The organism is Pseudomonas sp. MYb118 (assembly GCF_040947875.1).
Classification (GTDB): Bacteria; Pseudomonadota; Gammaproteobacteria; order Pseudomonadales; family Pseudomonadaceae; genus Aquipseudomonas.
Genome location: NZ_JBFRXN010000002.1, coordinates 1,986,965 through 2,217,650, shown reverse-complemented (window position 1 = coordinate 2,217,650; position 230,686 = coordinate 1,986,965). Strand labels below are relative to the sequence as shown.

The window sequence follows — 230,686 nt, the reverse complement described above, 5'->3', positions numbered from 1 at the left end:
CTGGAGAACCTCAGCGAGCTGCTGTTCGATGCCCCTTCGTCGCTGGCCAAGAGCAACAGCTGGCAAGGCGAGTTCAAGAGCCGGCGGAAAAACCTCGAGCCCTACTGGGGCCAGTTGTCGATTTCCAAGGTGTATGGCGACAACCGCGAGCTGACGCACTACATCGGCATCTACGAAGACATCACCCAGACCAAGCTCGCCCAGCAGCGCATCGAGCGTCTGGCCTACACCGACAACCTGACCAACCTGGGCAATCGCCCGGCCTTCATCCGCAACCTCGATGAACGCTTCGCCCGAGACAGCGATACCCCGATCAGCCTGTTGCTGGTGGACATCGACAACTTCAAGCGGATCAACGACAGCCTCGGTCACCAGACTGGCGACAAACTGCTGATCAGCCTGGCGCGCCGCCTGCGCAACAGCCTGTCGCCGAGTGGCAGCCTGGCGCGCTTCGCCAGTAACGAGTTCGCCGTGCTGCTGGACAACACCGACCTGACCTCGGGCCAGCAGGTTGCCAACCAGTTGCTGGCAACCCTCGACAAGCCGATGTTCGTCGACAACCAGTTGATCAGCGTTACCGGCTCCGTGGGCCTTGCCTGCGCGCCACTGCATGGCCGCGATCCGCAAACCCTGATGCGCAACGCCGGCCTGGCGCTGCACAAGGCCAAGGCCAACGGCAAGCATCAGGTGCAGGTGTTCACCGAAGCGCTCAACGCCGAAGCCAGCTACAAGCTGTTCGTCGAGAACAACCTGCGACGGGCCCTGACCCAAAATGAACTGGACGTGTTCTACCAACCCAAGCTGTGCCTGCGCTCGGGTCGCCTGCTGGGTATGGAAGCGCTCCTGCGCTGGAACCACCCGGAAAAAGGCATGATCCGCCCGGACCAGTTCATCAGTGTGGCGGAAGAGACCGGCCTGATCATCCCGATTGGTAAATGGATCGCGCGCCAGGCGTGCCGCATGAGCAAACAGCTGACGGCCGCCGGCCTGGGCAACCTGCAAGTGGCGATCAACCTGTCACCCAAGCAGTTCTCCGACCCGGACCTGGTGTCCTCGATCGCCAATATCCTCAAGGAAGAAGCACTGCCACCGAACCTGCTGGAGCTGGAACTGACCGAAGGGCTGCTGCTGGAAGCCACCGAGGACACCCACCTGCAGCTCGACCAACTCAAGCGCCTGGGCCTGACCCTGGCCATGGACGACTTCGGTACCGGTTACTCGTCACTTAGTTACCTGAAAAAATTCCCCATCGACATCATCAAGATCGACCGCAGCTTCATTCACGAAATCCCGGACAATCAGGACGACATGGAAATCACTTCCGCAGTGGTGGCCATGGCGCACAACCTGAAACTCAAGGTCGTGGCCGAAGGCATCGAGACCGCCGAGCAGTTGGCGTTCCTGCGCCGTCATCGTTGCGACGTCGGCCAGGGCTACCTGTTCGACCGCCCCATTCCCGGCTCCGAGCTGATCGACAAGCTCAAACGCTACCCGCGCGGCCCAATCGCCTGACAGCGGCGTAACACTCGGGCACACTGGCGGTCTGATCAATCACATCTCAATCTGACTGAGGGGACTGCTTATGGTCTTGCGCTCGGAAATTCTGGTGAACAAAAACGTGCTACCTACCCAAGAACAAGCTTTGCCCGGCCGCGAAACCCCAATGACCCTGCCGGAAACCCATTTCGTCAACGGCACGCCGTTGCTCGGCCCATTTGCCGCCAACGTGGATTTTGCGATCTTCGGCCTGGGCTGCTTCTGGGGCGCGGAACGCCGTTTCTGGCAGCGCGAAGGCGTGGTCAGCACCGCCGTGGGTTACGCAGGCGGCTTCACGCCGAACCCGACGTACGAGGAAGTGTGCTCGGGCCTGACCGGTCACAGCGAAGTCGTACTGGTGGTCTACGAGCCGGAAAAAGTCAGCTACGACGAGCTGCTGAAAATGTTCTGGGAACTGCACAACCCGACCCAGGGCATGCGTCAGGGTAACGACATCGGCACTCAATACCGTTCGGTAATCTACGCCACCAGCCCCGAGCAACTGGCCGCCGCCGAACGCAGCAAGGCGGTATTCCAGGCGGAGCTGTCAAAAGCCGGCCAGGGCACCATCACCACCGAAATCGACCAGGCGCCAACGGTGTACTTCGCCGAGGCGTATCACCAGCAGTACCTGGCCAAGAACCCTGAAGGCTACTGCGGGATTGGCGGCACTGGCGTGACTTGCCCGATCTGATTCTTACCGTCCTGTAGGAGCGAGCTTGCTCGCGATAGCGATCTGTCAGTCGGAATCAACGTAAACTGATACACCGCCATCGCGAGCAAGCTCGCTCCTACAGGTAATTGCTACTCAGCGATCAACCAGTCCATCTTCCAGCCGCCCTGGGTCTGTCCCAGTTTCTCGGCCAGCCACGGCAGCAGCTCGCGCAGTTCCTCTTCCAGGCCCCACGGCGGATTGGCAATCGCCAGCCCGGAGCCATTCAGGCTGTTGGGCGTTTCCAGCGGATGCACCAGCAACTCCACGCGCAGCAGCTTGGGCGCGCCCGTGCCGGCCAGGTCCTGATAAAAACGACGCAACATGCGTTGGTCCTTCACCGGGTACCAGATCGCCGCCACCGTCTGGCGCATGCGCCCCACCGCTTCTTTCAGCGAGGCGGCACAACGTTGCATCTCATCGAGCTGCTCGAACGGCGGGTCGATCAACATCACCGCGCGCTTTTCCTGCACCGGCAACATGGCCCGAGCCACGTGCCAGCCTTCGCCCAGGTGCACTTTCACACGACGATCGCCGGCCATGTTGTCCTTGAGCAGCACGCCGTCTTCGGGGTGTTTCTCGTTGAGCATCACCCGGTCCTGCTGGCGCGTCAGCCGGCGCGCTAGCTCCGGCGAGCCAGGGTAATAGCGCAACTGGCCATCCGGGTTCATGTCGTGCAGCACTTTCATGTAGTCGGCGGTCAGCGCCGGCAGGTCCGGCTGATCCCACAAGCGCGCGATGCCTTCCAGGTACTCGCCGGTACGGTTCGCCTGATCGCCTTGCAGGTCATACAGACCAATGCCGGCGTGGGTGTCGAGATAGGCGAACGGCTGCTCCTTGCGCGACATCAGGGCGATGAGGCGGGTCAAGGTCAGGTGTTTGAACACATCGGCGTGATTGCCGGCATGGAAGGCGTGACGATAATTCATGATTGCTCCTGCGCAGGCCCGCCAGTTTACCTTGTGTGCCGGTGTACGTCCGCCCCCCTGCTTGCTCGCGATGATCGTTAACGATAACGATGGCTGCCTGAAGCACTGCGGTGCCGGAGCCACCATCGCGAGCAAGCTCGCTCCTACAGAGGGGTGAGTTCGGTCTTGAGGTATTGCACCAAGGCCATAGGCGACGGCTCCGGGGCCTCAAGGAAAACAGACACCTTGCGCTGCAGAACGCTGTCGGAGAAGGCTTCGAACAGATCGGGGTGGTGCTCGCTCAGCCAATTGAGCAGGTTGCTCACCTGCGTCACCGTCGAATGCCCGGCAAGTTGATCCAGCAGCGCTTCGGGCACTTGCCACCATGGGAAATCCCGCGACGCCCCCAGCACGGGCGCATGGATCTCGAACGATTGACCGTTGATCAGGCAACGCCGTGCAAATGGCAGCAACCGCGTGGCATCGACCTGCGGACACTGAAGGATCGGCTGCAGAAAACGCCCGTCCCAGAAGCGGAAAAATACCGCACTACCATCGGGCAATCGCACCTGCGTCAGGCCGCGCAGGTGTTCGACCAGCAGGTCCGGCGGCGCGGCTGAAACCACCAGCCATCCCCAGTCGCAGGCCTCGGTCGTCGCGACCCACTGCAAAAACTCGCTGCCGACAGCAACGATGGCGACGTAAGGCATCACCGCTTCCCATTCGGCGTAAACGGTGTCGGCCCAGATCGGTGCTGCCGGGTGCTCCGGGCTGGAGCTGCGCCAGGCTTGCAACGGTTCGGCGTCGCTGGCGTTGGCGAGAATCACGAACAACCGCTCGTCCGATTTCAGCGGCTGCCGGGTCAGCCAATCATGGGGAGACAGGCGCTCAGGCTGCACAGGCACCTCCCTTGCAGCGTTCACATTCCTCACAGAAGGGTGCGGCGCTTTTCAGGCTCAGTACCTGCGCGGCACTCAGCGGCGCCAGTACGCGCTGCACGGGCGAAGCGCCGATTGCCGGCATCGGCGCCCCACCCACCTGAATCGGTACGCTGCTGAAGATCCCGGCCGGGCCGATGTTGATCCAGTGCCCACCCGCCTGAATCGTCGCGCTTGCCCCACCATCAATCACCACTTGCTGCGCGGCACCGACATGGAATTGCCCGCTGGCCTTGACCGTCTGACTGGCGACCCGGATGTGCCGGTCGCCGTGAACCTGCAGCTCATCGTTTGCCCCGATAACCGTGCGGCGCTGACCGTCGGCCTGGACGTGCAGATCGTTCAGCACATGCTGAGTCCAGTTTCGCTGGGCGCGCAGGTAGATTTCCTCGGCACCGGCACGGTCCTCGATGCGGATTTCGTTGCTGCCACGACCACCCGGACTGCTTTGGCTGCGGAAAATGCTGCGAGTGCTGTCAGCGGGCAGCCCCAGGGGTGGCCGATTGGAACCATTGGCCACACAGCCCATGACCACCGGCTTGTCGACATCGCCATCGACGAACCCCACCAGCACTTCCATGCCAACCCTGGGCGTCAGGACGATGCCATAGCCGTCATGGGCCCACCCCGTCGCAACGCGCAACCAGCAACTGGTATGCCCGTCGCGCTGCCCTTCTCGATCCCAGGCGAGCTGGACCTTGACCCGCCCATACTCGTCGCAATGGATGTCGCTGCCGGATGGACCGGTGACGACCGCCGATTGATAACCAGCGACCAGCGGCTTGGCCAGCGCTGGCGCGCGAAAGAACACATCCCACGGCGTCGCCAGAAAAGTATTGCGGTAGCCCTGGAAGTCGTCCGCCTCGACACCGCCGGCCAACTCTTCCAGCACTTGCACCTGACGCCCGTGGTGCTCGATGCTCGTGACCAGCCACAGATCGTTCCAGGCCTGGCGCGGATGCTCGGTCAGTTGCAGGAAATGCCCGCTGACCAGGCAGGCCTCATCACTGATCCCTTGGGCCTGGCGGTAATCCACGTTGTGCCGCTCCAGGGTTCGTCGTGCCAGGTCATTGCCCTGTTCGCGATCAGTGAACCGCCCTGGAAAACCATAGCTTTCCAGCACCGGCACCTGCTGGTTGTCGATGCGGCTTTCAAGTTGCAGGCGTGGCTTGTGGAAGTCGTAATCGCGCAAGGTGACCGCCGTCGTACGGGTTTCCAGGCGCACGCTGAAACGCTTGATCGCCGGCCTTTGCGCAACCATCCCGCTACCGGGGTGGTAGGGCGTCGGCGAAGGCAAACGCGGGAAGAACGTCTGGCCGTCGGCAAACACCAGCAGATGTCCGCCGGGGCTGTGCTGAAAATGGTAGTGAATGCCGACTTCTGCGCACAGTCGCTGAATGAACGCGAGGTCACTTTCCGCGTATTGCACGCAATACTCGCGAACGGCGTAATCACTGCCGAGCTGGAACGCGAAGGCATCGCTCAGGATGCCGTGATCCTCGAGGATCTGCGTGATGATCGCCGGCACGCTTTTATGCTGGAAGATCCGCTGATTGGTCCGCTGGTCGAGGTAAGCCAGGCGCGGGACCAGGCTGATCTGATAGCGCGTCAGGCGCCCCGTGCTATCCCCCTGGCCCACGCGAAAAATCTGACCATGCACACCGCTGCCTTGTGCATCGAACTGTAGAAACGCCTGACGGTGCAGCAGGCTTTCCAGTTCAATGTCCGGCCTTGCGCTGACCAGCTCCAGGTCGAAACGGAAAGGCTGGCTGATAGCGTCCTTGCCGGTGAACTCGAGCACCTTGAGATCATGCCGGCTGCCATCCACGGTCAGCGTGAAACGCGATTGATCAGCGAGAGCGAACATCCGATGTGTCTCTGCAAAATGAAAGCGACCGATTCTGCATGAGCAGGTACGGCGATTCGTGCTGAGACAGGAAAAACAGATCGGTCCGTATTTTTTAGAGATTTTTCCTTCAAGACTCGACAGGACAAACTACAGACAACCCTAAAAAATGCCTTCACAAAAAAAACGGCCCGCCTCCAATCAGGAAGCGGGCCGTTTGTTGTTCAGCGAAAGGTCGGAGCCGCCGCTCCCCCTGTCACTTGTTCAGGCGGTAATCAGCCTCGGCAGCTGCGAAACGCTGGAGCATGCCGTGAGTCGGCGCGCCCAGCTTGCTGACGATGTAGATCGCCAGGCTGGCGAAGATGAAGCCCGGGATGATTTCGTACAGGCCCAGCAGCTCGAAGTGCTTCCACACGATCACGGTGATCGCACCGACCAGGATGCCGGCCAGTGCGCCGTTGCGGGTCATGTCTTTCCAGATTACCGAAATCAGCACCACCGGACCGAAGGCGGCACCGAAGCCGGCCCAGGCGTAGCTCACCAGGCCCAGTACGCGGTTTTCCGGGTTGGCGGCCATGGCGATGGCCACCAGTGCAACCAGCAGCACCATGGCACGACCGACCCAGACCAGTTCCAGCTGGGAAGCCGATTTACGCAGGAAAGTCTTGTAGAAGTCTTCGGTCAGGGCGCTCGAGCACACCAGCAACTGGCAGCTCAGGGTGCTCATCACGGCAGCCAGGATGGCCGACAGCAGCACACCGGCAAGCCATGGGTTGAACAGGATCTTGGCCAGCTCGATGAACACGCGCTCGTGGTTCTCGGTCACGGGACCAGCCACATCAGGGTTGGCCGAGAAGTAGGCGATACCGAAGAAGCCCACGGCTACGGTGCCACCCAGGCACAGGATCATCCAGGTCATGGAGATGCGGCGGGCGTTGGCGATCGACTTGACCGAATCCGCCGCCATGAAACGCGCGAGGATGTGCGGCTGGCCGAAGTAGCCCAGGCCCCAGCCCATCAGCGAGATGATGCCGATGAAGGTGGTGTTGCGCAGCATGTCGAAGTTGCTTGGGTTTTGCGCTTCGATGGCCAGGAAGGTGGTGTCGACGCCACCGGTGGCCAGCAGCACGATGATCGGCGTCAGCAGCAGCGCGAAGATCATCAGCGTGGCCTGTACGGTGTCCGTCCAGCTGACCGCCAGGAAACCACCGACGAAGGTGTAGGCAATGGTCGCCGCAGCGCCGGCCCACAGCGCCGTCTCGTAGGACATGCCGAAGGTGCTTTCGAACAGACGGGCACCGGCCACGATGCCGGAGGCGCAGTAGATGGTGAAGAACACCAGGATCACGATGGCAGAGATGATCCGCAGCAGGCCGCTCTTGTCTTCGAAACGGCTGGAGAAGTAGTCCGGCAGGGTCAGCGCATCGCCGTTGTGCTCGGTCTGCACGCGCAGACGGCCGGCCACGAACAGCCAGTTGAGGTAAGCGCCGACGATCAGGCCGATGGCGATCCAGCTTTCGGACAGGCCGGACATGTAGATGGCGCCCGGCAGGCCCATCAGCAACCAGCCGCTCATGTCGGAGGCACCGGCAGACAGGGCCGTGACGACGCTACCGAGGCTGCGGCCGCCCAGAATGTAATCGGAAAGGTTGTTGGTGGAGCGATAGGCCATGAAGCCGATCAGTACCATTGCTGCGATGTAGATCACGAACGTGATCAGGGTTGGATTGCTCATTAAGTGACGCCCTGGCTTTGTTTTTATGTAGCAGCGGCGAGTGAACCGCGCGCAAACGATGACGTTTGACAGACGATTCGGGATGCCGTGCATTTATGACTGATGTTTCCCCAGGAAAGCCATCAGCCGGTACACCTGCCCTTCAACAGGTTGCACCTTGGGGCCCGAATCCTATGCAACAAAGCAAATAAGGTGCAACCCATTTCTTGAGAATTAGTTGCACCTAGTCGGATTACCTTCGTAAACAGCGGTTTTTGCTCCTTTTTGGCTCAGTGACAACACTTTGCTAGAAGTAAAAGCACCAAGCAGGAGCGGGACTTTCGTCCCAAAATCCATTTCCTGACGAGTTGCGCCGCCTTCCAGCAAAAAAAGGGTTGCACCCGGTTGCACCTGTTTCGGCGCACGGCTAATCTTGCGGCCAGCTGATGCCACGCCGTCGTGGCAAACATGAGGATAAAAACATGGCTACCACCACCCTTGGCGTCAAACTTGACGACCCGACCCGCGAGCGCCTGAAGGCCGCCGCGACCTCGATTGATCGCACTCCGCACTGGCTGATCAAGCAGGCAATTTTCAATTACCTGGAAAAACTCGAGGGTGGTGCAACCCTGACCGAGCTGAACGGCCTGGCCGCGGCAACCACGGACGACGCCGGCGAGCTGAATGTCGACCACGCTCACCAGTGCTTCCTCGAATTCGCTGAAAGCATCCTGCCGCAATCGGTGCTGCGTGCCTCGATCACCGCCGCCTACCGCCGCCCCGAGCCGGAAGTGGTACCGATGCTGATCGAGCAGGCTCGCCTGCCGGCACCGATGGCCGACGCCACCAACAAGCTGGCGGCCTCGATTGCCGAAAAACTGCGCAACCAGAAAAGCGCCGGCGGCCGTGCTGGGATCGTTCAGGGCCTGTTGCAGGAATTTTCCCTGTCGTCCCAGGAAGGCGTCGCCCTGATGTGCCTGGCCGAAGCGCTGTTGCGCATCCCGGACAAAGGCACCCGTGACGCGCTGATCCGCGACAAGATCAGCACCGGCAACTGGCAGCCACACCTGGGCAACAGCCCGTCGCTGTTCGTCAACGCCGCCACCTGGGGCCTGTTGCTGACCGGCAAGCTGGTCTCCACGCACAACGAAGCCGGCCTGACTTCGTCGCTGAGCCGCATCATCGGCAAGAGCGGCGAGCCGATGATCCGCAAGGGCGTCGACATGGCCATGCGCCTGATGGGCGAGCAGTTCGTCACTGGCGAAACCATCGCCGAAGCCCTGGCCAACGCCAGCAAGTTCGAATCCAAGGGTTTCCGTTACTCCTACGACATGCTGGGTGAGGCCGCCCTCACCGAGCATGATGCGCAGAAGTACCTGGCCTCGTACGAACAAGCCATTCACTCGATCGGCAAGGCGTCTCACGGTCGTGGGATTTATGAAGGCCCGGGCATTTCCATCAAGCTGTCCGCCCTGCACCCGCGCTACAGCCGCGCCCAGTACGAGCGCGTGATGGATGAGCTGTACCCGCGCCTGCTGTCGCTGACCCTGCTGGCCAAGCAGTACGACATCGGCCTGAACATCGACGCCGAGGAAGCCGACCGCCTCGAACTGTCGCTGGATCTGCTCGAGCGCCTGTGCTTCGAACCGCAACTGACCGGCTGGAACGGTATCGGCTTCGTTATCCAGGCGTACCAGAAGCGTTGCCCGTATGTGATCGACTATGTGATCGACCTGGCTCGCCGCAGCCGTCATCGCCTGATGATCCGCCTGGTGAAAGGTGCGTACTGGGACAGCGAAATCAAGCGCGCCCAGGTCGAAGGCCTGGAAGGCTACCCGGTCTACACCCGCAAGGTGTACACCGACGTGTCCTACATCGCCTGCGCACGCAAACTGCTGTCGGTGCCGGAAGTCATCTACCCGCAGTTCGCCACGCACAACGCCCACACCCTGTCGGCCATTTATCACATCGCCGGTCAAAACTATTACCCGGGCCAGTACGAGTTCCAATGCCTGCACGGCATGGGTGAACCGCTGTACGAACAAGTGGTAGGCAAGGTTTCCGAAGGCAAGCTGAACCGTCCGTGCCGCGTGTACGCTCCGGTTGGTACCCACGAAACCCTGCTGGCTTACCTGGTGCGTCGCCTGCTGGAAAACGGCGCGAACACCTCGTTCGTCAACCGTATCGCCGACCAGTCGATTTCGATCCAGGAACTGGTGGCCGATCCGGTCGCCAGCATCGAGAAAATGGCCACGGCCGAAGGCGGCTTCGGCCTGCCGCACCCGCGCATTCCGCTGCCGCGTGACCTGTATGGCGCCGAACGCGCCAACTCCGCCGGCATCGACATGGCCAACGAACATCGCCTGGCGTCGCTGTCCTGCGCCTTGCTGGCCACCGCCCACAACAACTGGAAAGCCGCGCCGATGCTCGGTTGCGCGTCCAGCACCGAAGCCCCTGCACCGGTCCTCAACCCGTCGGATCTGCGTGACGTGGTCGGCCATGTGCAGGAAGCCACCGTCGAAGACGTCGACAACGCCATCCAGTGCGCCCTCAACGCCGCGCCGATCTGGCAGGCCACCCCGCCGGCCGAACGCGCCGCGATCCTGGAACGCGCCGCCGACCTGATGGAAGCCGAGATCCAGCCGCTGATGGGCCTTCTGGCCCGCGAAGCCGGCAAGACCTACGCCAACGCCATCGCCGAAGTGCGTGAAGCCGTGGACTTCCTGCGTTACTACGCGGTGCAGGCCCGCAACGATTTCAGCAACGACGCCCACCGCCCGCTGGGCCCGGTGGTGTGCATCAGCCCGTGGAACTTCCCGCTGGCGATCTTCAGCGGCCAGGTGGCTGCCGCCCTCGCCGCCGGTAACCCGGTCCTGGCCAAGCCCGCCGAGCAAACCCCGCTGGTGGCGGCCCAGGCCGTACGCCTGCTGCTCGAAGCCGGTATTCCTGAAGGCGTGCTGCAACTGCTGCCGGGCCGCGGCGAAACCGTGGGTGCCGGCCTGGTCGGCGACGAGCGCGTCAAGGGCGTGATGTTCACCGGTTCCACCGAAGTGGCGCGCCTGCTGCAACGCAACATCGCCGGTCGCCTGGACAACCAGGGCCGTCCGATTCCGCTGATCGCCGAAACCGGTGGCCAAAACGCGATGATCGTCGACTCCTCGGCACTGACTGAACAAGTGGTAATCGACGTCGTGTCCTCGGCATTCGACAGCGCCGGCCAGCGTTGCTCGGCACTGCGCGTGCTGTGCTTGCAGGAAGATTCCGCCGACCGCGTCATCGAAATGCTCAAGGGCGCGATGGCTGAAAGCCGTCTCGGCAACCCGGAGCGCCTGAGCGTGGACATCGGCCCGGTGATCGACGCCGAAGCCAAGGCTGGCATCGAGAAGCACATCCAGGCCATGCGTGACAAAGGTCGCAACGTCTACCAGGTTGCCATCGCCGATGCCGAGGAAGTCAAGCGCGGCACCTTCGTGATGCCAACGCTGATCGAACTGGAAAGCTTCGACGAACTGCAACGGGAGATCTTCGGCCCGGTGCTGCACGTGGTTCGCTACAAGCGCAAGGACATCGACCAGTTGATCGGCCAGATCAACGCATCCGGCTACGGCCTGACACTGGGCGTGCATACCCGCATCGACGAGACCATCGCCAAGGTGATCGACACCGTCAATGCCGGTAACGTCTACGTCAACCGCAATATCGTCGGTGCCGTGGTCGGCGTGCAGCCGTTCGGTGGCGAAGGCCTGTCGGGCACCGGCCCGAAAGCCGGTGGTCCGCTGTACCTGTACCGCCTGCTGTCGACCCGTCCTGCCGATGCGATTGAGCAATCCTTCGCTCGCGGTGATGCCATTGCCGCACCGGATGTTCGCCTGCGCGATGCCATGAGCCAGCCGCTGACCGCCCTCAAGGCCTGGGCCGACAGCCAGCAGCTCACTGACCTGAGCGCCCTGTGCACGCAGTTCGCCGGCCAGTCGCAAAGCGGCATCACCCGCGTCCTGGCCGGCCCGACCGGCGAGCGCAACAGCTATGCGATCCTGCCGCGCGAGCACGTGCTGTGCCTGGCGGACATCGAAGGCGACCTGTTGACCCAACTGGCCGCCGTGCTGGCGGTGGGCGGTTCGGCGGTATGGCCGGAAACCGACGTGAGCAAGGCACTGTTCGCAAGCCTACCGAAGGACATTCAGGCGCGCATCAAGCGCGTGGCCGACTGGCACAAGGACGAAGTGGTGTTCGATGCCGTCCTGCATCATGGCCATTCCGACCAGTTGCGTGCGGTCTGCCAGCAGGTGGCCAAGCGTGCCGGCGCCATCGTCGGCGTGCAGGGTCTGTCCCAGGGCGAGTCCAACATTGCCCTGGAACGCCTGGTGATCGAGCGGGCGTTGAGCGTCAACACCGCGGCGGCGGGTGGTAATGCCAGCTTGATGACCATCGGTTAATCCAGGAAAGCCGGGCACTTACCCCCTGTGGGAGCGAGCCTGCTCGCGATAGCGGTCTACCAGTCAACAACCCTGTTGAATGGAAGATCGTCATCGCGAGCAGGCTCGCTCCCACAGTTGTTTTTGTAACACCTGCAAAGTGGGTGCAGGGCTCCAACATCACGCCAATCAATCATCCTATACCTCCCCCATTCCCCCACCTTAGACTCGGCCCATTCCAAAAAAAGGTAGGCCGCCATGTCCGAGACGTTGCTCAGTTCCCGCAATCTGGCTTTCGAGCTGTATGAAGTCCTCGACGCCGAAGGCCTGACCCAGCGTGAGCGTTTCGCCGAGCACAACCGCGAAACCTTCGATGCCGCCCTCGGCACTGCCCGCAACATCGCCGAGAAGTTCTTCGCCCCGCACAACCGCAAGGGCGACGAGAACGAGCCTCGCTACGAGGACGGCCAGGCGATTCTGATTCCGGAAGTCAAACCGGCGGTGGATGCGTTCCTCGAAGCCGGCTTCCTCAATGCCGCACGCAGCTTCGAGGCCGGTGGCATGCAGTTGCCGACGCTGTTGTCGCAGGCCTGCTTCGCCCACTTCCAGTCGGCCAACGCGGCATCGACCTCGTACCCGTTCCTGACCATGGGCGCGGCGAACCTGATCGAGAGTTTCGGCACCGACGAGCAGAAGCGGCGCTTCCTGCAACCGATGATCGACGGCCGCTTCTTCGGCACCATGGCGTTGACCGAGCCCCATGCCGGCTCTTCGCTGTCGGATATTCGTACACGCGCCGAACCTGCGCCTGACGGCACCTATCGCCTCAAGGGCAACAAGATCTTCATCTCCGGCGGCGATCACCCGCTGTCGGAAAACATCGTGCATATGGTGCTGGCCAAGTTGCCGGATGCACCGGCCGGGGTGAAGGGCATCTCGCTGTTCATCGTGCCCAAGTTCCTGGTCAACGATGACGGCAGCCTCGGCCCGCGCAACGACGTGCTGCTGGCCGGGTTGTTCCACAAGATGGGCTGGCGCGGCACCACGTCCACGGCGCTGAACTTCGGCGATAACGGCGAGTGTGTCGGCTATCTGGTGGGCAAGCCGCACCACGGCCTGAGCTACATGTTCCAGATGATGAACGAGGCGCGGATCGGCGTCGGTATGGGTGCGGTGATGCTCGGCTATGCCGGCTACCTGTACTCGCTGGAATACGCCCGCGAACGCCCGCAGGGCCGGGTGCCGGACAGCAAGGACCCGACCACCGCGCCGGTGGCGATCATCGCCCACGCCGACGTCAAGCGCATGCTGCTGACGCAAAAGGCCTACGTCGAAGGCTCGTTCGACCTGGGCTTGTATGCCGCGCGGCTGTTCGATGACACCACCACGCTGGAAACCGAGGCCGAGCGCAAGCAGGCCCATGAGCTGCTGGACCTGCTGACCCCGATCGTCAAATCCTGGCCGTCGGAGTTCTGTCTCAAGGCCAACGAGCTGGCGATCCAGATCCTTGGCGGCCACGGCTACACCCGCGAGTACCCGGTGGAGCAGTACTACCGCGACAACCGCCTGAACCCGATCCACGAAGGCACCCACGGCATCCAGTCACTGGACCTGCTCGGACGCAAACTGGCGCAGAACGGTGGTGCCGGGCTCAAGCAACTGATCCGCCTGATCGCCGACACAGCCGAGCGGGCACAGGCCTTCGAATCGCTGACGCCACTGCGTGAACCGCTGGAGAAGCTGGTGGCACGACTGCAAGGCGTGACCATCGGCCTGCTGACGGACCTCGCCCAGGGCAAGGTCAACAGCAGCCTGGCGAATTCGGCGCTGTACCTGAAAGTGTTCGGGCATACGGTGATCGGCTGGCGCTGGCTGGAGCAGGCCATCCGCGCCGAACAGGGCCTGGCCAAGGGCAATGCGGCGGATGTGAGCTTCTATAAAGGCAAGCTGCAGGCGGCGCGCTACTTCCTGACCTGGGAAGTACCGGGTTGCCACCATGAGCTGGCGATTCTTGAGGCTCGGGACGATGTTTGCCTGAACATGCAGGATGAGTGGTTCTGATCCGGGTTTTGTAGCGCGGCTGAAATCCTATCGCGGGCAAGCCCGCTCCTACAGGGGGTTCGGGAAACCTGTGGGAGCGGGCTTGCTCCGGGCGGCGATCCGACGATGGCGTCAGCACAGCCAACGCCTGACTCAACCCTGATTGATCGTCTTGGCGATCACTTCAACCGTGGCGCTGACTTGCTCTTGGTAACGGTCGAGTTCCAGCTTGTGCCGCTTCTGCATTTCGATCTGTTGCGAGCACAGATTCATCGCGGCCAGCACCAGCAGCCGGTCACCGATCAGCGTCGGGTACTTGCGCTTGGTCTCGGCCAGGGCCGCCTTGAGCATCATCGCCGCATCGAGCAGGGTCTGTTCTTCCCCGGCCGGTGCCTTGATCGAATAGTCCTCCCCCAGGATCGAGACGACTTTCACCCCCGCGCCAGCGACACTCATGCGCTGACCGGACCGGCGCTGACACGTTCAACCAGGGCCTGGATGCGAGCGGCAGTGGCACCGTGTTTCTCTTCCTGCTCCATCAGGTTCAGTTGCAGGCTTTCGTTTTCATCCTTGAGCCCGGCCAGTTCCGCGCTCAGGGCCTGATTGGTGCCAAGCAGGCTCTGATTCTGTTGCACGAGGTCGCTGACCAGTTGTTCCAATTGGCTGAGGGATGCTTCCAACATTTTGATTTTCCAGGCATTTTCAAAGGGCGCGTACGATAAAGAAAAGTCACCACGGATGCCAGGGCTGCAACGGCGCAAGCCCTTGATTTTCCTGGCGGGTGCCTTCCTCGGCGAACCCTAGAGACTCTGATTGGCGGATCTGGTTCCTGCACTTCGTCGCCACGGATGATCTGCAATATAAAGGTGCCACCCTCAAGACTTTAGTCGTATGACCGATAAGTCACGCAGACCTCAGTTTCAGCGCCGCACGGGCGCGCTCATTTTCGGTACCCACCATGTCCCTTCGTAATACGAATATCGCCCCGCGGGCGTTCCTCAGCTTTGCCCTGATTGGCGGTTTGATGATGATCCTCGGCGTGTTCGCCTTGAATCAGATGAGCAAGATTCGCGGCGCCGCCGAGGACATTGCCAGCAACAGCGTGCCCAGCATCAAGGCGCTCGACGAGTTCACCCAACTGACCCTGCGCCTGCGCGTGCTCTCCTACCGCCTGCTGGTGAACCGCGAGGCGGACGTCCAGCAGAAGACCATGGACCTGCTGGACATGCGCAACCAACAGATCCGCACCGCCCAGGCCATTTACGAAAAACTGATCGCCAGCCCGCAAGAGCGCGCCGCCTACGATCAATACGTGCAGCTGCTGGGGCAATACCGCCAGATCGAAGACCGGATGAAGACCCTGTCGCGCAGCAATCAGGTCGATGACCTGCGCAACCTGCTCAACACTGACCTGTTGAGCAACTCCGAGGCCATCAACACCGTGCTGGCCAAGCTGCTGGAGATCAACACCCAGCAAACCCTCGACACCAACCAGCAATCCGCCGACCAGTACGATACGGCGTTCAATCTGGTCGTGCTCCTGCTGGTCATCGCGACCGCCCTGACCTTCCTGTTTGCCTGGTTGCTGACCAACAGCATCACCAAGCCCATCGCCAACGCCCTGAGCGCCGCCGAAACGATCGCCGAGGGCAACCTGACGCGCCCGATCACCGTCGATGGCCAGGACGAAGCCGGCCGCCTGCTGGCCGCCATGGCCAAGATGCAGGACAAGCTGCGCGACACCCTGCAACGTATTTCCGGTTCGGCCACGCAACTGGCGTCCGCCGCCGAAGAGCTCAACAGCGTCACCGACGAGAGCGCCCGTGGCCTGACTCAGCAGAACAACGAAATCGAACAGGCCGCCACTGCCGTCAACGAGATGACCAGTGCCGTGGAAGAAGTGGCCCGCAACGCGGTGAGCACCTCCGAAGCGTCGAAGAACGCCACCACGTCGGCGGGTGACGGCCGTGATCTGGTGCAGGAAACCGTCAGCGCCATTGAGCGCATGAGCACCGACGTACAGAGCACCGCCACCCTGATTGGCGAGCTGGCCAACGAATCCCGCGACATCGGCAAGGTGCTGGATGTGATCCGTGGCCTGGCGGACCAGACCAACCTGCTGGCCCTGAACGCCGCCATCGAAGCGGCCCGTGCCGGTGAAGCCGGTCGCGGCTTTGCCGTGGTGGCCGATGAAGTGCGCGCGCTGGCTCATCGCACCCAGCAGTCGACCAGCGAAATCGAACGCATGATCGGCAGCATCCAAAACGGCACCGAACAGGCCGTGGACTCGATGCGCAACAGCACCGAGCGCGCCGAGTCGACCTTGAACATCGCCCGCGGCGCCGGCCTGTCGCTGGACACCATCAATAGCGCCATCGTCGAGATCAACGAACGCAACCTGGTCATCGCCAGCGCCGCCGAAGAACAGGCGCAGGTGGCCCGTGAAGTGGATCGCAACCTGGTGAACATTCGTGACCTGTCGGTGCAATCGGCCACCGGCGCCAACCAGACCAGTGCGGCCAGCAACGAGCTGTCGCGCCTGGCGGTGGATCTGAATACGATGGTGGGGCGGTTCAGCCTTTAACCATTCGGCCTGACGTTTGATCGTTCCCATGCTCAGCGTGGGAATGCCTCCATGGACGCTCCGCGTTCGGCTGTCGGGACGCAGAGCGTCCCGGGCTGCGTTCCTTTGCTGCACGTGGGAACGATCAGTGTTCAAACCCGTTTGACAGCATCACATTTCAACAGGTTAGAATCGCTGGCACGCAGACTACATGGTCAGTTTGTGCCCGCCTTTTCAGCTTTCTGGAGTACTGCCCTTGAATGCGACAACCATCAACAGCCTGTTCTTGATCGGCGCGTTGCTGGTAGGTGCAAGCATTCTGGTGAGCTCACTGTCCTCGCGCCTCGGCATCCCGATCCTGGTGATCATCCTGGCCGTGGGCATGACCGCCGGCGTCGATGGCGGCGGCATCATTTTCGACAACTACCCGACGGCCTACCTGGTCGGCAACCTCGCGCTGGCAGTCATCCTGCTCGACGGTGGCTTGCGCACCCGGGTCTCGAGTTTCCGCGTGGCGCTCTGGCCGGCCTTGTCGCTGGCCACGGTCGGGGTGTTGATCACCACCGGGCTGACCGGCATGGTCGCCGCCTGGTTGTTCGACCTGAACCTGATCCAGGGCCTGCTGATCGGCGCCATCGTCGGCTCAACGGACGCCGCGGCGGTGTTCTCGCTGCTGGGCGGCAAGGGCCTGAACGAACGGGTGACCGCCAGCCTGGAGATCGAATCGGGCAGCAACGACCCGATGGCGGTGTTCCTCACCGTGACCCTGATCGACATGCTCGCCAGCGGCCAGACCGGTTTGCACTGGGACCTGTTGCTGCACCTGGTGCGCGAATTCGGTATCGGTGGCGTGATCGGGCTGGGTGGCGGCTGGTTGATGCTGCAACTGGTCAACCGGATCAACCTGGCCACCGGCCTGTATCCGATCCTGGTCATCGCCGGCGGCCTGGTGGTATTCGCCCTGACCAACGCCCTGCACGGCAGCGGCTTCCTGGCGGTCTATCTGTGCGGCCTGGTGATCGGCAACCGTCCTGTGCGCAGCCGTCATGGCATTTTGCACATGCTCGACGGCATGGCCTGGCTGGCGCAGATCGGCATGTTCCTGGTGCTGGGCCTGCTGGTCACGCCACATGACCTGCTGCCTATCGCCCTGCCCGCCCTGGGCCTGGCCCTGTGGATGATCCTGGTGGCACGCCCGTTGTCGGTCATCGCCGGCCTGCTGCCGTTCAAGGCGTTCCATGGTCGCGAGAAGGCCTTCATTTCCTGGGTCGGCCTGCGCGGTGCGGTGCCGATCATTCTGGCGGTGTTCCCGCTGATGGCGGGGCTGCCCAATGCCCAGCTGTACTTCAACCTGGCGTTCTTCATCGTGCTGGTCTCGCTGCTGGTGCAGGGCACCAGCCTGCCGTGGGTGGCCAAGCTGCTGAAGGTGACCGTTCCACCCGAGCCGGCGCCGATCTCCCGCGCCGCCCTGGAAGTGCACGTCACCAGCGAGTGGGAGTTGTTCGTTTATCGCCTCGGCGCCGAGAAATGGTGCATCGGTTCACCCCTTCGCGAGCTGAAAATGCCCGAAGGCACCCGGATCGCAGCCCTGTTTCGTGGTCAACAATTGCTCCATCCGTCGGGTAGTACGGTGCTGGAAGTCGATGATTTGCTGTGTGTAATCGGCCATGAACACAACCTGCCGGCCCTCGGAAAACTGTTCAGCCAGGCACCGCAACGGGGTCTGGATTTGCGCTTCTTCGGCGACTTCGTACTCGAAGGAGACGCCCAGCTGGCCGCGGTTGCTGCCCTGTACGGGTTGAAGGTCGAAGGCATCGACCCGGACATGTCCCTGGGTCGCTTCATTGCACAGAAAGTCGGGGGTGCACCGGTGGTCGGCGACCAGGTGGACTGGAACAACACCCTGTGGACCGTCGCGGTCATGGACGGGAACAAGATCGGCAAAGTGGGCGTCAGATTCCCCGAAGGAAGTCGCCCGGGTCCCGGACTCTTCCTCTAAACTCCACACTTCGCCTTTTGTTCCCGATCGAAATCTATGTCGACCCTGCGTACCTTTTTCATCTCGGCCCTGCTGGGCCTGAGCCTTATCGTCGGCTCTGTGCAAGCGGCCGAACCGCCGTCCCGCGAAACCGTACAGGCCAGCCTGGACAAGATCGCCGATCGCAAATTGCCGGAAGCCGATCAGAAAGCCTTGCAGACCATTCTGCAAAACACCCTGACCCAGCTTGGCAATCAGCGTGACTACGAGCAGAAGCTGGCCGACATCAAGCAGCAACTGGCCACCGCTCCCAAGCAGACCATCGAGAACCAGCGCGAGCTGACCCGGCTCAAGGCCACCAGCGTGCCACCGGTGGCCCAGCGCTTCACCAAAGAGTCCATTTCCCAGCTGGAACAGATGCTCACCGAGCGTTCGACCCAGCAAAGCGACATGCAAAAGGCCCTGGCGGATGCCAACAGCCTGGTCATCACCGCCCAGACCCGTCCCGAGCGCGCCCAGGCGGAAATTTCCAGCAGCCAGACGCGCATCCAGCAGATCAACAACATCCTCAAGGCCGGTAAAGATGCCGGCAAGACCTTGAGCGGCGAGCAGCGCGACTTGCTCAACGCCGAGTTGGCGGCCCTCAATGCCTTGATCCCGCTGCGCCGCCAGGAACTGGCCGGCAACAGTCAGTTGCAGGACCTGGGTAACAGCCAGCATGACCTGCTCACGGAAAAATCCGACCGCCTGGACCGGGAAATCCAGGAACTGCAAACCCTGATCAACCAGAAGCGCCTGGCCCAGTCCCAGGAAACCGTGACGCAGCAGTCCATCGAAGCGCAGAAGTCCGGCGGCAGCGCCCTGCTGGCCAGCGAGAGCGCGGCCAACCTCAAGCTGTCCGACTACCTGCTCAAGAGCACCGACCGCCTGAACGTCGTCACCCAGCAGAACCTGCAAACCAAGCAGTTGCTGGACAACGTGACCCAGAGCGACGCGGCCCTGGACGAGCAGATCAACGTACTCAAGGGCAGCCTGCTGCTGTCGAAGATTCTCTACAAGCAGAAGCAGGGCCTGCCGCGCCTCAAGGTCGATCGTGACCTCGCCGACCAGATCGCCGACATTCGCCTGTATCAGTTCGAAGTGAGCCAGCAGCGCGAATTGCTCAGCAACCCGGCCACCTATGTCGATAACCTGCTGTCGACCCAGCCGCCCGAGCAGGTCACCCAGCAATTGCGCAAGAGCCTGCTGGAACTGGCCACCACCCGCGCCGACCTGCTCGAACGCCTGAACCGCGAACTCAGCGCGGTGCTCAACGAATCCATCACCCTGCAACTCAACCAGAAACAACTGCTGAGCACCGCGCAAAGCCTGCGCGCGACACTCGACGAGCAAATGTTCTGGATCCCGAGCAACAAGCCGCTGGACCCGGAATGGATGCGCGGCGTGCCCGAGCGCCTGCAACGCCAGATCGCCACCCTGCCGCTAGCCTCCAGCGTCAGCGAGTTGAGCGACGGCCTGACGCAGCGGCCGCTGCTGTTCCTGCCGCTGGTGCTGCTGATCGGCGCCCTGCTGTGGCGGCGCAAAAGCCTGTACGCACGCCTGAACAAGGTCCACCAGGACATCGGCCACTTCAAGCGTGACAGCCAGTTGCACACGCCCCAGGCGATCCTGATCAATATCCTGCTGGCGCTGCCCGTCGCCCTGGGCCTGGCCCTGTGTGGCCTGGCGCTGCAAATCGACGCGCGCGGGCAGAACGCCAACATGGGCGCGGCGCTGCTGCAAATGGCCATGGCCTGGCTGGTGTTCTACACCGCCTACCGGATCCTCGCCCCGGGTGGCGTCGCCGAACTGCACTTCCGCTGGGAAAAGCCCCAGGTCGAATTCCTGCAAGCCTGGGTTCGCCGGCTCGGCCTGGTGGTCATGGCCCTGGTGGCGGTGGTCGCGGTGGCGGAACTGCAACCGGCGGCACTGGCCGACGACGTGCTCGGCATGCCGGTGGTGCTGACCTGCTACGCGCTGATGGCACTGCTGCTCAGCCGCCTGCTGATCAGCAGCCCGACCCACAAGAACGCCTCGCTGTTCCGCAAGGCGGTCGGGGTCATGTTCACGGCCCTGCCGATCGCGCTGTTCGTGGCGGTGTGCTTCGGCTACTACTACACCGCGCTGAAGCTCAGCGACCGTTTGATCAATACCCTGTACCTGCTGATGTTCTGGCTGGTGATCGAAGCCACCTTCGTGCGCGGGCTCAGCGTCGCGGCACGGCGCCTCGCCTACCAGCGCGCCCTGGCCAAGCGTCAGGCAGCCAAAGAAGCCGGCGACGGCGAGGCGGTGATCGAAGAGCCGACCCTGGACATCGAAAAGGTCAACGAACAGTCCCTGCGCCTGATTCGCCTGGCCCTGCTGGGCGGCTTCATCGCGGCGCTGTACTGGGTCTGGTCGGACCTGATCTCGGTGTTCTCGTACCTGGACAACGTCACCCTCTACGAATACACCAGCGGCACCGGCGCCAACATGAGCATGGTGCCGATCAGCATCGGCGACATGCTGGGTGCGCTGATCATCATCGGCATCACCTTCGCCCTGGCGCGCAACCTGCCGGGCCTGCTGGAAGTGTTCGTGCTGTCCAAGCTCGACCTCGCCCAGGGCAGTGCCTACGCGACCACCACGCTGCTGTCCTACGTGATCGCCGGTGTCGGTTTCGTCTCGACCCTGTCGACCCTCGGCGTCAGCTGGGACAAGTTGCAGTGGCTGGTGGCCGCGCTGTCGGTGGGCCTGGGCTTCGGCATGCAGGAGATCTTCGCCAACTTCATTTCCGGGATCATGATCCTGTTCGAGCGCCCGGTGCGGATCGGTGACACCATCACCATCGGCAACCTGTCGGGCACGGTCAGCAAGATCCGCATCCGCGCCACGACCATCACCGACTTCGACCGCAAGGACATCATTGTCCCGAACAAGACGTTCATTACCGGGCAACTGATCAACTGGTCGCTGACCGATACCATCACCCGGGTGACGCTCAAACTCGGGGTCGACTACGGTTCCGACCTGGACCTGGTGAAAGAACTGCTGCTCAAGGCCGCACGGGAAAACCCGCGGGTGCTCAAGGAACCGGAGCCGCACGTGTACTTCCTCAACTTCGGCGAAAGCACCCTCGACCACGAGCTGCGCATGCACGTGCGCGACCTCGGCGACCGCAACCCCGTGCTCGACGAGGTCAACCGCTTCATCAACCGCGAGTTCAAGAAACAGCACATCAACATTTCGTTCCGGCAGATGGAGGTTTACCTCAAAAACACCCACGGCCAGGAATACAAAATGGTGCCGATCGAACCGGAAGCCAAAACCATCGTGCCGCTGCCAGGCAACAAACCGCTGCAAGAGCCACCACCGGCCAAGCTCGACTAACGCCCCTATCCCTAGCAGAATGCTCGGACATTCTGCTGGAGATGGCCGGTGAAAGCCCTCGACGAACTGACTTTCGATAACCGCTTCGACCGCCTGGGCGACGCGTTTTCCGCCCACGTGCTGCCCGAGCCCATCGACAATCCGCGACTGGTGGTCGCCAGTCCGGCGGCCATGGCGCTGCTCGACCTTGACCCGGCCGAAGCACAAACGCCGGAATTTGCCGAGCTGTTCAGCGGCCACAAGCTCTGGGCCGACGCAGTGCCACGGGCGATGGTCTACTCCGGGCATCAGTTCGGTTCCTACAACCCGCAACTGGGCGACGGCCGCGGCCTGTTGCTGGGCGAGGTGTACAACCAGGCCGGCGAGCACTGGGACCTGCACCTCAAGGGTGCCGGCCAGACGCCGTTTTCGCGCATGGGCGACGGCCGCGCGGTGCTACGTTCGTCGATCCGCGAATTTCTCGCCTCCGAAGCGCTCCACGCATTGAACATCCCGACCACCCGCGCACTGTGCGTGATCGGCTCCGACACGCCGGTGTGGCGCGAGAAACAGGAGCGCGCCGCCATGGTGCTGCGCCTGGCGCCGAGCCATGTGCGCTTTGGCCACTTCGAGTACTTCTACTACACCAAGCGCCCCGAGCAGCAAAAAGCCCTCGGCGAGCACGTGCTGGCGATGCACTTCCCACAATGCCTTGAACAGCCGGAACCGTACCTGGCGATGTTCCGCGAAGTCGTCGAGCGCAATGCCGAGCTGATCGCCAAGTGGCAGGCCTACGGCTTCTGCCACGGGGTGATGAACACCGACAACATGTCGATCCTGGGCATCACCTTCGACTTCGGCCCGTTCGCCTTCCTCGATGACTTCGACGCCAACTTCATCTGCAACCACTCCGACGACCAGGGCCGCTACTCGTTCAGCAACCAGGTGCCGATCGGCCAGTGGAACCTCAGCGCCCTGGCCCAGGCCCTGACGCCGTTCATCAGCGTCGAGGCGCTGCGCGAAACCCAGGGCCTGTACCTGCCGCTGTACCAGGCCCACTACCTGGACCTGATGCGCCGCCGCCTGGGCCTGACCACTGGCGAAGACGACGACCAGCAACTGGTGGAGCAACTGCTGCAACTGATGCAGAACAGCGGCGTCGACTACACCCTGTTCTTCCGCCGCCTGGGCGAAGAAGCCCCGGAGCAGGCGGTGGCGCGCTTGCGCGATGACTTCGTCGACCTCAAGGGCTTCGATGCCTGGGCCCAAGGCTACGTCGCCCGGGCAGGCCGCGACGGCGAACCGAACCAGACCCAACGCCGCCAGCGCATGCACGCGGTCAACCCGCTCTACATCCTGCGCAACTACCTGGCGCAGAACGCCATCGACGCAGCGGAAAAAGGCGACTACTCAGAAGTACGAAGACTGCACACGGTGCTGAGCAAGCCGTTCGAAGAACAGCCGGGGATGGACAACTACGCCAAACGGCCACCGGAATGGGGCAAGCATCTGGAGATCAGTTGTTCGTCGTGAGGAGGTCAATTTAGATAGGGAGCTCGCGCCCCGTCGAGTTCCCATTACAGGCAGAAGCGGTCTGCGCATTCAGGCCGGCCAACTCCTCGGCACCTTCCAAGAGCTGCGCAACGCTGTAACGGGTTTTGATCTCGGGACGCGCCAGTGACTCTTCCTGAACATCCGGCTCCATTTGCTTCATCACATCCAAATCCATGGGACAACTCCGAACTCTCGATTAGGGCATCAAAGTAGCACGCGAAAAAGTGCTTGATAATGCTCATCAGAGACTCCAGATAACCGGCATGAACCGCCCACAGCAAAGAGCCCGATCATGACCGACCCACTCCTCATTCCCTGCCCGCACTGCAACGGCCTCAACCGCATTCCCGCCGATCGCCTGGGCGATCAGCCCAAGTGCGGTCGCTGCAAGGCCGAAGTGCTGCTGAGCAAGCCTTTCGAACTCAAGCAAGGTGACTACGCCAGCCAGATCAAGGGCGACCTGCCGCTGCTGGTGGATGTGTGGGCGGACTGGTGCGGGCCCTGCAAGTCGTTTGCCCCAGTGTTCGAGCAAGCGGCCGCACAATTGGCGGGCAAGTGCCGGCTGGCCAAGCTGGACAGTGAAGCCAACCAGCAACTGTCGGCGCAGCTGGGGATCCGCTCGATTCCGAGCCTCATCCTGTTCAAAAATGGCCGGGAAGTGGCGCGCCAGAGCGGAGCGTTTCCGTTGCCGCAATTGATGAATTGGCTGCGCAGCCAGGGGATTTAGACTGCCTTTATAACGCGGGCTGCCTGAAAGCCCGCTGCGCCTGATCCACCATCGCGAGCATGCTCGCTCCTACAGAAAGCAAAACCACGATTCCACAGGCGACGCAGATTGCCCCGTCGGAAGGCCGAGTGGAGGTTCTGCGCAGTGGGCAACCCGGCATGGATGCCGGGTTAGCCGCCCTCGGCCAAGGATGGCCGATGGCGGCGGGCCCACGGAGCAGGACCGGAGCGAGGGAACCCTGAGCGTCAGCGAAGGGCCGTACGTCAGGGGCCAGGCGTTTTGGTTACTTTGGCGCGACAAAGTAACCCGCCGTAAGGGCGGAACCAATAGCAGGCGTGACCGCAGCAATGGATATGTACACCCGTCAGGCCGCCATCGCGAGCAAGCCCGCTCCCACAGGGGCGAAACCTGAAGCGGCCAGCAACAACGGATATGTACACCAGAAGGCCGCCATCGCGGGCAAGCCCGCTCCCACAGGGGCGGAACCTGAAGCGGCCGGCGGCAATGGATATGTACACCGGAAGGCCGCCATCGCGAGCAAGCTCGCTCCTACAGGGGCCGGTGGGTTCAGGCGCTTTCCAGAAGATTGTGCAACTCAAGAAACTGCTGGGTCAGCTTGTGTCGCGGGTCAAGATGAATCAGCGGCGTGCTGGCCTGATGCGACTCCCGCATACGCACCGACGAATTCAGATACACCGGCAACACCGGCAAACCCTCGGCGATCAACTCGTCGAGCATCTGCTGGGGCAGGCTGGCGCGGGCCTGGAACTGGTTGACGACGATCCCTTCGACTTCCAGCCCCTCGTTGTGATCCTCTTTCAATTCCTCGATTTCCGACAGCAGGCCATACAGCGCCTGACGGGAAAAACTGTCGCAATCAAAAGGGATCAGCACGCGATCAGCGGCAATCAGCGCCGAAACCGCGTAAAAATTCAGTGCCGGCGGCGTATCCAGGTAGATTCGGTCGTATTCCCCGTCCAGGTCTTCGAGCAATTTACGCAGCTTGTTGATCTTGTGCTTGGCCTCAAGCTTGGGCTGCAAGTCGGCCAATTCGGCGGTGGCGGTGATGACATGGAGGTTATCGAACGGAGTTTCGTAGATATCGACCCGGTTTTTCTTCGAAAAAGGCCCCGAAGACAGCGTCTGCTTGAAGAAGTCGGCAATGCCCATGGGGATGTCTTCACCCGTGAGGCCGGTGAGGTATTGAGTCGAATTGGCCTGGGCATCGAGATCCACCAGCAGGGTGCGATAACCCTCGCTGGCGCTGACCGCCGCCAGGTTGCAGGCAATGCTGGATTTGCCCACGCCACCTTTCTGATTGAACACCACGCGCCGCATGTCAAAACCTCCGTGTATCTAAAGAATGACCGAGTGTAGTAGTCCACGGCGCCGCTTTGCTACCTCCCTGGCAGAAGGACTACATCGTTCGGTACGCCCCCTCACCGCAAAAGCCGAAATCTCGCCCGCAAAACGCTCTCAAGGCTGATAGAAACAGCCAATGCAACATGGATAATCGGCGTACCACAGCAACGCACTCACCAGACGGTAAACTTCGTTGAGCAAAATGTAACCAGCATTTGCTACGTGCTCGCCGCACCGGGATAATGCGCGCCACTCTGCGCGCAGCGTCACGTCAGGTGAACCGCTGTTTTTCGACTCGCCGCGTCAAGAAAGCCCGCAGGGGCGGGATGAATGCCTGTGATCAACTTCAACATCGCCCAATGGCGCGCCTGGGCTCCCGGGTTCGAAAGTGCCGAAGACTGGCAGGCCTGGAGCCAACACCCGATCACGCCGCAAGGCAGCGACGCCGCCCCCGACGTTTCCTTTCTGCCGGCCATGCAACGGCGCAGGCTCAGCCGCCTCGCCCGAATGGCGTTCAGCGTCGGCTGGCCATTGGCCGATGGTCGGTCCGATTTACCGTTGGTCTTTATTTCCCGGCACGGCGAAACCCCACGCACCTTCGACATTCTCAGCGACCTGGCGGCCGAGCAGCCACTGTCGCCCACCCAGTTCAGCCTTTCGGTGCATAACGCGGTCATTGGCCTGTGGTCGATCATGCGTGGCGAGACCAGCGAAATGACAGCCCTGGCCGCCGCTGGCGACGGTCTGGAACACGGCATGCTGGAGGCTGCCGCACTGCTGGCGGAGGGAGCCCCCGCCGTGCTGCTGATCATTACCGAAGAACAGCCGCCCGAGGCCTATGGCAACTGGATCGACGATGTCCCGTTTCCTTACGCGGTCGGTTTGTTGCTGACACCCGGCAACGACTGGCAGCTGTCCCTGAACAGCACCCCGGATACGTTGTCCAAAGCCCACTGGCCGCATGCCCTGAATCTCTTGCCTGCCCTGCTCGGCCAGCACACTACCTGCCAACATGCCTGGAAAAATCGCGTATGGACCTGGCAACGCAACCTGTGAGCGAAAAAAACCGCGACGCCTATTACTGGCGTTGGCTGGCGACTGCCGCAAGCTTTGCCCTGTTCGGGATCGCCGGCCTGTGCCTGCGCCTGGTGATTTTCCCGCTTCTGGCCTGCCTGCCCGGCAATGCGGAAACCCATCGGCTGCGCGCACGCAAGACCGTCAGCCGCTGTTTCTGGCTGTTCGTGCGGATCATGGCGCGCAGCGGCGTGCTGACCTACGACATCCGCGGTGCGGAAAACCTCGGTCGCCCGGGACAGATGATCATCGCCAATCACCCGTCGCTGATCGACGTGGTTTTCCTGATCGGCCTGGTGCGCCATGCCAACTGCGTGGTCAAGAGCAGCCTGTGGGAAAACCCCTTCACCCGTGGTCCGCTGCGGCGCACCCAATACATCAGCAACGATGGCAGCATGGACATGCTCGACGCCGCCGCCGACGCCTTGAAAAGTGGCCAGACCCTGATCATCTTTCCCGAGGGCACGCGCACCCAGCCTGGACAAGCACCGGCCTTTCATCGGGGTGCCGCAGCGATCGCCCTGCGCGGTGCGAAAATCCTCACCCCGGTGGTGATCAAGGTCAATCCGACCACCCTGACCAAGGCCGACCCCTGGTATCGAATTCCCAAACGGCGCGTGCACTTCAGTTTCTGCGTGGGCGCCGATATAGACCCACAGGCCTTCGCTGCGCAAGGACCGGCGCCTCAAGCCTCGCGCAAGCTCAACGATTACCTGCATCACTACTTTACTCAGGAGCTCGCCGAAGATGAGCGATCTACACCGTGAAATCAAAGAACTGATCATTGATGCCCTGGGCCTTGAAGACATCAGTGTCCAGGACATCGGCGACGATCAGACACTGTTCGGCGAAGGCCTGGGCCTGGATTCCGTCGACGCCCTGGAGCTGGGCCTGGCGATCCAGAAAAAGTACGGCATCAAGATCGACGCCGACGCCAAGGACACCCGTAACCATTTCAGCAACGTGGCAAGCCTTGCGGCGTTCGTCACTGCAAAACAGGCAGCTTGAGACCGGAACATGCAAACTCGTGAAGACATTTTCAACACCCTGCGCGATGCCCTGGTCGAACTCTTCGAGCTGGACCGTGAACGTGTGAGCCTCGATTCCAACCTGTACCAGGACCTGGAAATCGACAGCATCGACGCCGTCGACCTGATCGACCACATCAAGCGTCAGACCGGCAAGAAAATCGCCGCCGAAGAATTCAAGTCGGTGCGCACCGTCAACGATGTGGTCGAGGCGGTCTACCGTCTGGTGCAACCAGCCGCATGAGGCGACTGATCGGCCTCGGCCTGCTGCTGGCGGGCCTGCTGTACCCCTTCGCGGTGTATTTCGGCATGGAGCATTTCGCGCCCTGGCAGTTCGGCCTGTTGCTGGGCAGCCTGTGGCTGGCGCGGGCGCTGACCGGGGTACGCAAGCCCGGCAGCCTGTGGATGGCCAGCGTCGCCATCGTGTTCTGCCTGCTGCTGGCGCTGTTCGACAGCCCTGCCATGCTGCGCTGGTACCCGGTGCTGATCAGCGGCTTCATGCTGGTGCTGTTCGGGTTGAGCCTGAAATACGGCCCACCGATGATCGAGCGCGTGGCGCGGTTGCGTGAGCCCGACTTGCCGGCCAAGGGCGTTCGCTACACCCGGCAGGTCACCATCGCCTGGTGCGTGTTTTTCTTCTGCAACGGATTATGCGCGGCCGCCCTGACCGTCTGGGCGCCGTTGAGTTGGTGGATGTTGTACACCGGCCTGATTTCCTACGGGTTGATCGGCCTGATGTTTGCCATTGAATGGCTCATACGACAACGGGTACGAGGCCGCCCATGAATTGGATAAAACTTGAGCAGCTGTTGCTCAAGGCACAACCACAACGCACCGTGACGGCCGCGCCGTCGCTGGATCACGCGCAACTGTGCGAACAGGCCCTGGGCCTGGCTGCCGCGTTGCAGGCCCAGGGCGTGCGGCGCATCGCCGTGCACCTGGAAGACGCCGCCGACCTGGCCATTGCCCTGCTTGGCGCGTGGCGTGCCGGGGTCAGCGTGCTGCTGCCGGCCGACCTGCAGCCGCAGACCCGCCAGCGCTGGGCGAACGACGTCGATCTGTGGCTGACCGACCAGGTCGATGATGCGCACCTGGACGATTATCGCCAGGCGCCAGCGACTCCCGCTGCCCTCGACCTCGATCACTGCACGTTGAGCCTGTGCACCTCCGGCTCCAGCGGTGAGCCCAAGCGCATCGACAAGACCCTGCGCCAGCTGGCCAACGAAGTCGAGGCCCTGGAGCAACTGTGGGGCGCTGACCTGGCGGATGCCTGGGTAATTGGCAGCGTCGCCACCCAACATATTTACGGCCTGCTGTTCCGTGTGTTGTGGCCGTTGTGCGCCGGCCGGCCATTCGTGCGCAAACAACTGGCCTTCCCCGAAGACTTGCAGCGTGCCAGCCGCGAGCATCCGGCATTTGCCTGGGTCGCCAGCCCGGCATTGCTCAAGCGCATGGGCGACAACCTCGACTGGCCAGCCTTGAGCGCGGTACGCCGGGTGTTTTCCTCGGGCGGCGCCTTGCCCGCCGAGGCAGCGCAGAGCCTGCAGCAACGCCTGCAACAATGGCCGACGGAAATCCTCGGCAGCTCGGAAACCGGCGGTATCGCCTGGCGCCAGGGCGATGCGCTGTGGCAAGCCTTTGCCGGTGTCGAATTGAGCCAGGACAGTGACGGCGCGCTGCTGATCGCCTCGCCGTACCTGCCATCCGGTCACATCGAGCACACCGCCGATGCGGCGCGAATCGCCGCCGATGGTCGTTTCGAACTGCTGGGTCGCCTGGACCGGATCGTCAAACTGGAAGAAAAACGCATTTCCCTGCCGATGCTGGAACAGGCACTCATGGACCATGAATGGGTCGCCGAGGCGCGTCTGGGCGTGGTCCAGGAAAATCGTGCTTCGCTGGGTGCGCTGCTGGTCCTCAGCGAAACGGGTTTGCATGCCCTGCGCAACCTGGGGCGGCGCGCGCTTACCCAGGCGCTGCGCCAGCACCTGAGCCAGCATTGCGAAGCCCTTGCCCTGCCGCGCCGCTGGCGCCTGCTGCGGCAGTTGCCGTTGAACACTCAGGGCAAGCTGCCCCAGGCTGACGTGGAAGCGCTGCTGATGGCGCCGCGTCCCAAGGCACCGGAAGTTCTCGAGCAGAGCGAAACCGAAGGCGAGTGGAGCCTGCAGCTGGCGGTGCCGCCGGACCTGGCCTATTTCAGCGGCCATTTCCCCCAGGCCCCGGTCTTGCCCGGCGTGGTGCAGGTGGAATGGGCGCTGCAACTGGGCCAGCAGTTGATGGACCTGCCGCCGAAATTCGCCGGCATGGAAGTGCTGAAATTCCAGCAACTGGTGCGTCCGGGGGATGAAATTCAGTTGCACCTGCGTTACGACCCGGCTCGCGGCAAGGTGTATTTCGCTTATCGCAATGAGACGGCGACGTGTTCCAGTGGGCGGATATTGCTGGAGGCCTTGGATGTTTAAGGTTTTTGGCGAGTGCTGTGCACTCGATCGCGAGCAAGCTCGCTCCTACAGGGGGGCGCGTTGTCCATTGTGGGAGCGGGCTTGCTCGCGATGCAGTCACCTCGGTTTAGCTGAGGTACACGGACATGCATAGCCCCTGCGCCATCATCCCGGTCTACAACCACGAAACCGCCATCACCACCGTGGTCGATGCACTGATCGACTGCGGCCTGCCGTGCATTCTGGTCGACGACGCCAGCGACAAACCTTGCGCGGCGGTGCTGGATCGGCTGGCACAGCGCGAAATGGTCTACCTGATTCGCCTCGCCGCCAACCAGGGCAAGGGTGGTGCGGTCATGACCGGCCTGCGCGAAGCTTCGCGCCTGGGCTTCAGCCACGCCTTGCAAGTGGATGCCGACGGCCAGCACGACTTGCAGGACGTGAAGGTGTTCATCGCGCAATCACGGGCCCACCCCCGCGCGCTGATCTGTGGTTACCCGCAGTATGACGACAGCGTGCCCAAAGGTCGCCTGTACGCGCGCTACCTGACCCACGTGATGGTGTGGATCAACACCCTGTCGCTGCAGATCCGCGATTCCATGTGCGGCTTTCGGGTCTACCCGCTACCGCCGGTGCTGGCGCTGATCGACTCGGCGCGGATCGGCAAGCGCATGGACTTCGATTCGGACATCCTGGTGCGCCTGGCCTGGCGCAACCAGCCGATGCGCTGGCTGCCCACCAAGGTGCATTACCCGCTGGATGGCGTCTCGCACTTTCGCATGTTCCACGACAACGTACTGATTTCGAGCATGCACACCCGGCTGTTTTTCGGCATGTTGCTGCGTGCTCCGGTGATCCTCTGGCGGCGGTGGCGCGCATGAGCGACGAAGTCGACAAGCAACACTGGGCCGACCGCCAGGAGCGCGGCAGCTTCTGGCTGATGAAATTCACCGCGTTCGCCGCCAAAGTGCTCGGCCGTCGCCTGCTCAGCCCGTTGCTGTACGGCATCGTCCTGTACTTTTTCCTATTCGGCCGCAGCGCCCGCCACAGCGCCTGGCAGTACCAGCAGCGCCTGGCCGACTGGAGCGGTCGCGCCCAATTGCGCCCCAGCCACTGGCGGGTGTTCGGCCAGTTCATGGCCTTCGCCGATTCGATGCTCGACAAGCTCGACGTGTGGAACGGCAAGCTGAGCATCGACCAGATCGAAATCATCGACCCGGCCCTGCTGCGCAATCAGTTGCGCGGCAGCCGCGGGCAATTGCTGGTGGGCGCCCACTTGGGCAACCTCGAAGTCTGCCGGGCGCTGGCGGAAATCGGCGAAAAGGTCACGATGAACGTGCTGGTGCACACCAAGCACGCCGAGCAGTTCAACCGCCTGCTCGGTGAAGCCGGCGCGACCAACCTGCGGCTGATCCAGGTCAGCGAGTTGGACCCGGTGATCATGCTGCAACTGCACGAACGCCTGGAGCGCGGCGAGTGGCTGGCGATTGCCGGTGATCGCGTGCCGCTGCATGGCGCACGCACGGTGACCGTGGACTTCCTCGGCCATCCAGCCAGGTTCCCGCAAGGGCCGTGGCTGCTGGCCGGATTGCTGAAGTGCCCGGTCAACCTGTTGCTGTGCCTGAAGAAAGCCGATGGCGATTATCGCCTGACCCTCGAGCCATTCGCCGACGCCATCATCTGGAAACGCAACGAGCGCGAACAGGTCATAGAACAATGGGCGACCCGCTACGCCGAACGCCTGGGCCACTATTGCCTTGAGGCGCCCCAACAATGGTTCAACTTTTACCCTTTCTGGAAGACCGATGACGACGCCAACGCTTGAGCCGGTAACCTTCGGCGAACTCCCTTTGCGCATCGAAGACGTGCGCGCGCTGGCCAGCCGCCAGGTGCCCACGCGATTGCAGGACGACCCGGCCTACCGCGAGCGCATCGCCAAGGGCGCGCGCTTCCTCGATTCGTTGCTGGACAAGGAAGGCGTGATCTATGGCGTGACCACCGGTTATGGCGACTCCTGCGTGGTGGCGGTGCCGTTGCATCACGTCGAGGCGCTGCCGCAGCACCTGTTCACGTTCCACGGTTGCGGGCTGGGCAAGCTGCTGGACGCCCAGGCCACCCGCGCGGTGCTGGCCGCGCGCTTGCAGTCGCTGTGCCACGGCGTGTCCGGGGTGCGCGTCGAGCTGCTGGAGCGCCTGCAAGCCTTCCTCGAACACGACATCCTGCCGCTGATTCCCGAAGAGGGTTCGGTCGGCGCCAGCGGTGACCTGACGCCGCTGTCGTACGTGGCCGCGACCCTGTCCGGCGAACGTGAAGTGATGTATCGCGGCGAACGCCGCCAGGCGGCCGATGTGCACCGCGAACTGGGCTGGCAGCCGCTGGTGTTGCGCCCCAAGGAAGCGCTGGCGCTGATGAACGGCACCGCCGTGATGACCGGCCTGGCCTGCCTGGCCTATGCCCGCGCCGATTACCTGCTGCAACTGGCGACGCGCATCACCGCGTTGAACGTGGTCGCCCTGCAGGGCAACCCGGAACACTTCGACGAGCGCCTGTTCGCCGCCAAACCCCATCCGGGGCAGATGCAGGTTGCCCGATGGCTGCGTCAGGATCTGGCCATCGACGCGCCGACCGCACCGCTGCATCGCCTGCAAGACCGCTATTCCCTGCGCTGCGCGCCCCACGTGCTCGGCGTGCTGGCCGATAGCCTGAACTGGCTGCGCTCGTTCATCGAGACCGAGCTCAACAGCGCCAACGACAACCCGATCATCGACGCCGAAGCCGAACGCGTGCTGCACGGCGGGCACTTCTACGGCGGCCATATCGCGTTCGCCATGGACAGCCTGAAAAACCTGGTGGCCAACGTCGCCGACCTGCTTGATCGCCAGCTCGCGCTGCTGGTTGACGAGCGCTACAACCATGGCCTTCCGAGCAACCTGTCCGGGGCCACGGCGGATCGCGCCATGCTCAACCACGGCTTCAAGGCCGTGCAGATCGGCGCCAGCGCCTGGACCGCCGAAGCCTTGAAAAACACCATGCCGGCCAGCGTGTTCTCGCGCTCCACCGAATGCCACAACCAGGACAAGGTGAGCATGGGCACCATCGCCGCCCGCGATGCGATCCGCGTGCTGGAGCTGACCGAACAGGTCGCCGCCGCGACCTTGCTGGCGGCCAACCAGGGCGTGTGGCTGCGCAGCCAGGCCGAGGACGCGCGGCCCCTGCCACCGGCCCTCGCCGCCATGCACGAAGCGCTGGCCCGCGACTTCGCCCCGGTCATCGAAGACCGCGCGCTGGAAGGCGAATTGCGCCTGTGCCTGCAACGCATTGGCGAACAACACTGGAGGTTGCATGCGTAGCAAGGGCGTTCTGCACACCGATACGCAAATCCTCGTGCCGTTCTTCGACGTCGACAGCATGAACGTCGTCTGGCACGGCCACTACATCAAGTACCTGGAAGTCGCCCGCTGTGCGTTGCTGGACCGGATCGGCCACAACTACAACGCGATGGTCGAGTCGGGTTACGCATGGCCGGTGATCGACCTGCAATTGCGTTACGTGCGCGCCGCCGTGTTCGGCCAGACGCTCAACGTGCGGGCCAACCTGGTGGAATGGGAAAACCGCCTGAAGATCAGCTACCTGATCAGCGACGTAGAGACCGGCGAGCGCCTGACCCGTGCCAGCTCGGTGCAGGTGGCGGTCGACATGCGCAACCGGGAGATGCAACTGGCGTCGCCCAAGGTGTTCACCGATGCCGTTGAAAGGGTCCTGGCATGAACCTGTTCGAACGCTTATTCGCCGCACTGGCGCTGTTGTGCCTGTCCTCGATTGCCCATGCATTCGACCTGCAACAGCTCAGCGATCAATTGGCCAGGCCCGAGGTGATCCACGGCCAGTTCACCCAGGAAAAACACCTGCGTGCCCTGCCCCAGCCACTGACCAGCCAGGGCACCTTCGTTCTGGCGAAAAACCACGGACTGCTGTGGCTGCTCAAGACCCCGCTGCAACAGGATTACCGCATCACCGCCAAGGGCATCGCCCGGCGTGACGCCGGTGGTTGGCAAATGCTGCCGGGCAAGAGCGCCGGCGCCGAGCAGAACCGTTTGTTCCTCGCCGTTTTGCAAGGCGACAGCAGCGGCCTGCAACGGGACTTCGAACTGTCCCTGAGCGGTGATGCGCAAAATTGGACCCTGGCGCTGGTCCCACGCTCGCTGCTGCTCAAGCAAGTGTTCAATCAGATCAACATCACCGGCGGTGAACTGGTGAACAGCATCGAACTGCTGGAAACCCAGGGCGATCGCACGCTATTGCGCATGCGCGACAGCACCAGCACCCTGCCCTTGAGCGATGCGGAGCAAACCGACTTTGCCGAGTGAACGCGCGTTGCCACGCCTGTTTCTGCTCCTGCTGCTGGCAGTGCTCGCGCTCGCCGGCTGGCAATGGCGCGACGGTGCGCCGCTGTCGGCCAATCTGATGGAGCTGGTGCCAGGCACCGCGCCGGATGCCCTGGAACTGCGCGCCGAACAGCGCATGCAGGAGCCGCTGAACCGCGAAATGCTGGTGCTGGTCGGTCATGCCGATCGCCAGCAAGCCGTCGCCATGGCGCAACGGTTGGGCGAGCAATGGCAGGCCAGCGGTTTGTTCGAAAAGGTCCAGTGGACCCTGCAGGCCGACCTGCCGGCACTGCGTACGCAACTGCTGCAAGGTCGTTTGGCGATGCTTTCGGAAACCGATCGCCAGCAACTGATCGAACACCCCGACGCCTTTATCCAGCAGCGCGTGCAAGCGTTGTTCGACCCCTTCACCGGGTTCAGCCTGGTGCCGAGCCAGGATGACTGGCTGGGCCTGACCGGGCGCATCCAGAACAGCCAGCCGCAGCATGGCTCGGTGCAACTGGACATCGGCAGCGGCGCGCTGGTGGCCGATGCCGATGGCAAGAGCTGGGTGTTGCTGCGGGCACGCACCACCGGCAACGCCTTTGATATGAACCTGCCGCTGCAAGTGGCCGAGCTGCTCCAGCACAGCCGTGAACAGGCGGCCCGTGCCGACGTGCAACTGCTGGCGGCCAGCGGCCTGCTCTACGCCGCCAACGGCCAGCAGCAGGCCACGCGCGAAATCACCTGGGTCGGCGGCGGCGCCACCGTCGGCATTCTGCTGTTGCTGTTGCTGGCCTTCCGGCGCTGGCGGGTGTTGCTGGCCTTCGTTCCGGTACTGGTGGGCATGCTGTTCGGTGCGGTGGCCTGCGTGGCGCTGTTCGGGCGCATGCACGTGATGACGCTGGTGCTCGGCTCCAGCCTGATCGGCGTCGCGGTGGACTACCCGCTGCACTACCTGTCCAAGAGCTGGAGCCTGCGTCCCTGGCACAGTTGGCCGGCGTTGCGCCTGACCCTGTCCGGCCTGACGCTGAGCCTGATCACCAGTTGCATCGGTTACCTGGCGCTGGCCTGGACGCCGTTCCCGGCCCTGACCCAGATCGCCGTGTTCTCCGCCGCCGGTCTGGTTGGCGCCTACCTGTCGGCGGTGTGCCTGCTGCCTGCGCTGCTCAAGGGTGCGGATCTGCGCCCGGCGCAGTGGCCGTTGCGGGTCTGCGAATTTCTCCTGGCGCGACGCGAAGCGCTGCTGAAGGTCCTGCGGACGCCAGTGCTGCTGGCGTTGCTGATTGCCTTCTGTGTGGGCGGCCTGCTGCAACTCGAGAGCAAAAACGACATCCGCCAATGGATCGGCGCACCGGCGCAATTGACCGACGAAGCCAGGGCCATCGCCCGCATCACCGGCTATCAACCCACCAGTCAGTTCTTCCTGGTGCGGGCCGCTGATCAACAACAATTGCTCGAACGCCAGACCGCCCTGAGCGAGCGCCTGGATCAGTTGGTCAACCTGGACAAACTCAACGGTTACCTGGCGCTCAATCAACTGGTCAGCCCACCCAGTGAACAGCGTCAGGTGCGCGAGGCCCTGAGCCAGCTACCCCGCCACTGGCAACCGCTGCTGGCCGTGGGCGTTCCCCTCGACGCGCTGAAAGCCGAACTGACGACGTTGCAGGCATTGCCCACCACAGACATCGACAGCGCGTTGACCGGGCCGTTGGCCGAACCCTACCGGCCCTTGTGGCTGGGTGCGACCGACGACGGCGTGGCCGCCATGGTCAGCCTGCAAGGCCTCAACGACTCCACGCTGTTACGGGTGCAGGTCCAGGACCTGCCGGGTGTGCAACTGGTGGATCGCCTCGGTGACCTGAACAAGGTCTTCGCCCAGACGCAGATCAGTGCCGCCGAACTGAAACTCGCCTCCTGCGCGCTGATCGTGCTGGTGCTGATGCTGCCGTTCGGTCTTGGTGGTGCGTTGCGTATCGTCGCCCTGCCGCTGCTGGCGGCGTTGTGCAGCCTCGCCAGCCTCGGCTGGCTCGGTCAGCCGTTGACCCTGTTCAGCCTGTTCGGCCTGCTGCTGGTCACCGCGATCAGCGTCGACTACGCGATCCTCATGCGCGAGCAGGTCGGTGGTGCCGCCGTCAGCCTGCTCGGCACCCTGCTGGCCGCACTGACCACCTGGCTGTCGTTCGGCCTGTTGGCGGTGTCCAGCACGCCGGCGGTGAGCAACTTTGGCCTGTCGGTGAGCCTGGGCCTGGCATTCAGCTTCCTGCTCGCGCCATGGGCCGGTCGCCAGGCGCATGCCGCCACCGTCGCGGAGCCCGCAGCATGATGATCGTGTTGTTCTGGGCCATGGCCCTGGCGTTGTTCGCCGTGGCCACGCGGCTGGGCCGGCACTTCGGCCTGATCCCGATCGTCAGTCAATTGCTGTTGGCCACCATCGGCCTGCCGCTGCTGATGTACTTCTGGATCGAGCCGCACTGGCAGTTGAGCGGCGCGGCGCTGGTGGCGCCGGGCTGGCTGAAAAACCTCTACAGTCTGAGCTTCGCCCTGTTGCTGGGGTTTATCCTCAGTGACGTGATCGACCTGCGACTCGATCGCCAGAGCCTGAAAATCGCCCTGCCGAGCTTTTGCGTGCCGTTCGCCTGCGGGCTGGCGACGGCTATCTGGCTATTGCCGGCACAACCCTGGATCAGCTCGCTGGCGGTCGGCTTGCTGTTCGCCATTACCGCGATCCCGGTGTTGTATCTGTACCTGCGCCATATCGGTTACCCAAGCGCAGCCACCCGCCGACTGGTACAGACCGCTATCCTGATCGACCTCACTTGCTGGACGGTTTTCGCCATTGCCCAGGGCAGCCTGCACTTGAGCAGTCTGTTGCTGCCACTAGCCTGCGCCGGTGTGCCATTGCTGCTGCGCGGCGTAGGTCTGCGCCAGCCAAAGCTGTACAGCATCGGCTTCTTCGCGCTGCTGGTGATGGCCGAGCACTACAAGCTCAATGCATTGATTGTTGGCATCGGTTATCTGCTGTGCATGGCCGCGCTGAAAGTACCGCTGGTACTGCCGCTGCCGGCGCACTGGATCACGCGTTTGCAGACCTGGGTCGCGATCCCGCTGATCCTCACCTTCGGTATCGTGCAGATCAACGTCCACAGCGCCATGGACAGCCTGAGCGGGTTGCAGCTGTGCGCGCTGCTGCTGTTTCCGGTGGTCAGTAAACTGCTCGGCAACTGGCTGGGCCTGGGCTGGGCCGGCGCCTCGTTCTCCGGTGCCAGCCGCTGGCGCGAAAGTGTGCTGCTGAACATTCGCGGTTTGAGCGAGATCGTCTTTCTCAACCTGCTGCTGCAACAACAGCTCATCAGCCCGCCGCTGTATTTCGCGCTGATGCTGATGGGCCTGATCGCGACGCTGATGCCGGCCTTGGTCGGCATGCATCGAATGCCCTTGAACGCTGCCGAATCGCAAAGGAGTCCGCATGCCAACCGTTGAAATGGAACGTCGCCAGGTCGTGATCATCGGTGCCGGCCCTTCGGGCGCCATCGCCGCCGCCCTGCTCAAGCGCAAGGGGCATGACGTGCTGGTGATCGAGCGCCAGCACTTTCCACGGTTTTCCATCGGTGAAAGCCTGCTGTCCCATTGCCTGGACTTCGTCGAAGAGGCCGGCATGCTCGATGCCGTCAACGCCGCCGGCTTCCAACTGAAAACCGGTGCGGCGTTCGCCTGGGGCGAGCAAACCAGCCAATTCGACTTCGGCGACACCTTCAGCGGCGGCAAACCGACCACCTTCCAGGTCCTGCGCGCCGATTTCGACAAGCTGCTGGCCGATCAGGCAGCGCTGCAAGGCGTGGACATTCGCTACGGCGAAACCATCGTCAGCGTCGATATCGAGCGGGCAAAACCGCTGTTGGGCGTACAGCGCGAGGACGGCAGCGCGTACCAGATCGAAGCGGATTTCATGCTCGATGCCAGCGGCTACGGTCGTGTACTGCCACGCTTGCTGGACCTCGAGGCGCCGTCGAACTTCCCGGTGCGCCAGGCGGTGTTCACCCACATCGAGGACAACATCGACCATCCGGGCTTCGACCGCACGAAAATCCTCATCACCACCCACCCGACCCAGCGCGACATCTGGTTCTGGACCATCCCGTTCAGCAATGGCCGCTGCTCGCTGGGCGTGGTCGCGGCGGCGGAGCACTTCGCTGCGCGCCCGCAGGACCTGGACGACTGCCTGCGCCAGTTCATCGCCGAGACGCCCAGCCTGGCCGGCATACTCGGCAAGGCCGTGTGGGACACCCCGGCACGCGCCATCGGCGGCTATTCGGCCAACGTCAAGGCGCTGCACGGGCCGGGCTTTGCGTTGCTGGGGAATGCCGCGGAGTTCCTCGATCCGGTATTCTCCTCCGGCGTGACCATCGCCATGCGCTCGGCAAGCATGGCCGTCGCCGTCCTGCACCGCCAGTTGCAAGGCGAAAGCGTCGACTGGCAGAGCGAGTTCGCCGAGCCGCTCAAGCGTGGCGTCGACACGTTCCGCTGCTACGTCGAAGGCTGGTACGCCGGCACCTTCCAGGATGTGATTTATCATCCCGGCAGCTCACCCGATATCCGCCGCATGATCAGCTCGATACTGGCCGGTTACGCCTGGGACGAACGCAACCCGTTTGTCGCCGAACCCAAACGCCGACTGCGGATGCTGTCAGAACTCTGTGCAAGGGACGCAACATGAATTACTTGAGCGACAACTACGTCGAAGAAACCCGCTTTGGCCTCTGGTTCCTGCGCAGCCACACCTGGCAGCACCACGTGCTGCGCGTCGCGATCAATGACCTGCGCAGCCTGTTCAGCGAACCGTTGCCCGACCAGCCGGTGCTGCTCGATGCCGGTTGCGGCCAGGGCAAATCGTTCCAGCACCTGCACCAGACGTTCGCGCCCAAGCGCCTGATCGGGGTCGATGCCGACCCACACAGCCTTGAGGTCAGCAGCGCCGAGGCGGCCCGCCTGGGCATGCCGGTGGAGCTGATCGGCAGCGACTGCGCCACCCTGTCGGTGCCGGACGCCAGCGTCGACCTGCTGTTCTGTCACCAGACCTTCCATCACCTGGTCGAGCAGGAAAAGGCCCTGGCCGAGTTCTACCGTGTGCTCAAGCCGGGCGGTTACCTGCTGTTCGCCGAATCCACCGAGGCCTACATCGACACCTGGGTCATCCGCTGGCTGTTCCGCCACCCCATGCACGTGCAGAAGAGCGCCGCGCAATACCTGCAGATGATTGCCCACCAGGGCTTTGAGTTCACCCCGCAGAATGTGTCCTACCCCTACTTGTGGTGGAGCCGCTCCACGGATTTCGGCCTGCTCGAACGCTTCGGCCTGCGCCAGCCAAAACCCTTCGGACAACGGGAAGAAACTCTGGTCAACGTGGTGGCGCGCAAGCCGCTGGAAAGGGTTGCCTGATGTTCACCTCAAGCCGCATGAAACACCCTACCTGTAGGAGCGAGCTTGTCTCCGGGCGGCGTTCCGACGATGGCGGCGTGTCAGTCAGCAAATTATTCGGATGGGCGATCGCCATCGCGAGCAAGCTCGCTCCTACAGGGATCCTTGCTGCGCTCCTGTTGCTCAGCGCCTGCACCAGCCGCGCGCCGATGCCCGAACTGGCGCCCAACCTGCCGCTGCCCCAGCAACTGCACATCCAGCGCCAGGAGGACGGTCAGCGCCAGGACTGGGTGCTGGTGATCGCCCGTGAAGGCCAGGGCATTCGCTGGTCGATGATGGACCTGCTGGGCATTCCGCAGGCCCGCCAGAAACTGATCGACGGCCGATGGCAGGCCGACGGTTTGCTGCCTCCCAACCCCGAGGCGCGCGAGCTGTTTGCCGCACTGGTGTTCGCCCTGACGCCCGGCGATGAACTGCCGGCCAACTACCCCGATGCCTGGCAACATGGCGCCCAACGTTCCCTGCCCGAATACTGGGACGTGCGCTACACGCAACCCCTGAACTTTGAACTGAAACTGCCCAAGGGGCCGACCTATCAGGTCACGCCGCTGACCGGTGAGACGCCATGACCGCCTACCTCAACGCCCTCGGGGTGATCTGCGCCCTGGGCCGGGACAAACAGCAGGTCGCCCGCAACCTGTTCGCCGGCGATTGCTCCGGCATGCGCAGCGAGGCCGGCTGGGTGCCGGAGCATTCGATACCGGTGGCCGCCGTGCAAGGAGCATTGGCAGCGATCCCGCCTGAAATGGCATGGCAAGCCAGCCGCAACAATCAACTGCTGCTGGAAGCGGCGTTGCAGATCCAGGGCGACATCGACCGCGCCATCCACACCTATGGCCGCGAGCGCATCGGTGTGGTCCTGGGCACCAGCACCTCGGGCATCGACGAAGCCAGCCGTGGCCTGGCCCATTACATCGGCGAGCAGCAATTTCCGGCCGACTACGATTATCAGCAACAGGAACTGGGGGCGCCGGCGAATTTCCTCGCCGACTGGCTGCAATTGAGCGGCCCGGCCTACGTGATTTCCACCGCCTGCACTTCCAGCGCCCGGGCATTGATGAGCGCTCAGCGCCTGCTGGACCTGGGTGTATGCGATGCGGTGCTGTGCGGCGGTGTCGATACCCTGTGCAAACTGACTCTCAACGGCTTCTCGGCGCTGGAAGCGGTCTCGGCGCAGCGCTGCAACCCGTTCTCGGTGAATCGCAACGGCATCAACATCGGTGAAGCCGCGGCGCTGTTCCTGATGACCCGGCAGGCCAACGACACACCGTCGATCGCCCTGCTCGGCAGTGGCGCCAGCTCCGACGCCCACCATATTTCCGCACCGGAACCGACCGGCCGTGGCGCCCTGCAAGCCATGCGCAAGGCCCTGGCCCGGGCGCACCTGCAACCCGAACAGATCAGCTACCTGAACCTGCACGGCACCGCGACCCCTCACAATGACGCCATGGAAAGCCAGGCGGTGACCACCCTGTTCACCCAGGGCGTGCCGTGCTCCTCGACCAAACCGATGACCGGCCACACCCTGGGCGCGGCGGGTGCGCTGGAAGCGGCGTTCTGCTGGCTGAGCCTGTGCGCGGACAACCATCGGCAAGCGCTGCCACCCCATGTCTGGGACGGCCAGCAGGACCCGGAACTGCCCGCCTTGAAGTGGGTGACCCCGACCGATCAACTGACGTCCATTGCACCTCGCTACCTGATGAGCAACTCCTTTGCCTTCGGTGGCAATAACGTCAGCCTGATTATCGGAGACGCCCCATGATTGACTGGCCGCTCGCCGAGCTGCTGCCCCACGCGGGCGACATGATTCTCATCGATCAGGTCCTGGCGTTCGATGCCGAGCAGATCCACACGCGCCTCACTGTCAAACCCGGCCTGTTCAGTCGCCCGGACGGCGGGCTGCCGGCATGGGTGGGCATCGAGCTGATGGCCCAGAGCGTCGCCGCCTTCGCCGGTTGCCATGCCCGCCAACGCGGCGATGCCGTGGAGTTGGGCTTCCTGCTGGGCTCGCGCAAATTCGAATGCAACGTCGATCATTTCCCTGCCGGCACCGAACTGACCATCCACGGGATTCGTTCGCTGGAAGACGACAACGGCATGGGCGTGTTCGAATGCCACATCAACGCCCCCGGCATTCACGCCACCGCTCGTCTGAATGTGTTCCGTCCACCCCAGGCCGAGCAATATCTGCATGAAACACCTCAAAGCTCTTCACAAGGAACCTCGTCATGACTGAATCCGTACTGGTCACCGGTTCCAGCCGTGGCATCGGCCGCGCCATCGCCTTGCGCCTGGCCCAGGCTGGCCATGACATCGTGCTGCACTGCCGCAGCGGCCTGGCAGAGGCCGAGGCGGTGAAGGCGGAGATCGAAGCCCTCGGCCGCCAGGCCCGCGTCCTGCAATTCGACGTATCCGACCGTGCCACGTGCAAGGCCATCCTGGAAGCCGATGTCGAGGCCCACGGCGCCTACTACGGCGTGGTGCTCAATGCCGGCCTGACGCGTGACGGTGCATTTCCGGCGCTGAGCGAGGATGATTGGGATCAGGTGATGCGCACCAACCTCGACGGTTTCTACAACGTGCTGCACCCGGTGATGATGCCGATGATCCGTCGTCGCGCCGCCGGGCGAATCGTGTGCATTACCTCAGTGTCCGGTTTGATCGGCAATCGCGGCCAGGTCAACTACAGCGCCTCCAAGGCCGGCCTGATTGGCGCCGCCAAGGCACTGGCGATCGAGCTGGGCAAACGCAAGATCACCGTCAACTGTGTCGCCCCCGGCCTGATCGACACAGCCATGCTCGACGAGAACGTGCCGGTGGAAGAACTGATGAAAATGATTCCCGCACAGCGCATGGGCACCCCCGAAGAGGTGGCCGGCGCGGTGAACTTCCTGATGTCGGCGGAAGCGTCCTACATCACCCGCCAGGTGCTGGCCGTCAACGGAGGCCTGTGCTGATGAAACGCGTGGTCGTCACCGGCATGGCCGGCATCACTTCGCTGGGCAGCGACTGGGCCACCATTGCCGCCAACTTCGCGAGTAACCGCAGCGGCATCCGCCGGATGGATGAGTGGGACCGCTTCACCGAACTCAACACGCGCCTGGCCGGGCCGGTCGATGATTTCAAGGTGCCGGGGCACTGGACCCGCAAGCAGCTACGCAGCATGGGCCGGGTTTCGCGCCTGGCCGTCGGCGCGGCGGAACAGGCATTGGCCGACGCTGGCTTGCTGGGTGACGAGTCGATCAAGGACGGACGCATGGGCGTGGCCTGCGGTTCGTCCACGGGCAGCACCGACGAGATCAAGGCGTTCGGCAACATGCTGCTCAACTCCGTCGCCGAAGGCCTCAACGCCAACTCCTACGTGCGCATGATGCCGCACACCACGGCAGCCAATATCAGCATCTTCTTTGGCCTCACCGGCCGGCTTATCCCGACTTCCAGCGCCTGCACCAGTGGCAGCCAGGGCATCGGCTACGCCTATGAAGCGATCAAGTTCGGACGCCTGCCACTGATGCTCGCCGGCGGCGCCGAAGAGTTGTGCCCCACCGAAGCCATGGTGTTCGATGCGCTCTACGCCACCAGCCTGAAAAACGACGCCCCGCAGACCTCGCCGCGCCCTTATGACAGCGGCCGCGATGGCCTGGTGATCGGTGAAGGCGGCGGCATGCTGGTGCTCGAAGAACTGGAACACGCCCTGGCGCGCGGCGCGCATATCCACGCCGAACTCGTCGGTTTCGGCAGCAACGCCGACGGCCAGCACACCACCCGCCCGGAACAGGCGACCATGCGCCGGGCCATGGAGCTGGCCCTGGAAGATGCCGGTCTGCCGCCGTCGGCCATCGGCTACGTCAACGGCCACGGCACTGCCACCGAACAGGGCGACATCGCCGAAACCCTCGCCACCAGCAGCCTGTTCGGCGAGCACATGCCGATCAGCTCGCAGAAGAGCTTCCTCGGCCACACCCTCGGCGCCTGCGGCGCGCTGGAATCGTGGTTCAGCATCGAAATGATGAACCGCGACCTGTACGCCCACACCCTCAACCTCGACGAAGTAGACCCGCACTGCGGCAAGCTCGACTACCTGCGCGGCGAGTTCCGCCAGATGCACAACGAATACGTGATGAACAACAACTTCGCCTTCGGCGGAGTCAACACCTCGCTCATCTTCCGCCGCTGGCCCTTGTAGGAGCGAGCTTGCTCGCGATGGCGGCCCGAACACCGCGGGGTATCAGACTGCCCGCGTCATCGTTGACGACCATCGCGAGCATGCTCGCTCCTACAGGGTCTGCTGCATGGCCAAATACGCGGTGCACACCGTAACTGTGGGAGCGGGCCTGCCCGCGATGGCGGTGTCCGGGCCGCCATCGCGAGCAAGCTCGCTCCTACAGAAACAGAACCACGATCTCACAGGCGACGCAGATTGCCCCGTCGGAAGGCCGAGTGGAGGTTCTGCGCAGTGGGCAACCCGGCATGGATGCCGGGTTAGCCGCCCTCGGCCAAGGATGGCCGATGGCGGCGCGCCCACGGAGCAGGACCGGAGCGAGGGAACCCGGAGCGCCAGCGAAGGGCCGTACGTCAGGGGCCGGGCGTTTTGGTGACTTTGGCGCCCCAAAGTCACCCGCCGTAAGGGCGGAACCAAAAGCAGGCGCACCCGCAAAAACAGATATGTACACCCGTCAGGCCGCCATCGCGAGCAAGCTCGCTCCTACAGGACTTCAAAGTCACCCGCAGTAAGGGCGGAATCAAAAGCAGCCGCGCCAGCAGCAACGGATATGTACACCGGAAGGCCGCCATCGCGAGCAAGCTCGCTCCTACAGGACTTCAAAGTCACCCGCAGTAAGGGCGGAACCAAAAGCAGCCGCGCCATCAGCAACGGATATGTACACCGGAAGGCCGCCATCGCGAGCAAGCTCGCTCCTACAGGGGATATTACTCAGGGCTTGAGCGGTTCGACCTTGGTCAGCAATTCGACAAACGCTGTCGCCATCGGCGAAACCTGCCCCTTGCGCTGGGCCAGCCACACCGCCGACATCGCCCCGGGGTCGAGCAACGACCGATACACCACGCCATCGATACGCATGCGCTGAAAAGACGCCGGCAGCACCGACACGCCGAGGCCGGCGGCCACCAGCCCGATGATGGTCATCGCCTCACCAGCCTCCTGGGCAAAGTTCGGGCTGAATCCCGCCTCCCGCGCCAGGCTCAACAACTGCGCGTACAAGCCGCTGCCATAACTGCGAGGGAAAAACACAAAGGGCTCGTGCGCCAGGGCAGACAGAAACAGGCCGTCTTCACTGCCGAGCGCCAGCGGATCCTTGGAACTGAGCACCGCCACCAGGGGTTCGCGCGTCAGTTCGACGACGCTGAGCGAATCGGGCAAGCCGAGCGGGCGCATGATGCCGATCTCGATCGAGCCATCCACCAACGCTTCGGCCACCTGGGTACTGCTCATTTCCCGCAGGGTCAAATGCACCGAAGGAAATTGCTGGCGGAAGGTGAAAATCGCCTGGGGAATGGTCGAGTTGAACGGTGCCGACGAGGTGAAACCGATCTTCAGTTCTCCCAACTCACCCAACTGCGCCCGCCGCGCCACATCGGCGGCTTTATCGACCTGCGCCAGCACCAGCCGCGCTTCGTCCAGGAAAAGCCGGCCGGCTTCGCTCAGCTCGACCCGACGATTGGTGCGTTCGAACAGGCGCGCACCGATGTCCTGTTCCAATGCCTGGATCTGCTGACTCAGCGGTGGCTGCGAGATGCCCAGCATCTGTGCCGCGCGGCCGAAATGCAGTTCTTCGGCAACGGCGATGAAATAGCGCAGGTGGCGCAGTTCCATGAAAGCTCCAATAGGTCGTAAAAGCTCTTAAACAGGTCGAACAATATATTGGATTGAATCATTAGCCGGCTATATGCTTTTTTCATTGCCTGACCGGCTGTGCCCCCCAAGAGGTCTGAAGTGAAAACTGCTGTCGCTCCACTCGCCCATGAAGTGCCTCCCGCCCCTACCGGCGATGCCGTCGCCGAGCTCAAGGAAATCTACATCGAAAAAGGCACACCGATGTTCATGCGCACGGTGTTGGCGTTGTTTTGCGGCGGCTTTGCCACCTTCGCGCTGCTGTACTGCGTGCAGCCGATGATGCCGCTGCTGTCCCACGAGTACGCCATCAATGCGGCGCAAAGCAGCCTGATCCTGTCGGTGGCCACCGGCATGCTTGCCATCGGCCTGCTGATCACCGGGCCGATCTCTGACCGGGTCGGGCGCAAGCCGGTGATGGTCACCGCCCTGACCGCCGCCGCGCTGTGCACCATTGCCAGCGCGATGATGCCGAGCTGGCACGGCGTGCTGCTGATGCGCGCATTGATCGGGCTGTCGCTGAGCGGTCTGGCGGCGGTCGCCATGACTTACTTGAGCGAAGAGATTCACCCCAAGCACATCGGCCTGGCGATGGGTCTGTACATCGGCGGCAACGCCATTGGCGGGATGAGCGGGCGCCTGATCACCGGGGTGTTGATCGACTTCGTCAGCTGGCACACGGCGATGCTGGTGGTCGGTGGCCTGGCGCTGATCCTGGCGGCGGTGTTCTGGAAAATCCTCCCCGAGTCGCGCAACTTCCGCGCCCGCTCGCTGCACCCGCGCAGCCTGCTGGACGGGTTCACCATGCACTTCAAGGATGCCGGCCTGCCGCTGTTGTTCCTCGAAGCCTTTGTGCTGATGGGTGCGTTCGTCACTCTGTTCAATTACATCGGCTATCGCCTGCTGGCCGAGCCGTATCACATGGACCAGGCGTACGTCGGGCTGCTGTCGGTGGTGTACCTGTCGGGCATCTACAGCTCGGCAAAAATCGGCGCCCTGGCCGACAAGCTGGGCCGTCGCCAGGTGCTCTGGGCCACCATCGCACTGATGTTCGTCGGTCTTGCCCTGACCCTGTTCACCCCGGTGCCGGTGGTCATCATCGGCATGCTGATCTTCACCTTCGGCTTCTTCGGCGCCCACTCGGTGGCCAGCAGCTGGATCGGCCGCCGCGCCATCAAGGCCAAGGGTCAGGCCTCGTCGCTGTACCTGTTCAGCTACTACGCTGGCTCGAGCATTGCCGGGACCGCCGGCGGCGTGTTCTGGCACCTCGGCGGCTGGAACGGCATCGGCCTGTTCATCGGCGCGCTGCTGGTGGTGGCACTGCTGGTCGCGCTGAAGCTGGCCAAACTGCCGCCATTGCCGGGCACCACCCTTTAGCCCGAGTTATCGTTGGCGACGGTTCGACACTCGCTATTTGAGCACTGCCCGCGCCTCCAGCAGCGTGTCGCGCTTTTCCAGGGTCAGCGATTGCAAGGCCGCGCCCTCGCGCTCGGCACGGTCCAGCCATTGCAACAGCGTTTTCGCGTCACCGCTGACGGTCAGGCGCAGCAGGTCGTTGTCGCTGTCCATCTGGTGCAGTTCGAGCCCGGCCGTGCTGGCGCTTTCGCTGACGCGCAACGACAGCGGCTGATCGGTGGCGGGGGCAACCGCTGGGCTTTGTGCCTGTGCGCGTTGCAGCTGCGTCGCCACGGTCAGTTGCCGTTGGTACTGGCGCTCGGCACCCTCCAGGCGCTGGCGGGTCGGTTGCCAGATCAGGCTGTACGCCGCGATGACCAGCAACAAGGCGCCCGTCACCAGCAGCAGGCGTTGCTCTCGAATGGCCAGGCGTTGCCAGGCAGCCTTCATGGTGTGTCCTCCACGGTCAGCGTCGCCTGCACGCGGTTGCCCTCCTTGTTCGCACTGTCGAGCCTGACCGGCATGCCTTGCTGGCGCCCGCGCTCGCGCAATTGTTCCAGCTCGGCAAAGCTGTTGGCGGTCAGTTGGAGTCTCCAACCGTCGCCTGCCCGGTACTCGATACGCCGGACTTCGACCGGACTCGCCCCCACCACTTGCTCGATCAGATTCGACAACCCGTCGATACGCGTTTTCTGTGGTTCAGCAGCCTGGCTTTGCAGCACTTTGAGCTGTGTCACCAGATCAACGATGCGAGTCTGATCCGGGTAAAGCGTGGTAAATCGCTGTTCGTTCTGGCTGGCGAGCCGCCGGGTTTCGCCGTCGAGAAACTCGATCCGCGAGGCGCTGGCACCCCAGGTCAGCAACAGGATCGTCAACAGCGCCAGCGCACCAAGGCGCCACGACAAGTGCTGGCGGCGCGCCGCGAAAGGACCTTGCAGCAGGTTGATCGCCTGCGGGTGATCGAGGGTCAGGCACGGGTCGATGTCGACCGCATCGTGGCGCTCGTCGATCCACCGGGTATCCGCAGGCAGCAACGGTCGGAGCACCGCCAGGCCCGCGTCCTCCATCGCTACGCGGGCCGACGCCCCCGCGCCCACCAGCCACCGACCGAACCAGCGCACCACCACCGGCCCGGTGCCGGGCAGGACATCAGCGTCGACAAACACCGAGCGCACTTCGATACCCGAGTCCTCCAGCAAGGCGAGCACCTCGGCAAAACGTACTCGATTGATCACCATCACCGGATAACGCCCTTCACGGTCACGAGCCCCGATCCCCAGATGCAGGTTCTCGATGGCGTCGGCCAGTTGGTTTTCCACGGCAAAGGCAATGGCTTGCGCACCGGGATGACGTTTGGTCGGCCACGGCTCCGTGCATACCCAACTGCACAGTTCCATGGGCAGCAGCAGATCGACGGCCTGCCCATCGAGCGCCTGCGCGGCCTCGCTCAACGACATGGGCCGGCGTTGTCCGGCGGGCGACCACAGGCAGCAGGGCCATTGAGTCGAGGGACTGACCAGGCCTTCGGCGGTCAGGTAAAGCCAAGTGTTCATTGCGGCATCTCATGGACAATCGGAGGAAGAAGACGACGTTGCAGGACGCGGTATTGGTGCGTGTCGGGATCGCGCTCGACATCGGTGGCCAGGCGCAGCCGGTTTTGTCCCTGCACGACCTGCACGGTGATGCGCAACCAGCGACTGCCGACGCCCAGACCCTGGCTGCTCAGGCCGACACCGGCGAGCAAAGGGTCCTGAGTGAAGGCCCGGGGCGTGGCCCAGGCCGTGGTTGAACGCTGCAGGACCAGCGCCTCGGCAGTCGCCGCATCGACGTCACCCAACACCCTCAACAGCAGCGCTGGAGCGGTGTTGACGTTAAGAACGGCGTCGCTGGGCAACAACGCGACCCAGGGCTCCAGTTGACGCAAGACTTGCCCGTCAACGCCCGGCAAAAGTCGCAACTGGCTCAGTTCCTTCAAGGCGCCCACCTGACTCAATTGCAGCGGTGCCAGCTCAAGCCGCTCAAGCAAACGGTCCCAGCGAGCGCGAGTGACCTGATCGACTCGCCCCGGTCTTAACAGGGCATTGAGATTGAACCGCCCGGCAAGGTCTTCGATCTCGACCCGCAGTTGCACACCTTCGATGTCGGGGGCGGCGGTCATGCGCGACCAGGGCTGAGTCAGGTCGATGGTTTTTGCCGCTAACCCGGCGGTCTCGCGCAATTGCAGCAACGCCCAGCTTTCGCCGGACAGCGCGAGTTGGCGCAAGTGCACCTGCTGCACGGTCTGGCCGCTGCTTTGCAGCGCCAGGCGATGACTGCGCAGCAAGCCACTGGTGATCAGCAACGCCAGACTCATGACCAGCAACACACTGATCAATGCGATACCTCGCTGACGCCTGTTCATGGCGACGCCCCAGGCAACAGCAACACCCGCCGGATCCTGTCGAAACGGCCCACCGACAGTTGTAGTTCCAGGGCCAGTGGCGGGTTCGCATCGTCAGCGGCCGTCCCATCACCCCGCCAACCGACGCGTTGATCGAACAGACGCCAGCTCAGCCCCGTGACATTCTCGAGCAGTTTTTGCCGCTGCACGACCGACGTGCCCTCACCCAGGCTTTCACGCCACAACACACCGTTGTCGAGTCGATAGGTCAGCGTTTGTCGCTCGCTGCGCGGCTGGTCCAGGGGGTTACGCCAATGACTGCGCTGCATGCGCAGTTGCCGCGCCTGGATAACCACCGGCGGCTCGCTGACGTGCATCACATCGCGCTCGATCACCGCCAACGCGCGTTGCAGGCGGCGGAACGCCTGCTCATGGGCCGTGGTGCCTTGCTGCACACGCACGACACCGTCGAACAATCCCCAACTGGCCAGCCCGAGCAAAGCGAATATCGCCATGGCGATCACCAGTTCCAGCAAGGTGAACCCGGCTTGCCTATTCATGGCGCGTGGGCATCCAGGCACTGGCGCGGTACAGGGTCGATTCGCCAGCGGACAGCCTGACCTCGATATCGACTTTCAACAATCGCGGGTCCGGCGATGCGCTGATCTGCTGGCGCAGCAGCCAGTCGCGGCGATCCATGTGCAGCACGCGTTGCTGCTGGCCCGGCGCCAACGAAGATTGCAGGCGCAGCTCGTTCAGTTGGTTGTCCGCCAGCCAGGCGGCGAAGAGTCGCGCTTCGACCGTGGTGGTTTGCCTTGCCACGTATTGGCTGGCCGAGAGCACGGCCGCCGCCAGTGTCGAGAAGACCATCAGGGCGACCATGATTTCCAACAGGGTAAAACCGCGTCGGTGCGCCCACGACAGCCCCTCAACCATCGACCAGCGCCTCGCCCAGGCCATCGCTCGACAGCCTCAGCAGCATGCGACCGGCGACCATGAAAGTCAGCGTGAAGGCACTGCTTTCATCGCTGCTGAGCATGAGCAATTGCGGCAACCCTTCGTCGTCCCCCAGGGGCAGGGCCTGCCCTTCCTGTTCGAAGGACAAGCGCAGATTGTCCGGCCATGGATAGAACCCGGCCGTCGGTTCCCACACCTGCGCCTGGAGCTGCATCACGCGATAACCGACGTCACTGAGGCGAATGCCATATTCCTCGCCATTGAGCACGGCGCGCTCACGCAGCCGCTGGATCATGCCGGCCAACTCCTGCGCTTCTTGTCGGGCCTGGCGCAATGGGTTGGGCGCGGCCACCAGGCTCATCATGCCCAGCAGCACGCCGATGATCACGATCACGATCATCAACTCGAGCAAGGTGAAACCCCGGCAGCGCTGGCGCATCAATCAACCGCCCCAATTGCCGATATCCGCCGCATGCCCTTCACCGCCGACCGCGCCATCGGACCCCAGGGAATACAGGTCGAAGCTGCCGTCGATCGACTGCACGCCGGGGTTGAGAAACTGATAAGGCGTCCCCCACGGGTCCACCGGCAGGCTCTTCAGGTAGCCCTGGGGGTTCCAGTTCCTCGCTGCCGGCAGCCCCGACGGCCGTTTGCTCAGGGCCTCCAGCCCCTGTTGCGTCGAGGGGTAGTGGAAGTTGTCGAGGCGGTACATTTCCAGCGCAGTGGCAATCGCCTGGAGATCGACTTTCGCCGCGGTGACCTTGGCCTGATCCGGCCGACTCATGAACTGCGGCACCACGATGGCGCCCAGCACACCGATGATCACGACCACCACCATGATTTCAATCAGGGTGAAGCCACCTTGCCGGCGAGACGGGTTGTTGCTTGGAGACTGCATGGTTCAATTCACCAATTGGTTGAGGCTGAGAATCGGAAGCAGGATGGCCATGACGATCAGCAGCACGACGCCACCCATCAGCACCAGCATGGCCGGCTCGAAAAGACTCACGACCAGTGCAATACGCGCCGCCAGGCTGCTCTCCTGTTGCTCGGCAGCCCGCACCAGCATGTGGTCGAGTTCGCCGGCGCGTTCGCCGCTGGCGATCATGTGCAGCATCATCGGCGGTATGTCGCCGCTGAGTTCCAGGCCCCGGGTCAGCGTTCCGCCTTCGCGCACGGAACGGGCGACATCGACCATGCGCGCGCGGATGGTCAGGTTGCCGATGACCGCGGCGGCAATTTCCAGTGCGTCCACCAGCGGTACCGCACTTTTGCCGAGAATCGCCAGGGTGCTGGCGAACCGCGCGGCTTCCATCGCCCGCAGCACTTCGCCCACGATCGGCAACCGCAATGTCAGGCGATGCCAGCGCAGGCGCCACACCGGTTGGCGCAGACTCCAGCGGCAGCCGCCGATGAGTACCGCCAGCACGCCCATCAACGCCAGGAAGTGTTCGCGCAGCCCCTCGCTCAGGCCGATCAGCGCCTGCGTCAGCCAGGGCAGTGGCTGACCGCTGTCGATGAAGATCTTCACCACATCGGGCACCACGTAGCCGAGCAGGAAACCCACGATTGCCACGCTGGCGAACATCAGGATCAGCGGGTACACCAGCGCCATCTGGATTTTCTGCCGCGAAGCCTGGCGAGCCTGGGTGTACGCCGCCAATTGCTCCAGCACCTGGCCCAGGTGCCCGGAGCGTTCGCCGGCGGCAACGGTGGCGCGAAACAGCTCGGGAAACGCCCTGGGAAACTGGCCCAATGCGCTCGACAGTGCATGCCCTTCCATCACCCGGCCGCGGATCGCCGACAGCAGGCCCGCCACCTTGCGCCTGGCGCTCTGCCGGGCCACCGCGTCCAGCGCTTCCTCCAGAGGCAGGCCGGCTTGCACCAGCGTGGAGAGCTGCAACGTCAACAGCGCCAGTTGCGCCGCCCCCAGGCGTGCGCCGCGCGGTCGCGTGGCGCTGCCGGTGCGCACCTCGTGCAACTCCAGCGGCCACAGACCGCGCTCGCGCATCAATTGCCTGGCATGGCGCGGGCTGTCGGCATCCAGTCGCCCCTTGCAGCGTCGTCCCTGGCCGTCGTCGGCGTGATAATCGAACGTCGGCACCGGCTACTCCTCCCGGGTCACACGCAACAATTCGTCGAGGCTGGTCACGCCATCCAGGACCCGCTGGCGACCGTCCTGGAACAGACTGCGCGACACCTGCCGCGCCTCATCCACCAGCGCCTGCTCACTGGCCCCCTGATGAATCAGCGCCGCCAGGGCCGGCGTGACACTGATCAACTCGTAGATGCCGACGCGGCCGCGATAACCGTGCTGGCACTGATCGCAGCCCACGGCGCTGAACAGTTGCGTCCCCCCGTCCACGCCCAGACGCTGGCAGGTCGCTGCGTCAGCCTGATAAGGGGCCTTGCAGTGCGGGCACAACGTACGCAGCAGGCGCTGAGCGAGAATGCCTACCAGCGATGACGCCAGCAGGTAGGCATCGACACCCATCTCCACCAGCCGTGTCACCGCACCGGCGGCACTGTTGGTGTGCAGGGTCGACAGCACCAGATGCCCAGTCAGCGAGGCCTGGACAGCGATCTGCGCAGTTTCGCGGTCGCGGATTTCACCGACCATCACCACGTCCGGATCCTGGCGCAGAATCGCGCGCAAGCCACGGGCGAAGGTCATGTCCACTTTCGGATTGACTGGCATCTGGCCGATACCCGGCAGGTGGTATTCGATGGGGTCTTCGACCGTGAGAATGTTGCGCGTCTGGTCGTTCAGACTGCTCAGTGCCGCGTACAGGCTGGTGGTTTTGCCGGAGCCGGTAGGGCCGGTCACCAGCAGAATGCCGTGGGGCCTGGCCAGTAAATGCTGCAGAGTCGCGAGGCTGTCTTGCGGCAGGCCCAGGCGCTGCAAATCCAGGCGCCCGGCCTGTTTATCCAGCAGACGCAGCACCACCCGCTCGCCATGGGCCGAGGGCAGGGTCGACACCCGCACGTCGACTTCATGCCCGGCCAGGCGCAACGCTATCCGGCCATCCTGCGGAATGCGCTTTTCGGCGATGTCCAGGCGCGCCATGACTTTGATCCGCGACACCAGCAACGTCGCCAGCTCCCGCCTGGGCCTGAGCATTTCGCGCAATTGCCCGTCGACGCGCATGCGCACCGACAGGGAATGTTCGAAGGTTTCCAGGTGGACGTCGGACGCCTGTTCGCGCACGGCTTCGCTGAGCAACGCGTTGATCAACCGGATGATCGGCGCATCGCCCTGCTGCTCCAGAAGGTCAGCGGTCTGCGGCACCTGATCCACCAGGCTGAGCAGGTCGAGTTCGTCGTCGAGCCCCTGGGCAACCTGCTCCGCCGCGCTCTGGCCGTCACGGTACGCCGTGGCCAGGCAGGCGGCGAACGCGTCGTCATCCAACACTTGCAGCGGCAATTTCCGCCCGCACAGGCGATAGGCTTCCGACAACGCCGTCAGCGGCGTATCGGCTCGCAGCACCAGGTTTGGCCCGCTGTCCCCGAGCACCAGCAGCACGCCCGAGCGCCGGGCAAAACCGAAGGGTAATTGATCGACCGGTTCGCTCATGGCGCCGCCCCTGTGGGGGTGCGTAAATCGAACACCGGTTCATCGACGGGCTGGTCGAACAACTGCCGCGCCTGCGCCGGCAACAGCAACGAGTTGTTTTCGTTCGCGCCGGGCTGGCTCAGGTTACGCAGGGCGTTGTAGCGCTGCTGGCTGACGTCGGCCAGGTCTTCCTTGCTGCGCACGATGGTCGGCCGCAGGAACACCATCAGGTTGCTTTTGGTTTGCGTGTCGCGACTCCAGCGAAACAGCGCGCCCAGGTAGGGAATATCGCGCAGCAACGGCACGCCGCTGCGCTGGGTCCGCACGCTGTCGCGGATCAGCCCGCCGATGACGATGATCTCTCCGTCGTCGGCGAGGATGGTGCTCTTGAGTGCGCGCTTGTTGGTGATCAGGTCGGAGGAATCAATGCCGCTCACCGAGGGGGCAATGTCCGAGACCTCCTGCTCGACTTCCAGTCGCAGGGTCGAACCCTCGTTGATGTACGGTTTGATCTTCAGGCTGATGCCGACGTCCTTGCGCTCGACCGTGGTGAACGGGTTGTCCGCACCGTTGTTGCTGGTGGCATAGGAGCCGGTCTTGAACGGCACGTTTTGCCCGACGATGATTTCCGCCTGCTGGTTGTCCAGGGTCAGCAGGCTCGGCGTGGACAGCAAGTTGCTGTGGGTATTGCTGGCCAGCGCCGAGATCAAGGCGCCGAAACGGTCAGTGCCCAGTTTCAGGATCGCACCTTCCGGGGCAACTCTTTTGCCGTCGAAGGTCAGCCCACCGACGATCGGTACGTCAGTGCCGGGGAAGTTGATGAAACCCTTGATGTCGCCGGTGCTCAAGCCCCATTGGACGCCGACGGTTTCTGCGATATCGCCGGAAATCTCGACGATGGCGGCATGGATCAGTACTTGCGAACGCGGCTGGTCCAACTGACGCACGATGTTTTCCAGGGTGCGCACTTGCGCCGGCTCGGCGATCACCACCAGCGCGTTCTGGCTTTCGTCCGCCTTGACCATGAACGCAGCACCGGAAAGGTTATCCCGGGCACTGCCCAGGGCCGACGCCTGCTTTCGGCCCTGCCCCATCACTTCCAGAATCTCGGCCAGTTGCCTGGCGTCGCTGTGGCGCAAACGAATGACCCGGGCATTGTCGACGGACGCGGTGGCCGGTGTGTCCAGGCCACGCGCCAGGTCGATCAGACGCTGGCGGACCGCAGGCGGGCCGATGAAGATCAAGCGGTTGGTACGGCTGTCGGCCAGTACCTGGATCGCTGAATCGGCGTTGCGCTTGCCCAGGGTGGACTCAATGATCGTGACGACGTCCACGGCCTGGGCATGTTGCAGTGGCATCACCGAGTGCAGGTTGTTCTGCCCCGAATCCAGTTGGCGCACGACGCTGGCGATGCGCTGCACATTGGCCGACGTATCGGTGACCACCAGCGCATTGGCCGACACCGACGGGCCGACATAACCGTTGACCGAGACCAGCGGACGCACCAGCCCGGCGAGGTCGGCGGCGTTGCTGGTGTTGAGTGCGATGACCTGCGTGACGAACTGCGAGGCCGTGGTGGTTTTTGCCGTGCCAAGGCCGGCACGGGTTTTCGCTTCCGTGACCGGGGTGATGAGAATCCGGTCGCCTTCGTCGATCACGGTGAAATTGTGTGCATCGAGCACCGAGTAAAACAGACGACGTACGCCCTCACGGTCGAGGGCCTGGCGCGACATCACGGTAATGCGCCCCGACACCCGTGGATCGAGCACCACGGTCGTGCCGAGAATGTCTGACATTTCTTCGACGATGTCCCGCAACTCGGCGTTGTTCATCGCCAGTTGCCATTGTTCTTCCTGGGCCTGCGCCTCACCGGGAAACAACACAGTCGTCAACGCCGCAAGAAAAAGGAGGGCACGCAAAAGCTGCGTGCCGTTGAAGCTGTTCATCGGTGTAATCACTCTGACGGCCCGTCATGCGGGCGTAGATAACGCGTGGAAATGCCGGGTGTCGGTACCTGGGTCGCGGCGTCGAGGCGATTGAGCAGGCGCACAGCCGACATCTGCAGTGTCAGCACCTCTTCGCGCCCCTTGTTCCACAGCACCGCCTGATTGGCCTCGACACGCCGCAGGGTGCTGCCGCCCGGCAACTGATCGCCCACCTGATAAATGCGCGCGCCCTGCGCGTCGGCCAGCAACGCCTTCGACAAGCCGCTGCCGACGACAAAACTGGCCAGCAACGTCAGGGGTTCGGCACTGCGTTGCAACGCCGTTTCAGCCGTCAGCCCGAGCACGGTGACGATGGCCGTGGGATCGAGTGGCCTGGATGGCTCAAGTGTCGGCACTGACGCGGCCTCGAGTCGCGGCGCGGCCAGGCCTGCGCGAAAGTCGCGCTCCTGCCACAGCAGAAACCCCGTGTAGAGCACGCAGATCAACAACAGGCACACGGTGCAAAGTCGCCCAATCATCGAGACCGTCCTGCAAACTTTTCCATGAATCTGGAAACCCCGAACTTCAGGCGATCCGTGGGTGGACCGCCTGAAGCACTACATGACGGGCTTAGCGTTTTTCCCAAGCCATGTGCCAGTGCGCACCCACACCCGGCTCAAAGCCATTGGCGCTTGGCGAGTACTGCTTGCAGTAGCCGGATTCCGGGAATGGCTTGCATTCGAAGACCTCGTTGGTCTTGGGTTGCAGCACCTTGGTGCCCGCGGTGTACTCGGCAAGCCCATCGGGGAACACGAAGTCATGCTCGACGCCCATGCCCTCGCCCGTCATGAGTGTCGGCCGGGTATCCTGGCGCGTGGTGCGGCCATCCAGCGTGGTGCCCACCAGGGTCAGGGTGTGCTTGCCCGGGTTGCTGCGCACATCCATGATCAGGTTGGTCGCACCGCTGTCGACCTTGGCCGAGACGTTGCCGACCGGCTTGTTGTTTTCGTCGAACAGGGTCGCTTCGACGTTCATCTTGCGGTTGGCGATGATGCCGAAGTCAACCTTGGCCAGACCTTTGTCCAGCACGTACTCAGGCCGCTGGGACGCCACCGACATACGCGCTGCGGCGTCTTCTTTCATGTCCAGCTGGACTTCGTAGCGGGTGACACCACTGTCTTTCTGCGCGTACAGGGTGTTGTTGCCACGCACAGGTTCGATGTTGCCGTTTTCGTCACGGATGCCGGCGCGGATCAGCGTGTGAGTGCTGTTGATCTTCTCGGCCAGTTTGTAAGACCAGTTGTTCGGCGTCCCGTCTTCGGCCTTGTCGATGGCGATTTCCACGCTGTAGTCCGGGCTCTCGCCGTTGGCGGAGAAGGCACGGGCCTTGACCTTGTCGCCCACCAGCAAAGGCGTCGACGGTGCGATGCCGCCCACCGACGACCAACCGCCCGGCAATTCCGGTTCGGCGATGATGTTCACGTCGGTTGCGTTGTAGAACGCCGCGTCGGTATCGCCGACGGTCCAGACGGCCAGAATCACATGCTGGCCGGACTTGTCGGTCGGGATCGTGCAGTTGTGTTTGGCGCCCGAGACAGGCAACTGGTGCGCGCCATCGACGCTGCAGAACGGGGTACTTTCGAAGGACGCGCGCTTGAGCGGCTCGTTCGGGTTCCAGCCGTTACGCGTGATGAAATATTCATGCTTGGTGGCTGGGTGGGCGGCGGTATAGCGCCATTGGAAATCAATGTTGCGATCCTTGATTTCGGTGAGGTGCCACCGGGTAGCCGATTGGGCATCCAGTGCGGAGAACAGCGGGATGCCGCCGCTGGCGATCTTGCCATCGACCGGTCCCTGGCCAGGCGCGCCACCCACACCGGCCGGGAAACCCTTGAAGGTTTCGCCGACGCTTTGCGGTTCGTACTGCGCACCACCACAGTTGGTGTTCACGCCTTTCTGGCACAGCAGTGCACGCGAAGGCGGCACTTCAAGATAGCCATGGGCGGAAGCGGTTTGAGAGGCCAGCATTGCCGATAACAGGATCATCGAGGAGGTGCAGGCCGTCAGCGCACCGCCTTTGTATAGCGTTCTTTTCATGGTTTTTGTTCCAGACTACTTATTCATAATCGAGACGCCTTGTGGGCGTCGCTGCTCGTCGTTCGTTCGATTGCGCACTGAACGAAGGTCTGGAACCTTACCGAGGTGACGGCAACTTCTATGTAGGAGAAGTCTCTGCTTGCATGGGGATTGATCTCTCTCTGCACGGGTCCGAACGAGAGGCGAGATTAGTCCTACAGACAAAGACACACCTCAACCCCCACCCCCTGTAGGAGCGAGCTTGCTCGCGATGACCTCGAAAGCGCCTGAGGACGTGATTGATCCACCGCATCTTCAACAGGCAAAAAAAAACCTGTCCGGCGCGAGCCAGGACAGGTTTTTCATTACGGGTAAAAACTTACTCGTGATACTGCGCCGACAACTCATGTACCGCGCGCAGGAAAGCACCGGCGTGCTCCGGATCGACTTCCGGGGTGATGCCATGGCCGAGGTTGAACACATGGCCGCTGCCCTTGCCGTAGCTGGCGAGGATACGCCCGACTTCAGTGCGGATCGCTTCCGGCTTGGCGTAGAGCACGGTCGGGTCCATGTTGCCTTGCAGGGCGACCTTGTCCCCCACACGGGCGCGCGCGTTGCCGATGTCGCAGGTCCAGTCCAGGCCCAATGCGTCGGCGCCGGCGTCGGCGATGCTTTCCAGCCACAGGCCGCCGTTCTTGGTGAACAGGATCACCGGCACCTGGCGGCCTTCGTGCTCGCGGATCAGGCCGCTGACAATTTTCTTCATGTAGGCCAGGGAGAATTCCTGGTACGCCGCCGCCGACAGGTTGCCGCCCCAGGTGTCGAAGATCTGCACCGCTTGCGCACCGGCCTTGATCTGGCCGTTGAGGTAGCTGGTGACCGACTGCGCGAGCTTGTCCAGCAGCAGGTGCATGGCTTGCGGGTTGTCGTAGAGCATGGCCTTGGTCTTGCGGAAGTCTTTCGACGAACCGCCTTCGACCATGTAGGTGGCCAGGGTCCATGGGCTGCCGGAGAAGCCGATCAGCGGTACGCGACCGTTGAGCTCGCGACGGATGGTGCTGACCGCGTCCATGACGTAGCCGAGGTCTTTGTGCGGATCGGGGATCGGCAAGGCTTCGATGTCGGCCAGGGTGCTGACGACTTTCTTGAAGCGCGGACCTTCGCCGGTTTCGAAATACAGGCCCTGGCCCATGGCATCCGGGATGGTCAGGATGTCGGAGAACAGGATCGCCGCGTCCAGTTGCGGGTAGCGGTCGAGCGGTTGCAGCGTGACTTCGCAAGCGAACGCCGGGTTCATGCACAGGCTCATGAAGTCGCCGGCCTTGGCACGGCTGGCGCGGTATTCAGGCAGGTAGCGGCCGGCCTGACGCATCATCCACACGGGCGTGACGTCTACGGGTTGCTTGAGCAGGGCGCGAAGGAAACGGTCGTTCTTCAGGGCAGTCATGTCGGCATCCGGAAAAAAAGTGCGGGCATTTTCTCAGAGCGCGAGAGAAAAGGCACGGCAAGAGCGGAGCCTTTTGTCTATAGGGTCAATTTGTCGCGGTTTCGATCCGCAAAAACAACTGTAGGAGTGAGCTTGCTCGCGATGAGGGTGTGTCAGTCAGTACATCAGTGACTGTTACACCCTATCGCGAGCAAGCTCGCTCCTACAGGGGGGGGCGTTTGCGTCGAGGATCAGACGCCCAGGTAATCCAGAATCCCCTCAGCCGCATTGCGGCCTTCGAAGATCGCCGTTACCACCAGGTCGGAACCGCGCACCATGTCGCCACCGGCGAAGATTTTCGGGTTGCTGGTCTGGTGCTTGTACTGGCCCTGTTCCGGAGCCACCACGCGGCCCTGGCTGTCGGTCTGGATGCTGAACTGTTCGAACCACGGCGCCGGGCTTGGGCGGAAGCCGAAGGCGATGACCACGGCGTCGGCCGGGATGATCTCTTCGGAACCCGGGATCGGCTCGGGGCTGCGACGGCCACGGGCGTCCGGCTCGCCGAGACGGGTCTCGACCACCTTCACACCCTCGACCTTGTCTTCGCCGACGATGGCGATTGGCTGGCGGTTGTAGAGGAACTTCACGCCTTCTTCCTTGGCGTTCTTCACCTCTTTGCGCGAGCCCGGCATGTTCGCTTCGTCACGACGATAGGCGCAGGTCACCGACTTGGCGCCCTGTCGGATCGAGGTACGGTTGCAGTCCATCGCCGTGTCACCACCACCGAGCACCACGACCTTCTTGCCTTTCATGTCGACGAAATCTTCCGGCGACTTTTCAAAGCCCAGGTTGCGGTTGACGTTGGCGATCAGGAAGTCCAGTGCGTCGTACACGCCCGGCAGGTCCTCACCGGCAAAGCCGCCCTTCATGTAGGTGTAGGTGCCCATGCCCATGAACACGGCATCGTATTCGGCGAGCAGTTGCTCCATGGTCACGTCCTTGCCCACCTCGGTGTTGAGGCGGAACTCGATGCCCATGCCGCTGAAGACTTCGCGACGATTGCTCAGCACGGTCTTTTCCAGCTTGAACTCGGGGATGCCGAAGGTCAGCAGACCGCCGATTTCCGGGTTCTTGTCGAACACCACCGGGGTCACGCCACCACGCACCAGCACGTCGGCACAGCCCAGGCCCGCCGGGCCCGCACCGATGATCGCGACACGCTTGCCGGTCGGCTTGACCTTGGACATGTCCGGGCGCCAGCCCATGGCGAACGCGGTGTCGGTGATGTACTTCTCGACCGAACCGATAGTCACCGCACCAAAACCGTCGTTGAGGGTGCAGGCACCCTCGCACAGGCGGTCTTGCGGGCACACCCGGCCGCAGACTTCCGGCAGGGTGTTGGTCTGGTGCGACAGCTCGGCGGCCTGGAGGATGTTGCCCTCGGCCACCAGTTTCAGCCAGTTCGGAATGAAGTTGTGCACCGGGCACTTCCATTCGCAATACGGGTTACCGCAACCCAGGCAGCGGTGGGCCTGGTCGGCCGACTGCTGGGGTTTGAAGGGTTCGTAGATTTCCACAAACTCTTTCTTGCGTTGACGCAACAGTTTCTTCTTCGGATCTTTGCGCCCGACGTCGATGAACTGGAAGTCGTTATTCAGACGTTCAGCCATTGTTAAAACCTCATCAAACTCTTCAGGCGCATATCACTGCGGGTTGGCACGGGTGCTGGAAAGCAACGATTTCAGGTTGGCAGCCTTGGGCTTGACCAGCCAGAAACGACGCACGTAATCATCGAGGTTTTCGGCGAGTTCACGACCCCACTCGCTGTCGGTTTCCTCGACGTACTCGTTCAGCACACGTTGCAGGTGGCTGCGATAGGCTTCCATCGCTTCACCGCTGATCCGCTGGATTTCCACCAGTTCGTGGTTGACCCGGTCAACGAAGGTGTTGTCCTGGTCGAGCACGTAGGCGAAACCACCGGTCATGCCAGAACCAAAGTTGTAACCGGTCTTGCCCAGGACGCAGACGAAACCACCGGTCATGTATTCGCAGCAGTGATCGCCAGTGCCTTCGACCACGGTGTGGGCACCGGAGTTACGCACGGCGAAACGCTCACCCGCGGTACCGGCGGCGAACAGCTTGCCGCCCGTGGCGCCGTACAGGCAGGTGTTGCCGACGATGGCACTGTCCTGGGTCTTGTAGGCGCTGCCCTTCGGCGGAACGATGACCAGTTTGCCGCCGGTCATGCCCTTGCCGACGTAGTCGTTGGCGTCGCCTTGCAGGTACAGGTTCAGGCCACCGGCGTTCCACACGCCGAAGCTCTGGCCCGCGGTACCGTTGAAGCGGAAGGTGATTGGCGCGCTGGCCATGCCCTGGTTGCCGTATTTACGTGCGATTTCACCGGAGATCCGCGCACCGATCGAACGGTCGCAGTTGCAGATGTCCAGTTCGAACTCGGCACCGCTCATGTCGTTGATGGCAGACGTCGCCATTTCGACCATCTTCTCGGCCAGCAGGCCCTTGTCGAACGGCGGGTTGCGCTCCACACCGCAGAACTGCGGTTTGTCCGCCGGGACATGGTCGCTGCCCAGCAACGGGGTCAGGTCCAGGTGATGCTGCTTGGCGGTCTGGCCTTCGAGCACTTCCAGCAGATCGGTACGGCCGATCAGCTCTTCGAGGGAGCGCACGCCCAGCTTGGCCAGCCACTCACGGGTTTCCTCGGCGACGTAGGTGAAGAAGTTCACCACCATGTCGACGGTACCGATGTAGTGGTCCTTGCGCAGCTTCTCGTTCTGGGTCGCCACGCCGGTGGCGCAGTTGTTCAGGTGGCAGATACGCAGGTATTTGCAGCCCAGCGCGATCATTGGCGCCGTACCGAAGCCGAAGCTTTCCGCGCCGAGGATGGCGGCCTTGATCACGTCGAGGCCGGTTTTCAGGCCGCCGTCGGTCTGCACCCGGACCTTGCCGCGCAGGTCGTTGCCGCGCAGGGTCTGGTGAGTTTCGGCCAGGCCGAGTTCCCACGGAGCGCCCGCGTACTTGATCGAGGTCAGTGGCGAGGCACCGGTGCCGCCGTCGTAGCCGGAGATGGTGATCAGGTCCGCGTAGGCCTTGGCCACACCGGCCGCGATGGTGCCGACGCCCGCTTCTGCTACCAGCTTCACCGAGACCAGCGCCTGCGGGTTGACCTGCTTGAGGTCGAAAATCAGCTGCGACAAGTCTTCGATGGAATAGATGTCGTGGTGCGGCGGAGGCGAAATCAGGGTTACGCCCGGTACCGCATAGCGCAGCTTGGCGATCAGGCCGTTGACCTTGCCGCCTGGCAGTTGACCGCCTTCACCGGGCTTGGCGCCCTGGGCGACCTTGATCTGCAGCACTTCGGCGTTGACCAGGTATTCCGGGGTCACACCAAAACGGCCGGTGGCGACCTGCTTGATCTTCGAGCTCTTGATGGTGCCGTAGCGCGACGGGTCTTCGCCGCCTTCGCCGGAGTTGGAACGCGCACCCAGGCGGTTCATCGCTTCGGCCAGGGCTTCGTGGGCTTCCGGCGACAGGGCACCGAGGGAGATACCGGCGGAGTCGAAGCGCTTGAGCACCGATTCCAGCGGTTCGATCTCGCTGATGTCCAGCGGCGTGGCCAGGGTCTTGACCTGCAACAGGTCGCGGATCATCGACACCGGACGGTTGTCCACCAGCGCCGTGTATTCCTTGAACTTGCTGTAGTCGCCCTGCTGCACAGCGGCTTGCAGGGTGTTGACCACGTCCGGGTTGTACGCGTGGTATTCGCCACCGTGGACGAACTTCAGCAGGCCGCCTTGCTGGATCGGCTTGCGCGGGCTCCAGGCTTCAACGGCCAGGGCTTTCTGCTCGGCTTCGATATCGACGAAACGTGCGCCCTTGATGCGGCTCGGCACACCACGGAAGCTCAGTTCGCAAACTTCTTCGGACAGGCCGATGGCTTCGAACAGTTGCGCGCCACGGTAGGAGGCGATGGTGGAGATGCCCATCTTCGACAGGATCTTCAGCAGGCCCTTGGTGATGCCGCGGCGGTAGTTCTTGAACACCTCGTAGAGGTCGCCCAGCACTTCACCGGTACGGATCAGGTCGCCCAGCACTTCGTAGGCCAGGAACGGATAGACCGCCGAGGCGCCGAAGCCGATCAGCACGGCAAAGTGATGCGGGTCGCGCGCGGTCGCGGTTTCCACGAGGATGTTGGAGTCGCAACGCAGGCCTTTTTCGGTCAGGCGGTGGTGCACCGCACCGGTCGCCAGGGACGCGTGGATCGGCAACTTGCCCGGGGCGATATGACGGTCGCTCAGGACGATCTGGGTGCGACCGGCACGCACGGCTTCTTCAGCCTGGTCGGCGACGTTGCGCACGGCCGCTTCGAGGCCGACGCTCTCGTCATAGTTGAGGTCGATGATCTGGCGTTCGAAGCCAGGACGATCGAGGTTCATCAGCGAGCGCCACTTGGCCGGGGAAATGACCGGCGAGCTGAGGATCACGCGCGAAGCGTGTTCCGGCGACTCCTGGAAGATGTTGCGCTCGGCGCCGAGGCAGATCTCCAGCGACATGACGATGGCTTCACGCAGCGGGTCGATCGGCGGGTTGGTGACCTGCGCGAACTGCTGGCGGAAATAGTCGTACGGCGTGCGCACGCGCTGGGACAGCACGGCCATCGGCGTATCGTCGCCCATCGAGCCCACGGCTTCGTAGCCTTGCTCGCCGAGCGGACGCAGCACCTGGTCGCGCTCTTCGAACGTGACCTGGTACATCTTCATGTATTGCTTGAGCTGATCGACGTCGTAGAAAGCCGAGCCGTGGTCGTTGTCTTCCATGGTCGCCTGGATGCGCAGGGCGTTCTTGCGCAGCCATTGCTTGTACGGATGACGGGACTTCAAGCGGTTGTCGATGGCGTCGGTGTCGAGGATCTGCCCGGTCTCGGTGTCCACGGCGAAGATCTGGCCAGGGCCCACGCGGCCTTTGGCGATCACGTCTTCAGGCTGGTAGTTCCACACGCCGATTTCCGACGCGAGGGTGATGAAACCGTTTTTGGTAGTAACCCAGCGCGCCGGACGCAGACCGTTACGGTCGAGCAGGCACACCGCGTAGCGACCGTCGGTCATGACCACACCGGCCGGGCCGTCCCACGGTTCCATGTGCATCGAGTTGTATTCGTAGAACGCGCGCAGGTCCGGGTCCATGGTCTCGACGTTCTGCCAGGCTGGCGGAATGATCATCCGCACGCCACGGAACAGGTCGATGCCACCGGTGACCATCAGTTCGAGCATGTTGTCCATGCTCGAGGAGTCGGAACCGACACGGTTGACCAGCGGGCCGAGTTCCTCCAGATCCATCAGATCGTTGGTGAACTTGGTGCGACGGGCCTGGGCCCAGTTGCGGTTGCCGGTGATGGTGTTGATCTCGCCGTTGTGGGCGAGGAAGCGGAATGGCTGGGCCAGCGGCCATTTCGGCAGGGTGTTGGTGGAGAAGCGCTGGTGGAACACGCAGATCGAAGTCTGCAGGCGCTGGTCACCCAGGTCCGGATAGAAGGCGGACAGGTCCGCCGGCATCATCAGGCCTTTATAGATGATGGTCTTGTGGGAAAAGCTGCAGATGTAGTGATCGACGTCGGCGGCGTTGGCCACGGACGAACGACGACGGGCGCTGAACAGCTTGACCGCCATGTCCTGGTCGCTCAGGCCTTCGCCACCGATGAACACCTGCTCGATCTGCGGCAGACGCTCAAGGGCCAGGCGGCCGAGGACGCTGGTGTCGATCGGCACTTTGCGCCAGCCGACCAGGTTCAGGCCTTCGGCCAGGATCTCGCGGTTCATGTTCTCGCGAGCGGCTTCGGCTTTAGCCGGATCCTGGTTGAAGAAGACCATGCCCACCGCATATTGCTTGGGCAGTTCGACGCCGAAGGTTTCCTGGGCGATCGCACGCAGGAACACATCCGGCTTCTGAATGAGCAGACCGCAACCGTCACCGGTCTTGCCGTCGGCGTTGATCCCACCGCGGTGGGTCATGCAGGTCAGGGCCTCGATGGCCGTTTGCAAAAGGGTATGACTGGGCTCGCCCTGCATATGGGCTATCAGGCCGAAACCGCAGTTATCCTTGAATTCATCTGGTTGGTACAGACCTGCTTTCATAGACACTTTCTCACCAGGCTGCCTCTTATCGAGGCAAATTTCTTTTCAATTCAACCACTTGCCGTCCACGCCGAACGTACGCCAGCTTTGCAGGGGCAAAAGGGAGGTCATTGTACACACCGACACGAAGCCTCACAAATTTGACGACGAAATGTCGCAAATCCATGTCGCATTTGTGAAAGGTTTAAAGCGATCTGCTGTGCTAGTCAAAACTTTTTTAATTCTGACCGCTACGACTCAAAGACTACTGTGACGCAGACACCACAACGCACGCGGCCCGAAGGCCGCATGCGTTGCAGAAATTTTGAGGTGCCGGGAGAGGCGGCCTGGGTAAGGCCGCCGAATCTTCAGCGAGTTGCTGCCAGTTCCTGTTGGACGCTGGCGACAGTGCGAGGCCAAGGTTTACCAGCCTGAACCTTCGCTGGCAAGGCCTTGATGGCAGATACCGCCGCATCGCGGCTGGAGAAGTTACCGTAAGTGATCACGTAAAGCGGCTTGCCGTTGAGCACTTTCTTGAAATAACGGTACTCGCCGCCCTGCTCCTTGACGAAGTTTTGCGCAGTGGCTTCGGAGCTGGTGCCGAGGATCTGCACCACGTAATTGCTGGTCGGCTGACCGGCGTACCAGGTGCCGCCAGCGGCCTTGGTCGCGGCAACCGGCTTCTCGGCAGGCTTGGCCGTCGCGACAGCGGCCGGTTTTGCCGGGGCCGGGGCGGGTTTGGCGGCCGGTGCGGCAGGCGCGGTCGGCGCAGGCTTGGCCGTGGCCACTTGAGTCGGTACCGGCAGCGGCTTGGCGGTCGGTGTTGGAGCAGGACCCGCCGGGACGCCTTCAGGTGGCGCGGTGGTGGTCACGGTCGGCGGCGTATTGCTGGAACCTTCGACAGGTACGCCATCGTCGCCTTCGGTGATACCACCGGCCGCCTCAGCGAGCGGGCCGCGCATGACCGGTTGCGAATTGCCGACCAACGGCAATGGCATCGGTTGCGAGTTACCGGCGAATTCCACGGCGGGCGCACCACCGTTGGGTTGCGGCGTGCCCTGGCCAAGCGGCAACTGCGCCTGCTCGTTGGCCGGTGCACCGGTGGTCGGCGCCTTGCTGCGACCCGGCATCAACCAGGCCGCGGCTACCGCGACCACGACGACGGCAGAAATCGCCAATACGTGTTTCTTCGGCATGTTGAACCCCATACTTGGACGCTTGACCGCTGAGCGGCTGGCAATCATGGCTTCGATCATTGCATCGCGGGCGACCTGGTTGATGTTGCCAGGCCAACCGTCGGAGCTTTCGTGAATATCAGAGATCTGATCAGCGGTGAAAAGTTCGATACCGCGCCCCGCTCCTTCGAGCCGCTGCTCCAGGTATTCGCGGGTCTCTTCTTCGGTGTAAGGCTGCAATTCGATGACGTGGAAACGCTCTTCCTCGAGGCTCAACGCCTCGAGCTGGGCAATCAGCGAGGACTCGCCGAACAGGAACACGTGCGGTCGGCCTTCCGGCGCGCCGGCAGCCAGTTCCATCAGGACTTCCAGCGCCGACTCGTCGAGTTGTTCGGCATCATCGACCAGCAGGTAGACTTCCTGCCCGGTCAGCGCAAGCTGCACGACCTGAGCCAGGATCGGAGCGATTTCCGCCTGCTCGACATTCAGCGCCTGCGCCACCTGACGCAGCACACCCGCCGCATCGCCGGCGCCACGGGCGGAAACCACCACGCTCTGTACCGATTGCTTGTTGGTACTGGCCACCAGTGCCTGGCGCAACAGGGTCTTGCCGCTGCCCTGCGGGCCGGTGACCACCAGCAACAACTGACTGTAACGGGCCAGGTGATGCAACTGTCCCAGCACCGGTTTGCGCTGGGCGGGGAAAAATTTGAAGCCCGGCACCCTTGGAGCGAACGGGTCGTGACTTAACTGGTAATGGCCGAGGAAAGCCTCGTCGGCATGCAAACTGGTCATCGTGATCTTATTAACCTTTAAGCTGAGCCAGGGCGCGGTAGTCCGCTCCCAGCGTGGCCTGTAGAACCTCTTTCGGATAATCGTCGGTCACCACCGCTTCGCCCATGTGGCGCAGCAGCACCAGGCGCAAACGACCGTCGATCACTTTCTTGTCAACTGCCATGTGTTCGAGAAAATCGGCTGGGGTCATCTCTTCAGGCGGAATGACCGGCAGACCGGCGCGCTGGAACAGACGGATGCCGCGATCACGCTCCTGCTCGCTGATCCAGCCCAGGCGTGCGGACATCTCCAGAGCCATTACGGTGCCAGCAGCGACCGCCTCGCCATGCAGCCACACACCATAGCCCATGTGGGTTTCGATGGCGTGGCCGAAGGTATGGCCGAGGTTCAAGGTGGCGCGAACACCGGTTTCCTTCTCGTCGGCGCCGACCACGGCCGCCTTGGCCGCACAGGAGCGCTCGATCGCATACGTCAGCGCGGCCTGATCGAGGGCGCGCAGGCGATCGACGTTTTCTTCCAGCCAGGTGAGGAACGGCTCGTCGCAGATCAACCCGTATTTGATGACTTCCGCCAACCCGGCGGACAATTCGCGGGCCGGCAAGGTATTGAGGGAGGCGGTATCAATCAGCACCACGTTCGGCTGATAGAAGGCGCCAATCATGTTCTTGCCCAGCGGATGGTTGATCCCGGTCTTGCCACCCACCGAAGAGTCGACCTGCGACAGCAGCGTGGTCGGGATCTGGATGAAGTCGACGCCACGCTGGTAGCAGGCGGCCGCAAAACCGGCCATGTCGCCAATCACGCCACCGCCGAGGGCGATGACCGTGGTGCGGCGATCATGGCGTGCGGTCAGCAGGCCGTCGAAAATCAGTTGCAGGGTTTCCCAGTTCTTGAAGGCTTCGCCGTCGGGCAGTACCACGGACACCACCGAGAACTGCGCGAGGCTGCGGGTCAGACGTTCGAGATAGAGCGGCGCGACCGTTGCATTGGAGACGATCGCCACTTGCCGTCCGCGAATGTGCGGGGCCAGCAGCTCAGGTTGATCCAACAAACCTTCGCCAATATGAATCGGGTAGCTGCGCTCGCCTAGATCGACCTTGAGTGTCTGCATGTGTCCCCACAGTGAAGATGGAATCAGGCGTCCCGCCTAAAATTATCGTATGTCCACGGCATCTGCTGGTGTGACGCCGCTCGGTAGCCATCCGCCACAACCTGGGCAGTTTTGGCAGGACGCCGAGGATAGCGCATTTCGCGCCGTGCTTTAACGGGGAGGCAGCTGGTTCAGGCGTTCGAGAATGTCGAGCACGACCATTCGCGGCGGTCGCTCGTCGGTTTCCACCACCAGGTCAGCAATTTCCCGATAGAGCGGATCGCGCAGCTCCAGCAGATCCCGCAGGGTCTTGGCCGGATCGGCGGTGCGCAACAGCGGACGGTTGCGATCACGGGCGGTACGGCCCACCTGTTGCTCGACGGACGCATGGAGATAAACCACCCGACCACCGGCGTGCAATGCCCGACGATTGGCTTCGCGCATGACCGCCCCGCCCCCCGTCGCCAGCACCACGCCGTCGCAGCCGCACAGCTCGGCGATCATCGCCTGCTCGCGGTCGCGAAAGCCCGGTTCGCCTTCCTTGTCGAAAATCCATGGGATATTCGCACCCGTGCGCAATTCAATTTCCTTATCGGAATCTTTGAACGGCAGGCGCAGCTCTTTGGCCAGCAACCGACCGATGGTGCTTTTTCCAGCCCCCATCGGTCCAACAAGAATCAAATTTCGCACAGAATCAATGACTCACAGCAATCGCCTGGTTGTTCATGATACGCGGAGTGAGAAATACCAGCAGCTCGGATTTTTTCTCCGAAACCACGTCACGCCGGAAAAGGCGGCCAAGATACGGCACATCGCCAAGAAATGGCACCTTATCTACAACCTTGCTCTGAGTATTTGAGAAAACGCCACCGATCACGATGGTCTCGCCGTCGTTGACCAGGACCTTGGCGTTGACCTCGTTTTTCTTGATGGGCGGTACATCCTGCACTTTGTTGAGGTAGTCCGGTTCGTCCTTGGTGACCTTGACCTCCATGATGATCCGGTTGTCCGGGGTGATCTGCGGCGTCACTTCCAGCGACAGCGAAGCCTCCTTGAACGAGACCGACGTCGCGCCGCTGGAGGCGGCTTCCTGGTAAGGAATCTCGGTGCCCTTGAGGATTTTCGCGGTTTCCTTGTCGGACGTGACCACCTTGGGCTGCGAGACGATTTCGCCGTTGCCGGTCTTCTCCATGGCGGTCAGCTCAAGGTCCAGCAGCACATTGTCAGTGATAAAGGCGATGCCGATGCCCGACGTGTTGGCGGTGGTGCCCATGTCGACGAACGGTGCGTTGGTGCTGGTGCTGCCCGGCGTGCCGATGGTCGAAGAGGCATTGGCGCCATTGCTGACCCCGGAAGTGTTCCAGTTGCCCTTGTTCTGAATCGAACCACCCCAGCGCACACCCAGGCTCTTGTCGTAATCGACGTTGGCTTCGACGATCCGCGCCTCGATCATCACCTGTCGCACCGGGATATCCAGCTGCGCGACGATCCGGCGGAGTTCGTCGAGGCGGTCCTGGGTCTGGTAGGCAATGATGTTGTTGGTCCGCTCATCGACGGTGATCGACCCACGTTCGTCGACTTTCGCTTCAGCGCTGGTCACCGACTGGAACAACTTGGCGATGTCGGCCGCCTTGGCGTAGTTCACCTGCAACAATTCGCGGCGCAGCGGTGCCAGCTCGGCGATCTGTTTCTGCGATTCCAGTTCCTGACGTTCACGGGCGGCGATTTCATCGGCCGGCGCCACCAGCAACACATTGCCGATCTTGCGCTTGTCCAGCCCCTTGGTCTTGAGCACCAGGTCGAGCGCCTGGTCCCATGGCACGTTTTGCAGGCGCAGGGTGATACCGCCCTGCACCGTGTCGCTGGCCACCAGGTTGAGGTTGGTGAAGTCGGCGATCAGTTGCAGCACCGAACGCACGTCGATGTCCTGGAAGTTCAGCGAGAGCTTTTCACCGCTATAGGCAAAACGCTCGGCGTTGCGCTTTTGCAGGTCATCGACGGTCATCGGGCGGATGCTGACGGTCAGCTTGTTGTCGGTCTGATAGGTGGAATAGTCGAACGCACCGCTGGGCTCGATGACAATGGTTGCCCGGTCGCCCATGGCGCTGGCGTTGATGAACTGCACTGGCGTGGCGAAATCCTTGACGTCCAGGCGCACCCGCAACGGTTCCGGCAGTTGCGTCCTGGCGAAACCGAGGACGATTTTGCCCTCGCGATCCTGAATGTCGGGGGCGATGGAAGGATCGGACAGGTCAATGACCACATTGCCCTCGCCCTGGGTTCCGCGCTGGAAATCCACGCCACGAATCGCCTTGTTCACCGGCGCATAGTTTTTGCTTGGCGCCGCCGTCGCGGTGGCGGCACGCGTTGTCTTCGGGGCGGACCCGGCTGCCTGGCTGCTGGCGCCCCGTCCTACCACGACCAATATCTGGTTGCCTTCGACCCTGGCAGCGTAGGGCGTCAACTGAGTCAGGTTGATGATCACCCGGGTGCGCCCCTTGGCTTCCACCACCGTGGCGCTACGGGCGTTGCCACCACCGAGATCGCGGGTTTTGCTGGCCAACTGATTGACGACACCTGGCAGGTCCAGCGCGATCCGTGCGGGCTGTTCCGTCGTGTAGCCCTGGGGCTGCGGAGGCACACCATCGAACGACAATTTCAACTCGACGCGGTCACCCGGCAACGCCGCGACATCCAGCGCCTTGAGGTTCGCCGCTTGTACCATCGGTGACATCAACGCTATCCATAGCGAAATTCCGAAGGTTGCGAAAATCCTGTTCATTATTCGAGTTCCACTATGAGTGCTCTTTCAAAGGGATGGTCCGCGGCCGTTCCAGCCAGGCGCCCTGGCCATCGGGAACGATTTCGACCACATCGACTTGCGAGCCGCTGATGGCGACGATCCGCCCATCGTTACGCCCCAGGTAATCACCGACTTTCAACCGATGCACGCCGCCCGCCCCGCGCAGAAGCGCGAACGAGCCAGCCGCATTGGAAATGGTGCCGACCATTTCAAACTGCTCGATGTTGAAACCTTCAAGGTATTGCTTCACCCGATTGGGGTCGGGTTTGACGTTGCGCGAGCCATGCTTCTGCCCCGCAAGATCGACCCGCAGTTGCCGGGAGAACGGGCTGCGCAGGTTCGCCGCGTTGTAGGTGAAGGTGGGATAGGAGCGGAAAGTCGGCGTGGGCTCGATCTTGCCGGGCGGACGCAGACGCATTTCATTCATGTAGGCGTCCAGGTCATGGAAATCATTGCCGTTGCCACATCCGCCGATGACAAGCAGCACGGCCATCATTACCGCAATCCGGATCGGGCTCATTTTTGCAGCCCCTTGTCGTTGTAGCGGTAGGTTTTGGCCAGGATGCTCATGCGCAATTTCGGGCCACTTTCCGGATTGACCGGCGCGATATCGAAGTCATGCAGGGTCACTATGCGTGGTAATCCGGCCACGCCGCTGACGAATGTCGCCAGGTCGTGATAGGCACCGGTGACGGTGATCTGGATGGGTAACTCGATGTAGAACTGCTGGGCGACCTCGGGCAGCAGCTTGATTTCCTCGAACTCAAGGCCACTGCCCAGCCCAGTGCGGGTGATGTCTTCGAGCAGCCCCGGCACTTCGGTATCACTAGGCAACTGGCGTAGCAACACGCCAAAGGAATTCTCCATTTCCTTCATTTGCTCGATATAGAGTTCCAGGTTCGCGGACATGTGCACTTTGGTGGCGAATTGCTCCTTGAGTGTCGACTCTTCGGTACGCTTGGCCTGGAGCTCACTTTCCATCTCGCTGATGGAAAAGTTGTAGCCCAGTGCCAACACCAGAGCCGCCAGCAAAACACCCGCCAACACCTTGATGGCGGCAGGCCAGGAGCCCATGTTGCTGGTGTCCAGGTCATTGATATCAATCTTGCGCAGGCCTTCGATCCATTCGGCCGGTTTCATTGAACGGCCTCCGCGGCGGCAGGCTGGGTCTGACGAACGGTCAACTGAAAGACGTTGGCCTGGTCCAACTGACCCGCCGTCGTCGCCTTGACCTCCGTCAGCGTGGGGGCGTCGAACCAGTCCGACGCATCGAGGTTACGCATCAGGTCCGAAACCCGGTTGTTAGACTCGGCCGCACCGACGATGGACAAGGTCTTGCCTTCCATTTTCACCTCTGTGAAATACACGCCGTCCGGCAGTGTGCGTGCCAACTGGTCGAAGATCCGCCCACTGATCGGGCGATTGCCTTGCAGGTCCTGGATGATCCGCATGCGCTCGAGCAACTGCTGGCGCCGGGCTTTCAGGTCGCTGATCTGCTTGATCCGCTCATCGACACCGACAATTTGCTGGCTGATGTAGTCGTTGCGGGCCACCTGCCGATCAATGGCGCCGGTGATGGCCTGGCAGGCAATCAACACCGCCCCGATCGACCCCACCAGGACACCGGCCAACGCCAGCAGAAAGCGTTTGCGGCGGTGATCGCGCAGCTCTTCGCGCCAGGGTAAAAGGTTGATCCGTGCCATCAGTTGAAACTCCTGAGGGCGAGTCCACAGGCGATCATCAGCGCCGGTGCGTCGCTGGCCAGCGCACCGGCGTTGACCTTGCTGCTCAGGGCCATGTCAGAGAAGGGGTTGGCTACTTGCGTCGGTGTGCCGAGGCGCTGCTCGATCAGGCGGTCCAGCCCCGGCACCGAGGCGGTACCACCGGCCAGCAGAATGTGATCGACCGCGTTGTACTGGCCGGAGGCGAAGAAAAACTGCAACGAGCGCGACACTTGCTGTACCAGGGCGTCACGGAACGGTTGCAGGACCTCGCTGACGTAATCGTCCGGCAATCCGCCCTGCTTCTTGGCCAGCCCCGCCTGCTCGAACGTCAGGCCATAACGGCGCTGGATTTCTTCGGTCAACTGGCGCCCGCCGAACAATTGCTCGCGGGTGTAGATGATGCGGCCGTTGTGCAACACGCTGAGGGTGGTCATGGTGGCGCCGATATCGACCACCGCCACCGTCAGTTGCTCCTGGGAGGCCGCCAGGTGCCCGGTCATCAAACCGAAAGAGCGCTCCAGCGCGTACGCTTCGACATCGACCACGCGAGCCGTCAGGCCGGCCAGCGCCAGGGCCGCTTCGCGTACTTCGACATTTTCCTTGCGGCAGGCGGCCAGCAGCACGTTGACCCGCTCCGGGTTGCGCGCCGACGTGCCCTGGACTTCGAAGTCGATGGCCACTTCGTCCAGTGGATAGGGAATGTACTGGTCAGCCTCGATCTTCAGCTGGTTTTCCATCTCGTCATCGGAAAGACCGGCGTCCATCTCGATGGTCTTGGTGATCACCGCCGAGCCGGCAACCGCCACCGCGACGTTCTTGAGGCCGGTCCTGGCCTTGACCAATACGCGTGTGAGCGCCTGCCCCACGCCTTCGAGCTCGGCGATGTTCTTCTCGACCACTGCGCTGGCGGGCAGCGGCTCTACCGCATAGGCTTCCACCCGGTACCGGTCGCCCTGGCGGCTCAGCTCCAGGAGCTTGACCGACGTGGAGCTGATGTCGATCCCCAACAGCAGGTTGGCCTTTTTATTGAAGAGTCCCAGCACTACCAATTCCCTATGACTATCCGAGAGTTACGGACTCTGTAATGTCCATTGCGTTCCATCCATCTGTCTTGACAGCAGTGCAAATGACGCCCGGGTTGGAAAAATGCTTATAATGCCCAGCGATTTTTTCTGCTTTTTTCGTCAAGCCCGGGTCGTTCTCCTCGTTATCTGAACCCTGATGCCTAACTCATTCTTTGCCCTGGATATCCCAAAGCCTTGATTCGTCTGCTGAAATTTTTCGGTTGGTCCATCGTCGCCGTTTTCTGCGGACTGCTTCTGGGTCTGAGCGGCGCGTTTCTTTACCTTAGCCCCGGATTGCCGTCCGTGGAGGCTTTGAGAAGCATTCAGTTGCAGATTCCTCTGCGGGTTTACAGCAGCGATAACAAGTTGATCGCAGAATTTGGCGAAATGCGCCGTACACCGATCCGTTTCGCCGACATTCCCCCCAACTTCATCAATGCGCTTTTAAGTGCAGAAGATGACAATTTTGCCAACCACTACGGTGTCGATCCGAGCAGCCTGATGCGTGCGGCGACCCAATTGGTCAAAAGCGGCCACATTCAATCCGGCGGCAGCACCATCACCATGCAGGTGGCGAAGAACTTCTTCCTGACCAGCGAGCGCAGCTTTTCTCGTAAAACCACGGAAATTCTCCTGGCGCTGCAAATCGAGCGGCAGCTGACCAAGGACGAAATTCTCGAGCTGTACGTCAACAAGATCTACCTGGGTAACCGCGCCTACGGCATCGAGGCGGCGGCACAGGTGTATTACGGCAAGTCGATTCGTGACATCAGCCTGGCGCAGATGGCGATGATTGCCGGCCTGCCAAAGGCCCCGTCGCGCTTCAACCCGCTGGCCAACCCGGCGCGCAGCAAGGAGCGTCGCGACTGGATCCTGGGGCGCATGTACAAGCTCGGCAAGATCAGCGAAAGCGACTACACCGCCGCGATCAACGAGCCGCTCAACGCCAGCTATCACGTGCCGACGCCGGAAGTGAACGCTCCGTACATCGCCGAAATGGCCCGCGCCGAAATGGTCGGTCGTTACGGCAGCGACGCCTACACCGAAGGTTTCCGCGTCACCACCACCGTTCCCAGCAACCTGCAGGAAATGGCCAACACCGCGCTGCATGAAGGCCTGATGACCTATGACCAGCGTCACGGTTATCGCGGCCCCGAATCGCGCCTGCCCGGCAAGACCCGTGAAGCCTGGGCCCTGGAGCTGACCAAGCAGCGCACGATCAGCAGCCTGGAACCGGCCATCGTGACCCAGGTCGACAAGACCGGCCTGCAGGTCCTGACCCGCACCGGCAGCGAGCACGTGGGCTGGGACAGCATGAAGTGGGCGCGGCCATTCCTGAACACCAACAGCATGGGCGCCACGCCCAAGCAGCCAGCGGACGTGGCCCAGGTCGGCGACCTGATCCGCGTACAGCGCCAGCCGGACAACTCGCTGAAATTCAGCCAGATCCCGCAGGCACAAGGCGCGCTGGTGTCGCTCGACCCGCAGAACGGTGCCATTCGCTCGCTGGTCGGTGGCTTCGCCTTCGAACAGAGCAATTACAACCGCGCCATGCAGGCCAAGCGTCAGCCCGGCTCGAGCTTCAAGCCTTTCGTCTATAGCGCGGCACTGGATAACGGCTACACCGCCGCCAGCCTGGTGAACGATGCGCCGATTGTGTTCGTCGACGAATACCTGGACAAGGTCTGGCGCCCGAAGAACGACACCAACACCTTCCTCGGCCCGATCCGCCTGCGTGAGGCGCTGTACAAGTCGCGCAACCTGGTGTCGATCCGCCTGTTGCAGGCCCTGGGCGTCGATCGCACCATCGACTACATCAGCAAGTTCGGCTTCAACAAGCAGGACCTGCCGCGCAACCTGTCCCTGGCCCTGGGCACCGCCACCCTGACGCCGATGGAAATCGCCACCGGCTGGAGCACCTTTGCCAACGGCGGCTACAAGATCACGCCGTTCATCATCGACAAGATCGAAAGCCGCAATGGCGACACGCTGTTCGTCGCCAATCCGCAGAGCGTACCGAAAGGCGAGGTGGCTTCCGACGGCATTGCCGCACCGCAGGCGCAGGCCTTCACCGTCGACGCGACGCCAGGCGAAGCCATGGCCGAGCCGGCTCCGCAGGTGCCCGCCGTAGCCGAACGCATCGTCGATGGCCGCACCACGTTCATCCTCAACAGCATGCTCGAGGACGTGATCAAGCTGGGTACCGGCCGCCGCGCACTGGCCATGGGTCGCTCCGACATCGCGGGCAAGACCGGTACCACCAACGAATCCAAGGACGCCTGGTTCTCGGGTTACAACGCCGATTACGTGACCACCGTCTGGACCGGTTTCGACCAGCCGGAGAGCCTCGGCAAGCGTGAATTCGGCGGCACCGTCGCCCTGCCGATCTGGATGAACTACATGTCCGCCGCGCTCAAGGACAAGCCGCCGCACACCCAGGCCGAGCCGGAAGGCATCCTCAGCCTGCGGGTAGACCCGATCAGCGGCCGTGCGGCCACGCCAAGTACGCCAGGGGCGTATTTCGAGCTGTTCAAGGCCGAAGACACGCCGCCGTCGGTCAACGAGCTGGGTAACGGCGTTGCGCCGGGCAGCCCGCTGCCAGCGGATGAGGCGGCGCCGATCGACTTGTTCTGATCCTGGTGGCAGCAAAAAGCCCTGGCTCGTGAGAGTTGGGGCTTTTTTATGCCTGGGGATTTGTGCTGGATTGACTGGCCTCATCGCGGGCAAGCCCGCTCCTACAGTGGTTCGGCGCATGCAGATCAATTGTAGGAGCGGCGGTGCGACGATTCGACTTGCCCGCGATGGGGCCGGCCAATCCAATGTAAACCTATCAGACATAAAAAAGCCCCGACTCGTGCGAGCCAGGGCTTTCGCTGAAGCGCTACAACGACTTAGCCGTTGAACACGTCATCCACGCTCTTGAGCGGGTAGTTCTTCGGATACGGCAGGGTCGCCACGCCGGTCTCGATCGCGGCCTTGGCCACGGCGTCGGAGATCACGGTGATCAGGCGGGCATCCATTGGTTTCGGGATGATGTACTCACGACCGAATTCCAGCTTGATACCACCGTAGGCGTCGCACACTTCCTGAGGCACTGGTAGCTTGGCCAGTTCACGCAGGGCGTTGGCCGCCGCGACTTTCATTTCTTCGTTGATGCGCTTGGCGCGAACGTCCAGGGCACCACGGAAGATGAACGGGAAGCCCAGTACGTTGTTGACCTGATTCGGGTAGTCGGAACGACCGGTAGCCATGATCACGTCGCTGCGAGTGGCGTGGGCCAGCTCAGGGGAGATTTCCGGATCAGGGTTCGAGCACGCGAACACGATCGGGTTGGCCGCCATGGAGTTCAGGCCTTCAGCGCTCAGCAGGTTCGGACCGGACAGGCCGACGAACACGTCTGCGCCTTGCAGGGCGTCAGCCAGGGTGCGCTTGTCGGTGGCGTGGGCGAAGACCGCCTTGTACTGGTTCAGGTCGTCACGGCCGGAGTGGATCACGCCGGTACGGTCAACCATGTAGATGTTTTCGATGTTGGCGCCCATGCTCACCAGCAGTTTCATGCAGGAGATGGCGGCCGCACCGGCACCCAGGCAGACGATCTTGGCGTCAGGCAGGGTTTTGCCAGCGATTTCCAGGGCGTTGATCATGCCGGCGGCGGTTACGATCGCGGTGCCGTGCTGGTCATCGTGGAATACCGGGATGTCGCACTGCTCGATCAGAGCGCGCTCGATCTCAAAGCACTCTGGCGCCTTGATGTCTTCCAGGTTGATGCCACCGAAGGTGATGGAGATGCGCTTGACGGTGTCGATGAAGGCTTGCGGGCTTTCGGAATCGACTTCGATGTCGAACACGTCGATGCCGGCGAAGCGCTTGAACAGCACGCCTTTACCTTCCATCACTGGCTTGGAAGCCAATGGGCCGAGGTTACCCAGGCCGAGAATCGCGGTGCCATCGGAAATGACTGCAACCAGGTTGCCTTTACCGGTGTACTTGTAGGCCAGTTCAGGGTCGCGACCAATTTCGCGCACTGGCTCGGCTACGCCGGGGCTGTAGGCCAGCGACAGGTCGCGGGCGGTAGCGGTGGGCTTGGTGAGCTCGACGCTCAGCTTTCCTGGACGAGGATTGGCGTGATACTCGAGAGCGGCAGTTTTCAAATCAGACATGTGGGCATTCCGCTTTTACTGTTGGACAGACTGGTCAGCGAGGATACGCGCCTCGCAAAGTCCCCACAAGACTGACCGGTCACCCCTGTCAAGCGCCCTGCTCTACGACTTTGGGCCAAGAGCCACGGAACACAAGGGGTGCACTGTTCACAATCAGCTTTAAAAATGTCTACAACTTTTCAGCCGGAGACCACTTCGATCATCGCCGGATCGGTCAATGGCAGCATCCAGCGTGCCTGACCTTGTTTGAGCCCACCGCGCCGGGAGCGGTCCAGCACCCAGCCACGCGCCTCGATTTGCTTGCCTTCCAGGCTTTTCAGCGAATCCGCATCGAAGCGCTCCAGCAGATTGGGTGCAACACGCAACACAACCGAATTCTGTAATTCGATCCAAATTCCGCCACGATTGCGCTGAACCTTGCTCACACGCCCACTGAGCACCGCAAAACCGGATGCGCTGATCTGATCCGCTTTCAGTACAGGCGACTGCCGCCATATGCCGAGCCCGGCCTGGCGCGCACTGCGTTCCGCAGCGCGCTGACAATCGACAAAATTTACATTCGGTGCGACGGCCACCACAAAACCCAGGCCTTCGGCGAGCATTCTGGCTTCAAGGTTGCTGCCGTCGGCCGCGAAGACATGGGCGAGGGTCCGCCCGTAATGGTCTTTGCTCTCTTTACCGGGCAGCAGACCGACCCGCCCGTCGCTGGCGGCCACCAGCGCTTCGAGTCGTTTGCGCGCCGCAACGGCGAAGGGCTCGTCGGAGCGGCCCTTCTTGCCCAGTTCCGGCGTGTTCAAGCCGATCATGCGCACACTGCGACCATCTTGCAGGCGCAGCGTGTCGCCATCCACCACCCGCTGTACAACGACAGGCTCCAGGCCGCCTGGTGCCGGGCAGAAGGCCTGGGCCGTCGACAACCAAATCGCGGACACAAAAAAGGCGCCCACGAGGGACGCCTTCTTTATCAGCATGGAAAAACCGTAGCGGCTTCCCAAGTTGACAGGCCTTAGGCCTTTTTCGCGCCGAAAGCACCGAAACGGTCGGCGAAGCGCTGTACGCGGCCGCCAGTGTCCAGAGTCTTTTGCTTACCGGTGTAGAACGGGTGGCATTCGTTGCAAACGTCGATCGCCAGGGCTTTGCCGAAGGTCGAACGGGTTTCGAACTTGTTGCCGCAGCTGCAGGTAACAGCAACTGCTGGGTATTCTGGATGGATATCAGCTTTCATGGTGTTTTCCTCAGGCTAGCGTGCCGCCACCCAACACTATTGTTGAATACCGCACGTAATTAGGCCGCGGATTCTACCAGACAATGTCATTCGCGCAAGCTGTCCCTTCTACCGACCGTCTGCTAGGCTCCCGGCCCAAAGCACCCCAGACTCCTGTAGGAGCGGGCTTGCCCGCGAAGAGGCCGGAACATTCAACATCTGGGTTGATTGACCCGACGCCATCGCGAGCAAGCTCGCTCCTACAGGATCAGGTCGCGCCCAACTTCACCTGCTTATCGAGAACCCGCGTGCCCGACGCCATTTTGCGCCTCGCCCTGCCATCGCCGCTGCGCCGCCTGTTCGACTACCGCGCCCCGGCCGGGGTCCCGCGTGCCCGGTTGCAGCCGGGCATGCGCCTGCGGGTGCCGTTCGGCCGGCGGGAAATGATCGGGATCCTGGTGGAGGTCACCGACACCAGCGAAGTGCCGGCCGAAAAGCTCAAGCCGGCCCTGGCCCTGCTGGACGCCACCTCACCCCTGCCGCCCGCGCTGTTCAAGCTGTGCCTGTGGACCGCCCAGTACTACCAACACAGCCTGGGCGATACCTTGAGCTGGGCCTTGCCGGTGTTGCTGCGCCAGGGCGAGCTGGCCGAGGCGCGCCAGGAGCGTTTCTGGTCGGCAGCCCCCGGTGCCAGCCAGGATGACCCGCGCATCGCCCGCGCGCCGCGTCAGCGCGAGGCACTGGCCACCCTGGCCCAGCACCCCCACGGCGTCGCCCACGCACTGCTGAGCAAATTGATGCTGAGCAAGGACAGCCTCGACCTGTTGCTGGCCAAGGGCCTGGTACAGGTCGAAGTCCGCCGCCATGCGCCCGGCGTGCGCCACGAGCATTGGCTGGCGCAACCGGAGCTGCCGCTCAATACCGAACAACGGGCGGCCTATGAGGCCATTCGCGCGGGCTTCGACAGTTATCACGCGTTCCTGCTGGCCGGCGTCACCGGCAGCGGCAAGACCGAAGTCTATTTGCAGTTGATCCGCGAGACCCTGGAGGCCGGCAAGCAGGCCCTGGTGCTGATCCCGGAAATCAACCTCGGCCCGCAAACCCTGGCGCGCTTCGAGCAGCGCTTCAATGCGCGCATCGCGTTGCTGCACTCGGCGGTCAATGACCGCGAACGGCTCGACGCCTGGCTGGCCGCCCGCGACGGCGAGGCCGACATCATTATCGGCACCCGTTCGGCGCTGTTCACGCCGATGAAGAACCCCGGCCTGATCATCATCGACGAAGAGCACGACGGCTCCTACAAACAGCAGGAAGGCCTGCGCTATCACGCCCGCGACCTGGCACTGGTCCGCGCGCGCCAGGAAAACATCCCCATCGTGCTCGGCTCCGCCACGCCGTCGCTGGAGAGCCTGCACAACGCCTACACCGGTCGTTACGGCCTGCTGCGCCTCAACGAGCGTGCAGGCGGCGCCAAGCAACCGCGCTTCCTGCGCCTGGATGTGAAGAGCCGGCCGCTGGACAGCGGCATTTCCGGACCCATGCAGCAAGCCATCGGCCAGACGTTGGCCGCCGGGCAACAGGTGCTGGTGTTCCTCAATCGTCGCGGGTTCGCCCCCACCCTGCTGTGCCACGACTGCGGCTGGATGTCCGAATGCCAGCGCTGCGATGCGCGCATGACCGTGCACCAGCGTTACGGCGAACTGCGCTGCCACCATTGCGGTTATGTCGAGCGCACGCCCCGCCAGTGCCCGAAATGCAACAAGGTGGATCTGCGCCCGGTGGGTGCCGGCACCGAACGCGCCGAAGAGCGCCTGGCCATCCTGTTTCCCGATTACCCGGTGCTGCGCGTCGACCGTGACAGCACGTCGCGCAAGGACGCGATGAACCAGCTGTTCGCCACCATCCAGAAAGGCCAGCCGTGCATCCTGGTCGGCACGCAGATGCTGGCCAAGGGTCACCACTTCCCACGGGTGACCCTGGTGTCGATCCTCGATGCCGACGGCGGGCTGTTTTCCGGCGACTTCCGCGCCAGCGAACGCATGGCGCAACTGATCGTCCAGGTGGCGGGCCGTGCTGGCCGGGCCGAAGAGCCGGGCCGGGTGATCATCCAGACCCACCTCGCCGACCATCCGCTGCTGGTACAACTGACCGAGCAGGGTTACTTCGCCTTCGCCGAACAGGCCTTGAGCGAACGCCGCGCCGCCGGCCTGCCGCCGTTCGCGCACCTGGCGCTGCTGCGTGCCGAGGCGCACAAGCCGGGGCAGGCCGAAGGCTTCCTCGACGAAGCCTGCGGCGAGGCCGAGCGCCTGCTCGCCGAACAGAACCTGACGGGCATAGAGCTGCTGGGGCCGGTGCCGGCGCCAATGGAACGCCGCGCCGGCCGTTTCCGTGCGCAATTGTTGCTGCAAGCTACGGCCCGGGCGCCCCTGCATCGGTTGCTGGCCAGCTGGCTGCTGGTGCTGGAACAGATGCCGAGCGGGCGGGCGGTGCGGTGGTCCCTGGATGTCGATCCTGTGGATTTGTATTGATTTGAAGGGAGTCATCGCGGGCAAGCCCGCTCCTACAGGGGCACCACCGTACCTGTAGGAGCGGGCTTGCCCGCGATTTGGGTCGAATAGTCACCACACATCCACAACCCACCTGCTAAGGTTGGCAAGCCCGCCTCGGCAACGGATAATGCCCAGTTTTTCCACCAGCGCACGATGCGCCGCCGCGCCTGCGGTCGAAAGAGAAGACCATGAAAGACACCATTCGCCAGCTGATCCAACAAGCCATCACCCAACTCGTCAACGAAGGTGTGTTGCCTGAAGGCCTGTCGCCGGCGATCCAGGTGGAAAACTCGCGCGACAAGAAAAACGGCGATTTCGCCAGCAACATCGCCATGATGCTGGCCAAGCCGGCCGGCATGAAGCCGCGCGACCTGGCCGAGAAAATCATCGCCGCGCTGCCCGCCGACGAAAACGTGGCCAAGGCCGAAATCGCCGGCCCAGGCTTCCTCAACTTCTTCCAGAACACCCAGGCCCTGGCTGCCCGCCTGGACGCCGCCCTGGCCGACGAACGCATTGGCGTGCGCAAGGCCGGCCCTGCCCAGCGCACCGTGGTTGACCTGTCGGCGCCGAACCTGGCGAAGGAAATGCACGTCGGCCACTTGCGCTCGACCATCATTGGTGACGGCGTGGCTCGCGTGCTGGAATTCCTCGGCGACGAGGTAATCCGCCAGAACCACGTCGGCGACTGGGGCACGCAGTTCGGCATGCTGATGGCCTATCTGCAGGAAAACCCGATCACCAGCAACGAGCTGTCGGACCTGGAGAACTTCTACCGCGCCGCCAAGCAGCGTTTCGACGAGTCGGCCGAATTCGCCGACCGCGCCCGTGGCCTGGTGGTCAAGCTGCAGGCCGGCGACGCCGAGTGCCTGGCGCTGTGGACCCGGTTCAAGGACATCTCGCTGTCCCACTGCCAGAAGATCTACGAACTGCTCAACGTCAAGCTGACCATGGCCGACGTGATGGGCGAAAGCGCCTACAACGATGACCTGATCAACGTGGTCAACGACCTCAAGGCCGCCGGCATGCTGGTCGAAAGCAACGGCGCGCAGTGCGTGTTCCTCGATGAATTCAAGAATGCCGACGGCGACCCGCTGCCGGTGATCATCGTCAAGGCCGACGGCGGCTACCTCTATGCCACCACCGACCTGGCGGCCGTGCGTTATCGCAGCGGCAAGCTCAAGGCCGATCGCGCCCTGTACTTCGTCGACCAGCGCCAGGCCCTGCACTTCCAGCAAGTGTTCGCCGTGGCGCGCAAGGCCGGCTTCGTGACTCACCCGATGGAAATGGAACACATGGGCTTCGGCACCATGAACGGTTCCGACGGCCGTCCGTTCAAGACCCGTGACGGCGGCACCGTGAAGCTGATCGACCTGCTGACCGAAGCCCAGGAGCGCGCCTACACCCTGGTCAAGGACAAGAACCCGGAACTGGCCGAGGCCGACCTGCGCAGCATCGCCAAGGTGGTGGGCATCGACGCGGTGAAATACGCCGACCTGTCGAAACACCGCACCAGCGACTACAGCTTCAACTTCGACCTGATGCTCAACTTCGAAGGCAATACCGCGCCGTACCTGCTGTACGCCTACACCCGTGTGGCCGGTGTCTTCCGCAAGCTCGGCAAGACCTTCAGCGAAGTCGAAGGCCAGATCGTCCTCGAAGCCGACCAGGAACTGGAATTGGCCGCCCGCCTGGCGCAGTTTGGCGAAATCCTCAACAACGTCGCCGAGAAGGGCACGCCACACACCCTGTGCGCTTACCTGTACGACGTTGCCGGTCTGTTCTCCAGCTTCTACGAGAACTGCCCGATTCTCGCTGCCGACACTCCGGCACAGATGCAAAGCCGCCTGCGCCTGGCCGCACTGACCGGTCGCACTCTCAAGCAAGGCCTGGAACTCTTGGGTCTGGAAACTCTGGAGCGTATGTAAGTTGGCTGCCAAGAAAAAACCTGCACCCAAGCGTGGCGCCAGCCGTTACCAAGCTCCAGCGAAGCAACCGATCCCGGGTTGGCTGTGGATGGCCATCGGCCTGACGGTCGGCGCGTTCATCGTGTTCCTGATGAAGCTGGAGCCAGGCAAGGGCAGCGACAGCGTCAAGCGCGAGAAGATCGAGCAGCAGAAAGCCACCAAGATCGCCGAAGCCAACAAGACCCCGCCGAGCCCGACGCAACCGGTCAAGCCCAAGTACGACTTCTACACCCTGCTGCCGGAATCGGAAGTCATCGTGCCGCCGGATGCCGTGCCGGAGAAAACCCCGCCGACGCCAGCCGTGCCGACCACCCCGGTGACGCCAGCGGAAGCGGCGAAGATCGACACCGCACGCGCCCAGGCGGCGCTGGCCGGCATCACGCCACCGCCAGCCCCGCCGGTGGCCAAGGCGGCACCGGTGACCAAGTACTTCCTGCAAGCGGGCTCGTTCCGCAAGGAAACCGACGCCGACAAGGTGCGCGCGCAGATCATCCTGCTCGGCCAGGCCGTGGCGGTGGAGTCCGGTACGGTCAAGGACGAGACCTGGTATCGGGTACTGGTCGGGCCGTTCAGCAACCGCGAACAGCTGACCACGGCGCAGAAGCAATTGGCGGGAGCCGGGTTTAGCAACCTGTTGTTACAACAACGCCAGAGCCGCTGATTCTTCCTGCTCGACCGCGTTATCGTTCATCGCGAGCAGGCTCGCTCCCACAGGGTATGGCGTAAAGCATCAATCACTGTGGGAGCGAGCCTGCTCGCGATGGCGCCAGCCCAGACAACACAACTTTCCCGCGCACACCACTCGTCCCCTCCCCCACCCCGCAGTTGAAATCCCCCGCACCACCCCCATATGAGTTGGCAGAAGGCATTTTCGCCCCGCTGCGTGGAGACTCTCCCTTGACCACCATCGTTTCAGTTCGCCGCCACGGCAAAGTCGTCATGGGCGGCGACGGCCAGGTTTCTCTCGGCAATACCGTGATGAAAGGCAACGCGAAAAAAGTTCGCCGCCTGTACCACGGCCAGGTCATTGCCGGGTTTGCCGGCGCCACCGCTGACGCCTTTACCCTCTTCGAACGTTTCGAAGGCCAGCTCGAGAAACATCAGGGTCACCTGATTCGCGCCGCCGTCGAACTGGCCAAGGAATGGCGCACCGACCGCTCCCTGAGCCGCCTCGAAGCGATGCTCGCGGTCGCCAACAAGGATGCTTCCCTGATCATCACCGGCAACGGCGACGTGGTCGAACCCGAAGACGGCCTGATCGCCATGGGGTCCGGCGGTGCTTATGCACAGGCTGCCGCCAGCGCCCTGCTGAAAAAGACCGACCTGTCGGCCCGTGAAATCGTCGAGACCGCCCTTGGTATCGCCGGCGACATCTGTGTATTCACCAACCACACCCAGACCATTGAGGAGCAGGATCTCGCTGAGTAAGCCTGTTGCGGCCCGTGTGCCACGGCTTGTTCCTGCTTGAGGACCGTCAATTACCATGTCAATGACTCCCCGCGAAATCGTCCACGAACTCAATCGCCATATCATCGGCCAGGACGATGCCAAGCGCGCCGTCGCCATTGCCCTGCGCAACCGCTGGCGTCGGATGCAGCTGCCTGAAGAGCTGCGCGTTGAAGTAACGCCCAAGAACATCCTGATGATCGGCCCGACCGGTGTCGGTAAAACCGAGATCGCCCGTCGTCTGGCCAAGCTGGCCAACGCGCCGTTCATCAAGGTCGAAGCGACCAAGTTCACCGAAGTCGGTTATGTCGGCCGTGATGTCGAGTCGATCATCCGTGACCTCGCCGACGCCGCGATCAAGCTGCTGCGCGAACAGGAAATGACCAAGGTTCGCCATCGCGCCGAAGACGCCGCCGAAGAGCGCATCCTCGACGCCCTGCTGCCGCCGGCCCGCAGCTTCAACGAGGAAGCCGCGCCGTCGGCCGATTCCAACACCCGCCAGCTGTTCCGCAAGCGCCTGCGCGAAGGCCAGCTGGATGACAAGGAGATCGAAATCGAAGTCGCCGAAAACTCCGGCGTCGATATCTCCGCGCCACCGGGCATGGAAGAAATGACCAACCAGTTGCAGAGCCTGTTCGCCAACATGGGCAAGGGCAAGCGCAAGAGCCGCAAGCTCAAGGTCAAGGAAGCGCTGAAGATGGTCCGCGACGAAGAAGCGAGCCGTCTGGTCAACGACGAAGAGCTCAAGGCCAAGGCCCTGGAAGCGGTCGAGCAGCACGGCATCGTGTTCATCGACGAAATCGACAAGGTCGCCAAGCGCGGTAACGCAGGCGGCGTCGACGTGTCCCGCGAAGGCGTACAGCGCGACTTGCTGCCTCTGATCGAAGGCTGCACGGTCAACACCAAGCTGGGCATGGTCAAGACCGACCACATCCTGTTCATTGCCTCCGGTGCGTTCCACCTGAGCAAGCCGAGCGATCTGGTGCCCGAGCTGCAAGGCCGCCTGCCGATCCGTGTAGAACTCAAGGCGCTGACGCCGGAAGACTTCGAACGCATCCTCAGCGAGCCGCATGCCTCGCTCACCGAGCAATATTGCGCGCTGCTGAAAACCGAAGGCCTGGGCGTCGAGTTCCAGCCGGACGGCATCAAGCGCATCGCCGAGATCGCCTGGCAGGTCAACGAGAAAACCGAGAACATCGGTGCGCGTCGCCTACACACGCTGCTCGAACGCCTGCTCGAGGAAGTGTCGTTCAGCGCCGGCGACCTGGCTAGCGCCCATGACGGCAAGGTGATCCAGATCGACGCCGACTACGTCAACAGCCACTTGGGCGAATTGGCGCAGAACGAAGACCTGTCCCGTTATATCCTGTAGGCCACGCTTACTGTGGGAGCGGGCTTGCCCGCGATGGCGGAGTGTCAGTCACGTTGATATCAACTGACACACCGCTTCGCGAGCAAGCTCGCTCCTACAGGGGGCACTGCACACCGACGGATACCTGCCCATGCTCCCCACCGACATCAAGCTGCACAAAGCCTCGAAAACCCTGTCGCTCAAATACGCCTCGGGCGAGGAACATCACCTGCCCGCCGAATTCCTGCGCGTGCACTCTCCTTCCGCCGAGGTCCAGGGCCACGGCAAGCCCATCCTGCAATTTGGCAAGATCGGCGTAGGTCTGACCAAGGTCGAACCGGCCGGCCAGTACGCACTGAAACTGACCTTCGACGACGGCCACGACAGCGGCCTGTTCACCTGGGACTACCTGTACCAGTTGGGCGTTCGTCAGGAAGATTTGTGGAACGATTATCTGGCCGAGTTGAAAGCGGCCGGTAAAAGTCGCGACCCGAACGAGTCCATCGTCAAGCTGATGCTCTAGCCCGCAGCTCTCGTTCATTAGAGGGCATTTTCTAATTTCATTTGTTTGAATGTTTGGCCGCCAGGCCACGCATTGGCCTGCTTGCGAAAAAAATTAAACTCGGGTAACCAATGGAGCTGGCAAGTTCCCTGCAGTGCGCTCTGATGTGCAAGCGCAGAATCAACGGTCAACCCGAGCAGTAGTACCAGGCATTCGCTGTGTGACTACACAGCAGGACCGGGTACTCGTCTCAGGACAATGGAGCGTCGTAGATGAGTAAACAGAATAACGATGACTTGAAGTTTCAGGCCTCGGAAAACACCTTGGGGTTGAATCCTGTCGTTGGGCTGCGTGGAAAGGATCTACTGGCTTCTGCTCGAATGGTACTCAGGCAAGCGATCAAGCAACCGATCCACAGCGCCAAGCATGTCGCGCATTTCGGCCTTGAACTCAAGAACGTCCTGCTCGGCAAGTCCGAGCTGCAACCGGCAGGCGATGACCGTCGCTTCGTCGACCCGGCCTGGAGCCAGAACCCGCTCTACAAACGTTATCTGCAAACTTACCTGGCGTGGCGCAAGGAGCTCCACGACTGGATCGACGACAGCAGCCTGTCGCCCAACGATGCCAGCCGCGGCCACTTCGTGATCAATCTCATGACCGAAGCCATGGCACCGACCAACAGCGCAGCCAACCCGGCGGCGGTCAAGCGCTTCTTCGAAACCGGCGGCAAGAGCCTGCTCGACGGTCTTTCCAACCTCGCCAAAGACTTGGTGCACAACAACGGCATGCCCAGCCAGGTCAACATGGGCGCCTTCGAGGTCGGCAAGACCCTGGGCGTGACCGAGGGCGCGGTGGTGTTCCGCAATGACGTGCTGGAGCTGATCCAGTACAAGCCCATCACCGAGCAGGTGCACGAGCGCCCATTGCTGGTGGTGCCGCCGCAGATCAACAAATTCTACGTCTTCGATCTGAGCCCGGAAAAAAGCCTGGCGCGCTTCTGCCTGCGCAGCAATGTGCAGACCTTCATCGTCAGCTGGCGCAACCCGACCAAGGAGCAGCGCGAGTGGGGACTGTCGACCTACATCGAGGCGCTCAAGGAAGCGGTCGATGTGGTTACGGCCATCACCGGCAGCAAGGACGTGAACATGCTCGGCGCCTGCTCCGGCGGCATCACCTGCACCGCACTGCTGGGCCACTACGCCGCGATCGGCGAGAACAAGGTCAACGCCCTGACCCTACTGGTGAGCGTGCTCGACACCACCCTGGACACCGACGTCGCCCTGTTCGTCAACGAACAGACCCTGGAAGCCGCCAAGCGCCACTCCTACCAGGCCGGCGTGCTGGAAGGCAAAGACATGGCGAAAGTCTTCGCCTGGATGCGCCCCAACGACCTGATCTGGAACTACTGGGTCAACAACTACCTGCTGGGCAACGAACCGCCGGTGTTCGACATCCTGTTCTGGAACAACGACACCACGCGCCTGCCGGCGGCGTTCCACGGCGACCTGATCGAAATGTTCAAGAGCAACCCGTTGATCCGCCCCAATGCCCTGGAAGTGTGCGGCACGCCAATCGACCTCAAGCAGGTCAAGGCCGACATCTTTTCCCTGGCTGGCACCACCGATCACATCACGCCGTGGAAGTGCTGCTACAAGTCGGCGCAGCTGTTTGGCGGCAACGTCGAGTTCGTGCTGTCCAGCAGCGGGCACATCCAGAGCATCCTCAACCCGCCGGGCAACCCGAAGTCGCGCTACATGACCAACAGCGAAACCACGACCTCGGCCGAAGAGTGGCAGGAAAACTCGACCAAGCACACGGACTCCTGGTGGCTGCACTGGCAGGCCTGGCAGGCCGCGCGCTCGGGTGAAATGAAAAAGGCCCCGGCGAAGCTGGGCAACAAGGCGTATCCGGCGGGCGAAGCTGCGCCGGGGACTTACGTACACGAACGATAGGGACACCCCACTCCCCTGTGGGAACGGGCTTGCCCGTGATGACGGCGCCAGCTTCGATGAATGTGTCGGCTGACACGGCGCCATCGCGAGCAAGCTCGCTCCTACAGGGGATGCGGTCGTACACAGGGCCTGAGCATGCCGCAACCGTACATTTTTCGTACCGTCGACCTGGATGGCCAGACCCTCCGGACGGCAGTGCGCCCCGGCAAGTCTCACATGACGCCCTTGCTGATTTTCAACGGCATCGGTGCCAACCTCGAGCTGGTGTTTCCGTTCGTCGCGGCGCTGGACCCGGACCTCGAAGTGATCGCCTTCGACGTCCCGGGCGTCGGCGGCTCATCGACGCCGAACAAGCCGTACCGTTTTCCGGGACTGGCCAAGCTGACGGCGCGGATGCTCGACTACCTCGACTACGGCCAGGTCAACGTGATTGGAGTGTCTTGGGGTGGCGCCCTCGCCCAGCAGTTCGCCCACGACTACCCGGAACGCTGCAAGAAACTGGTGCTGGCCGCCACGGCGGCCGGTGCGGTGATGGTGCCGGGCAAACCGAAAGTGTTGTGGATGATGGCCAGTCCACGGCGCTACATCCAGCCGTCCCACGTGATCCGGATTGCGCCGATGATCTACGGCGGCTCGTTCCGTCGCGACCCGACGCTCGCCGCCAGCCATGCGGCAAAAGTGCGTTCGGCGGGCAAGCTCGGTTACTACTGGCAACTGTTCGCCGGCCTCGGCTGGACCAGCATCCACTGGCTGCACAAGATCCATCAGCCGACCCTGGTGCTGGCCGGCGACGACGACCCGCTGATCCCGCTGATCAACATGCGCATGCTGGCCTGGCGCATTCCCAATACCCAGTTGCACATCATCGACGACGGCCATCTGTTCCTGATTACCCGCGCCGAAGCCGTGGCGCCGATCATCATGAAATTCCTCCAGGAAGAACGGCAACGCGCCGTGATGCACCCCCATCCGGCGCCACTGGGCAGTTAGTCATCCCCGGATCGGTTGGCAGGAGGCCACACCGCGCAACAACCCGTTACAGCGTCTATGGTGTTCTGGTTCGGTGTTTGTTTTGGGCTGAAGACGAAGGAGTGTTGAGTCATGCGCGACAAGCCAGCAAGGGAGGTTTTGCCGACTCCCGCCGCGTTCATCAACGCACAGAGTGCCATCACCGGCCTGCGTGGCCGGGATCTGGTTTCAACCCTGCGCAGTGTGGCCGCCCACGGCTTGCGCAATCCGTTGCACAGTGCCAAGCATGCCCTGAAGCTGGGCGGGCAACTGGGCCGGGTACTGCTGGGCGAAACCCTGCACCCGACCAATCCGCGGGACAGTCGCTTCAGCGACCCGGCCTGGAGCCTCAATCCGTTTTATCGACGCAGCCTGCAGGCGTACCTGAGCTGGCAGAAACAGGTCACCAGCTGGATCGACGAAAGCGAGATGACCCCGGACGATCGCGTCCGCGCCCACTTCGTGTTCTCGCTGCTCAGCGATGCCGCGTCGCCCTCCAACACCTTGCTCAACCCGCTGGCGGTCAAGGAAATCTTCAACTCCGGCGGCAACAGCCTGGTGCGTGGCATCAGCCATCTGGTCGATGATCTGCTGCACAACGACGCCCTGCCCAGGCAGGTGACCAAACAGGCTTTCGAGGTCGGTAAAACCGTGGCCACCACCGCGGGCGCCGTGGTGTTTCGCAACGAGTTGCTGGAGCTGATCCAGTACAAGCCGATGAGCGAGAAGCAGTATTCCAGGCCACTGCTGGTGGTGCCGCCGCAGATCAACAAGTACTACATTTTCGACCTGAGCCCGGCCAACAGCTTCGTCCAGTACGCCCTGAAAAACGGCTTGCAGACCTTCATGATCAGTTGGCGCAACCCGGATGTGCGTCATCGCGAATGGGGCCTGTCGAGCTATGTCGAGGCCGTGGAAGAAGCGATGAACGTGTGCCGGGCGATCACCGGCGCCCGCGAGGTGAACCTGATGGGCGCCTGCGCTGGCGGACTGACCATCGCCGCGCTGCAAGGTCACCTGCAAGCCAAGCGGCAGATGCGCCGGGTCGCGAGCGCCACTTACCTGGTGAGCCTGCTCGACAGCCAGATGGACAGCCCCGCCACCCTGTTCGCCGACGAGCAGACCCTGGAAGCGTCGAAGCGGCGTTCCTATCAGAAGGGCGTGCTGGACGGCCGCGACATGGCCAAGGTGTTCGCCTGGATGCGCCCCAACGACTTGATCTGGAGCTACTTCGTCAACAACTACCTGCTGGGCAAGGAGCCACCGGCGTTCGACATCCTCTACTGGAACAACGACACCACGCGCTTGCCGGCAGCCCTGCACGGCGACTTGCTGGACTTCTTCAAGCACAACCCGCTGGGCCATCCGGGTGGCCTTGAAGTGTGCGGCACACCGATCGACCTGCAGAAGGTCACCGTCGACAGCTTCAGCGTGGCCGGCATCAACGACCACATCACACCCTGGGACGCGGTGTATCGCTCGACGTTATTGCTGGGCGGCGAGCGCCGCTTCGTGCTGGCCAACAGCGGCCACGTGCAAAGCATCCTCAACCCGCCGTCGAACCCCAAGGCCAACTACATCGAAAGCAGCAAGCTGAGCAGCGACCCGCGTGCCTGGTATTACGACGCCAAGCAGGTCGACGGCAGCTGGTGGCCACAATGGCTGACCTGGATCCAGGAACGTTCCGGTACACAAAAGGAAACCCACATGGCCCTCGGCAACCCGAACTATCCACCGATGGAGGCGGCACCCGGCACCTACGTGCGTGTGCGCTGATGTTCAACACTCCACGGCCGGGATTGGCCGTGGCACGACCTGACATTAAGAAGACTGGATGAAAACCCGCGACCGGATCCTCGAATGTGCCCTGCAACTGTTCAACCAGAAGGGCGAACCGAACGTCTCCACCATGGAAGTTGCCAACGAAATGGGCATCAGCCCCGGCAACCTCTACTACCACTTCCACGGCAAGGAACCGCTGATCCTGGGGCTGTTCGAGCGCTTCCAGGCCGAACTCGCACCGTTGCTCGACCCGCCCGCCGATGTCGAGCTGGCACCGGAAGACTACTGGCTGTTCCTGCACCTGATCGTCGAGCGCCTGTCGCACTACCGGTTTTTGTTTCAGGACCTGTCGAACCTGGCCGGGCGCCTGCCGAAACTGGCCAAGGGCATCCGCAACCTGCTCAACGCCCTCAAGCGTACCCTGGCGTCGCTGCTGGCGCGGTTGAAGGCGCAGGGGCAACTGGTCAGCGACACCCAGGCATTGGGGCAGTTGGTGGAGCAGATCACCATGACGCTGCTGTTCTCGCTGGACTACCAGCGCATCATTGATCGTGAGGGAGAAGTCAGGCTGGTGGTCTACCAGATCATGATGCTGGTGGCCCCGCACCTGCTGCCGCCGGTCAAGGCCGCGACCGAGCAGATGGCGTTGCAGTATCTGGAGGAGCATGAATAACGAGAAAAACCCTGTGGGAGCGAGCCTGCTCGCGATGGTGTATCAGACGCATCGGTGTCGACTGATACACCATCGCGAGCAGGCTCGCTCCCACAGGGGGGGATTCAAGGTACGCGAGACCCCTGCACAAACAAAAACGCCCGACCTTGGCAGGCCGGGCGTTTTCATGAGCCCTGGGATCAGGACTGACTGGTTGGCGTCGATGGAGCTGACGCGGCAGTCGGGGTGACAGCAGGCGTTGGGGCGGCAGCGGAGTTGGTGGTGCTGGCCACTGGCGCCGGAGTTGCCGGTTTGGCGGCAGCCACTGCTGGTTTTGGCGCAGCGGCTTTCGGCGCCGCCGGTTTTTTCACTGCTGGTTTTTTCGCCGCAGCTGGTTTTGCCGCTGGCTTGGCCGCCGGCTTCGCAGCCGCTGGCTTGGCAGCAGGTTTGGCTGCGGCAGGTTTCGCGGCGGGCTTGGCGGCAGCAGGTTTGGCCGCTGCAGTCTTGGCAGCCGGTTTAGCGGCCGGCTTGGCGGCAGGTTTTGCCGCAGGTTTGGCGGCGGCCTTGGCGGCTACCGGTTTGGCAGCTGGCTTGGCTGCTGCCGGTTTGGCCGCAGCGGTTTTTGCTGCTGGCTTGGCGGCGGCAGTTTTCGCAGCAGGCTTGGCAGCAGGTTTGGCAGCCGCTTTCACCAGTGGCTTGGCAGCCGGTTTAGCCGCAGGCTTGGCCGCTGCGGTTTTCGCCGCAACAGGGGCCACCTTGGCGCCGGTGAGTTTTTCGATCTGCTTGGTCAGGGTGTCGACCTTGCTGTGCAGCGCCTTCACCTCATTGCGGCTAGGCACGCCCAGGCGCGAAATGGCGCTGTTGAGGCGCTTGTCGAAAGCACCTTCGAGCTCATCCCACTTGCCCAGCGCACGGTCTTTCACACCGGAAATGCGAGATTTTGCCGAGGACGCGGAGTCCTTGGCGGCATCGACACCTTTGCCGACAGCGCTCTTGGTGAGCTTCTCGGCTTTCTCGCCGTCTTTGACCAATGCATCGAAGAGTTTGCTGCCGTCAGTGTCGATCTTCGAGTACACGCCTAAACCAGCCAGCCAGATCTTGCGGGAGTAGTCTTCGACTTTCCCGATCCACGAGCTGCCTTCTTTATCGGTGTTCTTTTTACCAGCCATCCCGTTCTCCTTAAGATTTACGCGCGACGCGTTCGAGCAAAGCCGTCAGCTCATCGAGCTTGACAGAGAGTGCCTCAACGTCATGTTTAGACGGAATGCCGATACGATTCAAGGCACTTGCGACACGCGAGTCGAAAGCCTTCTCGACTTTATCGAGTTGAACTTCGACCTTGCCTTTGAAAGTGCTGACTTCACTCTTGGCTTCATCAATCTCGGTATTAGCCGCTTCAAGTTTTTCAGCAACTAACTTTTTACCTTTGCTTTCAACAGCTTGACCGGCCTTGATCAACTCCTGGAAGTATTCGCTGCCCTCCTGACCGACCTTGGTGTAGGCGCCCAGGCCTGCCAGCCAGATCTTGCGGGCATAGGATTTGACGTCGCTCAGGGCGGTTGTCGAAGCGTCGATTTTTTTCTTCAAAATTACTTTGGCCATGGTGCACCTCACGCGCAGAAGGTTTGAGGAACTGCCCGGGAAAGTGTCGGGCTCATGCACAACGTAAGGAGAATAATTAGAAACGGCACCCTAACAACTGACATAAAACAATGGACGGGGATGTAGGGAATGATGGTGATCCTGTGGGAGCGGGCTTGCTCGCGAAGGCGGTGTGTCATTAACAGATATTTCGACTGACACACCGCTTTCGCGAGCAAGCCCGCTCCCACATTGGATTCATTTCAATTCACGAGCGGATCAGACCAACGCCTTATCCAGCGCCTTCTCGATTTCCGCCTTGATCATGCCGCTCATGGCCGACATCATCAGGCCCAGCTCCACTTCGACGCGGATCGAATCGTCGGCCACATGGACCGCGCCCTTCACGCCGGAGCGCTTGAGATTGAGGGTGTCGCCGGACCACTGCGGCTCCAGGCCATATTGATCGGACAGCTTCTGCGCCAACTTGTCAGCCTTCTCGCGGGCGGCTTCCTTACCCAGGCCATGGGCACGCTCAACACTAATACGGGCCATCGAATGACTCCTGATTTATGGGTACGTTGCTGGATTATTTTGACCGCCGCTGCGGCAAAAGGTCCCAGTGATCGCCTATCTTACCTGCAGCCTTGCCAAGACAAAGCCGGCCACCGGGATTAGAATGCCCGCATTCTCTTCTGGTGACAGCGATATGACCGATCAGCGCAAAGGCAGCGATGCCGAACCCACCACCCATTTCGGTTTCAAAAACGTTCCGGAAAGCCAAAAGGCGGAAAAAGTCGCCGAGGTGTTCCACTCGGTAGCCGCCAAGTACGACCTGATGAACGACCTGCTGTCGGGCGGCATGCACCGCCTGTGGAAGCGTTTCGCAATCGAACTGTCAGGCGTGCGCAGCGGTAACCGCGTACTCGACATCGCCGGTGGCACCGGTGACCTGACCAAAAAATTCTCTCACTTGGTAGGCCCGACCGGCCAGGTGGTGCTGGCCGACATCAACGAGTCCATGCTCAAGGTCGGTCGTGACCGCCTGCTGGACCTGGGTGTGGCCGGCAACGTCGAATTCGTCCAGGCCGACGCGGAAAAACTGCCGTTCCCGGACAACCATTTCGACTGCGTGACCATCGCCTTCGGCCTGCGCAACGTGACGCACAAGGAAGACGCCCTGCGCTCGATGCTTCGTGTACTCAAGCCCGGCGGTCGCCTGCTGGTGCTGGAATTCTCCAAGCCGACCAATGCGCTGATGTCCAAGGCCTACGACGCCTACTCGTTCGCGTTCATGCCGCTGGTGGGCAAGCTGGTCACCAACGACTCGGAAAGCTACCGCTACCTGGCCGAGTCGATCCGCATGCACCCGAACCAGGAAACCCTGAAGTCGATGATGGTCGAGGCCGGTTTCGACCGCGTGACCTACCACAACATGACCGCAGGCATCGTCGCCCTGCACCGTGGCATCAAGCCCTGATGTTGCTCGCCGGACTGCTCGCCAGCGTTGAACTCGGCCTGAACCGGGTGCTGCGTCTCGACAGCACGGCGCTGCCACGGCTGGCGCATTTGACGGGCAAGGTGATTGCCGTCGAGTGCCGCAGCCCGGCGCTGCATCTGCACATCCTGCCCAGCGACGAGGGCCTGATGCTCGCCTCGCAATGGGAAGGCGGTGCCGACTGCACCTTGCGCGCACCGGCCGCCAGCCTGTTGAAGCTGGCGCTGAGCAAGGACAAGACGGCGGTCCTGCACGGCCCCGAAGTCGAACTCGACGGCGACAGCAGCGTGCTGCTGGAGCTGGCGGCGATCCTCCAGGACCTGGAGCTGGACTGGGAGTATGAACTCTCGCGCTGGCTGGGCCCGGTCGCCACGCAACTGGTCGGTGGTCATCTGCGCAGTCGTGCCCGCTGGTACCAGCAAGGCTTCACCAGCCTGGGCCAGAATCTGGGCGAGTACCTGGCTGAAGAATCGCGTACCCTCGTCGGTCAACGCGAAGCCGAAGCCCGTTTCAGTGAACTGGACCAGATCAAGCTCGATCTGGAACGTCTCGAGGCGCGTTTCGAGCGCCTTTCCCGATCCCTAGACCCAAGCGATAACGCATGAAGCTGCTTGCCGTCCGCCGTCTGTTGCGCATCCAGCGCGTTGTGATTCGTTATCGCCTCGATGACCTGTTGTTCGACCTGCCGTTGCCGTGGTTCCTGCTGGCGCTGCGTTACGTCCTGCCGTGGCGCTGGCTGCCACGCAAACCGCTGGACCTCAGCCGTGGCGCACGCCTGCGCCTGGCCTTGCAGGACCTCGGGCCGATTTTCATCAAGTTCGGGCAGATCCTGTCCACTCGCCGCGACCTCTTGCCCGAAGACATCGCCGACGAGCTGATGAAGCTGCAGGACCGCGTGCCGCCGTTCGATTCCCAGGTGTCGGTCAAGCTGATCGAAGACCAGCTGGGCAAGAAAATCAGTGAAGTGTTCAGCCGCTTCGACGTCGAACCCTTGGCCTCGGCCTCGGTGGCGCAGGTGCACGCCGCGCAGTTGAAGACCGGCGAAGAAGTGGTAGTCAAGGTGATTCGCCCGGGCCTCAAGCCGGTGATCGCCCAGGACCTGGCGTGGCTGTTCATCCTCGCCCGTGCGGCGGAAAAGCTCTCGGCCGATGCGCGCCTGCTGCACCCGGTGGACGTGGTCAGCGACTACGAAAAAACCATCTACGACGAACTCGACCTGCTGCGCGAGGCGGCCAACGCCAGCCAGTTGAAGCGCAACTTCGAAGGCTCGCCGATGCTGTACGTGCCGCAGGTCTACTGGGACTGGTGCCGGCCGAAAGTGCTGGTGATGGAGCGCATCTACGGGATTCAGGTCACCGACCTTGCGACCCTTGCCGATCAACGCACCGACATGAAGATGCTCGCCGAGCGCGGCGTGGAAATCTTCTTCACCCAGGTGTTCCGCGACAGTTTCTTCCACGCCGACATGCACCCGGGCAACATCTTCGTCAGCACCGTCAACCCGTGGAGCCCGCAGTACATCGCGATCGACTGCGGCATCGTCGGCAGCCTGACCCCCGAAGACCAGGACTACCTGGCGCGCAACCTGTTCGCCTTCTTCAAGCGCGACTACCGGCGCGTGGCGCAGTTGCACATCGACTCGGGCTGGGTGCCGGCGGAAACCAAACTCAACGAATTCGAAGCGGCGATTCGGACCGTGTGCGAGCCGATCTTCGAAAAACCGTTAAAAGATATTTCCTTCGGCCAGGTGCTGATGCGTCTGTTCCAGACCGCCCGACGCTTCAACATGGAGGTGCAGCCACAGCTTGTCCTGTTGCAGAAAACTCTGTTGAACATCGAGGGCCTGGGCCGTCAGCTGTATCCGGACCTGGATCTGTGGAACACCGCGCAACCGTTCCTCGAACGCTGGATGCGCGAGCGCGTCAGCCCCAAGGCGCTGCTCGGCAACGTGCAGAGCCAGTTCGAACAGCTACCGCACCTGGCCAACATGGCCCGCGACCTGCTCGAACGCATGTCCCAGCCCCACGCCTACGACCCGCCACCACCCTGGCATCGGCGCCGCGACGACTGGTTCCTGCGCCTGCTCGGCACAGCCCACCTGGCGGGCGGCGCCATCCTGGCCATGGGCGGGCCGTTGAACGATTTGGCTTACTGGCCTGCAGGCATCATGATGGCCGTCGGCTTGTATCTGGTCGTTCGCCGATAGCCAGTTGGGTTGCGCACTGGCACACTGTTTCAACGCTGAAATTCACGTAGGCTTCTTTTCCTGAAGTGTGGCCTGCACCGGAGTCGAAGATGAGTAACTGGCTGGACGAGATCAAGTGGGACGCCGATGGCCTGGTACCGGCCATTGCCCAGGATCACAAGACCGGGCGCGTCCTGATGATGGCCTGGATGAACCGTGAAGCACTGGAGCTGACCGCCGCCGAGAACCGCGCCATCTACTGGTCGCGCTCGCGGGGCAAGCTGTGGCGCAAGGGCGAAGAGTCCGGCCATGTGCAGACCCTGCACGAGATGCGCCTGGACTGCGACGCCGACGTGATCATCCTGATGGTCGAGCAGATCGGCGATATCGCCTGCCATACCGGCCGCCAGAGCTGCTTCTATCGCGTCTTCGAGAACGGCGACTGGAAAACCGTCGACCCGGTCCTCAAGGACCCGCACGCCATCTATAGCGCAGGGCACAAACATGAGTGACACGCTGACCCGCCTGGCCCAGGTGCTGGAAGAACGCAAAGGTGCTGCCGCCGACACTTCGTATGTCGCCAGCCTGTACCACAAGGGCTTGAACAAGATTCTGGAAAAAGTCGGCGAAGAATCGGTCGAGACCATCATTGCTGCCAAGGATGCCGCTGTCAGCGGCGACTGCAGCGACGTGATCTACGAAACCGCCGACCTGTGGTTCCACAGCCTGGTCATGCTTGCCCAACTGGGCCAGCATCCGCAGGCCGTACTCGATGAACTGGACCGTCGCTTCGGTCTGTCCGGACACGCCGAGAAAGCCTCGCGCCCGTCCGCCTGAACAACCTTTTGAGAGGAGCATCAAGATGGGCATTTTTGACTGGAAACACTGGATCGTTATCCTCGTTGTCGTGGTGCTGGTGTTCGGCACCAAGAAGCTGAAAAACCTCGGCACTGACGTGGGCGAGTCGATCAAGGGCTTCCGCAAGGCAATGAACGACGACGAGAAGCCGGCCGATCCGACCGCCACACCCGCGCAGCCGGTGCCACCGGTTCAGCCACAGGCCACCCAGGCCGTGAACCAGCCGCACACCATCGACGTGCAGGCGCAAAAGGTCGAAGAGCCGATCCGCAAAGACGTGTGAGCACTGACTAATGTTTGGTATCAGCTTCTCTGAACTGCTGCTCGTCGGCCTCGTGGCCCTGCTGGTGCTGGGCCCCGAGCGCCTGCCGGGTGCCGCGCGCACCGCCGGCCTGTGGGTCGGCCGCCTGAAGCGCAGCTTCAATGCGATCAAACAGGAAGTTGAGCGGGAAATCGGTGCCGACGAGATTCGCCGGCAGTTACACAACGAGCACATCATGTCGTTGGAGCAGGAGGCGCGGAAGATTTTCACGCCTCCCCAGCAGGAGCCGACACCGGTATCGCCCGAAACGACGCCAACCGTCGCCACGACCGCCGCTGAAACCGCGCCGGTCGAACCTGCGCCGGTGGTTGCCGCCACACCGGTGGAACCTGCGCCAACCGCGGCTACGCCGGTGGCGCCAGCCCCTCAAGACCCTACACAGCCGCCGCGAGCCTCATGAGCGATCTTCCTGAAAACGACCAGCACATGCCGCTGGTTTCGCACCTCACCGAGCTGCGTACCCGCCTGCTGCGCTGTGTAGCGGCGATCTTCATCATCTTTGCCGGGTTGTTCGCCTTCACCCAGCAGATCTACACCTTCGTCTCCACGCCGCTGCGCGAGTACCTGCCGACGGGCGCGACGATGATCGCCACCGACGTCTCGTCGCCGTTCCTGACGCCGCTGAAGCTGACCATGATGGTCTCGCTGTTCCTGGCGATCCCGGTGATCCTGCACCAGATCTGGGGCTTCATCGCGCCGGGCCTGTACAAGCATGAAAAACGCATCGCCGTGCCGCTGCTGGTGTCGAGCATCCTGCTGTTCTATGCCGGCATGGCCTTCGCCTACTTCCTGGTGTTCCCGCTGATCTTCAAGTTCTTCGCCGCCGCCACCCCGGCCGGCGTGGAAATGATGACCGACATCACCAGCTACCTCGATTTCGTCATGACGCTGTTCTTCGCCTTCGGCGTGGCGTTCGAAATCCCGGTGGCCGTGGTGCTGCTGGTGTGGATCGGCGTGGTCGACGTCAAATACCTGAAGAAAATCCGTCCGTACGTGATCATCGGCTGTTTCGTGGTCGGCATGATCCTGACTCCGCCGGACATCTTCTCGCAGACGCTGCTGGCTGTACCGATGTGGCTGCTGTTCGAGATCGGCGTGCTGTTCGGCGGGCTGATCAGCAAGCGCGGCGACCATGCCGACGACCAGCCGGTCGACGATCACAACGACCAGCCGCCAGCGACCCAGGCGTGAACCTGCTGCTGCTCGAAGAGGCCGACTTCATCTCGGCCGATCGGGTGATCCTGCGCGATCGCCGGCTGACCCACATGCAGGAAGTCCACCGCTGTGAAGTGGGCGACAGCCTGCGCGTCGGCCGCGTTGGCGGTCTGATGGGCGCCGCCACGGTGCTGCGCCTGGACGCCAACGAAACCGAATTGCAGGTGGTACTCGACCAACCGCCACCGGCCAAGCTGCCGCTGACCCTGGTATTGGCCCTGCCACGCCCCAAGATGCTGCGCAGGGTGTTCCAGACCGTCGCGGCCATGGGTGTGCCACGTGTGGTGCTGGTCAACAGCTACCGCGTCGAGAAGAGCTTCTGGCAAACCCCGTTCCTGGAACCCGAGGCCATCCGCGAGCAGTTGATCCTTGGCCTGGAACAGGCCCGGGACAGCGTCTTGCCCGAGGTGACCATCGAGAAGCGCTTCAAGCCGTTCGTCGAAGACCGCCTGCCGGCCATCAGCCAGGGCACCCTCGGCCTGGTGGGGCATCCCGGTCACTACCCGCCCTGCCCGCGTGGTCTCGACGAACCGGTGACACTGGCCATCGGCCCGGAAGGCGGCTGGATTCCCTATGAAATCGACCTGCTGGGCAAGTCCGGGCTGCAACCGGTACAGCTCGGCGAGCGTATTCTGCGGGTCGAAACGGCCGTCACGGCCCTGCTTTCGCGGCTTTTCTGAAAAAACACATCCCCTACAGAATTGTATCCAGCGGCCGATACAACTCCCATAAAACCAATGAGTGGTCCGGGGAGTTGCAGCATGTACCGATGGCTGGCCGAAAAACTGGGAAACGTTAGCGTCAATCGAAAACTGAGTGCCGGCTTCGGCCTGGTGTTGTTGCTGACGTTGCTGATCACCTTCACCGGCTGGACCGGCCTGAATGACGTGATGAGCCGAGGCGATAAACTCGGCTTCATCGCCAGCCTCAATGACTTGACCAAAGACCTGCGCGTGGCCCGCCTGGACTATGAAATGCGCCGTGGCGAACAAGGCCCGGGCACCGTCAACGATCTGCTCGGCCAACTGGAAACCGGTCTGAAGACCGCGCGCACCCTGATCGAACAGCCCGCCGACGCGGCCATGGTCGACCAGCAGCTGGCCGCCGTCAGCGAATACAAGCAAGCCTTCGCCGCCATGGCTCAGGCCGGTGCCAACCGCGAAGACGCGCGCAGCAAGCTCGGCGCTTCCGCCGACAACGCCGTGGCCCGTGTCGCGGAAATCGAGAAGGCCCTGCTGCAAGGCGACAGCGTTGCCGACTTCAACCTCGTTGTCGAGGCGGGCAAGTTGCTGCAACAGTCGCGCTATCAGGTACGCGGCTACACCTACAGCGGCAAGGCCGACGCCGAGCAACCGGCGCTGGATGCCATTGCCAACGCGCTGACCTATATCGACAGCCTCCCTTCGAAACTGCCGACGCAGTACTCGGCGAACCTGCAACAGGCCAGTGAGTCGTTCAAAGCCTATCGCGCCGCGGTCAGCCAGTTCCGCGACTCGCAGGTGGCCACCGCGGCCGCTCTGGCGCGTATGACAGTGCAGGGCGAGATTCTCGTCGACCTCAGCCAGAAGCTCACTGCCTCGCAGACCATCGTGCGCGATACCGATGCCACGCATGCCAAGAACCTGTTGTTGCTCGCCTCTGCCCTGGCACTGGTGTTCGGGCTGTTCGCGGCGTGGGCCATTACGCGGCAGATCGTCATCCCCCTGAGCCAGACCCTGAAAGTCGCCGAGCGCGTCGCTGCCGGCGATCTGAGCCAGAACCTGGAGTCCTCGCGCCAGGACGAACTCGGCCAGTTGCAGCGCGCCATGCAAAGCATGACCCTCGGCCTGCGCGAGTTGATCGGCGGTATCAGCGACGGCGTGACGCAGATCGCCAGCGCCGCCGAAGAGCTGTCCGCCGTGACCGAGCAGACCAGCGCCGGGGTCAACAGCCAGAAGGTCGAGACCGATCAGGTGGCGACCGCGATGAACGAAATGACCGCCACCGTGCAGGAAGTCGCGCGCAATGCCGAGGAAGCTTCCGAAGCCGCGGTTGCCGCCGATCAGCAGGCCCGCGAGGGTGACAAGGTCGTCGGCGAAGCCATCGCCCAGATCGAACGGCTGGCGCTGGAGGTCGGCAATTCGACCGACGCCATGGGCGATCTCAAGCGCGAAAGCGACAAGATCGGCAGCGTCCTCGATGTGATCAAGTCGGTGGCCCAACAAACCAACCTGCTGGCGCTCAACGCGGCCATCGAAGCCGCCCGTGCCGGTGAGGCCGGGCGCGGGTTTGCCGTGGTCGCCGACGAGGTCCGCAGCCTCGCCCAGCGCACGCAGAAATCCACGGAAGAAATCGAAGAGCTGATCGTCGGCCTGCAAAACGGCACCCAGCAAGTCGCGACCATCATGGACAACAGCCGCACCCTCACCGACAGCAGCGTCGAACTGACCCGTCGTGCCGGTGGCTCACTGGAAAGCATCACCCGCACCGTGTCGGCGATCCAGTCGATGAACCAGCAGATCGCCGCAGCGGCCGAACAGCAAAGCGCGGTGGCCGAGGAGATCAACCGCAGCGTGCTGAACGTGCGCGATGTGTCCGAGCAGACCTCGGCAGCCAGTGAAGAGACCGCGGCTTCCAGCGTCGAGCTGGCGCGGTTGGGGACGCATCTGCAGATGCTGGTGGGCAGGTTCAAGGTTTGAGGTGACTGCCTTGCCTCGGTTCGCTTGGGACCGAGGTGAGGCTATCGCGAGCAGGCTCGCTCCCACAGGGGGTTTCGGTTGAGCACAAGATTTGTGTTCACCCCAAACACTGTGGGAGCGAGCCTGCTCGCGATAGGGCCTAAAGCACCTGGCGCAAGAAGGCCTGAGCCCGCGGATCCTTCGGCGCCTCGAAAAACTCCACCGGCGAGGCATCTTCCAGCAACTTGCCGTGATCGAAGAACAGCACCCGGTCCGCCACTTCCCGCGCAAAGCCCATTTCGTGGGTGACGCAGACCATGGTCATGCCTTCCTGGGCCAGGTTTTTCATGACATCCAGCACCTCGCCGACCATTTCCGGGTCGAGCGCCGAGGTCGGCTCGTCGAACAGCATGACCTTGGGCTCCATCGCCAGCGCCCGGGCAATCGCCACGCGCTGCTGCTGGCCGCCGGACAGGCGCGAGGGAAACTCGTGGGCCTTCTGGGCGATACCGACCTTCTCCAGCAACGCCAGCGCCTTGGCTTCGCGCTCTTTCTTGCCGCGCTTGCGCACGACTTTCTGCGCCAGGCACAGGTTCTCCAGCACGGTCATGTGCGGGAACAGGTTGAAGTGCTGGAACACCATGCCGACTTCGCGGCGATAGGCGTTGATGTCGGTTTTCGGATCGGCCAGTTGCAGGCCGTCGATGCTCACCGAGCCCGAATCGAACTCTTCCAGGCCATTGAGGCAGCGCAGGAAGGTCGACTTGCCGGAACCGGACGGGCCGATCACCACCAGCACCTCACCCTTGGCCACACGGGTCGAGACGTTATCGACGGCGCGAACCACCAGGCCACGGGTGTCGAAGACTTTTACCAGATCGCGGACTTCAATCACTTTGCGCGAGCCTCCGCTCAAGCCGGCTGGCGATTTTCGACAGCGGCAGGTTGATCAACAAGTACAGGCCGGCCACACAGAACAGGATTTCGAACGGCGAGAACGACGTGGTGATGACTTCGCGGCCGCTCTTGAGCAGTTCGGTAATGGCGATCACCGACACCAGCGAGGTGTCTTTGACCAGGCTGATAAATTGCCCCGCCAGCGGTGGCAGCACGCGCTTGAACGCCTGCGGCAGCACCACGTGACGCATCGACTGGCCGGAGCTCAGGCCCAAGGAGCGTGCGGCCTCGTTCTGGCCACGGGCGATCGACTGCACACCGGAGCGGATGATCTCGGCGACGTAGGCGCCGGTGAACAACGACAGCGCGGCGATCCCGGCGAATTCCCGGGACAGGTTCATCACCGTGCCGATGAAGAAATAGAAAATGAAGATCTGCACCAGCAACGGCGTGCCGCGCACCAGCTCGATGTAAATGCTCGACAGGTCGCGCAGGGTCGGGTTGTTCGACAGGCGACACAGGCCCGTCGCCAGGCCGATCAGCAGGCCCAGCACACCCGAGACCACCGACAGCCACAACGTCGTCCACAGCCCCCACAACAGCGGTCCCGCCGCCCAATGACGGGTCACGCCAATCACGTCGCCTTCGGCCACATCATCGCCACGGGCCACTTGCAGGCTGTTGTCGTCGACGATCACGCGCTGCTCGTCACCGGCATCGTTGCGCAGCGTCACTTCGGCCTTGTCGCCGTTACGCACCAGCTCGCTGACGGTGGAGATGTCGGCGGCACGCTGGGACTCTTCGGCGTGGTAGGCGAAGTACTGCGGCACGCGGTTCCAGCGCCACTCGTAGGACATCAGCGAGGTGGCGTAGTACATCGCCGCGGCGAGGCCGACCAGCACCAGCACGGTCAACAGGTGCCAGGGCCATTGGGCTTTTTTCTGTTTCATTGCAGTTCCGGGTTTTGTGTTGCCAGGGAGGGCCTCATCGCGGGCAAGCCCGCTCCTACAGGGGAGCGCGGTGAACTGTAGGAGCGAGCTTGCTCGCGATGCAGGCGACTCGGTCAATCAGACCAGAGCCTTATTCCATGTCCTTGAGCCAATCGGTGTTCTTGAACCACTTGTCATGGATACGATCGTAGGTGCCGTCTTCGTGGATCTGGTGCAGGAAGTTGTTGATGAAGTTGATGCTGTCGTAGTCACCCTTCTTCAGGCCGAAGGCCAGTGGCTCGTAGGTGAACGGCTTGTCGAGGAACACCAGTTTGCCGTTGCCGACCTTGGTCAGCGCCACGACGTTGTACGGGGCGTCGTAGATGAAGGCGTCGGCCTTGCCGTTGACTACGTCGAGTACCGCTTCCTGCTCGTTGTCATAGCCGTGGTACTTGGCCTTGGATATCAGTTTCTTGGCGACCATCTCGCCGGTGGTGCCGAGCTTGGAGGTGATGCGATAGTCAGCGGTGTTCAGGTCCTTGTAGGACTTGATGGTGCCTTCCAGTTCCTTGCGGATCAGCAGGGTCTGGCCCACCACGATGAAGGGTTCGCTGAAGTTCAGGCGCAGGTTGCGTTCCTGGGTCAGGGTCATGCCGCTGCCGATCATGTCGAACTTGTCGGTCAGCAGGGCCGGGATGATGCCGTCGTAACCGGTGGACACCAGCTCCAGCTTGACGCCCATGGCCTTGGTCATGGCCTTGAGGATGTCGACTTCGAAGCCGATGATCTCGCCACGCTTGTTGGTCATTTCGAACGGCATGTAGGTCGGGTCCATGCCGACTTTCAAGGTGCCGCGCTTGACCGCGTCATCAATGGCGCCGGCCTGTGCCGCGCTGACTGCAACCAATGCCGTGACGCCGACCAGCAGCATCGAGAGATACTTCTTCATCATCATGTCCCCAAACCCATTGCGTTATGAGGCGCGCAATCGCCGGTTCCCAGCGGGAAAAACCGTCGATACGGACACAAATTGCCCGGGCGCACCAATTCGGGGACGGATGCTAACGTACTCGCTCGTTTGCACAAGGGTTCAGGCCGTATTTGTTCGCGGATTTCGCCGAAATGGGCGATCGACGGCATAAAAAAACCCGCTTTCGCGGGTTTTTCATCAGGCCAGCTGTGGCTGCGCGCTCAATGGTTGCAGCGGCAACAGCGGCGCGTGGGGATCGGCTTTCACCGATTTGCGCCAGGCGTCCAGCCATCCCGGGTGCGCTTCGCTCCAGATCTGCTCGTGCAGGCGAGCCAATGCCACCGGATCGCTCAGCAGCTGCACACGCTCATTGTTGGTCAGGCCTTCCGGTCCGACTTTCAACGCGTGGCGAACCCGCTCGATGCGCACATACTCGATCGGCTCGGCTTCACGGTGACGCGAAGTCGCCAGCGAGCACGCCAGGGCGTTCTGCTGCGGGTCGACCACCGAGCGGACGAAACCGTCCTTCAGGGCGTGGTAACGATTTTCATGGGTGTACTGGTCAGTGGCCAGCAACGCCTGTGGCGGATTGTATTCCTCAGGAATCAGGAACAGGCTCTCGTCACGGGACTTCAGGCCCAGGCCCACGCGGCTGGAGATCACCGAGACCGGGATCGACAGCATCAGCGAGCCGACAATCGGCACCAGCCACCAGAGGAAGCTCGGGTTCAGCCAGATCACCAGCAAGGCCCACAGGAAGCCCAGCACGGTTTGCGGACCGTGGCGCTTGACCGCCTCGCTCCACGGCGTGGAGTCGTCGTCACGCTGCGGCGAGTTCCAGGTCGCGGCCCAGCCCAGGAACGCGGCGAGGACGAAACGGGTGTGGAAAATCATCCGCACCGGCGCCAGCAGCATGGAGAACAGCATCTCCAGCAGCATCGACATCGTCACCTTGAACTTTCCACCGAACTCTTTCGCGCCCTTGGCCCAGATCAGGATGACGCTCAACAGTTTCGGCAGGAACAACAGCACAACCGTGGTCGAGAACAGCGCAATCGCCTTGTCCGGGTGCCACTGTGGCCACAGCGGGTACAGCTGGCGCGGTTCGAGGAAGTATTGCGGCTCCATCAGCGTGTTGACCGCCAGCAGCGCCGTCGACAACACCAGGAAGAAGAACCACAACGGCGCCGACAGGTACGACATCACGCCGGTGAGGAACACCGCGCGGTGCACCGGGTGCATGCCCTTGACCAGGAACAGGCGGAAGTTCATCAGGTTACCGTGGCACCAGCGACGGTCACGCTTGAGTTCGTCCAGCAGGTTCGGCGGCAGTTCTTCGTAGCTGCCCGGCAAGTCGTAGGCAATCCACACGCCCCAGCCGGCACGGCGCATCAGCGCGGCTTCGACGAAGTCGTGGGAGAGGATCGCACCGGCGAACGCACCTTTACCGGGCAACGGCGCCAGGGCGCAGTGCTCGATGAACGGCTTCATGCGGATGATCGCGTTGTGGCCCCAGTAGTGCGATTCTCCCAACTGCCAGAAGTGCAGGCCGGCGGTGAACAACGGACCATAGACACGGGTGGCGAACTGCTGCATGCGCGCATACAGGGTGTCCATGCCCGAGGCACGCGGCGCGGTCTGGATGATCCCGGCGTCCGGCGTGGCTTCCATCAGGCGCACCAGGCTGGTCAGGCACTCGCCGCTCATGACCGAGTCGGCGTCGAGCACGACCATGTACTTGTAGTCACCGCCCCAGCGACGGCAGAAGTCGTCGAGGTTACCGCTCTTGCGTTTGACGCGACGGCGACGGCGGCGATAGAAGATCTTGCCGAAGCCCTTGGCCTCACGGCAGACGTCCAGCCAGGCCTGCTGTTCGGCGACGCAGATGTCGGCATCGTTACTGTCGCTGAGCACGAAGAAGTCGAAGCGGTCCAGGTCACCGGTGGCTGCCACCGACTCGAAAGTCGCACGCAGGCCGGCGAACACACGCGGCACGTCTTCGTTGCAGATCGGCATCACCAGTGCGGTGCGCGCGTCTTTTGGAATCGGCTCGTTGCCGGCACTTTTACCGGAGATCCGGTATTTATCGTGACCGGTGAGCAGTTCAAGGAAGCCCATCAGGGCGGTCCAGAAACCGGCCGACACCCAGCAGAACAGAATCCCGAACATGATCAGGATGCTGGTTTGCAGCGCATACGGCAGCACTTGCGTCGCCGTTTGCAAGAACGGTTGGTGCAGGACTTCGTTGAGGTCGACGAAGGACCAGCCCTGGTAAGGCATGATGCCTTTCATATACCAACCGGCCACGATGGTCTGGCCCAGCATCAACAGCAGCAGGATGTAGCGACGGATCGAACCCACCGTGCGCCAGCGCGCGGCCGGCAGGACGTTCGCGTCCTTCGGCGGCTTCGGCGGGTTGGTGCGACCGGTCAGGCGACGCCAGCCGCGCACCAGAATGTTGGTGCGCCACGGCTCCGGCACGACTTTGGTCCGGCGAATCGGTGGGGTCGCCTTGAGGCAAACCCGGCCGCTGGCGTCGAGCACCAGCATTTCCGCTTCGCGCAGTTCTTCGGCAGTGCTCAGGGTCAGGCGTTTGCCCACCGACGCCTGGGCGGCGTCGGTGGGCGCGTCGAACGTCGAAGACGAAAGACGTTCATGCAGTTCGCTGAAGGACTGGCAGCCCGCGAGTTCCGCGCGCTGCTGGTCGGTCATCGGTAGATGGGCCAGATACTCCGAGAGCGATTCTGGCTGTACTTGAGGATTACTCATCGGCAGGCAACTGGTAGCTCCAGGTCTCGGTCAGGACTTCTTCAGTCGGTGCCGATTCCGGTGTGGCTGGGGCCGCGTCGGCAGCTGCTGGCTGCTGCGCGTCATTGTTGTTCGCCTTGTCCTTGGCATCGGTGGCTGGCTTGGCGTCGGCCGGTTTGGCTTCGGCAGCCTTCGCATCCTTCTCGGCTTTCTCGACTTTCTCCGCCTGCTTGGCAGCGACCTTGTCAGCCTTGGCCACGGAGGAGTTCGACGCCGGAAGCGAGGTTTTGGCCAGGTCAGGCGTGACGATGCTCTGTACCAGAGCCGCACGCATTTCTGTGGACTTGCCCGGATCCTTGATCTTCAGGCGCAGGGTCAGGCGCCAGCCCTTGGTCTCGGGGTTGTAGCGCACGCTGTTTTCGACCAGTTCGGCGTTGTCGCCGACGCTGACCTGACTGCGCACGTCCGCGTCAGGAGGCAAGGCCGCCAGGGACGGGCCTTCGAAATCCACCAGATAGGCAACGCTGCCGTCTGGCTGGCGGATCAGGTTGGATTGCTTGACGTCACCGGTGGACTTCAGGGTCTGGCTGACCCAGGCGCTGTCCGGCGAGTGCAACGCCGCTTCGTCCATGGTCCAGTGCATGCGGTAGCCGAACTCGAGCGGCTTGCCTGGATCCGGCAGGGTTTCCGGGCTCCAGAAGGCCACGATATTGTCGTTGGTTTCATCCGCGGTCGGAATCTCGACCAGATCGACGGTGCCCTTGCCCCAGTCGCCTTTCGGCTCGATCCAGGCGCTTGGACGCTTGTCGTAGCGGTCGTCGAGGTCTTCGTAGTGGCTGAAGTCGCGGCCACGTTGCAGCAAGCCGAAGCCACGCGGGTTCTCTACCGAGAAGTTGCTTACCGCCAGGTGTTTCGGGTTGTTCAGCGGACGCCAGATCCACTCGCCGTTGCCGGCATGGATCGCCAGGCCGCTGGAATCGTGCAGCTCGCGGCGGTAGTTGAGGACTTTGGACGGCTGGTTGGCGCCGAACAGGAACATGCTGGTCAGCGGGGCGATGCCGAGTTTGCCGACGCGGTCACGCAGGAACACCTGCGCCTTGACGTCGACGATGGTGTCGCTGCCCGGACGCAGGGTCAGGCGGTAGGCACCGGTAGCGCGAGGCGAATCCAGCAGGGCGAAGATCACCAGGTGCTTGTCGCCTGGCTTTGGCTGTTGCACCCAGAACTCGCGGAAACGCGGGAATTCTTCACCGGACGGCAAGGCGGTGTCGATGGCCATGCCGCGAGCGGACAAACCATACACGTGACCCTTGCCGACAACGCGGAAGTAACTCGCGCCGAGCATGGTCATGATTTCGTCTTGCTTGTCGGCCTTGTTGACCGGGTACAGCACACGGAAACCGGCATAGCCGAGTTTTTCAGTGGCCTTGGGGTCGAACTGCAGGTCGCCGAAATCGAAACGACTCGGGTCGTATTTGATCTCTTCGACGGTGTTAGCCGTGATTTCGTTGATTTTCACCGGCGTATCGAAGTGCATACCCTGGTGATAGAACGACAGCTTGAACGGGTTCTTCTGATCGGCCCATTCGGCTTTTTCGGTGCGGAAACGAATCTTCTGGTAATCCGCGAATTTCATTTCGCGGAATTCGTTCGGCAGGTTACTGCGCGGGGCTTCGTATTTCTGTCCGGCCAGCTCTTTTGCCTTGGCCGACACATCATCCAGACTGAATGCCCAAAGCTGGCCGGCGCTGAGCAGGCAAAGCAGGGCAGAACCCGCTACCAGAGCGCTACGCAACCGTTTGGCAGACAATTTTGGTGCAATACACGGACTAACAATCACGAGCAACCCTCGCCGAAAACAGATCAATAAACCAACGGCCAGCTATCTATACGCCAGGTTGGCGAGCATTGTTCCGACTCCTGTGGGGCTAAATGATTCCCCAACAGGTCCTGGACAAGTCTCTACCTAAGTCAAAATGGACCAACGAACGCCGATCCGCGTAGCGCGCGATTATCTAGCAGGCCGCGTTACAACGCATCAGGTGCAACAAAGTATTTATCGCGAAAAAGCCCTGTTTTCAGTCGAAAAGCCCTTAAAAAGATGTTTCAGGCGCTTTCAAGTCTGTAACAGGAAGGTTACCGGGCCATCATTGACCAGGTGCACCTGCATATCCGCGCCGAATCTACCTGATGCCACAGTGCCATGCACCTGTTTCGCGCTCTCCAGCAGATAGTCGAAAAGTTCTTCGCCCAGCGCCGGAGGGGCGGCGGTGGAAAAACTCGGGCGCAACCCGCTTTTGGTGTCCGCGGCCAGGGTGAACTGCGAGACCAGGAGCAACCCGCCACCGACGTCAGCCAGGGACAGGTTCATCTTGCCCTCGGCGTCGCTGAACACCCGATAGTTAAGCAGCTTATGCAGAAGTTTGTCGGCGCTGGCCCGAGTATCCTCGGGCTCCACCGCCACCAGTACCAGCAAACCCTGGTCCACCGCGCCGACTATTTCCCCGGCGACCTCGACGCGCGCGCCCCGCACGCGCTGCAGCAGGCCCTTCATGCTTCTTCGGGAGACAGGTTGAGCAGGCGCCGGGCCATCTGGTCGGCGGCGCGCACCAGTGCATCGGTGATGCCGGGTTCGGACGCCACGTGGCCGGCTTCGCGGATGATCTGCAATTCGCTGTTCGGCCAGCTCTGGTGCAAGGCCCAGGCGTTATCAATCGGGCAGATCGCGTCGTAGCGGCCATGGATGATCACGCCGGGCAAATGGGCGATCTTGTCCATGTCGCGGATCAGTTGGTTGTCTTCGAGGAACGAGTGGTTGACGAAGTAGTGGCATTCGATGCGGGCAATCGACAGCGCACGCTGCGGTTCGGTGAAGCGCTCGACGACCACCGGGTTCGGACGCAGGGTGGCGATCCGGCCTTCCCAGGTGGACCAGGCTTTGGCCGTGTGCATCTGGGCGATCTGATCGTTACCGGTCAGACGCTTGTGGAACGCGTTGAGCAGGTCGCCACGCTCTTCCGGCGGGATCGGTGCGATGTAGTCCTGCCAGTAATCGGGGAACAGGCGGCTGGCGCCCTCCTGGTACATCCAGTGAATATCCTGCTCGCGGGACAGGAAAATCCCACGCAGGATCAGGCCGTGGACGCGCTCGGGATGGGTTTGCGCATACGCCAGCGCCAGGGTCGAACCCCAGGAACCGCCGAACACCACCCATTTGTCGATACCCAGGTGCAGGCGAATCCGCTCCAGGTCAGCCACCAGATCCCAGGTCGTGTTGTTTTCCAGGCTGGCGTGCGGGGTGGAGCGACCGCAACCGCGCTGGTCGAAGGTGACGATGCGGTACAGGTTGGGATCAAAGAAGCAGCGACTCTGTGCATCGCACCCAGAACCTGGGCCGCCATGGAGAAACACCACCGGCAAACCTTCCGGTGAGCCGCTTTCGTCGACGTACAGGGTGTGGGTTTCATCGACAGCCAGATCGTGCCGGGCGTAGGGTTTGATCTGCGGGTACAAAGTCTGCATTGCGCACTCCGTAAGGGGTCGAGGTCATCCCTGGGGGGACTTCTATGATTCTGCCGTCCGGCATCATAAACCCGAATTACGTCAATGAGCATGCCCTTGCTGAGTCAGAGTTCTGTCGTCAGTTTTTTTGCCAGATAACCGAGCAGGGTTTCATACAGCGCGTCGACTTCGGCCACCCTGCCGCGCCCGCGCAGGCAACCGTGCACCAACCCCTCACCGTAATACAGCGTCGTGGCGACACCCGCCGCCGTCAGCCGTTCGGCGTAGTGCACGCCGTCATCGCGCAGGGGATCGAACTGCGCCACGGCAATCAAGGCCGGTGGCAGGCCGCTGAAGTCGTCGGCCAGCAGTGGCATGGCCTGGGCGCAGGGTGCGCGCGCGCCCAGGTACAACGCGTGGTAATCCTCGACATCGCGACTGCTGAGCAACGGCGCGTCGCTGCATTCGCTGCGTGACGGCAGGCGACGATCACCGCCCAGCCCCGGATAGATCAGCACCTGAGCCGCCGGCATTGGCTCGCCGGCAGCGCGCAGGGCCAGGCACAAGGCGGCGGCAAGATTGCCACCGGCACTGTCGCCGGCCACCAGCGTGCGTTCGGGGTCGAGATGGAACGGCCCGGCTCGCAGCGCACGCCAGACACTCAGGCAGTCGTGAAACCCCGCCGGGTAGGGATGCTCCGGCGCCAGTCGGTAATCGACGGCGATCACCAGCGTATTCAGCGTCGACGCCAGTTCGGCACAGATGAAGTCATGGGAATCCAGGTCCCCCACCACCCACCCGCCGCCGTGCAGGTACAACACACAGGGATCACCCTCAGGCGGTGACGACAGCGGCGGCTGATACGCGCGTACCCGCACGCCGGCCAGTTCGAAGTCGACCACGTACAACCCGGCCGGACGCTGCGGGGTAAACGCCCGGCACATCGCGCTGTAGGCCTCGCGCATAGCGGCGAGGCTGGTGTCGGCGCTGTTGAAGCTGAGGGTCTTCTGCACGAACGCCATCATCTGCTCGGAAAGCGGATAACAAGCCATCAGCCGCGAACCTCCGTCGTCAGTTGTTCAAACTGGCCTGAACCGTGGCGACGCCGTCCTTGCCATCGAAACTGCTGACCCCGGCCAGCCAGCGCTGAAGGTCCTCGGGATGCTCACGCAGCCATTTCCTGGCGACATCCTGCGCGGTCTGGCGCTCCATGATCGGCACCATCAACTGGCTTTCCTGGGCGGCGGTGAACGTGAGGTTTTCCAGCAGTCGATTCACGTTCGGGCAACGCTCGGCGTAGTCCGGCGAAGTCACCGTGGATACGGTGGCCGCGCCTTCGTTCGGCCCATAGACATCTTCGCTGCCGGTCAGGTAGGCGATGTTCATGTTGATGTTCATCGGGTGCGGGGTCCAGCCGACGAACACCACGAACTCCTTGCGGTTCACCGCCCGTTGAACGGCGGCGAGCATGCCGGCTTCACCGGACTCGATCAGTTTGAAATCCTTGAGGCCGAAGTGGTTGGTTTCGATCATGGTCTTGATCGTGGTGTTGGCACCACTGCCCGGCTCGATGCCGTAGATTTTGCCGCCGAGCTGATCCTTGAATTTTGCGATGTCGGCAAAGGTCTTCAGGCCCGCAGCCGCCACGTAGTCCGGCACCGCGAGGGTGGCCTGGGCATCGGCCAGGCTCGGCTTGGCCATGACCCGGACCTGCTTGGCTTCGAGGAACGGGGCGATGTTCTTGTCCATCGCCGGTTTCCAGTAACCGAGGAAGATATCGAGACGCTTGTCGCGGATGCCGGCGAAGATGATCTGCTGCACGGCGCTGGTCTGCTTGCTTTCGTAACCCAGGCCATTGAGCAGCACATCGGCCACGCCGCTGGTGGCGATGACATCGGTCCAGTTGACCACACCCATACGCACGGTCTTGCAGGACGCGTCGTCAATGGCCAGGACAGGAGTACTCAACAGAGCGGTACCGCAGAGGATCAGGAGACAGCGGGTAAACAGAGCGTTGATGCTTGTCATGGAGGCGTTCTCGTGCGGCAGAAGATTGTTATGGGCTCGGTGTCTTTGTGCACCGTGCGCAGAACATTACGCAGCAGACGAGAGGTAAAAGTGAACAGTGGCGACCGAGATTTGCACGGTGGCGACTGTTTTTGACTGGAGTGCCATTAGATCGCAATCGCGAGCAGGCTCGCTCCCACAGGGGGGCGGTGTTGCAACACAAATTGTGCAAACACCAGAAATCCCTGTAGGAGCGAGCTTGCTCGCGATGAGGCCGGCACATCCAACATCAACAGTGCCTGCTCGCGATGGGCCAGCCCATCAGGCCCAGGAATCAGGCCTTGTAGTGCTCTTGCCCCCAGGCCAGCAACCCTTGCAACAATTCCTTGAGCACCACCTGGGTCGGTGCCGCCAGGTCCGGGCGGTAGCGGAACGGTTCGAACTCTTCCATGTAGGTGCACTGGCCCAGCTCCAGTTGCACCGCGTGGATGTTGTCCGCCGGGTTGCCGTAATGCCGGGTGATGTGGCCACCCTTGAAGCGGCCGTTGAGCACGTGGGTGTAGTTGGGGTGCCGTGCACAGATCGCTTCCAGTTGCGTCGCCAACTGCGGATCGCAACTGGCGCCGTTGAAGGTGCCGAGGTTGAAGTCCGGCAGCTTGCCGTCGAACAGGTGCGGGATGATCGTGCGGATCGAGTGCGCGTCAAACAGCAGCGCATAGCCGAACTCGGCCTTGAGCCGTGCCAGTTCGTTCTGCAGGGTCTGGTGATACGGCGTCCACACCTGCTCAAGGTACGTCGCGCGCTCGGCCTTCGTAGGCTCCATGCCCTCGCGGAACAGGGCAATACCATCGAACAGAGTCGAGGGGTACAGACCCGTGGTCGCGCCGGCGTACAACGGTTTGTCGTCCGAGGGGCGGTTCAGGTCGATGACAAAGCGCGAATACTCGGCGGCCAGGGTGCTGGCGCCCAGTTCGTTGGCGAAGTCGTACAGGGTCGGGATGTGCCAGTCGGTGTCCGGCAGGCTTTTCGCGTCGGCGATCAGCCCGGCCTCGACCGCCGGGGTCAGGCGTACGCCAGCGTGGGGCATGCTGATCAGCAGCGGCACGCGGCCTTGTTTGAAACTCAGAACCTTATCCACAACTGCTCTCCGAAAAGCGAGTTTCCACGCCGTGACGCACGACGCGTTTTTCCAGGTCACCGCCCAGCCAGTACGACAGGTCGGCGGGACGATCAATTTGCCAGGCGACGAAGTCCGCGACCTTGCCGGTCTCCAGCGAGCCATGGCTGTGGCCCATGCCCAGCGCGGTGGCGGCGTGAATCGTCGCGCCGGCCAGGGCTTCTTCCGGGGTCATACGGAAACAGGTGCAGGCCATGTTCAGCATCAGGCGCAGCGACAGCGCCGGCGAGGTGCCGGGGTTGAGGTCGCTGGCGATGGCGATTTTCACCCCGTGCTTGCGCAGGGCGTCCATCGGCGGCAACTGGGTTTCGCGCAGGAAGTAGAACGCCCCCGGTAGCAACACGGCGACGGTGCCGGAGGCGGCCATGGCGATGGCGTCGTCTTCGTCCATGAACTCCAGGTGATCGGCGGACAGGGCGTGGTAGCGCGCCGCCAGGCTCGAACCGTGCAACGACGACAATTGCTCGGCGTGCAGCTTGACCGGCAAGCCCAGCTCTTGCGCGGTGACGAACACCCGCTCGACCTGCGCCGGGGAAAACGCCAGGTACTCGCAGAAGGCGTCCACGGCATCCACCAGCCCTTCGGCGGCCAGAGCCGGAAGCATTTCAGCGCAGATGTGTTCGATGTAGTCGTCGGCGCGATCCTTGTATCCCGGCGGCAGGGCGTGGGCCGCCAGACAGGTGCTGCGCACGCTGATCGGCAGTTCGGCACCCAGACGTCGGGCGACCCGCAGCATCTTGCGTTCGCTGGCCAGGTCCAGGCCGTAGCCGGACTTGATTTCGATGCTGGTGACGCCGTCGCGCATCAAGCTGTTCAGTCGCTTGGCGGCGCTGGCGAACAGCTCGTCTTCGCTGGCCGCCCGCGTGGCGCGCACCGTGCTGGCGATGCCGCCACCGGCAGCGGCGATCTCGGCGTAGCTGACGCCTTGCAGGCGCTGTTCGAATTCACCGCTGCGGTTACCGCCGAACACCGTGTGGGTGTGGCAGTCGATCAGGCCCGGCGTGACCCAGGCCCCGTTCAAATCGTTGACCGCCGGGTACTCGCCGGACGGCAGTTCGGCGCGTGGGCCGATCCACTCAATGAGCGCACCGGACGTCACGATGGCCGCGTCCTCGATGATCGAGTAGACGCCCTGCGCCATGGTTGCGACGTGGCAGTGTTGCCAGAGCGTTTTCATCCCTTAGTCTCCACAGTATTCAAGAACATCTCGCGAGCAGGCTCGCTCCCACATTGGAATGCATGACCCTGTGGGAGCGAGCCTGCTCGCGATAAGTGCATTACAGACTCGGCAACAACTTGCCCGGCGCCAGATCAGTCAGGCACCGCGAAGCCAGCAGCTCGGTGGCCGCGTTGATGTCCGGGGCAAAGAAGCGGTCCTTCTCGTAGAACGGCACTTCGTTACGCAGGATGGCGCGAGCCTTTTCCAGTTTCGGCGAGGTCTTCAGGCCGTTGCGCAGGTCCAGGCCCTGGGCCGCTGCCAGCCACTCCACGGCGAGAATGCCACGGGTGTTCTCGGCCATTTCCCACAGGCGCTTGCCGGCGGCCGGGGCCATGGACACGTGGTCTTCCTGGTTGGCCGAGGTCGGCAGGCTGTCCACCGAATGCGGATGGGACAACGCCTTGTTGTCGCTGGCCAGGGCCGCCGCCGTCACCTGGGCGATCATGAAGCCGGAGTTCACCCCACCGTTGGCCACCAGGAATGGCGGCAATTGCGACATGTGCTTGTCCATCATCAGCGAGATACGGCGCTCGCTCAGCGAGCCGATTTCGGCGATGGCCAGGGCCATGTTGTCGGCGGCCATGGCGACAGGTTCGGCGTGGAAGTTGCCACCGGAGATCACGTCACCTTCAGCGGCGAACACCAACGGGTTGTCGGAGACGGCGTTGGCTTCGATGGCCAGCACTTCGGCGGCCTGGCGGAACTGGGTGAGGCAGGCGCCCATGACCTGCGGCTGGCAGCGCAGGGAGTACGGGTCCTGGACCTTCTCGCAGTTCTGGTGGGAGTCGGACACTTCGCTGCGCTCACCGAGCAAATCGCGGTAAGCAGCAGCGGCGTCGATCTGGCCTTTCTGGCCACGGGCAGCGTGGATGCGCGCATCGAATGGCGAGCGCGAGCCCAGCACCGCTTCAACAGTCAGCGCGCCCAGGGACAGGGCGCCGGCGAACAGGTCTTCACCTTCGAACAGGCCACGCAAGGCATAGGCGGTGGACACCTGGGTGCCGTTGAGCAGCGCCAGGCCTTCTTTCGCCGCCAAGGTCAGCGGGGTCAGACCTGCGACTTTCAGCGCCTCGGTGGCCGGCAGCCATTCGCCCTTGTAGCGCGCCTTGCCTTCGCCCAGCAGCACCAGCGACATGTGGGCCAGCGGCGCCAGGTCACCGGATGCACCGACCGAGCCTTTCAACGGAATGTGCGGGTAGACCTCGGCGTTGACCAGGGCGATGAGCGCGTCGATCACCACACGGCGAATGCCGGAGAAACCACGGCTCAGGCTGTTGACCTTGAGCACCATGATCAGGCGCACCAGCGCGTCGCTGATCGGCTCGCCGACACCGGCGGCGTGGGACAGCACCAGCGAGCGCTGCAGGTTTTCCAGGTCTTCGCTGGCGATACGGGTCGAGGCCAGCAGGCCGAAGCCGGTGTTGATGCCGTAGGCGGTGCGGTTCTCGGCGAGGATCTGCTCCACGCAGGCGACGCTGGCTTCGATCTGGGCCGAGGCGCTGCTGTCGAGGGTCAGCGTGACCGGTTGCTGATAGACGTCACGCAGTTGGGCCAGGCTCAGTTGGCCGGGAATCAGGTTCAGCGCAGTCATGTTCTTGCTCCTTTTGAGAGTGGTGGTTCACTACCAGACGCTCCGGAGATATCCGTTGTCCGTCGCTTCCCCCTTTTTGAGGGGGCTGGCGCCTTGGCACGCTGGTGGGTATGGAAATCAATGCAAATTCGGCAAGGCCTTTTGCAGCAGGCCCGTGTCTTTCAGCACGCCGGCAGCGGCGGCGATGTCCGGCGCCAGCCAGCGGTCCTGGTCGTAGGCCGGGACCCGCTCGCGCAGCAGGCGCCAGGCGGTATCGGTGCCGGCGCCAAAGCGCTGCTCCTTAAGGAATTCGAAGGCCTGGGCCGCCAGCAGGTACTCGATGGCGAGGATCTGCGTGCAGTTTTCCAGGGCGCGATGCAGCTTCAATGCGGCGTTGGTGCCCATGCTCAGGTGGTCTTCCTGCAGGCCCGAGGTAACGTAGTTGTCGAGTACCGCCGGTTGCGCCAGCTGGCGGTTCTCCGCACACAGCGACGCGGCGACATATTGCACGATCATCATCCCCGAGTTCACCCCCGGGTTGGCCACCAGGAACGCCGGCAGGCCGCTGACGTGCGGGTTGATCAGGCGGTCGAGACGCCGTTCGGCAATCGAGCCGATTTCCGCCATGGCGATGGCCAGCAGATCAGCGGCCATCGCCACCGACTGACCGTGCGGGTTGGCCTGGGACATGATGCGGAAATTATCCGGGGTGCCCAGCAGCAACGGGTTGTCGGTGCAGCCGTTGAGTTCGATTTCAATTTGCTCGATGGCATGCGCCAGTTGATCACGCACGGCGCCGTGGACCTGCGGGATCGAGCGGATGCTCAGCGCGTCCTGGGTGCGGATGCCCTTGCTCGTCGCGATCACTTCGCTGCCGTCGAGCAAGGCGCGCAGGTTGACGCCCACCCGCTGCATGCCCGGGTGCGGTTTGAGCGCGATGATCTCGGCATCGAACGCGGCGATCTGGCCGCGCTGGGCTTCGAAGCTCATGGCACTGATGACATCGGCCCATTGCAGCAGGCGCGTGGCATCGTCGATGGCCAGGGCGCTCAAGCCGGTCATACACGGCGTGCCGTTGACCAGGCACAGACCGTCCTTGGCCCCCAGCTGCACCGGTTGCAGACCCTCTTCGGCCAACGCCTGTTGCGCCGTCACGACCTGCCCGCGGTAGCTGACATTGCCGACGCCGAGCAGCGCGATGCCGATGTGCGCCATGTGGGTCAGGTAACCCACCGAACCCTGAGACGGCACCTGCGGGGTGATGCCGCGATTGAGCAACGCCAGCAGGGCCTCGACCACGCGGCGATGGATACCGGATTTGCCCTGGCTGAAATTGCGGATCGCCGCGCACAGGATGGCGCGGGTCTGCTCATTGGTCAGCACCGGGCCGACGCCGCAGGCGTGGCTGAGCAGGGTGTTGCGCGACAGTTGGCTGAGCTGTTCGTCAGCCAGCGACACGTTGCACAACGCGCCCAGGCCGGTGTTGACGCCATAGGCGCGCTCGCCGCTGGCGACAATGCGCTGGACGATGGCCTGGGCATTCTCGATACGCGCCCAGGCCTGCGGCGCCAGCTCGAGCTGCGCGCCGTGACGGGCTACCGCGACCACATCCTGCCAACGCAACGGGGCATCGGCGATTACGATTTTTTCAGCCTGGGACATCTTTTACCTCTAGCCAATATTGATGCAGCTTCACCGGCCTCATCGTCGGAACGCCGCCCGGGGCAAGCCCGCTCCTACAGGTTTCACACAATCCCTGTGGGAGCGGGCTTGCCCCGGGCGGCGTTCCGACGATAGGGCCCGCCCGACCGCCGCAAAACTCAAATCAAACCACCGCCGCCCGCCGCTGCACGAACCGGTCGACATACTCATCCGCTGGCGAATGCAGGATCTCGCGTGGCGTGCCGACCTGGATCAGGCGGCCGTCCTTGAGGATCGCGATGCGGTTGCCGATGCGCACGGCCTCGTCGAGGTCGTGGGTGATGAAGACGATGGTCTTGTGCAGGGTCTTTTGCAGCTCCAGCAACTGATCCTGCATCTCGGCGCGGATCAATGGGTCAAGGGCGCTGAACGCTTCGTCCATCAGGATGATGTCGGTGTCCGCCGCCAAGGCGCGGGCCAGGCCGACACGCTGGCGCATACCGCCGGAAAGCTGGTGCGGGAACTTGTTTTCGTAGCCCTTCAGGCCCACGGTGTTGATCCAGTGCAGCGCCCGCTCGGAGCACATCTGCTTGCTCTCGCCACGCACTTTCAGGCCGTAGGCGACGTTCTCGACCACGGTCTTGTGCGGCAGCAGGCCGAAGCTCTGGAACACCATGCTGATCTTGCGCCGGCGAAATTCGCGCAGGGCATCCATGTCGTATTGCAGGATGTCTTCGCCGTCCACCAGGATCGCGCCGCTGGTCGGGTCGATCAGGCGGTTGAAGTGGCGCACCAGGGTCGATTTACCAGACCCCGACAAGCCCATGATCACGAAGATCTCACCGCTGCCAATGCTCAGCGACAGGTCGTTGACCCCGACCACGCAGCCGGTTTCGGCCAGCACCTGGTCCTTGCTCTTGCCCTGGCCGATCAGGCCCAGTGCATCCTTGGCACGGTTGCCGAAAATCTTGAAGACGTTCTTGACTTCGATCTTGCTTACGCTTGCGTTGTTCATTTGCTCACCTCATGCCGGGCGCGACCATACGCCTGCGTAATGCGGTCGATCACCACGGCCAGAATCACGATCGCCAGGCCCGCTTCCAGGCCACGGCCGACGTTGAGGGTCTGGATGCCCACCAGCACGTCCTCGCCCAGTCCACGGGCACCGATCATCGAGGCGATCACCACCATCGACAGGGCCATCATGGTGGTCTGGTTGATGCCAGCCATGATGCTCGGCAGGGCCAGCGGCAGTTGCACGCCGAACAGTTGCTGCCAGCGGTTGGCGCCGAAGGCGTTGATCGCTTCCATCACTTCACCATCGACCTGACGAATACCCAGGTCAGTCAGGCGGATCAGCGGCGGCGCGGCGTAGATCACGGTGGCGAAGATCGCTGGCACCTTGCCCAGGCCGAACAGCATCAGCACCGGGATCAGGTACACGAAGCTCGGCATGGTCTGCATGATGTCCAGCAGCGGCATCAGCACCGAACGCAGGCGATTGCTGCGTGCCGAGAGGATGCCCAGCGGCACGCCGATCAGTACCGAAATGATCGTTGCCACCAGCATCAGCGCCAGGGTCTGCATCAGCTTGTCCCACAGGCCAACCGCACCCACCAGGAACAACAGGCCGACGATGACCGCGGTGGTCACCACTTTGCGGGTCGCATGCCAGGCCACGCCGGCGACGATCGCCAGCATCAGCCACCAGGGCGCGGCACGCAGCAGCCCTTCGAGATTGACGATGGCCCACAACAGGGTGTCGGAGATGTGGCGGAACACATCGCCGTAGTTGGTGACCAGCGAATCGACCCAACCGTTGACCCAGTCGGCGATGGAAAAGGTAAAGCTTTCGGGAAACATAAGAGACTCTCAATCAAGGGGTTGCGATCAAGCGTCCGGCTGCCGTTGCCGGCAGCCGGAAATACTCGACCTACAAGGCCGCGTCGATTTTCTTGGCTGCGTCTTCGCTCACCCATGCGTGCCAGACTTCAGGATGTTCCTTGAGGAAGATTTTCGCCAGTTTTGGCGACTCGATACGTTCCTTCGCCATGCGGCCCAGGTTCTGGTTCAGCAGGTCGATCGGCAGGTTGACCTTGGTCAGCACTTCGACCAGTTCCGGCGCTTCGTCGTGGAAGGTCTTGGACAGGCCGACCTTGATGCTCACGGACTTGTCGACACCCGGTTTCTCTTCGAGTTTGACCGCGTCGATCTGGCCCATCAGCGGGGTTGGCGACCAGTAGTAGAACAGGATCGGTTCCTTGCGCTTGTAGCTCGACAGCACCGCCGCATCCAGCGCCGGGCCGGTGCCTGGGCGGAAGTTGGTGTAGGTGCTTTCCAGGCCGTAGCTCTTGAGCATTTCGCTGTTGTCCAGCTCACAGGTCCAACCGGCCGGGCAGTTGTAGAAACGGCCCTTGGACGGCTCTTCCGGGTCCTTGAAGATCGCTGCGTACTTGCCCAGGTCAGCGACGTTTTTCAGGTCCGGCGCCTTGGCTTCGATCTTGCGTTCGGGATCGCCTGTGATCACGTAGCGCGGCACGTACCAGCCTTCGATCGCCCCCACGATCGGCGCACCGACACCGACGACCTTGCCGGCCTTCTCGGCCTTGTTCCAGACCTCACTGCGGCCGACCCACTCTTCGGCAAAGATCTGGATGTCGTTACTGCTCAGGGCGTTTTCCATGGTGATGGAGTTGCCCGGCAGGCTGTCGGTCTTGCAGCCGTAGCCTTTTTCCAGGACCACTTGCAGGACGTCGGTCAGCAGCATGCCGCTTTCCCAGTTCAGGCCGGCGAACTTCACAGGTTTGCCCGACTCGCACCAACCGGCCGCCTGGGTGGCGCCGGCACTGGCCAGCAGGCCCATGGAAAGCAATGTGGTCAGCAGGGTCTTGTTCGATTTCATTGTTGTGACGCTCCTAATCATGAATTGGCTTACGGCAGTCAAGAGGCATCCAGCCCTGTCCACGTCCAATCAGGCCTGCGCCGCAGCGCGACCGTTTCCGCTTGTTTTAGGTTGTACAACACTGCCCTGCTCGACTGGCAGGATCAGTTGATCGGGTACCGAACCGTGCCATTTTTTCGCGCAGATGTAGTACAGCGCAGCAGGCAGAACCAGGCCGATGATCCAGGAGATGTCCACATCGCCCAATGCAGCGACCAACGGGCCGGTATAGAACTTGGTGGAGATGAACGGCAACTGCACCAGCACACCGAACACGTAGATGCTGATACCCAGCAGGTTCCAGCGGCCATAGCGGCCATTGGGATCGGCCAGTGCCGGCACGTCATAGCGTTCGCGGGTAATACAGTAGTAGTCCACCAGGTTGATTGCGCTCCAAGGCGTGAAGAACGCCAGCAGGAACAGGATGAAAGACTTGAACGCACCAAGGAACGAGTGCTGGCCCAGCAGGGCGATCAGGGTCGCCGCGCCGACGATCACCAGCACGAACACCAGGCGTTGCAGGCGCGTCACTTCCAGGCGGCCACGGAAGCCGCTGATGATGGTAGCGATGCACATGAAGCTGCCGTAGGAGTTCAGCGTGGAAATGGTCACCTTGCCGAATGCGATGCTGAAGTACAGCAGCGCAGCGGTGGCACCACTGCCGGCGAAACCGACGATGTACGCCACTTCGTGGCCGGCGTATTGGCCGTTGGCGGAAGCTGCGGCGAACACACCGAGGATCATCGCCACCTGGGCGCCGATGACCGAACCTGCCCCGGCGGCGAAAAAGGTTTTCACCGACGAAGTGCTGCTTGGCAGGTAACGGGAATAGTCAGCCACGTAGGGGCCGAAAGCGATCTGCCAGGAGGCCGCGAGCGACACCGCCAGCAGGAAGCTGCTCCAGCTGAATTGACGGATTTGCAGGAGCGCGCCCACATCCGTCTGGCTCATCAGGCGACTGAACAGGTAAACGAAGGCAATCACGCCGATGATGCTGGCGACACGACCGATGAAATGGATCACCCGGTAGCCCAGCACCGTGACCAGCACGATGACACTGGCGAAGATGAGGATGCCGACGGTGTCGCTGACGCCGAACAACTGCCCCAGGGCCTGGCCGGACAGCACGGTGCCCGTGGCGGTGAACCCCAGGTACATCAGGCACACCAGCACGATCGGGATCGCCGCACCATAGACCCCGAACTGCACGCGGCTGGAGATCATCTGCGGCAAGCCCAGTTTGGGCCCTTGCGCCGCGTGCAACGCCATGACCCCGCCGCCCAGCAGTTGACCGATGAACAAGCCGATCAACGACCAGAACACATCACCGCCCAGCACCACCGCCAATGCACCGGTCACGATCGCGGTGATTTGCAGGTTGGCGCCCATCCACAGGGTGAACTGGCTGAACAGACGACCGTGTCTTTCCGCTTCCGGGATGTAGTCGATCGAGCGTTTTTCGATCAACGGTTTGTTGCCTGCACGTGCGTCTTGGACAGCCATGGTTCAACCTCTGTGGATTGTTCTGGATTTGGGTTGGCTCTGCTTCCGTGGGAGCGAGCCTGCTCGCGATAGCGGTTTGTCAGTCAACGATGCGTTGGATGTGACGCCCTCATCGCGAGCAGGCTCGCTCCCACAAAAAGCATTTACAGCGACTGCTTTTTACTTGCCGGTAATCATCGGCAGGTTCAGCCCTTGTTCCTTGGCGCAGTCGATGGCGATCTGGTAACCGGCATCGGCGTGGCGCATGACACCGGTGGCCGGGTCGTTGTGCAGTACGCGGGCGATACGCTCGGCCGCTTCGTCAGTACCGTCGCAGACGATCACCATGCCCGAGTGCTGGGAGAAGCCCATGCCGACGCCGCCGCCGTGGTGCAGGGAAACCCAGGTTGCGCCGCTCGCAGTGTTGAGCAGGGCGTTGAGCAGTGGCCAGTCGGACACGGCGTCGGAACCGTCCTGCATCGACTCGGTTTCGCGGTTCGGGCTCGATACCGAACCGGAGTCCAGGTGGTCGCGGCCGATGACGATCGGTGCCGACAGCTCGCCGCTGCGTACCATTTCGTTGAACGCCAGGCCGAGCTTGGCGCGCAGGCCCAGGCCAACCCAGCAGATACGCGCCGGCAGACCCTGGAAGTTGATGCGCTCGCGAGCCATGTCCAGCCAGTTGTGCAGGTGGGCGTCGTCCGGGATCAGTTCCTTGACCTTGGCATCGGTCTTGTAGATGTCCTGCGGGTCGCCCGACAGTGCCGCCCAGCGGAACGGGCCGATGCCACGGCAGAACAGTGGACGGATGTAGGCCGGCACGAAACCTGGGAAGTCGAATGCGTTTTCCACGCCTTCTTCCTGGGCCATCTGACGGATGTTGTTGCCGTAGTCGAAGGTCGGCACGCCCATTTTCTGGAAGTCCAGCATGGCTTTGACGTGCACGGCCATCGACTGCTTGGCGGCCTTGACCACGGCAGCCGGCTCGGTCTTGGCGCGAGCGCGGTATTCGTCCCAGGTCCAGCCGGCCGGCAGGTAGCCGTTGAGCGGGTCGTGGGCGCTGGTCTGGTCGGTGACCATGTCCGGGCGCACGCCACGACGGACCAGTTCCGGGAGGATTTCAGCGGCGTTGCCGCACAGGGCGATGGAGATCGCCTTGCCTTCGGCGGTGTACTTGGCGATGCGGGCCAGGGCGTCGTCGAGGTCTTTGGCCTGCTCGTCGACGTAACGGGTCTTCAGACGGAAGTCGATGCTGATCTGCTGGCATTCGATGTTCAGCGAGCAGGCGCCGGCCAGGGTCGCGGCCAGCGGTTGCGCACCGCCCATGCCGCCCAGGCCGGCGGTCAGGACCCACTTGCCGGTCAGGTTGTCGTTGTAGTGCTGGCGACCGGCTTCAACGAAGGTTTCGTAGGTGCCCTGGACGATGCCCTGGCTGCCGATGTAGATCCAGCTGCCGGCGGTCATCTGGCCGTACATGGCCAGGCCTTTGGCGTCGAGCTCGTTGAAGTGTTCCCAGGTGGCCCAGTGAGGCACCAGGTTGGAGTTGGCGATCAGTACGCGCGGGGCGTTGCTGTGGGTCTTGAACACGCCGACCGGCTTGCCGGATTGCACCAGCAGGGTTTCGTCTTCGTTCAGGTTGGTCAGGCTCTCGACGATCTTGTCGTAGCACTCCCAGTTACGCGCCGCACGTCCGATACCGCCGTAGACCACCAGCTCCTTGGGGTTCTCGGCCACTTCCGGATCGAGGTTGTTCATCAGCATGCGCAGCGGCGCTTCAGTCAGCCAGCTCTTGGCGGTCAGCTTGTTGCCGCGGGCGGCGCGAATTTCAACATCCCGGAACTTGGTAATTTTGTCAGTCACGAAAAAGACTCCTCAGCGATCAATCCAAACCAACCCTGGCGGTGGGTAAGCCAGCCTGTGCGCATCGTTGCGCGACAAGCGAATCAGGTGGACGTTGCGGGGAGTCTCGGTCGACTCATACGCATACGTCTTTACTTGTACATACAAGCATATGCAATCAAGCGGCCAACTTGTTGGATGGGCATTCAAGAAAACTTTGGAAACGGCTGGAGAGCGCCTGGATCAAGGGTTGTGGCGAAGATGAAATTTTTCGGCGGGAGTTTGTGCGGCAGGTGGGATTTGTTACGGGAGTGGGGTTTTGCGCTGTGATGGGGCGTTCGGTAACAAAGTGGTGCGCATTCGGGAACGGTTTTCCAGGCGCAAAAAAACATCGCGGGCAAGCCCGCTCCCACAGGATTGCGGCAGACACAAAAAATGTGTTCCACCTCAATCTCTGTGGGAGCGGGCTTGCCCGCGATGAAATTGACTGGGTTTTGAATCAGCGCGCTGTCAGCTCAATCACGCAGCAGGCGCCCTGGCTGGCGATCTCCAGCAACCCACTGTTACCGTCCAGTTGTAGGCAATCATGGCGCGCCAGTTGCGAAGCCGTGTTACCGACCTTCACCTGCAGCGCATCGCTGACGCTGAACACCAAGACGGTGCCCGCCTCGCTGAAAAACCGCTGCTCGCCGTCCAGCCATTGCAGCCGGGTGCGGTAACGTTTTGGCGCATAGATCAGGTTGAAATCGCGGATCGGTCCGCCGATCAGTGTGCAGGACACATGGCTTTCACCACTGAAGGCAAAAGGATCGAGCGGTAACAGCGGCCGGGTGGCCTGGCCGTCCACCGACAGGGTCATGCCGTCGCCCTGCAACACGGTGATGATCCGCTCGTAGCCGGCAAACGTGGAAAATCCGCCCGACTCGCCAATGTCGGCAATCGACAGACGCCAGCCAAAGCCGTCCAGGCCGGTGCCGGCATCCCGGGTAATTTCCTCGGTGCTGCCGCCGCCGTTTTTCCACGGCATGCGCGGGTAGTCCGTGGCGCGTAAAACCTTGAGCTGATTCATTTGTGAAACCGACCTTCCAGACGATGACGGGAACCGGGGTGGATCAAGCGGGCGGCGGTCACCGGCTGACGACCGGACCAGGTGCGCCGGCGAATCAGCAGGCACGGCTCGCCCTTCTCGATCTGCAGCAACTTGCACTCCGACGCCTCGGCCAGGATCGCCTCGACCACGTGTTCGCCCTCGGTCAGCGGCGCCACCTGGCTCAGGTAGGCGTACGGGGTTTGCAGGGTGAAATCCTGCTTGAGGTAATCGGGCGCCACCAGCGCGTTGACGAAACGGTCTTCGATTTGCACCGGAATGTCGTTTTCGTAATGCACGATCAGCGAGTGGAACACCTTCTGTCCTTCGCGCATGTCCAGCGCCACGGCCCGCTCGGAACCGGCCGCCTCTTCTTCAAGGGTGATGACGGTGCAGGTATGGCGATGGCCACGGGAGGCGATTTCGTCGGCGATGTTGTGCACTTCGAACAGCGCGGACTGGCTCTTCGGCTCGGCGACGAACGTGCCGACGCCTTGCATGCGCACCAGCAGGCCGTCGGCGGTCATCTCGCGCAGTGCGCGGTTGATGGTCATGCGGCTGAAGCCAAGCTGGCTGACCAGCTCGCTTTCCGACGGAACGCGGTAATGCGGCGGCCACGCCCCGCTGTCGATTTGCTGGGTGATCATCTGTTTGACGCGAGCGTACAAGGGCGCCGGACTGTCGCCCATGTTCGCGGCCAACGGAGAGACTGGAGGCGGAGTCGGCACGATGGATCCTTGGTCGTCTGGTTGAGATTGCTAGCTTGCCGGAGTTTACCGGGCAGGCAAACGTCTGTATATGTATATACAAATAACACACGATGGGGTGCTGAACCATGTCCGCCTTCTTTGCCGAACGCGCGCTGCTGCCTAGTGGATGGGCCAACAATGTACGTCTTGAGGTCAGCGCCGAGGGCGTACTGACTCATATCCAGGCCGATTCCCACGCAGATGGCGCCGAGCGGCTGAACGGTCCGCTGTTGCCGGGCATGCCCAACCTGCACTCCCACGCGTTCCAGCGGGCGATGGCGGGCCTGGCCGAAGTGGCGGGCAATCCGAACGACAGTTTCTGGACCTGGCGTGACTTGATGTACCGCCTCGTCGGAAAAATCAGCCCCGAGCAACTGGGCGTCATCGCTCGCCAGCTGTACATCGAAATGCTCAAGGCCGGTTACACCTCGGTGGCCGAATTCCACTACGTGCACCACGACACCGACGGCCAACCCTACGCGGACCCGGCCGAACTGGCGCTGCGTATCAGCCAGGCGGCCAGCGCCGCCGGTATCGGCCTGACCCTGCTGCCGGTGCTGTACAGCCACGCCGGCTTCGGTGGCCAGACCCCGAACGAAGGCCAGCGCCGCTTTATCAACAGCACGGAAAACTACCTGAAGCTGCAGTCACGCTTGCAGCCACTGCTGGCGCAACAGAAAGCGCAATCGCTCGGCCTGTGTTTCCACTCGCTGCGCGCGGTCACCCCGCAGCAGATCAGCGAAGTGCTCGCCGCCAGCGACAAGCAGTGCCCGGTGCACATCCACATCGCCGAACAGCAGAAGGAAGTCGACGACTGCCTGAGCTGGAGCGGGCGCCGTCCGCTGCAATGGCTGTATGAAAACGTCGAGGTCGATCAGCGCTGGTGCCTGGTGCATGCCACTCACGCCACGGCGGAAGAAGTCTCGTCCATGGCCAAAAGCCGCGCCATCGCCGGCCTGTGCCTGACCACCGAAGCCAACCTCGGCGACGGGATCTTCCCGGCGGTGGACTTCCTCGCCCAGGGCGGGCGCATGGGCATTGGCTCCGACAGCCATGTGTCGTTGAGCGTGGTGGAAGAATTGCGTTGGCTTGAATACGGACAACGCCTGCGCGACCAGCGGCGTAACCGCCTGTATGGCGCCGATCAGCCGATGGTCGGCCGCACGCTCTACGACGCAGCCCTGGACGGCGGCGCCCAGGCGCTGGGCCAGCCGATTGGTGCACTGGAAGTCGGCAAGCGTGCCGATTGGCTGGTGCTGGACGGCAACGATCCGTACCTGGCGACGGCCAGTGGCGACGGGATTCTCAATCGTTGGCTGTTCGCCGGTGGCGATCGTCAGGTGCGCGACGTGCTGGTCAACGGCCAGTGGGTCGTGCGCGATGGGCGGCATGCGGGGGAAGAGGAAAGTAGCCGGGCGTTTACCCAGGTGTTGCGCGAATTGCTCGGCTGATACAAACCGACTTTTGGAACACAAAAAAACTGTGGGAGCGAGCCTGCTCGCGATGAAGTGTCAGCCGACACCGAGGTCACTGACTGAATCATCGCGAGCAGGCTCGCTCCCACATTTAGGCCGACATAAACAATCAGTTCGACGTCTTCGCCATCTGCGTATCCGTGGCGCGCCAGATCAGTCGGGTGGTGTCGTAGCCCTGCTGGCGGGCCTTGCTCAGCAACTCCTCACGCACCACACCATTGACCGTCGGGGTTCGGGACAGCAGCCACAGGTAGCGGCGGCTCGGGTCGCCGACGATGGCGGTCTTGTAGTCATCGCTGACATACAACACCCAGTACTCGCCCTTCGCCACACCCGGAATCAACCGCGAAAACCAGGTATCGAACTCGACCCACAATTTGTCAGTCTTGCCCGGCACCTGTGGATAAGCCGTGCCCTTGGCCTCTTCCCATTGCCAATCCGCCGTCAGGCAGCGGTTGAGCACCAGGATATTGCCGTCAGGCTTCAACGTGTAATGCGCTTCGGACTGCGCACAATTGCGCTGGAAATACATCGGCAAGCGCGCCAACTCATACCAGGTGCCCTGGTACTTCTTCAGGTTGACGCTGTTGACGGTTTTCGGCGCCAACGGATCTTCGCCAGTCGTAGCGCAGCCAGCCAATACCAGGCTGGCCAGAAGAAGGATCAAAAACTGCTTCATTGTTTTTCTCCCGCGGGCACAACGCCCCGGATTACTTCAGGCCTTGGCCGGAAAACATCATCACTTTGTCACCGGCGTACTGCACGCTGATAAAGCTGTTCTTGTCGCCCCAGGTGCAACTGGACAAGCCAAAGGCGCCCGAGCAGTCGGTAGGCTTGCCCAGCAAGGTTTCGACCTCGGCCTTGGGCATGCCCGTCGACAATTTGGAGTAGTTTTCCTGATTGACCTTGCCGCACGCGACCAACAATACGCAGAACGAAAGCACAGCGATGGAGCGCAGCGACATGGTGAAACTCCTGGAGCGAAGGGGAATGGCAAACTGCCAAGCAGAAGCTTAGAAGTGAAAACCCCTGTCGGGTTCCCTGACCCGTTGCCTATTTCTTGGGCCGCTCGTCTGTCTTTCACCGAAAAATCAGCCACTTTGCAGCGCTGTTGCGCATTTCGTCGGGTTTGGCCAAATGCGCCTAATCTTTGGCGCCGCCCCGTCGACAAAAAAGGCAGCGTAAAGCCCTTTGTGATGGCAAACTGACGCCCTTCTTGACCAGCCCTTTTGCGGTAGTTCATTTAATGACCAGAAACATGAAGTTCAGCCACAAAATTCTGTTGGCTGCCGCCCTCGTGGTGGCCGTTGCATTTGCCTGTTTCATTCTGTTCAACGACTACCGACAGCGTGAATCCCTGCGCAGCAACACCGAATCCTCCATGCAGGAACTCGGCAGCCTGACCACCAGCAACATCCAGACCTGGCTGGAAAGCCGCATTCAATTGCTGCAGTCGATGTCGCAACAGATCTCCGCCGACGGCAGCGCCCTGAGCAGCCTGAAACGCGTGATTGACCTGCCTGCCTACACCGGCAACTTCCAGCTGAGCTATTTCGGCGGCACCGATGGCGTGATGTTCTCGGTTCCGGCGGGCAACCGCGCAGCCGACTACGATCCACGCGCCCGTGGCTGGTACAAGGCGGCCAACAGCGCGCAGCAGACCATCGTCACCGAGCCCTACATCGCGGCGTCATCCGGCAAACTGGTGATCACTGTCGCAACACCGGTGCAGCGCCAGGGCCAGATGATTGGTGTGGCAGGCGCCGACATTGACATGACCAACGTCAGCGCAATCATCAACTCGCTGAACTTCGGCGGCCATGGCCATGCCTTCATCGTCAGTGCCGACGGCAAGATCCTGATCCACCCGGACACCAAGCTGGTGCTCAAGAACCTGGCCGAGGCCTACCCGAACGACACGCCCAAGGTCAGCCCGGGCATGAAAGAAGTCGAGATCGGTGGCAAACGCCAGTTCATCTCCTTCACCCACGTCAACGGCGTGCCATCGGCCGACTGGTACGTGGCGCTGGTGCTCGACCAAGACACCGCGTTCGCAATGCTCAGCGAGTTCCGCACCTCGGCGATCATCGCCATGGTGATTGCCGTGGTGATCATCATCACCCTGCTGGGCATGCTCATCAGCTTCCTGATGCAGCCGCTGCTGACCATGGGCCGTGCCATGCACGACATCGCCGAAGGCGAAGGTGACCTGACCAAGCGCCTGACCATCCACGGCCATGACGAATTCGGTGCGCTGGGGCTGTCGTTCAACCGGTTCGTCGAGCGTATCCACACCTCGATCCGCGAAGTGTCCTCGGCCACCGGCCAGGTCAACGAAGTGGCGCTGCGCGTTGTCGCGGCCTCCAACTCGTCGATGTTCAACTCCGACCAGCAGGCTTCGCGCACCAGCAGCGTCGCCGCAGCGATCAACCAGCTTGGCGCCGCCGCCCAGGAAATCGCCCAGAACGCCGCCCTCGCCTCGCAGCATTCGAGCGATGCCCGCGCACTGGCCGAAGACGGCCAGCAGACCGTGGATAAAACCATCACCGCCATGCATCAGCTGTCGGCGAAAATCAGCGATTCGTGCGGCAACATCGAGACGCTCAACAGCAACACCGTGAACATCGGGCAGATTCTGGAAGTGATCACCAGCATCTCCCAGCAGACCAACCTGCTGGCACTCAACGCCGCCATCGAAGCCGCCCGCGCCGGTGAAGCGGGCCGCGGTTTTGCCGTGGTCGCCGACGAAGTGCGCAACCTGGCGCACCGCACCCAGGATTCGGCGCAGCAAGTGCAGAAGATGATCGAGGAGCTGCAAGTCGGCGCCCGCGAAGCGGTCAGCACCATGACCGACAGCCAGCGCCAGAGCGAAAGCAGCGTCGGCATCGCCAACCAGGCCGGTGAGCGCCTGGGCAGCGTGACCCAGCGCATCGGCGAAATCGACGGGATGAACCAGTCAGTCGCCACTGCCACCGAAGAACAGACCGCCGTGGTGGAGTCGATCAACGTCGACATCAACGAGATCAACACGCTGAACCAGGAAGGTGTGGAGAACTTGCAGGCGACACTGCGTGCGTGTGCGGATCTTGAGCAGCAGGCGGCGCGGTTGAAGCATCTGGTGGGTAGTTTCAGGATCTAAGGGACCCTCACCGGCCCAATCGCGAGCAGGCTCGCTCCCACAGGTTCAGAGTGATCCCTGTGGGAGCGGGCTTGCTCGCGATGAGGCCATCACTGGCGAAAGAGATTCAGAACCTTGAACCAGGCTTACTCAAAAACTCCAGCTCTTCAACGGTAGACTCCCGCCCCAACACCTCATTGCGATGAGGAAACCGCCCAAACTGCGCGATCACCTTCTGATGCTTCTCGGCATAGTCCAGGTAATCGGCAAACAACCCTCGATCACTCTCCGGCTGTTGCTCCAGCAGGTCGATGTAGCGCGAGATGCATTCGTTCTGCACCGCCAGGTGCTCGCAGTGTTCCAGCACGATGTAGATGAACACCCGCTGGATCGGCGGCAATTGCCGGTCGAAATCCGCGGCGATGCCTTGCGCCACCAGGGCCTGGGCCCTGTTGTCACCGGAAAAGGCTTTGGGGGAGTCGCGAAAGAGCATGCGCGGCAGTTGATCGAGCAGCAACACCAGGGCCAGCCAACCTTCGGGGCGTTGCGCCCATTCGGTCAATCCGCCGGCCAGTGCCTGCTCCACCAGGTCCCCGAAACGCTCCCGCGCCTCGAGGTCCTGACTGTCGCGCTTGCCGAACCATAAACCGCCCTTCTGCGCCGCCACTTCCCTGGATGATCCGGCTGTTCCGAACCACCATTCAAGCACCGGCTGCCAGGGCGAGGTCATGGCTTACTCCTTGTGGTAGGCCGTGGCGCGGGCCACTTCTTCTTTCGAGCCCAGGAACACTGCGCAACGCTGGTGCAGGCCTTCAGGCTGGATGTCGAGGATGCGCTGGTGGCCGTTGGTGGATGCGCCACCGGCCTGCTCGACCAGGAACGACATCGGGTTGGCTTCGTACATCAGGCGCAGTTTGCCCGGCTTGGAAGGCTCACGGGCATCGCGTGGGTACATGAACAGGCCACCACGGGTAAGGATGCGGTGCACGTCCGCTACCATCGCGGCAACCCAGCGCATGTTGTAGTTCTTTTTCAGCGGACCTTCGTCACCGGCCAGCAGCTCGCTGACGTAGCGCTGAACCGGGGCTTCCCAGTGGCGCTGGTTGGACATGTTGATCGCGAATTCCTGGGTGGACTCAGGAATGGTGATGTTTTCGTGGGTCAGCACGAAGCTGCCCATTTCGCGGTCCAGGGTGAAGCCTTTGACGCCATCGCCCAGGGTCAGCACCAGCATGGTCTGTGGGCCGTAGATCGCATAACCGGCGGCCACTTGCTGGGTGCCTGGCTGCAGGAAGGCTTTTTCGTTCAGCGCTTCGTTCTGGCTCAGGTATTCGTTCGGGCAACGCAGCACCGAGAAGATGGTGCCGACCGGGGCGTTGATGTCGATGTTCGACGAACCGTCCAGCGGGTCGAAGACCAGCAGGTAGGCGCCTTTCGGGTATTTGCCCGGGATCTGGTAGGCGTTGTCCATTTCCTCGGACGCCATGCCGGCCAGGTGACCGCCCCATTCGTTGGCTTCGAGCAGGATCTCGTTGGAGATCACGTCGAGTTTCTTCTGCACTTCGCCTTGGACGTTTTCAGTGCCCATGCTGCCCAGAACACCACCCAGGGCGCCTTTGGACACGGCGTGGCTGATCTCCTTGCAGGCACGCGCCACCACTTCGATCAGGAAGCGCAGATCGGCAGGAGTGTTGTTGCTGCGGGTCTGCTCAATCAAATAGCGACTCAGGGTAACGCGGGACATGGACGGCTCCGGTGGAATGGGGGGGCTAAAAACCCGCGCAGTTTAACGCGAGTCGAGGCGCATTTCCTCCTATCAGACGTGATACGCCCAATAGAGTTCATGCGCGGGGTTTAGCGTAGTTCGAAACCGGCATTTTCACTGGCCGATATGCCCTCATCGCGAGCAAGCTCGCTCCTACAGGATTGACGCTGGACCTGTAGGAGCGAGCTTGCTCGCGATCAGGGTGCGCAGCACCCGCCTCAGGTCTTTGCCGGCGGCTTGCGCAACAAGCTGAACGCCATCGCCCCCAGAAACAACACACTGAGCAGCAACACCGCCCACAACCCGAATTTCTTCCAGTCGGTGTCCGAAGTCGCCGCCCCCACCGCCGTCGAGGCTGGCGTGCTCACCACCTCGGCATCCACCGTCGCCCGCCCAAGCGTTGCCCACTTCGCCGCACTGTAGTCGGGAATCAGCGTGGTCAACGGCAGGTTCGCCGCCTTCACCGTCGCATTGCCCAGCGCCAGAGTGTAGGGCCCGGCACCGCGGGCGAGGAACACCAGTTGCGTGGCGCGCACGGCAAACTTCAGGTTCGGCGCCTGTTCACCGAGGCCGCCGCCCCGCTCGTCCACCATCAACTTCAGCTGCTGCACGGTTCGCCCCGGCAGCTGCAATTCGTTCTGCACCACGTCCTGACCGTTCTGGGTCAGGCGATAAAGCAGGCCACCACCCAGCGGTTGCCAGGGCCGCCGACTGTCCAGCCGTCCGGCCAGGGTCACCGGCGCCAGACTGTTTGGCTGTTCCAGTTCGACCTGCAAGCGCTCGACATTCAAGCCCATCGGCAATTGCCAGGTGTATTCGCCGGCCTTCTCGCGGGTGCCCGCCAATGCCTGCGACCACACCAGCGGCAACGGCAGGCTGCGGGCGGTGGCGCTTTGCAGTTGTGCCGAGGTCAGCGTCGGCGCAGACGCAGGTGTGCTCCACAACAGGCGCAGATACCGCGCCGATTGCCCCGGCAAACCGACTTCATGCTGTTCGACCCGCTCGTCGGCGAACGTCAATCGCGCCACCTGGCCATCGCCCCACGACTGCCAATGCTGCAGGTCGTCACTGGCCTCGATGCTGAATCGCTGGAAGCCGTCGCGCTCGCTGGTCCAGTCGAGGATCAGTTGCTGCAACGGCGCCTTGATCGCGCTGGCGTCGAGCAACCAGCCGCGCAGCACCTCTTCACCGGCCTCCAACTGGCTGGAAGGCTGCACTTCCACCAGGGCACCGTTGGCATTGGATTGCACTCGCACACTCGGCGCGCGCTCGTTGTCGTCCGCGTCGTTGTACAACGGAAACCACTTCACGTCGGTCAAGGCGACGTTTTCCCCGGTCTGCACGGTTTCCCGCGCCAGCGCATAGGCCTGTGGCTCGCCGCCAGCGTTGAACACCCGCAGGTCGCTCAGGTCGGTTTGGCTGGCGTTGAGCTGTATGGCCAGGGGCACCTCGAGGCGATACCACGGCCCCTCACCGCTTAGCGTCAGCGGCACTTGCGTGGAGAAGTCCGCCGGTTGTTCCTGCGCGCTGGCCGACAGCGCCATCCCCACGGCAACAGCGCCCAACCAGACCCGGCTCAGCTTCTGACTCAAGACGACACTCCTTCGGTTTGCGGGGCCGGTTTTTCAGAGTCCGGCACGGCGTCGGCACGCTTGGGCGGTAACGGGGCGAAATAGCCCACCACCAACAGCAAGACACCCACGCCGATAAACGAGACGATCCGGGCGAGCCCGCCACGGTTACTCAATTCGACAAAGAACAGTTTCGCCACCACCACGCCGATCAACGCCGCGCCAATCAGCCAGACTTCGCGACGACCGCGCAGATGACCACCGATCATCAGGCCCAGCGCCATCAGGGTCCAGACGATCGACAACCCTGCCTGCACCTGCATCGAGGCAAGCAACGTCTCCAGCTCGAACGGCACGCCGCCCCAATGGTGCGCCGTGCGGTTCACCAGCGCGGTGAAGAAGGCGAACAGCGATACACCGATCACCCCCTGCGTGAGGTAGTCGACGGTGTCCTGGCGCAGCGCAAGAGAGTGCGCCGCGCTGCGGGCCCATACGTATATCCCCAATAGTGCAAACAGCAGGCCCAGTTCCAGCGGGTTGAGCAAGGGCACGTAAGGCAGTGGCTCGGCGGCCCCGCTGCTGAAGCTGTTCGCCAGCCAGAACCAGCCGAGCATCAGCAACGCCAAAGGCGCCGCCGCGTACAGGCGGTACTCACGCGGATAGGCCGACACCGGCCAGGGCCAGGCACGCGGGGCCGCCATCAGCACCAGGTACAGACTCGGCAGGATCGCCCAGCCCAACCAGCGCCAGGCGTTGTATTGCTCGGAGAGCATCAAAAGGACGAAACGCAATTCCAGCGCCAGCACACCGATCAACAGCCAGCAGCCGAGCACATGGGCCACAGCCAGGGCACGCGCCGAGAGCATCGGCGCCAGGCGGCGCAACGAGATGAAATGCACTACGAACAGCACCGTCCAGGCCAACCAGCCAAAACCGGCCGCCGGGTGATAACGCGAGTGCCAGGCCGCCAGCAACACCAGGCCCGCGACGGGCATCAGGGCCGTGCAGACCACGGCCAGTGCCGGCCATTTCAGGCGCAACGCCAACACCGACCACAACGCGACGCTCATTGCGGCGACGACCAGCAACAAAGTCGTCTGCACGTTCACCGGGGCAAAGCGCAGCACTTCGCTGCTCCACGCCAACGCCCACCAGAGCGCGCCCCACACCAGCAGCACATCGGCCAGCCGCTGGTTCAACACGGGCGCCGGGCGTTCCCGCTGCAAGCGCCAGGCGCCGACCAACCCGGCCAGCCCCAACACCAACGGCGCCCAGAAACGTTCATGCGCCAGCGGCTGCAAACCTTCGCGGGCCAGGGTGGCGAGAAAATCCGAGCCGGCCACCAGGAACATCGCACCAGCGAGCAACTGCACGATGAAGCCGCCCAGCACAACAGTGCGTGATGGCAGGCGCGCGCCCACAAACAGCGTCACCAGCCCCGCCAGGGCCCAGGCAATCGCGGTGCCATGGACGAGGAAAAACAACGGCGCCAGCAGATAGAGGAATGCCAGGCCCAGGCCGGCCAGGACCGGTTGGCCACGACGCTCCCAATCGCGAGTCTGCTCAGGCTCGGCCTTGTGCAATTGGTGGAAGCTGAACAGCAGCGCGACGCCAAGCAGCAATGCGCCCAGCGGTGCACCGGCGATCAGGCTGACGTCGCCGGCGCGTAGCTCGCTGGCGAACATCAGCGCCGAGCCCAGTTGCAGCAGCAGGGCAAAGGCACGAGCCATCGGCCGCTGTTGGCGCAGGCCGAGCCAGAAAATCCCTGCACCCTCAACGGCCCAGGCCGCGGTCGTCCAGCGCGCATCCAGCCCCAGCGGAATCGCCAGGCTGGTGAAAATCACGCCCAGGGCCAGGCAGGTTTCCGCCAGCAGCAACGTGCGCCCGGTGAACAGCACACGGGCCAGTCCCATGTACACAATCCCCAGCGCCAGGGCGCTGAACGCCGCGGCGAACTCCAGGTGCTGGACCAGCGCGAATTGCAGACCGAAGCCCACCAGCGGCGGGCCGAACAGCAGCGTGCCGTCAACGTAGTCGCCCTTGCGCGCCGACCATTGCAGCAACGCCTCGCGGTCATCACCTGACGGCGCATCACCCCGCTCCAGCAATTTGCGTCGGGCGAACAACAGGCCGATGGCCAGGTACATGAGGAAAAACAGGATCAGGAACGGTTCGGTGCTCCACAGCAGTTCCGGCGTGTAGGAGCGCAGGCCCCAGGTAAAGCCGATACCGAATGTTCCGACAAAACCGATCACATTGAGGGGGCGCCAGGCCTTGAACCAGGCAATGGCGAGGATGCCCGCGTTGAGCAAGGCGAAATAGCTGAACAGCGCCACATGGCTACCAGCGCCGGTGGACGTGAGGATCGGCGCGGCGAAACCGCCCAATGCGGCGGCGCAGGCCAGCGCCAGGGAGTCCTGGGTGATGGCCAGGATCGCGGAGAACACCGTCACCGCCACCAGCAGCCCGAGCGCGGCAGTCGGATCCAGCAGCGGGTGCAGGCGCATCGCGGCAAACACCGTCAGGTACAACACGCCAATCCCGGTGCCTTGCAGCATCAACGCATAGTTGCGGTTGCGCCCACGCAGCCACCAGCCCAGGCCCAGTAGCGCCATCGCGCTCGCCGCGACCCCGGCATAGCGCAGTTCGAGCGGCACCACCATGCCTTCGGTGGCATAACGCAGCAGGAACGCCAGGCCGAAAAACAGCAGTACCACGCCGACACGCAGTACCGTGTTGCCGCCCAGCAGCCAATTACGCGCAGCGGCGAAGGCGCGCTCGAGCACATTCGGCGCATTGGGCGCGGAGGGTTCGCGGGCGGCGGTCCAGGCATCGTCGGATACGGGGCGACGGGGTTGCGGTGGGGAATCCGGTTCCAGCTCGGGCGGCAGTTCCCACACCAGCTCGGTGGCCGGGGCCGGCACTTCCTCGAGCGTGAAGGCGGGCTCATCGACGCGGGGCTCTTCAACGAACGGCGGCGCTTGGCCGTCAGCCGTTTCCAGTACGGCCAGGCGTTGCTGAACGGCGTTGAGCGTCGCCTGCGCCTGTTCCAGCAACACGCGCTGCTGCGCTGCCTGCGCGTCCAGGCGGCCGATGCGAATGGCCTGGCCGATGCCCAGGCCGAGCAACGCGCCCAGCAGTGCATCGCTGAACGACTCATCGAGCATCCAGCCCAGCACCAGCCCAATCAACATGAACATCCATTGCATGGTCAATATCCCTAAGCGGCCCCTTCTTGGGGCAAATCCGGGCAAAGCAGTATTGGGCTGAGTCTAGTGTGAAACCACACAGTCGCTTGCCCTGCCTGTTGCCCGGTGTAACCGGCGCTGAGTATATCGACCGGACCCGGCAACCACCGGGCCTGGCTCGCAATTATTGCGGAAAGTTACTCCAGGGCCTTCCAGATGTCGGTGGCGTACTCGCGAATGGTCCGGTCGGAAGAGAACCAGCCCATCCGGGCGGTGTTCAATACCGCCGAGCGCCACCAGGCCTCGGAATCGTGCCAATGGGCCTCGACACGCATCTGCGCCTCCCAGTAGGCATCGAAGTCGGCACAGACGAAGAAGCGGTCGTAGTCGATCAACGAGTCGATCAGGCCGGTGTAGCGCGATGGATCATCCGGCGAGAACACCCCGCCGCGGATCGCTTGCAGTACATCCCCCAACCGCCGGGACGCGGCGATGTCCGGCGTCGCATTGAACTCGTGGTTCTGCTTGCGTGCCTCCACCTGTTGCGCGCTCAGGCCGAAGATGAACATGTGCTCGGCACCGATGCGTTCGCACATCTCGACGTTGGCGCCGTCCAGGGTACCGATGGTCAGCGCGCCGTTGAGGCCGAACTTCATGTTGCTGGTGCCCGAGGCCTCGAAGCCCGCAGTGGAAATCTGCTCCGACAAATCCGCCGCCGGGATGATGCTCTCCGCCAGGCTGACGTTGTAGTTGGGCAGGAACACCACCTTGAGCAGGCCACGTACGGTCGGGTCGTTGTTCACCACCCGGGCGATGTCGTTGGTCAGTTTGATGATCAGCTTGGCCTGGTGGTAGCTGGCCGCCGCCTTGCCGGCGAAGATCTTCACCCGCGGCACCCAGTCGATTTCCGGCTCGGCGCGAATGGCCTGGTACAGCGCCACGGTGTGCAGCAGGTTGAGCAACTGGCGTTTGTATTCGTGAATCCGCTTGACCTGCACGTCGAACATCGCCGCCGGGTTGACCGCCACACCCAGGCGCTCGTGAATCAGGTAGGCCAGGGCTTTCTTGCTGTGCAGGCGCTGCTCGGCGAACGCCTTGCGAAATGCCGGTTTCTCGGCGAACGGCTCCAGCTCCTGCAGGCGCTCTTCCGGGTGATCCAGAAGGTCCGGGCCGAGGGCATCGACCAGCATCGAGGTCAGTTCCGAGTTGGCCTGGTACAGCCAGCGGCGGAAGGTAATGCCGTTGGTCTTGTTGTTGATCCGCGTCGGGTAGAGCTTGTGCAGCTCGGAGAACACCGTCTTGCGCATCAGCTGCGTATGCAGCCCCGACACACCGTTGACACTGTGGGAGCCGAGGAAGGCGAGGTTACCCATGCGTACCCGGCGGCCGTTGTCTTCCTCGATCAGCGACACCGCGCGCAGCACGTCGAAATCATGGATGCCCTTGGCCCGCAGCGAGTCGATGTGCTGGGCGTTGATCAGGTAGATGATCTGCATGTGCCGGGGCAGCATGCGCTCCATCAACCCCACCGGCCAGGTTTCCAGCGCCTCGGGCAACAGCGTGTGGTTGGTGTAGGACAGCGTGGCGACGGTCACTTCCCAGGCCGCGCCCCATTCGACGTCATAAACATCGACCAACTGCCGCATCAGCTCGGCCACGGCAATCGAGGGGTGGGTGTCGTTGAGCTGGATCGAGGCATGATCGCCCAGGGTCAGCACCGAGGTGTGCATGTTGCGATGGCGGCGCAGCAAGTCCTGCAGGGACGCGGCGACGAAGAAGTATTCCTGGCGCAGGCGCAGTTCCTGGCCGGCTTCGGTGCTGTCGGCCGGGTAGAGCACGCGGGAAATGCTTTCCGCCCGCGCCACTTCGGCGACCGCGCCCAGGTGGTCACCGGCGTTGAAGCGCTCCAGGTGCAGGTCTTCCATGGCCCGGGCCCGCCACAGGCGCAGAGTGTTGACGCTCGCCCCGCGCCAGCCGACCACCGGGGTGTCGTAGGCAATGGCGCGCACGGTTTCCCCTGGCGACCAGACTTGTTTGGTCTTGCCGTTTTCGTCGGTGACGGTTTCAACGCTGCCACCGAAGCCAATCGGGTACACCACTTCCGGACGCTCGAATTCCCAGGGGTTGCCGAAGTCCAGCCAGTGCTCGGTCTGCTCCTGCTGCCAGCCATCGACGATCGCCTGGCGGAACAGGCCGTGCTCGTAACGAATGCCATAGCCGTGACCGGCAATGCCCAGGCTCGACATACTTTCCATGAAGCAGGCGGCCAGGCGACCGAGACCGCCGTTACCCAGCGCCGCGTCGGGCTCCAGCAGGCGGATGCGCTCCAGGTCGACACCCAGCTCGGTCAGGGCCTCGCGGGCCACATCCAGCAGGCCGAGGTTGCTCAGGCTGTCGTAGAGCAGCCGGCCGATGAGAAATTCCAGGGAGAGGTAATAGACCCGCTTCTGACCCTTGCGGTAGATCTGCCGGGTGTGGTCCATCCAGTGCTCGACCATGTGATCGCGCGCCGCCAGCGCAATGGCTTCGAACCAGTCGTGGTCGAAGGCGTGATCCGGGTCTTTGCCCACCGCGTAGGTGAGTTTGGTCAAGACGGCGTCGCGAAATGCGGCCACCTCTGCTTCGCGAACAAGTGGTTCTTGAGTCATCGAATAGGACCTCGAGCGAGCGGGAATTGTTGAGCCTAGACGGTCTGACAGACGGCAGGGCCTCTGGTTCGTCAGTTTTTCCTGGAAGTGCGAGATAGCGCGGCATTCAATTGTCGTGTGCCTGAATGAATGCAGGGGCCGTGCCGGATAACTCCATTGAAGGGCCCGCAATTAAAAAATCTGGCGAAAGGTTGTTCAAAAATCCACCAGTCCCGGTATGATCGCGCGCCCTGATGCACACGCCTGGTAACAACCGATGATGAAGCCCAACCTGATCGCCGCCGCCGAGATCGATCGCCTCGATACCTGGGCCAAGTACTCCGCCCCGATGTGCGGCTCGTGCGTGTCCAGTTGCTGCACCCTGCCGGTCGAGGTCAAGATCAAGGACCTGATCCGCATTGGCATCGTCGACGAATTCGAACTGGGCGACCCGCCGAAGAACATCGCCAAGCGCCTGCAAAAGGAAGGTCTGGTGGAGCGCTTCAACCAGAAAACCGGCATCTTCACGCTGCAGCGCATGAGCAACAACGATTGCTACTACCTGGATCGTAAGAGCCGCCTGTGCACCATTTATGACAAGCGCCCGGACACCTGCCGCAACCACCCGAAAATCGGCCCGCGGCCAGGGTATTGCGCGTACAAGCCCAAGGAAGTCGAGCGTGAACGCGGTTCGCGCAGCATCGAGCGGTTCTGATCTGCCGATTGCTCTGACAGGGCCAGGGTAACTTGGCCATGGGTTCGCGTCGCCAATTCCTATACGCCGTAAACTCCCGCCCGACAGAACAAACCTCGCCCAGTCATTAGTGTGGAGCATCATTTCTCCAGAGAAGATGCTCATGCGTTATTTAAAGGCAACCGCCCAGGACCGTAGCGGCAATGGCAAGGCCGACGCCGTGCTCCTGCACTTTCACAACGGCCCGGCCAACCAGGTTCACGAAGCCTTTGCCCTGGACATGTCCGCTGATGGCCGGATCGAGTTCGGCTTCGCCGGCGATATCAATTGCGACGGAAAACAGGATTTCCAGGATCAATTGCTGCTGACCCGTTTTGCCGAGGTCTTTTTGCAACTCAACTGGTTCAACAAGGGTGATAACTGGGAGCGATACCTCAAGATCGGTGCCACCGACCACCACAAGGACGGTTCTCCCAACGTTGTCACGCTGCGATTCAGCGAAGACGACGGAACGCCCGGCACTGCCATTCGCATCCGGTCCGCCGCGGCGTACGACGGCGACAATGACGGCGAGCTGGATTCCTTTACCAATGGCGATGTGGATGGCGATGGGGTTGTCAGCAAGGCGGACAAGGTTTTGCTACGGCAGATGGCAGAGGCCTATCTGGCGTTTCGGTGGTTTGATGCCTGACAGCTGATTTTGCGGCGCCTGACCCAACCCATCGCGAGCAGGCTCGCTCCCACATTTTGAGTTGTGAATACAGGACCATTGTGGGAGCGAGCCTGCTCGCGATGAGGCCAGCACAGGCACCAAAAAACCCCAGACAAACAAAAACGCCCCCGGCCTTTCGACCGGGGGCGTTTTCGTTTCAGCCTGGCTTAGTTAGCCTTGGCTTTCTTGGCAGCGCGGGTACGCTCGCTTTCGTCCAGGATCTTCTTGCGAAGACGGATGGACTTAGGAGTGACTTCGCACAGCTCGTCTTCCTGGATGTATTCCAGAGCCTGTTCCAGGGTGAAGCGAACAGGTGGAACCAGGGCGATGGTTTCGTCTTTACCCGAAGCACGCATGTTGTCGAGCTTCTTGCCCTTGGTAGGGTTGACGCCCAGGTCGTTGTCACGGCTGTTCTGACCAACGATTTGACCGTTGTAGATCTCCTGGCCGTGTTCTACGAACAGCTTGCCACGAGCCTGCAGGGTTTCCAGGGAGTAGGTCAGTGCCTTGCCGGTTTCAACCGAAACCAGAACGCCGTTCTGACGGCCGGACATGTGGCCCGACTTCACTGGAGCGTAACGATCGAAGATCGAGGTCAGGATGCCAGCACCGTTGGTCAGGGTCAGGAACTGGTTACGGAAACCGATCAGACCACGAGCAGGGATGTTGTATTCCAGACGCACACGGCCTTTGCCATCCGGCACCATGTTGCTCAGGTCGCCTTTACGCAGACCCATCTCTTCCATCACCTTGCCCTGGGAATCTTCAGGGATGTCGATGGTGACGTTTTCGAACGGCTCTTGCTTGACGCCGTCAACTTCACGAATGATCACTTCAGGACGGCCCAGGGCCAGTTCGAAGCCTTCGCGACGCATGGTTTCGATCAGTACCGAAAGGTGCAGCTCACCACGGCCGGACACCTTGAACTTGTCAGCCGAGTCGCCTTCTTCAACGCGCAGTGCAACGTTGTACAGCAGCTCTTTGTCCAGACGATCCTTGATGTTACGGGAGGTCACGAACTTGCCTTCTTTACCGCAGAATGGCGAGTCGTTTACCTGGAAGGTCATGGAAACGGTTGGCTCGTCAACGGTCAGAGGCTTCATCGCCTCGACAGTGTCCGGATGGCACAGGGTGTCGGAGATGAACAGCTCGTCGAAACCGCTGATGCAGACGATGTCGCCGGCGGCAGCTTCTTCAACGTCGATGCGGTGCAGGCCGTGGTGACCCATCAGCTTCAGGATACGACCGTTGCGCTTCTTGCCGTCGGCGTCGATAGCGACAACCGGAGTGTTCGGTTTGACGCGACCACGAGCGATACGGCCAACACCGATAACGCCCAGGAAGCTGTTGTAGTCCAGTGCCGAGATTTGCATCTGGAAAGGACCGTCACGGTCAACTTTCGGCGCTGGAACGTGGTCGACGACCGCTTGGTACAGCGGGGTCATGTCTTCCGCCATAGCGGTGTGGTCCAGACCGGCAATACCGTTCAGGGCCGAAGCGTAAACAACCTGGAAGTCCAGTTGTTCGTCGGTGGCCCCCAGGTTGTCGAACAGGTCGAAGATCTGGTCCAGAACCCAGTCAGGGCGCGCGCCCGGACGGTCGACCTTGTTGATCACGACGATTGGCTTCAGACCGGCTTCGAAAGCCTTCTTGGTCACGAAACGGGTTTGCGGCATAGGGCCGTCTTGAGCGTCAACCAGCAGCAGAACGGAGTCGACCATCGACATTACGCGCTCTACTTCGCCGCCGAAGTCGGCGTGGCCCGGGGTGTCCACGATGTTGATGTGGTAGCCGTTCCAGTTGATGGCGGTGTTTTTCGCCAGAATGGTAATGCCGCGCTCTTTTTCCTGGTCGTTGGAGTCCATCACGCGCTCGTCGTTGAGCTCGTTGCGCTCCAGGGTGCCGGATTGACGCAGGAGTTTGTCTACCAGGGTGGTTTTACCATGGTCAACGTGGGCGATGATGGCGATGTTGCGTAGATTTTCGATCACTTGTGTATCTCGATCAGAGGATTCGGTGTGCTGACAAGTCTTGGCAGCGATTAACAGTAGCGTCCGTGAAAGCCGTTACAGCTTGACGGTGGCGTCGGGGGGCCGGTGACGCAGGCCACAGGCAAACAGCCCCGGGCACTTAGCTCGGTCGATAAACGCGCACATTGGCATGCCCCTCACTGAGCAGATGGTGGGCATGCAGGCGACTCATCACGCCTTTGTCGCAATACAGCAGGTACTGGCGAGTAGGGTCCAGTTCCTTGAAACGAGCGTTCAGTGCATAAAACGGCATCGTTTGTACCTCGATGCCAGCGAGTTCCAGCGGGTCATCCTCGGCGGCATCCGGGTGGCGGATGTCGATCACGATCTGACCGGCCAGCGCATCGCTGACTTCTTCAATCTGAATGTCCTGGCCCAACTCGTCGATCACTCGGTCGATCGGCACCAGCTTGGCGTTTTCGAGCGCACGCTCGAGCACCGCCATGTCGAATTCTTTCTCTTCGTGCTCGACGCGGTAGCGCTTGGCGGCGGTCTTCGGGTTGACCGAAATGACCCCACAGTACTCCGGCATGTGCCGGGCGAAATCGGCGGTGCCGATTTCATTGGCAGTGTCGATGATGTCCTGCTTGTGACTGGCGATCAGCGGGCGCAGCACCAGCTTGTCGGTCACGCAGTCGATCACGGACAGGTTCGGCAACGTCTGGCTCGACACCTGGGAGATCGCTTCGCCGGTCACCAGCGCGTCGATGTGCAGGCGCTCGGCAATCTGCGAGGAAGCGCGCAACATCATACGCTTCAATACCACGCCCATATGACTGTTATCGACTTTGCCGAGAATTTCGCCCAGCACTTCCTCGAACGGCACACTGACAAATAACACGCGTTGCGAGCTGCCGTACTTCTTCCAGATGAAATGCGCGACTTCCATCACACCCAGTTCGTGGGCACGCCCACCCAGGTTGAAGAAGCAGAAGTGCGCCATCAACCCGCGGCGCATGATCTGGTAGGCCGCCACGGTGGAGTCGAAACCACCGGACATCAGCACCAGCGTCTGCTCCAGGGCACCCAGCGGATAACCACCGATGCCATTGTGCTGGCTGTGGATGACAAACAACCGTTGGTCGCGAACTTCGATACGAACTTCGATTTCCGGCTTTTTCAGGTCGATCCCGGCGGCACCGCACTGACGGCGCAACTGGCTGCCGACGTACTTCTCGATGTCGATCGAGCTGAACGGGTGCTTGCCGGCACGCTTGCAGCGCACCGAGAAGATCTTGCCGGCCAGTGCATCACCGTAGTGCTGCTTGCACTTCTCGACGATGTCGTCGAAATCGCCCAGCGGGTATTCGTCGATCTGCAGGAAATGCGCGATGCCCGGCATGCAGCTCAGGCGCTCGCCCATCTCTTTCAGGGCCTTGGGGTCTTCTACGCGGGTTTCCAGCTCGAGGTTGTCCCACACGCCGTTCACCACCACAGCCGGGTCCAGATCGCGGAGCACGGCACGGATGTTCTTGGCCAGCTGACGGATGAAACGCGTCCGTACCGGGCGGCTCTTGATGGTGATCTCGGGGAAGACTTTTACGATTAGTTTCATGAAAACAGCGCGCGCAGGGCCTGCCGAAAAAGGGGGGCGCGGATTATAGCGGAAATTGCTCAAGGTTTAACCAATTAATGTGCATAAGGTTTTGCGTGCACCAAAACAGGTCATTTATGAATTATGGCGCTACATTGTAGGGCGATAATTTTGCGGTTTTGCGCCTGCAAGCCTTTATAAACGTGATATTGGGGCGAAAAACCCATGCTGGGGCACTGGCATGCAATTTGCTCCCTTGTGAGGCAGGTTGCCTTGGCAGAGTATTCGCGCCGGCATCACAAACATTATGGGCATCCACTACCCGCCCTAAGCCACCCCGGAGGACAGTATGTCGAAGTCGGTTCAACTCATTAAAGATCATGACGTCAAGTGGATTGATCTGCGCTTCACGGACACCCGCGGCACTCAGCACCACGTGACCATGCCGGCTCGCGACGCGCTGGATGACGACTTCTTCGAAGTCGGCAAGATGTTCGACGGTTCCTCCATCGCTGGCTGGAAAGGCATCGAAGCTTCCGACATGATCCTGATGCCGGTAGACGATACCGCCGTCCTGGACCCGTTCACCGAAGAGCCGACCCTGATCCTGGTCTGCGACATCATCGAACCTTCGAGCATGCAGGGCTACGACCGCGACCCACGTGCGATCGCCAAGCGCGCCGAAGAGTACCTGAAGGCCACCGCCATCGGTGACACCGTATTCGCCGGTCCAGAGCCAGAGTTCTTCATCTTCGACCAGGTGAAATTCAAGTCCGACATCTCGGGCTCGATGTTCAAGATCTACTCCGAACAAGGTTCGTGGATGTCCGACCAGGACGTGGAAGGCGGCAACAAGGGCCACCGTCCAGGCGTCAAAGGCGGCTACTTCCCGGTTCCACCGTTCGACCACGACCACGAAATCCGTACCTCCATGTGCAACGCACTGGAAGAAATGGGCCTGACCGTCGAAGTTCACCACCACGAAGTGGCAACTGCCGGCCAGAACGAAATCGGCGTCAAGTTCAACACCCTGGTGAAGAAAGCCGACGAAACCCAAACCCTGAAGTACGTCGTGCACAACGTTGCCGACGCTTACGGCCGCACCGCTACCTTCATGCCTAAGCCGCTGTACGGTGACAACGGTTCGGGTATGCACGTGCACATGTCCATCTGGAAAGATGGCAAGAACACCTTCGCAGGTGAAGGTTATGCCGGCCTGTCCGACACCGCCCTGTACTTCATCGGCGGTATCATCAAGCACGGTAAGGCCCTGAACGGCTTCACCAACCCGGCTACCAACTCCTACAAGCGTCTGGTACCAGGCTTCGAAGCTCCGGTAATGCTGGCCTACTCGGCTCGCAACCGTTCCGCTTCGATCCGTATTCCTTACGTGTCGAGCCCGAAAGCCCGCCGTATCGAAGCACGCTTCCCGGATCCAGCAGCCAACCCGTACCTGGCGTTCGCTGCACTGCTGATGGCTGGCCTGGACGGCATCCAGAACAAGATCCACCCTGGCGATGCTGCTGACAAAAACCTGTACGACCTGCCGCCTGAAGAGGCCAAAGAGATCCCACAAGTTTGCGGCAGCCTGAAAGAAGCCCTGGAAGAGCTGGACAAGGGCCGTGCGTTCCTGACCAAGGGCGGCGTGTTCTCCGACGACTTCATCGACGCTTACATCGCTCTTAAAAGCGAAGAAGAAATCAAGGTCCGTACCTTCGTACACCCGCTGGAATACGACCTGTACTACAGCTGCTGATACCTTGTCGCCTGCGCAAGCGGCGTGACAAAAAGAGAGGCCTCCTTCGGGAGGCCTTTTTTATGCCCGCCATCAAAGCGCCTGTCGGGCTCTCTGTGGGAGCGACGGTGCGACGATTCGACCTGCTCGCGAAAAATGCACAGGCGATGCAAGCCTTCAGGAAGTCCGCGTTATCGTTCATCGCGAGCAGGCTCGCTCCCACAGTTAAGCCTTATGCTGGAGAATTCCCCCAACCCTGACCTATGCTGCAACCCAACGCCTTCATTTCTGGTCGAGTTCATGGGTCGTGGTTTTCTGCTCATCCTGCTGCTGATCGCTCTGCCCGCCGCAGCGCAGATCTACAAGTACACCGACGCTGCCGGCAACACCGCCTACAGCAATCAACCACCGGATGGCGTGCAGGCGCAGCCGGTCGAATTGCCACCACTCAACAGCGTGGAGCGCCAGGCGCCGCCGGCTCCGCCAGCCGAAGCGTCCAGCAGTGAGCGCCCGCGCAGTGCCTACGAGGTGCTGGAGCTGACCAACCTGCCCACCAGCGAAGCCCTGCGCGCCAACAATGGCACCTTCACCGTCACCGTACTGATCAAGCCCAGACTGCAAGGCCCGCATCTGTTGCGCCTGCTGCTGGACGATCAGCCATACGGCCAGCCGAGCAACGTGCCGATCCTGCAACTGGTCAACATTGATCGCGGCACCCACAGCCTGGCGGTGCAGGTGATCGACGGGGAAAACGTCGTCCAGCAGAGCCCCAGCGTGACCTTCACCCTGCAACGGGTGCATAAGCCGTGAGAGTGTGGTTGCTCAGCGCCTGCCTGATCGCGCTGCCCGTATCCGCCGAGGTGTTCACCTACACCGATGCCGAAGGCAATCGGGTGTTTACCGATCAACCGGGGACCAGCAACGCCAAGCGAGTGCCACTGACCAAGAGCAATCGCATGTCTGCCACCCCGACCGCCGCGCCACCGCCGAAAACCGAGAAGAACGCCGCGCCCAAGGCCGTATTCCACTACAACATGCTCAGGGTCCTGATCCCCGAACCCGACGCCACCATCCGCAGCAGCACCGGCGAGCTGATCGTCAGCATCACCAGCGAACCCGGCCTGCAAGCCGGCCATCGCTACCGCCTGCTCCTCGACGGCCAACCCACCGCCGAACCCGGCCCCAGCCCGGTGTTCGCCCTTTCCAACATTGATCGCGGCAGTCATCAACTGTCCATCGAGATTCTCGACGAGCAGGGGCGCACGGTCGAACGCACGGCCAATCAACCCTTCCACATGCAACGCATCTCCCTTGCGCAGAAACGCAAAGTCCAGCCCTGCACGCTGACCGACTACGGCCAGCGACCGGAATGCCCGCTCAAGGACAAACCGGAAGAAGAAAAAAGCACCTTCCTGCCCTTCTTCTGACGCCATCTCGCTTTACGCACTATATTGGTGCAAATGCCTGCACCGCATTCACGTACCAGCCCATTTTGGTTCGAAAACACCCGTAAAAGCTGGCATAACGCCACAACATTGAGCGTCAAACGCCTGTTTCAGGCGCCAAACGCTTCTTTTCGGAGCCTTGGTTTGGTTTTTGCATTTTCCATGCATCAGCGCGGTATCCATGCGCGCGCCCTGCTCCAAAAGAGGTCCAGATGACCATTAGCGACGCACTGCACCGATTGCTACTCGACAACTTGACCACGGCCACCATCCTGCTCGACGACGAACTGCGCCTCGAGTACATGAACCCGGCAGCGGAAATGCTCCTGGCCATCAGCGGCCAGCGCAGCCATGGGCAATTCATCAGCGAGCTGTTCACCGAATCCACCGAAGCGCTGAATTCCCTGCGCCAGGCGGTCGAGCAGGCGCACCCGTTCACCAAGCGCGAAGCGATGCTCACCGCCCTCACCGGCCAGACCCTGACCGTCGACTACGCAGTGACACCGATCCTGGCCAACGGCGCCACCCTGCTGTTGCTGGAAGTCCATCCGCGCGATCGCCTCCTGCGCATCACCAAGGAAGAGGCGCAGCTGTCGAAACAGGAAACCAGCAAGATGCTGGTGCGCGGCCTCGCCCACGAGATCAAGAACCCGCTGGGTGGCATCCGTGGCGCCGCGCAATTGCTGGCCCGCGAGCTGCCCGAAGACAGCCTGCGTGACTACACCAACGTGATCATCGAGGAAGCCGATCGCCTGCGAAACCTGGTCGATCGCATGCTCGGCTCCAACAAGCTGCCGTCACTGGCCATGTGCAACGTTCACGAAGTGCTGGAGCGCGTCAGCCAACTGGTCGAAGCCGAAAGCCAGGGCTGCATCACTCTGGTGCGCGATTACGACCCGAGCATTCCCGACGTGTTGATTGATCGCGAACAGATGATCCAGGCGGTGCTGAACATTGTGCGCAACGCGATGCAGGCCATCAGCAGCCAGAACGAGCTGCGCCTGGGCCGTATCACCCTGCGCACCCGCGCCATGCGCCAGTTCACCATCGGCCACGTGCGCCATCGCCTGGTGACCAAGATCGAGATTATCGACAACGGCCCGGGCATTCCTGCGGAACTCCAGGAAACCATTTTCTTTCCCATGGTCAGCGGTCGTCCGGACGGTACCGGACTCGGCCTGGCCATTACCCAGAACATCATCAGCCAGCACCAGGGCCTGATCGAATGTGACAGCCACCCAGGCCACACCACCTTCTCGATCTTTCTGCCACTGGAACAAGGAGCCACATCGACATGAGCCGTAGTGAAACCGTGTGGATCGTCGATGACGACCGTTCTATCCGCTGGGTCCTGGAAAAAGCCCTGCAACAGGAAGGCATGACCACCCAGAGCTTCGACAGCGCCGATGGCGTGATGAGCCGCCTGGCGCGCCAGCAGCCGGACGTGATCATTTCCGATATCCGCATGCCCGGGGCCAGTGGCCTGGACCTGCTGGCGCGGATTCGCGAGCAACACCCACGGTTGCCGGTGATCATCATGACCGCGCACTCCGACCTGGACAGCGCTGTCGCCTCCTATCAGGGCGGCGCCTTCGAGTACCTGCCCAAGCCGTTCGATGTGGACGAGGCGGTGTCGCTGGTCAAGCGTGCCAACCAGCACGCCCAGGAACAGCAAGGCCTGGAAGTGGTGCCGACCCTGACCCGCACCCCGGAAATCATTGGCGAAGCACCGGCGATGCAGGAAGTGTTTCGCGCCATCGGGCGCTTGAGCCACTCCAACATCACGGTGCTGATCAACGGCGAATCCGGGACCGGTAAAGAGCTGGTCGCCCATGCCCTGCACCGCCACAGCCCACGGGCGGCGTCGCCGTTCATTGCCCTGAACATGGCCGCGATCCCCAAGGACCTGATGGAGTCCGAGCTGTTCGGCCATGAAAAAGGCGCGTTCACCGGCGCGGCCAACCTGCGCCGTGGGCGCTTCGAACAGGCCGACGGTGGCACGCTGTTCCTCGACGAGATCGGCGACATGCCGGCAGACACCCAGACTCGCCTGCTACGCGTGCTGGCCGACGGCGAGTTCTACCGCGTCGGCGGTCATGTGCCGGTGAAGGTCGATGTGCGCATCATCGCCGCGACCCACCAGAACCTGGAAACCCTGGTGCACGCCGGGAAATTCCGCGAAGACCTGTTCCACCGCCTCAACGTGATTCGCATCCACATCCCACGGCTGTCGGACCGTCGCGAAGACATCCCGACCCTCGCCAAGCATTTCCTCAGCCGAGCCGCGCAGGAACTGGCGGTCGAGCCGAAGTTGCTGAAAAGCGAAACCGAGGAATACCTGAAGAACCTGCCGTGGGGCGGCAACGTTCGCCAGTTGGAGAACACCTGCCGCTGGATCACGGTCATGGCTTCCGGTCGCGAGGTGCACATCAGCGACCTGCCGCCTGAACTGCTGAACCTGCCGCAGGACTCGGCGCCGGTGACCAACTGGGAGCAGGCGCTGCGCCAATGGGCTGACCAGGCGCTGGCTCGCGGCCAGTCGAGCCTGCTCGACAGCGCCGTGCCGGCCTTCGAACGGATCATGATCGAGACCGCGCTCAAGCACACCGCTGGCCGTCGTCGTGATGCGGCGGTGTTGCTGGGTTGGGGGCGTAATACCCTGACGCGCAAGATCAAGGAGCTGGGGATGAAGGTCGATGGTGGGGATGATGATGAGGGGGATGAGGGCTGAATAGCCCGAGCTCTTTATTGTCGGTCAGATCCAATCGCGGGCAAGCCCGCTCCTACAGGGTAATGGGGTGTGAACACGATTTGTGGATCACCTGGGCCATTGTGGGAGCGGGCTTGCCCGCGATGCTTTTGGGGGCCGCATGCACCACCGCAAAGCACCCTGACCTGCAATCGCGCATGCCGCCCACCGGCAAAATCCGTGCACAACCCAGCAAAACCCCGCCGCGCAAAAACGCGAAAGCCCCGGTTTACGGGGCTTTCAGCATTTCAAACAGCCTTTGTGTTGCAACCTGTTAAAAACTGGCACGCCCCCTGCAATAGTCCATTCAGTGATTCGATTCACTACCCGGTTTCGGGGACCTTGGTACAGGCAGGCCGGGGATTCCCCTCTTTACATCGGGCTCACACCGCCACCGCGACGAGCCCAACCCTTTTGGGGCCCTTGATACAGGCAGGTCAGGGGTTCCCTCTTTACACCGGGCTCACGATGCAATGCGCGAGCCCTGCCGTTTTGGGGACCTTGGTACAGGCAGGCCGGGGATTCCCTCTTTTATCGCTCCCGGAGATGGATCTCCACGCGCCAGCGGTCATCGACCTCGCTACCGGACCATTCGCCCTGTAGCGGTCGGGCCGCCACCACCGACAGCAGCAAGCCCTCCTTCGTCGACAACACCCGCCAGTTCACGTTTTTGTCGTCGAGCTGCAACTGGCCCTTCTGCGCCCGGCCGCTGGCATCGAACAGCAACGCCAGGCTGCCGTCCACGAACTCGCCATGGGTCTTGGGCTCATTGTTGAACCACACCACCAGCCCGTCGCTCGTCACCTCGACTTTCTGCAATTCGCTGGGGTCGGGCGTCGTCAGGCGGCCGATCATCAGCCCCACCATCACGCCGAAAATTGCCAGCGAACCCATCACCCGCGGGAATAGTTTCGAACGCCGGTCTGCTTGCGGCGTAGAATGCCCGTCATCTTTATCTGCGGAGCCGTGCATGTTTCACGTCATCCTTTTCCAACCAGAAATTCCGCCGAATACCGGCAACGTCATCAGGCTGTGCGCCAACAGCGGCTGCCACCTGCATTTGATCGAACCGCTGGGCTTCGATATGGACGACAAACGCCTGCGTCGGGCCGGTCTCGATTACCACGAGTATGCCACCCTGCAACGCCATGCCGACCTTGCCAGCTGTTTGGAGAGCCTCGGCCATCCGCGCCTGTTCGCTTTTACCACCAAGGGCTCGCGGCCGTTCCACGACGTCAGCTTCGCCCCGGGCGATGCGTTCCTGTTCGGCCCGGAGAGCCGTGGCCTGCCCGCCGAGGTACTCGACGCCCTGCCGGGCGACCAGCGCCTGCGCCTGCCGATGCGCGAAGGCTGCCGCAGCCTGAACCTGTCCAACACCGTGGCGGTGGCGGTTTACGAAGCGTGGCGGCAGAACGGGTTCACCTGACACCCTGAAACAACTGTGGGAGCGAGCCTGCTCGCGATAACGGAGTGTCAGCCAGCTATTGCTTGATTGACACACCGCATTCGCGAGCAGGCTCGCTCCCACAATGTATTGCTTCGTCGCTGGAACGGCTTACTGAACGGTCGGAGTCTCGCCAGCCGCCTGCATGCGTTGCAGTTCCTGGGCGTACAGCGCGTCGAAGTTCACCGGGGCCAGCATCAGGGCCGGGAACGAACCGCGGGTCACCAGGCTGTCAAGGGTTTCGCGAGCGTACGGGAACAGGATGTTCGGGCAGAACGCACCCAGGGTGTGGCTCATCGAAGCGTCGTCCAGGTTCTTGATCAGGAAGATCCCGGCCTGTTGCACTTCGGCGATGAACGCCACTTCGTCACCGTTTTTCACGGTAACCGACAGGGTCAGCACGACTTCATGGAAGTCCGCTTCCAGTGCCTTCTGGCGGGTGTTCAGATCCAGACCGACGCTCGGCTCCCATTGCTGGCGGAAGATCGCCGGGCTTTTCGGGGCTTCGAAGGACAAGTCACGTACGTAGATGCGCTGCAAGGAGAATTGCGGTGCGCTATCTTCTTCGGCAGCTGCAGTGTTCTGTTGGTCAGTCATCTCAGATCCTTTGTGATCCAGTGGTCTTGTAGGGAAAACATTCAGGCCTTGAGCAGGGCGTCGAGCTTGCCGGCGCGCTCAAGGGCAAACAAATCATCACAGCCACCCACGTGGCGCTCGCCGATCCAGATCTGCGGCACCGAGGTACGGCCGGCCTTCTGGGCCATGGCGGCACGCACCTGTGGCTTGCCATCGACCTTGATCTCTTCGAAGGCCACGCCTTTGTTCTCGAGCAGGTACTTGGCTCGCGAGCAATAAGGGCAGTAATCGCTGGAATAGACGACGACGTGGCTCATATCACTTCACCAGCGGCAGGTTGTCGCCTTTCCAGCTGGAGATACCACCGGCCAGCTTGGCGGCGGTGAAACCGGATTTCATCAGCTCGCGAGCGTGAGTGCCAGCGGTCTGGCCCATGGCATCGACCAGGATGATGGTCTTGGCCTTGTGCTTTTCCAGCTCGCCGATGCGCGCCGCCAGTTTGTCGTGGGGAATATTGAGCGCGCCAACGATGTGGCCGGTGGCGAAATCCTTGGTCGCACGGATGTCGATGACAACGCCGGCGTCCTTGTTGACCAGGCCGGTCAGTTCGCCGGTGCTCAGGCTGCGACCGCCGCCTTGCATCTGATAAGCGATCAGTGCCGCCAGCAGGATGACGAAAAGACCGACGAGCAGAAAGTGGTTAGTGGCAAATTCAATCAGGTGAGCAACCATCGAAGGAGGTTCCAGGGCGTTAAAATGTCGGCCAGTATACACAGCCACTATGGTGGGCCAAACCCCGTCCGGCGGTGACGTGGCCGGAACTAAGCTTTAAACTGCCACTCCCTTTTGCATTGCCCTCTTTATTCAGCCACGAGTCGAATCCATGACTACCACGCCTAAACCTTTGGTCCTGATCATTCTCGACGGCTTCGGTCACAGCGACAGCCCTGATTCCAACGCAGTGTTTGCAGCGAAGAAGCCAGTCCTCGACCGCCTGTGGGCCACGGTACCGAACGGCCTGATCTCGGGCAGCGGCATGGATGTCGGCCTGCCGGATGGCCAGATGGGCAACTCCGAAGTCGGCCACATGAACCTCGGCGCTGGTCGTGTGGTGTATCAGGACTTCACCCGCGTGACCAAGTCGATCCGCGACGGCGGACTACTCGAAAACCCGACCATCTGCGCCGCCGTGGACAAAGCCGTCGCTGCGGGCAAGGCCGTGCACTTCATGGGCCTGCTGTCCGATGGCGGCGTGCACAGCCACCAGGATCACCTGGTCGCCATGGCCGAGCTCGCCTACAAGCGCGGCGCCGAGAAAATCTACCTGCATGCTTTCCTCGACGGTCGCGACACGCCACCGAAAAGCGCCGAGTCGTCCATCGAGCTGCTCGATGCGACCTTCCAGGCCTTGGGCAAAGGCCGCATCGCCAGCATCATCGGCCGCTATTACGCTATGGACCGCGATAACCGCTGGGATCGCGTGTCCCAGGCTTACAACCTGATCGTCGACGGCAACGGCCAGTTCAATGCCGCCACTGCCCAGGAAGGCTTGAAAGCAGCCTACGAGCGTGGCGAAAGCGACGAATTCGTCAAAGCCACCTCCATCGGTGAGCCGGTAAAAGTCGAAGACGGCGACGCCGTGGTGTTCATGAACTTCCGCGCCGACCGCGCCCGCGAACTGACCCGCGTCTTCGTCGAAGACGACTTCAAGGACTTCGAGCGCAGCCGCCAGCCGAAACTGGCCGGCTACGTCATGCTGACCCAGTACGCCGCGAGCATCCCTGCGCCTTCGGCCTTTGCCGCCGGCAGCCTGGACAACGTGCTGGGCGACTACCTGGCGAAGAACGGCAAGACCCAGCTGCGCATTGCCGAAACCGAGAAATACGCCCACGTCACCTTCTTCTTCTCCGGCGGTCGCGAAGAGCCGTTCCCGGGCGAAGAGCGCATCCTGATCCCGTCGCCGAAAGTCGCCACCTACGATTTGCAGCCGGAAATGAGCGCACCTGAAGTCACCGACCGCATTGTCGACGCCATCGACAATCAACGTTACGACGTCATCGTGGTCAACTACGCCAACGGTGACATGGTTGGCCACAGCGGCGTGTTCGAAGCGGCCGTCAAAGCCGTGGAATGCCTGGACCAGTGCGTTGGCCGCATCGTCGACGCCCTGGAGAAAGTCGGCGGCGAAGCGCTGATCACCGCCGACCACGGCAACGTCGAGCAGATGTCCGACGAAAGCACCGGGCAAGCCCACACCGCCCACACCACCGAGCCGGTGCCGTTCATCTATGTCGGCAAGCGCGACCTCAAAGTCCGCGAAGGCGGCGTCCTCGCGGACGTGGCACCGACCATGCTCAAGCTGCTGGGCCTGGAAAAACCAGCGGAAATGACCGGGACTTCGATCCTCGTCTAACCACCTCCCCTTCTGTAGGAGCGAGCTTGCTCGCGATGACGGTGTATCAATCAACGGATCATCCGACTGACACACCGTCATCGCGGGCAAGTCGAATCGTCGCACCGCCGCTCCCACAGTGGTTGTGGTGGTTTTCAGAGAGTTTTTCCGGGTTTTTCGGGCCAGTTATCACACAGCCCCAATTGGGCGTTTTTTTTGCAGCGCATGGCGGGCATACTAAGCCGTCCCTTACCCTGGTGCCGCCTGTCTCTATGCTTCGCGTCCTGATAGCCCTTGCTCTGACTTGCCTGCTCCAACCGGCCTTCGCCGACGAGCGCGCGCAAACCCAACAACAGTTGGACGCCACGCGTCAGGACATCGCCGAGCTGAAAAAACTGCTGGGCAAGCTGCAGGAAGAAAAATCCGGCGTGCAGAAAGACCTCAAGGGCACCGAAACCGAGATGGGCAAGCTCGAAAAGCAGGTCGATACCCTGCAAAAAGAGCTGAAGAAAAGCGAATCCGAATTGCAACGACTCGATGCAGAGAAAAAAAAACTCCAGAGCGCGCGCACTGAACAGCAGCGACTGATCGCCATCCAGGCCCGCGCGGCTTATCAGAATGGCCGCCAGGAGTACCTGAAGCTGCTGCTCAACCAGCAGAATCCGGAAAAATTCGCCCGTACCCTCACCTATTACGATTACCTGAGCCAGGCCCGCCTGGAACAGTTGAAGAACTTCAACGAAACCCTGCGCCAGTTGGCCAATGTCGAAAAAGACATCGGCTTGCAGCAAGCGCAATTGCTGGTGCAAAAGAGCAGTCTCGACACCCAGCGCGATGAACTCGAGAAAGTCCGCAAGGAGCGCCAGCAAGTCCTGGCCAAGCTCAACGACGACGTAAAAGCACGAGACCAGAAACTCGCCGCCCGTGAACAGGATCAGGCAGACCTGTCTAAAGTCCTTAAAACCATCGAGGAAACCCTGGCCCGCCAGGCTCGTGAGGCAGAAGAAGCGCGACAAAAAGCGCTGATCGCCCAGCAGGAAGCCGAAAAAAAGCGTTTACGTGAGGCTCAGGCTGACGCAGATGCCACTGACGCCCCACGTAAAATCAGCAAATCGACTCCCGGCGCACTGGTTTCCAGCGCAGGCGAGACCTTCGGCGGCGCTTTTGCTTCAACTCGCGGCAAACTTCCGTGGCCGGTTGATGGTCGATTGCTGGCACGTTTCGGCGAAACCCGTGGCGACGACTCGCGCACCAAGTGGGATGGCGTGATGATCAGCGCTTCCGCCGGCAGCCAGGTGCATGCCGTGCATGGCGGACGCGTGGTGTTCGCCGACTGGTTGCGCGGCGCCGGCCTGCTGGTGATCCTGGATCACGGCAACGGCTACTTGAGTCTTTACGGTCACAACCAGACGCTGCTCAAGTCTGCCGGTGACGTGGTAAAAGCCGGTGAGTCCATCTCCACTGTCGGTAACAGTGGCGGGCAGGACACGCCGGCGCTGTATTTCGCAATTCGTCAGCAGGGTCACCCCAGTGATCCGGCCCAATGGTGCCGCACGCAAGGATAAGCGTGCCGCCTAATTCAGGAGTTCGTTAGTGATGCTGCATTTGTCCCGCCTTACCTCGCTGGCCCTGACGATCGCACTGGTGATCGGCGCGCCCCTGGCGTTCGCTGCCCAACCGGCACCGACGGTCGCGCCTGCCGGCACGGCTGCAACCACCAAGGCGCCGCTGCCGCTGGACGAGTTGCGCACCTTTGCCGAGGTCATGGACCGGATCAAGGCCGCCTATGTCGAACCGGTGGATGACAAGACCCTGCTGGAAAACGCCATCAAGGGCATGCTCAGCAACCTCGATCCACACTCGGCCTACCTGGGCCCGGAAGACTTCGCTGAACTGCAGGAAAGCACCAGCGGCGAATTCGGCGGCCTGGGCATCGAAGTCGGCTCCGAAGACGGCTTCATCAAGGTGGTCTCGCCCATCGACGATACCCCGGCATCCAAGGCCGGCATCCAGGCGGGTGACTTCATCGTCAAGATCAACGGCCAGCCGACCCGCGGCCAGACCATGACCGAAGCCGTGGACAAGATGCGCGGCAAGATCGGCGAGAAAATCACCTTGACCCTGGTCCGCGATGGCGGCACCCCGTTCGATGTGACCCTGTCCCGCGCGATCATTCAGGTGAAAAGCGTCAAGGCGCAGTTGCTGGAGTCCGGCTACGGCTACATCCGCATCACCCAGTTCCAGGTCAAGACCGGCGAGGAAGTCTCCAAGGCCCTGGCCAAGCTGCGCAAGGACAACGGCAAGAAGCTCAACGGCATCATCCTCGACCTGCGTAACAACCCAGGCGGTGTGTTGCAGGCGGCGGTGGAAGTGGTCGACCACTTCATCACCAAGGGCCTGATCGTCTACACCAAGGGCCGTATCGCCAACTCCGAACTGCGCTTCTCCGCCACCGGCAAGGACGAAAGCGAAGCGGTGCCGATGGTGGTGCTGATCAACGGCGGCAGCGCCTCGGCCTCGGAAATTGTCGCCGGCGCCCTGCAGGACCAGAAACGCGCGGTGGTCATGGGCACCACCAGCTTCGGCAAGGGCTCGGTACAAACCGTGCTGCCGCTGAACAACGACCGCGCGCTGAAGATCACCACGGCGCTGTACTTCACGCCCAATGGTCGCTCGATCCAGGCCCAGGGCATCGTCCCGGACATCGAGGTGCGCAAGGCCAAGATCACCAGCGAGCAGGACAGCGAGTACTTCAAGGAGGCCGACCTGCAAGGTCACCTGGGCAATGGCAACGGCGGCGCCGACAAGCCAAGCGGCTCGGGCGGCAAAGCCAAGGCGATGCCGCAGGACGACGATTACCAGCTGGCCCAGGCCCTGAGCCTGCTCAAAGGGCTGAGCATCACCTCCGGCCGCTGAGATGCGCCTGCGGTTGCTCTTCGGCCTGCTGGCCTGCCTGGCGGGTGTTGCCCACGCAACGCCCGCCACACCAGCGCCCCACAAGGCCTACCTGAGTCTGATCATTGATGACCTGGGGCAGAACCTGCCCCGGGATCGCCGCGTACTGGCGCTGCCCGGCCCGGTGACGGCGGCGATCATGCCCGACACCCCCCACGCCACCGAATTTGCCCGCGAAGCCCATCGCGCCGGCAAGATCGTCATCCTGCACATGCCCATGGACCCGGCCACCGGCCCGTTCGCCTGGCACCCTGAGCTGCCCATCGACGAGCTGGAAAAACGCCTGAACGCCGCATTCAAGGCCGTGCCCTACACCGCCGGCATCAACAACCACATGGGCAGCCGCATGACCGCACAGCCGGCCGCCATGGCCTGGCTGATGGCGGACTTGCAGCGCCGGCACAAGTTCTTCGTCGACAGCCGCACCAGCGCGCAGACCGTCGCCGCAGCCGAGGCGCAGAAGGTCGGCCTGGCGAGCGTTTCACGGGACGTGTTCCTGGATGACGAACGCACCGAAGCGGCGATCTTCACCCAGCTACAAACCGCGATCAGCCTGGCGCGCAAGCAGGGCTCGGCGGTGATGATCGGCCACCCTTATCCGCAGACGCTGGCGGTGCTGGAGCGCGAGCTGCCCAAGCTCAAGGCCCAGGGCATTGACTGGATCGACATCAAGTTGATGATCAGCGTGCGCAGCAACAAGGCGATGGCGGGGCATGGGAAGGATGGGGTTTATCGCTGAGGCTTAAGACGCCATCGCGAGCAGGCTCGCTCCCACAGGGGTTCAGGACATGCAGGGCCATTGTGGGAGCGGCGGTGCGACGACTCGACTTGCTCGCGAAGGCGGCGTGTCAGCTAGCGAATGTGTTGACTGACACACCGCTTTCGCGAGCAAGCCCGCTCCCACATGGGAACAGAGTTAATCAGAGATACCGCGCCATGATCTCGTCGACGCCGCCTTCCTTGCGCAACTGATCGAGCGCTGCCTGCAACTTGGCGACGGTTTCGTCCGGCACGTCTTTGTTCAGCGCCAGGTACAACTCGGCGCTGTTGAAGCGCAGTACCGTCTTGAGCCCGGTCACCCCGTCCTGACGCGCCAGATAGCGGCCCGCCGGGTCACCGGTGGCCCACAGGTCGATCTGGCCGCTGGTGAGCTTCTTCGCGTTGTCCTGGTCGCGCAGCACGACGATCGGTCTCAGCCCCTGCTTGGCCAGCGTCTCGGCAATCGCATCGCCCTTGTAGGCGCCGACCTTGTACTTGCGCGCGTCATCGAGGGTTTCCAGGGTGATCTTGCTGTCGGCCTTGGCCAGCATGATCCAGTCGTCCGGACCAATCGGCCCGACCCATTTGAACAGTCTCTCCCGATCCGGCAGCCGCGCCATCACGAACACGCCGTAACCCGGTTTTTCCAGGGCGAGCTTGTAGATGCGCTCCCAAGGGAATCGCAGAGTGAGGCTGTAGGAAATTTCGGCACGTTTGAAGATCTCGCGGACGATGTCCACGGCGATGCCGTTGATGTTCTCGTCCTGGGCGAAGTTCTTGCCGTTCCTGGCCATGTTGTAAGGCGGAAAATTTTCCGTCAGCAACACCATATCGACATCAGGATTGGTAGCGGCGTGCGCCCCATTGATGAGCAGAGGTGCAACGCTGGCAAGAGCAAGAAGCAGACGTTTGATCATGACGGGCTACCGAAATCCATGGCGTACCCAAGAGTGCCTTGGGCGGGTGACGCTGTCTACTGGCCTTTTGATCTCATTGCGCGGCAAACCCTCGGAACATGGCGCTCCGAGGGCCTGGCAATCAGCGCATGACGATGCCGCGATGGGCCATGTAGGCCTTGGCTTCCTGCACGGTGTATTCGCCGAAGTGGAAAATACTCGCCGCCAATACCGCACTGGCGTGACCTTCGAGAATGCCGTCGGCCAAGTGCTGCAAGTTGCCGACGCCGCCGGATGCGATCACCGGAATGCCCAGCGCATCGCTGATGGCACGGGTCACGCCCAGGTCGAAGCCGTTTTTCATGCCGTCCTGATCCATGCTGGTCAGCAGGATTTCACCGGCGCCCAGGCCTTCCATTTTCTTCGCCCACTCGACAGCGTCGAGGCCGGTCGGCTTGCGTCCGCCGTGGGTGAAGATTTCCCAGCGCGGGGTTTCGCCTGGGCCGGAGACCTTCTTCGCGTCGATGGCGACGACGATGCACTGCGAACCGAAATGCTGCGCAGCCTCGCCGACGAATTCCGGATTGAACACCGCGGCGGTGTTGATCGAGACCTTGTCCGCGCCGGCGTTGAGCAGGTTGCGGATGTCCTGCACGGTGCGTACGCCACCGCCCACGGTCAGCGGGATGAACACCTGGCTGGCCATGCGTTCGACGGTGTGCAACGTGGTATCACGGCCGTCAACGCTGGCGGTGATGTCCAGGAAGGTAATCTCGTCAGCGCCCTGCTCGTCGTAGCGACGGGCGATCTCTACCGGGTCACCGGCATCGCGGATGTTTTCGAACTTCACACCCTTGACGACCCGGCCGTTGTCCACGTCCAGGCAAGGGATGATGCGTTTGGCCAGCGCCATGGTCAGTCCTCAGCCTTTGTACGAGTCGCAGAAAGCTTGCGCTTCGGCGACGTCGAGGGTGCCTTCGTAGATCGCGCGACCGGTGATCGCGCCGATGATGCCCGGTGCGCGGGCATCGAGCAGGGACTTGATGTCACCCAGGTTGTGGATGCCGCCGGAGGCGATCACCGGAATCTTCGTGGCCGCGGCCAGCGCAGCGGTGAACGGCACGTTGCAGCCCTGCATCATGCCGTCTTTGGCGATGTCGGTGTAGACGATGGCAGACACGCCGTCGGCTTCGAACTGCTTGGCCAGGTCGATCACCTGCACGGTGCTGATTTCAGCCCAGCCGTCGGTGGCGACGAAACCGTCCTTGGCGTCGAGACCGACGATCACCTTGCCCGGGAACGCACGGCAGGCTTCGGCCACGAAAGCCGGGTCTTTCACGGCCTTGGTGCCGATAATCACGTAGCTCACGCCAGCCTTGACGTAGTGCTCGATGGTTTCCAGGGAGCGGATGCCGCCACCGATCTGGATCGGCAGGGTCGGGTAGCGCTTGGCGATGGCGGTGACCACTTCGCCGTTGACCGGCTGGCCTTCGAAGGCGCCGTTCAGGTCGACCAGATGCAGACGGCGGCAACCGCCCTCCACCCACTTGGCAGCCATGCTCACCGGGTCATCGGAGAACACCGTGGAATCTTCCATGCGGCCCTGGCGCAGACGAACACAGGCACCGTCTTTAAGATCGATAGCGGGAATAATCAGCATCTGGCAAACCTTCAAATTCGATTGTTCAGCTTGGCTCGGGAATCAGTTTTTCTCGAGCGCCCACAAGTCGCTTTCGATGCTTTCGAACCTCTCTTTGAGGTGCGCCTGCACATCGAAAATCGCCCTGTTGTAATAGTGCGGAGCAATTTCACGGGTAAACAGCTCAAGGATTTCAGCCGCTTCGAACGAACCCAGGTCCAGTTCGAAGCGATCCTCCATGAAGCGCTGGATCTTGTGATTGGCCTCACGCTCCTGTTCGGGCGTGAGGGTCAGGATCGGCGGCTTCTTCTTGACGGCCATTTACCAGCGTCCGTCCCACGCCGCGAAGTTCTGCAGCAATTGCAGGCCATGGGTATGGCTTTTCTCGGGGTGGAACTGCACCGCGAAACGCGAGCCATCGGCCAGCGCCGCGGCGAAGTCGACACCGTAGTGACCGCTGCCCACCACCTGGCGCGCGTTGGCGGCGGCGATGTAATAGCTGTGCACGAAGTAGAAACGGGCCATGTCCGGGATGTCATGCCACAGCGGGTGGTTGACCGTCTGCTTGACCTGGTTCCAGCCCATGTGCGGCACCTTGAGGTGCTCGCCGTCTTCACGCAGGTCCTTGCCGAAGAACTTCACCGCACCCGGAAACAGGCCGATGCAGTCAACGCCGTCGTTCTCTTCGCTGCTGTCGAGCAAGGCTTGCATGCCCACGCAGATGCCCAGGAACGGACGATCCTGGCTGACTTCACGCACCAGCGTGTCGAAGCCCAGGCGACGGATCTCCGCCATGCAATCGCGAATCGCGCCAACGCCGGGGAACACCACCCGGTCGGCTTCGCGAATCACGCTGGCATCGCTGGTGATCAGCACCTTGCCGGCGCCCACATGCTCGAGGGCCTTGGCCACCGAGTGCAGGTTGCCCATGCCGTAGTCGATCACTGCAACCGTCTGCATTACAGGACGCCCTTGGTCGATGGCATCTGCCCGGCCATGCGGTCATCGAGCTCTACCGCCATGCGCAGTGCGCGGCCGAAGGCCTTGAACACGGTTTCGATCTGGTGGTGGGTGTTGTGGCCACGCAGGTTGTCGATGTGCAGGGTGACGTTGGCGTGGTTGACGAAGCCCTGGAAAAATTCCTGGAACAGGTCAACGTCGAAACCGCCGACGGTGGCACGGGTGTACGGGACATGCATCTGCAGGCCAGGACGGCCCGAGAAGTCGATGACTACACGCGACAGCGCTTCATCGAGCGGCACGTAGGCGTGGCCGTAGCGACGAATGCCTTTTTTGTCGCCGATGGCCTGGGTGAACGCCTGGCCCAGGGTGATGCCGACGTCTTCCACGGTGTGGTGGTCGTCGATATGCAGGTCGCCCTTGCTGACGATATCCAGGTCGATCAGCCCGTGACGGGCGATCTGGTCGAGCATGTGCTCAAGAAAAGGAACACCGATGTCAAACCGGGCCTTACCGGTGCCATCCAGGTTGATCGAGGCTTTGATCTGGGTTTCCAGAGTGTCGCGCTCGACAGACGCCTTACGTTCGGCCATCACCAGCTCCGCAAAATCATTGGGCGAAAAAGGCAACCATTATAGGCGTGCGGGCGCGAAACAGATACACGGGAGGTGATATCGCTGACAGATAGGAACCCCGTCGGTCGGGGATGTACATGTGCGTACAAGCTGCGAACCGGGGTTGTGAAAACCACTGTAGGAGCGGGCTTGCCCGCGATAGCGGTGTGTCAGTCAACACTTCTTTGACTGTCAGACCGCTATCGCGGGCAAGCCCGCTCCTACAGGTTTTGGTTCACAGGACTGGCCCGAACCCCGTAAGGCCCGGGCCAAATCTCTTAGTGGAACAGCACCGCCGTTTTCTGCAGGGTCACCCAGATGCCCCATGCCAACGGAATGCCCACCACCAGCCATGCAGCGACCGCCAATGGCTTGGTGCCCGGAGCCGCTTTCCACTCCAGCACGGTGCTGGCATCAGCACCCTTGTCGTGGCCCAGCGCCTGTTCGGCAGCCAGTTCGGCGTCGGTCATGAAGTACTTGTCGGCCACCGGGCGCACCAGCATGTTGCAGATGAAGCCCAGCACCAGCAGACCGGCGAGGATGTACAGGGTGATGTCGTAGGCCGCGGCGCGTTCAACGCCGATGCTCAGCTGATACTCACGCAGGTAGTTCACCAGCACCGGACCCAGCACGCCAGCCGCCGCCCAGGCAGTCAGCAGACGACCGTGGATCGCGCCAACCATTTGCGTACCGAACAGGTCCGCCAGGTAGGCTGGAACGGTGGCGAAACCACCGCCGTACATCGACAGGATGATACAGAATGCCGCCACAAACAGCGCGACGTTGCCCAGGTGGCCGAGGTTCGGAATCAGTGCGTACAGGGCAAAGCCCAGGGCGAAGAACACGAAGTAGGTGTTTTTGCGACCCAGGTAGTCCGAGAACGACGCCCAGAAGAAGCGGCCACCGATGTTGAACAGGCTCAGCAGACCGGTGAAACCGGCAGCGATGGCAGCGATCGAGGCCAGTTGACCGGCGTCCAGTTGACCGAATGGCAGGTCATTGCCCAGCAGCTTGCCGCCAAACACTTCCTGCAGCAGTGGCGAAGCCATGCCGAGGATGCCGATACCCGCCGACACGTTCAGGCACAGCACCAGCCATACCAGACGGAATTGCGGGGTTTTCCAGGCCACGTTCACGTGCACGTGACGGTGGGTGATCATCGCGTTTGAAGCTTTCTTCGCAGGTGCGGTCCAGCCTTCAGGCTTCCAGCCGGTTGGCGGGACGCGGTAGGACAGCGCGCCACCGATCATGAACACGAAGTAGATCGCGGCCATCACCAGGAAGCTTTGCCATACGCCCACGCTGGTTGGCGAAGCGAAGTGGCCCATCAGGGCCGCAGCCAGCGGCGCACCGACCATCGCACCACCGCCGAAGCCCATGATGGCCATGCCGGTCGCCATGCCGCGCTTGTCCGGGAACCACTTGATCAGGGTCGACACCGGCGAGATGTAACCCAGGCCCAGGCCGATACCACCAATGACCCCGGAGCCGATCCACATCAGCCAGATCTGGTGCGTGTACACGCCCAGTGCCGAAATCAGCAGGCCACCACACCAGCACAGAGCGGAAACGACACCCGCCTTGCGTGGTCCGGCGTGTTCCAGCCAGCCACCCCAGATCGCGGCAGAGCAACCCAGGAAGATGAAGAACAGGGTGTAGATCCAGCCGAGCATCGAGATCGGCCAGTCGCATTGCGAGGAAAACACCTGCGCAATGAAGCTCATGTCAGGCTCGCAGGCTACGGCCTTGGTGATGCCCAGGGCTTTGGACAGAGGCAGCCAGAACACCGAAAAGCCATAGGCCATGCCGATGCAAAGGTGGATGGCCAGAGCGGCCGGTGGTACCAGCCAACGGTTGAAACCGGGCTTGGCGATGATGCGCTCCTTGGACAGGAACGAAGGCTGATCGGCGCCGAGGCCGCCAGCCGTAGTGCTTGTGCTCATTAGGTATCCCCCAATTATTAGAATGGTTCGCCAGCCACTCCTCACCCCCAGCCTCTATGCGCACGCATGACTGTTATTTTGCGGGGTGAAGCTCCATTTTGGTGCGACATCGGGTCGCAGAAGGACGGGTGAACGCGCAGAGGGTACCATTTGCGCGTGACAGAAAAAGCAATCTGATATCACTTTTACAAACTCATCTGTTTTCGTACCACTGAAGGAACCGCGATGCCGATCATTGTCGAGCTGCTGAACGAAGCCACCGTTGAGGATCGGCAGGACTTGAAAAAGATCTTCCAGGACGCGCCGCAGTGGCTGTTCAGTCCGTTCGCCGACGCCGGGCAATTGATCGAACGCGGCCTGGCGGACGGTTCGCTGATCGGCGGCCGTTTCAACGACCGTCTGTTGGGCGCGGCCCGTCTGCAAAGGCATCCGGAGGTCTGGCATCTGTCGCAACTTTGCGTGCGAAAAGTCACTCGACGTCGTGGGGTCGCCGAACGGCTGGTGAACCAAGCGCAGAAAATGGCGTCGCAATCGGGTGCGACATTACGACTGCTGGCACCCGCCGGGCACCTTGAAGCCCAGGCCCTGGCAGCCAAACTTAAAGTGCCGCTGGATGTGTCCCCGGATTGATCAATGATCGGTCGTCCACTTCGGAGCGCTATACTCCCCGGCTAAATTCGAATTCGCTAATTACAAGGACTCGCCCATGAAAGCGTTCGGCAAAATCCTGGGTCTGGTACTTCTCGGGCTGTTGCTGATCATTGTGGCGCTGGGCTTTGCCCTGACCCACCTCTTCGATCCCAACGACTATAAAGACGAAATTCGCCAGATTGCCCGCAACAAGGCCCACATCGAGTTGACGCTCAATGGCGACATCGGCTGGAGCCTGTTCCCGTGGCTGGGCCTGGAATTGCACGAAGCCAGTGTCGCGACCCTGGCCAAGCCCACCGAACCTTTCGCCGACCTGCAGATGCTCGGCCTGTCGGTGCGCGTATTGCCGCTGCTGCGCCGTGAAGTACAGATGAGCGACGTACGGGTCGAAGGCCTGAACCTGCGCCTGAACCGCGACAAGGACGGCCACGGCAACTGGGAAGACATCGGCAAGGTCCCCGCCAGCGCCAACTCGACAACGCCGGCCACCCCGGGCGAACCCGCACCTGCGCCACAAACCACCGCCCAGGCGGAAAAACCGGCACAGCCGATTCGCCTGGACATCGACAGCCTGACCGTCAACAACGCCCGCGTCGAATACAACGACGAGCAGACCGGCAAACAGTTCAGCGCCGAGAGCATCCAACTGAGCACCGGCGCGGTCCATGACTCCACTAATATCCCGGTCAAACTCACCGCCTTCCTGGGCAGCAATCAGCCAGTCCTGAGGGTGCGTACCGAGCTGAACGGCGAGCTGCGCTTCGAGCGAGCCTTGCAGCGCTACAAGTTCGAAGACATGAAGTTGTCCGGCGAAGTGGCCGGCGACCCGCTGCAGGGCAAGACCATGACCTTCGCCGCGCAAGGGCAATTGCTGCTGGATAAGGCGGCGAACGTCGCCGAATGGACGGGTATCAAGATCTCCGCCAACCAACTGCGCGCGCTGGGCGAGCTGAAGGTCAACGACCTGGGCAAGACGCCGCAAATCAACGGCGGGATTTCCATCGCGCAACTGGACCTGGCGAAATTTGTCGACAGCATCGGCCAGCAACTCCCGGCCATGGCCGAAGGCAGCCTGAGCAAAGTCGAGCTGGTCAGCCGCGTGGCCGCCACTCCAACCAGCCTGTCGCTGGACAATATCAACCTGAAAATCGACGACAGCACCTTCAGTGGCCGGATCGCCGTCGAGGATTTCGCCAAACAATCGCTGCGCGCCCAGCTCAAGGCCGACACGTTCAACGTCGACCGCTATCTGCCGCCAAAATCCGCCGAGGCCAACAGCGCCAAGCAGGTGCGCCAGGCTGAAGTGGCGAGCACCGAAGCCGACGCCATGGCCGGTGGTGGCAGCACACCGCTGCCGGACAAACCCACCAAGGGCGCATGGAGCACCGAACGCCTGTTGCCGGTGGAGCGCTTGCGCAGCCTCGATGTCGACGCCGACCTGAGCTTCGGCCAACTGACCCTGGAAAAACTGCCGATCCAGAATGCCGTGCTCAAGGCCACCGGCAAACAAGGCTTGCTGACCCTGGAAAACCTGCGTGGTGACCTCTACGACGGTAACTTCGACGCCAAGGGCATCCTCGACGTGCGCCCGGACACGCCGACCCTGAGCCTGCAGACCGGCATCAGCCGAGTGCCCGCGGAAAAAATCCTCGAAAGCCAGGGCAAGAACCCGCCGGTAAAAGGCCTGGTCACGCTCAACAGCAATGTGACCGGCACCGGCAATAGCCAGAAAGCGCTGATCGACACACTCAACGGCAACGCCAGCTTCGTCATCAACAACGGCGTGCTGCTCAATGCCAACCTCGAACAGCAACTGTGCCGGGGCATCGCCACGCTCAACCGCAAGACCCTCAGCGGCGAACCGCGGGGCAAGGACACACCATTCCAGGAGCTCAAGGGCAACCTGACCTTCCGCAACGGTGTGGCCAGCAACCCGGACCTGAAAGTGCGCATCCCCGGCATGACCGTCAACGGCGATGGCGACGTCGACCTGCGCGTCATGGGCATGGATTACCGCGTCGGCATCATCGTAGAAGGCGACACCAGCGCCATGCCGGACCCGGCCTGCCAGGTCGGCGACAAATTTGTCGGCATCGAATGGCCGCTGCGTTGCCGTGGCCCGCTGGAACTGGGTGCCAAGGCCTGCCGCCTCGATAATGAACGCATGGGCCAGGTCGCCAGCAAACTGGCGGGCGACAAGATCAGCGAAAAGATCGACGAAAAACTCGGCGACAAGGTCAGTCCTGAACTGAAAAACGCATTGAAGGGGCTGTTCAAGCGATGAGAGCGGAGCAGTTTTCAACGGCGGTGCTCGATTGGTTCGACCGCCACGGTCGCCATGACCTGCCCTGGCAACAGGGCATCACGCCCTATCGGGTGTGGGTCTCGGAGATCATGTTGCAGCAGACCCAGGTCAGCACCGTGCTCAATTACTTCGACCGCTTCATGGCGTCGTTGCCAACCGTCGAAGCGCTGGCCGCCGCACCGGAAGACGAAGTGCTGCACCTGTGGACCGGCCTGGGTTACTACACCCGCGCGCGCAATTTGCAGAAGACCGCGAAGATCGTCGTCGCCGAGTATGGCGGCGAGTTTCCGCGGGATGTGGAGAAGCTGGTAGAGCTGCCGGGGATCGGCCTGTCGACCGCCGGCGCCATCGCCAGCATCAGCATGGGCCTGCGGGCACCGATCCTCGACGGCAACGTCAAGCGCGTGCTGGCGCGCTTCACCGCGCAGGAAGGCTACCCCGGCGAGCCGAAAGTGGCGAAACAGCTGTGGGCCGCTGCCGAGCGCTTCACGCCCCAGGACCGGGTCAACGCCTATACCCAGGCGATGATGGACCTGGGCGCCACGCTCTGCACCCGCAGCAAGCCGAGCTGCCTGCTGTGCCCCTTGGAAAAGGGCTGCGAAGCGCACATGCTCGGCCTGGAAACCCGCTACCCGATTCCCAAGCCGCGCAAGGCCGTGCCGCAGAAACGCACACTGATGCCGATGCTCGCCAATGACGACGGCGCGATCCTGCTTTATCGCCGGCCTTCCACGGGCTTGTGGGGCGGTCTCTGGAGCCTGCCGGAACTCGACGACCTCGACGACCTGCCGCACCTGGCCTCGCAGCACTCGCTGGAACTGGGCACGCAGCAAGCCCTGCCAGGCCTGGTGCACACGTTCAGCCACTTTCAGCTGTCCATCGAACCCTGGCTGGTCCAGGTCCAGGAGTCCGGCCATCACGTGGCCGAGGCCGACTGGCTCTGGTATAACCTCGCCACCCCGCCGCGCCTGGGCCTCGCCGCCCCGGTCAAGACCTTGCTCGAACGCGCGGCCGCCGTATTGAACGCAGGAGAATCCTCATGACCCGCACCATCATGTGCCGCAAGTACAAAGAAGAATTGCCCGCCCTGGAACGCGCCCCGTTCCCCGGCGCCAAGGGCCAGGACATTTTTGACCACGTTTCGGCCAAGGCCTGGGCCGACTGGCAGAAACACCAGACCCTGCTGATCAACGAAAAGCGCCTGAACATGATGAACGCCGACGACCGCAAATACTTGCAGGGCGAAATGGACAAGTACTTCTCGGGCGAGGATTACGCCAAGGCCGAAGGCTACGTGCCACCGGCGCAATAACACCCTTGCAACCGGGGTCGGAACGTAAGCGACGGTAATAATTAAATTTTTTTTGAAAACTTGCTTGACGACCCCCTGAAAAACCCGTTTAATGCGCCCCGTTGCCCAGATAGCTCAGTCGGTAGAGCAGGGGATTGAAAATCCCCGTGTCGGCGGTTCGATTCCGTCTCTGGGCACCAAATACCGAAAACCCTGAATCGCAAGATTCAGGGTTTTTTTATGCTTGGGATTTATTCACCCTTGCCGCGCCAGGTGAACACCAGCTGCCTGGGCGAGCCACCGGCGACGTCCGCCGTATCGCGCCGCGTCTCACCGTTGCGTGTCGCCACCACGTTGTATTTACCGGGTGGCAGCTGCACATAGACCAACGGGCCGGCCTGGCTCAGCGTCAGCACTGTCGGGCCCTGTGCCTTCTGCACGACCACATCGACGTCAGGCACATACTTGCCCTCGGGCCCGATGGAAAAGGTCATGTGCAGGTTGTAGCCCGTCGCTTGCTGGATGGCCTTCGCCTCGTCCTCGCCGATACCGCCGGACAGATACGCCACTCCGTTTTGCTCCTGCCGCTGGATCTGCACGCCGGAATTGTCGAAAGGCTCGGTGCTGGCGGCCTCCAGCGCCACCGAGAACATCAGCAGGCCAACGGCAGCGAGGGGAAGAATGACTGCAAGGGAACGTTTCATGGGACGACTCCCGGGCTCCACGGAGCCCAACCGTTACCCTCATTGGATTTCCCCCGGCACGCCCAAGTTTTAGATTGATTGGGACTTGGGGTCACTGCGAATTGGACTACGGGTTGTATTAGCTCAGCATCGGACAGCATGGGAGCGATCCAGAGAACAAGTTGCTGAAATCCAATCTGGAACGCACTGCGTTCCAAATTCGTGATGCAGTGCGTCACGAATCAGGCTTAAAGCCGCCTCACGATGGGTGGATTGTTCATCCACCGCTACAAGGCTATCGTGGACAACTCCCCGTAGAGGTCTGCATGTGATGGACTCGCAGGACATTTCACTGGCGCCCACGCAAATCGCCTTGCCGCTGCCCACCTGCGCCTCCCCTGCCCCGTTCAAGGAGCCCGCCGCCGACGGCTTCATCCTCGGTGGCTTCACTTGGCAGCATCCCACCCAAGACACACAACGCCCGGTGGTGATCATCAACGCCGCCACCTCGGTGCGCTGCCGGCATTACTCGCGCTTCGCTGACTACCTGTTCGCCAACGGCTTCAATGTCATCACCTATGACTACCGCGGCATCGGCGAGTCGCGGCCTGAGTCGCTGAGAAGCTTGAAGGCGTCATGGTCGGATTGGGGCGCGCTGGATTTCGAGGCGATGCTCAAGCGCGCCAGACGTGAGTTCCCCGGCCAGCCCATCGATGTCGTCGGCCACAGCTTTGGCGGCTGTGCGGCAGGCCTGGGGGCGTCCGGGCATGTCATCCGGCGCCTGGTGACCGTCGGCGCACAATTCGCCTACTGGCGCGACTACGCGCCCGCTCATCGCTGGCGGATGTTCGGCAAGTGGCATGTGGTGATGCCGCTGATCACCATGCTCTACGGTTTTTTCCCCGGCAAACGCCTGGGTTGGCTCGAGGACACCCCCGCCGGCGTGGTGCGTGACTGGAGCACCCCCACCGGTCGCTATGAAAAGCGCCCCAGCGGACGCGCAATCGTCGCCAGGCAGGGCGCCCTGCCCTTCGCGATGGTGAGTGCAAAAACCCTGGCCATCAGCGTCACAGACGACCCTTACGGCACCATCCCGGCCATCGAGCGCCTGCTCGGCTACTTCACTGGCGGTACGAATACCCACCTGCGCATCGCCCCCGAAGACATCGGCGAACAACAAGTCGGACATTTCGCCTTTTTTCGCAGCGCATACCAAGCCACACTATGGCCCATCGCATTGTCCTGGCTGCAAAGCGGCGAATTGGCCCCCGGTACACCCGGGCGGCTGATGCCACGCAGCGAGCCCTGTTAACGCACTACGGATCGACACCATGGCCTCCGCCAACAAGCAGCAAAAACGCGCCTCCCGCGCCAAAGCCAAGGCCAAGCAGAACCGCACTCAGCGGGCGGCCGCGCCGGTCGAGCTGGACCCGAACGACGACCGCATCGACTTTGAGTCGGTGGATCTGACCGAACTGTTCAAGAAAATGATCGACGCCGAAAAAACCAGCCAGCAGGCCATGTGCACTGCGTTCCTGGAAGACCCGCTGCTGGAGCTGGTTTACGAGCAGGAAGGCGAGGAAGGTGCGATGGACTTCATCCTTGCGGCGCTGATCGAGTACCGCCAATGGTCCACCGAAACCGACGAAGCCGGCGCCCTGGCGTGGATCGAATCCCCGGCCTTCCAGGCCGACTACGTGGCTGCGTCCGACGCGATCGCCGCGCAAACCCAACAGAAACCGAACTGAGTTCCCATGGCCTCCCTGAACAAACAACAGAAACGCGCAAAACGCGCTAAAGCCAAAGCCAAGCAAATCCGCATGGTCGGCCGCAAACCCGCTGCCCTGGACGACGACCTCGGCCACCTCGCCGAACCGATCCCGGAATACACCCTGGCAATGTTCAGCAAAATGCGCGACGCCGAAGCCATTGGCCGCAGCGAAATGCTCTCGGTCCTGCTGAACGACCTCTCGGTGATCATCATCGATCACCCGGAACTGCTGGATCTGGAAAACGCCGAAAACGAAGCCATGGCCGCCACCCACCTGGCCGCCGACATGCTGATCGACTACCGCATGTGGGCCGATGGCATGGACCGCGAAGCCGCCCAGGCAGCCTTGAGCGATGCGCAGTTCATCGCCGATTTTGGCGAGGCGCTGGATATTTACGGTCGATCGCTGGAGGCGTCGGAAAATAAAGCCGAGTAAGCGGCGCGAGTCATACAAAAAAAACGGCCGGAGTCATCACTGACAGCGGCCGTTTTTTTTACGCCCTGAAAAAATCAGGCAGCCACAGCATCCAGACGTGGGATTTCCATCCCGACCTTGGCGCTGGCAAAGCTCAGGTCGCCACTGGCGATGGATTGGGCCTTGTAGCCGGAGCCGATCAGGTCACGCACATACAGTTTGTTGTAGATGAACATGAAAACGATGTTGCTCAGGCCAAACGTGAAGCAGGCCAGCAGGAACATGATGGCGGCCCACTTGATGTCACCACGGAACAACGGCGGGAAGAAACCGAAGAAAAACACGGTCCACGAAAAGCCGATCGGGGCTTCCTTCACTGCGCCAGTGTTAGGGTTTTTGAAAATTACCGATGTAAACGCCATGCGCTCTCCTTGATGCCCCTATGGATTTGCTGACTGGCCGGGCTAGCTCCATGCAGCTGGCTGGTGACTGCCAGGTAAACGGCAGGCGCGAGCAAATGCATCCGCGACAGGCGTCAGACGAGGGAGCAGGCAAGGAAAACTCGGGGGGCTTTGGCCAGAAAGGCCAGGGGCGTCGAACATTCCATGTCCTGAAACTCCATCGCATCTCGCAATAACGAGATACACATTTCGCGCAAAGGCTACTATTTCAATATTACGGTGTCTATCCGGAAACCGGCGGCGCACGTGAAAAATGAAAACGACCGCGATCATTTCTGATCGCGGTCGTTTTTTACCACATCGACAGTTGAGGTGACTCAGCGCGCCATGGCGGCACTCAACTGCTCATTGCGGCGACGGCGCGCCACCAGCAAGCCAGCAGCCACCACCAGCACGCTCAGCAGGCCGGTCGCGAGGATTTCCACGCGGTGGGCGTCCTGGAAGCCCATGATGGTCAGGGCCGCGACGATGAACACGATCACCGCGTAGGTCAGGCCCGGGAACAGCCACATGCTGAAGACGATTTTCTCGCCGCGCGCCATACGCTGCTTGCGCATGCGCAGTTGCGAAATCGCGATCACCAGGTAAACCAGCAGCGCAATGGCGCCCGAGCTGGCCAGCAGGAACTCGAACACGGCAGCCGGCGCCACATAGTTGGCGAAGGTGGCCAGGAAGGCCGCGCCGGTGGACAACATCACAGCCCAGTAAGGCGTGCCGCTCTTGTTGGTACGGGTGGACACGGCCGGTGCATCACCGCGCTTGCCCAGGGAGAACAGCATGCGCGACGAGGTGTACAGCGCCGAGTTCAGGCAGCTGGTCACGGCAACCAGTACGACGATGTCGACGATCATCTTGGCATTCGGGATGCCCATGCGCTCAAGCACGGTCTGGTAGGAACCGACGCTGGCCAGAACCGGGTCGTTCCACGGCACCAGGGCCACAACGATGAAGATCGACACGAGGTAGAACAAACCGATCCGCCAGATCACCGAGTTGGTGGCCTTGGAGATCTGCTTGCCAGGGTTCTTCGATTCGGCGGCCGCAATGGTCACGATCTCGGTACCCATGAAGGAGAACATGGTGGTCAAAATTGCGCCCAGCACTGCGCCCATGCCGTTAGGCAGGAAGCCTTGGGTATCGAACAGGTGCGACACGCCGCTGACCTGGCTGCCTGGCAGGAAACCGAAGATCGCCGCCAACCCGAGAATGATGAAACCGATGATCGCCACCACTTTGAGCAGGGCGAACCAGAATTCGAACTCACCGTAGTTCTTCACGCTGAACAGGTTGGTCACGGTCAGCAACATGGTGATGACCAGGGCGAAGGCCCAGATGTCCACACCCGGGAACCAGGCGTGCAGGATGGTCGCGGCGGCGTTGGCCTCCAGCGGGATCACCAGCACCCAGAACCACCAGTAGAGCCAGCCGATGGTGAAACCGGCCCAGTGACCGATTGCGCGGTCAGCGTAAGTCGAGAAGGAACCGGTGTCCGGCGAGGCAACGGCCATTTCGCCGAGCATGCGCATGACAAGAACAACCAGCATACCGGCGGCGGCGTACGCCAGCAGCACGGCCGGGCCGGCGGCAGCGATGGCGTGGCCGGAACCGACGAACAGGCCGGCACCGATAACCCCGGCGATCGACAGCATGGTCACATGACGCGGTTTGAGCCCCTGTTCGAGGCCGTTGGAGCTTGGGGTACTGCTCATTGAAACTACCTTTGTAAAGGAAAGCGATGTGCTTCTGCCCGGTCTGGTATTCCTTCTCGTAAAAAGAAACCAACAGGGCGTTCCGGATTCTGCACGCAAATATTGCGCCAAAATGTTTCAAAGTCTTCAAGCACGGGGCCTGTAGCGCGACCGGACAGTCACCGCAACCCATTGAGATTAATGGCAATTTGCCAGAACGTTACCCAGCGACTCACTTTCAGAACGAACGAGCGCACCAGAAACACACTGAAAAAACACTGGACGCACAATAAAAGTGCGGATCGACCACGTTTGGCCGGTTAGCGCTTCCAACACCCCGCCAAAGCTGGCAACATCGCGCCCCTTTTGCGAATGCCGCCGGGTTCAAACGGCTGTTCGGTTGATAGCAGCGCGACAGTCTGCTGCGACGATGCGACAACCTGTCGCACACCGCCCATTTACCGCCCGCAGCGCTGTTGGCTGGCATTCAGACGCTATGCTAGGTTGGCCGCCTCGTCAGGAAGGCCCGCCAACAGCAGGAGCGCAACACACTATGAGGAACGCACATGGCTGAGGCCACGCCCGCGCTTGAAATCCGCAACTTGCACAAACGCTACGGACAGCTTGAGGTGCTCAAAGGCATATCGCTGACCGCCCGTGACGGCGATGTGATCTCGATCCTGGGTTCTTCCGGTTCCGGCAAGTCCACCTTCCTGCGCTGCATCAACCTGCTGGAAAACCCGCATCAGGGGCAGATCCTGGTCGCCGGTGAAGAACTCAAGCTCAAGGCCGCCAAGAATGGCGAGCTGCACGCCGCCGACAATAAACAGATCAATCGCCTGCGCAGCGAGATCGGTTTTGTGTTTCAAAACTTTAATCTGTGGCCGCACATGAGTGTGCTCGACAACATCATCGAGGCACCGCGCCGCGTGCTCGGTCAGAGCAAGGCCGAAGCCATCGAAGTCGCCGAAGCCCTGCTGGCCAAGGTCGGCATCGCCGACAAGCGCCATGCCTACCCGGCGCAGCTCTCCGGTGGCCAGCAGCAGCGCGCCGCCATCGCCCGTACATTGGCGATGCAGCCCAAGGTGATCCTGTTCGACGAGCCCACCTCCGCCCTTGACCCGGAAATGGTCCAGGAAGTACTTAATGTCATCCGCGCACTGGCCGAAGAAGGCCGCACCATGTTGCTGGTCACCCACGAAATGAGCTTCGCCCGTCAGGTGTCCAGCGAAGTGGTGTTCCTCCACCAGGGCCTGGTAGAAGAGCAAGGATCGCCACAGCAGGTCTTCGAAAACCCGCTTTCGGCGCGCTGCAAACAATTCATGTCCAGCAACCGCTAACGGAGCTAACCGCATGCAAAACTATAAAAAGGTCTTCCTGGCCGCCGCCGTCACCCTGGCCTTCAGCGCCGGTGCCATGGCCGAAACCTTGAAGATGGGCATCGAAGCGGCCTACCCGCCGTTCAACAACAAGGATGCCAGCGGCAACGTCGTCGGCTTCGACAAGGAAATCGGCGACGCCCTGTGCGCCAAGATGAAAGTCGACTGCACCGTGGTCACTTCGGACTGGGACGGCATCATTCCGGCCCTGAACGCCAAGAAGTTCGACTTCCTGATCTCCTCGATGTCGATCACCGACGAGCGTAAGCAGGCGGTGGACTTCACCGACCCGTACTACTCGAACAAGCTGCAGTTCATCGCGGCGAAAGACAAAGACTTCAAAACCGACGCGGACGCCCTGAAAGGCAAAGTGATCGGCGCACAACGCGCGACCCTGGCCGGTACCTGGATGGAAGACAACCGTTCCGGCGTCGAAACCAAACTCTACGACACCCAGGAAAACGCCTACCTCGACCTGGTCTCCGGTCGCCTGGACGGCATCCTGGCCGACAAATATGTGCAATACGAGTGGCTGAAAAGCGACGCCGGCAAGAACTTTGAATTCAAGGGCGAGCCAGTGGAAGAAAGCGACAAGATCGGTATCGCTGTACGTAAAGGCGACCCGATCCGCGAGAAGCTGAACACCGCACTGAAAGAAATCGTCGCTGACGGCACCTACAAGAAGATCAACGACAAGTACTTCCCGTTCAGCATCTACTGATACTGACCTGCCGGACCGGCGCCGCTTGAAGGCGTCGCCGGTCCCCGGCCTTGCCTGCCGCGATTTGAAAAGAAATAGATGATTATCGACCTCTACGGATTCGGCCCGGCGCTTGCCGCTGGCGCGCTGATGACTGTGAAACTGGCACTCTCGGCCCTGTGCCTGGGGCTGGTGCTCGGTTTGCTCGGCGCCCTGGCCAAGACTTCCCCGTACAAGCCGCTGCAATGGCTTGGCGGCACTTATTCGACATTGGTTCGTGGCGTCCCTGAGCTGCTCTGGGTGCTGCTGATCTACTTCGGCACGGTCAACCTGATGCGTGCCCTGGGCGAGTTCTTCGGCAATCCCGACCTTGAACTCAATGCCTTCGCTGCCGGCGTGATTGCGCTGGGGCTGTGCTTCGGCGCCTACGCCACCGAAGTGTTTCGTGGTGCGATCCTCGCCATTCCCAAGGGCCATCGTGAGGCCGGCGTGGCCCTGGGCCTGTCGAAGTGGCGCATCTTCACCAAGTTGATCATGCCGCAAATGTGGCGCATCGCCCTGCCGGGCCTGGGCAACCTGTTCATGATCCTGATGAAGGACACCGCGTTGGTGTCGGTCATCGGCCTTGAAGAAATCATGCGCCACGCCCAGATCGGCGTGACCGTATCCAAACAGCCCTTCACCTTCTATATGGTGGCCGCGCTCATGTACCTGGGCCTGACCATTCTTGCCATGATCGGCATGCACTTCATGGAAAAACGCGCCGCTCGCGGCTTCGCGAGGAGCAGCCAATGAATTGGGAAGTCATCATCAAGTGGCTGCCGAAACTGGCCCAGGGCGCGACGCTGACCCTGGAACTGGTGGCCATCGCCGTCATCGCCGGCCTGCTGCTGGCCATTCCGCTGGGCATCGCTCGCTCATCGCGCCTGTGGTGGGTGCGGGCATTTCCCTACGGCTACATCTTCTTTTTCCGTGGTACGCCGCTGCTGGTTCAACTGTTCCTGGTCTACTACGGCCTGGCGCAATTCGACGCGGTGCGTAACAGTTCGTTGTGGCCTTACCTGCGTGACCCGTTCTGGTGTGCCACGGCGACCATGACCCTGCACACGGCGGCCTACATTGCAGAGATCCTGCGTGGAGCGATCCAGGCCATTCCGCCGGGCGAGATCGAAGCAGCACGGGCGCTGGGCATGTCGCGCAACAAGGCGTTGTTCTACATCATCCTGCCCCGCGCGGCGCGCATCGGCCTGCCCGCCTACAGCAACGAAGTAATCCTGATGCTCAAGGCCAGTGCCCTGGCCAGCACCGTGACGCTGCTGGAACTCACCGGCATGGCGCGTACCATCATTGCCCGCACGTACCTGCCGGTGGAGATCTTCTTCGCCGCCGGCATGTTCTACCTGCTGATGACCTTTATCCTGGTGCACGGCTTCAAGCTGCTGGAGCGCTGGTTGCGCGTCGATGCCTGCCAGGGGCGTTGAAGACGATGTGCTGACGGGCGAGGCCTTGCTCGCCCGGTTCATGGCACTGGATGCTTTTCTGATCGAGCATCAGTCACTGTGGAAACCCAGGCCATTCACGCATTTGCAGCTTCCTTGGGAAACCTCCCACCCGGAGTTGGCCACCTGGCTACGCGCGAGGTCGCTGGAAGCCGCAGAAAGCGCCCACCACCAACCCGCCCTCTTGGAACATGCACCGGAGCCATTCGCGTCACTGGCGGCACGGGCCCTTTCCCTGAGCGCGGTAGGCCCACTGCCAAACCATGCACTCGAAGCCGCCAGCCACCGATTGAATGTCGATGTGCCGGGGCGTAAGTGGCAGCAGATCGAGGCGTTCGCCAGTCGATTATCCTTCGCCAGGCCAACCAGGCATTGGCTGGACTGGTGTTCAGGCAAGGGCCACCTGGGGCGGCGATTGTTGCAAGCCGATCAGCAACTCACCTGCCTTGAGTACGACCCGGCACTGGTCCTCAGCGGCCAGGCCCTCAGCCAACGCCATCAACTGCCTGCCTTGCATATCGAGCAGGATGTACTCGCTGCCGATACGACGTCATTGCTTGATGCGAGCCATACGCCGGTGGCGCTGCACGCGTGCGGTGACCTGCATGTACGGCTGATCCAGCTCGCCAGCGCCGCCGGGTGCAAACAAATGGCCATCGCACCTTGCTGCTATAACCGGATCGGTCCGACGCACTATCGGCCAGTTTCCTCGACTGCCGGGCAATCAGCACTACAGCTGAATCTCGAAGATCTTTCACTGCCGATGAGTGAAACCGTCACCGCAGGCGCAAGGGTGCGGCGTCAACGCGACACGTCGATGGCCCGACGCCTGGCCTTCGACCTGTTGCAGCGGCAACTGCGAGGCATCGACGAGTACCTGCCCACACCGTCCCTGCCCGTCAGCTGGCTGGACAAACCCTTCGCCGAGTACTGCTATCATTTGGCCGCGCTCAAGGAGTTATCCACAATCGGGACGCAGGACTGGTCAGCCGTCGAAGCGGCCGGTTGGCGGCGACTCGCGCAGGTGCGCAATCTGGAACTGGTGCGCGGGCTCTTCCGACGCCCACTGGAGCTTTGGCTGGTGCTCGACCGAGCACTTTTCCTCACCGAACAGGGTTACACCCTTCGCCTCGGAACGTTCTGCGAAACGCCCCTCACGCCGCGTAATTTCCTGCTGCTCGCCGAGCGTGATTAATACCGTGCAGCCTGTGGATAACTCTGTTGATGAATTATCATGGATCCAATCTCCAGCGCTGTTTCAAGGCTGAAACCAAACTGTTCAATTTTCGTACACGGGTAGAAAAAACCACAAAAACAGGTATTTGCGCTCAAATGAGAACGGATCCACATTTTTGCCCCACGTCAAGTGCATCGAACATTTCGTTGTGCATAAGCGTTAAGCCAAAAGAACATAAACGACCTGGAAATCCTCGACTATCGTTGCCAAGCGTCAGAATTCACTGACGTCCAGGGACAGCAAGGAGCGAGGAAAAAATGAGCACATTGAACAGTGCACAGGAAGCCGTAGACACCGTCGCCAACGAAGCCATTTACGCGGCACTGCAGCAGACTTTCGCGGTAGGCGGCGCCATCATCAACAACGCAACCGGCGAACTCATCGCCGCACTGCACAACAACGTTCTGATGCCCTTTCCGGGCAACACAACCACATGGTTTTTACCCCATGACCCAACCGCCCACGGCGAACGACAACTGGTGGACTGGTACTACCAGAACGCCGCACGCCTGAGCCTGCCACCGCCCAACCAGCTGACCGTCGTCACCACGCTGGACCCGTGCGCCATGTGCGCCGGTTCGTTACTGACCGCAGGCTTCAACGTCGCCGTCAGTGCAATTGATGACTATGCCGGCATCAACTACAACAGCCAGTTCAACTTTCCGACATTACCACCGCAAATACGCCAGCAGGCGCAGAACACCTGGGCCTATTACGCCATTGCGGCGCCGGTCAGCCGGGCTTACCAGGGCTCGAACAGCCCGGTGTTCGGCGGCCAGAGCATCGACTCGGCGGCTTACTTTCTGTGCAGCTCGATCTTCTCCGCGAGCGTCAACACCGTGCGCGATGCCAGCAACAACAGCGGCCTGCCACCGGACCAACTGAAAAACCCCGCCACCCTGCCGGCCAACAGCAAAGTACGCCAGGCACTCACGGCACTCAGCCCGTTTGCGTTGACCGTGAAATCGGCCAACCCTCGCGACCCCGGCGCTGAACTCGCCCCACCACTGCTGAAAACCGCCCAACAGAGCCATGAATTCAACGCCGTCGCGCTGATCGACCCATTCGGCAACCTGCTGGCGTGCCTGGGCGGCGCGGAAAACCAGTCGCCCATTCGTACAGCCTTCATGGAAACCACCCGCAACTACGCGATCATGCGCTGGACCCTGATGAACGACCCCGACCCGGCCGTCCGCGCCGAAGCCGGTCAATACCTGACCCACCCGAAGTACGGCACCTTCGTCTTCCTCTACGCCCCCGACCCGACAACACCGCAAGCCGTCATGACCTTCGGCGCCTACGGCTCCACCATGGAAGGCCCCGTGCCGCAAAGCTATCCGTCCAACCTGCAATACGTGCTGCTGCCAGGTAACACCACGGCCCAGGCACTCTCGACACTGGCCCAGAACCTGCCGCCGTTCTACACCCAAAGCGTACAGGTCGCACCCGCCCAGGTACTGAGCCAGGACCTGATCAACGCCGTCAAAAACGGCGTGTAACCCACCCCACCCGGCCCCGTGGAAGACCCCGCGGGGCCGGCCTGAGACCTGGCTAAAAATAGTCTGAATTCAGGGGTTTACAGAAGCGACCCAATCGCTATAATCGTCGCCCTGACATGCCGGTATAGCTCAGATGGTAGAGCAACTGACTTGTAATCAGTAGGTCCCGGGTTCGATTCCTGGTGCCGGCACCATATAAAACGAGGCCTCGCAGCGATGCGGGGCTTTTGTTTGTCTGCTAAACGTAAAAGCAGGTGTAACAAGCGCCACATACTGTCTAAACAAACAGTATTGACTTTTCGGATGGCGACTCAATTTATAACGTGCTAACGTCACATTGCGGCTCAACAGTTCACCGTTGACAGCTGAAGGGGGACCAAGACCGCCCCCCTTCGTCACAGAGGGTTGAAGGAATCAAACCTCGAGGAGGCACTTATGCACCCATCATTACAAATTGCTAATGAAATCATTCAGCGTGGCGCAGCCAAGAATCCTCCACGCTATTACACCCCTATGCAGCTGCTTAAGCTGGTTTATCTCTGCCATGGCTGGATGCTTGGGCTGTACTCGCGCCCCCTGATCCAAGAACCAGTTCAAGCTTGGAAATACGGCCCGGTAATTCCGGAGCTTTATCAGAGCCTGAAGGTGTATCGCGACGCACCGGTTCCTTGCATTCTCCCAGTTCACCAACCTGTTGAACCGCTCGACGTGTATGAGTCAACAATGGTTGACCAGGTAATGCAAATGTACGGTGACCGGTCAGGGATCGCCCTCTCCCAGATCACGCATGCGCCAAATACACCATGGTCGATGACGTTTAGAGGGGACACACTCGGGTCTATCATCCCTAACGAATTGATCATGGATCATTACCAGCAGCTATACAGGGAACGTACAGCGCATGCAGCAGCCACGAGCTGAAGCCCCTAAAGTTGGGGCTCCAATTATCAATATTCCGAGCCCCATCGGTCCTATAAAGCCTTTACCCGCGGATCATGGCCTTGCTAACGAGGAACGGAAGGCGATCGCAGCTGGCGACCTCGATAAGGAAGCCGCTGTCACCAAGCATGGCAGGGATGAAAAATTCCGTGATCATCTGTCGAACGCCAGGATAGGTATTTTCTGGCTGTTGGTGATCGCATTTATGGGAATGCTCGGCGTCCTGATTTTTCATTGGATCACCCCATGGTGCTTCTTGAGCCCGTCTCAGTTAGACACCATCAAAACTATTATAGGTACCGCCTTAGCTTCGAAAATCTTCGCGGAGCAGTCGAAGCATTTGTAGCGATGCCAATAGGAACACCGGTTTACCCCAGGTAACGTATGACAAGGGCTTGCAGCGATGTAGGCCTTTTTTGCTTACATTTAAAAAGCTCACCCGTAGCAGCCGAGACATAAATCGCGAGCTCTGAAATCCTGGAAAGAGCTTGTGAAGCAGCGAGCATTGCACCATCTATGGTTAGCTCCTTTCCACTAGGTGCTTCGGCTTTTCATGCTGACCCAAGTAGGTTAGAGCGGTTGGCTTTTCTAACCGGCCTGAGAGCCTTGTCTTTCTTGGCTTCTCGTCGATTTCTTGGGTTAGCCAGTACGCATTGTTTTCAATCCTTTGAAAACGAAAAAACCGGCGCTAGGCCGGTTTTTTTCACCCCAACGGCCAGTGAACTGAATCACTGCGTACGGGGCTGAGTAGTGGAGCGATGATAGAAAACTCAGAATCACGATGTCAACGTCAACAAAACCGGGTGGCTAGCCGAAGCGATTCACAATGTTGCTGCAACGCAAATGGAAGTTTTTCACTGCGCGACAAAGCCCCCGTATCACTACGAGGGCTTTGTCATTTCCAGGCTAGGAACAATCAGTGCCCCGCACTCTGCCCACCATCCACGTGCAGGATCTCACCCGTCACGAAGTTGGCCGAATCCAGGTACACAACCGCCTGCGCGATGTCGCTGATCTCGCCCATGTGCCCGACCGGATGCAGTGCGCCCAGTGCCGCGTGGGTTTCCTCGCCATGCATCGGCGTCTTGATGATGCCAGGGCTCACTGCGTTCACCCGAATCCCGCGTTTGGCGTATTCGATGGCCAGGGATTTGGTGGCGGCGTTCAGGCCGCCTTTGGTCAGCGAGGCCAATACCGATGGCACGCCGTCGATGGCATGGTCGACCAGGCTGGTGGTGATGTTCACCACGTGGCCGCTGCCATGTTTTTCCATTTCGGCGATGGCCAGTTGGGTGATGTAGAAGAAGCCGTTGAGGTTCACCGACAGTACGTTGGCGTAGTCTTCAGCGGTGTACTCGGTGAAGGGTTTGGCGACGAAGATCCCGGCGTTGTTGATCAGGGTGTCGACGCGACCGAAACGTTCGACGGCCTCGCGGATGACTTTCTGTGCGACTTCCGGGTTACCGATGTCACCGGCCACGGTGAGGATGTCCGGGTCGGTGGACGGTTTGATCGAGCGCGAGGTGGCGACGACTTTGTAGTCCAGGTCACGGAATGCCTTGACCATGCCTGCGCCGAGACCTTGGGAAGCGCCAGTGATAACGATGACTTTTTTCGAATTGCTCATGATGAACCTCTACAAATGGATAAGGGTCTGGAAAGTAATCAGGCTTCGGCGGGGGCCTTGGCCATTTGTCTCAACATCTGTTCGTAGTACTCGACCGATTGCGAACCCGACACCAGGTGGCGACCGTTGAGGACCATGGCCGGGACCGAGTTGATGCCGCGTTGTTGGTAGAACGCTTGCTGTTCACGCACTTCCTGGGCGAACGCGCCGGAGCTCAGAACTTCCTCCGCCGCTGCTGAATCCAGGCCTGCTTCGGCTGCCAGGCGAACCAGCGTCGGCTGGTCGCTCGGGTTCTGGCCTTCGCTGAAGTAAGCGCGCAGCAGAATCTTCTTCAGTGCTACCTGCCTTCCTTGCTGCAACGCCCAGAACAACAAGCGATGGGCATCGAAGGTGTTGTAGAAATGGCTGCGCTTCTCCAGATCGAACTTGAAACCGATGGCCTCGCCGCGAGCGATTTGCATGGCTTTACCGGCGGCGACGTCTTCAGCGGTGCGCCCGTATTTGCGCATCAAGTGCTCGACAGCCTTCTCGCCTTCAGCCGGCATGTTCGGGTTCAGCTCGAAGGGCTGGTAGGTCAGCTCGACCGATACTTCACCGGCCACATTCGCGATCGCTTGCTCCAGCGCCGTCGCGCCCAAGGCACACCAGGGGCAGACCACGTCCGAGATGAAGTCGATGGAAACCGGCGCCGTCACGACTTGCCCCCCTCTTCTGCCAGCTGTTTTCGATACTGGGTGGTGGTAATCCCGGCGTAGCCCCAGTTATCGGTGTCGACTTCTTCGATCACGATGTGGGTCAGATGCGGGTCTTTTTTAAGCACGCGTTGCAGCGTTTCCGTGATTTCGGCGATCACCTGAGCTTTCTGCTCAGAGGTAACGCCGTCGCGGGTGATACGTACGCTTACGAAAGGCATGAGGAAGATCTCCAGTGACCTGCTCATCGGGATGATGGGTAGGTGTTGGAGCTAAATGTAGGCGTGTGAGGGGTGGGAAAAAAGGTGGGGGCGGGAACATCATTAGTTACGTGGTGTAATCGGTTATCTCCAGCAAGAAAAAATGCGTAGAGAAAAAATGGTCAATCGGCTAGCCTTTGATTTATCTGAAATTTTAGATAAACGTTCAAGGATAAATCATGGCCATTCAATTCTTCGAAAGTCCGTTCCATGTCACCCATGATGATGAGATCGCCAGCAAGATGGCTTTGAAAATGGCGCTGTCGATGTTCATCACTGACTGCCTCAAAACGCTCAACCTCAAACAGAGCGAGGCGGCAGCCCGGTTAGACATCGCTCAATCTCGCGTTTCAGAACTGGCCACCGGGAAGATCGAGAAGTTCACGATTGATGCAATGATGGACATGCTGGATAAACTCGGCTTTCGCAGCACGTTCACTCTGTCGTCCAGCGACACAGGCGGCTTGCCTGGGATCGTCATTTCTCGGGTTCAATCGGCGTAACAATCCGAACCACTTCTTCTTGCGGGATAGCCCTGTCCACGATTGCGCACATCACTCCCTCGCGCTAATTTCAAACCGTCGCTGCCAAATCAGCGACCGGGCATGAGAACTCGAATTTCGATACAGGAACCACTCGGAGTTCTTCTCATGCATGCCCGCAATCTGTTCATGGTCTCAGCCAATACCTGCTCAAGTTTTGCCCACCTCCTAAAAACCGGAGGTGCCCAATGACCTGCCCCAAAGACCTGAAAACCATCGGCTACACCCCCTTCTGCTATCACGCCAACGAACCGCTGTTCCGTGTCTGCCGCGACGTCCCCATCATCAGCGCACTCTCCCATGCTTCAGACCTGCTGCACATTTCCAAACTGCTCGCCTCCGATGCCGCCATGGTTCGCGACAGTGATCGCCATGCCTGGGCCTCGCATTTTTTGCAGGATATGAGCAAGGCGATCATTGATGATGTGGTGAAGGTGCTTGAGGCTCCGATGCATAATCGGAGCGAGTAAAAGCGCTGATCTCTCTGTGGGAGCGAGCCTGCTCGCGATAAGAAGGGCCCATACAACTTGGGCATTCAGACCATCGCGAGCAGGCTCGCTCCCACAAGGTACCTGCGACGATTTCGCGGTATGTGCCTTTTCCCTAGGCGAAAAAAAGCCCCGAACCAGTCGGGGCTTTCTTTAGCGACTCAGCGTCAACCCATCATCAGAAGATGTTGATCGGGTAGTCGACGAACACGCGCAGTTCGTTACCGCTGACGTTGTATTCGCTGGATTTCTGCGACACACGCAGAACCGAGCTACGCAGTTTCACGCTCAGGTCTTTGGCCGGGCCGCTCTGTACGACGTACTTGAACTGGTTGAAGATTTCGCGCTCGGTGCCACCTTCGCTGGTGGAGGTGGTGATGTTGTCACCACGCACGTAGGCGAAGTTGTAGCTCAGGCCAGGTACGCCGAATGCGCTGAAGTCCAGGCCGTAGCCCAGTTGCCAGCTGCGTTCGTCTTCAGCGTTGAAGTCGGACCAGTAGGAGTTCGCCAGGTAGATAGTGTTGCCGCCATCACCCACACGACCTTGATCTTTCTGGTAGCCGCCGTAGGCGTAGCCCAGGTTGCTGTCACCGGTGCTGCGCTGGTGCGCCACGGTGAAGGAGTGCGGGCCGGTGGCGTAGGTGGCTGCCAGGCTCCAGATCTTGTTGTCGTCGCCGGTCACACCGTTTTCGCGGACGTAGGAATTGTCCAGCTTGGTGCGGTAGCCGTTGAAGTCCAGGGTCAGGGACTGTTCCTTGTCGATCGGGAACACGTAGTTGGCGTTGACGTATTGCTTCTTCAGCACGTCTTCAACGTCGGACGCGTACAGCGCCGCCTTGAATTGTTCGGTGAACTGGTAGCTACCGCCCAATACGTTGATCGACTTCAGGCCACCACTGTCACGACCTTCGGCGCTTTTGCGCGATTCAGCAGTGAAGCGACCGGCGTTCAGTTCCAGGCCCTTGATTTCTTTCGAGGTGATCAGGGTACCGGTGTAGCTTTCCGGCAGCAGACGCACGTTGTCGTAGCTCAGCACTGGTAGCGCCGGCATTTGATCGCCGTAGGTCAGCACGGTGTTGGAAATGCGGAATTTGACCGCAGCGCCGCCCTTGGACAGGTCATCGGCCGCGTTGCCGCTGTCGCCCTTCTTGAAGAAGTCGATGCCTTGCGCGCCGGTGCGGCCCTTGCCGCCATCCAGACGCAGCGCGTACAGACCGAATGCGTCCACACCCACACCGACGGTGCCTTGGGTGAAACCGGACGAGAAGGTACCGATGGCGCCTTGGCCCCACTCGGCCTTGTCCGCGCGACCGTCTTTGTAGTCACGATTGATGTAGGCGTTGCGCAGCAGCACTTTCAGGCTGCTGTCTTCAACGAAACCCTTGGATTCGGCCTGGTCGTTAGCCATAGCCGAAGTAGCGCTCAACATCCCCAGAGCGATCAGACTGATCCGCTTATTCAACATTTTGTTTTTTTCCTAATGACGGGTGGATACGCGCTGTGTCGAACGGCTGAATCGGCGCTATCGCACTCTTTTTTCATCCCGAAACAATAAGGCCCGCCCACGTGAAAACGTGGCGGGCCTTGTTATTATTTTTGAGTCATGGCGGTTGGCCACAGGCGCTGGAGGGCATCCTAGTCGTGCCCGGAAGTCTGTGTCAATTTCGTGAATCGTCTGAATATAGGCGCAAAAGCTATAAGCAACGCCGACTGTGGGAGCGGGCTTGCTCGCGAATGCGGTGTGTCAGTGATGGATTAAGTAACTGAGACACCGCATTCGCGAGCAAGCCCGCTCCCACAGGGGAAGGTGCAAGCCAAAAAAAACGCCGCCATCCTGGCAGCGTTTCGATCAATCCGTTGTTTATTCTTTTTCATCCTTCCATCACATCCCACAGCGCATCCAGTTCCGCTTCGCTGAATAAACCAGCGGGGTAGCGCTCGATCATCATCCGGCGCGGATCAGGTTCTCTGATCTGACGCGTTCCGTTGGACTTCAACCAATGCGCCAGGACCTGGAGCGATTCACTGTTTACTGCCAGGGGATGCGGTGCCCGCTCGTTCACCATATTCATTTCAGCGTTCATTTCCGCGCTCTCTCCCGGTTCGTGAGCGGCTAACTTATCCAAGGTTTATGACAGAACATCGAAGCTCTCCCCCTCCCCGTTTCACCTCATGACGGATACAAGAGCTGTGCCAATGTGTCGCGGCGGTGAGTTAACGGATACAAAAAAGCCCGCAGTCCTTGCGGGCTGCGGGCTTCTGGCCGGGTGTCGAGGAAAAACCTCTGCCCGACCGATTTTGTAAGGAACTCAGTCTGTTACAACTGCACTCACTCTTTATGCGGTGCGGGTTGCTGTTGGGTAAGGCAATGGATATTGCCGCCCCCCAGTAACAGTTCACGGCCTGGCACCATGACCACTTCGTGCTGCGGGAACAGGCTCTGCAAAATCTCCTTGGCCGGGCCGTCCAGCGGGTCGTCGAAGCTCGGCGCGATGATGCCGCCGTTGACGATCAGGAAGTTCACGTAGGAACCGGCCAGGCGCACCGATGGATTACGCTCCTGGGTACCATCCACAGGGTCGACACCGGCGCATTCTTCTTCGGTGGCATACAACGGCCCCGGAATCGGCATCTTGTGCACCGTGAACGGGCGCCCTTTGGCGTCGGTGCTGCTTTGCAGGACCTTCATTGCCGCCTGGCAGCGCGGGTAGTTCGGATCCTGCGGATCGTCAGTCCAGGCCAGCAGGACCTCGCCGGGGCGCACGTAGCAGCAGAAGTTATCCACATGACCGTCGGTTTCATCGTTGAACAGACCGTCGGGCAGCCAGATGATTTTATCCACAGCCAGCTGTGCGTTGAGCACTGCTTCGATCTCTTCGCGTTTGAGATGCGGATTGCGATTGCGGTTGAGCAGGCACTCTTCGGTGGTGATCAGAGTACCTTCGCCGTCGACGTGAATCGAACCGCCTTCCAGCACAAAACCTTCGGTGCGATAACGCGGGCTGCGCTCGATTTCGAGGATTTTGCCGCCAACCTGGGAGTCGCGGTTCCACGGCGAATACAGGCCACCGTCAAAACCACCCCAGGAATTGAAGTCCCAGTTCACGCCACGGACTTCGCCGCTGTTGTTGATGACGAAGGTCGGGCCGGTGTCGCGCACCCAGGCATCGTCGCTGGACATCTCCACCACGCGAATATTCGGCACGTCCAGGCGCGCCCGGGCGTTTTCGTATTGGCCGGCGGACACGGCGACGGTCACCGGTTCGAACCGGGCAATGGCCTTGGCCACCGCGACGTGTGCGGCTTGCGCCGGCTTGCCGCCCAGGCGCCAGTTGTCCGGGCGCTCGGGCCAGATCATCCAGGTCTGGGTTTGCGGGGCCCACTCGGCCGGCATGTAGAAGCCGTCGGCGCGGGGTGTGCTGTTTAATGTGGTCATGACGATCAGGACTCCAGGGAACCGTCGAGGGTTTTGAGAGCACCATACAGGTTCGGACGGCGATCACGGAAGGAGCCCCATGCACTGCGGATGTGCTCCAGCTCGTCGAGGTCGAAACGGTGGACCAGGACGCCCTCCTCGGTGCGGTCCAGCTCCTGGACTTTCTCGCCGAACTGGTTGGCGATGAACGAGGAGCCGTAGAAGGTGATGTCGTAGCCGTCCTGTTCTTCGTTGCCGATGCGGTTGCTGGCGACCAGTGGCATCAGGTTGGCGCCGGCATGGCCCTGCTGCACGCGCTGCCAGTGATCGCGGGACGAAATGGTCTTGTCGTGCGGCTCGCTGCCGATGGCGGTCGGGTAGAACAGGATTTCCGCGCCCTGCAACGCCATGCTGCGCGCGCATTCCGGGAACCACTGGTCCCAGCAGATGCCCACACCGATTTTCGCGTAACGGGTATTCCACACCTTGAAGCCAGTATCGCCCGGGTTGAAGTAGTACTTCTCGTGATAGCCAGGCCCGTCCGGGATGTGGCTTTTCCGATAAATCCCGAGGTTGCTGCCGTCGGCGTCGATGATCGCGATGCTGTTGAAGCGCGCACGACCGGCCAGCTCGTAAAAGCTGATCGGCAACACCACTTGCAGCTCCTGGGCGACTTTCTGGAAGTGCTTGATGGCGACGTTGTCTTCGACCGTCGTGGCCAGTTGCAGGTAATCCGGGTTGGGCTTCTGGCAGAAATACGGCGCCTCGAACAGCTCCTGGATGAGGATGATCTGCGCGCCTTTGGCCGCAGCCTCGCGCACCAGTCTCTCGGCGGTTTCCAGGTTGGCTTCCAGGTCCCAGGAACAGGCCATCTGGGTGGCGGCGACGGTAACGATACGGCTCATGAATCATCTCCGGGCAAGTGCGTGACGGTCGGGCATGGTTCATCCACGCCTCGTTGTTGGCGACTTTATATCCGATAAATATCGGCTTTAGAAGAGACTAATACGCCTTTCGTCTTAAATCTTGCGCAAAACACGGATAACAATCGACTTAAGGCTTATCTAGCAACTGTGGGAGCGAGCCTGCTCGCGATAGCGGCAGTTCAGTCACCTCTCCTCTGAACTCCCGATTGCTATCGCGAGCAGGCTCGCTCCCACAACGGCACAGCGTTTTGCTCAAAGCCCCTCACCCAACACTTTCGAGAGCATGTCCACGAAAAAATCCACGCTACGGCGCGAAGTGACCATCGGCGGCTTGATCTTCAGCACGTTGAGGTAATCCCCGGTCGGCTGCATGAAGATCCCCAGCTCACGCAGGCGATCACACAGCGCCATGGTTTCTTCGGTCGCCGGCTCCAGGGTTTCGCGGTTGCGGATCAACTCGACGCCCAGGTAAAAACCGGAGCCGTGCACCGCGCCCACCAGCGGGTGGATTTCGATCAACGCCTCCAGGCGCTCCTTGAAGTACCCGCCGACGACCTGGGCATTTTCCCAGAGTTTTTCCTCTTCCATGACGTCCAGCACCGCCATGCCAACCTGGCAGCTCACCGGGCTGCCACCGGCCGACGAGAAGAAGTAACCCTCGGCTTCCAGCGCTTCGGCGATTTCCCGGCGGGTGATCACCGCGCCCAGCGGCTGACCGTTGCCCATGCCTTTGGCCATGGTGATGATGTCCGGCACCACGCCCTGTTCTTCAAAGCCCCAGAAGAAATGCCCCATGCGCCCGTAACCGACCTGCACTTCGTCGGCGATGCACACGCCGCCCTGGGCGCGTACCCGGCTGTAGACCTGCTTCAGGTAACCTGCTGGCAGCGAGATACCGCCGGCATTGCCGTACACCGGCTCGCAAATGAAACCCGCCAGCGGGCGCCCTTGTGCGGCGATTTTCGCCAGGTTGTGCTCGACGCTGCGCACGTAGTCCGGTGCGCTGTCGGGGCCGCGGAACTCACCGCGATAGGTGTTCGGCGCCGGCACCGGATGCACCCAGTCAGGGCGGCTGCTCAAGGCCTTGGGGTTGTCGGCGATCGAGGTAGATACCGCGTCCGCACCCACGGTCCAGCCGTGGTAGGCCTCCAGCACACTGATGATGTCGCGACCGCCGCTGTAGGCCCAGGCCAGGCGGATCGCCAGGTCATTGGCCTCACTGCCGCTGTTGACCAGGAACACCCGATCCATGGAGTCCGGCGACAGTTTGAGCAAGCGTTCGGAAAACTCGGCCACCGCCGCATAGTTGAACCGCGAGTTGGTGTTGAGCAGCGACCACTGGCGGGCAGCCACCGCGGCCATGCGTGGATGGCCATGGCCGAGCACCGCGACGTTGTTGAGCATGTCGAGGTAGGAGCGGCCCTGCATGTCGATCAAATGGTTGCGCCAGCCACGCTCGATGCGCGGCGGGTCGACGTAATAGTGCTTCTGCGTGCGGGCGAAGCTGGCGTCGCGGCGCGCCAGCAGGGTCTGCGCATCGAGTTCCGCCTCGGCGTCACAGGCCAGTCCCAGCAGCGCCGCCGGTGACGGGCACAATGCTTGCCAGGCAGGTGCACGCGAAGGCGTACAGAACAACGGCGCCTCCAGCGAGGCGCTGCGGCATAACTGTACTCGCAGCGGCCCGCCGACCGTGCCCAGCACCTGGCCTTTGACCAGCGCCGCGCCGCTGTGCAGCGACGGCGTCACGCCCCACAGCCGTACGCTCAGCTGCGGGCCATCGAGCTGCAACATGCCGGGCGCCGGTTGCTGAAGCACCCCGGCAAACGGCGACTCTACGGCGGTGTCGTGGGGCACTCGCAACTCGACATGCAGCGGATAAGTGTCCGGTTCATCGGCGCTGTCCGGGCGCGTACGCGACAACCGATACTGGCCATAGCGACTGACCGCCAGGCCGTGAGCCGTCGCGGCCTCGTCCAGCAGACGCTGATCGACGCCCTCCTGCTCCCAGTTACCCGCCTCGAAATGCGGGCTGAGCACACCCAGGTCGATCAGGGCGAACTCGCGCCCGACCAGGCTCGGCAACAGCGGCGCAAAACCTTCACTGCCGATCTCCGGCAGACGCTGGCCGACACAGCTGAGGATGGCGGCTTCCATCAACGCCAGCGGCAGCGAGGTGGCGACACGGAAAATTTCCCATTCGTGGGTCAGGTTGTCGCGACTGTATTGATTGCCCGGATCGATGCTGACCTGTTGTTCACCACTGAGCACCAACACAGCGGCCCGGGCGACGATCAACGGCCACAGCGCCAGCAACTCTTCGCGTTGCAGCGGGTTGACCGCGTGATAGGCCTGGATCGCCGGCAGGATGTAGAACGGATCGCCATCGGCATGGTGCAGCAGCGCCGCGCAGGTCACCGACAGGTCGGTAATGCGCCAGGTGCGCACCAGGTCGCCGAAGTCGATCACCCCCTGCAGCTGCCATTGGCGCTGCGCATCACGTTGCCAGACCACGTTGTCATCGGTGATGTCCATGTGGATGGCCTGCACCGGCAGCTTGTCCACCAAGGGGCGCAGCGACTGCTCGGCCTGTTCGGCCGCTTGGGCGATCAGGGTGCGTTGCCCGTCATCCTTGATGACCGGCAGCAAGTGGGTGATCAGGGCGCTGGCATGGCGGGCGTCCCATTGCAGGGTGCGCTCCAGGCCGGGATGACTGAAACCGGCCAGTGCAAGGTCCATTTCACCGCACAGCCGGCCGAAACCTTCGACCACGGCTGTGGGCAGATGGTCCAGGTGCGTGAGCGGCTGGCCCTCAATGTACTCGAGCAGTCGGACATGCACCGCCTGGCCCGCCACCTCGAGGGACAGCAGGTCGGCGCCGGTGCGCGAGGCAACCACCCGCGGCACCTGCACGCCGCCGTGCTCGGCCAGGTGCTTGAGCCCGGCGTGTTGGGCTTGCAGCTCCAGCGACGAATAGTCGCCCCGGCAGATTTTCAGGACGAAACGCCCTTCGGCGCTGTCGACGCGATAGTTAAGGTCCTGCTGGCTCCCAAGGGCCTGCAAGCGACCGCTCAGCCCGTAATGCCCCTCGAGCAGCTCCAGCGCTTGCGCCGCAGACACCTGTGGGCTGGGCAAACTGGCGCGATGAATCAACGTGGCGAGCGGCATGGAACGACCCCTGAAATATTATTAGGCGCTTATATCGCCACTGCGCCGGACGATAATCAACCCCCGCTCATGCAGCAAAACCCAAATAGCTGTGACAACGCTATTGCACCACTCGTCTCCTGCCGACAAGCTATGCTCACTTGCTTCAATGGTCTTACAGATAAAGGCTGGCCTACATGCGAATTCTCATCACCGGCGGCGCCGGTTTCATTGGCTCTGCCCTGGTTCGACACCTGATCCGACACACCGAGCATGAAGTGCTCAACCTGGACAAGCTGACCTACGCCGGCAACCTGGAATCGCTGACCAGCATCGCCACCGACACCCGCTACGAATTCGTCCAGGCGGACATCTGCGATCAACCGACGGTGAGCAAGGTGCTGGCCCGTTTCCAGCCACACGCGATCATGCACCTGGCGGCGGAATCTCACGTAGACCGCTCCATCGACGGCCCATCGGACTTCATCCAGACCAACATCGTCGGCACCTACAGCCTGCTGGAGGCGACCCGCGCCTACTGGAATACCCTGGCCGAGCCCGAGAAAAGCGCGTTCCGCTTCCACCACATTTCCACGGACGAGGTCTACGGCGACCTGCACGGCGTCGATGACCTGTTCACCGAAACCACGCCTTATGCGCCCAGCTCGCCGTACTCCGCCAGCAAGGCAGCGTCCGACCATCTGGTGCGTGCCTGGCAGCGCACTTATGGCCTGCCGGTCCTGCTGACCAATTGCTCGAACAACTACGGGCCGTTCCACTTCCCGGAAAAGCTCATCCCGCTGGTGATTCTCAATGCCCTGGCGGGCAAGCCGCTGCCGGTCTATGGCAACGGCCTGCAGGTGCGCGACTGGCTGTTCGTCGAAGACCATGCCCGGGCGCTGTTCAAGGTAGTGAGCGAAGGCGTTGTCGGCGAGACCTACAACATCGGCGGCCACAACGAGCAGAAGAACATCGATGTCGTGCGCGGCATCTGCGCGCTGCTTGAAGAGCTGGCACCGCAAAAACCCGAAGGCGTGGCGAATTTCGCCGATCTGATCACGTTCGTTCAGGATCGCCCGGGGCATGACCTGCGCTACGCCATCGACGCCAGCAAGATTGAACGCGAACTCGGCTGGGTGCCCGAAGAGACCTTCGAAACCGGCCTGCGCAAAACCGTCCAGTGGTACCTGGAAAACCTCGAATGGTGCCGCCGCGTTCAGGACGGCAGCTACCAGGGCGAACGATTGGGCGCCATCAATACCAAGGAGTTGATCGCATGATGAAGGGAATTGTGTTGGCCGGTGGCTCGGGCACGCGTCTGCACCCGATCACGCTGGGCGTGTCCAAGCAACTGTTGCCGATCTACGACAAACCGATGATCTACTACCCGATCTCGGTGCTGATGCTGGCCGGCATCAAGGAAATCCTGCTGATTTCCACCCCCCAGGACCTGCCGCAGTACCGCAACCTGCTGGGTGACGGCAGCCAGTTCGGCGTGCATTTCAGCTACGCCGAGCAGCCTTCGCCGGACGGCCTGGCCCAGGCGTTCCTGATCGGTGAAGAATTCATCGGTGATGACCCGGTGTGCCTGATCCTCGGCGACAACATCTTCCACGGCCAGCACTTTGGCGATCAACTCAAGCAAGCGGTGAACCGCAAGTCCGGCGCCACGGTGTTCGGCTACTGGGTCAAGGATCCGGAGCGCTTCGGCGTGATCGACTTCGACAGTGAAGGCCGCGCCCTGTCCATCGAAGAAAAACCCAAGGCTCCGAAATCCAGCTACGCCGTGACCGGCCTGTATTTCTACGACAATGACGTGATCGAGATCGCCAAGGCCGTGAAGCCTTCGCCCCGTGGCGAACTGGAAATCACCGACGTCAACAATGCCTACCTGCAACGCGGCGACCTGCAGGTCGAGCGCTTCGGCCGCGGCTTCGCCTGGCTGGACACCGGTACCCATGACAGCCTGCTCGATGCCTCGCAGTACGTGCAGACCATCGAACACCGTCAGGGCCTGAAAGTTGCCTGTCTCGAAGAGATCGCCTACGAACATGGCTGGATCACCCGCGAACGCCTGTTGGAACGCGCCAGCTATTTCGGCAAGACCGGGTACGGTCAGTACCTCTTCAAACTGGCCGAGGCCGACAAATGAATGTGATTGAAACCGCCCTGCCCGGGGTGTTGATTCTGGAACCCAAGGTGTTCGGCGACGAGCGCGGCTTCTTCTACGAAAGCTTCAACGCCAAGGCATTTGAACAAGCGACCGGCCTGCAACGGCAGTTCGTGCAGGACAACCATTCCCGCTCGGTGAAAGGCGTGCTGCGTGGCCTGCATTACCAGCTGGAAAATACCCAGGGCAAACTGGTGCGGGTAACCGTGGGTGAAGTGCTCGATGTCGCGGTGGACGTGCGCCGCGGCTCACCGAATTTCGGCCGGTGGGAAGCGGTGCGGCTGTCCGCGCAGAACGCCCGCCAGCTGTGGGTACCGGAAGGGTTTGCCCATGGTTTTGTGGTGTTGAGCGACGTTGCCGAATTCCTCTACAAGACCACGGACTATTACAACCCGTCGGCCGAACGCTGCATCCGCTGGGACGATCCGACGCTTGCCATCGACTGGCAGTTGAGCGAGGCCCCGCAACTGTCAGCCAAAGACCAGCTCGGCAAGACCCTGCAGGAGGTCGACCTGTTTCCATGAGAATTCTTATCAGCGGTCAACATGGGCAGGTTTCAACCGAGCTGCAGGATCACTTGAAAACACTGGGTGAGGTAATCGTTCCGGGACGCGCCCGGTTCGATCTGACCGATGCGCAGCAATTGCGTCAGCAAGTTCGCCAGATTCGCCCCGACCTGATCATCAACGCCGCGGCTTACACCGCGGTCGATCAGGCGGAAAAAGAGCCACCGGTGGCCTTCGCGATCAACGCTGAGGCGCCGGGCGTTCTCGCCGAAGAAGCCGCCGCGTTGGGCATCCCGTTGATCCACTACTCCACGGACTACGTGTTCGATGGCAGCAAAAGCACGCCTTACACCGAAGACGACACGCCGAACCCGCTGGGCGTGTATGGCCAGAGCAAACTGGCCGGTGAACAGGCGATTACGGCGGTGCAGGGCCAGCACCTGATCCTGCGTACCAGTTGGGTTTACTCCAGCCACGGGCGCAATTTCCTGCTGACCATGCAGCGATTGCTGCAAGAGAAACCGGAGTTGCGCGTGGTCGCCGATCAGATCGGTGCGCCAACCTGGGCCGGCACCATCGCCCACAGTACCCGCGCCCTGATCGAACGCTGGCAGGCCGGCGAGGCTGGCGCCTGGGGCACTTATCACCTGACCGCCCAGGGTGAGACATCCTGGTTCGGTTTCGCCCAGGCCATTGGCGAGGCTCTGCGTGCGCAGGGCAAGGCGTGCGCTAGGCTGTTGCCGATCCCGTCCAGTGACTATCCGACCCCGGCCACCCGACCACTGAACTCGCGCCTGGATGGCCAGCGCCTGCAACGTGAGTGGGGCGTCAGCCAACCGGACTGGCAAACCGCGCTGCGCGAGTGTCTTGCCGGACAAGCCTAGGCATAATGCGCCTGTACCCACAGGCGCCCGATGCTCATGACTCCGACCCTTCCCCGCAGACCCCGCTGGCGTAGCCTGGCCCTGCTTGCGCTGTGCCTGGCGCCGTTGTTGTGGCCGCTGGAGCATCTGGCCGAGCGCTATTACCGCAGTGAACTGACCGGCCAGAACCGTCAGACACTCGACCTGTACGTCGCCAACCTGTTGGGCACCCTGCACCGCTACGAGGTGCTGCCGCAGATTCTCGGCGACCTGCCCGCCCTGCGCGCAGACCTGATGGCACCCGACGACGGTGTCATTCAGGGCAATGCCAACCGCCTGCTGAAGAACATCGCCACGCAGACCGGCGCCGAAGTCATGTACCTGATGGACACCCAGGGCAATACGATCGCCGCGTCCAACTGGGACAAACACGACAGTTTCGTCGGCCGCAACTTCGCCTTCCGTCCGTATTTCAGCGAGGCCATGGCCGGGCGCCTGGGGCGATTCTTCGGCCTGGGCACCACGTCGGCCAAACGCGGTTACTTCTTCGCCGCCGCCGTGCGTGACCGCGAAAAAGTCATTGGAGTGCTGGTGGCCAAGGTCGACCTGGACCACACCGAAAGCCTCTGGGGCAAAACCCCTGAGCAGTTGCTGGTCACTGATCACAACGGCGTGGTCATCCTCACCTCGCGGTCGGAGTGGCGGTTTCGCGCGACCCGCCCGTTAAGCGACGCCGAGCGTGATGCGATCATCGCGATCCAGCCCTACCCCACCCGCGAGCCCAAGCCGCTCAATCTCAGCCCCGACGCCTGGTTGACCCAGACCCAGCAGATTGACGAAACCGGCTGGAGCGTCAGCATCCTCGCGCCACGCACGCTGATCGACCGGCCGGTGCGCACCGTGGTCGCGATCGGCGGGGCAACGCTGCTGGTGCTGATGTTGCTGCTGGGCCTGATGATGCAGCGTCGTCGGCACTACATGGAACGGATCGCTTTCGAAGCCAAGGCCCGGCGCGAACTGGAAGGCCGGGTCGCCGAACGTACCAGCGACCTGGAAGGCCTCAACCGCCGGCTGAAACAGGAAGTGCTGGAGCGTGAGCAGGCGCAACAGGAGCTGGTCCGCGCCCAGGACGATCTGGTGCAGGCCGGCAAATTGTCGGCACTGGGGACCATGTCGGCGAGCATCAGCCATGAACTCAATCAGCCGCTGGCGGCGATCCGCAGCTACGCGGAAAACGCCGAAGTGCTGCTCGACCACCAGCGCACCGATGATGCCCGTGGCAATCTCAAGTTAATCAGCGAATTGACCGGGCGCATGGCGTCGATCATTGCGCACCTGCGCGCCTTTGCCCGGCGTGATCGCCATGCGCCGGAAAGCGTGGCGCTGCAACCGGCGCTGGACGACGCGCTGGCGCTGCTGGCCAAGCGCCGACGCAGCATGGAAGTCGAGCTCATTCGCGACCTGCCGGCCGCCACGCTGTGGGTCGAGGCCGGTGAAACCCGCCTGCGCCAGGTGCTCGGCAACCTGCTGGCCAACGCCCTGGACGCCCTGACGGAAAAGGGGCCGCCGCGTAAACTCTGGTTGAGTGCCCAATCCACTGGCGACGGCGTCAACCTGTACATTCGCGACAACGGCCCGGGCTTTTGCATGGAAGCCCTGGGTCGCGCCAGCGAGCCCTTCTACACCACCAAGACCCGCACGCAGGGGCTGGGGTTGGGGTTGGCGATCTGCGAGACGCTGATGCGCGCCTTCGGCGGGGAACTGCTGTTCTCCAACCACAAGGAAGGCGGCGCGCTGATTACCCTGAAACTGCGCGCAGGCGCGCCGGGCGTGAGCCTGCAACCGTCCGAGGACCGAAGTGCATGACCATCGACAACCGCATTCAGGTCGTGCTGATCGACGATGACCCGCATCTGCGCCAGGCCCTGAGCCAGACCCTGGACCTGGCCGGCCTGAAAATCCTTCCCCTGGGTGAAGCCAAGGGCCTGGCCGGGCAACTGGAGCGCGACTGGCCGGGCGTGGTGGTCAGCGACATCCGCATGCCGGGCATGGACGGCCTGGAGCTGCTGAGCGAACTGCACGCGCAGGATCCGGAGCTGCCGGTGTTGCTGATCACCGGCCACGGCGATGTGCCGTTGGCCGTACAGGCCATGCGCTCCGGCGCCTACGATTTCCTCGAAAAGCCCTTTGCCAGCGACGCCCTGCTCGACAGCGTGCGCCGCGCGCTGGCCCTGCGTCGCCTGGTGCTGGACAATCGCAGCCTGCGCCTGGCCCTGAGTGATCGCCATGAACTGAGCGCCCGACTGGTCGGGCAATCGCCCTCCATGCTGCGCTTGCGTGAGCAGATTGGCGCGCTGGCGGCGACCAAGGCCGACGTGCTGATCCTCGGCGAAACCGGTGCCGGCAAGGAAGTGGTGGCGCGGGCGCTGCACGATCTATCGAGCCGACGCAACGGCCCGTTCGTGGCCATCAACGCCGGCGCCCTGGCCGAATCGGTGGTGGAAAGCGAGCTGTTCGGCCACGAACCGGGGGCCTTCACCGGCGCGCAAAAACGCCGCATCGGCAAATTCGAGTTCGCCAACGGCGGCACGCTGTTCCTCGATGAAATCGAAAGCATGAGCCTGGACGTGCAGGTCAAACTGCTGCGTCTGTTGCAGGAGCGCGTGGTTGAGCGCCTGGGCGGCAATCAGCTGATCCCGCTGGACATCCGAATCATCGCCGCGACCAAGGAAGACTTGCGCCAGTCCGCCGACCAGGGCCGCTTCCGCGCCGACTTGTATTACCGCCTCAATGTCGCGCCGCTGCGCATTCCACCGCTGCGCGAGCGTGGCGAAGATGCATTGGTGCTGTTCCAGCACTTCGCCGACGAAGCCAGCGCCCGCCACGGCTTGCCGCCCCATGAGCTGCAACCGGGACAGCGCGCGCTGTTGCTGCGCCACACCTGGCCGGGCAACGTGCGGGAACTGCAAAACGCCGCCGAACGTTTTGCCCTCGGCCTGGAACTGGCCCTGGACAACCCTGCGGATGGCGCGCCCGGCACCACTGTCGAGGTGGTCAGCGGCGGCTTGAGCGAACAGGTGGAGAACTTCGAGAAATCGCTGATTGCCGCCGAACTGGCGCGCTCTCACAGCTCGGTGCGCAGCCTTGCCGAAGCCTTGGGCATACCGCGCAAGACCTTGCACGACAAACTGCGCAAGCATGGGCTGAACTTCGCCGACAGCGGCGCGCAGCACGCGGCCGACGACGCCGAATGACCCCTCAACGCCCAACAAGAGGCCCCGCATGAACCGCGACAGTCATCACCTGGAATCGGTCCTGCACCACGACATCCCCCTGACGCAGGCCATGGGTATCAAGGTGCTCGACTGGCACGACCAGCAACTGCGCCTGCACTTGCCGCTGGAAGCCAACGTCAACCACAAGAGCACCATGTTCGGCGGCAGCCTGTATTGCGGCGCGGTACTGGCCGGCTGGGGCTGGCTGCATTTGCGTTTGCGCGAAGAAGGGATCGACGACGGGCACATCGTGATCCACGAAGGGCAGATCAGCTACCCGCTACCGGTCACCGGCGACGCCACGGCGATTTGCCAGGCGCCGAGCGCGGCGGTGTGGAAGAAGTTTCTGGCGATGTACCAGCGTTATGGCCGGGCACGGCTGACGCTGCATTCGCGGATCGTCAACGTGGGTAGCGATGAGGATGCTGTGACGTTCAGCGGGCAGTACGTCCTGCACCGCTAATCTTCTGTGGGAGCGGGCTTGCTCGCGATGGCAGTGTGTCAGCTTGCACATGTGTCGGCTGACAGTCCGCCATCGCGAGCAAGCTCGCTCCTACAGGGGCCTTAGCTACGCGCCAGTGCCAGCAAGGTTTCGCGCCAGGTTGCCTGCGCCGGCAGCGCCAGGAAGAATTCATTGAGCAGTGACTCACGCGCCGGGTAGCTGAACGTCTCGCCGTTCAGGTCAAGCACCTCGCCACCCGCGCCTTCGAGCACGCCCTGGGCCGCCGCCGTGTCCCATTGGGAAGTCGGTGCCAGGCGCGGGTAACAATCCGCCGCGCCTTCAGCCAGCAGGCAGAATTTCAACGAGCTGCCGATGTTGGCCAATGCCAATTCACCCAGGCCGGCGCTCAATCCCGCCAGCAAGCGCTCCTGCTCGGGGCTCGAATGCCGACGGCTGGCGACCACGGTGAATGGCTGCCCGGCAGCCGGCGCGTGGCGCACCTGAATCGGCCGTGGCTCGCTACCCTGATCACCGCGCCAGGCCCCGAGGCCTGCGCCACCAACGTAAAAGCGCCCATTGGTCGGCATCGACACCACGCCGAATACCACCCGGCCCTGCTCGATCAGGGCGATGTTGACGGTGAACTCTTCACTGCCCGAAATGAACTCCTTGGTGCCGTCCAGCGGATCGACCAGCCACCAGCGCTGCCAGCCGGCACGTACGCCCTGGGGGATGTTGGCGTCCTCTTCGGAGAGCACCGGGATGCTCGGGTCCAGCGCGGTCAGCCCGGCCAGGATCAGGTGATGGGCGGCGAGGTCGGCCGCCGTGACCGGTGAATCATCGGCCTTGGCAGTCACTGCGGTGCCAGTGCGCCAGAACGGCAGGATCGCCTCCCCTGCCTGCAAGGCCAATTCAACGACGGGGGCCATCAACGGGTGTGGAAATTTCATGGCAGGAACACCCCGCGCTGAGTCAGCAGGTCACGGGCCAGGTACAACGCCGCCAAGGCACGGCCCTCGGTGAACTGCGGGTTCTGCGCCAGCGCCGACAACTCGCGCAGATTGACCTTGTCCACGCCCATCGGCTCCGGCTCGTCGCCTTCCAGCCGCTCTTCATAAAGGTCCATCGCCAGTACCACCTGGATTTTCTGGCTCATGTAGCCAGGGGACAGCGACAACTCCGTCAGGTGCATCAACTGTCGCGCGCCATACCCGGCCTCTTCCTTGAGCTCGCGCTCGGCTGCCGCCAACACGTCTTCACCCGGTTCGATCAAGCCCTTGGGCAACGACAGCTCGTACTCGTCAGTACCACCGCAATACTCTTCGACCAGCACGGCGTGCTCCGAGTCGAGCATCGCCACGATCATCACGGCACCATAGCCGGCGCCCTTGCCCACCAGGCGCTCGTACGTGCGTTCCGCACCGTTGGAAAAGCGCAGTTTCAACTCTTCAACGCAGAACAGACGACTGGTGGCGACAATCTCGCGGGCGAGGACGGTGGGTTTCTGGCGCATGAAAAGCTCCTTGGCGTGAACGGGTTACTATACCCGGCCTATCCTGATTGTTGATCCCGGATATCTTTTTTACCGTTGGAGAAGTTTTTTATGTCACTGCTGCCGTGGCGCGACATCGACACCGTTCTGCTGGACATGGACGGCACGTTGTTGGACCTGCACTTCGACAATCATTTCTGGCTCGAACACCTGCCCCAGCGTTACGCCGAGTTGCATGGGGTGAGCCGGGCCATGGCCGAGATGGAGCTGCAACCGCTGTTCGAGCGTAACGCCGGCCAATTGCAGTGGTACTGCCTGGATTTCTGGAGCGCCGAGCTGAAACTGCCGGTGCGCGAACTGAAACTGGAAACCGCCCACCTGATCGCCCTGCGCCAGGATGCCGATACCTTCCTGGCCGCGATCAGGCAGGCCGGCAAGCGCGTGGTGCTGATCACCAACGCGCATCGCGATTCGCTGTCACTGAAACTGGAAAAAGTCGAACTGGCGCCGTATTTCGAGCGGTTGATCAGCTCCCACGACTACGGTTTCCCCAAGGAAAACCGGCAGTTCTGGGATGCCTTGCAGGCCGACATCGGTTTCGACCCGGCGCGCAGCCTGTTCATCGACGACACCTTGCCGATTTTGCGCAGTGCCCGGGATTACGGCGTGGCGCATCTGCTGGCGGTGCGGGAGCCGGACAGCCGCAAGGGGCCCAAGGACACGGCGGAGTTTGCGGCGGTGGGGGATTACCGGGAGTTGATTGCCGGGCTTTGAGACCGAGGTGACCGCATCGCGAGCAGGCTCGCTCCCACAGATACAGTGATGTCCCTGTGGGAGCGAGCCTGCTCGCGATGGCGGTATTGAGGACTACTCAGGAATCCGCAACACCTGCCCCGGATAAATCTTGTCCGGGTGCTTGAGCTGCGGTTTGTTGGCCTCGAAAATCTTTTGATACTTGTTCGGGTCGCCATACACACGCTTGGAAATCGCACTCAGCGTGTCGCCTTTCTCAACCGTGACGAACTTCGCGGCCGTCGCCACTGCGCCGGTCACCGTGATCTGGTCTTCAACACCACTGACACCTGCCACGTTGCCCAGCGCCAGGAGGATTTTTTCCTTCTCCTCCTGACTGCTCGCCTCGCCCGTAGCGATAACTTTGTCGCCTTCGACCTTCACCTGGATTTTCGACGTGTCGATCCCCGTCAGTGCATCCCTCACATGGTTGGTCAGTGCCTCGCTGTTGGCTTCGGCCTTGTCCGGCGTCAGCGCATCGAGGATTTTTTCACCGGCTTCTCTCAGAAAACTGAACAGGCTCATTGTGTGCTCTCCCTGGAATGTAAGTGTCCAGACGCGAAAGCCTAGTCCAGCTTTGCAAAAGACGGATCCAAGCCGACCAATGACGCCACTTGCCCCCAGGCGCTAGAATCCCGGTCTACCCGCGCCCTGGAACGAAGATGGACATCAAGCAGCTGAAATTCCTCATCGCCCTCGACGAAACCCGGCACTTCGGCCAGGCCGCCGCGCGCTGCCACATCACCCAGCCGACCCTGTCCATGCGCCTGCGCAGCCTCGAGGAAGAGCTGGACCTGCCGCTGGTCAAACGCGGCCAACGCTTCGAAGGCTTCACCGCGCCGGGCGAACGGGTGCTGGCCTGGGCCCGCACCGTGCTCGCCGCCTGCGACGGCTTGCAGGCCGAGGCCGCCGCCTGTCGCGGCAACCTGGTGGGTACGTTGCGCCTGGGTGTGGTGCCGCTGTCGAGCTTCGATCCGCTGCCGCTGATGCAACGCCTGCACACGCAACACCCGAGCCTGCGTTTCGAGCTGTCGTCGCTCAGTTCCGAGCAGATCCTCGAACAACTGGCGAACAATCGACTGGACCTGGGCGTGTCCTACCTTGAGCGCCTGGACGCCGAACGTTTCGACTCGCTGACCTTCAGCGAAACCCGCATGGGGTTGCTCTACGACCAGCGCTTCTTCGATTTTGGCGAGGCGCCGCTGAGCTGGGAAGCGCTGATCGAGTTGCCACTGGGCATGCTCACCAGCGGCATGCACTTTCGCCAGTCCATCGACCATAACTTCCACAGCCGCGGCCTGACCCCGCAACCGTTGTTGCAGACCGATGCCGTGCATCAACTGTTGCAAGCGGTGCACGGCGGCCTGTGCTGCGCGGTGATGCCGCTTGAAGGCGGCCTGGAAAACCTCACCGATCACCTGCGTCTGCAACCGATTGAAAACGCGCAAACCCTTGGCCGGCTGGGCTTGATCATGCGACGCAGTGCGCCACGCTCGGCGCTGGCCGAAGCCTGCTTTGCCCTGTATCAGAAATCACCAACCGAATCTTGATCGACGTCATCTATCGGAACATCAGTAATAGCAATTAGACGCGACACATTGTCGCGCTTAGGCTTATCACTGACCAAACCGTCGGTGATGCCCCATGAACGCCAAGCGCCCAGCCTGCGCGGCGCCAGCCCTCGAAACGCCCGCGCCAGCCGCCAGCCAGACATACACCTACAGCGACCTTCAGCACGCTGAATCGGCCAGCACCGCGCTGGCCGAAGAAGTGGCGCTGGCGATTGCCTACAACGGCATCAGCCAGGCGGTCATGCTGGTGACCCCCACCGACCTCGAAGACTTCATCGTCGGTTTCAGCATGGGCAGCGGCATCATCGAAGACGCGTCCGACATCTACGATCTGCAACTGAGCGGTTCAGGCTCGGCGCAATACGCTCAAGTGACCATCGCCAACCGCGCATTCTGGAACCTCAAGCAACAGCGCCGGCAGATGGCCGGAACCAGCGGTTGCGGGCTGTGCGGCGTGGAAGCGGTCGAGCAGGCGTTGCCCGAACTCAAGGTCATGCCCGGTGCACCGCTGCCCCCGATCGAGTGGTTGGACGGCCTGCGCCAACGCATCGGCGCCTTCCAGCCTTTGGGTCAATACAGCGGCGCGGTGCATGCCGCCGTGTTCATGGACGCCACCGGTGAGTTGCGTCTGGGCCGCGAAGACATCGGCCGGCATAACGCCCTCGACAAGCTGATTGGCGGGCTGATCCGCCAGAAGATTCCCACCGCTGGCGGCGTGGCGATCGTCACCAGCCGCTGCAGCCTCGAACTGATCCAGAAAGTTTTGCGCGCAGGCATCCAGACCCTGGTCAGCCTGTCATCGCCCACGGGCCTGGCCGTGCAATGGGCCCGTCGCCACAACCTCAATCTTATCCATTTGCCACAGAAGAACGCCCCACGGGTCTACAGCCCGGCGTTGGAGAGCCAAGCGTGAGTCAACACCGTCAAGCCGATCAGACCCCCGTCCCTCGTTATAAACCCTACAAAGGCCCGGCCGGTGGCTGGGGCGCGCTGATCAGCGTGACCCAGGCCTGGTTGACCAGCGACAACGCGCTGAAAAACCTGCGCATGATGCTCAAGACCAACAAGAACGGCGGTTTCGACTGCCCGGGTTGCGCCTGGGGCGATTCGCTGGAAGGCGGCATGGTGATGTTCTGCGAGAACGGCGCCAAGGCGGTGAACTGGGAAGCGACCAAGCGCCGTGTGGACAGCAAGTTCTTCGCCAAGCACAGCGTGACCGCGCTGCTGGAACAGAGCGATTACTGGCTCGAGTACCAGGGCCGAATCACTGAGCCAATGGTCTACAACGCCGAAACCGACCGGTATCAGCCGATCAGCTGGGACGACGCCTTCGCGCTGATCGCCAAACACCTGCGTGGCCTGTCGAGCCCGGATCAAGCCGAGTTCTACACCTCGGGTCGCGCCAGCAACGAAGCGGCGTTCCTCTATCAGCTGTTCGTGCGCGCCTACGGCACCAACAACTTCCCCGACTGCTCGAACATGTGCCACGAGGCCAGTGGTGTCGCGCTGTCGCAGAGCGTTGGCGTCGGCAAAGGCACCGTGACCTATGACGACTTCGAACACGCCGATGCGATTTTCGTCTGGGGCCAGAACCCCGGCACCAACCACCCGCGGATGCTCGAGCCACTGCGTGAAGCGGTGAAACGCGGCGCTCAGGTGGTGTGCATCAACCCGCTCAAGGAGCGCGGCCTGGAACGCTTCCAGAACCCGCAAAAGCCGATCGAAATGCTCACCAACGGCGACAAGCCGACCAACACCGCCTACTTCCGCCCGGCACTGGGTGGTGACATGGCGGTGATGCGCGGCATGGCCAAGTTCCTTCTGCAATGGGAACGCGACGCACAGAAAGCCGGTGCCCCGGCAGTGTTCGACCACGACTTCCTCAACGAGCACAGCGTCAACGTGCTGGATTACCTGGCCGTGATCAATGACACCCCATGGGAGCAGATCGTCGAACAGTCCGGCCTGACCCTGGTCGAGATCGAACAAGCGGCACGCATGTACGTCAAGGGCAAGAACGTCATCATGTGCTGGGCGATGGGCATCACCCAGCATCGCCACTCGGTAGCGACCATCCAGGAAATCGCCAACCTGATGCTGCTGCGCGGCAACATCGGCAAGCCAGGCGCCGGCCTGTGCCCGGTGCGTGGCCACAGTAACGTGCAGGGCGACCGCACGATGGGTATCAACGAACGCCCACCGGTAGCGTTCCTCGACGCCATCGAGCGCCGCTTCCAGTTCAAGGTACCGCGCGAGAACGGTCACAACGTGGTCGAGGCGATCCACGCCATGGCCGAAGGTCGCGCCAAAGTCTTCATCGGTCTGGGCGGCAACTTCGCCCAGGCGACCCCGGACAGCCCGCGCACGTTCAAGGCCCTGACCAATTGCGACCTGACCGTACAGATCAGCACCAAGCTCAACCGCAGCCACCTGGCCCACGGTAAGGATGCGCTGATCCTGCCGTGCCTGGGTCGTACCGACATCGACATCCAGACCGAAGGCCCGCAGGCGGTCACCGTCGAAGACTCGTTCAGCATGGTGCACGCGTCCAACGGTCAGTTGCAGCCGCTGTCCAACCAGATGCGCTCGGAGCCGGCGATCCTGGCCGGCATCGCTGCAGCCACCCTGGGCAACCACCCGGTGGACTGGAACTGGCTGGTGGCCGACTACAGCCGCATCCGTGACCTGATTGCCGATACCCTGCCGAACTTCAAGGACTTCAACGAGAAGATCAAGAACAAGGGCGGTTTCTACCTCGGCAACACGGCGGGTGCGCGCAAGTGGGCGACCGCCTCTGGCCGTGCCAATTTCCGCGCCAACATGCTGCCTACGGATCTGGTGCACGAACGCACCCGCGCGACCGGCGTACAGCCGGACCTGATCATGCAGTCGATGCGCTCCCACGATCAGTACAACACCACCATCTACGGCCTCAACGACCGTTATCGTGGCGTGAAAGGCCAGCGTGACGTGTTGTTCGCCAACGAGGCGGACATCATTCGCCTGGGCTTCAAGCCTGGCCAGAAGGCCGACATCGTCTCGCTGTGGGACGATGGCCTGGAGCGCCGCGTGAAGGGCTTCACCCTGCTGGCGTTTGACATCCCGGCCGGGCAAGCGGCGGCGTACTATCCGGAAGTGAATCCGCTGGTGCCGCTGGAAAGCGTCGGCGATGGCAGCCATACGCCGACGTCGAAGTTCGTGGCGATCCGCCTCGAAGCGGCGAGTGATAATGGGTTGATCATGGCCAGGTCGGCTTGATTTAACCAGGATCGGTGTTGCGCCTATCGCGAGCAGGCTCGCTCCCACATTTGTTCGGTGTGTACCGTGCCACTGTGGGAGCGAGCCTGCTCGCGATTGACGCCTTCGGACCTGACAACTTCCTCAGGTCCAGGCACTTTTCAAACGCCCACAAAAAAGGCCGTTTTCTCACAAAAACGGCCCTTCCGAAGTAGCTAAAGACCAGCGAAAAACCGTTAAGTTCCGCCTAAAAAACAGTAACTTATAGAAATGTGCTGAAGTCGTGTTACTCGTCGGATTTCGATTGTCACACCTATTGCACAGCCTCAGGATCGCGGCGTCATCCCCTTGAGGTTCCTCCATGAAGTTCTCCTCGATTCTCTTGTTGTCCCTTGGCCTGGTCAGTGGCATTGCCTCTGCCGGCGGCACCACCGAAGCAGGTGTGGGCGGCGCATTGGGCGGGGTTTTAGGCTCGGTCGTCGGTCAGTCGTTAGGCGGCAACACAGGTTCAACCATTGGCGCGGCCCTGGGCGGCGCGGGTGGTAGCGCCGTCGGCGCAGACAAACGCAGCCGTGGCGAAGCGGCCATTGGCGGTGCGTTGGGCGCAGCGGGCGGTAACGTGGTCGGTCGCAGCCTGGGCGGCAGCACCGGCAGCCTGATCGGCTCTGCCGCAGGCGGTGGCGCCGGTGGCGCGCTGGGTAACTACATGGGCAACAAGAGCGACGACGAAGACAATGATCGTCGTGGCGGTCGCTACTACCGTGATGGTCACCATGATCGTGGCCACCACTATGGCCATCGCAAGCACCACAAGAAGTATTACCGTCACCGTCATTGAGACCCCGAGGGTTTCAATGACCGGTCAAAAATCGCAGCCTTCGCGCTGCGATTTTTTTTGCCTGGCCTAAATCACCAGGCGCTCCAGCGCCCCGCGCAGCCCCGCAGGAATCGCCACCGGCTCATTCGACGCCCGATCCACGAACACATGCACGAACCGCCCCGCTGCGCAGGCTTCGTCCTCGCCGGCCTTGAACACCGCCAGCTCGTATTGCACCGAACTGTTGCCCAGCTTGGCGACGCGCAAACCGATTTCGATGCGATCCGGGAAAGCGATGGAGGCGAAGTAGTCGCAAGCCGAACTCACCACGAACCCGACGACTTCACCGTCATGAATGTCCAGGCCACCGACTTCGATCAGGTAGGTGTTCACGGCGGTGTCGAAGAAGCTGTAGTAAGTGACGTTGTTGACGTGGCCGTAGGCGTCGTTGTCGTGCCAGCGAGTGGTGATGGGTTGGAAGTGGGGGTATTCGGTGCGTAGCGGCATCAGTAAGGGTTCCTGGATGGGTTTGCCAGTCTAAGGCGAAATGCGCGTTATCGTTCATCGCGAGCAGGCTCGCTCCCACAATGGCCTGGTGCACACCAAGCAAATGTGGGAGCGGGCTTGCCCGCGATGGCGTCCGCAAAGACGCCACATCAATCACTGCCCGGCAAACCCCTCGCCCGCCGCCGCCAACTCACCGATCAACCGCGCCGGCTGCCAGTGATCGCCCTGTCGGGTTTCCAGCGCCAGCAAGCGCTGATGGATGTCCGCGAGCCCCTGCCGGTCCGCCCAGGCCATCGGGCCGCCCTTGTCCGCCGGGAAACCATAGCCATTGAGGTACACCAGGTCGATGTCATGCGCAGACGCCGCGACGCCTTCCTCGAGGATCTTCGCCCCTTCATTGACCAACGCCAGCAGGCATCGCTCAAGAATCTCCTCGGGCCCGATCTCGCGTCGCTGGTAGCCCAGGCCTTCGCTGACTTCCAGCACCAGCGCATCCACCTCAACATCGTGTTCGGCCTGACGGCTGCCCGGCTCGTAATGGTAATAACCGTTGCCACTCTTCTGGCCGAAGCGCCCCATTTCACACAGGCGGTTATCCACCTGTACCTGCGGCGCATCCTGACCGACGCCCGCCAGTTCCCGGGCACGCCATTGCAGGTCGATGCCGACCACATCGAACATGCGAAACGGCCCCATGGCAAAACCGAAACCCTGCAATACGGCGTCGACCTGATAGGGCAAAGCCCCTTCCAGCAACATCTTGCGGGTTTCCAGCACGTAGGTATTGAGCATGCGGTTGCCGATGAATCCATCGCAGTTGCCGGCCACGACGCTGACCTTGCCCATGCGCTTGCCCAGTTCCAGCACGGCCGCAAGCACCGTCGGCGCGGTCTGTGCGCCCCGCACGATTTCCAGCAACTTCATGATGTGCGCGGGGCTGAAGAAATGCAGGCCCAGGACCTGCTGCGGGCGGCGAGTGACGGCGGCAATCGCGTCGATATCCAGCGCCGAGGTATTGCTCGCCAGGATGGCTTCGGGCTTGAGCAGGCCATCCAGCTCGCGAAAGATCTTCTGCTTGAGTTCGAGGTTCTCGAAGACCGCCTCAATCACCAGATCGACATCCCGGATCGCGACATAGTCCGCCGCCGTGGTGATGCGTGCGATGCGCGCATCCGCCTCGGCCTGATCGATCCGCCTCTGACGCACGTTGTGCGCACAAGTCTCGGCCACGGCAACCAGGGCCTGTTCGAGCATCTGCGGATTGTTGTCGACCCACTGCACGGGGACTCCGGCGTTGGCCAGGCACATGACAATGCCACGGCCCATGGTACCCGCACCGATGACGGCGGCACGCTGAATGTTGAACGGCGTCTGGCTCATTTTTTGTTGTTCTCTTGTTGGTGAAGACAAGGCGGCGGAAGAGGCATCACCTTAAACGTTTCCGGGATTTATGCGTGTGATGGGCGGTATTCAGCCCATGGATGCCCTTGCAGCCCAGCGCCTGAGCTGGCCTCGGCCACAGGTTGAAACACACGGGGCACTTGGCCTCCATGACGGACCCACCCGTTCCAACGGTAAGGTTGAGGTTAATGAAACCTCGCCGCTCGCCGTTTCGAAGCGACGGGCAATCCCGATATTTACGGATGTTCCATGGAGGAACGACCATGCGCCAACGAGCTGTTTTTTCACTCGCCACCGTGATTGCAGCGCCCCTGTTGTTAAGCGGCTGCCTGAGCAACCCGAGCAAACCCCACCTTGATACCACCCCCTTCGAGACGATCGAATACAAGGGTCAGCAGGGACTGGCCGTGATCAAGGCGTCGAGTCTTTATGCCCGTGGCGGTACCGGCCAGGGCAAGACCGTGGCATTGGTGGACTCGGGCCTGAACCAGGAACTGGCGGAATTTCAGGGGCGGATTGCCAATGCCGGTCACGACTTCGTCGAGAACCGCCCCGGCACCACTGACCGGGTCGGTCATGGCACGCAGATGGCTGGCATTCTCGCCGCCAACAAGGATGATCAGGGCATGCACGGCGTTGCGTTCAACGCGCAACTGATCCCCTACCGTTTTGGCGACGACAACGAGCCCTTCTTTTTCGACAGCGAGATCGCGCAATCCTGGCAGGCCGGTTTCAACCAGGGCGCTCTCATCCTCAACAACTCCTGGGCCAATGCCATTCCGGCCACCGAAATCAATGAAGCGCGCTACAACCAAGTGATGCCGGAGTCGCTGAAGGTTGCCCGCAACCTGGTGGACCATGGCGCAGTGTTCGTTTTCCCGACGGGTAATGAACTCAAGCGAGAGCCATTGGCGGAGCCCGGTTTGCCACTCGCGCTGCCCGAGCTCGAGAAGGGCTGGATCGCCGTGGTTGCCTTGAAGGCCGATGGCACGGCCATCAACGCCAAGTCCAACTACTGCGGTGTGGCGGCGGCCTGGTGCATCGCGGTGCCTGGCGGCGATGCCGGTGCGGAACACGGACTGTTGACCACCAGCAAGGACGGCAAATACGTGCACACCGCCGGCACCTCACCTGCCGCGGCCATGGTCAGTGGCGCATTGGCCGCGCTGCACAGCCGCTACCCCGAAATGACCGCTCAACAAGTCCGTGAGCGACTGCTGTCGACAGCGAACCGCACCGGAGTTTACGCCAACAGCGAGGCCTACGGCCGAGGGTTGATGGACTTGGAGGCGGCCTCGCGCCAAGCGCCGGAATCGGCGCTCAACTGAGTCGGCAGAGGTTAGGGTGGCGTGGCGCGGCAGCCCCCGCATCGTCACCCGCGCTTGCTCGTTCAGCGCTGGGTTGTCCTGATTCCCAGTGGGTACGAGCTACCGCTTGAGAAATGCCCTACATGATCTGACGCGCATCCTGCAGAGGTTTCCGGCGACATGCCTGACATACCCGAGGGAAATTTCACATCCAGGGGTTGAGCTGTGGAAAACGGTAATCGCGTGTAGGGCCATTCCGCAAAAAGCAGTAAAACCCCCTACGATCCCTGTCCCTTGCGGCCGTATTGCCGCGGGATGCCCGCCCCTTCATAGTTTTCCTGCGGCTGACAGTGCATCGGCCCACCGGCGAGACTGCCAGACTCTCCAAAGGACTGACTTGATGAACACGCCTGATCCACTTACTGCCCGTTTTCGCCCACTCAAATCCAGCTACAGCGACACCCCGGTGCTGGTCATCGACACCGCAGCCGCCCCCCACGAAATCCTCGACGCTGCCCGTCAACGTATCCGCGCCGCCAGTGACCTGCTCGAAACCCTGCACTGCCTTTGTTTCAAACAGGCGGACGCCAGCGATATTCCCAACATCGTCAGCGCGTTGTACCTGCTGACCCAGGATGGCAATGAGATGCTCGAGGTCGCCCGGCAACAGCTCAAGTCACGCGGATAATGCCTTGGCTGCCGGATACTCTTGTCGTCTGCAGGGCGCTTGCCGCGAACCTCGACAGTTATCGCTATTTCCAGTCCAGCGGCTACGATGTCTATCTGAAACGAAAAGCCAAGGGTCGCGGTGACAAAGTGCCATTGACCGTCGGCATGCTCTATCGGGCGATCAAGGCCCTACACCGGGACACCGAGGCGCTTGAGGGCGTGTAACGATAAGGACATGGTTTGGACGTACTGATGGGGTTGATGGCCGCCTTGCTCTGGGGTGGTACGGACTTTCTGGTGGGGTTGAATGCCCGTGCGGTGGGGGTCAAGCGCGCGGTGTTTTTCGGCCAGGCCCTGGGTTTCAGCATCATGAGCCTGCTGCTGATCGCCTTTCCCGTGTTCATACTCAAGTCGATGTCGGCCCCTCTCGATGTCTGGTTGTGCGGCATCGTCGCGGCTGCGCTGACAGTGTCCGGAGCACTGGCGCTGTCGAAGGCGTTCGCCCTGGGCAAGGCGTCCATTGTCGCGCCGCTGGTGACCTCCTATGGCGTGGTGACCACGCTGCTGTCCTGGGCCGGAGGCGAACAGATCAGCCTGCTCCAGCTGCTGTGCATCGCCCTGTGCGTGCTCGGCGTGGTGCTCTCCAGCATTCATTCCGACGCGAAGATCCCGCACAGCACACAAGCCAGCCGCTCGATTGCCTATGCACTGCTGGCCGCGCTGTTCTACGGCACCAGTTTCTGGCTGCAAGGCCAGTTTGTCCTGCCGGCGCTGGGGCCGGTCATGATGCTGTGGCTGGCGTATCTGATTGGGTTGATGGTGCTGGTGGTCATCGTGCTGAAGCTTGAGGACGGCCTGAAGATTCCCGCGCTGAAAAACTGCCTGACCCTGACTGGCGCCAGCCTGATGAACCTTGGCGGGTTCTCTTCGTTCGCCTGGGGTGCGGTGGCGGGCTCGGTGTCGGTGGTGACCGTGATCAGCACGTTGTCGGGCGGGATTGCGGCGATCCTGGGGTATGTGTTCTTCAAGGAGCGATTGGGGAAGGTGCAGGTGCTGGGCGTGGTTCTGGTGTTGGTGGGGGCGTTTGTCCTGCACCTGAAGACTTGATACCGCACACCCCCTGTAGGAGCGAGCTTGCTCGCGATGGTCGATTGGACACCGCGGGGTTTCAGGTGCCCAGCGTCATCGTTGACGACCATCGCGAGCAAGCTCGCTCCTACAGAGGGCAGGGACAGAGGGTGAAGATGGATGGAGAGAACCCCCAGGCACAAAAAAGCCGCCCCGAGGGGCGGCTTTTTCATTGCAGCAAGTCTTACAACTTCGGACCCGCAGCCTTGATCGCGTCGCTCACGTCGAACTTCTTGAAGTTCTCGATGAACAGGCCGGCCAGGGCCTTGGCCGCTTCGTCGTAGGCAGCCTTGTCAGCCCAGGTGTTGCGTGGGTTCAGCAGGCCAGTCTCAACGCCCGGCACGGCTTTTGGCACGTCGAGGTTGATGGTGTCCAGGTGCTCGGTTTCAGCACCGATCAACGCACCGCTCTGGATCGCGGCGATCACGCCACGGGTGGTCGGGATGTTGAAGCGCTTGCCGACACCGTAGCCACCGCCGGTCCAGCCAGTGTTGACCAGGTAGACCTTGGAGCCGAAGCCATTGATGCGTTTGATCAGCAGCTCGGCGTATTCGCCAGCCGGACGCGGGAAGAACGGTGCGCCGAAGCAGGTGGAGAAGGTCGACTTGATGCCGCCGCCCGAGCCCATTTCGGTCGAACCGACCAGCGCGGTGTAGCCGGACAGGAAGTGGTAGGCCGCCTGCTCGTTGTTCAGGATCGACACTGGCGGCAATACGCCGGTCAGGTCGCAGGTCAGGAAGATCACCGCGTTCGGCTCGCCACCCAGGTTCGCTTCGGAACGCTTGGCAACGTGCTCCAGCGGGTAGGCCGCGCGGCTGTTCTGGGTCAGGCTGACATCGGCGTAGTCGGCGTGCTTGGCGTCGTCGATCACGACGTTTTCCAGCACCGCGCCGTGCTTGATGGCTTTCCAGATGACCGGCTCGTTCTTCTCGGACAAGTCGATGCACTTGGCGTAGCAGCCGCCTTCCATGTTGAAGACAACGCCTTCGCCCCAGCCGTGTTCGTCGTCACCGATCAGGTAACGGCTTTCGTCAGCCGACAGGGTGGTCTTGCCAGTGCCCGACAGACCGAAGAACAGGGTCACGTCGCCCTCTTCACCGATGTTGGCAGCGCAGTGCATCGGCAGCACGTCGGCGGCCGGCAGCAGGAAGTTCTGCACGGAGAACATGGCTTTTTTCATTTCACCGGCGTAACGCATGCCAGCGATCAGCACTTTCTTCTGTGCGAAGTTGAGGATCACGCAGCCATCGGAGTTGGTGCCGTCACGCTCAGGCACGCACTGGAAGTTGGCGACGTTGAGGATTTGCCACTCATCACGGCCAGCCGGGTTGTACTGTTCAGGGTTGATGAACAGGCAACGACCGAACAGGTTCTGCCAGGCAGTCTGGGTGGTCATCTTCACCGCCAGGTAGTGCTCGGAGGCGGCACCTACATGGACGTGGGAAACGAAGTGCTCTTGCGCGTTGTTGAACGCCTCGACGCGAGCCCACAGGGCATCGAACTTGTCGGCCGGGAACTTGCGGTTGATCGGGCCCCAGGCGATGGCGCCTTGAGTGGACGGCTCTTCAACGATGAAACGATCGACTGGCGAACGGCCGGTACGGTGACCGGTGCGAACCACCAGCGCGCCAGTGTCGGCAAGCTCGCCTTCACCGCGGTTCAGGGCTTCTTTAACCAGATCATCGACACTCAGATCGGTGTACACGGCGTTATTGGCTTGCGTCATGAGGTTCCCCGTCGGCCAGTGGCCGAGTGCTCCAAACGTGTTGTAGTAGAAAGTCGTGCACTACTACCGCGAAAAAAGTGGGCCGGATTATGCCAGAAACGCCCAAAAATAGTAGGGCCCTCCCGTCGTAACGGCGTTATTCCGGCACAAACCAGTGAATTTACCTGCGCTGAACCGTTTTAGTGACGGGTATCTGACGGCGTCTCGACACCCGCACCGGCGAATAATTGAGCAACATCGGCAGCATCGAACAGGTAGCGCTGGTTGCAGAACTGGCAATCGACTTCGATGTTGCCGCCGTGTTCGACAACCAGGTCCTGGGCATCTTCCAGACCCAAACTGACCAGTGCATTGGCCGATCGTTCGCGAGAGCAACTGCAACGGAAGCGCAAACGCTGCGCATCGAACAGGCGAACCTGCTCTTCGTGGTACAGACGATGAAGCACGGTTTCGTTGTCCAGGCTGAGCAACTCATCGGCGGTCAGGGTGCTGGCCAATGCCGTGAGGTGCTGCCAGTTGGCCGCGCGCTCTTCTTCGTCTTTCAGTCGGTCCGCAGGCAGCTGTTGCAGCAGCAGACCACGCGCGTGACGGCCATCGGCATACAGCCAGAAACGGGTGCCGACCTGTTGGGACATCACGAAGTAATTGGTGAAGCACTCGGACAAGGTCTCGCCATCGAGATCGACGATGCCCTGATAACGCTGGCCCTGGCGAGGGTCGATGGTCAGCGCGAGGACGCCGCCCGGCATCAGGTCGGCGAGGGTCGCGTCGGGGGCGATCTGGTCCGCCTCATAACGGGCCAGGCCACGGATTTCACGCTCGCTGGAGCACTCGATCATCAGCAACGGGATCGGGCCATCGGAGCGGGCCTGGAGAATCAGCAGGCCGTCGAACTTCAGGGCACCGACCAGCAACGATGCTGCCGCCATCAATTCGCCGAGCAGTTGCGCGACCGGATCCGGATAGGCGTGCTTGGCGAGGACTTCGGCGTAGCTGCGCTCCAACGAAACCAGTTCGCCGCGGGTGTCGCTGTCATCGAAGATGAAGCGTTGGGTGTAGTCGGTATCCGGTAGATCGGTCATAGGTCTGGGTATCTGAATTGATGACAAAATGGTTACAAAGCATGAAGATTGCGCCCCCGCGACACCCTGTCGGTGCGCGCTGTTCCGCCAAGGGAGGCATTTTATGAACAATCCGGGTTTGTTCCAAGCAAGGTGGAACTTGCGCCGGTTGGCGTTCTGCAATCTGGTACCAGTAGCACTACTGGCCTTCTGGTTATGGCCTACGGGCCAGATGTTGTGTGTGCTTTTCGACGAGTGGCTGTTTCACCTGCTCAACGCGCCACTGGCGACTAACCCGATATGGCTCCACGTGTGGGCAATTGCAAGTCTGCGACCCTTCGACGCAGTGGTCGGGGTGATTCTGCTGACGCTGTTGATCACCGGCGGCTGGGTCTTCAAGGCCTCTGACGTACGCCGGGCATTCTTCGGATTCTTTTCCGTCCTGTTATTGCTGCTGTTCATCCGCATGCTGTTTTCCAAGCTGACCGGCTACATGGGCTGGCAGCACAGCAGCCCGTCGATGATGATCGACGGCGCCGTGCGCATGAGCGACTACTTCCCTGGGCTCGAGGCACGCTGGGAGTTGAAAGACCGTTCGACCCAGAGCTTTCCGGGTGACCATGCGTCAGTGCTGCTGATCTGGGCGTTGTTCATGACCGTCTTCAGCCGCACCGCCTGGCAGACCCTCGTGATCTGGGCCCTGGCGCTGCTGTTCATGATGCCGCGCCTGGTGGCCGGCGCGCATTGGGGGCAGGACGATTACATCGGCGGTGTGTTGATGGCGGTGTGGGCGCTGGGTTGGGGTTACTACACGCCGTTTGCCTATCACGGGTCGGAGTTTTTCCTGAAGGTCACGGCGCCGGTGTTCGGGCTGTTGGAGAAATTGCCGGTGGTGTCGCGGATGAGTGTGGTGCGTAGCGTCTGATTGATCTGGCGGTGGCTGGCCGAGTGCTGTGCACTCGGATCGCGGCGGTGCGACGATTCGACAAGTCCGCTCCTACAGGGTTGTGGTGCTCCTCTGTAGGAGCGAGCTTGCTCGCGATGACGGTGTCACTGCCTCACTCGCCCCCACTGCTCCCACGAAACTTGAACAGATCGCGCCGCTGCTTCTTGCTCGGCTTGCCATCAGTGCTCACCCCCAGCGCTCCCGCCTTGCGCAGGGCGGCCGCCGCTTCGCGCTTGGCGATGCTGGCTTCGGTTTCGGTGTAGAGCGTCTGCGCCTCCGGTGCGCCACGGCGTACGATCGACAGCGCCTGAACCACAATCGTGCGCTCATCGAAACCGGTGCGAATCTCGAACTCGTCACCCACCCGCGGCTCCTTGCCCGGCTTGCAGCGCTCGCCCCGCCAATGCACCTTGCCGCTTTCTATCGCGGCCTTGGCCAGTGCGCGGGTTTTGTAAAATCGTGCAGCCCACAACCATTTATCGAGACGGACCTTGTCGTCCTCTTCGCTTTTTTGTGCCACTTGAATTCCTCTTTCCACCAATAGTCAGAACTGTACTACCGTTTCTGTCGGGCGCAAGAACTCGGCTCTCCAGATAGACTGTCGACTAAGCCGAAACCACGGCGTGGAGTGATCGAGTGACCCTATTTCCATCTTCTTTGACATCGTCCCAGGGCGGCTGCCGGGGCTGCCAGCAAAGCGAGCCGCTGGACTTCGACTTCGCCTTTGCCTATCAACCGATCGTCGACCTCAGGGACCAGTCGATCTTCGCTCATGAAGCGCTGGTGCGCGGCGCTGCCGGGGAAGGCGCGATGACCGTTCTCGAACAGGTCACAGACGCGAACCGCTACCGCTTCGACCAACTCTGCCGGACACGCGCCATAGAAGGTGCAGATCGTCTCAACATGTCGACACACTTGTCGATCAACTTCATGCCCAATGCCGTGTACCGTCCTGAACTGTGCATTCGCAGTACCCTGGAAACGGCGAAAAAACACAACTTCCCCCTCGACCGGCTGATTTTTGAAACCCTTGAAAATGAGCACGTAGATAACTATCGCCATTTGACTAATATTCTGCGTGAATACCGCGAATTCGGCTTCAAGACCGCCATCGACGATTTTGGCGCGGGCCATTCGGGGCTCAATCTGCTGGCGGATTTCCAGCCGGACCTGATCAAGCTCGATATGGCGTTGATCCGCGATGTCGACCGCGACCGCGTCCGTCAGGTGATCGTCCGGGGGATTGTCACAATCTGTGCGGAGTTGAACGTTACAGTCATTGCAGAAGGCATCGAAAGCGCCGGGGAACGTGACTTCCTGGCGGACTGTGGAATTTACCTGATGCAGGGCTACTGGTTCGCCAGGCCTGCATTCAAAGCATTGGCTCAGGTATCGCCTGAAGCCTGGAAGCGTTAACCGTCGGTTTTTCCCTATTGAAGACATTTGATCATTTGACCGTCGTCGGTCTGCGCGAGTGGGTGGCGCTCCCGGATTTGGGAGTCGCAGGCCTGCGCGCGAAAATCGACACCGGGGCCAGCACTTCCAGCCTGCACGCCACCGATATCGAGCCGTTCGAGCGCGACGGTGAAAGCTGGGTGCGCTTCACCGCGCACCTGGGCACGGTGGTGCAATTGCGTCACCGGCGTTGCGAAGCGCCTCTGGTAACGATGAAAACCATCAAGAGCTCCAACGGCCATGCGCAGAAGCGTTACGTGGTCAGCACTACCCTGGCTTTGGGCGATCGGGTCTGGCGTGTCGAGTTCACCCTCGCCTGCCGCAAGTCCATGCGTTATCGCCTGCTACTGGGTTCCAAAGCCCTGGTCGACGGCCAGTTGGTGGTCAGTCCGGGCGTCAAATATGTACAAGACAAGCCGGTGTTCCCGGTATCTACCTCCTCCACAGGTGTTGCATGAAGATCGCTGTGCTGTCGCGGAACCCGCGTCTGTATTCCACTCGTAGACTGGTTGAAGCCGGTACCGAGCGAGGGCATGAAATGGTGGTGATCGACACCCTGCGCGCCTATATGAACATTGCCAGCCACAAGCCGCAGATCCATTACCGTGGCAAGCCGCTGGAAGGTTTCGACGCGGTGATCCCACGGATCGGCGCATCGGTGACGTTCTACGGCTGCGCCGTGCTGCGCCAGTTCGAAATGATGGGGGTGTTCCCGCTCAACGAGTCGGTGGCCATCGCCCGCTCACGGGACAAGCTGCGTTCATTGCAATTGCTGTCGCGCCGGGGTATCGGCTTGCCGGTCACCGGGTTCGCCCACTCACCGGATGACATTCCCGACCTGATCGACATGGTCAACGGCGCGCCGCTGGTGATCAAGGTGCTGGAAGGTACCCAGGGTATCGGCGTGGTGCTGTGTGAAACGGCGACCGCAGCGGAATCGGTGATCGAGGCGTTCATGGGCCTCAAGCAGAACATCATGGTTCAGGAGTACATCAAGGAGGCCGGCGGCGCCGACATCCGCTGCTTCGTGGTCGGCGACAAGGTGATCGCGGCGATGAAGCGCCAGGCCAAGCCGGGGGAGTTCCGCTCCAACCTGCACCGCGGCGGCAGCGCCAGCCTGATCAAGATCACGCCGGAGGAACGCATGACCGCGCTGCGTGCGGCGAAGGTGATGGGGCTGACGGTGGCGGGGGTGGATATCCTGCGCTCCAACCACGGGCCGCTGGTGATGGAGGTGAACTCGTCACCGGGGCTGGAAGGGATCGAGACCACCACCGGGAAGAATGTGGCGGGGATCATCATCGAGCATCTGGAGAAGAATGGTGGGCCGAATATGACTCGGACCAAGGGGAAGGGTTAGTCCCAAGGACTTTGGCGGCACGGAGGCCGCCATCGCGAGCAGGCTCGCTCCCACAGGGGTTTGTGGTGTTCACAGAACCCCTGTGGGAGCGAGCCTGCTCGCGATGAGGCCCTTAGGGTTTAAACCGCATCCCTGGGCAACATCAACCCCAACGGCAACCGCACCCGCGCTTCCAGCCCGCCACCGGAGCGGTTGCGCAGTTCGACGTTGCCGCCATGCATCGAAGCGATCCGCTTGACGATCGCCAGCCCCAGGCCCGTGCCCTTCCCGCCCCGGGCACGATCACCGCGGGTGAACGGGTTGAAGATCGCCTCCAGCTCCGACGGGTCGATACCGGCACCACGGTCCATCACGCTCAGCACTACATAGGGCGCATTCACGTCCCCGGACACATGCGCCGCCACTTCCACGCCGCTGCCGGCGTGATGCAGCGCGTTGCCAATCAAGTTGTTCAGCAGGCGCTTCATCGACACCCGACGCAACGGAAACGGCTGGATCGGTTCCAGGCGCAGCCGGACTTTCTCTTCGTTCTGGTTGTAGGGTGCTGCGACTTCGCGCACCAGGTCGGTCAGGTCGACTTCTTCGACCGACTCGTCGCGGCCATCGCGGATGAACGCCAGGAACTGGTCGAGAATCGCGTCCATATCCTCGATATCGCGGACCATGTCGTCGGTCAGGTCGGTGCGGTCGCCCATCAATTCAAGCGACAGGCGCAAGCGAGTCAGCGGGGTGCGCAAGTCATGGGAGACCCCCGCCAGCATCAGCTCGCGCTCGCGCCCTGCCTGTTCGACGTCCTCAGCCATCTGGTTGAAGGCGCGATACACCTCGGTCATCTCGCTGGGCGTGTCGCTGATCGGCAGGCGCACGCTGCGGCCCTGGCCCAGTTGTCGGGCGGCGTAGACCAGGCGCTTGAGCGGTTGGTTGAGCTGGCTGACGAAAATCCATGCCGATGCCGTCGACAAAAGGCCAATGGCCAGGAACCAGCCAAGCACGTTCCAGATTTTCTGGCCGCGCAACGGATGCGGGTACAGCGGCACTTTCAGCCAGGCGTCACCCAGGCTTGGCGCCCGCACCCACAGGGCTGGCGGCGAGTGCATGCGCAAGCGCACCTCGGTGTCGGCGCCCAGTTCGGCCTGCATCTGGCGCTGATAGATCTCGCTGTAGGGCCAGTGTTGCTCGCCTTCCGGCACACCGGCGCCCGTGACCCGGATCAGGGTCGCGGCCTCGGCGATTTTGTCGCGATTGTTTTCGTCGGCCGCCCAATAGGCGCGCAGGGTCAGGGCGACACCGTGGCTGTATTGGCGGTCCACCAGCACGTCCTCGTTCATCAGCAGATAAACCAGGGTCAGCGCCTTGGAAAACAGGACGACGATCAGCACCAGCCACAGGGTGCGGGAGAAGAAACTCTGGGGGAACCACACAGGGGTTTTCATGGATAACCGCTACACACTTGCAGGAGCGAGCGATGCTCGCATATTGCGGATCGCGAGTCTGCGCACAATTGGCTGGTGCGCAGGACCCGCTCCTACAAATCGCCGATCACTTGGTGGCGGCGCCATCCGGAACGAACACGTAACCCACACCCCAGACGGTCTGGATGTAACGCGGCTTGGATGGATCAGGCTCGATCATCCGGCGCAGACGGGAAATCTGCACGTCGATGGAACGCTCCAGCGCATCCCACTCACGGCCACGGGCCAGGTTCATCAGCTTGTCGCGGGTCAATGGCTGACGCGCGTTCATCACCAACGCCTTGAGCACCGCGAATTCGCCGGTGGTGAGCATGTGCACTTCGGCGCCGCGCTTGAGTTCACGGGTGGCCAAGGACAGTTCGTAGTCCCCGAAGGTCACGCTTTCTTCTTCGCTGCCCGGGGCGCCCGGCACCGGCGCCGACTGGCGACGCAGGACGGCCTTGACGCGGGCCATCAGCTCGTCCGGGTTGAACGGCTTGGCCAGGTAATCGTCGGCGCCCAGTTCCAGGCCCTTGATACGGCTCAGCTCGTCGCCCTTGGCGGTCAGCATGATGATCGGAATCTGATTGTTCGCGCTGCGCAGGCGGCGGCAGGCGGTCAGGCCGTCTTCACCGGGCAGCATCAGGTCGAGGACGACCAGGTTGAACACTTCACGCGCCAGCAGGCGGTCCATCTGTTCGGTGTTCGGAACGGCGCGGGCGCGGTAGCCCTTACTGACGAAAAAGCGTTCCAGCAGGCTGCTGAGCCCCGGATCGTCGTCAACGATAAGAATTTTTTCGCCTTCAGCAATGTTTGCAGTGCTGCTCATTGGATGCTCCTTTGATCTCGGCGCGCATTATGGCGTAGCTGCCGTTATACGCACCGTGTGCATTGTTAGCAGATTTTTCCTTCACCGCCAGAAATACGGGCATTGTGCCTACAGCCTGCGATGCCCCCGAATGACAGAACGCTGGTTATAATGCGCGGCCTTTTGTGTCAGGCAACGTCTGATCCTTATCGCCGCGGCCCTCGTCATTTTTTCATGGCCGTCGCAGTAATTATTCGATTTCACGGGTCAACGGGATGCCTGTCGACCCAGGCAGCGGTGCTGGCCAGGCCGCTCAACCAGACTCGCCGAGCCCGATCTACGCGCCTGCGAGCCTGCTTTCACAATTTGTCAGGTGGTTTTATGGACAGCATCAACAGCCGCATCGCCGAGGAACTCGGCGTACGCCCACAACAGGTCGAAGCGGCCGTCGCGCTACTCGATGAAGGTTCTACCGTTCCCTTCATCGCCCGTTACCGGAAAGAAGTGACCGGCAGTCTCGATGACACCCAGCTGCGTCACCTGGAAGAGCGCCTGCGCTACCTGCGAGAACTCGACGAACGGCGCATCAGCATCCTCGCCAGCATCCAGGAACAGGGCAAGCTGACCCCGCAACTGGAACGCGACATCAAGCTCGCCGACACCAAGACCCGTCTCGAAGACTTGTACCTGCCGTACAAGCAGAAGCGCCGCACCAAGGGCCAGATCGCCCTGGAAGCAGGCCTGGGCGAGCTGGCCGATGGCCTGTTCAACGACCCGACGCTCGCCCCGGACAGCGAAGCCGCGCGCTTCGTCAACGCCGAAAAAGGCGTGGCCGACGTCAAGGCCGCCCTCGAAGGCGCCAAATACATCCTCATGGAACGCTTCGCCGAAGACGCCAGCCTGCTGGACAAGCTGCGCAGTTACCTCAAGCAGGAAGCCACCCTCAGTGCCCGCGTGATTGCCGGCAAGGAAGAGGAAGGCGCCAAGTTCCGCGACTACTTCGAGCACGACGAACCGCTCAAGAGCATGCCGTCGCACCGCGCCCTGGCGATTTTCCGTGGCCGCAACGAAGGCATTCTCAGCTCCGCGCTGAAAGTCGGCGAAGAACTGCCCGGCACCCTGCACCCATGCGAAGGCATGATCGGCCAGCACGTCGGCATCCAGAACCAGAACCGTGCCGCCGACAAATGGCTGGGTGAAGTGGTGCGCTGGACCTGGAAGGTCAAGCTCTACACGCACCTGGAAACCGACCTGCTCGGCGAGCTGCGCGATGGCGCGGAAACCGAAGCGATCAACGTGTTCGCCCACAACCTGCACGACCTGCTGCTGTCGGCCCCGGCCGGCCCGCGCGCAACCCTGGGCCTCGACCCTGGCCTGCGCACCGGTTGCAAGGTCGCCGTGGTGGATGCCACCGGCAAGCTGCTGGATCACGCTACCGTTTACCCGCACGTGCCGCACAACAAGTGGGACCAGACCATCGCGATCCTGGCGGCCCTGTGCGCCAAACATTCGGTGGACCTGATCGCCATCGGCAACGGCACCGCCAGCCGCGAAACCGACAAGCTGGCCATCGAGCTGATCAAAAAATACCCAGCCATGAAAATGACCAAGGTCATGGTGTCCGAAGCCGGCGCATCGGTGTACTCGGCATCGGAACTGGCGGCCAAGGAATTCCCGGACCTCGACGTGTCGATCCGTGGCGCGGTGTCGATTGCCCGTCGCCTGCAGGACCCGCTGGCGGAACTGGTGAAAATCGACCCGAAATCCATTGGTGTCGGCCAGTACCAGCATGACGTGTCGCAGCTGAAACTGGCGCGCGGCCTGGACGCCGTGGTCGAAGACTGTGTGAACGCCGTAGGTGTGGATGTGAACACCGCGTCCGTTGCGCTGCTGGCACGTATCTCCGGCCTCAACGCCACCCTGGCGCAGAACATCGTCAGCCACCGCGACGAACACGGTGCGTTCAAGACCCGCGCCGCGCTGAAGAAAGTCGCCCGCCTGGGTGAAAAAACCTTCGAACAGGCCGCCGGCTTCCTGCGCGTGATGAACGGTGACAACCCGCTGGATTCTTCGGCGGTCCACCCGGAAGCCTACCCGCTGGTGCAACGCATCGCCGCTGAAACCGACCGCGACATCCGCTCGCTGATCGGCGACGCCGCCTTCCTCAAGCGCCTGGACCCGAAAAAGTACACCGATGAAACCTTCGGCCTGCCGACCGTCACCGACATCCTGCAAGAGCTGGAAAAACCCGGTCGCGACCCGCGTCCGGAGTTCAAGACGGCCGAGTTCCAGGAAGGCGTCGAAGACCTCAAGGACCTGCAATTGGGCATGATCCTCGAAGGTGTGGTGACCAACGTGACGGCCTTCGGTGCCTTCGTCGACATCGGCGTGCATCAGGACGGTCTGGTGCACATCTCTGCGCTTTCGGAGAAGTTCATCAAGGATCCGCGTGAAGCGGTGAAAGCCGGTGACGTGGTGAAAGTGAAGGTCATGGAAGTCGACATTCCGCGCAAGCGCGTAGGCCTGTCGATGCGCATGAGCGACACCCCTGGCGAGAAAATCGACGGTGCCCGTGGCGCGCGTCCAGGCTCGGCACCGCGCCAGTCGCAGAACAATGCACCGCGCAAGGAAACCACGGCAGCTCCGGCCAATAACGCCATGGCTTCGCTGTTCGCCAACGCCAAGCAATTGAAGAAACGTTGATGGACATCCCTGCCGGGTACACCGAAAGCGCGTTTTTCAAGTTGCTGGGCTGTCGCTTGCACAGCCTGGACACCGGGGTGGCGCAAGTCGTCCTGGTGCTGGAACCCGAGCTGCGTAATCGCGCCGGCAAGCTGCACGGCGGGGCCCTGTTCAGCCTGGTGGACATTGCCATGGGGCTGGCCTGTTCCAGCAGCCACGGCTTTGACCAGCAGAGCGCGACCATCGAATGCAAGATCAACTACATCCGCGCCGTGTCCGACGGCGAGGTGATGTGCACGGCGCGGGTGATCCACCCGGGCCGGCGCACGCTGGTGGTCGAGGCCGACGTGATGCAGGGCGACAAACTCGTCGCAAAAGCACAAGGCACGTTCGCTGTCCTGTAGCTAGTCGCCATCAATTTGAGTTAATTTCGCTACAAAGCCCGTCCCTGTAGGAGCGAGCTTGCTCGCGATAGCGCAGTATCAGACGCCATTGTGCTGACTGACACACCGCATCGCGAGCAAGCTCGCTCCTACAGGGGAGGCTGTGCAAATATTGATCAATCGGCGATAAAAACCAGGCGAAAACGCCAGTTTTAACTTCACCCTTGTAGACCGTCTTGCCCACCCCCATATTGGGGCGACTGACGCGTGAAGGAATCCAACTTGAGCGAACTTCTCAACCGCCGCCTGGCTCTGCTCGGCGAGCGCGCCAACCTCTCTCTGCTCGAACAGTGCCTTCACGGCATCGAACGTGAATGCCTGCGCGTGACCAGCGAAGGTCGCCTGGCGCAAACGCCGCACCCGGAAGAATTGGGTTCCGCGCTGACCAACGAACAGATCACCACCGACTACTCCGAGTCGCTGCTGGAGTTCATCACCCCGGCCCTGCCTGATCCGGCGGACACGCTGGCGAGCCTGGACAAGATTCATCGCTTTGCCTACAGCAAACTCGGCAACGAGTACCTGTGGAGCCCTTCGATGCCGTGCCCGTTGCCGGCCGAGGAAGATATCCCGATCGCCTACTACGGCACGTCCAACATCGGCCAGCTCAAGTACGTCTACCGCAAGGGCTTGGCCCTGCGCTACGGCAAGACCATGCAGTGCATCGCCGGGATTCACTACAACTTTTCCCTGCCGGAAAAGCTCTGGCCACTGCTCAAGGAAGCCGAGGGTTTTGTCGGCACCGATCGCGATTATCAGTCGTCGGCCTACATCGCCCTGATCCGTAACTTCCGTCGCTACAGCTGGCTGCTGATGTACCTGTTCGGTGCCTCGCCTGCGCTGGATGCCGGCTTCCTGCGCGGTCGCTCGCACCAGTTGGAACAACTGGACGCGGACACCCTGTACCTGCCGTACGCCACCAGCCTGCGCATGAGTGACCTGGGTTACCAGAGCAACGCCCAGGCCGGCCTGACGCCGTGCTACAACGACCTGGTGAGCTACACCGACAGCCTGCGCCAGGCTGTCGCCACGCCATACGCGCCCTATGTGGAAATCGGCACCCATCAGGACGGTGAGTGGGTTCAGCTCAACACCAACATCCTGCAGATCGAAAACGAGTACTACTCCAACATCCGCCCGAAACGTGTGACCTACACCGGCGAGCGGCCGATCCAGGCGCTGATGGCCCGCGGCATCCAGTACGTCGAAGTGCGCTGCCTGGACATCAACCCGTTCCTGCCGATGGGCATCGACCTCAACGAGTCGCGCTTCATCGACGCGTTCCTGTTGTACTGCGCGCTGAACGACAGCCCGCTGCTGACCAACAATTCGTGCGGCAACGCGACCTCGAACTTCCTCAGCGTGGTCAAGGAAGGTCGTCGTCCGGGCCTGCAGTTGCAGCGCGACGGCCAGGCGGTCGACTTGAAGGAATGGGCGGGCGAACTGCTCGAGAAGATCGCCCCGCTGGCGGCGTTGCTGGATCAAAGCCAGGGCGGCGATGCCCACAGCAAGGCGCTGGATGCGCAGTTGGCCAAGGTCAACGATGCGTCCCTGACACCTTCGGCCCAGGTGCTTGCGGCGATGGCCGAGCACAAGGAAAGCTTCGCCCAGTTCTCCCTGCGCCAGAGCCAGGCCCACGCCGAGTACTTCCGCAGCGAGCCGTTGAGCCGCGAAGAACAGGCGGCGTTCGAAGAGCGCGCACGAGCCTCGCTGGCCGAGCAGGTGGAGCTGGAACAGAACGAAGTCGGCGATTTCGATGTGTTTGTCGGGTCGTATCAGGCGAGCATTCTGGCGATCAGCAATTAAATCCCGAGAGGTCCTGCGGACCTCATCGCGAGCAAGCTCGCTCCTACAGAAGATCAGTGAACGCCACAAATCCCCTGTAGGAGCGAGCTTGCTCGCGATGGCAACACTGCGGGGTCACGCCTAAAATCCACCAACACTAAGCTAATTCTAAAAAGTTATTTATTTTAGAATTCTTAGATCATTTAGTCTCCTTCTCACGCCGATCCTCGGTCGCCTGACAAGGAGCTTCCCCATGAAACTGCATTTCCCCCTTCGCCTCCTGGCGGCCGCTTCGCTGGCCGCTGCGAGTCTGTTTGCCCAGGCGGCCGACGTCACCGTCGCCTACCAGACCACCGTCGACCCGGCCAAGGTCGCCCAGGCCGACGGCGCCTACGAGAAGGCCACCAAGGCCGACATCAACTGGCGCAAATTCGATAACGGCGCCGACATCATCGCCGCCATCGCCTCGGGCGATGTACAGATCGGCTACCTCGGTTCCAGCCCGTTGACTGCCGCGATCACCCGCAAGGTGCCGGTGCAGACTTTCCTCATCGCCACCCAGATCGGCGCCGCCGAAGCCCTGGTGGCCCGCGACGGTTCCGGGATCAAGACGCCACAGGACCTGGTCGGCAAGAAAATTGCCGTGCCGTTCGTGTCCACCGGGCACTACAGCCTGCTCGCCGCGCTGAAGCACTGGAACATCGACCCGTCGAAAGTCACCGTGCTCAACCTCGCGCCACCGGCCATCATCGCCGCCTGGAAACGCGGTGACATCGACGCCACCTACGTCTGGGACCCGGCGCTTGGCGTGGCCAAGGAAAACGGCAAGGTGCTGATCACCTCCGGTGAGCTGGCCAAGTTCGGCGCACCGACCTTCGACGCCTGGATCGTGCGCAAGGACTTCGCCGAGAAGCACCCGGAAATCGTCACCGCGTTCGCCAAGGTCACCCTCGACGCCTACGCCGAGTACCGCAAGGACCCGCAAGCCTGGCTCGCCAACCAGAGCAACGTCGACAAGCTGGTGAAGCTCTCCGGCGCCAAGGCCAGCGACATTCCGTTGCTGCTGCAAGGCAACGTCTACCCCCTTGCGGCTGACCAGGTGAGCAGCCTCGGCGCCCCGACCACCAAAGCCATCACCGACACCGCCGTGTTCCTCAAGGAGCAAGGCAAGGTCGAAGCCGTGCTGCCGGACTACGCGCCGTACGTCAGCGCCCAGTACATCACCAACTGATCGGGAGCGAATCGCGATGGCCTTGCTACAGCTGGAGCGCATCAGCGCACAGTACCCCGGCAGTGCACAGCCTGTGCTGGCGGATATTTCCCTGACCCTGGGGCCCCGGCAATTGCTGGTCGCCCTGGGCCCGTCCGGCAGTGGCAAGACTTCGCTGTTGAACCTGATTGCCGGCTTCGTCGAACCCAGCGCCGGGCGCATCACCCTCGACGGCGTGCCGGTCAAGGGGCCGAGCGCCGAACGTGGCGTGGTGTTCCAGGACGATGCCCTGCTGCCCTGGCAGGACGTGCTGGCCAACGTCGGCTTCGGCCTGGAGCTGGCCGGTGTCGCCCGAGAGCAGCGCGAGGCCCGCGCCCGGGAAATGCTCGCGCTGGTGGACCTGTCCGGTTTCGAGCATCGGCGCATCTGGCAGCTTTCCGGTGGGCAGAAACAGCGCGTCGGCCTGGCCCGCGCACTCGCCGCCGATCCGCGCGTGCTGCTGATGGATGAACCGTTCGGCGCCCTCGATGCTTTCACCCGCGAACAGATGCAGGAGCTGCTGTTGCAGGTGTGGCAACGCGCTGCCAAACCGGTGTTCCTGATTACCCATGACATCGAAGAAGCGGTGTTCCTCGCCACCGACCTGATTCTGTTGGCGCCGAACCCCGGGCAGATCGTCGAGCGCCTGCACCTGGATTTCGGCCAGCGTTACGCCGCCGGTGAGTCGGCTCGTTCGATCAAGTCCGACCCTCGCTTCATCGAAACCCGCGAGCACGTGCTCGCCAAGGTGTTCTCGCAACGCAGCGCCACTTTGCTGCAGGAGCGCGCATGAGCAGCTATGAGATTCCCGCCGTCGCGGTCAAACCCGGCGCGGCACCTGCCGCGCCTCGTCGGCACTTGAGCACCCGCTGGATCAGCGTGATGACGCTGGTCGCGCTGCTGGCCCTGTGGTGGGCGGTCACGGCTACGGGCTTGATCGAGCCACTGTTCCTTCCACCGCCCGCGGCCGTGCTGCAAAAAGGCTGGCTATTGGCGACCTCCGGCTACATGGATTCCACCTTGTGGCAGCACCTGGGCGCGAGCCTGGGGCGCATTGGCC

Annotated in this window: 207 protein-coding genes, 2 tRNA genes and 1 pseudogene (2 of these 210 cut by a window edge); 110 read left to right on the top strand and 100 right to left on the bottom strand. The window is 62.0% G+C overall.

What is annotated here, in order from left to right; translation table 11 throughout:
* A protein-coding gene (locus tag ABVN20_RS16080) for a putative bifunctional diguanylate cyclase/phosphodiesterase (protein WP_368556693.1) crosses the window boundary here: on the top strand, window positions 1-1,512 show its 3' portion. The gene continues 1,182 nt to the left of window position 1, outside the view; the window shows 1,512 of its 2,694 coding nt (coding positions 1,183-2,694); the start codon falls outside the window, past its left edge; its stop codon occupies window positions 1,510-1,512.
* 70 nt (window positions 1,513-1,582) lie between these two features.
* A complete protein-coding gene (gene msrA / locus ABVN20_RS16075; RefSeq protein ID WP_368556692.1) occupies window positions 1,583-2,230 on the top strand; it encodes a peptide-methionine (S)-S-oxide reductase MsrA in 648 nt (215 codons plus the stop codon).
* 110 nt (window positions 2,231-2,340) lie between these two features.
* Here msrA and ABVN20_RS16070 read toward each other — a convergent pair whose 3' ends face one another.
* The 4 genes from ABVN20_RS16070 to putP all read right to left on the bottom strand — a co-directional run bounded on the left by ABVN20_RS16070 (window position 2,341) and on the right by putP (window position 7,675).
* Window positions 2,341-3,177, bottom strand: a complete 837-nt coding sequence (locus ABVN20_RS16070) for a 23S rRNA (adenine(2030)-N(6))-methyltransferase RlmJ (RefSeq protein WP_368556691.1) — start codon at window positions 3,175-3,177, stop codon at window positions 2,341-2,343.
* Between the two features lie 143 nt (window positions 3,178-3,320).
* Window positions 3,321-4,055, bottom strand: coding sequence for a DUF4123 domain-containing protein (locus tag ABVN20_RS16065; protein WP_368556690.1), 735 nt, complete (start codon window positions 4,053-4,055; stop codon window positions 3,321-3,323).
* Window positions 4,045-5,961, bottom strand: a complete 1,917-nt coding sequence (locus ABVN20_RS16060; protein WP_368556689.1) for a type VI secretion system tip protein VgrG — start codon at window positions 5,959-5,961, stop codon at window positions 4,045-4,047. The genes ABVN20_RS16065 and ABVN20_RS16060 overlap by 11 nt, the downstream gene beginning before the upstream one ends.
* 235 nt (window positions 5,962-6,196) lie before the next feature.
* Window positions 6,197-7,675, bottom strand: a complete 1,479-nt coding sequence (gene putP / locus ABVN20_RS16055) for a sodium/proline symporter PutP (protein ID WP_368556688.1) — start codon at window positions 7,673-7,675, stop codon at window positions 6,197-6,199.
* A gap of 461 nt (window positions 7,676-8,136) precedes the next feature.
* Here putP and putA point away from each other — a divergent pair, with 461 nt between their 5' ends.
* Window positions 8,137-12,090, top strand: a complete 3,954-nt coding sequence (gene putA, locus ABVN20_RS16050; RefSeq protein WP_368556687.1) for a trifunctional transcriptional regulator/proline dehydrogenase/L-glutamate gamma-semialdehyde dehydrogenase — start codon at window positions 8,137-8,139, stop codon at window positions 12,088-12,090.
* Between the two features lie 237 nt (window positions 12,091-12,327).
* Window positions 12,328-14,130, top strand: a complete 1,803-nt coding sequence (locus tag ABVN20_RS16045) for an acyl-CoA dehydrogenase (protein WP_368556686.1) — start codon at window positions 12,328-12,330, stop codon at window positions 14,128-14,130.
* Window positions 14,131-14,262: 132 nt separating this feature from the next.
* Here the strand turns inward: ABVN20_RS16045 and ABVN20_RS16040 are convergent, their stop codons facing one another.
* Entirely contained in the window at window positions 14,263-14,565 is a 303-nt protein-coding gene (locus ABVN20_RS16040) for a cell division protein ZapA (RefSeq protein ID WP_368556685.1), read from the bottom strand.
* Window positions 14,562-14,792: a hypothetical protein gene (locus tag ABVN20_RS16035; RefSeq protein WP_368556684.1), complete on the bottom strand. Its 231-nt coding sequence runs from the start codon at window positions 14,790-14,792 to the stop codon at window positions 14,562-14,564. The genes ABVN20_RS16040 and ABVN20_RS16035 overlap by 4 nt, the downstream gene beginning before the upstream one ends.
* Before the next feature lie 275 nt (window positions 14,793-15,067).
* On the opposite strand from ABVN20_RS16035, the gene ABVN20_RS16030 reads away from it, so the two are divergent.
* The 4 genes from ABVN20_RS16030 (at window position 15,068) to selO (ending at window position 23,570) form a co-directional block, all read left to right on the top strand.
* On the top strand, window positions 15,068-16,693 hold the full coding sequence (locus ABVN20_RS16030; RefSeq protein WP_368556683.1) for a methyl-accepting chemotaxis protein: 1,626 nt from the start codon (window positions 15,068-15,070) through the stop codon (window positions 16,691-16,693).
* A 235-nt stretch (window positions 16,694-16,928) separates the two neighbouring features.
* Window positions 16,929-18,671, top strand: a complete 1,743-nt coding sequence (locus tag ABVN20_RS16025) for a potassium/proton antiporter (RefSeq protein ID WP_368556682.1) — start codon at window positions 16,929-16,931, stop codon at window positions 18,669-18,671.
* Window positions 18,672-18,707: 36 nt separating this feature from the next.
* Entirely contained in the window at window positions 18,708-22,058 is a 3,351-nt protein-coding gene (gene mscK, locus ABVN20_RS16020) for a mechanosensitive channel MscK (RefSeq protein WP_368556681.1), read from the top strand.
* Between the two features lie 48 nt (window positions 22,059-22,106).
* Window positions 22,107-23,570 carry a protein adenylyltransferase SelO gene (selO, locus tag ABVN20_RS16015; RefSeq protein ID WP_368556680.1) on the top strand — a complete coding sequence of 488 codons (1,464 nt, stop codon included), beginning with the start codon at window positions 22,107-22,109 and terminating at the stop codon, window positions 23,568-23,570.
* Window positions 23,571-23,580: 10 nt separating this feature from the next.
* On the opposite strand, the gene ABVN20_RS16010 is transcribed toward selO, so the two are convergent.
* The gene (locus ABVN20_RS16010; RefSeq protein WP_368556679.1) at window positions 23,581-23,766 is read right to left on the bottom strand and encodes a hypothetical protein; all 186 of its coding nucleotides are present in this window, start codon (window positions 23,764-23,766) and stop codon (window positions 23,581-23,583) included.
* A gap of 117 nt (window positions 23,767-23,883) precedes the next feature.
* Here ABVN20_RS16010 and trxC point away from each other — a divergent pair, with 117 nt between their 5' ends.
* Window positions 23,884-24,318 carry a thioredoxin TrxC gene (trxC, locus tag ABVN20_RS16005; protein ID WP_368556678.1) on the top strand — a complete coding sequence of 145 codons (435 nt, stop codon included), beginning with the start codon at window positions 23,884-23,886 and terminating at the stop codon, window positions 24,316-24,318.
* A 567-nt stretch (window positions 24,319-24,885) separates the two neighbouring features.
* Here the strand turns inward: trxC and ABVN20_RS16000 are convergent.
* Window positions 24,886-25,656 (bottom strand): ParA family protein, encoded by a 771-nt coding sequence (locus ABVN20_RS16000; protein WP_368556677.1) that lies wholly within the window; start codon window positions 25,654-25,656, stop codon window positions 24,886-24,888.
* A 354-nt stretch (window positions 25,657-26,010) separates the two neighbouring features.
* Between ABVN20_RS16000 and ABVN20_RS15995 the strand changes: the two genes are divergently transcribed.
* The 20 genes from ABVN20_RS15995 to ABVN20_RS15900 all read left to right on the top strand — a co-directional run bounded on the left by ABVN20_RS15995 (window position 26,011) and on the right by ABVN20_RS15900 (window position 44,251).
* The gene (locus ABVN20_RS15995; protein WP_368556676.1) at window positions 26,011-26,736 is read left to right on the top strand and encodes a beta-ketoacyl synthase chain length factor; all 726 of its coding nucleotides are present in this window, start codon (window positions 26,011-26,013) and stop codon (window positions 26,734-26,736) included.
* Window positions 26,712-27,521, top strand: coding sequence for a lysophospholipid acyltransferase family protein (locus tag ABVN20_RS15990; RefSeq protein WP_368556675.1), 810 nt, complete (start codon window positions 26,712-26,714; stop codon window positions 27,519-27,521). Before ABVN20_RS15995 ends, ABVN20_RS15990 begins: the two co-directional genes overlap by 25 nt.
* A complete protein-coding gene (locus ABVN20_RS15985; protein ID WP_192307628.1) occupies window positions 27,502-27,762 on the top strand; it encodes a phosphopantetheine-binding protein in 261 nt (86 codons plus the stop codon). Before ABVN20_RS15990 ends, ABVN20_RS15985 begins: the two co-directional genes overlap by 20 nt.
* Before the next feature lie 9 nt (window positions 27,763-27,771).
* Complete coding sequence (locus ABVN20_RS15980) at window positions 27,772-28,026, top strand: acyl carrier protein (RefSeq protein WP_368556674.1); 255 nt, start codon at window positions 27,772-27,774, stop codon at window positions 28,024-28,026.
* Window positions 28,023-28,568 (top strand): hypothetical protein, encoded by a 546-nt coding sequence (locus ABVN20_RS15975; RefSeq protein WP_368556673.1) that lies wholly within the window; start codon window positions 28,023-28,025, stop codon window positions 28,566-28,568. Before ABVN20_RS15980 ends, ABVN20_RS15975 begins: the two co-directional genes overlap by 4 nt.
* The gene (locus ABVN20_RS15970; protein WP_368556672.1) at window positions 28,565-30,244 is read left to right on the top strand and encodes an AMP-binding protein; all 1,680 of its coding nucleotides are present in this window, start codon (window positions 28,565-28,567) and stop codon (window positions 30,242-30,244) included. The genes ABVN20_RS15975 and ABVN20_RS15970 overlap by 4 nt, the downstream gene beginning before the upstream one ends.
* 125 nt (window positions 30,245-30,369) lie before the next feature.
* A complete protein-coding gene (locus ABVN20_RS15965; RefSeq protein WP_368556671.1) occupies window positions 30,370-31,104 on the top strand; it encodes a glycosyltransferase family 2 protein in 735 nt (244 codons plus the stop codon).
* Window positions 31,101-32,048, top strand: a complete 948-nt coding sequence (locus tag ABVN20_RS15960; RefSeq protein WP_368556670.1) for a glycosyl transferase — start codon at window positions 31,101-31,103, stop codon at window positions 32,046-32,048. The genes ABVN20_RS15965 and ABVN20_RS15960 overlap by 4 nt, the downstream gene beginning before the upstream one ends.
* Window positions 32,029-33,573, top strand: a complete 1,545-nt coding sequence (hutH, locus tag ABVN20_RS15955; RefSeq protein ID WP_368556669.1) for a histidine ammonia-lyase — start codon at window positions 32,029-32,031, stop codon at window positions 33,571-33,573. Before ABVN20_RS15960 ends, hutH (ABVN20_RS15955) begins: the two co-directional genes overlap by 20 nt.
* Window positions 33,566-33,991 carry an acyl-CoA thioesterase gene (locus tag ABVN20_RS15950; protein WP_368556668.1) on the top strand — a complete coding sequence of 142 codons (426 nt, stop codon included), beginning with the start codon at window positions 33,566-33,568 and terminating at the stop codon, window positions 33,989-33,991. The genes hutH (ABVN20_RS15955) and ABVN20_RS15950 overlap by 8 nt, the downstream gene beginning before the upstream one ends.
* Window positions 33,988-34,590, top strand: coding sequence for an outer membrane lipoprotein carrier protein LolA (locus ABVN20_RS15945; protein WP_368556667.1), 603 nt, complete (start codon window positions 33,988-33,990; stop codon window positions 34,588-34,590). Before ABVN20_RS15950 ends, ABVN20_RS15945 begins: the two co-directional genes overlap by 4 nt.
* Window positions 34,562-36,913: an MMPL family transporter gene (locus ABVN20_RS15940; RefSeq protein ID WP_368556666.1), complete on the top strand. Its 2,352-nt coding sequence runs from the start codon at window positions 34,562-34,564 to the stop codon at window positions 36,911-36,913. Before ABVN20_RS15945 ends, ABVN20_RS15940 begins: the two co-directional genes overlap by 29 nt.
* Window positions 36,910-38,070, top strand: coding sequence for a sodium:proton antiporter (locus tag ABVN20_RS15935; protein WP_368556665.1), 1,161 nt, complete (start codon window positions 36,910-36,912; stop codon window positions 38,068-38,070). Before ABVN20_RS15940 ends, ABVN20_RS15935 begins: the two co-directional genes overlap by 4 nt.
* Window positions 38,057-39,304 (top strand): NAD(P)/FAD-dependent oxidoreductase, encoded by a 1,248-nt coding sequence (locus tag ABVN20_RS15930; RefSeq protein WP_368556664.1) that lies wholly within the window; start codon window positions 38,057-38,059, stop codon window positions 39,302-39,304. The genes ABVN20_RS15935 and ABVN20_RS15930 overlap by 14 nt, the downstream gene beginning before the upstream one ends.
* Window positions 39,301-40,026 carry a class I SAM-dependent methyltransferase gene (locus tag ABVN20_RS15925; protein WP_368556663.1) on the top strand — a complete coding sequence of 242 codons (726 nt, stop codon included), beginning with the start codon at window positions 39,301-39,303 and terminating at the stop codon, window positions 40,024-40,026. The genes ABVN20_RS15930 and ABVN20_RS15925 overlap by 4 nt, the downstream gene beginning before the upstream one ends.
* A 17-nt stretch (window positions 40,027-40,043) precedes the next feature.
* Entirely contained in the window at window positions 40,044-40,634 is a 591-nt protein-coding gene (locus tag ABVN20_RS15920) for a hypothetical protein (RefSeq protein ID WP_368557716.1), read from the top strand.
* On the top strand, window positions 40,631-41,827 hold the full coding sequence (locus ABVN20_RS15915; protein WP_368556662.1) for a beta-ketoacyl-[acyl-carrier-protein] synthase family protein: 1,197 nt from the start codon (window positions 40,631-40,633) through the stop codon (window positions 41,825-41,827). Before ABVN20_RS15920 ends, ABVN20_RS15915 begins: the two co-directional genes overlap by 4 nt.
* Window positions 41,824-42,297 carry a hotdog family protein gene (locus ABVN20_RS15910; protein ID WP_368556661.1) on the top strand — a complete coding sequence of 158 codons (474 nt, stop codon included), beginning with the start codon at window positions 41,824-41,826 and terminating at the stop codon, window positions 42,295-42,297. The genes ABVN20_RS15915 and ABVN20_RS15910 overlap by 4 nt, the downstream gene beginning before the upstream one ends.
* Entirely contained in the window at window positions 42,294-43,022 is a 729-nt protein-coding gene (gene fabG, locus ABVN20_RS15905) for a 3-oxoacyl-ACP reductase FabG (RefSeq protein ID WP_368556660.1), read from the top strand. The genes ABVN20_RS15910 and fabG overlap by 4 nt, the downstream gene beginning before the upstream one ends.
* Window positions 43,022-44,251, top strand: a complete 1,230-nt coding sequence (locus ABVN20_RS15900) for a beta-ketoacyl-ACP synthase (RefSeq protein ID WP_368556659.1) — start codon at window positions 43,022-43,024, stop codon at window positions 44,249-44,251. Before fabG ends, ABVN20_RS15900 begins: the two co-directional genes overlap by 1 nt.
* Before the next feature lie 747 nt (window positions 44,252-44,998).
* Here the strand turns inward: ABVN20_RS15900 and ABVN20_RS15895 are convergent.
* The gene (locus tag ABVN20_RS15895; RefSeq protein WP_368556658.1) at window positions 44,999-45,898 is read right to left on the bottom strand and encodes a LysR substrate-binding domain-containing protein; all 900 of its coding nucleotides are present in this window, start codon (window positions 45,896-45,898) and stop codon (window positions 44,999-45,001) included.
* Window positions 45,899-46,018: 120 nt separating this feature from the next.
* Here ABVN20_RS15895 and ABVN20_RS15890 point away from each other — a divergent pair, with 120 nt between their 5' ends.
* Window positions 46,019-47,293, top strand: a complete 1,275-nt coding sequence (locus ABVN20_RS15890) for an MFS transporter (RefSeq protein WP_368556657.1) — start codon at window positions 46,019-46,021, stop codon at window positions 47,291-47,293.
* A 33-nt stretch (window positions 47,294-47,326) separates the two neighbouring features.
* Here ABVN20_RS15890 and gspM read toward each other — a convergent pair whose 3' ends face one another.
* From gspM to ABVN20_RS15775, 23 genes are all read right to left on the bottom strand, one after another.
* Window positions 47,327-47,761: a type II secretion system protein GspM gene (gene gspM / locus ABVN20_RS15885; RefSeq protein WP_368556656.1), complete on the bottom strand. Its 435-nt coding sequence runs from the start codon at window positions 47,759-47,761 to the stop codon at window positions 47,327-47,329.
* Window positions 47,758-48,864: a type II secretion system protein GspL gene (gene gspL / locus ABVN20_RS15880; RefSeq protein ID WP_368556655.1), complete on the bottom strand. Its 1,107-nt coding sequence runs from the start codon at window positions 48,862-48,864 to the stop codon at window positions 47,758-47,760. Before gspL ends, gspM begins: the two co-directional genes overlap by 4 nt.
* Complete coding sequence (locus ABVN20_RS15875; protein ID WP_368556654.1) at window positions 48,861-49,712, bottom strand: type II secretion system protein GspK; 852 nt, start codon at window positions 49,710-49,712, stop codon at window positions 48,861-48,863. The genes gspL and ABVN20_RS15875 overlap by 4 nt, the downstream gene beginning before the upstream one ends.
* The gene (locus ABVN20_RS15870; protein ID WP_368556653.1) at window positions 49,709-50,251 is read right to left on the bottom strand and encodes a type II secretion system protein GspJ; all 543 of its coding nucleotides are present in this window, start codon (window positions 50,249-50,251) and stop codon (window positions 49,709-49,711) included. The genes ABVN20_RS15875 and ABVN20_RS15870 overlap by 4 nt, the downstream gene beginning before the upstream one ends.
* Complete coding sequence (gene gspI, locus ABVN20_RS15865; RefSeq protein ID WP_368556652.1) at window positions 50,244-50,627, bottom strand: type II secretion system minor pseudopilin GspI; 384 nt, start codon at window positions 50,625-50,627, stop codon at window positions 50,244-50,246. Before gspI ends, ABVN20_RS15870 begins: the two co-directional genes overlap by 8 nt.
* The gene (gene gspH / locus ABVN20_RS15860) at window positions 50,620-51,087 is read right to left on the bottom strand and encodes a type II secretion system minor pseudopilin GspH (protein WP_368556651.1); all 468 of its coding nucleotides are present in this window, start codon (window positions 51,085-51,087) and stop codon (window positions 50,620-50,622) included. The genes gspI and gspH overlap by 8 nt, the downstream gene beginning before the upstream one ends.
* A 3-nt stretch (window positions 51,088-51,090) precedes the next feature.
* Window positions 51,091-51,546, bottom strand: coding sequence for a type II secretion system major pseudopilin GspG (gene gspG, locus ABVN20_RS15855; protein ID WP_368556650.1), 456 nt, complete (start codon window positions 51,544-51,546; stop codon window positions 51,091-51,093).
* Between the two features lie 3 nt (window positions 51,547-51,549).
* Entirely contained in the window at window positions 51,550-52,752 is a 1,203-nt protein-coding gene (gene gspF / locus ABVN20_RS15850; RefSeq protein ID WP_368556649.1) for a type II secretion system inner membrane protein GspF, read from the bottom strand.
* A 3-nt stretch (window positions 52,753-52,755) separates the two neighbouring features.
* Window positions 52,756-54,222 (bottom strand): type II secretion system ATPase GspE, encoded by a 1,467-nt coding sequence (gspE, locus tag ABVN20_RS15845; RefSeq protein WP_368556648.1) that lies wholly within the window; start codon window positions 54,220-54,222, stop codon window positions 52,756-52,758.
* Window positions 54,219-56,147 carry a type II secretion system secretin GspD gene (gene gspD, locus ABVN20_RS15840; protein ID WP_368556647.1) on the bottom strand — a complete coding sequence of 643 codons (1,929 nt, stop codon included), beginning with the start codon at window positions 56,145-56,147 and terminating at the stop codon, window positions 54,219-54,221. The genes gspE and gspD overlap by 4 nt, the downstream gene beginning before the upstream one ends.
* Before the next feature lie 8 nt (window positions 56,148-56,155).
* Window positions 56,156-56,665, bottom strand: coding sequence for a type II secretion system protein N (locus tag ABVN20_RS15835; RefSeq protein ID WP_368556646.1), 510 nt, complete (start codon window positions 56,663-56,665; stop codon window positions 56,156-56,158).
* Window positions 56,666-56,756: 91 nt separating this feature from the next.
* Window positions 56,757-58,223, bottom strand: coding sequence for an N-acetylglucosamine-binding protein GbpA (gene gbpA / locus ABVN20_RS15830; RefSeq protein WP_368556645.1), 1,467 nt, complete (start codon window positions 58,221-58,223; stop codon window positions 56,757-56,759).
* Between the two features lie 358 nt (window positions 58,224-58,581).
* Window positions 58,582-59,649: a uroporphyrinogen decarboxylase gene (gene hemE / locus ABVN20_RS15825; RefSeq protein ID WP_368556644.1), complete on the bottom strand. Its 1,068-nt coding sequence runs from the start codon at window positions 59,647-59,649 to the stop codon at window positions 58,582-58,584.
* 230 nt (window positions 59,650-59,879) lie between these two features.
* A complete protein-coding gene (locus ABVN20_RS15820; protein WP_368556643.1) occupies window positions 59,880-61,298 on the bottom strand; it encodes an FAD-dependent oxidoreductase in 1,419 nt (472 codons plus the stop codon).
* 33 nt (window positions 61,299-61,331) lie between these two features.
* On the bottom strand, window positions 61,332-65,777 hold the full coding sequence (gene gltB / locus ABVN20_RS15815; protein WP_368556642.1) for a glutamate synthase large subunit: 4,446 nt from the start codon (window positions 65,775-65,777) through the stop codon (window positions 61,332-61,334).
* A gap of 347 nt (window positions 65,778-66,124) precedes the next feature.
* Complete coding sequence (locus tag ABVN20_RS15810; RefSeq protein WP_368556641.1) at window positions 66,125-67,726, bottom strand: AAA family ATPase; 1,602 nt, start codon at window positions 67,724-67,726, stop codon at window positions 66,125-66,127.
* 10 nt (window positions 67,727-67,736) lie between these two features.
* Window positions 67,737-68,837, bottom strand: coding sequence for a 3-dehydroquinate synthase (aroB, locus tag ABVN20_RS15805; protein WP_368556640.1), 1,101 nt, complete (start codon window positions 68,835-68,837; stop codon window positions 67,737-67,739).
* A gap of 150 nt (window positions 68,838-68,987) precedes the next feature.
* Complete coding sequence (gene aroK, locus ABVN20_RS15800; protein ID WP_368556639.1) at window positions 68,988-69,506, bottom strand: shikimate kinase AroK; 519 nt, start codon at window positions 69,504-69,506, stop codon at window positions 68,988-68,990.
* 4 nt (window positions 69,507-69,510) lie between these two features.
* A complete protein-coding gene (pilQ, locus tag ABVN20_RS15795; protein ID WP_368556638.1) occupies window positions 69,511-71,598 on the bottom strand; it encodes a type IV pilus secretin PilQ in 2,088 nt (695 codons plus the stop codon).
* Between the two features lie 13 nt (window positions 71,599-71,611).
* On the bottom strand, window positions 71,612-72,139 hold the full coding sequence (locus ABVN20_RS15790; RefSeq protein ID WP_368556637.1) for a pilus assembly protein PilP: 528 nt from the start codon (window positions 72,137-72,139) through the stop codon (window positions 71,612-71,614).
* Window positions 72,136-72,759 (bottom strand): type 4a pilus biogenesis protein PilO, encoded by a 624-nt coding sequence (pilO, locus tag ABVN20_RS15785; RefSeq protein WP_368556636.1) that lies wholly within the window; start codon window positions 72,757-72,759, stop codon window positions 72,136-72,138. The genes ABVN20_RS15790 and pilO overlap by 4 nt, the downstream gene beginning before the upstream one ends.
* The gene (locus ABVN20_RS15780) at window positions 72,756-73,322 is read right to left on the bottom strand and encodes a PilN domain-containing protein (RefSeq protein ID WP_368556635.1); all 567 of its coding nucleotides are present in this window, start codon (window positions 73,320-73,322) and stop codon (window positions 72,756-72,758) included. Before ABVN20_RS15780 ends, pilO begins: the two co-directional genes overlap by 4 nt.
* The gene (locus ABVN20_RS15775) at window positions 73,322-74,386 is read right to left on the bottom strand and encodes a pilus assembly protein PilM (protein WP_368556634.1); all 1,065 of its coding nucleotides are present in this window, start codon (window positions 74,384-74,386) and stop codon (window positions 73,322-73,324) included. The genes ABVN20_RS15780 and ABVN20_RS15775 overlap by 1 nt, the downstream gene beginning before the upstream one ends.
* A gap of 216 nt (window positions 74,387-74,602) precedes the next feature.
* Between ABVN20_RS15775 and ABVN20_RS15770 the strand changes: the two genes are divergently transcribed.
* The gene (locus ABVN20_RS15770) at window positions 74,603-77,041 is read left to right on the top strand and encodes a penicillin-binding protein 1A (RefSeq protein ID WP_368556633.1); all 2,439 of its coding nucleotides are present in this window, start codon (window positions 74,603-74,605) and stop codon (window positions 77,039-77,041) included.
* A 257-nt stretch (window positions 77,042-77,298) separates the two neighbouring features.
* On the opposite strand, the gene ABVN20_RS15765 is transcribed toward ABVN20_RS15770, so the two are convergent.
* The 3 genes from ABVN20_RS15765 to rpmE all read right to left on the bottom strand — a co-directional run bounded on the left by ABVN20_RS15765 (window position 77,299) and on the right by rpmE (window position 79,792).
* Window positions 77,299-78,567 carry a malic enzyme-like NAD(P)-binding protein gene (locus tag ABVN20_RS15765; RefSeq protein ID WP_368556632.1) on the bottom strand — a complete coding sequence of 423 codons (1,269 nt, stop codon included), beginning with the start codon at window positions 78,565-78,567 and terminating at the stop codon, window positions 77,299-77,301.
* Window positions 78,568-78,746: 179 nt separating this feature from the next.
* Window positions 78,747-79,538 carry a thermonuclease family protein gene (locus ABVN20_RS15760; RefSeq protein WP_368556631.1) on the bottom strand — a complete coding sequence of 264 codons (792 nt, stop codon included), beginning with the start codon at window positions 79,536-79,538 and terminating at the stop codon, window positions 78,747-78,749.
* A 35-nt stretch (window positions 79,539-79,573) separates the two neighbouring features.
* Window positions 79,574-79,792 (bottom strand): 50S ribosomal protein L31, encoded by a 219-nt coding sequence (gene rpmE / locus ABVN20_RS15755; protein ID WP_008047849.1) that lies wholly within the window; start codon window positions 79,790-79,792, stop codon window positions 79,574-79,576.
* Between the two features lie 287 nt (window positions 79,793-80,079).
* Here rpmE and ABVN20_RS15750 point away from each other — a divergent pair, with 287 nt between their 5' ends.
* The 10 genes from ABVN20_RS15750 to ABVN20_RS15705 all read left to right on the top strand — a co-directional run bounded on the left by ABVN20_RS15750 (window position 80,080) and on the right by ABVN20_RS15705 (window position 92,998).
* Complete coding sequence (locus tag ABVN20_RS15750) at window positions 80,080-82,299, top strand: primosomal protein N' (protein ID WP_368556630.1); 2,220 nt, start codon at window positions 80,080-80,082, stop codon at window positions 82,297-82,299.
* A 209-nt stretch (window positions 82,300-82,508) separates the two neighbouring features.
* Window positions 82,509-84,245 (top strand): arginine--tRNA ligase, encoded by a 1,737-nt coding sequence (gene argS, locus ABVN20_RS15745; protein WP_368556629.1) that lies wholly within the window; start codon window positions 82,509-82,511, stop codon window positions 84,243-84,245.
* Window position 84,246: 1 nt separating this feature from the next.
* Window positions 84,247-84,945 (top strand): SPOR domain-containing protein, encoded by a 699-nt coding sequence (locus tag ABVN20_RS15740; protein WP_368556628.1) that lies wholly within the window; start codon window positions 84,247-84,249, stop codon window positions 84,943-84,945.
* 236 nt (window positions 84,946-85,181) lie between these two features.
* The gene (hslV, locus tag ABVN20_RS15735; protein WP_007968352.1) at window positions 85,182-85,712 is read left to right on the top strand and encodes an ATP-dependent protease subunit HslV; all 531 of its coding nucleotides are present in this window, start codon (window positions 85,182-85,184) and stop codon (window positions 85,710-85,712) included.
* Window positions 85,713-85,767: 55 nt separating this feature from the next.
* Window positions 85,768-87,102 (top strand): ATP-dependent protease ATPase subunit HslU, encoded by a 1,335-nt coding sequence (gene hslU, locus ABVN20_RS15730; protein ID WP_368556627.1) that lies wholly within the window; start codon window positions 85,768-85,770, stop codon window positions 87,100-87,102.
* 130 nt (window positions 87,103-87,232) lie between these two features.
* Window positions 87,233-87,604 (top strand): gamma-butyrobetaine hydroxylase-like domain-containing protein, encoded by a 372-nt coding sequence (locus ABVN20_RS15725; RefSeq protein WP_368556626.1) that lies wholly within the window; start codon window positions 87,233-87,235, stop codon window positions 87,602-87,604.
* A gap of 251 nt (window positions 87,605-87,855) precedes the next feature.
* Entirely contained in the window at window positions 87,856-89,535 is a 1,680-nt protein-coding gene (gene phaC / locus ABVN20_RS15720) for a class II poly(R)-hydroxyalkanoic acid synthase (protein WP_368556625.1), read from the top strand.
* 135 nt (window positions 89,536-89,670) lie between these two features.
* Complete coding sequence (gene phaZ, locus ABVN20_RS15715) at window positions 89,671-90,525, top strand: poly(3-hydroxyalkanoate) depolymerase (protein WP_368556624.1); 855 nt, start codon at window positions 89,671-89,673, stop codon at window positions 90,523-90,525.
* A 111-nt stretch (window positions 90,526-90,636) separates the two neighbouring features.
* On the top strand, window positions 90,637-92,319 hold the full coding sequence (gene phaC / locus ABVN20_RS15710; RefSeq protein WP_368556623.1) for a class II poly(R)-hydroxyalkanoic acid synthase: 1,683 nt from the start codon (window positions 90,637-90,639) through the stop codon (window positions 92,317-92,319).
* Window positions 92,320-92,377: 58 nt separating this feature from the next.
* The gene (locus ABVN20_RS15705; protein ID WP_368556622.1) at window positions 92,378-92,998 is read left to right on the top strand and encodes a TetR/AcrR family transcriptional regulator; all 621 of its coding nucleotides are present in this window, start codon (window positions 92,378-92,380) and stop codon (window positions 92,996-92,998) included.
* 179 nt (window positions 92,999-93,177) lie between these two features.
* Here ABVN20_RS15705 and ABVN20_RS15700 read toward each other — a convergent pair whose 3' ends face one another.
* The 3 genes from ABVN20_RS15700 to ABVN20_RS15690 all read right to left on the bottom strand — a co-directional run bounded on the left by ABVN20_RS15700 (window position 93,178) and on the right by ABVN20_RS15690 (window position 95,113).
* The gene (locus tag ABVN20_RS15700) at window positions 93,178-94,146 is read right to left on the bottom strand and encodes a phasin family protein (protein ID WP_368556621.1); all 969 of its coding nucleotides are present in this window, start codon (window positions 94,144-94,146) and stop codon (window positions 93,178-93,180) included.
* 10 nt (window positions 94,147-94,156) lie between these two features.
* Complete coding sequence (locus ABVN20_RS15695) at window positions 94,157-94,579, bottom strand: phasin family protein (RefSeq protein WP_368556620.1); 423 nt, start codon at window positions 94,577-94,579, stop codon at window positions 94,157-94,159.
* Between the two features lie 258 nt (window positions 94,580-94,837).
* Window positions 94,838-95,113 carry a polyhydroxyalkanoic acid system family protein gene (locus ABVN20_RS15690; protein ID WP_150771891.1) on the bottom strand — a complete coding sequence of 92 codons (276 nt, stop codon included), beginning with the start codon at window positions 95,111-95,113 and terminating at the stop codon, window positions 94,838-94,840.
* Between the two features lie 154 nt (window positions 95,114-95,267).
* Between ABVN20_RS15690 and ubiE the strand changes: the two genes are divergently transcribed.
* The 10 genes from ubiE (at window position 95,268) to ABVN20_RS15640 (ending at window position 103,314) form a co-directional block, all read left to right on the top strand.
* The gene (ubiE, locus tag ABVN20_RS15685) at window positions 95,268-96,038 is read left to right on the top strand and encodes a bifunctional demethylmenaquinone methyltransferase/2-methoxy-6-polyprenyl-1,4-benzoquinol methylase UbiE (RefSeq protein ID WP_368556619.1); all 771 of its coding nucleotides are present in this window, start codon (window positions 95,268-95,270) and stop codon (window positions 96,036-96,038) included.
* Window positions 96,038-96,661 (top strand): SCP2 domain-containing protein, encoded by a 624-nt coding sequence (locus ABVN20_RS15680; protein WP_368556618.1) that lies wholly within the window; start codon window positions 96,038-96,040, stop codon window positions 96,659-96,661. The genes ubiE and ABVN20_RS15680 overlap by 1 nt, the downstream gene beginning before the upstream one ends.
* On the top strand, window positions 96,658-98,262 hold the full coding sequence (gene ubiB, locus ABVN20_RS15675) for a ubiquinone biosynthesis regulatory protein kinase UbiB (protein WP_368556617.1): 1,605 nt from the start codon (window positions 96,658-96,660) through the stop codon (window positions 98,260-98,262). The genes ABVN20_RS15680 and ubiB overlap by 4 nt, the downstream gene beginning before the upstream one ends.
* A gap of 89 nt (window positions 98,263-98,351) precedes the next feature.
* Entirely contained in the window at window positions 98,352-98,753 is a 402-nt protein-coding gene (gene hisI / locus ABVN20_RS15670; RefSeq protein WP_192307580.1) for a phosphoribosyl-AMP cyclohydrolase, read from the top strand.
* A complete protein-coding gene (locus tag ABVN20_RS15665; RefSeq protein WP_085585469.1) occupies window positions 98,746-99,078 on the top strand; it encodes a phosphoribosyl-ATP diphosphatase in 333 nt (110 codons plus the stop codon). The genes hisI and ABVN20_RS15665 overlap by 8 nt, the downstream gene beginning before the upstream one ends.
* A 25-nt stretch (window positions 99,079-99,103) precedes the next feature.
* The gene (locus ABVN20_RS15660) at window positions 99,104-99,382 is read left to right on the top strand and encodes a twin-arginine translocase TatA/TatE family subunit (protein WP_368556616.1); all 279 of its coding nucleotides are present in this window, start codon (window positions 99,104-99,106) and stop codon (window positions 99,380-99,382) included.
* Window positions 99,383-99,392: 10 nt separating this feature from the next.
* The gene (gene tatB, locus ABVN20_RS15655; RefSeq protein WP_368556615.1) at window positions 99,393-99,821 is read left to right on the top strand and encodes a Sec-independent protein translocase protein TatB; all 429 of its coding nucleotides are present in this window, start codon (window positions 99,393-99,395) and stop codon (window positions 99,819-99,821) included.
* Window positions 99,818-100,612 (top strand): twin-arginine translocase subunit TatC, encoded by a 795-nt coding sequence (tatC, locus tag ABVN20_RS15650; protein WP_368556614.1) that lies wholly within the window; start codon window positions 99,818-99,820, stop codon window positions 100,610-100,612. Before tatB ends, tatC begins: the two co-directional genes overlap by 4 nt.
* Window positions 100,609-101,316 carry a 16S rRNA (uracil(1498)-N(3))-methyltransferase gene (locus ABVN20_RS15645; protein WP_368556613.1) on the top strand — a complete coding sequence of 236 codons (708 nt, stop codon included), beginning with the start codon at window positions 100,609-100,611 and terminating at the stop codon, window positions 101,314-101,316. The genes tatC and ABVN20_RS15645 overlap by 4 nt, the downstream gene beginning before the upstream one ends.
* Window positions 101,317-101,397: 81 nt before the next feature.
* Entirely contained in the window at window positions 101,398-103,314 is a 1,917-nt protein-coding gene (locus ABVN20_RS15640; RefSeq protein WP_368556612.1) for a methyl-accepting chemotaxis protein, read from the top strand.
* A gap of 139 nt (window positions 103,315-103,453) precedes the next feature.
* Here ABVN20_RS15640 and ABVN20_RS15635 read toward each other — a convergent pair whose 3' ends face one another.
* From ABVN20_RS15635 to hutC, 20 genes are all read right to left on the bottom strand, one after another.
* Entirely contained in the window at window positions 103,454-104,188 is a 735-nt protein-coding gene (locus ABVN20_RS15635; protein WP_368556611.1) for an amino acid ABC transporter ATP-binding protein, read from the bottom strand.
* Window positions 104,181-105,140 (bottom strand): amino acid ABC transporter permease, encoded by a 960-nt coding sequence (locus ABVN20_RS15630; RefSeq protein WP_368556610.1) that lies wholly within the window; start codon window positions 105,138-105,140, stop codon window positions 104,181-104,183. Before ABVN20_RS15630 ends, ABVN20_RS15635 begins: the two co-directional genes overlap by 8 nt.
* A 130-nt stretch (window positions 105,141-105,270) precedes the next feature.
* Complete coding sequence (locus ABVN20_RS15625; RefSeq protein ID WP_368556609.1) at window positions 105,271-106,068, bottom strand: transporter substrate-binding domain-containing protein; 798 nt, start codon at window positions 106,066-106,068, stop codon at window positions 105,271-105,273.
* Window positions 106,069-106,287: 219 nt separating this feature from the next.
* On the bottom strand, window positions 106,288-108,858 hold the full coding sequence (gene mdoH, locus ABVN20_RS15620) for a glucans biosynthesis glucosyltransferase MdoH (protein WP_368556608.1): 2,571 nt from the start codon (window positions 108,856-108,858) through the stop codon (window positions 106,288-106,290).
* On the bottom strand, window positions 108,851-110,677 hold the full coding sequence (locus tag ABVN20_RS15615; RefSeq protein ID WP_368556607.1) for a glucan biosynthesis protein G: 1,827 nt from the start codon (window positions 110,675-110,677) through the stop codon (window positions 108,851-108,853). The genes mdoH and ABVN20_RS15615 overlap by 8 nt, the downstream gene beginning before the upstream one ends.
* Window positions 110,678-110,953: 276 nt before the next feature.
* On the bottom strand, window positions 110,954-111,391 hold the full coding sequence (dtd, locus tag ABVN20_RS15610; protein WP_368556606.1) for a D-aminoacyl-tRNA deacylase: 438 nt from the start codon (window positions 111,389-111,391) through the stop codon (window positions 110,954-110,956).
* A complete protein-coding gene (gene pip / locus ABVN20_RS15605; protein ID WP_368556605.1) occupies window positions 111,388-112,359 on the bottom strand; it encodes a prolyl aminopeptidase in 972 nt (323 codons plus the stop codon). Before pip ends, dtd begins: the two co-directional genes overlap by 4 nt.
* A gap of 104 nt (window positions 112,360-112,463) precedes the next feature.
* The gene (locus tag ABVN20_RS15600; protein WP_368556604.1) at window positions 112,464-113,390 is read right to left on the bottom strand and encodes an alpha/beta hydrolase; all 927 of its coding nucleotides are present in this window, start codon (window positions 113,388-113,390) and stop codon (window positions 112,464-112,466) included.
* A 19-nt stretch (window positions 113,391-113,409) separates the two neighbouring features.
* A complete protein-coding gene (locus ABVN20_RS15595; RefSeq protein WP_368557715.1) occupies window positions 113,410-114,357 on the bottom strand; it encodes a choline ABC transporter substrate-binding protein in 948 nt (315 codons plus the stop codon).
* A 322-nt stretch (window positions 114,358-114,679) separates the two neighbouring features.
* On the bottom strand, window positions 114,680-115,483 hold the full coding sequence (gene hutG / locus ABVN20_RS15590) for an N-formylglutamate deformylase (RefSeq protein ID WP_368556603.1): 804 nt from the start codon (window positions 115,481-115,483) through the stop codon (window positions 114,680-114,682).
* Window positions 115,476-116,699: an imidazolonepropionase gene (gene hutI, locus ABVN20_RS15585; protein WP_368556602.1), complete on the bottom strand. Its 1,224-nt coding sequence runs from the start codon at window positions 116,697-116,699 to the stop codon at window positions 115,476-115,478. The genes hutG and hutI overlap by 8 nt, the downstream gene beginning before the upstream one ends.
* A 100-nt stretch (window positions 116,700-116,799) precedes the next feature.
* Complete coding sequence (gene hutH, locus ABVN20_RS15580; protein WP_368556601.1) at window positions 116,800-118,332, bottom strand: histidine ammonia-lyase; 1,533 nt, start codon at window positions 118,330-118,332, stop codon at window positions 116,800-116,802.
* 117 nt (window positions 118,333-118,449) lie between these two features.
* Window positions 118,450-119,973, bottom strand: a complete 1,524-nt coding sequence (gene hutH, locus ABVN20_RS15575) for a histidine ammonia-lyase (RefSeq protein ID WP_368556600.1) — start codon at window positions 119,971-119,973, stop codon at window positions 118,450-118,452.
* Between the two features lie 163 nt (window positions 119,974-120,136).
* Complete coding sequence (locus ABVN20_RS15570; protein ID WP_368556599.1) at window positions 120,137-120,967, bottom strand: glycine betaine/L-proline ABC transporter ATP-binding protein; 831 nt, start codon at window positions 120,965-120,967, stop codon at window positions 120,137-120,139.
* Window positions 120,964-121,815, bottom strand: a complete 852-nt coding sequence (locus ABVN20_RS15565; RefSeq protein ID WP_368556598.1) for an ABC transporter permease — start codon at window positions 121,813-121,815, stop codon at window positions 120,964-120,966. The genes ABVN20_RS15570 and ABVN20_RS15565 overlap by 4 nt, the downstream gene beginning before the upstream one ends.
* 70 nt (window positions 121,816-121,885) lie before the next feature.
* On the bottom strand, window positions 121,886-122,854 hold the full coding sequence (locus ABVN20_RS15560; protein ID WP_368556597.1) for an ABC transporter substrate-binding protein: 969 nt from the start codon (window positions 122,852-122,854) through the stop codon (window positions 121,886-121,888).
* Window positions 122,855-122,923: 69 nt separating this feature from the next.
* Window positions 122,924-124,396 (bottom strand): cytosine permease, encoded by a 1,473-nt coding sequence (locus ABVN20_RS15555; RefSeq protein ID WP_368556596.1) that lies wholly within the window; start codon window positions 124,394-124,396, stop codon window positions 122,924-122,926.
* A 159-nt stretch (window positions 124,397-124,555) separates the two neighbouring features.
* Window positions 124,556-126,235: a urocanate hydratase gene (gene hutU, locus ABVN20_RS15550; protein ID WP_368556595.1), complete on the bottom strand. Its 1,680-nt coding sequence runs from the start codon at window positions 126,233-126,235 to the stop codon at window positions 124,556-124,558.
* A 478-nt stretch (window positions 126,236-126,713) separates the two neighbouring features.
* Window positions 126,714-127,283, bottom strand: a complete 570-nt coding sequence (locus tag ABVN20_RS15545) for a HutD family protein (protein ID WP_368556594.1) — start codon at window positions 127,281-127,283, stop codon at window positions 126,714-126,716.
* Window positions 127,280-127,990, bottom strand: a complete 711-nt coding sequence (gene hutC, locus ABVN20_RS15540; RefSeq protein WP_368557714.1) for a histidine utilization repressor — start codon at window positions 127,988-127,990, stop codon at window positions 127,280-127,282. Before hutC ends, ABVN20_RS15545 begins: the two co-directional genes overlap by 4 nt.
* A gap of 146 nt (window positions 127,991-128,136) precedes the next feature.
* Here hutC and ABVN20_RS15535 point away from each other — a divergent pair, with 146 nt between their 5' ends.
* Complete coding sequence (locus tag ABVN20_RS15535; protein ID WP_368556593.1) at window positions 128,137-129,501, top strand: formimidoylglutamate deiminase; 1,365 nt, start codon at window positions 128,137-128,139, stop codon at window positions 129,499-129,501.
* A 133-nt stretch (window positions 129,502-129,634) separates the two neighbouring features.
* On the opposite strand, the gene ABVN20_RS15530 is transcribed toward ABVN20_RS15535, so the two are convergent.
* Complete coding sequence (locus ABVN20_RS15530; RefSeq protein ID WP_368556592.1) at window positions 129,635-130,204, bottom strand: lipocalin family protein; 570 nt, start codon at window positions 130,202-130,204, stop codon at window positions 129,635-129,637.
* A gap of 31 nt (window positions 130,205-130,235) precedes the next feature.
* Window positions 130,236-130,490 (bottom strand): hypothetical protein, encoded by a 255-nt coding sequence (locus tag ABVN20_RS15525; protein ID WP_368556591.1) that lies wholly within the window; start codon window positions 130,488-130,490, stop codon window positions 130,236-130,238.
* A 281-nt stretch (window positions 130,491-130,771) separates the two neighbouring features.
* On the opposite strand from ABVN20_RS15525, the gene ABVN20_RS15520 reads away from it, so the two are divergent.
* Window positions 130,772-132,664: a methyl-accepting chemotaxis protein gene (locus ABVN20_RS15520; protein WP_368556590.1), complete on the top strand. Its 1,893-nt coding sequence runs from the start codon at window positions 130,772-130,774 to the stop codon at window positions 132,662-132,664.
* A gap of 106 nt (window positions 132,665-132,770) precedes the next feature.
* On the opposite strand, the gene ABVN20_RS15515 is transcribed toward ABVN20_RS15520, so the two are convergent.
* From ABVN20_RS15515 to ABVN20_RS15495, 5 genes are all read right to left on the bottom strand, one after another.
* On the bottom strand, window positions 132,771-133,373 hold the full coding sequence (locus ABVN20_RS15515) for a DUF924 family protein (protein WP_368556589.1): 603 nt from the start codon (window positions 133,371-133,373) through the stop codon (window positions 132,771-132,773).
* A gap of 3 nt (window positions 133,374-133,376) precedes the next feature.
* On the bottom strand, window positions 133,377-134,387 hold the full coding sequence (locus ABVN20_RS15510; protein ID WP_368556588.1) for a class 1 fructose-bisphosphatase: 1,011 nt from the start codon (window positions 134,385-134,387) through the stop codon (window positions 133,377-133,379).
* A gap of 239 nt (window positions 134,388-134,626) precedes the next feature.
* Complete coding sequence (locus ABVN20_RS15505; protein ID WP_368556587.1) at window positions 134,627-136,000, bottom strand: DUF3999 domain-containing protein; 1,374 nt, start codon at window positions 135,998-136,000, stop codon at window positions 134,627-134,629.
* Entirely contained in the window at window positions 135,997-139,188 is a 3,192-nt protein-coding gene (locus ABVN20_RS15500; RefSeq protein WP_368556586.1) for a DUF2339 domain-containing protein, read from the bottom strand. Before ABVN20_RS15500 ends, ABVN20_RS15505 begins: the two co-directional genes overlap by 4 nt.
* Before the next feature lie 176 nt (window positions 139,189-139,364).
* Window positions 139,365-141,815, bottom strand: coding sequence for a glycogen/starch/alpha-glucan phosphorylase (locus ABVN20_RS15495; protein ID WP_368556585.1), 2,451 nt, complete (start codon window positions 141,813-141,815; stop codon window positions 139,365-139,367).
* Window positions 141,816-142,071: 256 nt separating this feature from the next.
* Here ABVN20_RS15495 and ABVN20_RS15490 point away from each other — a divergent pair, with 256 nt between their 5' ends.
* Together ABVN20_RS15490 and ABVN20_RS15485 are read left to right on the top strand one after the other, a co-directional pair.
* Entirely contained in the window at window positions 142,072-142,509 is a 438-nt protein-coding gene (locus tag ABVN20_RS15490) for a YkgJ family cysteine cluster protein (protein WP_368556584.1), read from the top strand.
* 136 nt (window positions 142,510-142,645) lie between these two features.
* Window positions 142,646-143,179, top strand: coding sequence for a hypothetical protein (locus ABVN20_RS15485; RefSeq protein ID WP_368556583.1), 534 nt, complete (start codon window positions 142,646-142,648; stop codon window positions 143,177-143,179).
* A 188-nt stretch (window positions 143,180-143,367) separates the two neighbouring features.
* Here the strand turns inward: ABVN20_RS15485 and typA are convergent, their stop codons facing one another.
* On the bottom strand, window positions 143,368-145,191 hold the full coding sequence (typA, locus tag ABVN20_RS15480; RefSeq protein WP_368556582.1) for a translational GTPase TypA: 1,824 nt from the start codon (window positions 145,189-145,191) through the stop codon (window positions 143,368-143,370).
* A 139-nt stretch (window positions 145,192-145,330) separates the two neighbouring features.
* A complete protein-coding gene (thiI, locus tag ABVN20_RS15475; protein WP_368556581.1) occupies window positions 145,331-146,785 on the bottom strand; it encodes a tRNA uracil 4-sulfurtransferase ThiI in 1,455 nt (484 codons plus the stop codon).
* 328 nt (window positions 146,786-147,113) lie between these two features.
* On the opposite strand from thiI, the gene glnA reads away from it, so the two are divergent.
* The 5 genes from glnA (at window position 147,114) to ntrC (ending at window position 152,675) form a co-directional block, all read left to right on the top strand.
* Window positions 147,114-148,520 (top strand): type I glutamate--ammonia ligase, encoded by a 1,407-nt coding sequence (gene glnA, locus ABVN20_RS15470; RefSeq protein ID WP_368556580.1) that lies wholly within the window; start codon window positions 147,114-147,116, stop codon window positions 148,518-148,520.
* Between the two features lie 279 nt (window positions 148,521-148,799).
* On the top strand, window positions 148,800-149,309 hold the full coding sequence (locus tag ABVN20_RS15465; RefSeq protein ID WP_368556579.1) for a DUF4124 domain-containing protein: 510 nt from the start codon (window positions 148,800-148,802) through the stop codon (window positions 149,307-149,309).
* Window positions 149,306-149,926, top strand: a complete 621-nt coding sequence (locus ABVN20_RS15460; RefSeq protein WP_368556578.1) for a DUF4124 domain-containing protein — start codon at window positions 149,306-149,308, stop codon at window positions 149,924-149,926. Before ABVN20_RS15465 ends, ABVN20_RS15460 begins: the two co-directional genes overlap by 4 nt.
* 230 nt (window positions 149,927-150,156) lie before the next feature.
* Window positions 150,157-151,242 carry a nitrogen regulation protein NR(II) gene (glnL, locus tag ABVN20_RS15455; RefSeq protein ID WP_368556577.1) on the top strand — a complete coding sequence of 362 codons (1,086 nt, stop codon included), beginning with the start codon at window positions 150,157-150,159 and terminating at the stop codon, window positions 151,240-151,242.
* Window positions 151,239-152,675, top strand: a complete 1,437-nt coding sequence (gene ntrC / locus ABVN20_RS15450; RefSeq protein ID WP_368556576.1) for a nitrogen regulation protein NR(I) — start codon at window positions 151,239-151,241, stop codon at window positions 152,673-152,675. The genes glnL and ntrC overlap by 4 nt, the downstream gene beginning before the upstream one ends.
* Before the next feature lie 549 nt (window positions 152,676-153,224).
* Here the strand turns inward: ntrC and ABVN20_RS15445 are convergent.
* Window positions 153,225-153,665: a hypothetical protein gene (locus ABVN20_RS15445; RefSeq protein WP_368556575.1), complete on the bottom strand. Its 441-nt coding sequence runs from the start codon at window positions 153,663-153,665 to the stop codon at window positions 153,225-153,227.
* On the opposite strand from ABVN20_RS15445, the gene trmL reads away from it, so the two are divergent.
* Entirely contained in the window at window positions 153,664-154,119 is a 456-nt protein-coding gene (gene trmL, locus ABVN20_RS15440) for a tRNA (uridine(34)/cytosine(34)/5-carboxymethylaminomethyluridine(34)-2'-O)-methyltransferase TrmL (RefSeq protein ID WP_368556574.1), read from the top strand. The two genes, ABVN20_RS15445 and trmL, sit on opposite strands and share 2 nt — an antisense overlap.
* 129 nt (window positions 154,120-154,248) lie before the next feature.
* Here the strand turns inward: trmL and secB are convergent, their stop codons facing one another.
* The 3 genes from secB to ABVN20_RS15425 are packed head-to-tail and all read right to left on the bottom strand — an operon-like array spanning window position 154,249 to window position 155,445.
* A complete protein-coding gene (secB, locus tag ABVN20_RS15435; RefSeq protein ID WP_368556573.1) occupies window positions 154,249-154,734 on the bottom strand; it encodes a protein-export chaperone SecB in 486 nt (161 codons plus the stop codon).
* Between the two features lie 41 nt (window positions 154,735-154,775).
* On the bottom strand, window positions 154,776-155,030 hold the full coding sequence (gene grxC / locus ABVN20_RS15430) for a glutaredoxin 3 (RefSeq protein WP_368556572.1): 255 nt from the start codon (window positions 155,028-155,030) through the stop codon (window positions 154,776-154,778).
* A gap of 1 nt (window position 155,031) precedes the next feature.
* Window positions 155,032-155,445, bottom strand: a complete 414-nt coding sequence (locus tag ABVN20_RS15425) for a rhodanese-like domain-containing protein (RefSeq protein WP_368556571.1) — start codon at window positions 155,443-155,445, stop codon at window positions 155,032-155,034.
* Between the two features lie 151 nt (window positions 155,446-155,596).
* Here ABVN20_RS15425 and gpmI point away from each other — a divergent pair, with 151 nt between their 5' ends.
* The 4 genes from gpmI to ABVN20_RS15405 all read left to right on the top strand — a co-directional run bounded on the left by gpmI (window position 155,597) and on the right by ABVN20_RS15405 (window position 160,799).
* The gene (gpmI, locus tag ABVN20_RS15420) at window positions 155,597-157,126 is read left to right on the top strand and encodes a 2,3-bisphosphoglycerate-independent phosphoglycerate mutase (protein ID WP_368556570.1); all 1,530 of its coding nucleotides are present in this window, start codon (window positions 155,597-155,599) and stop codon (window positions 157,124-157,126) included.
* Between the two features lie 251 nt (window positions 157,127-157,377).
* Window positions 157,378-158,670, top strand: a complete 1,293-nt coding sequence (locus ABVN20_RS15415; RefSeq protein ID WP_368557713.1) for a murein hydrolase activator EnvC — start codon at window positions 157,378-157,380, stop codon at window positions 158,668-158,670.
* Between the two features lie 31 nt (window positions 158,671-158,701).
* Window positions 158,702-160,021: a S41 family peptidase gene (locus ABVN20_RS15410; RefSeq protein WP_368556569.1), complete on the top strand. Its 1,320-nt coding sequence runs from the start codon at window positions 158,702-158,704 to the stop codon at window positions 160,019-160,021.
* 1 nt (window position 160,022) lies between these two features.
* On the top strand, window positions 160,023-160,799 hold the full coding sequence (locus ABVN20_RS15405; protein ID WP_368556568.1) for a divergent polysaccharide deacetylase family protein: 777 nt from the start codon (window positions 160,023-160,025) through the stop codon (window positions 160,797-160,799).
* A 181-nt stretch (window positions 160,800-160,980) separates the two neighbouring features.
* Here the strand turns inward: ABVN20_RS15405 and ABVN20_RS15400 are convergent, their stop codons facing one another.
* The 7 genes from ABVN20_RS15400 to ABVN20_RS15370 all read right to left on the bottom strand — a co-directional run bounded on the left by ABVN20_RS15400 (window position 160,981) and on the right by ABVN20_RS15370 (window position 166,871).
* Window positions 160,981-161,736: a substrate-binding periplasmic protein gene (locus ABVN20_RS15400; protein ID WP_368556567.1), complete on the bottom strand. Its 756-nt coding sequence runs from the start codon at window positions 161,734-161,736 to the stop codon at window positions 160,981-160,983.
* Window positions 161,737-161,857: 121 nt separating this feature from the next.
* Window positions 161,858-162,628: an imidazole glycerol phosphate synthase subunit HisF gene (gene hisF / locus ABVN20_RS15395; protein ID WP_007897430.1), complete on the bottom strand. Its 771-nt coding sequence runs from the start codon at window positions 162,626-162,628 to the stop codon at window positions 161,858-161,860.
* Between the two features lie 9 nt (window positions 162,629-162,637).
* Window positions 162,638-163,375, bottom strand: a complete 738-nt coding sequence (gene hisA, locus ABVN20_RS15390) for a 1-(5-phosphoribosyl)-5-[(5-phosphoribosylamino)methylideneamino]imidazole-4-carboxamide isomerase (RefSeq protein WP_368556566.1) — start codon at window positions 163,373-163,375, stop codon at window positions 162,638-162,640.
* A gap of 42 nt (window positions 163,376-163,417) precedes the next feature.
* The gene (locus tag ABVN20_RS15385) at window positions 163,418-163,675 is read right to left on the bottom strand and encodes a DUF2164 domain-containing protein (RefSeq protein WP_368556565.1); all 258 of its coding nucleotides are present in this window, start codon (window positions 163,673-163,675) and stop codon (window positions 163,418-163,420) included.
* A complete protein-coding gene (gene hisH / locus ABVN20_RS15380) occupies window positions 163,676-164,314 on the bottom strand; it encodes an imidazole glycerol phosphate synthase subunit HisH (RefSeq protein ID WP_368556564.1) in 639 nt (212 codons plus the stop codon).
* The gene (gene hisB, locus ABVN20_RS15375) at window positions 164,314-164,907 is read right to left on the bottom strand and encodes an imidazoleglycerol-phosphate dehydratase HisB (protein ID WP_024778052.1); all 594 of its coding nucleotides are present in this window, start codon (window positions 164,905-164,907) and stop codon (window positions 164,314-164,316) included. The genes hisH and hisB overlap by 1 nt, the downstream gene beginning before the upstream one ends.
* Before the next feature lie 299 nt (window positions 164,908-165,206).
* On the bottom strand, window positions 165,207-166,871 hold the full coding sequence (locus ABVN20_RS15370; RefSeq protein ID WP_368556563.1) for an OFA family MFS transporter: 1,665 nt from the start codon (window positions 166,869-166,871) through the stop codon (window positions 165,207-165,209).
* Window positions 166,872-167,096: 225 nt separating this feature from the next.
* Between ABVN20_RS15370 and ABVN20_RS15365 the strand changes: the two genes are divergently transcribed.
* The 5 genes from ABVN20_RS15365 (at window position 167,097) to ABVN20_RS15345 (ending at window position 171,318) form a co-directional block, all read left to right on the top strand.
* Window positions 167,097-167,501: an acetyl-CoA sensor PanZ family protein gene (locus tag ABVN20_RS15365; RefSeq protein ID WP_368556562.1), complete on the top strand. Its 405-nt coding sequence runs from the start codon at window positions 167,097-167,099 to the stop codon at window positions 167,499-167,501.
* A 76-nt stretch (window positions 167,502-167,577) separates the two neighbouring features.
* A complete protein-coding gene (locus ABVN20_RS15360; RefSeq protein ID WP_368556561.1) occupies window positions 167,578-169,806 on the top strand; it encodes an AsmA family protein in 2,229 nt (742 codons plus the stop codon).
* Window positions 169,803-170,870, top strand: a complete 1,068-nt coding sequence (mutY, locus tag ABVN20_RS15355; protein ID WP_368556560.1) for an A/G-specific adenine glycosylase — start codon at window positions 169,803-169,805, stop codon at window positions 170,868-170,870. Before ABVN20_RS15360 ends, mutY begins: the two co-directional genes overlap by 4 nt.
* Window positions 170,867-171,139 carry an oxidative damage protection protein gene (locus ABVN20_RS15350; RefSeq protein WP_368556559.1) on the top strand — a complete coding sequence of 91 codons (273 nt, stop codon included), beginning with the start codon at window positions 170,867-170,869 and terminating at the stop codon, window positions 171,137-171,139. The genes mutY and ABVN20_RS15350 overlap by 4 nt, the downstream gene beginning before the upstream one ends.
* A gap of 103 nt (window positions 171,140-171,242) precedes the next feature.
* Window positions 171,243-171,318, top strand: a tRNA-Phe gene (locus ABVN20_RS15345).
* Between the two features lie 51 nt (window positions 171,319-171,369).
* Here the strand turns inward: ABVN20_RS15345 and ABVN20_RS15340 are convergent.
* A complete protein-coding gene (locus tag ABVN20_RS15340; protein WP_368556558.1) occupies window positions 171,370-171,822 on the bottom strand; it encodes a carboxypeptidase regulatory-like domain-containing protein in 453 nt (150 codons plus the stop codon).
* 310 nt (window positions 171,823-172,132) lie between these two features.
* On the opposite strand from ABVN20_RS15340, the gene ABVN20_RS15335 reads away from it, so the two are divergent.
* The 3 genes from ABVN20_RS15335 to ABVN20_RS15325 are packed head-to-tail and all read left to right on the top strand — an operon-like array spanning window position 172,133 to window position 174,008.
* Window positions 172,133-173,113: an alpha/beta fold hydrolase gene (locus tag ABVN20_RS15335; protein WP_368556557.1), complete on the top strand. Its 981-nt coding sequence runs from the start codon at window positions 172,133-172,135 to the stop codon at window positions 173,111-173,113.
* 19 nt (window positions 173,114-173,132) lie between these two features.
* Window positions 173,133-173,549, top strand: coding sequence for a hypothetical protein (locus ABVN20_RS15330; protein ID WP_368556556.1), 417 nt, complete (start codon window positions 173,133-173,135; stop codon window positions 173,547-173,549).
* Between the two features lie 6 nt (window positions 173,550-173,555).
* Window positions 173,556-174,008: a hypothetical protein gene (locus ABVN20_RS15325; protein WP_368556555.1), complete on the top strand. Its 453-nt coding sequence runs from the start codon at window positions 173,556-173,558 to the stop codon at window positions 174,006-174,008.
* Between the two features lie 74 nt (window positions 174,009-174,082).
* On the opposite strand, the gene ABVN20_RS15320 is transcribed toward ABVN20_RS15325, so the two are convergent.
* Both ABVN20_RS15320 and gabP read right to left on the bottom strand, forming a co-directional pair.
* Window positions 174,083-174,409: a hypothetical protein gene (locus ABVN20_RS15320; protein ID WP_368556554.1), complete on the bottom strand. Its 327-nt coding sequence runs from the start codon at window positions 174,407-174,409 to the stop codon at window positions 174,083-174,085.
* A gap of 356 nt (window positions 174,410-174,765) precedes the next feature.
* Entirely contained in the window at window positions 174,766-176,157 is a 1,392-nt protein-coding gene (gabP, locus tag ABVN20_RS15315) for a GABA permease (RefSeq protein WP_368556553.1), read from the bottom strand.
* Between the two features lie 545 nt (window positions 176,158-176,702).
* On the opposite strand from gabP, the gene ABVN20_RS15310 reads away from it, so the two are divergent.
* The 9 genes from ABVN20_RS15310 to ABVN20_RS15270 all read left to right on the top strand — a co-directional run bounded on the left by ABVN20_RS15310 (window position 176,703) and on the right by ABVN20_RS15270 (window position 183,735).
* A complete protein-coding gene (locus tag ABVN20_RS15310) occupies window positions 176,703-177,476 on the top strand; it encodes an ABC transporter ATP-binding protein (RefSeq protein WP_368556552.1) in 774 nt (257 codons plus the stop codon).
* A 13-nt stretch (window positions 177,477-177,489) separates the two neighbouring features.
* Entirely contained in the window at window positions 177,490-178,236 is a 747-nt protein-coding gene (locus ABVN20_RS15305) for an ABC transporter substrate-binding protein (RefSeq protein WP_368556551.1), read from the top strand.
* 78 nt (window positions 178,237-178,314) lie between these two features.
* Window positions 178,315-179,010 carry an ABC transporter permease gene (locus ABVN20_RS15300; protein WP_368556550.1) on the top strand — a complete coding sequence of 232 codons (696 nt, stop codon included), beginning with the start codon at window positions 178,315-178,317 and terminating at the stop codon, window positions 179,008-179,010.
* Window positions 179,007-179,696 carry an ABC transporter permease gene (locus ABVN20_RS15295; protein WP_368556549.1) on the top strand — a complete coding sequence of 230 codons (690 nt, stop codon included), beginning with the start codon at window positions 179,007-179,009 and terminating at the stop codon, window positions 179,694-179,696. The genes ABVN20_RS15300 and ABVN20_RS15295 overlap by 4 nt, the downstream gene beginning before the upstream one ends.
* The gene (locus ABVN20_RS15290) at window positions 179,677-180,909 is read left to right on the top strand and encodes a methyltransferase (protein WP_368556548.1); all 1,233 of its coding nucleotides are present in this window, start codon (window positions 179,677-179,679) and stop codon (window positions 180,907-180,909) included. Before ABVN20_RS15295 ends, ABVN20_RS15290 begins: the two co-directional genes overlap by 20 nt.
* 299 nt (window positions 180,910-181,208) lie before the next feature.
* A complete protein-coding gene (locus tag ABVN20_RS15285; protein ID WP_368556547.1) occupies window positions 181,209-182,450 on the top strand; it encodes a nucleoside deaminase in 1,242 nt (413 codons plus the stop codon).
* 118 nt (window positions 182,451-182,568) lie between these two features.
* A tRNA-Thr gene (locus ABVN20_RS15280) sits at window positions 182,569-182,644 on the top strand.
* Between the two features lie 241 nt (window positions 182,645-182,885).
* Window positions 182,886-183,371, top strand: a complete 486-nt coding sequence (locus ABVN20_RS15275) for a Panacea domain-containing protein (protein WP_368556546.1) — start codon at window positions 182,886-182,888, stop codon at window positions 183,369-183,371.
* On the top strand, window positions 183,352-183,735 hold the full coding sequence (locus tag ABVN20_RS15270; RefSeq protein ID WP_368556545.1) for a hypothetical protein: 384 nt from the start codon (window positions 183,352-183,354) through the stop codon (window positions 183,733-183,735). The genes ABVN20_RS15275 and ABVN20_RS15270 overlap by 20 nt, the downstream gene beginning before the upstream one ends.
* Window positions 183,736-184,305: 570 nt before the next feature.
* Here ABVN20_RS15270 and ABVN20_RS15265 read toward each other — a convergent pair.
* The 3 genes from ABVN20_RS15265 to ABVN20_RS15255 are packed head-to-tail and all read right to left on the bottom strand — an operon-like array spanning window position 184,306 to window position 185,929.
* Window positions 184,306-185,016 (bottom strand): SDR family NAD(P)-dependent oxidoreductase, encoded by a 711-nt coding sequence (locus ABVN20_RS15265; protein WP_368556544.1) that lies wholly within the window; start codon window positions 185,014-185,016, stop codon window positions 184,306-184,308.
* A 38-nt stretch (window positions 185,017-185,054) separates the two neighbouring features.
* A complete protein-coding gene (locus ABVN20_RS15260; protein ID WP_368556543.1) occupies window positions 185,055-185,711 on the bottom strand; it encodes a DsbA family oxidoreductase in 657 nt (218 codons plus the stop codon).
* Window positions 185,708-185,929: a 4-oxalocrotonate tautomerase family protein gene (locus ABVN20_RS15255; RefSeq protein WP_368556542.1), complete on the bottom strand. Its 222-nt coding sequence runs from the start codon at window positions 185,927-185,929 to the stop codon at window positions 185,708-185,710. The genes ABVN20_RS15260 and ABVN20_RS15255 overlap by 4 nt, the downstream gene beginning before the upstream one ends.
* 218 nt (window positions 185,930-186,147) lie before the next feature.
* On the opposite strand from ABVN20_RS15255, the gene ABVN20_RS15250 reads away from it, so the two are divergent.
* Window positions 186,148-186,471: a helix-turn-helix domain-containing protein gene (locus tag ABVN20_RS15250; RefSeq protein WP_368556541.1), complete on the top strand. Its 324-nt coding sequence runs from the start codon at window positions 186,148-186,150 to the stop codon at window positions 186,469-186,471.
* A 227-nt stretch (window positions 186,472-186,698) separates the two neighbouring features.
* Complete coding sequence (locus ABVN20_RS15245) at window positions 186,699-186,980, top strand: DUF3077 domain-containing protein (RefSeq protein ID WP_368556540.1); 282 nt, start codon at window positions 186,699-186,701, stop codon at window positions 186,978-186,980.
* Between the two features lie 196 nt (window positions 186,981-187,176).
* Here ABVN20_RS15245 and ABVN20_RS15240 read toward each other — a convergent pair whose 3' ends face one another.
* From ABVN20_RS15240 to ABVN20_RS15220, 5 genes are all read right to left on the bottom strand, one after another.
* Window positions 187,177-188,463, bottom strand: a complete 1,287-nt coding sequence (locus ABVN20_RS15240; protein WP_368556539.1) for an OprD family porin — start codon at window positions 188,461-188,463, stop codon at window positions 187,177-187,179.
* A gap of 406 nt (window positions 188,464-188,869) precedes the next feature.
* Window positions 188,870-189,082 (bottom strand): hypothetical protein, encoded by a 213-nt coding sequence (locus ABVN20_RS15235; protein WP_368556538.1) that lies wholly within the window; start codon window positions 189,080-189,082, stop codon window positions 188,870-188,872.
* Window positions 189,083-189,327: 245 nt separating this feature from the next.
* Window positions 189,328-190,434 (bottom strand): agmatine deiminase, encoded by a 1,107-nt coding sequence (gene aguA / locus ABVN20_RS15230; RefSeq protein WP_368556537.1) that lies wholly within the window; start codon window positions 190,432-190,434, stop codon window positions 189,328-189,330.
* Window positions 190,435-190,439: 5 nt separating this feature from the next.
* Window positions 190,440-191,318: an N-carbamoylputrescine amidase gene (aguB, locus tag ABVN20_RS15225; protein WP_368556536.1), complete on the bottom strand. Its 879-nt coding sequence runs from the start codon at window positions 191,316-191,318 to the stop codon at window positions 190,440-190,442.
* Between the two features lie 273 nt (window positions 191,319-191,591).
* Window positions 191,592-194,504, bottom strand: a complete 2,913-nt coding sequence (locus tag ABVN20_RS15220; RefSeq protein ID WP_368556535.1) for an aminotransferase — start codon at window positions 194,502-194,504, stop codon at window positions 191,592-191,594.
* Window positions 194,505-194,680: 176 nt separating this feature from the next.
* Between ABVN20_RS15220 and rfbB the strand changes: the two genes are divergently transcribed.
* Genes rfbB through ABVN20_RS15185 form a run of 7 tightly spaced genes read left to right on the top strand, consistent with a single transcriptional unit; the run spans window position 194,681 to window position 201,760 of the window.
* Complete coding sequence (gene rfbB, locus ABVN20_RS15215) at window positions 194,681-195,763, top strand: dTDP-glucose 4,6-dehydratase (protein ID WP_368556534.1); 1,083 nt, start codon at window positions 194,681-194,683, stop codon at window positions 195,761-195,763.
* Entirely contained in the window at window positions 195,760-196,635 is an 876-nt protein-coding gene (gene rfbA, locus ABVN20_RS15210; protein ID WP_368556533.1) for a glucose-1-phosphate thymidylyltransferase RfbA, read from the top strand. Before rfbB ends, rfbA begins: the two co-directional genes overlap by 4 nt.
* A complete protein-coding gene (rfbC, locus tag ABVN20_RS15205) occupies window positions 196,632-197,177 on the top strand; it encodes a dTDP-4-dehydrorhamnose 3,5-epimerase (protein WP_368556532.1) in 546 nt (181 codons plus the stop codon). Before rfbA ends, rfbC begins: the two co-directional genes overlap by 4 nt.
* Window positions 197,174-198,043: a dTDP-4-dehydrorhamnose reductase gene (rfbD, locus tag ABVN20_RS15200; protein ID WP_368556531.1), complete on the top strand. Its 870-nt coding sequence runs from the start codon at window positions 197,174-197,176 to the stop codon at window positions 198,041-198,043. Before rfbC ends, rfbD begins: the two co-directional genes overlap by 4 nt.
* 36 nt (window positions 198,044-198,079) lie before the next feature.
* A complete protein-coding gene (locus ABVN20_RS15195) occupies window positions 198,080-199,888 on the top strand; it encodes an ATP-binding protein (RefSeq protein ID WP_368556530.1) in 1,809 nt (602 codons plus the stop codon).
* On the top strand, window positions 199,885-201,276 hold the full coding sequence (locus ABVN20_RS15190) for a sigma-54-dependent transcriptional regulator (protein ID WP_368556529.1): 1,392 nt from the start codon (window positions 199,885-199,887) through the stop codon (window positions 201,274-201,276). The genes ABVN20_RS15195 and ABVN20_RS15190 overlap by 4 nt, the downstream gene beginning before the upstream one ends.
* A gap of 28 nt (window positions 201,277-201,304) precedes the next feature.
* The gene (locus ABVN20_RS15185; protein WP_368556528.1) at window positions 201,305-201,760 is read left to right on the top strand and encodes a YiiD C-terminal domain-containing protein; all 456 of its coding nucleotides are present in this window, start codon (window positions 201,305-201,307) and stop codon (window positions 201,758-201,760) included.
* Window positions 201,761-201,861: 101 nt separating this feature from the next.
* Here ABVN20_RS15185 and cysQ read toward each other — a convergent pair whose 3' ends face one another.
* Both cysQ and nudE read right to left on the bottom strand, forming a co-directional pair.
* Entirely contained in the window at window positions 201,862-202,689 is an 828-nt protein-coding gene (cysQ, locus tag ABVN20_RS15180; RefSeq protein ID WP_368556527.1) for a 3'(2'),5'-bisphosphate nucleotidase CysQ, read from the bottom strand.
* Window positions 202,686-203,252, bottom strand: a complete 567-nt coding sequence (gene nudE / locus ABVN20_RS15175) for an ADP compounds hydrolase NudE (protein WP_368556526.1) — start codon at window positions 203,250-203,252, stop codon at window positions 202,686-202,688. Before nudE ends, cysQ begins: the two co-directional genes overlap by 4 nt.
* A gap of 90 nt (window positions 203,253-203,342) precedes the next feature.
* Here nudE and yrfG point away from each other — a divergent pair, with 90 nt between their 5' ends.
* Complete coding sequence (gene yrfG / locus ABVN20_RS15170) at window positions 203,343-204,005, top strand: GMP/IMP nucleotidase (RefSeq protein ID WP_368556525.1); 663 nt, start codon at window positions 203,343-203,345, stop codon at window positions 204,003-204,005.
* 93 nt (window positions 204,006-204,098) lie between these two features.
* On the opposite strand, the gene lysM is transcribed toward yrfG, so the two are convergent.
* On the bottom strand, window positions 204,099-204,548 hold the full coding sequence (gene lysM, locus ABVN20_RS15165; RefSeq protein ID WP_368556524.1) for a peptidoglycan-binding protein LysM: 450 nt from the start codon (window positions 204,546-204,548) through the stop codon (window positions 204,099-204,101).
* Between the two features lie 137 nt (window positions 204,549-204,685).
* Here lysM and ABVN20_RS15160 point away from each other — a divergent pair, with 137 nt between their 5' ends.
* The 4 genes from ABVN20_RS15160 (at window position 204,686) to ABVN20_RS15145 (ending at window position 209,669) form a co-directional block, all read left to right on the top strand.
* On the top strand, window positions 204,686-205,573 hold the full coding sequence (locus tag ABVN20_RS15160) for a LysR family transcriptional regulator (protein ID WP_368556523.1): 888 nt from the start codon (window positions 204,686-204,688) through the stop codon (window positions 205,571-205,573).
* 94 nt (window positions 205,574-205,667) lie between these two features.
* Window positions 205,668-206,507 carry a formate dehydrogenase accessory sulfurtransferase FdhD gene (gene fdhD, locus ABVN20_RS15155; RefSeq protein ID WP_368556522.1) on the top strand — a complete coding sequence of 280 codons (840 nt, stop codon included), beginning with the start codon at window positions 205,668-205,670 and terminating at the stop codon, window positions 206,505-206,507.
* Entirely contained in the window at window positions 206,504-208,852 is a 2,349-nt protein-coding gene (locus ABVN20_RS15150) for an FdhF/YdeP family oxidoreductase (protein WP_368556521.1), read from the top strand. The genes fdhD and ABVN20_RS15150 overlap by 4 nt, the downstream gene beginning before the upstream one ends.
* 340 nt (window positions 208,853-209,192) lie before the next feature.
* Window positions 209,193-209,669 (top strand): glycine zipper domain-containing protein, encoded by a 477-nt coding sequence (locus ABVN20_RS15145; protein WP_368556520.1) that lies wholly within the window; start codon window positions 209,193-209,195, stop codon window positions 209,667-209,669.
* Between the two features lie 66 nt (window positions 209,670-209,735).
* Here the strand turns inward: ABVN20_RS15145 and ABVN20_RS15140 are convergent, their stop codons facing one another.
* Together ABVN20_RS15140 and ABVN20_RS15135 are read right to left on the bottom strand one after the other, a co-directional pair.
* Complete coding sequence (locus tag ABVN20_RS15140; protein ID WP_368556519.1) at window positions 209,736-210,155, bottom strand: acyl-CoA thioesterase; 420 nt, start codon at window positions 210,153-210,155, stop codon at window positions 209,736-209,738.
* Between the two features lie 153 nt (window positions 210,156-210,308).
* Window positions 210,309-211,535, bottom strand: a complete 1,227-nt coding sequence (locus tag ABVN20_RS15135) for a 3-hydroxyacyl-CoA dehydrogenase NAD-binding domain-containing protein (protein ID WP_368556518.1) — start codon at window positions 211,533-211,535, stop codon at window positions 210,309-210,311.
* A gap of 284 nt (window positions 211,536-211,819) precedes the next feature.
* Here ABVN20_RS15135 and ABVN20_RS15130 point away from each other — a divergent pair, with 284 nt between their 5' ends.
* The 4 genes from ABVN20_RS15130 to ABVN20_RS15115 all read left to right on the top strand — a co-directional run bounded on the left by ABVN20_RS15130 (window position 211,820) and on the right by ABVN20_RS15115 (window position 214,639).
* A complete protein-coding gene (locus tag ABVN20_RS15130; RefSeq protein ID WP_368556517.1) occupies window positions 211,820-212,884 on the top strand; it encodes a S8 family peptidase in 1,065 nt (354 codons plus the stop codon).
* A gap of 379 nt (window positions 212,885-213,263) precedes the next feature.
* Complete coding sequence (locus ABVN20_RS15125; protein ID WP_368556516.1) at window positions 213,264-213,551, top strand: hypothetical protein; 288 nt, start codon at window positions 213,264-213,266, stop codon at window positions 213,549-213,551.
* Entirely contained in the window at window positions 213,551-213,757 is a 207-nt protein-coding gene (locus ABVN20_RS15120; protein ID WP_368557741.1) for a hypothetical protein, read from the top strand. The genes ABVN20_RS15125 and ABVN20_RS15120 overlap by 1 nt, the downstream gene beginning before the upstream one ends.
* A 27-nt stretch (window positions 213,758-213,784) precedes the next feature.
* On the top strand, window positions 213,785-214,639 hold the full coding sequence (locus tag ABVN20_RS15115; RefSeq protein WP_368557712.1) for an EamA family transporter: 855 nt from the start codon (window positions 213,785-213,787) through the stop codon (window positions 214,637-214,639).
* 14 nt (window positions 214,640-214,653) lie between these two features.
* On the opposite strand, the pseudogene ABVN20_RS15110 reads toward ABVN20_RS15115, so the two are convergent.
* The 3 genes and pseudogenes from ABVN20_RS15110 to hslO form a co-directional block, all read right to left on the bottom strand.
* Window positions 214,654-214,731: pseudogene (locus tag ABVN20_RS15110) on the bottom strand (outer membrane lipoprotein carrier protein LolA); the annotation flags it as partial.
* 113 nt (window positions 214,732-214,844) lie between these two features.
* A complete protein-coding gene (locus ABVN20_RS15105) occupies window positions 214,845-216,386 on the bottom strand; it encodes a phosphoenolpyruvate carboxykinase (RefSeq protein ID WP_368556515.1) in 1,542 nt (513 codons plus the stop codon).
* 179 nt (window positions 216,387-216,565) lie between these two features.
* Window positions 216,566-217,468 carry an Hsp33 family molecular chaperone HslO gene (hslO, locus tag ABVN20_RS15100; RefSeq protein ID WP_368556514.1) on the bottom strand — a complete coding sequence of 301 codons (903 nt, stop codon included), beginning with the start codon at window positions 217,466-217,468 and terminating at the stop codon, window positions 216,566-216,568.
* 103 nt (window positions 217,469-217,571) lie between these two features.
* Between hslO and ABVN20_RS15095 the strand changes: the two genes are divergently transcribed.
* Window positions 217,572-218,372 (top strand): phosphatase PAP2 family protein, encoded by an 801-nt coding sequence (locus tag ABVN20_RS15095; RefSeq protein ID WP_368556513.1) that lies wholly within the window; start codon window positions 217,572-217,574, stop codon window positions 218,370-218,372.
* A gap of 133 nt (window positions 218,373-218,505) precedes the next feature.
* Here the strand turns inward: ABVN20_RS15095 and ABVN20_RS15090 are convergent, their stop codons facing one another.
* The gene (locus ABVN20_RS15090) at window positions 218,506-218,913 is read right to left on the bottom strand and encodes an RNA-binding S4 domain-containing protein (RefSeq protein ID WP_368556512.1); all 408 of its coding nucleotides are present in this window, start codon (window positions 218,911-218,913) and stop codon (window positions 218,506-218,508) included.
* Between the two features lie 116 nt (window positions 218,914-219,029).
* On the opposite strand from ABVN20_RS15090, the gene ABVN20_RS15085 reads away from it, so the two are divergent.
* From ABVN20_RS15085 to rimK, 3 genes are read left to right on the top strand one after another with little or no spacing between them, the layout of a single operon-like run.
* Window positions 219,030-219,809, top strand: a complete 780-nt coding sequence (locus tag ABVN20_RS15085) for an EAL domain-containing protein (protein WP_368556511.1) — start codon at window positions 219,030-219,032, stop codon at window positions 219,807-219,809.
* Window positions 219,810-219,844: 35 nt separating this feature from the next.
* Window positions 219,845-220,306 (top strand): ATP-dependent zinc protease, encoded by a 462-nt coding sequence (locus ABVN20_RS15080; RefSeq protein ID WP_368557711.1) that lies wholly within the window; start codon window positions 219,845-219,847, stop codon window positions 220,304-220,306.
* Complete coding sequence (rimK, locus tag ABVN20_RS15075) at window positions 220,303-221,208, top strand: 30S ribosomal protein S6--L-glutamate ligase (protein ID WP_065257794.1); 906 nt, start codon at window positions 220,303-220,305, stop codon at window positions 221,206-221,208. Before ABVN20_RS15080 ends, rimK begins: the two co-directional genes overlap by 4 nt.
* A gap of 119 nt (window positions 221,209-221,327) precedes the next feature.
* Here the strand turns inward: rimK and ABVN20_RS15070 are convergent, their stop codons facing one another.
* Together ABVN20_RS15070 and ompR are read right to left on the bottom strand one after the other, a co-directional pair.
* Entirely contained in the window at window positions 221,328-222,641 is a 1,314-nt protein-coding gene (locus ABVN20_RS15070; RefSeq protein ID WP_368556510.1) for an ATP-binding protein, read from the bottom strand.
* 106 nt (window positions 222,642-222,747) lie between these two features.
* Window positions 222,748-223,488: a two-component system response regulator OmpR gene (gene ompR / locus ABVN20_RS15065; RefSeq protein ID WP_192307465.1), complete on the bottom strand. Its 741-nt coding sequence runs from the start codon at window positions 223,486-223,488 to the stop codon at window positions 222,748-222,750.
* Window positions 223,489-223,848: 360 nt separating this feature from the next.
* On the opposite strand from ompR, the gene ABVN20_RS15060 reads away from it, so the two are divergent.
* The 6 genes from ABVN20_RS15060 to tauC form a co-directional block, all read left to right on the top strand.
* Complete coding sequence (locus ABVN20_RS15060) at window positions 223,849-226,170, top strand: Tex family protein (protein WP_368556509.1); 2,322 nt, start codon at window positions 223,849-223,851, stop codon at window positions 226,168-226,170.
* Window positions 226,170-226,553, top strand: coding sequence for a PaaI family thioesterase (locus ABVN20_RS15055; RefSeq protein WP_368556508.1), 384 nt, complete (start codon window positions 226,170-226,172; stop codon window positions 226,551-226,553). The genes ABVN20_RS15060 and ABVN20_RS15055 overlap by 1 nt, the downstream gene beginning before the upstream one ends.
* A 261-nt stretch (window positions 226,554-226,814) precedes the next feature.
* Window positions 226,815-228,398 (top strand): glutamate--cysteine ligase, encoded by a 1,584-nt coding sequence (gshA, locus tag ABVN20_RS15050; RefSeq protein WP_368556507.1) that lies wholly within the window; start codon window positions 226,815-226,817, stop codon window positions 228,396-228,398.
* Between the two features lie 232 nt (window positions 228,399-228,630).
* Window positions 228,631-229,608, top strand: coding sequence for a taurine ABC transporter substrate-binding protein (gene tauA, locus ABVN20_RS15045; RefSeq protein WP_368556506.1), 978 nt, complete (start codon window positions 228,631-228,633; stop codon window positions 229,606-229,608).
* A gap of 16 nt (window positions 229,609-229,624) precedes the next feature.
* Window positions 229,625-230,419: a taurine ABC transporter ATP-binding subunit gene (gene tauB / locus ABVN20_RS15040; protein WP_368556505.1), complete on the top strand. Its 795-nt coding sequence runs from the start codon at window positions 229,625-229,627 to the stop codon at window positions 230,417-230,419.
* Window positions 230,416-230,686: the beginning of a taurine ABC transporter permease TauC gene (gene tauC, locus ABVN20_RS15035; RefSeq protein ID WP_368556504.1), read on the top strand. 563 nt of this gene lie beyond the right edge of the window; 271 of the gene's 834 nt are visible here — the first part of the coding sequence; it begins with the start codon at window positions 230,416-230,418; its stop codon lies off the right edge, out of view. The genes tauB and tauC overlap by 4 nt, the downstream gene beginning before the upstream one ends.

Coding starts and splice junctions, on each gene's coding strand:
- tauA (WP_368556506.1), top strand. CDS start 228,631: ATGAAACTGCATTTCCCCCTTCGCCTCCTGGCGGCCGCTTCGCTGGCC.
- ABVN20_RS15195 (WP_368556530.1), top strand. CDS start 198,080: ATGACTCCGACCCTTCCCCGCAGACCCCGCTGGCGTAGCCTGGCCCTG.
- mutY (WP_368556560.1), top strand. CDS start 169,803: ATGAGAGCGGAGCAGTTTTCAACGGCGGTGCTCGATTGGTTCGACCGC.
- ABVN20_RS15510 (WP_368556588.1), bottom strand. CDS start 134,387: ATGTCCCGCGTTACCCTGAGTCGCTATTTGATTGAGCAGACCCGCAGC.
- glnA (WP_368556580.1), top strand. CDS start 147,114: ATGTCGAAGTCGGTTCAACTCATTAAAGATCATGACGTCAAGTGGATT.
- ABVN20_RS15630 (WP_368556610.1), bottom strand. CDS start 105,140: ATGAAACAGAAAAAAGCCCAATGGCCCTGGCACCTGTTGACCGTGCTG.
- yrfG (WP_368556525.1), top strand. CDS start 203,343: ATGTCACTGCTGCCGTGGCGCGACATCGACACCGTTCTGCTGGACATG.
- tatB (WP_368556615.1), top strand. CDS start 99,393: ATGTTTGGTATCAGCTTCTCTGAACTGCTGCTCGTCGGCCTCGTGGCC.
- gabP (WP_368556553.1), bottom strand. CDS start 176,157: ATGAGCAGTACCCCAAGCTCCAACGGCCTCGAACAGGGGCTCAAACCG.
- ABVN20_RS15485 (WP_368556583.1), top strand. CDS start 142,646: ATGCTCATGCGTTATTTAAAGGCAACCGCCCAGGACCGTAGCGGCAAT.
- pip (WP_368556605.1), bottom strand. CDS start 112,359: ATGCAGACTTTGTACCCGCAGATCAAACCCTACGCCCGGCACGATCTG.
- ABVN20_RS15060 (WP_368556509.1), top strand. CDS start 223,849: ATGGACAGCATCAACAGCCGCATCGCCGAGGAACTCGGCGTACGCCCA.
- ABVN20_RS15705 (WP_368556622.1), top strand. CDS start 92,378: ATGAAAACCCGCGACCGGATCCTCGAATGTGCCCTGCAACTGTTCAAC.
- tatC (WP_368556614.1), top strand. CDS start 99,818: ATGAGCGATCTTCCTGAAAACGACCAGCACATGCCGCTGGTTTCGCAC.
- ABVN20_RS15760 (WP_368556631.1), bottom strand. CDS start 79,538: ATGCTGATAAAGAAGGCGTCCCTCGTGGGCGCCTTTTTTGTGTCCGCG.
- gspE (WP_368556648.1), bottom strand. CDS start 54,222: ATGAGCGAACCGGTCGATCAATTACCCTTCGGTTTTGCCCGGCGCTCG.
- msrA (WP_368556692.1), top strand. CDS start 1,583: ATGGTCTTGCGCTCGGAAATTCTGGTGAACAAAAACGTGCTACCTACC.
- ABVN20_RS15565 (WP_368556598.1), bottom strand. CDS start 121,815: ATGTTTCCCGAAAGCTTTACCTTTTCCATCGCCGACTGGGTCAACGGT.
- ABVN20_RS15270 (WP_368556545.1), top strand. CDS start 183,352: ATGCAGCAGCCACGAGCTGAAGCCCCTAAAGTTGGGGCTCCAATTATC.
- ABVN20_RS15285 (WP_368556547.1), top strand. CDS start 181,209: ATGAGCACATTGAACAGTGCACAGGAAGCCGTAGACACCGTCGCCAAC.
- ABVN20_RS15935 (WP_368556665.1), top strand. CDS start 36,910: ATGATGATCGTGTTGTTCTGGGCCATGGCCCTGGCGTTGTTCGCCGTG.
- ABVN20_RS16010 (WP_368556679.1), bottom strand. CDS start 23,766: ATGGATTTGGATGTGATGAAGCAAATGGAGCCGGATGTTCAGGAAGAG.
- ABVN20_RS15515 (WP_368556589.1), bottom strand. CDS start 133,373: ATGACCTCGCCCTGGCAGCCGGTGCTTGAATGGTGGTTCGGAACAGCC.
- ABVN20_RS15425 (WP_368556571.1), bottom strand. CDS start 155,445: ATGGTTGCTCACCTGATTGAATTTGCCACTAACCACTTTCTGCTCGTC.
- ABVN20_RS15765 (WP_368556632.1), bottom strand. CDS start 78,567: ATGTCTGATTTGAAAACTGCCGCTCTCGAGTATCACGCCAATCCTCGT.
- rfbA (WP_368556533.1), top strand. CDS start 195,760: ATGATGAAGGGAATTGTGTTGGCCGGTGGCTCGGGCACGCGTCTGCAC.
- ABVN20_RS15220 (WP_368556535.1), bottom strand. CDS start 194,504: ATGCCGCTCGCCACGTTGATTCATCGCGCCAGTTTGCCCAGCCCACAG.
- ABVN20_RS15335 (WP_368556557.1), top strand. CDS start 172,133: ATGGACTCGCAGGACATTTCACTGGCGCCCACGCAAATCGCCTTGCCG.
- ABVN20_RS15115 (WP_368557712.1), top strand. CDS start 213,785: ATGGGGTTGATGGCCGCCTTGCTCTGGGGTGGTACGGACTTTCTGGTG.
- ABVN20_RS15310 (WP_368556552.1), top strand. CDS start 176,703: ATGGCTGAGGCCACGCCCGCGCTTGAAATCCGCAACTTGCACAAACGC.
- ABVN20_RS15160 (WP_368556523.1), top strand. CDS start 204,686: ATGGACATCAAGCAGCTGAAATTCCTCATCGCCCTCGACGAAACCCGG.
- trxC (WP_368556678.1), top strand. CDS start 23,884: ATGACCGACCCACTCCTCATTCCCTGCCCGCACTGCAACGGCCTCAAC.
- ABVN20_RS15370 (WP_368556563.1), bottom strand. CDS start 166,871: ATGAGCACAAGCACTACGGCTGGCGGCCTCGGCGCCGATCAGCCTTCG.
- ABVN20_RS15875 (WP_368556654.1), bottom strand. CDS start 49,712: ATGAACAGGCGTCAGCGAGGTATCGCATTGATCAGTGTGTTGCTGGTC.
- lysM (WP_368556524.1), bottom strand. CDS start 204,548: ATGAGCCTGTTCAGTTTTCTGAGAGAAGCCGGTGAAAAAATCCTCGAT.
- hslU (WP_368556627.1), top strand. CDS start 85,768: ATGTCAATGACTCCCCGCGAAATCGTCCACGAACTCAATCGCCATATC.
- hisA (WP_368556566.1), bottom strand. CDS start 163,375: ATGCTGATTATTCCCGCTATCGATCTTAAAGACGGTGCCTGTGTTCGT.
- ABVN20_RS15810 (WP_368556641.1), bottom strand. CDS start 67,726: ATGACCAGTTTGCATGCCGACGAGGCTTTCCTCGGCCATTACCAGTTA.
- secB (WP_368556573.1), bottom strand. CDS start 154,734: ATGACTGACCAACAGAACACTGCAGCTGCCGAAGAAGATAGCGCACCG.
- aguA (WP_368556537.1), bottom strand. CDS start 190,434: ATGACCACATTAAACAGCACACCCCGCGCCGACGGCTTCTACATGCCG.
- fdhD (WP_368556522.1), top strand. CDS start 205,668: ATGAACGCCAAGCGCCCAGCCTGCGCGGCGCCAGCCCTCGAAACGCCC.
- ABVN20_RS15900 (WP_368556659.1), top strand. CDS start 43,022: ATGAAACGCGTGGTCGTCACCGGCATGGCCGGCATCACTTCGCTGGGC.
- ABVN20_RS15385 (WP_368556565.1), bottom strand. CDS start 163,675: ATGGCCGTCAAGAAGAAGCCGCCGATCCTGACCCTCACGCCCGAACAG.
- ABVN20_RS15535 (WP_368556593.1), top strand. CDS start 128,137: ATGTCCGCCTTCTTTGCCGAACGCGCGCTGCTGCCTAGTGGATGGGCC.
- ABVN20_RS15920 (WP_368557716.1), top strand. CDS start 40,044: ATGAAACACCCTACCTGTAGGAGCGAGCTTGTCTCCGGGCGGCGTTCC.
- ABVN20_RS15235 (WP_368556538.1), bottom strand. CDS start 189,082: ATGAACGCTGAAATGAATATGGTGAACGAGCGGGCACCGCATCCCCTG.
- rpmE (WP_008047849.1), bottom strand. CDS start 79,792: ATGAAAGCTGATATCCATCCAGAATACCCAGCAGTTGCTGTTACCTGC.
- ABVN20_RS15410 (WP_368556569.1), top strand. CDS start 158,702: ATGCTGCATTTGTCCCGCCTTACCTCGCTGGCCCTGACGATCGCACTG.
- ABVN20_RS15330 (WP_368556556.1), top strand. CDS start 173,133: ATGGCCTCCGCCAACAAGCAGCAAAAACGCGCCTCCCGCGCCAAAGCC.
- ABVN20_RS15925 (WP_368556663.1), top strand. CDS start 39,301: ATGAATTACTTGAGCGACAACTACGTCGAAGAAACCCGCTTTGGCCTC.
- ABVN20_RS15275 (WP_368556546.1), top strand. CDS start 182,886: ATGCACCCATCATTACAAATTGCTAATGAAATCATTCAGCGTGGCGCA.
- ABVN20_RS15305 (WP_368556551.1), top strand. CDS start 177,490: ATGCAAAACTATAAAAAGGTCTTCCTGGCCGCCGCCGTCACCCTGGCC.
- gspL (WP_368556655.1), bottom strand. CDS start 48,864: ATGAACACTTGGCTTTACCTGACCGCCGAAGGCCTGGTCAGTCCCTCG.
- ABVN20_RS15915 (WP_368556662.1), top strand. CDS start 40,631: ATGACCGCCTACCTCAACGCCCTCGGGGTGATCTGCGCCCTGGGCCGG.
- ABVN20_RS15700 (WP_368556621.1), bottom strand. CDS start 94,146: ATGGCTGGTAAAAAGAACACCGATAAAGAAGGCAGCTCGTGGATCGGG.
- gspM (WP_368556656.1), bottom strand. CDS start 47,761: ATGAAGGCTGCCTGGCAACGCCTGGCCATTCGAGAGCAACGCCTGCTG.
- ABVN20_RS15690 (WP_150771891.1), bottom strand. CDS start 95,113: ATGGCCCGTATTAGTGTTGAGCGTGCCCATGGCCTGGGTAAGGAAGCC.
- ABVN20_RS15530 (WP_368556592.1), bottom strand. CDS start 130,204: ATGAAGCAGTTTTTGATCCTTCTTCTGGCCAGCCTGGTATTGGCTGGC.
- ABVN20_RS15895 (WP_368556658.1), bottom strand. CDS start 45,898: ATGGAACTGCGCCACCTGCGCTATTTCATCGCCGTTGCCGAAGAACTG.
- aguB (WP_368556536.1), bottom strand. CDS start 191,318: ATGAGCCGTATCGTTACCGTCGCCGCCACCCAGATGGCCTGTTCCTGG.
- ABVN20_RS15325 (WP_368556555.1), top strand. CDS start 173,556: ATGGCCTCCCTGAACAAACAACAGAAACGCGCAAAACGCGCTAAAGCC.
- ubiE (WP_368556619.1), top strand. CDS start 95,268: ATGACCGATCAGCGCAAAGGCAGCGATGCCGAACCCACCACCCATTTC.
- ABVN20_RS15950 (WP_368556668.1), top strand. CDS start 33,566: ATGCGTAGCAAGGGCGTTCTGCACACCGATACGCAAATCCTCGTGCCG.
- phaC (WP_368556623.1), top strand. CDS start 90,637: ATGCGCGACAAGCCAGCAAGGGAGGTTTTGCCGACTCCCGCCGCGTTC.
- rfbB (WP_368556534.1), top strand. CDS start 194,681: ATGCGAATTCTCATCACCGGCGGCGCCGGTTTCATTGGCTCTGCCCTG.
- pilQ (WP_368556638.1), bottom strand. CDS start 71,598: ATGAACAGGATTTTCGCAACCTTCGGAATTTCGCTATGGATAGCGTTG.
- fabG (WP_368556660.1), top strand. CDS start 42,294: ATGACTGAATCCGTACTGGTCACCGGTTCCAGCCGTGGCATCGGCCGC.
- ABVN20_RS15960 (WP_368556670.1), top strand. CDS start 31,101: ATGAGCGACGAAGTCGACAAGCAACACTGGGCCGACCGCCAGGAGCGC.
- ABVN20_RS15780 (WP_368556635.1), bottom strand. CDS start 73,322: ATGGCACGGATCAACCTTTTACCCTGGCGCGAAGAGCTGCGCGATCAC.
- putA (WP_368556687.1), top strand. CDS start 8,137: ATGGCTACCACCACCCTTGGCGTCAAACTTGACGACCCGACCCGCGAG.
- ABVN20_RS15145 (WP_368556520.1), top strand. CDS start 209,193: ATGAAGTTCTCCTCGATTCTCTTGTTGTCCCTTGGCCTGGTCAGTGGC.
- grxC (WP_368556572.1), bottom strand. CDS start 155,030: ATGAGCCACGTCGTCGTCTATTCCAGCGATTACTGCCCTTATTGCTCG.
- ABVN20_RS15560 (WP_368556597.1), bottom strand. CDS start 122,854: ATGAAATCGAACAAGACCCTGCTGACCACATTGCTTTCCATGGGCCTG.
- ABVN20_RS16045 (WP_368556686.1), top strand. CDS start 12,328: ATGTCCGAGACGTTGCTCAGTTCCCGCAATCTGGCTTTCGAGCTGTAT.
- ABVN20_RS15910 (WP_368556661.1), top strand. CDS start 41,824: ATGATTGACTGGCCGCTCGCCGAGCTGCTGCCCCACGCGGGCGACATG.
- ABVN20_RS15350 (WP_368556559.1), top strand. CDS start 170,867: ATGACCCGCACCATCATGTGCCGCAAGTACAAAGAAGAATTGCCCGCC.
- gpmI (WP_368556570.1), top strand. CDS start 155,597: ATGACTACCACGCCTAAACCTTTGGTCCTGATCATTCTCGACGGCTTC.
- dtd (WP_368556606.1), bottom strand. CDS start 111,391: ATGAAGGGCCTGCTGCAGCGCGTGCGGGGCGCGCGCGTCGAGGTCGCC.
- hutC (WP_368557714.1), bottom strand. CDS start 127,990: ATGGGCGACAGTCCGGCGCCCTTGTACGCTCGCGTCAAACAGATGATC.
- gspH (WP_368556651.1), bottom strand. CDS start 51,087: ATGCGCCAGCGCTGCCGGGGTTTCACCTTGCTCGAGTTGATGATCGTG.
- gspD (WP_368556647.1), bottom strand. CDS start 56,147: ATGAACAGCTTCAACGGCACGCAGCTTTTGCGTGCCCTCCTTTTTCTT.
- ABVN20_RS15680 (WP_368556618.1), top strand. CDS start 96,038: ATGTTGCTCGCCGGACTGCTCGCCAGCGTTGAACTCGGCCTGAACCGG.
- mdoH (WP_368556608.1), bottom strand. CDS start 108,858: ATGAGTAATCCTCAAGTACAGCCAGAATCGCTCTCGGAGTATCTGGCC.
- hutH (WP_368556669.1), top strand. CDS start 32,029: ATGACGACGCCAACGCTTGAGCCGGTAACCTTCGGCGAACTCCCTTTG.
- hslO (WP_368556514.1), bottom strand. CDS start 217,468: ATGACCGATCTACCGGATACCGACTACACCCAACGCTTCATCTTCGAT.
- ABVN20_RS15625 (WP_368556609.1), bottom strand. CDS start 106,068: ATGAAGAAGTATCTCTCGATGCTGCTGGTCGGCGTCACGGCATTGGTT.
- phaC (WP_368556625.1), top strand. CDS start 87,856: ATGAGTAAACAGAATAACGATGACTTGAAGTTTCAGGCCTCGGAAAAC.
- ABVN20_RS15185 (WP_368556528.1), top strand. CDS start 201,305: ATGAACCGCGACAGTCATCACCTGGAATCGGTCCTGCACCACGACATC.
- ABVN20_RS15820 (WP_368556643.1), bottom strand. CDS start 61,298: ATGGCTGAACGTCTGAATAACGACTTCCAGTTCATCGACGTCGGGCGC.
- ABVN20_RS15245 (WP_368556540.1), top strand. CDS start 186,699: ATGACCTGCCCCAAAGACCTGAAAACCATCGGCTACACCCCCTTCTGC.
- thiI (WP_368556581.1), bottom strand. CDS start 146,785: ATGAAACTAATCGTAAAAGTCTTCCCCGAGATCACCATCAAGAGCCGC.
- ABVN20_RS15405 (WP_368556568.1), top strand. CDS start 160,023: ATGCGCCTGCGGTTGCTCTTCGGCCTGCTGGCCTGCCTGGCGGGTGTT.
- gspI (WP_368556652.1), bottom strand. CDS start 50,627: ATGGTTGAGGGGCTGTCGTGGGCGCACCGACGCGGTTTTACCCTGTTG.
- ABVN20_RS15665 (WP_085585469.1), top strand. CDS start 98,746: ATGAGTGACACGCTGACCCGCCTGGCCCAGGTGCTGGAAGAACGCAAA.
- ABVN20_RS15495 (WP_368556585.1), bottom strand. CDS start 141,815: ATGACTCAAGAACCACTTGTTCGCGAAGCAGAGGTGGCCGCATTTCGC.
- ABVN20_RS15070 (WP_368556510.1), bottom strand. CDS start 222,641: ATGAAAACCCCTGTGTGGTTCCCCCAGAGTTTCTTCTCCCGCACCCTG.
- putP (WP_368556688.1), bottom strand. CDS start 7,675: ATGAGCAATCCAACCCTGATCACGTTCGTGATCTACATCGCAGCAATG.
- ABVN20_RS15300 (WP_368556550.1), top strand. CDS start 178,315: ATGATTATCGACCTCTACGGATTCGGCCCGGCGCTTGCCGCTGGCGCG.
- ABVN20_RS15125 (WP_368556516.1), top strand. CDS start 213,264: ATGAACACGCCTGATCCACTTACTGCCCGTTTTCGCCCACTCAAATCC.
- ABVN20_RS15415 (WP_368557713.1), top strand. CDS start 157,378: ATGCTTCGCGTCCTGATAGCCCTTGCTCTGACTTGCCTGCTCCAACCG.
- hisF (WP_007897430.1), bottom strand. CDS start 162,628: ATGGCGCTGGCCAAACGCATCATCCCTTGCCTGGACGTGGACAACGGC.
- hutH (WP_368556601.1), bottom strand. CDS start 118,332: ATGACTGCGCTGAACCTGATTCCCGGCCAACTGAGCCTGGCCCAACTG.
- ABVN20_RS16000 (WP_368556677.1), bottom strand. CDS start 25,656: ATGCGGCGCGTGGTGTTCAATCAGAAAGGTGGCGTGGGCAAATCCAGC.
- ABVN20_RS15945 (WP_368556667.1), top strand. CDS start 33,988: ATGAACCTGTTCGAACGCTTATTCGCCGCACTGGCGCTGTTGTGCCTG.
- ABVN20_RS16040 (WP_368556685.1), bottom strand. CDS start 14,565: ATGAGTGTCGCTGGCGCGGGGGTGAAAGTCGTCTCGATCCTGGGGGAG.
- gbpA (WP_368556645.1), bottom strand. CDS start 58,223: ATGAAAAGAACGCTATACAAAGGCGGTGCGCTGACGGCCTGCACCTCC.
- rfbC (WP_368556532.1), top strand. CDS start 196,632: ATGAATGTGATTGAAACCGCCCTGCCCGGGGTGTTGATTCTGGAACCC.
- ABVN20_RS15600 (WP_368556604.1), bottom strand. CDS start 113,390: ATGGCTTGTTATCCGCTTTCCGAGCAGATGATGGCGTTCGTGCAGAAG.
- ABVN20_RS15995 (WP_368556676.1), top strand. CDS start 26,011: ATGCCTGTGATCAACTTCAACATCGCCCAATGGCGCGCCTGGGCTCCC.
- ompR (WP_192307465.1), bottom strand. CDS start 223,488: ATGAGCAGCACTGCAAACATTGCTGAAGGCGAAAAAATTCTTATCGTT.
- ABVN20_RS15130 (WP_368556517.1), top strand. CDS start 211,820: ATGCGCCAACGAGCTGTTTTTTCACTCGCCACCGTGATTGCAGCGCCC.
- ABVN20_RS15930 (WP_368556664.1), top strand. CDS start 38,057: ATGCCAACCGTTGAAATGGAACGTCGCCAGGTCGTGATCATCGGTGCC.
- ABVN20_RS16030 (WP_368556683.1), top strand. CDS start 15,068: ATGTCCCTTCGTAATACGAATATCGCCCCGCGGGCGTTCCTCAGCTTT.
- ABVN20_RS15790 (WP_368556637.1), bottom strand. CDS start 72,139: ATGAGCCCGATCCGGATTGCGGTAATGATGGCCGTGCTGCTTGTCATC.
- ABVN20_RS15970 (WP_368556672.1), top strand. CDS start 28,565: ATGAATTGGATAAAACTTGAGCAGCTGTTGCTCAAGGCACAACCACAA.
- mscK (WP_368556681.1), top strand. CDS start 18,708: ATGTCGACCCTGCGTACCTTTTTCATCTCGGCCCTGCTGGGCCTGAGC.
- phaZ (WP_368556624.1), top strand. CDS start 89,671: ATGCCGCAACCGTACATTTTTCGTACCGTCGACCTGGATGGCCAGACC.
- ABVN20_RS15525 (WP_368556591.1), bottom strand. CDS start 130,490: ATGTCGCTGCGCTCCATCGCTGTGCTTTCGTTCTGCGTATTGTTGGTC.
- argS (WP_368556629.1), top strand. CDS start 82,509: ATGAAAGACACCATTCGCCAGCTGATCCAACAAGCCATCACCCAACTC.
- ABVN20_RS15445 (WP_368556575.1), bottom strand. CDS start 153,665: ATGCACGGCTCCGCAGATAAAGATGACGGGCATTCTACGCCGCAAGCA.
- gspG (WP_368556650.1), bottom strand. CDS start 51,546: ATGCAGTCTCCAAGCAACAACCCGTCTCGCCGGCAAGGTGGCTTCACC.
- ntrC (WP_368556576.1), top strand. CDS start 151,239: ATGAGCCGTAGTGAAACCGTGTGGATCGTCGATGACGACCGTTCTATC.
- ABVN20_RS15465 (WP_368556579.1), top strand. CDS start 148,800: ATGGGTCGTGGTTTTCTGCTCATCCTGCTGCTGATCGCTCTGCCCGCC.
- ABVN20_RS15990 (WP_368556675.1), top strand. CDS start 26,712: ATGGACCTGGCAACGCAACCTGTGAGCGAAAAAAACCGCGACGCCTAT.
- ABVN20_RS16060 (WP_368556689.1), bottom strand. CDS start 5,961: ATGTTCGCTCTCGCTGATCAATCGCGTTTCACGCTGACCGTGGATGGC.
- ABVN20_RS15055 (WP_368556508.1), top strand. CDS start 226,170: ATGGACATCCCTGCCGGGTACACCGAAAGCGCGTTTTTCAAGTTGCTG.
- ABVN20_RS16070 (WP_368556691.1), bottom strand. CDS start 3,177: ATGAATTATCGTCACGCCTTCCATGCCGGCAATCACGCCGATGTGTTC.
- ABVN20_RS15660 (WP_368556616.1), top strand. CDS start 99,104: ATGGGCATTTTTGACTGGAAACACTGGATCGTTATCCTCGTTGTCGTG.
- ABVN20_RS15570 (WP_368556599.1), bottom strand. CDS start 120,967: ATGAACAACGCAAGCGTAAGCAAGATCGAAGTCAAGAACGTCTTCAAG.
- gltB (WP_368556642.1), bottom strand. CDS start 65,777: ATGAAAGCAGGTCTGTACCAACCAGATGAATTCAAGGATAACTGCGGT.
- nudE (WP_368556526.1), bottom strand. CDS start 203,252: ATGCGCCAGAAACCCACCGTCCTCGCCCGCGAGATTGTCGCCACCAGT.
- ubiB (WP_368556617.1), top strand. CDS start 96,658: ATGAAGCTGCTTGCCGTCCGCCGTCTGTTGCGCATCCAGCGCGTTGTG.
- rimK (WP_065257794.1), top strand. CDS start 220,303: ATGAAGATCGCTGTGCTGTCGCGGAACCCGCGTCTGTATTCCACTCGT.
- ABVN20_RS15520 (WP_368556590.1), top strand. CDS start 130,772: ATGACCAGAAACATGAAGTTCAGCCACAAAATTCTGTTGGCTGCCGCC.
- ABVN20_RS15695 (WP_368556620.1), bottom strand. CDS start 94,579: ATGGCCAAAGTAATTTTGAAGAAAAAAATCGACGCTTCGACAACCGCC.
- rfbD (WP_368556531.1), top strand. CDS start 197,174: ATGAGAATTCTTATCAGCGGTCAACATGGGCAGGTTTCAACCGAGCTG.
- ABVN20_RS15140 (WP_368556519.1), bottom strand. CDS start 210,155: ATGCCGCTACGCACCGAATACCCCCACTTCCAACCCATCACCACTCGC.
- pilO (WP_368556636.1), bottom strand. CDS start 72,759: ATGAAACCGGCCGAATGGATCGAAGGCCTGCGCAAGATTGATATCAAT.
- ABVN20_RS15120 (WP_368557741.1), top strand. CDS start 213,551: ATGCCTTGGCTGCCGGATACTCTTGTCGTCTGCAGGGCGCTTGCCGCG.
- hutI (WP_368556602.1), bottom strand. CDS start 116,699: ATGAAAACGCTCTGGCAACACTGCCACGTCGCAACCATGGCGCAGGGC.
- ABVN20_RS15725 (WP_368556626.1), top strand. CDS start 87,233: ATGCTCCCCACCGACATCAAGCTGCACAAAGCCTCGAAAACCCTGTCG.
- ABVN20_RS15555 (WP_368556596.1), bottom strand. CDS start 124,396: ATGGCTGTCCAAGACGCACGTGCAGGCAACAAACCGTTGATCGAAAAA.
- hemE (WP_368556644.1), bottom strand. CDS start 59,649: ATGACTGCCCTGAAGAACGACCGTTTCCTTCGCGCCCTGCTCAAGCAA.
- ABVN20_RS15095 (WP_368556513.1), top strand. CDS start 217,572: ATGAACAATCCGGGTTTGTTCCAAGCAAGGTGGAACTTGCGCCGGTTG.
- aroB (WP_368556640.1), bottom strand. CDS start 68,837: ATGCAGACACTCAAGGTCGATCTAGGCGAGCGCAGCTACCCGATTCAT.
- ABVN20_RS15365 (WP_368556562.1), top strand. CDS start 167,097: ATGCCGATCATTGTCGAGCTGCTGAACGAAGCCACCGTTGAGGATCGG.
- ABVN20_RS15320 (WP_368556554.1), bottom strand. CDS start 174,409: ATGGCGTTTACATCGGTAATTTTCAAAAACCCTAACACTGGCGCAGTG.
- ABVN20_RS15255 (WP_368556542.1), bottom strand. CDS start 185,929: ATGCCTTTCGTAAGCGTACGTATCACCCGCGACGGCGTTACCTCTGAG.
- hisB (WP_024778052.1), bottom strand. CDS start 164,907: ATGGCCGAACGTAAGGCGTCTGTCGAGCGCGACACTCTGGAAACCCAG.
- glnL (WP_368556577.1), top strand. CDS start 150,157: ATGACCATTAGCGACGCACTGCACCGATTGCTACTCGACAACTTGACC.
- ABVN20_RS15135 (WP_368556518.1), bottom strand. CDS start 211,535: ATGAGCCAGACGCCGTTCAACATTCAGCGTGCCGCCGTCATCGGTGCG.
- ABVN20_RS15975 (WP_368556673.1), top strand. CDS start 28,023: ATGAGGCGACTGATCGGCCTCGGCCTGCTGCTGGCGGGCCTGCTGTAC.
- hutH (WP_368556600.1), bottom strand. CDS start 119,973: ATGTCCCAGGCTGAAAAAATCGTAATCGCCGATGCCCCGTTGCGTTGG.
- ABVN20_RS15980 (WP_368556674.1), top strand. CDS start 27,772: ATGCAAACTCGTGAAGACATTTTCAACACCCTGCGCGATGCCCTGGTC.
- ABVN20_RS15360 (WP_368556561.1), top strand. CDS start 167,578: ATGAAAGCGTTCGGCAAAATCCTGGGTCTGGTACTTCTCGGGCTGTTG.
- ABVN20_RS15500 (WP_368556586.1), bottom strand. CDS start 139,188: ATGCAATGGATGTTCATGTTGATTGGGCTGGTGCTGGGCTGGATGCTC.
- ABVN20_RS15940 (WP_368556666.1), top strand. CDS start 34,562: ATGCGGAGCAAACCGACTTTGCCGAGTGAACGCGCGTTGCCACGCCTG.
- ABVN20_RS15340 (WP_368556558.1), bottom strand. CDS start 171,822: ATGAAACGTTCCCTTGCAGTCATTCTTCCCCTCGCTGCCGTTGGCCTG.
- ABVN20_RS15265 (WP_368556544.1), bottom strand. CDS start 185,016: ATGAGCAATTCGAAAAAAGTCATCGTTATCACTGGCGCTTCCCAAGGT.
- ABVN20_RS15490 (WP_368556584.1), top strand. CDS start 142,072: ATGATGAAGCCCAACCTGATCGCCGCCGCCGAGATCGATCGCCTCGAT.
- ABVN20_RS15240 (WP_368556539.1), bottom strand. CDS start 188,463: ATGTTGAATAAGCGGATCAGTCTGATCGCTCTGGGGATGTTGAGCGCT.
- hisI (WP_192307580.1), top strand. CDS start 98,352: ATGAGTAACTGGCTGGACGAGATCAAGTGGGACGCCGATGGCCTGGTA.
- ABVN20_RS15105 (WP_368556515.1), bottom strand. CDS start 216,386: ATGACGCAAGCCAATAACGCCGTGTACACCGATCTGAGTGTCGATGAT.
- tauB (WP_368556505.1), top strand. CDS start 229,625: ATGGCCTTGCTACAGCTGGAGCGCATCAGCGCACAGTACCCCGGCAGT.
- ABVN20_RS15250 (WP_368556541.1), top strand. CDS start 186,148: ATGGCCATTCAATTCTTCGAAAGTCCGTTCCATGTCACCCATGATGAT.
- ABVN20_RS15295 (WP_368556549.1), top strand. CDS start 179,007: ATGAATTGGGAAGTCATCATCAAGTGGCTGCCGAAACTGGCCCAGGGC.
- ABVN20_RS15640 (WP_368556612.1), top strand. CDS start 101,398: ATGTACCGATGGCTGGCCGAAAAACTGGGAAACGTTAGCGTCAATCGA.
- ABVN20_RS16035 (WP_368556684.1), bottom strand. CDS start 14,792: ATGTTGGAAGCATCCCTCAGCCAATTGGAACAACTGGTCAGCGACCTC.
- ABVN20_RS15985 (WP_192307628.1), top strand. CDS start 27,502: ATGAGCGATCTACACCGTGAAATCAAAGAACTGATCATTGATGCCCTG.
- hisH (WP_368556564.1), bottom strand. CDS start 164,314: ATGCAGACGGTTGCAGTGATCGACTACGGCATGGGCAACCTGCACTCG.
- trmL (WP_368556574.1), top strand. CDS start 153,664: ATGTTTCACGTCATCCTTTTCCAACCAGAAATTCCGCCGAATACCGGC.
- ABVN20_RS15835 (WP_368556646.1), bottom strand. CDS start 56,665: ATGATTGGGCGACTTTGCACCGTGTGCCTGTTGTTGATCTGCGTGCTC.
- ABVN20_RS15870 (WP_368556653.1), bottom strand. CDS start 50,251: ATGAATAGGCAAGCCGGGTTCACCTTGCTGGAACTGGTGATCGCCATG.
- cysQ (WP_368556527.1), bottom strand. CDS start 202,689: ATGAAATTTCCACACCCGTTGATGGCCCCCGTCGTTGAATTGGCCTTG.
- ABVN20_RS15290 (WP_368556548.1), top strand. CDS start 179,677: ATGCCTGCCAGGGGCGTTGAAGACGATGTGCTGACGGGCGAGGCCTTG.
- ABVN20_RS15400 (WP_368556567.1), bottom strand. CDS start 161,736: ATGATCAAACGTCTGCTTCTTGCTCTTGCCAGCGTTGCACCTCTGCTC.
- ABVN20_RS15545 (WP_368556594.1), bottom strand. CDS start 127,283: ATGAATCAGCTCAAGGTTTTACGCGCCACGGACTACCCGCGCATGCCG.
- ABVN20_RS15965 (WP_368556671.1), top strand. CDS start 30,370: ATGCATAGCCCCTGCGCCATCATCCCGGTCTACAACCACGAAACCGCC.
- ABVN20_RS15190 (WP_368556529.1), top strand. CDS start 199,885: ATGACCATCGACAACCGCATTCAGGTCGTGCTGATCGACGATGACCCG.